This window comes from Ruegeria sp. S84 (assembly GCF_056583445.1).
In genome coordinates this window covers 2,093,044-2,319,551 of sequence record NZ_CM152618.1, presented here as the reverse complement: position 1 = coordinate 2,319,551, position 226,508 = coordinate 2,093,044, and the positions used below count along the sequence as shown (strand labels likewise).

Genomic DNA, 226,508 nt, shown 5'->3' with positions numbered 1-226,508 from the left:
TTGGCCCCATTTAGGCCATGCCAGAAAGACCTGATCGGTCGGGGCGAGATAGGCCGGCGATGTGTGGCTTTGCGGAATGCCATCATCCCAGCCGAACCAGACCGACGCCATTGTATTGCCCGAGAAGACCCGGTTGCGCAGAATGTCTCGATCTAATGGTCGCATGACCAGTTCGACTCCTATCTCACGCCAGGTATCCGTGACGATCTGCAGGGCATTTTCAACCTCTTGCCGCTCACCGGCGGTTTCGATGATCAGCTCCATCGGACGCCCGTCGGGCAACAGTCGGATACCATCTTTGTCACGCTCGGTCAGCCCAGCCTCATCAAGCAGAGCATTCGCCTTGTCGATGTCATACTGTGCCCAAGCCTGCGCATTCGCTTCGTCGTAGAAGGGCGATGCGGGCAGAACCGACATAGCGCCGGGTTGGGCCAGCTTGAAATAGAGCGCCTGATTGATCGTCTTGCGATCAATGGCGAGCGACAGTGCCCTGCGTACACGTACATCGCGCAGAACCTCGCGCCACGCATCGTCAGTGTAATTCAAATTGGGATAAATCGCGATCTGCGACGCGACGCCTGTTTTCCACAAAAGCGTCTTGTATCCACCTTCAGCCTCGCCCTTTTTCAAGATCGAGGCATCGCGGAATGCCAATCCGCGACCTTGCAAGTCGGTTTCACCCGCATTTGCTTTGGCCGCGACCAAACCCGGTGCGACGATTTCCATTTCGACTACGTCGATATAGGGCAGCTGAACCCCATTTGAATCCACCCGATGGTAATAAGGGTTACGGACAAAGTTGTGCCGGATTTTCTTGCCCGAACTTGCGTTGAGCCATGGTTGCAACGTCGGAAGTTCATGATTGTCGTACTTATATAGATTGTCCAACTTGTTATGCAGCGCCGCCCAGCTTTTTACCCGCGCATCTTCGACCTTGAATGCCAGTTCTTCGGGGTCTGCAAACTTCTCGTGATATTGCTTAAGGAACTCAGACGGGCGATAGATAAAGGGCGGCCGCGCCTGAGCAAGTGATTGCAGGAAATTCGGGTTGGGGTCATCCCATTCGAATACAACCGTTGTTTCGTCGGGGAAGGTGACGGTGGGTGTTTTGCCTTCAACCAGCAGGAAATCTGGTGGGCCTGAAGGGCTGAGCAATTCGTTGTTGGCCACATCCTCCCACCAATACCGGAAGTCTTCGGATGTGAACGCGGATCCGTTTGACCATTTGTGGCCGGGTCGCAGGTTCAAAGTAAATTTGCGATTGTCTTCGTTTTCGAAAGAAGCCAGCAAATCCGGGACGATGTTGTAATCCTGATCGAAGCCCACAAGCCTTGCGTAGCCATAGACCACCATTTGCCGAATGTCTTTGGACCGGGTGACCATCGTGCGCAGTGTACCGCCGGGTACGCCGAATTCGCGACCTTTGGCGGCTAAGTCCACGATCAGCGGATCTTGCGGAATACGTTCAGCAACCGGTGGCAGGTCGCCGCTTTCAACCTCGGTTTGCCAGAACGCGTTTTCCTGAAGATTAGACGGAATTTCTGCCACAGCGGGCAGCATTCCTGCGATGGCCAGCGACGCGGCCAGAATCAATCGGTGAGTGGTCTTAAACATGGCAACGTACCTTATGGCCGGGCTCCAACTCTACCAAAGAAGGTATCACGGAGTCGGAAAATCGAAAGGCGTCATCCCAACTGTCGGGAGAACCGGCACCTAACGCAACCAGTTTCAGATCAATCGGGCGATTGATATCTGGTTCCGGCTGGGCGGCAATCAGTGCCTTGGTATAGGGATGACGTGGATTGTAGAACAGAGTTTCGGGTGGGGCTTGTTCCACCACAAGACCCCGGCGCATGACGGCGACCTCGTCGGCAATGCGCGCGACGACGGCCAGATCATGTGAGATGAACAGGTAAGACAGGTTCAGACTGTCCTGCAGTTCTTCGAGCAGGGTCAAAATTTGCTCTTGAACGGATACATCCAGCGCCGAGGTTGGCTCGTCACAAACAATCAGCGCCGGGTCCAGCATCATCGCGCGGGCGATAGATAGGCGCTGTCGTTGTCCACCAGAAAACGCATGCGGATAGCGTTTGAGCATATCGGCATTCAGCCCGACCCGCTGCAACATCGCGGCCGCTTTGTCGCGCTGCTCTGCCACAGTGCCGAGGCGGTGTATCTCCAACGGCTCGGTCATGGCATCCTGAATGCGCATACGGGGGCTAAGAGAGCTATAGGGATCCTGAAACACCATTTGCGCCTTGCGCTGAAACGCGGTGCGTTCGGTCCGTGTCATACTGTGAACCGTTATCGGTTCGGAATCCCTTGTTGTTCTGAACAGAACTTCGCCGCCCGGGTCGGGCAGTTCAGCGCCCAGAGCGATTCTGGCGGCGGTTGTTTTGCCAGACCCGCTTTCGCCAACGATTGCAAGCGTCTTGCCGCGCGCCAGCTTCATATCTACGCCCCGGCAGGCATGGATCAGTTTGTCGGCTTTCCAACCTTTGCTCGATCGCATCGTGTAGGTCTTTGAGACCCCGGTCATCTGCAGAATTAGGTCCTCGTCGGGCATCGGTATGCCGACGGCATCCTGATCGGGTATCTCAGGCGCAGCGTCGAACAGCTGCTGCGTATAGGGGTGCGCCGGATCGTTCAGAATTGGTGCTGCCGGGCCAGCTTCCATCACGCGGCCTTTGTGCATGACGACCACCCGCTCGGCCATGTTAGCAACTACACCCAGGTCATGGGTGACAAGGATCAGCGCCATACCGGTCTCGCGCTGCAGCTCTTTGATCAGCCCAAGAACCTGCGCTTGGGTGGTAACATCCAGCGCTGTTGTCGGCTCGTCCGCGATGAGCAATTCAGGCTTGGACACCATGGCCATGGCAATCATGGCACGCTGGCGCATGCCGCCGGACAGCTCGAACGGATAGCTGTCGTAGGCGCGGGCAGGGTCGGGGAAACCAACCCTCTCAAACTGGGTCAGAACTTCTTTGCGGGCCTGTGCATCGGATGCGCCGCGATGCAACCAAAGAACTTCGCTGACCTGATTTCCGATTTTGTGAAGCGGTGACAGAGATCGCATCGGTTCCTGAAAAATCATAGAAACCCGATTGCCGCGAATACCACGCATCTGTCTTTCACTCAGTTCGATCAGATTAGCGGTGCCTTTGGAATCGTTCAGCGTGATCGTTCCGCTACGGATCTGGGCGGTACGCGGCAGAATACGCAGTGCAGCGCGACAGGAAATCGTTTTGCCCGAACCGGATTCTCCAACCAATGCAAGTGTCTGCCCGGGTTCGACCTCGAAGCTGACATCTTGGACAACGGATGGACCCGTGCCAAAGCCGATGCTGAGATCCCGAACGGACAACAACGCACTCATGCGGGTTTTCCACCCGTCTGGCCGCTAAAAAACATCGGCTTTGTGAACTCCCTGTCTTTTTTGAGCAGTTTCGCGCGGTTGGGGCGGCGTAGTCAAACACCTTCTTCACCCGAATTGTCGCGGAATCGTGAAACTCGGGCCGTATGGCTACACAAAGTCTTGAGTTTTTGCCATCAAAGGCGCAATCGCCCCCCGACTGGTGTCGAATGATTTTGAAAGAGGTGCCCCGTGTCCGAGCAACAAAGCCGATTGGATCTGTTCATTGACCGAATGGTCTCGCAACGTGCTTGTCTGGACTTTGCCATCGCGCAGACCACGGGGCAGCCCGGTCCGGTTTTTGAGCTGGGATTGGGAAATGGGCGCACATATCACCACATGGTTAAGCACATTCAGGACCGTCCTGTTTATGTTTTTGAACGGGCCGTTGCGTCTCATCCCGATTCTGACACCGCCCGATGATCTGGTGATTCTCGGTGATGTGCGCGAAACATTGCCTGCTTCGGTTACGCGATTTGGCGCGTCAGCCAGTCTGATCCATGCCGATCTTGGGGGACACAACCGGCAAAAGAATGATGCTTTTGCCCGCCTCGTCTCACCTTTGATCGAACCGCTTCTGGCGCAGGGCGGGCTGATGGTATCCAGCGATCGCATGTATTTTGAAACGCTGACCGAAGTGCCGCTGCCTGCAGGCGCGGTGGAGGGGCGCTGTTTCATCTACCGGCGTTGATCTGCCGTAGGGTCACTGTGTGATCCGACTCGCGCTGTAGTGCCGGGCCGGTCTAACGTCTGAGGTGTGATGCTTTGGAGGGGACCGTCAAATATGTTGTTCTACGATTGCTCAACCGCGCCAAGCCCGCGCCGTGCCCGGATGTTTATTGCGGAAAAGGGGCTGGAGATTGAAACCCGCGATATCTCAATCGCCAAAGGTGAACAGTTTAGCGATGCCTTCCGGGCCGTGAACCCCGGTGCAACGATCCCTGTTCTTGTCACGGATGAAGGCACCACGCTGACCGAAAATCTTGGCATCGCCGCCTATCTCGAAGCGCGCTTTCCGGAACCTGCCTTGATGGGGCATACGCCGGATGAAAAAGGCGAAATTCTGATGTGGAATGCCATCGCCGAACAGCAATGTGGCGCACCAATCGCGGAAACTTTGCGCAACACCCATCCTTCGTTCAGAGACCGCGCGATTACCGGGCCTGCAAACCACGCCCAAATCCCTGAACTAGCGCAGCGGGGGGCTGAGCGGGTGCGCGCCTTCTTCGATTTGCTAGAAGCCCGTCTGCAAGTCAGCGGTTTCGTTGCGGGTGATATGTTCTCTCTGGCCGACATCACCACATTTGTGTTTGTCGATTTCGCACGTGTCATCAAGATGCGTATCCCAGAAAAGAACACGGCCACACGCGCCTGGTTTGATGCCGTTCAGACACGCCCGAGCGCCCGGCTTTAAGCTGATCCGGGTGCTGTCCCTCGAACTGTACAGAAATGTCTAGACAGAAGTGAACAGTGCCTCTAGCGTCCTCTGCAAGTCATGCAGGGGAGCGCAGGATGAAATCTCAGTATCGTGTCGTAGTCATCGGTGGCGGCGTTGTCGGCGCCTCGGTTCTGTACCATCTCGCCAAGTTTGGCTGGTCAGATGTGGTCATGCTGGAGAGGCGGCGTTTGGCCTCGGGGTCTTCGTGGCACGCGGCGGGAGGCATCCATGCGCTGAACGCAGATCCGAACATGGCGTCGCTGCAGGCCTATACGATCGATCTGCTGAGCGAGATCGAAAAAGAATCGGGCCAAAATATCGGCCTGCACATGACCGGCGGCCTGACGCTGGCGGGCACGCCCGAACGGTGGGAGTGGCTGCAGGCCAACTACCGCATTTTCCAGTCTATCGGCATCGACGACTGTGAGTTGTTGTCGCCAGAGGAGGCGCAGAAACGCTGCCCGATCATGTCCACCGACGGCGTGCTGGGCGCAATGTGGGCGGATCGCGAAGGTTACATCGATACAACCGGTACGGTTCAGGCTTATGCAACAGCGGCCAAGAAACGTGGCGCGGAATACTACGAAGAAACCAAGGTCGAAAGCCTGACGCAGACTGCGGATGGTTGGGAAGTTGTGACCGACAAAGGCACTATCACTTGTGAACATGTGGTCAACGCCGCTGGCCTCTGGGCCAAACAGGTGGGGCGCATGGCCGGAGTGGAGCTGCCGGTTTCGCCGCTGAAACACCACTATCTGATCACCGATACGGTGCCTGAGGTGGCCGAGGCGGATTTCGAGATGCCGATGACGGTTGATCTTGAAGGCTTCACCTATATGCGACAGGACCAGAAGGGCGTTCTGGTGGGCATCTACGAGGTCGATCACGAGCACTGGGCTATGGACGGTGCGCCGTGGAATTACGGTGAAGAATTGTTCCAGGAACAGCTCGACCGGATCGAGAACGAGCTGACGCTGGGCTTTGAACGGTACCCGTCGATCCAGAATGTTGGCATCAAAACATGGGTGAACGGCGCGTTCACCTTCTCACCCGATGGTAACCCGCTGGTCGGTCCGGTCCCAGGCAAGCGCGGTTATTGGTCAGCTTGTGCGGTGATGGCCGGATTCCTGCAGGGTGGCGGCGTTGGTAAGACGCTGGCCGAATGGATGATCCATGGCGAGCCTGAGGCCGACGCATGGCCTATGGACGTGGCGCGCTATGGCGATTTCGCTCAGAACAAACGCTACATCCGCGAAACAACCGGTCAGTTCTATTCCCGTCGTTTCGTGATGACCTACCCGAACGAGCAACTGCCCGCAGGTCGCCCGCTGAAGATGGCCCCAGCCCATGATGCAATGACCGAGGCGGGGTGCAAATGGGGCGTCAGCTGGGATCTGGAAGTACCGCTTTACTTTGCGCCCAAGGGCTTTGAAGAGACGCCGACGCTGAAACGCTCGAACGCGCACGACATCGTAGCTGAGGAGTGCAAAACCATCCGCGAAGGCGTGGGACTACTGGATATCTCGGGCTTTTCGCGCTTTGAGGTCACTGGGCCAAATGCCGAGGCTTGGCTGGACAGGATCATGGCGTCGAAACTGCCTGCACCGGGGCGTGCTAAGCTGGCTCCAATGCTGGGTGAAAACGGTCGCCTCAAGGGTGATCTGACCGTGCTGAACTGGGGCGACGGGACCTGGTGGATCATGGGCAGCTATTATCTGCGCGCATGGCATATGCGCTGGTTCAATGATCACATGATGGACGCCGTGAATATCCGCGATCTGGGCGAGGAATATTGCGGTTTTGCCGTGGTTGGGCCGAAATCGCAGGCTGTGGTCGAGAAACTGGCAGAACAGGATATCTCAGGCCTGAAATTCATGGGCTGCGGCGACTTTGATATCGGTCTGGTGCGTGCCCGTGTGGCGCGTATGTCTGTGACGGGCGAAAAAGGGTATGAGATAAACTGCCGCTATGGCGACCACATCAAACTGCGCCGGATGCTGCTAGAGGCCGGGGCCGGGGACGGTATCCGCGAATGCGGATTCAACGCGATGCTGTCGACGCGGCTTGAGAAGAGCTTTGGTATCTGGTCTGCAGAATTCACTCAGCTTTACACGCCAGGCATGACCGGAATGGACCGCTGGATCGACTGGAACAAGGATTTCGTTGGCAAAGAGGCTGCGCTGGCTGAACGCGATGGCAATGGTCCGGCGCAAGTTCAAGTGACGCTTGAGGTTGACGCGCTGGACGCCGATGCCAGCGGGTATGAACCGATTTGGGCCGGGGAAGAGCGGGTGGGTTTTGTGACTTCGGGTGGCTATGGCCACTACACGGGCAAGTCGCTGGCCATGGCTTTGGTCGACCGCGACAAGGCTGAACCAGACACCGAGTTGTCGGTGCATGTGGTCGGTGTCGAACGCCCGGCCCGCGTGATTGCGCCGTCGCCCTATGACCCGCTGGGCAAAGCGATGCGAGGTTGACCATGTCGGACTTGGGCCAAAGACGCCGACGGCGCGGGCGCGGGACCGATGCCGCCCCGCAATCTAGTCGCGAGGTGAATTATCGCCAGTTGCGCAATCCGTTTCCACAGATGGAAGTGTTCCCGACGGATCAGATTGCAGATATGCACGACACCGCATTGCGCACGCTGGAAGAGTTGGGCGTGAAAGTTCTATTGCCCGAAGCGCGGCGAATCTACGCGCAGGGTGGCGCCCGCGTGGATGAAGACAGCGAAATGGTCTTCATCGGGCGGGATATGGTTGAGGCTGCGGTGGCCTCAGCTCCGAAATCTATCGGCTGCCGGGCGGGCGCGCGGCACCGGGATTTCACTTTGGAGCTGGGCTCTTTGGTGTTCCAACCCGGGGCTGGCGCTCCAAACGCGACCGATCTGGAACGCGGTCGGCGGCCAGCGAGTGGGCAGGATTATCTGGAGTTCCTAAAGCTCACTCATCACTTTGATGTCTTCCAGATGATCTCGCCGCAGGTCGAACCGCAGGACGTGCCAACCAATGTGCGGCACTATTTCACTACACAAGCGCAGATGGAGCTGACGGATAAGTTCCCGTTCTTCTTCTCGCGGGGCACGCCGCAAGTGATGGACTGCTTCGAGATGCTCTCGACGGCGCGAGGTCTATCTGACAAGGAGTTCCGCGCTAACGCCCATTGTTACACGATTATCAACACCAACAGCCCGCGGACGCTGGATATTCCAATGGCTCAGGGGCTGATCGACTTTGCGCGCCATGGTCAGATGTCGATCATCACACCCTTTACCCTGATGGGCGCAATGGCTCCGATCACGGTGGCCGGGGCCATCACGCTGTCCCATGCCGAGGCGCTTGCGGCCTTGACGCTGACCCAGCTTACCAACCCCGGTGCGCCGGTGTGCTATGGGACCTTTACCAGCAATGTCGACATGAAATCAGGGGCGCCTGCATTCGGGACACCCTCGCATTTTCAGGCGTCTTTGGCGGCGGGCCAGTTGGCCCGGTATCTGGGCCTGCCCTGGCGGTCTGCGGCGGGGTCTGCGGCAAATATCAACGACGTTCAGGCCGCCAATGAAAACCAGTTCGGCCTGTGGGGCTGCCTGATGGCCGGGGCGACGGTGATCATTCATTCGGCCGGATGGCTCGAAGGTGGCCTGACAGTATCCTTCGAGAAGATGATCTGCGATGCCGAGGTGTTGAACATGGTGGCCGAGCTTTGTGCAGGGGCACAGGCCAATGGTGCAGAGATCGGGTTTGATACTGCGCTGAGCGAGGTTGAACCCAGCGGACATTTCTTCGCCACGAGTCAGACGATGGAGCGCTATAATACCGCATTTTATGAGCCGCACCTGCATGATTACGCAAATTTTGGCACCTGGACCGAGCGTGGCGCGATCGACGCCAACCATCGCGCGACCGGTGTATGGAAGGAAATCCTGGCAAATTTCAAAGCACCGGCATCAGATACGGATCGCCTTGGTGCGTTGAAGGATTTCATAGCGCGCCGTACAGAAGAGGGCGGCGCACCGCCGGAGAGTTGAATGAACACCAAACCCATCCTGCACCGGGACGATCCCGAAGCTGAGCCACTGATTGGTAACGTCAAGGTCACGCGCGATGATTGGCTGAACGTGGCCATGGACGTCCTGATTTCGGACGGGGTCGAGCAGGTGAAAGTCATGAACCTTGCCGAGCGGATGGCGGTCTCGCGCTCATCATTCTACTGGTACTTCAAGTCGCGGCAGGAATTGCTGGATGCGCTGCTGGCGCGATGGCAGGCGACAAATACGGCGGCCTTGATCGCGCAATCCGAATTGCCTGCTGAAACGATCACGGCTGCGGTGTGCAATGTGCAGCGCTGCGTTGTGAATACCGAACTATTTGATACGGCGCTTGATTTTGCTGTGCGGGATTGGGCACGAAGATCGGGAAAGGTGCGGCGTATGCTGGACCAGTCCGATGCCCGTCGCCTGGCCGCGCTGCGCGCGATGTTCATCCGGTTCAACTATGATGAGACCGAGGCAGAGACGCGGGCGCGGGTGCTATATTATATGCAGATCGGATATGATCTGGCGCAGTTAAACGAACCATTGGCGATCAGGCTGTCGATGGTTCCACACTACCTTTATGTTTTTACAGGGGTCGAACCGCGACCCGAGGAAATCACCGAATTCAGCGCATATGCGAAACGTTTCTGGGAAGGGGCAGGACATGAACCAACCTGACGCAATCATCATTGGCACCGGTGTGATCGGAGCCGCCATCGCGTTCGAGATGTCCAAGGCCGGTTGGAAAACTCTGTCGTTGGATCGCAATGCGCAGGTTGGGCATGGCTCGACCGCAGGCTCTTGCGCGATAATTCGGATGCATTATTCGACCCTCGATGGAACCGCGTTCGCTTGGGAAGGCTATCACTATTGGCGTGATTGGGCGAACTATCTGGGCTTGCCCGACACAGCCGATTTGGCGCAGTTTCGTGAGACCGGTTGTTTGGTCGTCAAGACCGAGGCCAATGGGTTTCTTGAGAAACATAAGAAGTACAGCGCCGAACTGGATTGTCCGTTTGAAGAATGGACACCTGAGCGGATTACCGAACGTCTGCCGATCTATTCTCTGGACAGCTTTGCCCCGGCGCGGCGCATGGATGATCCGGAGTTCGGCCAACCGAACGGAGATCGGATTCAGGGCGCAGTGTTCTGGCCGAAAGCAGGCTATGTGACCGATCCGGCCTTGTCGGCGCAAAACCTGATGGATGCCGCCAAGCTGCATGGTGCCGAAGTGCGAACGGGCGCAGACGTGCGCGAAATCCTGTCGCAGCAGGGGCGCGTCGCAGGTGTCAGACTTGCCTCTGGTGAAGAAATCCACGCCAAAGTGGTGGTGAATGTTGCCGGTCCCGGGTCAGCGCTTGTCAACGAAATGGCCGGGGTTCTGGGCGACATGACAATTCGGACCCGCCCGCTGCGGCAGGAGGTGGTACATTTACCCGCGCCCGAAGGATTTGATTTCGAATCGCAAGGAACAATTGTCTCGGATAGTGATATCGCGCTGTATTGCCGTCCAGAACATGGCAAGCATATTCTGATCGGTTCCGAGGATCCGGCTTGTGATCCGCATCAATGGTGCGAAGATGATGTAAGCTATAACCACGATTTTACGGATCAATGGACCACGCAGGCCATGCGTTATGCCCAACGGGTCCCTAGCTTGGGGATACCCTCCAGAACCCGTGGAGTGGTGGATTTGTATGATGCCTCGACTGACTGGATTCCGATCTATGACAAGTCCAGCCTGCCGGGGTTTTACATGGCCTGCGGCACCAGCGGTAACCAATACAAGAACGCGCCGATTGCGGGCAAAATGATGGCTGCGCTGATCGACTACGTCGAAGGCGGTGCGGATCATGACGAAAAGCCGATGCAGTTTGAACTGCCTTACATTGGACGCACAATCAACACCGGTTTCTATTCCCGCAAGCGACCGGTCAATACCGATAGCAGTTTCTCGGTGCTTGGTTAACGCGCCATCGCGCGCGCGTTCTCATAGCTTTCTTCCCGTACTGGACCGAAACCGCGTATCTGGTCCGCAGCTGACAGCACGTCCAGCCACTCGGCCTCGGAATGGGCGGAGGGGTTTGTCAGATACATGTCCAACAGCGATTGGTACCAGTTTAGGATATCTCGATGCAGTCGCGCTTCGGAGTGATAGCCGAAGGGGTTCAGGACCGAGCCGCGCAAACCACGTAGACGGGACAGTCCCCGCAGAACCGGGCGCATCCATGGGCCCAGTGCAAACTTGAGGGGGCGGCCCCGTTCGTCCTTGCGCCAGCTGAGCATTGGCGGGGCGAAGTGGTAACTGGTTTTGAAATCTCCCTCGAACTGTTGCTTCAGTTCGTTGTCGAAGTTTTGGGACGTTTGCAGCCGGGCCACTTCGAACTCGTCCTTATAGGCCATGAAGCGGAACAGGTTACGGGCTACGGATTCTAGAATATCGTCGGATATTTTCGGGTTCGACGCGCGGATTGCTTCAATCTGTTGCGCATAGCGATCCGCATATGCAGCATCATGATAATCTGTCAAAAACGCCACCCGACGCGCAATCACCTGATCCAAGGTGCCGTTTGCCTCTTCGGGTAGTGCCAGCCCGTGAATGCGGTCGGGGTCAGCCGCCAGACAACGCCCAAGAGCAAAGGCCAGCCGGTTTTTTTCGACGGCAACACCGTTCAGCAAGATGGCCTGAGCCAATGCAGGATGCGATACCGGAACCAGCTCGTTTTGCCATGCATAACCCAGCAAAATGACGTTGGCGAAGACGGAATCCCCCAGTAGCGCCTCAGCTATTGCATTTGCGTCAAGGCTGGCGAGATTGTCCACCCCAACCACATCTGCGATCGCCTGTTCCCGCTTATCGACCCGCAATTGGGCATCGCGACGCAGGACAAGATCGCCGGTGGGCATCTCAGCCCTGTTCAGCACAACGCGTGTCCCGCGGGCATAATGAGCTGAGGCTTTGGGGGCCGAACTCACCACCACATCACAGCCAATCACCGCATCCGCAGCGCCTTGATCTATGCGTACTTGGTTAAGCGCATCCGGAGCTGCGCCAAGGCGGATATAACTGAGTACCGTGCCGAATTTCTGCGCAAATCCGGTGAAATCCAGGACCGAGGCACCTTTGCCTTCCAGGTGCGCGGCCATAGTGATCAGGGCCCCAACCGTGACAACCCCAGTGCCACCCACGCCTGTCACAAGCAGATCAAACGGTGTGTCCAAAGACGGAAGCTTTGGGTCTGGCAGGTCTGCCTCAAGCGCGTCGAGGTCCAGATCTATGGCCCGCTTTCGCCGGGTTGCGCCTGCAACGGTCACGAAACTTGGGCAGAATCCGTTCAGGCACGAAAAATCCTTGTTGCACGAACTTAAGTTGATCTTGCGCTTGCGCCCCAGCGGGGTTTCTCGCGGCTCAACGCTCAGGCAATTCGATGCGACCGAACAATCGCCGCAACCTTCGCAGACAAGATCATTGATCCAGACGAAGGTCGAGGGGTCCTCCATCGTACCGCGCTTGCGGCGGCGGCGTTTCTCGGTGGCGCAGGTCTGTTCGTAAATCAGGACCGTAACACCGGGAATGTCGCGCAATTCGCGTTGCAGGCTGTCCATCTTTGCCCGGTCGTGGAACGTAGTGCCAGCCGGGAAATCGGATCGGTGAAACTTGGCAATGTTGTCCGAGACCAGCGCGATCCGCTCAACCCCCTCGGCCCGGCAGGTTTGCGCAATGCCTGCAACGCTGACAGGTCCATCCACTGGTTGCCCTCCGGTCATTGCGACCGCATCATTGTAGAGTATTTTATACGTGATATTTGTCCCGGCCGCGACCGCCTGACGGATCGCGAGCGAACCCGAATGGTACCACGTTCCTTCGCCAAGGTTCTGGAAGATATGCTTGCCGCCATTGAATTGTGAGGCCACCACATGGGGTACGCCTTCGCCTCCCATCTGTGCATAGCCGACCGTCTCGCGATCCATCCAAGATGCCATTACATGACAACCAATGCCGCTGGCAGCGGTGGAGCCTTCGGGCACCTTGGTTGAGGTATTGTGCGGACAGCCCGAACAGAAATAGGGCGTTCGCGTTGCGCCCGGGACATTGATCACGGGAGGTTCCGTCTCGGTCAGCGCGCGCGCTTTGGCAGGCAGGTGTTCTTCCGGGAAGAACGTGTTCAGTCGGGCGGCGACAATAGGGGCCAGCATCAAGGGGCTGAGTTCCCCGGTCCATGGGATCAACGGCTCACCATGGCTGTCATATTTGCCTACCATCTTATGGGGTTTGTCGCCGGGCCAGTCATAGAAATACTCTTTGAACTGGCTTTCGATGATGCCGCGCTTTTCCTCGACGACCAGAACCTCGGCCTTGCCTTTCACAAAGCGCAACGCGTTGCGACGGGCCAGCGGCCAGACCATGCCAACCTTGTAGATGTCGATCCCCAAGCGGCGGCAAGCGGCTTCATCAAGGTCCAGCAAACGCAGCGCCTCCATCAGATCGAGGTGCCCCTTGCCGGTGGTCACGAAGCCGAACTTCGCGTTGTCGATGTCATAAATACGCCGGTCGATGGGGTTTTCTTCGGCAAAGGCCCGAACGGCGCGCAACTTGTGCTGGATGCGGGTCTCGATCTCGGGCGAGGGCAAATCGGCAGTGCGGACGTGCAAGCCGCGTTCGGGCAAGTCGATCTGCGGCAGGGAAAAGCTGCGATCCGGGTGCAGATCGACGGACCGTGCGCTTTCGACCGTTTCCGAGACCGCCTTGAACCCGACCCAGGTGCCTGAGAAACGGGACAGAGCGAACCCGTACTCGCCGAATTCCAAATATTCCTCGACCGAGGCTGGGTTCAATGTCGGCATGAACCACGACATGAAGGCCACATCCGACTGATGCGGCATCGAAGAACTGACGCAACCATGATCATCGCCTGCCACGACCAGTACGCCACCTTTTGGCGCAGACCCATATGCATTCCCATGTTTCAATGCATCGCCTGATCGGTCGACACCGGGGCCTTTACCGTACCACATCGAAAAGATGCCCTCGACCTCGCAATGCGGGTCCAAAATGGCCTGTTGTGCACCCAGAACCGCCGTTGCGCCGAGGTCTTCGTTCACGGCGGGCATAAACGTGATGCGATCCGTCTTCAGCCGGTCCTTTGCACGCCATAGCTCAAGATCCAGCCCGCCCAGTGGTGATCCGCGATAGCCCGAGACAAACCCCGCCGTGTTCAGCCCGGCCTGACGGTCGCGTCGGGCCTGGTCCATCATAATCCGCGCCAAGGCTTGCGTGCCTGTTAGAAAAACCCGCCCCTGCGTCAGGGTATAGCGGTCTTCAAGCCGATAGGTGCGGGGGGAGGGTTCGTGGTGGCTCATTGCTGCGCGTCCATGGGTTTTTGTCTTTGGTGTTCGGTTATTTTAACCCCCCGCAGGTGAATTTCTGTTTCAGAGTTTGTGCGAGTTCCGCAAAATATGATATAATTCACCAGATTTAGTTAAAATTACGGATGAATCTTTCCAAGATGACCACTCTTGATGATCGGGACCGCCGCATTCTGACGCTGCTTCAAAATGACAGCCGGGTTTCAAATGCCGAATTGGCAGATGCAGTCGGCATGTCGGCCTCAGCCCTATGGCGCAGGGTGCGCGCGCTCGAAGAGGCTGGGGTGATCGAACGGTATGGCGCTTTGGTGAACCCTGCCGAGATGGGGTTGACGTTCGAAGCAATAGTGCATGTTCACCTGACCCGGCATGACCCGGACAAGATTGTTGACTTCATCCGGGCCGTCGAAATCAGCCCCGAAGTGCAGGAATGCTACGCCACGACAGGTCAGGCGGATTATCATCTGCGTGTCTTGTGCAGGAACCTGTCGGCTTACAACACGTTTCTGGAAGATTTCTTGTTTCGATTGCCCGCCGTCGCCAGCGCGCAAACGAATGTCGTGCTGCGGACGATCAAGCGGAACCGACCGGTGGTACCCTGAAGCTTAAGCCGCGAAAGCCACCCAAGCCCAGGCCATGCCAATATAAGTAAGGTTGTGAAATAACTGATCCAGACCAGCGGCACGCCAAAAAGCGGCCTGATTGGGTTGCAGCTGTTTGCGGTCAGAATAGTTGGCTTTGGCAAAGTCGATGTGGAAATGCACGATCCATTCCAACGCAGCGATGATCAGTATGAATTCAATCGGGGCGCGAAAGAGCGCGAAAATCACGACCGAACCCACAACATGCACAGCAGCATGTTGCGCGCGCCCCATGTGGAAATACGTGCCTCGCCCGGAAAGCATCTTGGGCGTCTGTAAATAATAGTCGGCGAACATGTGTTTGATCTGAAGCAGGCACAGCAACAGAAACACAGCGCCAAAGCTGGCAGGCAAATGAATCCTCCCGATATCGTCCTGAATCAGGAGATTAGGGGGTAAACGCGAAACGCGCAAATGAACTTGTTCACACAATGCAAATTAGGCGCAAATCGGAAATTCATTTGCTTCCGAGGATACGATTGCGGTAAATTCGGCCCGTTGTATTCACGCCAAAATCAGTGATTTGAGCGGCGGATCGTTAGTAGGGGCGGGTTCAATAGAACGATCGATCTTTCAGTTCATCTGGAAATACTCGAAGCGCGACCAGTTGATTTTGCTGGCCGTGACGTCGACCTTGTTTCCTTTGCTTTACCTGACGTTGGAGCTGCCCAAGCGCATCATCAATGACGCAATCGGCGCGACAAGTCAGATTGTCGATGTCTGGGGTTATAGCCTGACGCAGACCACTTTTCTGATGATCCTGTGCTTTGCCTTTCTGGCTGCGGTGCTGGCGCACGGGCTGATGAAGATGCGTATCAACACCATGAAGGGTGTTCTGAGCGAGCGTATGCTGCGTCGCTTTCGCTATCAGTTGATCAACCGCGCGCTTCGCTTCCCACAACCATATTTTGAGCGGGTCAGTCAGGGCGAAATGGTCTCGATGATAACCGCTGAAAGCGAACCGATGGGTGGGCTGATGGGGGATGCGATCAGTCAGCCCGTGCTGCAGGCCGGACAAATGATCACGATCCTGTCCTTTCTGTTTCTCCAAAGCGTCTGGTTCGGACTCGCCGCGGTGGCGTTGATCCCGCTGCAGGCCTGGCTGATCCCGCGATTGCAACGCCAGATCAATCTTCTGAACAAAAAACGTATTCAAGAGGTCCGCGTCTTAGCTGCCCAGATTGGCGAGAACGCTGCCGGTGCTTCGACCCTGCGCGCCAATGGCGGTTGGCGATATCGGAGGGCGATGATCTCGGACCAACTGGGGCGGCTGTTCGCCATCCGCTTTGAGATCTATCAGAAGAAGTTCTTTATGAAGTTCATCAACAACTTCATATCGCAGCTGACGCCATTCATGTTCTACCTTGTCGGTGGCCTGCTGGTGTTGCAGGGGTCTGTTTCGCTGGGTGCTCTGGTGGCTGCGCTGGCGGCTTACAAAGACTTGAGCTCACCCTGGAAAGAACTGCTGACCTATTATAATCAAACGCAGGACATGTCGCTGCGATGGGATGTTGTGATTGATCGTTTCGCACCGGATGGAATGATTGATGAGGCCCTGTTTGACGGAGAGCCAGCGGATCGTCCACATCTGAATGGCGATATCGTACTGAATCAAGTCTCGGTTCGTGATATCGACGGCAATCAGGTTTTGGATGATCTGGACCTGACGTTCCCAGCAGGTAAAACGGTCGGCATTTCGGCCACCAGCGAGGAAGATCGCCATGCGCTGACCGAGTTGCTGACCCGCGAGATACTGCCAACCTCTGGCCGTATTGAAATCGGCGGCATCGATATGGCTGGCCTGCATCAAAGCGTTGTTGCCCAACGAATAGGTCTAGCAACCTCGCGCCCCATAATGTTTCAGGGCACGTTGGGTGAAAATGTGATGATGCCGATGCGGTCACATCCATTGTCCAAGTCCACCGAGGATCCGGATTTCCCCGAGACGCTGAGGGCAGGCAATAGTGCTGATCCATTCAACGCCGAATGGCTTGACCCCGGAATGGCGGGTTTTGACGATACGGCGCGGCTGCGCGATTGGTGGCTGAAACTGATCGATGGCATGGGCTCGGGCGCGGCGTTGTTTCAGCGCGGTGCCGAGCAGGTGTTTGATGCGAATGAGCGCCCGGAACTGGCAGCAAAGCTGGTCGAATTGCGCCCTCGGGTTCAGAAGGCGGTGCGCGAGGCCGGGCTTGATCAGCAGGCGCTGATTTTCGATCGCTGCGCGTATAACCCTGCGCTACCCGTTGCTGAGAACCTGTTGTTTGCCACCCCCTGCGTTCCGGTGACGCGACAATTGCTGGCACAGCAGACCGTGTTTCTGGGCCAGTTGCGCGAGTTGGGGTTGGATGAAACCCTGATCAGCCTGACACGCGACGTAATTGAGATGCTGCGCCAGATATTTGGGCTTGATGGAACAGATCATCCTTTGTTTCGCAAGCTGGGGCTTGAGGCCCAGACCTACGAGGCCGCGGTTGAATTGGTCGAGCAAACCCGCAAAGAAGGCGCAAACGGGCTGGATGACGAACAATTGGCTAGCTTGCTTTCGGTGCCATTTGTGATCTCGGCCGAGCAGATTGGCCCGGCGTTTTCGGATGAGCTGAAGAACCGCATTCTTGAGCTTCGCCACAGCCACTCGGCCAAATTGCTGGAACCCTTGCACGATGTATTCGTCCCGTTGGATGAAGATGCCTTTGCACCCGGTTTGACGGTTATGGAAAACGCACTGTTTGGCAAGGTCAGCCAGATCGGCGGTGCGCGGACCGACGAGGCGCGCAAACTGATCGTCGATGTTCTGGCCGAGAACGGGGCGCGACCGATGGTGGTGGAACTGATCTATGATGTTCCGGTCTCGATTGGCGGCCAGAACTTGCCTGCCGTATTTGCCGAACCGCTGGCCTTTACGCGCGCTGCGATCAAAAAGCCAGATATTCTGATCCTGGAAACCGCGCTTGCCAGCTATGATATGGAGACACAGGTCGCAGTTTATAAAAATCTGCGTGAATTGCTGCCCGAAACTACTGTAATCTATCTAAATGATGCGTTCGAAAATCCAGATGTTTTCGACATGTATGTTGAAATCCGTCAGGGCCGGGTCGTGACGGGTGAAGGCCCAACCGACGTCGACGGCGACGGTGCGGCGTCTGCCGATCTGGTACGCAAATTGCGTGCGCTTGAGCAGACCCCGTTGTTCTCTGGGCTCGACCGTCGCCAGCTTCGACTGCTGGCCTTTGGTGCGCGCTGGTTCGAAGCGAAACCTGGCCAGGTGGTGTTTCTGAAGGATGATCAGCCAACCGATGGCGCCTATGTCATCCTTGAGGGCGAGGCAGGATTGTACCTGCCGCGTTCGGGCGAGGCCGATCAACTGATCACAACGGTTGGTGCGGGCGCGTTGGTGGGAGAGCTGGGGTTGATCCGAAAAGAGCCTCGGGCGTTGAGCATGGTGGCTGAAACGGAACTGTCCTGCCTACGGATCGGTGAGGAGGAATTTCTGGCGGTCGTCGAGAACGATGCAGCCACAGCCTTTAAACTGTTGCAGGTCATCGCGGGGTATGTCTCGAACTGATCGGCTTGCTCGCCTGTCGATTGTTACCCTTCGGTTGCGGGTGCACCGCCTTGAAACGCATTCCCATTTGCATAGTCACATGGGGTTTCCTGCATCTGTAGGTGCAGCCCGTCACCTTTGTAGGGATGGGCTCGGGCAAGGCCTTCATCGACCTCGATACCAAGGCCGGGCTCGGTCGGAGGAGTGACGAACCCCTTCTCGACGCGGATGCTTCCCTTTATCAGTTGATCGTGGAATGGGGTCTCGATGCTTTCAAGCAGCAGCAGGTTCGGGATCGACGCCGCCAGATGAATATTCGCCGCCCACTCGATCGGTCCCGCATACAGATGGGGTGCCATCTGGGCGTTGAAAACCTCGGCCATTGCGGCGACTTTCTTCATCTCCCATATACCGCCAGCGCGTCCCAACGCAGGCTGAAGGATTTCGGCGGCCCCGGCGCGCAGGACCGTGCCAAATTCCGCTTTGGTTGTCATCCGTTCACCGGTCGCGACAGGGATACGGACAGTGCGCGCCACACGGGCCATATCCTCGATCATGTCGGGGGGTGTGGGTTCTTCGAACCACAGCGGCGAAAAGGGTTCCAGCGCTTGGCCCAGACGTATAGCTCCGGCTGTGTTGAACTGGCCATGAGTACCGAACAGCAGATCGGCCTTGTCTCCAACTGCCTCACGGATCGCTTTGCAAAACGCTATCGACATTGAGATATCGGACATCGCGGGCATGTGTCCACCGCGGATCGTATAAGGCCCGGCGGGATCAAACTTGACGGCGGTATAGCCGCGCCGGACCATTTCAGCAGCACTTTCTCCGGCCTGCTCAGGTGAAGTCCAGAAGTCCGTCAGGTTATGCTGAGGAAGTGGGTAGAGATAGGTGTACGCCCGGATACGGTCGTTCATCCGCCCACCCAGCAGCGCATAGACCGGACGATCACGATCCTTGCCCAAAATGTCCCAGCAGGCGATTTCGAGCCCTGAGAACGCACCCATGACGGTCAGGTCTGGTCGCTGAGTGAAGCCGCTGGAATAGGCGCGGCGGAACATCAACTCGATATTCTCGGGGTTTTCGCCCTGCATATGCCGTTCGAATACATCGCGAATGACATGGGTCATGGCCTCGGGACCAACCGAGGACGCGTAGCATTCCCCCCAACCGATCACGCCCGTATCCGTGGTGACCTTGACCAAAATCCAATAGCGCCCACCCCAACCCGGGGCCGGAGGGGCAGTAACGATGACATCGAGATCTTGCAGTTTCATCGGGCGTTCCTTTTGCGGGTTCAGTCGCGATCGAACAAGATCACGTTGCGTTTGGCCGCACCGGACTTGGTGTCTTCGATGGCCTCATTGATCTGTGACAGGGTCCAGCGACCCGAGATCAACTCGTCCAGTTTCAGCCGCCCCTGTTCATACAGATCGATCATCCACGGGATGTCGCGCTGGATCACTACATCGCCCATTTTTGAGCCCACCATGCCCTGGCCAAGCGCGGCCAGCACGACGGGTTCGTAGCTGGACATGTCACCAGAATGGGGCATCCCGATCATGATCGCCTTGCCGCCCCGACCAAGGTAACGCGGGGCCTGATCATAGGCCGGGATTGCACCAACTGTAATCAAGACGGCGTCTGCGCCACGTCCGCCCAGCGCCTTGTAGGCGGCTTTCCACGGCTCTTTCTGGTTGGCCAAAACACCATGGGTCGCGCCGAACTCCATTGCGATATCCAGCTTATCCTGTGTCATATCGACCGCAACGATACGGCGAGCTCCGGCAATACGTGCGCCTTGGATTGCGTTCAAGCCGACGCCCCCGGCGCCGATGACAACCACGTCCTGCCCGGGGCGAAGCTGGGCGGCGTTGACCGCTGCGCCAACACCGGTGATCACCCCGCAAGACAGCAGGCTGGCAAGGTCCTTGGGCAGGGTCTCAGGTATGCGGACGATCTGTCGGTGGCTGACAACTACCTTTTCGGCAAAGGCCCCGCACGCCATGGCCTGTTCCAGCGCATCACCTTCGGCAGTCTGCAGCGGGCCTTTGACCGTGTCATACGGTGTCTCACAAATGGTGGGCTTGCCACCGGCACAGGACGGACAGCTTCCGCAGGCGCGGATCAACGTGACCACGACGGGATCACCAAGTTTGAAATCCCCTGCGCCCTCGCCAACGGCAGAAACGAAGCCTGCCGCCTCGTGCCCATAAACCGCGGGCAAGTGGCCGCCCCACGCGCCGCTTGCAAAGGAAATGTCCGAATGACAAATCGCGACCGCATCCAGCGTGACCTCGACCTCGCCCATGCCGGGTGGTGCGATCAGGATGTCTTCGATGACCAGAGGTTCGCCGAAGGCCCGGCATACGGCTGCTTTGATGGTTTGCATGTGTTTTCCCGCTCCCTAACGGGATCACGGTGACCCGTCCCGGCGGGACCTGCAAGGTGGAAACCGTCACGGATGTGTCGTTGTTCTGCCAAAGTGGGGTAGACGCAAAAGAATCCACCTATTGATAAGCATTGTGTGGGTCATCGGTTCAGTGTGCGACAACCAAACAGATCGGCGCACGGCGTATCGGGGTCGGGACATCGACGGTGGCTGCTTACATTCGTTGCGAGATCTGGTGCATCAACCCGGCAAGATGCTCAGGATGCGAAAAAAACGGCGAGTGAGAGCTGTCTATCGTGAGGTGCATATCAGGGTCCGCACAGCCCGCCATCTCAGCCTGATATTCGGTCGGAACGATTCGGTCATCGGTGGTTCTGATGTACCCTTTTGGAACGCGCGCGAAGTTATCGCCGACGTCTAGGGGGGTAGTCTGCGGTGCAATCGCCTGGGGGCACAGGCGCGCGAATGCATAGGCAACCACCTCGCGCGCGCAGTCGTGATAAAGCAGGTCGTGCACCTGATCCGGTACCACCGAATACGACAACCCGTCGCCGGATACTTCGACGGCATTTCCGATCAGTTGGCGTGGGGCTCGTTTGCGCATTTCGACCATAGATAGCCCGGATTTCGGAACATAGGCACTTAGATAAATCACACCACGCATGGCGTTCGGGTCGGTCTCGGCAGCCGCACTTACGGGATATCCACCCCACGAGTGCCCCAAGATGATGGTCTTTGGTGTCGAAGCCTTCAGCACGGCATCTCTGCACGTTCCAAGGGTTACATCGCGGATAGGCGTCGGGTCCGAGCCGTGGCTTGGCATATCGATGGCGCGGGCGGTATGTCCGAATGTGGTCAATTCCGGGATCAGATCGCGCCAGCACCAGGCACCGTGCCACGAGCCATGTACAAGCAAGAAATCTGCCAACAATCCCTCCTTCAAATATGTCCGATCTCGGTCAAAAAATCACCAATCAATTGGGCAAAGTCCTGAGGGCGCTCGACGCAGGGCAGGTGGCCTGCCTTTCGGATTAGCGCAAAGCGCGAGCCAGGGATCAGATCAACAGTTTCACGCACCAGATCGGGCGGGGTTGAGCCGTCTTCGCTGCCCGCAATCCCCAAGGTCGGCAGGCGCAATCCGCTGGTTGGCGTATAGAAATCGGTGCCAGAGATTGCAGCGCAGCAGCCCAGATAGCCATCGACCGGTTGTCGGACCATCATGTTGCGCCAAAGCGTCATCTCGGCGCTGGCCCGGAATGATTTCGAGAACCACCGATCCATGGTGGCATCCGCCAGTGCCTCGATCCCGCCTTCACGGACAGCATCCATACGCTGCTGCCACATCTTGGGAGTGCCGATCTTGGCGGCCGTATTCGACAGCACCAGCGCGCGGATCTGATCCATACGCTTGACCGCCAGACCCTGCGCAATCATGCCACCGACGGACAGACCCACGAATACGCAATCCTTGACCTCTAGATAATCCAGCAATTGCTCGGCGTCGCGCACCAGATTTCCCATGGAATAGGGCGCTGAGGGTGCTGATGACAATCCGTGCCCGCGTTTGTCGTACCTAATGATGCGCAGGCCTTTGGGCAGTAGCGGCAATATCGGGTCCCACAGCCGCATATCCGTGCCCAGTGAATTAGCAAACACGATGGGGGCGCCAGCGGCGTCGCCATCAATTCGGTAGTGTATCCGAACATCTTTGAGGTCAGCGATATGCATGTTTAGCGTCCCCTTCTGCTCAGGGTGTCGGTTAAAACGACTACGACCGGATTTTGCACCGGCTGTAAGCGATTGTCAGGTAAGGAATTCCAACGCCCGTTCAAAGATCTGCGGATCCACGTTGCCGCCCGAGGCGACTACGATCACCGCATCCCCATCAATCTGATCCTTGCGAAACAGGGCAGAGGCTAAAGCAACAGCTCCGCCCGGTTCCAGCACGATCTTCAGACGCAGAAACGCAAGGGCCATGGCGCGTAGTGATTCCTGTTCAGATACCGACAGACCAGGGCCGCAAAGCCGCTGAAGGATGGGAAAGGTAATCTGCCCCGGCTGTGGCGTCAGGATTGCGTCGCAGATGTTTCCCGAAGTAGCGTCGTTGCTTTGGATCGTCCCGCTTGCTAGCGAGCGTTTCACGTCTTCGAACCCTTCAGGCTCGCATGGACGAGGGCGCAGACCGGGCGCGTGACGCTCTAACGCCAGCGCAATACCAGATGTCAGCCCACCGCCGCCACAGCAGATCAGCACGTCACCTTCGGTCACGCCCAACGCCCGTGCCTGACGCGCCAGCTCCAGCCCCGTTGTTCCCTGGCCAGCGATCACTAGCGGTTCGTCATAAGGCCGGATCAAGGTCAAACCGCGCTCGGCAGCCAATGCCTCGCCGATGTCTTCGCGGCTTTCGCTGGCACGGTCATATAGGACGACCTCACCGCCCAGCGCGCGGGTATTTTCAATCTTCAGCTTCGGCGCATCCGAGGGCATGACGATGACGGACGAGATTCCATGTTGAGCCGCTGCATAGGCAACACCCTGCGCGTGATTGCCTGAGGAATAGGCGATGACGCCCCGGTTGCGCGCCGCTTCATCCAATGCCGAAATAGCTGACCACGCGCCGCGAAATTTGAAGCTGCCGGTGTGTTGCAGGCATTCGGGTTTGATCAGCACGCGGCGACCCGCGATTTCATCCAGAAAGGGTGATGACAGAAGCGGCGTCTCGCGCACGTGACCTTTCAGCCGCTCGGCGGCGGCTTCGATCATGTCTATGTTGCTCATTTGGCGTCCAGTATCTTGCGGATCAGGTCTAGGGATTGAGGCTCGTTCAGGAACGGGACATGTCCTCGGCCCGGCACTTCGGTCGAGATCAATTCGGGGTGGTGTGCGTGCATCATTTGCACTGTGGCCGCGCTTAAAAGGTCAGAGTTTGCGCCGCGGATCACACCGGTGGGGATCGCACGCAGGGCGTCGACCAAAGGCCACAGGTCCGGTGCCGGGGTGATGGCGGCCTGCTCGATCAACGCTTGTCGCAATGCGGGATCATAGCGCAACTCCAGCCCGGTTCCGGTCTGGATGTATTGATGTTCTACCTGCTGTTTCCAGACGTCCTGAGCGATGCCCGGGAACTGAGGTGCCATCATCGCGTGCAGGACCTGCGCAGCCTCATCATAGGATTGTGAACTTGGGGGATTGCCGACATAGTCCATAATCTTGGCAATGCCACCGGGTTCGATCACCGGGCCAACGTCGTTCAGGATAAGACCTGCCAGCCGGTCAGGATGGCTGGCGGCCAGCGCCATGGCGACCAGCCCCCCGCGTGATGTGCCCAACAGGGTCACTTTCTTCAAGCCCAGTTGATCCAGCAGTTCAACCGCATCCAGCCCCTCGCGCAGGATGTTGTAATTCATGTAGTTCGCATCAAAATCGGACTTGCCGCGCCCGCGATAATCCATCGCAATCATACGAAGATCACTCATATGTGGCGCAAGAAATGAAAAGTCGCGGCAGTTGCGCGTCAAACCGGCCAGGCAAAGCAGAGGATGGCCCGTGCCGGTATCTTCATAGTACAGGCGTTTGCCGTCCGAGGTGGTGAAATATGCCATCAAAGCCCTGCCAATTGAGGGATCGTCGTCAGGTCTGGCAGCACATGTGCAGGTTTCCACGGCAGACGGTCCATTGGTTCGCCAGCGCGGTTGACCCAAGCTGTGACAAATCCATAGCCACTGGCCCCGGCAGCGTCCCACCCGTTTGAGCTGACGAACAGCACTTCATCGCGCGCGCAGCCGAAGCGGTTCTGCACCAGATCGTATACGCTGGTATGGGGTTTGAAGACCCCCACGCTTTCGACCGACAGAACATCATCCAGCACATCACCGATCGCGGCAGACTGCACCGCCCCGTTCAGCATCGGGGGTGAACCGTTGGACAGGATGGCGGTCTGCAACCCACCGGCCTTCAGCGCCTTCAGCATATCGGGGACCTCGGGATAGGCCTGCAACTCCCAATACAAATCGAGCAGACGCTGCCGAAGGGTGTTATCCCCCTGAAGGCCTACCGCTTCCAAGGCCCAATCCAGCCCATCTTGCGTGACATCCCAAAAGTCACAATGCGCATCAGCGACAGCACGCAACCATGTATATTGCAGTTGCTTCAGACGCCAGTGATTGGCCAACTCGGGCCATTTGCTAGCCAACGCTTCAAATCCGGGCTCTGTTGCGGCCTGCCTGGCGGCGGCGGCCACGTCAAACAGAGTACCATAAGCGTCGAATACACACGTGGTGATAGCCATCCGATCCTCCCCTGATCGGGCGCAGGTAATCACAACCGGTTCCGGGGTTAAAGAGGGCAGGGTTTACAATGCTGTGTCAGCCTCTAGGCTGCGCCGTTCATTTCTTTTCAGGCCGGAGGCCATCATGACCGCAATCAAACAAGGCGACACGGTTCGCATCCACTACACCGGAACTCTGCTGGACGGCAAAGTCTTCGACAGTTCCGAGGGGCGCGATCCGTTGGAGTTTGCGGTTGGTTCCGGGCAGATCATACCCGGTCTGGATGCTGCCCTGCCGGGCATGGAGATTGGCGAGAAGAAGCGTGTCGAGATCGATTGCGTTGACGCCTATGGCCCGATCAATCCGGGCATGCGGCAGCAGATCCCGCGTGAAGGCATCCCGGATGACATTCCGCTTGAACCCGGCACGCAGTTACAGATGCAAACTCCTGACGGTCAGGCATTGCCAGTGACTGTCGTCGAGGTAGATGAGGCGACAGTGACCTTGGATGCAAATCATCCACTAGCGGGGCAAGATCTGGTCTTCGATATCGAAATCGTTTCGATCAACTGATGCTGATTGGATCAAAGGCCCGGGATATGTGACAACAACGGCTCAATCGCATCGCGCACGGGCGGTTGGGTCAGAAACACAAAGGCAATCAGCAGCGATGTGAGAATCAGCAGCAAAAGACGCGCACGTCCGCTTCCTGATTTGCGTTTCAAAGCTGGCGAGCGCGTGTTGCTCGCAAGGATCTGTTCAAGTTTGCTCATATCGTAATCCCTGCGGGGCAAAGATGTTCAAATCTTGGCACCCGCAGGGAAAGATATAGTCACATGGCCTCTGGCTGGGGCATGCCCAGAATATGATACCCGCCGTCGACGCGGATGATCTCACCCGAAGTATAGCTGCCGGCGTCGGACGCAAGATAAACGGCGGTGCCTCCGACGGCCTCCAGCGTGGCATTCGAACGCATCGGTGCGTTCTGGTCGCAGAACTTGTAGGTCTTGCGTGCACCACCAATAGCCGCACCCGCCAATGTTTTCATCGGGCCGGGCGAGATGGCGTTCACGCGAATACCCTCGGGGCCCAGATCGTTCGCCAGATAGCGCGTCGCCGATTCCAGCGCAGCCTTGGCGACGCCCATGACATTGTAGTTTGGAACAACCTTGTTCGACCCCTGATAGGTCAGGGTCAACAACGTGCCGCCATTGTCCTTCATCAGCGGATAGGCGCGACGGGCAACTTCGATGAACGAATAGGCCGACACATCCAGCGAGTGTTTGAAGTTTGCCCGCGTGGTGTTCAAGAATCGACCGGTCAGTTCGGACTTGTCCGAATAAGCGATAGCGTGGACAACAAAATCTATTGTTGGCCAGCGGGCGGACAACTCGCCAAACGCGCGATCCAGTGAATCATCATCGGTCACATCCGCATCGACCATGAAGTCGCTGCCCAAGCTTTGGGCCAGCGGTTCGAGCCGTTTGCCAAATGCCTCGCCCTGATAGGTGAAAGCCAGCTCAGCGCCCGCTTCGTGCATGGCTTTGGCGATGCCCCACGCGATAGAGCGGTCATTAGCCACGCCCATGATCAGGCCGCGTTTACCCTTGAGAATATCCGACATCTTGTTCACCCGTTATACTTCGACAGAACCATGGATCCGTTGGTGCCGCCAAAGCCGAAGCTATTGGTCATCACGCTGTCCAAGCCTGCGTTTTCAACCACTTGAGTTGCAATTTCACCGGGCAGGATGCCGTCGGCAAGTGTGTCGACATTGATCGACGGAGTAATGAAATCATGTTCCAGCATGAGCAGGCAGAAGATCGCCTCAAGCGCCCCCGCTGCGCCTTGCGCGTGACCGGTCATCGATTTTGTCGATGAAATCGGAGGCACACTGCCTTCACCAAAGATACGGCGTACGGCTTCGACTTCTCCGACGTCGCCCACTGGGGTCGAGGTGCCGTGGGCATTGATATAGCCGACCTTGCGGCCTTCGGGCACGGTCGACAGCGCCAGACGCATCGCGCGCTCGCCGCCTTCGCCGGATGGTGCCACCATGTCGTGCCCATCAGATGTCGCGGCATAGCCGGTTACTTCGGCATAGATTTTCGCACCGCGCGCCAGCGCATGCTCGAGGTCTTCCAGAACCACGATGCCGCCACCGCCGGAAATCACAAATCCGTCGCGGTTCTGATCGAATGCGCGCGAGGCTTTATCAGGTGTGTCGTTGTACTTGGACGACATCGCACCCATCGCGTCGAACAGGCAGGACAGGGTCCAGTCCAGCTCTTCTCCTCCACCTGCGAACATCACATCCTGCTTTCCCAGCATGATCTGTTCAGCCGCATTGCCGATGCAGTGCAGCGAGGTCGAGCAGGCCGAGGTGATCGAGTAGTTGATACCTTTGATTTTGAACGCGGTCGCCAAGTTCGCAGAAATCGTAGAACACATGCACTTTGGCACTGCAAACGGGCCGATCCGTTTGGTTGCGCCGGTTTTCAGCACGGTTTGGTGCGCGGTCAACATCGCGCTGGTCGATGGTCCACCCGAACCGGCCACCAGACCTGTGCGCGGATTGACCACCTGATCTTCGGTCAGCCCGGCGTCCGCGATGGCCTGATTCATCGCGATATGGGCATAGGCAGCACCCGGACCCATGAACCGCAGGGTCCGCTTGTCCACGTGATCGGCCACATCGATTTTCAGCGAACCGGCGATTTGGCTGCGAAAGCCGTGCTCGACCATCTGTTCGCTTGCTACGATGCCGGATTTGCCTGCTTTGAGCGAGGCGAGCACCTCTTCGGCATTGTTCCCGATCGAGGACACAACCCCCAGACCGGTGACGACTACTCGACGCATGTGCGTACTCCTTATTGCGGCCGGTCAGGCTCAGGCGTCTGACAGAACGACCTTCATATCCTTGACGTCGTATATCAATTCGCCATCGGCTTCGACGATGCCATCTGCCACACCCATGGTCAGGCGGCGCGTCTGGATCGCCTTTTTGAAATCAATCTTATAGGTCAGCATCTTCCGGTCCGGGCGCACCATGCCGGTCAACTTGACCTCTCCGACGCCAACGGCCATGCCACGTCCTTGCCAGCCGCGCCAGCCGAGGTTGAAGCCGGTCAGTTGCCACAAACCGTCCAGGCCCAGACAGCCGGGCATGATCGGATTGCCGGGGAAATGGCAGTCAAAGAACCAAAGGTCAGGTGTGATATCAAATTCGGCCAGCACATGACCCTTGCCATGCGCTCCACCGTCGCCGGAAATCTCGGTAATGCGGTCCATCATCAACATCGGCGGAGCCGGCAACTGCGCGTTGCCAGGGCCAAATAGTTCGCCGCGGGCGCATTTCAGCAGATCGTCCTTGTCAAAACTGCTCGGGAATTGGGCCATTCTGCCGCCTCTCCTGCCTGGGTCCGTTTATTACATCTGGCCTCGTCTATCACCCGTATGCAAGGTCCTGCAAGACCAGCACTCCATATCTTGTTGTGACTACAATATTCTTTGCGAATGAATTTCATTTGAAATTGCAGGCAGGGCGCACTTATATTAAGGGCAGCAAAACACAGGTATCGGATTCATGACACCTCAGAGCCGTGAGATCGCTGCAAATTGGTTGGTTGACGCAGGTTTGCGCCCCACGCGCCAAAGGGTTGCTTTGGCCGAATTGCTTGTGGGCGACGGTCTGCATCGTCATGTGACAGCGGAAAGCCTGTTTGAATCCGCAAAAGCCAAAGGTGACGCGGTTTCGCTGGCGACCGTATACAACACATTGCGGGCGTTTTGCGATGCCGGGGTGCTTCAAGAGATCACTGTTGACGGGTCCAAAAGCTATTTCGACACCAACACGCATGACCATCCGCATTTCTATTGGGAAGACGAAAGCCGTCTGAGCGATGCACCATCCGACCAATTGGTGATCCAACAATTGCCGGAAGCTCCTGAAGGCGTCGAAATCGCATCGGTCGATGTGGTGATCCGCCTGCGGAAGAAGTAACCTCTAATCCTTACATAACAACGTAACCAACGCATGCTCAGCCTGCATGATCATTGGATCTGTCGGCCCCGTGCCATGCCGTGCCAATACAACAGATTCGGTTGCATCTGGATCGGTGATCGGCAGGCTTATCACGCGGACCTGATCATAACTGAAGCCGTTTTTAGGGCTGGTATAGCTTATCCCGATGCCTTCCCCATGAGCGGCCAGACTGCGCGAAAGCTCCAATGATTCCGCTCGGTGCGAGATTGTGGGGTTCAGACCTTTGCGTCTGAAAAGCGCGAGTACATGCTGTGCAGACAAACCCTCTTTAGACAGAATCAGTGGATATGACGCTAGCTCGGTCAGGGTTAGCTGCTTGGCCGCCGCCAGTGTATGATCAGGTGAAAGCAGTGCGTGTGGGGTGCTGTCGAACAACTTCTTGCAGGAAAAACCGGCATCCATGCCGAGGTCATAGGTGAGTGCAAAATCGTATCTGCCATCGATCAGGCCGGAAATCAGGCCTTCGAACGTCTCAACCCCGTGTGTCAGGACGACGTCGGGCAAAGCTTCTTGCAGGCGGTGCAGAGATTGGGCCAGAAGAAAGGGTGCCAGATCGACAAAGCATCCCAGGCGCAATCGGCGCTCGCCGGTTATCGGCTGCTTTGACTGTTCCAAAAGCGCAGCTCGCTTCAACAAGGCCTCGGCCTCTTCGATGAATTTGCGGCCCTGCGGGGTCAGCGCCATCGCGGCACCCCGTCTTCGGGCAAACAGTGGATATCCCAAACGTGATTCGACCCGGGTCAGCGCATTGGACAAGGCAGGTTGCGAGACATTTAGGCGTTGTGCCGCAGCAGACAGGCTGCCATGCCGGCCGATGGCGCAAACATATTCGTACTGGCGCAGAGTGAGGTATAACATAGAGTTAATACCTAATTTGAAAGATATGATTTGAACAGATGTCTTATTCATGCGCAGATCGGGCGACAAATCTAAGGAGACCGCGATGACTCACCCTCTTGTTTCTCAGGCCATGATCGACAACTTCCAGACGGACGGCGTTGTGTTGGTCAAAGGCCTGTTCGCCGATCATATTGAAACCCTACGGGCCGGGGTTGCCGCGAATATGGCCGAGCCGGGTCCTTATGCTTCGGAGAACAGGAAAGATGGCGAAACCGGCCGTTTTTTTGACGACTATTGCAACTGGTCCCGTATCCCGCAGTTTCGTGAAGTGATCGAAAAATCTCCTGCTGCTGAAGTAGCGGCCGACCTCATGCAGTCGCAATCTGTGCAGATGTTCCATGACCATGTTCTGGTGAAGGAACCCGGAACCTCGATGGCAACGCCGTGGCATCAGGATGGGCCATACTATTTTGTGGATGGTCAACAGAATATCAGCTTCTGGTCACCGTTGGATCCGGTGAAACAAGCGACCTTGCGCTGCGTTGCCGGTTCGCACCGCTGGGAAAAAGAAGTGCTACCTACCCGCTGGGTCTCGGAAGAAGGTTTCTTCCCTGACGAGGGCCAGTACATGCCGATTCCGGACCCAGATGCCGAAGGGATGAAGATTGTAGAATTTGAAATGGAGCCCGGTGACGCAGTGGCCTTCAACTATCGCACGCTACACGGGGCCCGAGGCAATACTTCCGATAGCCGACGCAGGGCATTTTCGCTGCGATTGGTTGGTGATGATGCACGTTATGTCGAGCGTCCAGGCCGGACTTCGCCGCCATTTCCGGGACATGAAATGGTGCCGGGGCAGCGGCTGCGCGAGGACTGGTTCCCAGTTCTGTTACAGCGTTAGAACCTAGAACCACTGGCCCGATTCGATCAGGCCCAGATCCAGCAATTGGCGCGAGTCCCACTCGAACGGAGTTGAATGGTTCCAGCAGAAGTTGGAGATATCAAACGTCGATCCGGCGTTCGTCTTCAATGCTTTGGCCGCCCGGAACGAACAGATCGCGGCGGTCAGGTTGTTGTGCCATGGGCAGGCGTAGGTGTTGTATTCCGGCTCATTGAAAGTGTGATCAGGCAGAAGTTTCAGATCGGGTTTTGCTTTGAACAGCGAAATCCGATCGATCCGGCGTCGTTCATACGGGATATGATCTTCGAACCGCCAGCGCAGACCACCGGACATATCCAGTTGCCGCTCTAGCGGCTTGCCAGATGCGTCATGCCGCGTGTGGGCGTAGTATCCGGTCTTGTCCAGCATTGCGTGATCGGGGGCCACTCCGTTTGGATAGGCCGTCAGATCATTCGCATAAAGATCGATCACATGGGTCAGCATGGCCTGGCGCCGTTCTTCAGAATGGAAGGCCAGTAACTCTCCGACCGAGCGGGTCTCGCAGAAAGGGTAGAACAGATATTCAGAGTTGTAGCAGTAGTATACCCATGTGCCTTGAGCCGCCTGAATGATCCGATTGACGGCCTCAAATACGACGGTTCTGGGCGCGCAGGTCATCGTCACTCGATGAACCCTTTCCTCCAGCGCTTCATCCAGCGTGAATTCCTGGGGTAGGAATGTGATCACGGATTTGAACCCCAGCTTCAAATGATGGTGCAGCGTCCCTTCTAGCTCGACATCATCTTCGGCAAATATCAGTGCCACGGGTCCCTTGCTCAGGATCGACCGATCGGAATTCAGAAGGTGATCAAGGGATTCGTACTGCATCGTTGGTTTCGTTGCCGCCTTGCTGGAAATTCCCGCCAAATTCGGGTAATTGCGCCAGCATTGCAAGCGGCGTTCGATACGTATAGACGACGCCGACCCAGCGACTGCAAAGGCCAACCCATGTCTGAACCGAAAAAGCTGTTTATCAAGACCTATGGCTGTCAGATGAACGTCTATGACAGCGAACGCATGGCCGAAGCGCTGGGCGGACAGGGCTATGTCGAGACCAAATCGCCCGATGATGCGGATATGATCCTGCTCAATACCTGCCACATTCGAGAAAAGGCAGCTGAGAAAGTCTATTCCGAACTGGGCCGTTTCAAGGGCCTCAAGGCGGAAAAGCCGGAACTTAAAATCGGTGTCGCAGGTTGCGTCGCTCAGGCCGAAGGCGAGGAAATCATCCGTCGCCAGCCGCTTGTCGATCTGGTGGTGGGGCCGCAAAGCTATCATCGCCTGCCCGAGATGGAGGCGAAGACGCGCGCGGGTGAAAAGGCGCTGGATACCGAGTTCCCCGAAGAAGACAAATTCGAAAAGCTCAAGAACCGCCCCAAGGCCAAGCGCGGACCGACGGCATTCCTGACCGTGCAGGAGGGGTGTGACAAGTTCTGTGCCTTCTGCGTTGTGCCCTATACACGCGGGGCCGAGGTCAGCCGCCCGGCAGATCGCATCCTGCGTGAGGCCCGCGATCTGGTTGAACGCGGTGTGCGTGAGATCACGCTGCTGGGGCAGAACGTCAATGCCTATCACGGGGCTGGACCGGACGGAGACATGACCCTTGCCGGTCTGATCTGGGAATTGAACAAGGTCGACGGGCTAGAGCGCATACGCTTTACCACCTCGCACCCGAACGACATGGATGATGCGCTGATCGAAGCGCATGGCACCTGTGAGAAGTTGATGCCATATCTGCATTTGCCGGTGCAGTCGGGGTCGGACAAAATTCTAAAGCGGATGAACCGCAGCCACACGGCTGAAAGCTATCTGCGATTGATCGAGCGTATCCGAGAAGCGCGCCCCGATATTCTGATGTCCGGCGATTTCATCGTGGGCTTCCCGGAAGAAACGGAAGAGGATTTTCAGGCCACTCTGGATTTGGTCGAAGAGGTCAAATACGGCTACGCCTATTCCTTCAAATACTCGACGCGACCCGGCACACCTGCAGCAGAACGGCCACAGGTCGAGGCCGAAGTGGCGGATGAACGCCTGCAGCGCTTGCAAGGGTTGATCACGCGCCACCAGCGCGAGATTCAGGACTCGATGGTCGGAAAGACAGTTAATGTCCTGTTTGAAAAGACTGGGCGGCAACCGGGCCAGATGGTTGGAAAATCCGAGTATCTGCATGCGGTTCACGTCGCGGACGCTGATATCGCGAGCGGCGACTTACGTAAGGTAAGGATAAAATCGTCTGGTGCGAACTCGCTGGGTGGTGAGTTGGTCTGATCCCTTGTGGCCGGCCCGCAAAGGGTTTTCGCCTTGAAATTTAACCCTTGATTTATGGCTTGGAACTATGTTCCGAGGAAGGCTAGATTTTTCTGGGCCGAATTTTGGGTGTCGACAAACGCACCGACCCCGCCTGACGGCCCGCCTTTGCGGAGGGTACGAGTAGTGAGCTGGATACGTTTTCCGAGTGTAAACCTTTCCCGTGTTTTGTCGGCGACTGTCGTGTTGCTATCTTGCGCTGCCCCGACTTTGGCCGGCGATGTCGTCGGGGAAGTCACTGAGCCCGACGTAATCTCGTCTCAGCGTTTCGCGCGCGACGTCAATGCGTTCTATCTGGGGGTCAGCGCCGGACATGCCTCGGGCGGTTCGGACGAGTTTGGCCTGCGCGTGAACGACGGAGACACGTTTGCTGCGGGCGACCTTAAGCCAAGCGGAAATTTCGCAGGTTTTCGCGGTGGCTGGCGCGGCATTCTGCCAGCCATAGGTGGGCGCGACTATGTGTATGGGCTGGAAGTCGGTTATGACTTTGGCACGCTCGATGACAGCACGTCCTCCCGGTCCGGTGGGGCAGAGGTCAGTGGCAGGTCCGCGATATCGGATGTATTGTCCATCCGCCTGCGGAACGGGCTTACCAACCGCAGCGGCAGTGTCCTCTATTTCGTGACTGTGGGTTATGTCCGCGGCGATATCACCACGTCAGGCTCACTAACTGATGCAAGCGGGACAAGCCGATTTGAGAGCGAGGACCGCCGACAAGGTTTCTCGGCCAGCTTGGGCGCTGAACACAAACTGAACGAAAATTGGTCGATCACCGGCGAGATCGAGTATCTGCAGTTCGAATCAAAAACGGTCGAACTGGGTCCGTCATTCTCGACCAAATCGACGCCAAGCTATCGCGGACTGCGGATCGGGTTGAACTATACATTCTGATATCCGCGCGATTGGCGTTTAAAGTTGGCTGTTTCAGCGTTCATCGGCGCATTTGTCATGAGGTGTGCAAATTTTGAAACTGCCGCTTGCGTCTACCTCTTCAGTTTGTCTACGCTCAAGGTGAACCGCCAAGACAGGAGAACGGATTGGCCATCGGTGCCCTGACCCCACCGCAAGATGACATGCCCCAGCGTGAGGCGCTTGTTGAATTTCCAGACAACAGATTATTGATCGATTTGTGCGGAGAGTATGACCGCAACTTGACCGATATCGAACAGAAGCTCTCGGTGCAGATTGTGCGACGCGGCAATCAGCTTGTCGTGCTGGGCGACGAGGATCTCGCAAAAGCAGGCGATTGAGGTTCTACAGGCCCTCTATACACGGCTCGAAGGTGGGCGTGATGTGGAAGCCGCAGATGTCGACCGCGAGTTGCGCATGGGCAATTCCGAGGTCGGAACTGGCACGCGCGATGGTGACCAGCTTGAGATGTTCAAGGGTGGCACGGTCGAGATCAAGACACGCAAAAAACTGGTCGAGCCGCGCACCGACGCCCAGAAGGCCTATGTGCAGTCGCTGTTCAACAACGAACTGGCCTTTGGCATTGGTCCCGCGGGCACCGGCAAAACCTATCTGGCCGTTGCGGTCGGGGTGTCCATGTTCATTGGCGGGCACGTTGACCGCATCATTCTCAGCCGTCCGGCGGTCGAGGCCGGTGAAAAGCTCGGTTACCTGCCCGGTGACATGAAGGATAAGGTCGATCCCTACATGCAGCCGCTTTATGACGCGCTGAATGATTTCCTGCCCGGAAAACAACTTGCCAAGCTGATCGAAGAAAAGCGGATCGAGATTGCTCCGCTTGCCTTCATGCGCGGTCGTACGCTGGCAAATGCATTTGTGGTGCTGGACGAGGCGCAGAATGCCACAACGATGCAGATGAAGATGTTCCTGACTCGGCTTGGTGAAGGTAGCCGGATGGTTATCACCGGCGACCGGTCTCAGGTTGATCTGCCGCGCGGTGTGCAATCGGGTCTCAAGGATGCCGAACGGTTGCTGAAAACGATCCCGAATATCAGCTTCAACTATTTCACCTCGAAAGATGTCGTCCGCCATCCGCTTGTCGCCGCCATTATCGAGGCGTATGAGGCCGATGCGGGGCGCGAAACCGGTTAACTTTCAAGGCGCCGATTGAAGCTGGGCTCGGAGCCAAAGGTATGAATCTGGAAATCACGCTTGAGGATGATCGCTGGCGCGGGCTGGAGCCTTTGGCCACGCGCGCAATTGCTGCTGTTCTGGAGTATTGCGATCTTGAGGCGGATCAATGCGAGATCAGCTTGCTGGGCTGCGATGATGCACGGGTCGTTGAGTTGAATGCTGAATTTCGTGAAAAATCCACGCCGACCAACGTCCTCAGCTGGCCTGCCGAAGAACTGGCCCCGGATCGGGCGGGAGACACTCCGCCGGCTCCGCAACCTGACTTTACTGGCGAAATCGTGCTGGGCGACATTGCGATCTCTTATGACACCTGCGCGCGCGAAGCAGCTGAAGCCGGCAAAAGCACCGACGATCACGTGACGCATCTGATCGTTCACGGTACACTACATTTGCTGGGGTATGATCACATTCGTGACCTCGACGCCACTTTGATGGAAAGGGTCGAGGTCGAGATACTTGGCAAACTGGGTATAGATGACCCATATAATGTATGACATGGGCACCTTTGCCCGATCATTTGGAACAGGATAATGGGCGAAACAGACGGCAGTTCTAGGGCGGCGCATGGCGCGCATTCTCAGAACAGCAGCAATGACAGCGACGAAAGAGGCGGGCTTTTTTCTCGACTCATCGACGTATTTTCTTCTCAGGGCGAAGAGACCAGCCAGCTAAACGGGGCAGAGGTCGTCAGCGCTCAGCCAAGGGGCATGATCAACCTGCGCAGAATGCGGGTCGAAGATGTTGCGATCCCAACAGCCGAAATCGTATCGGTCCCCTCGACAACCCCGAAAGACGAACTTGTCCAGATTTTCCGCGACAGCGGCTTGTCACGCATTCCGGTTTACGATGGCACTTTGGATACGCCCTTGGGGTTTGTGCATCTCAGGGACTTTGCGCTGACCCATGGCTTTAACGGCAACTCCTCCGAGTTCGATCTGAGGTCGATGCTGCGGACATTGCTGTTCGTGCCACCATCGATGCCAATTGGCGTTTTGCTGACCAAGATGCAGACAGAACGTCGCCATATGGCTCTGGTGATCGATGAATACGGTGGAGTCGATGGTTTGCTGACTATCGAAGATCTGATTGAACAGGTTGTCGGAGAAATCGCCGACGAACATGATGCCGACGAAGATCAGTTATGGATACAAGAGAAACCCGGCTGCTACGTGGTTCAGGCGCGCGTACCACTTGAAGAGTTCGAGGCCGAGATTGGCCGCTCTCTGACCAGCCACGAAGATGTAGACGAAGAAGAGATCGACACATTGGGCGGTTTGGTCTTCATGCTCTCGGGGCGGGTTCCGGCGCGTGGTGAGGTTGTATGCCACCCCGAAGGTCCCGAGTTCGAGGTCATTGACGCAGACCCGCGCCGCATAAAACGGTTGCGTGTCATGCTGCCGGATATTGTTGCATGAACCCTGCCGAGGGGTGGCCCTTTTGGCTGCGATTGGTGCTGGCGGCGCTGTTGGGTGTCGCAGCGGCCAGTGGTCAGGCACCATTGGGATATTGGCCAATAAGCTTGCTGTCGCTGGTGCTGATAGCGCCGTTGTATCTGAGCACTGAGACAAATCGTCGAGCGGGTTTGCTGGGTTGGGTCTTCGCAACGGGCTATTTTGCGCACGCATTAAGCTGGATTATCGAGCCGTTTCTGGTTGATGTCCAACGCCATGCGTGGATGGCCCCTTTTGCTCTGATCTTCTTGTCGGGCGGGTTGGCCTTGTTCTGGGCGTTGGCCTTCGGAGTTTCGAAACGCATCGGTGGAGCGCCCGTCTTGCAGGGGGCTTTGCTGTCTGTAACGCTGGCGCAGGTCGAGTTTGCGCGTGGCTACATTCTGACCGGATTTCCTTGGGCAGGCATCGCGCAGATTTGGGTGGATACGTCGTTTGCCCAGACTCTGTCACTTGTCGGCCCTTATGGATTGGGAGCGCTGACACTGCTTGCCACAGTGCCATTGGGCGCAGCCTTGTTCAGCAATCGTACCCGAAGCGGCATCGTTGTACCGATCGCGTTGACCGCAGGCTGTGCGGTATTGGCTTTGATCTATGCAGCGAACCGACCTCCAGTCATGCCCTCTGGTCATATCGTGCGGCTGATTCAACCCAATGCAGCCCAGGACCAGAAATGGGATCCTGCATATGCGTCAGTGTTTTTCGCACGCCAACTTGAATTCACAGCGGCCGAGCCCCGCCCGGACCTAATCGTCTGGCCGGAAACCTCGGTCCCGGCATGGTTGGGCAGCGCGCAGCCCTATCTTTCAGCAATTGGCGAAGCGGCACAGGGCGCCCCGGTAGTCCTGGGCATTCAGCGTGCCGATGGGCAGCAGATCTATAACTCGATGATCTATCTAAATGAGGAGGGTCAGCAAGACGGGCTATACGATAAACATCACCTGGTGCCCTTTGGGGAATATGTGCCATTTGGTGAAGTGATGGCACGGTTCGGTATCTACGGGATGGCCGCAACCACAGGGAATGGCTTTAGCGCGGGGCCAGGTGCCGCATTGATGGATGTAGGCGTGCTTGGCAAGGCGCTGCCGCTGATCTGCTACGAGGCGGTATTCACGCAGGATATTTTATCCGCGCCGGATCGTGCGGATTTTCTTTTGCAGATTACAAACGACGCTTGGTTCGGAACGCGTTCCGGCCCGTATCAGCACCTCGCCCAGGCGCAGATGCGTGCAATCGAACAAGGCCTACCGATGTTGCGCTCGGCCAATACCGGAGTTTCGGCAATGATTGGCCCATTGGGGCGGATCACCGAGGCGCTGGCGCTTGGGCAGGCGGGGTTTATCGACGCCGAATTGCCGCGTCCTCATGCCCCTACCGTTTATTCTCGAATTGGAGACAGTCCGGTATTTTTAGCTTTGTTGGTGCTATTTGCGCTGCTATGTCGGCACGCCCGGCGCGTAAACGACCAATTTCCGATTGACCCTGTCAAACGCTAAGCGTATTCGATCACACGCCTGCCACAACGGCTTCCTGACGTGGTGGGGAAATCTTAATGGAGCACTTTCATGTCCCGACAGAATTATATTTTTACTTCGGAATCCGTTTCCGAAGGGCACCCGGATAAGGTCTGCGATCGTATTTCCGATGCAGTACTAGACGCATTCCTGCGCGAAGAACCCGAGGCCCGCGTGGCCTGTGAAACATTTGCCACTACCGATCGTGTGGTTATTGGCGGAGAAGTGGGTCTGTCGGATCAGGACAAGCTGCATGATTATATGGCGCATATCGACGATATCGCGCGGGCATGTATCAAAGATATCGGCTACGAGCAGGACAAGTTTCACCACGAAACCGTCGAAGTGACGAACCTGTTGCACGAGCAGTCGGCCCATATCGCGCAAGGCGTGGATGCTGCCGATAACAAAGACGAAGGTGCAGGCGATCAGGGCATCATGTTCGGCTATGCCACGACCGAGACGTCAGCGCTTATGCCTGCGCCGATCCAATACTCGCATGCTATCCTTCGCCGTCTCGCTGAAGTTCGCAAAAATGGCAGTGAACCCGCCCTTGGCCCGGATGCAAAATCACAGTTGTCTGTTATCTATCGCGACGGCACGCCGGTCGGTGTCAGCTCAATCGTGCTATCGACGCAGCACATGGATGAGGCGCTGACCTCTGGTGATATTCGCGCCATTGTCGAGCCCTACATCCGTGAAACCCTCCCCGACGGCTGGCTGACCGCCGAAACCGAATGGCACGTGAATCCCACCGGCAAGTTCGTCATCGGCGGTCCGGATGGTGATGCGGGTCTGACCGGTCGCAAGATCATCGTCGACACTTATGGCGGTGCAGCACCTCACGGTGGTGGCGCATTCTCGGGCAAAGATCCAACCAAGGTGGACCGCTCGGCGGCTTATGCAGCGCGTTATCTGGCCAAGAATGTCGTTGCTGCAGGGATGGCAGAGCGCTGCACCATTCAGTTGAGCTATGCGATTGGGGTGTCAAAGCCCCTCTCGATCTATGCCGACACGCATGGAACTGGCCAGATTGCCGATGCAGTGATCGAAAAAGCAGTTGGGCAGGTGATGGACCTGACTCCGCGCGGAATTCGCCAACATCTGCAACTCAACAAGCCGATTTATCAGAGGACCGCTGCTTATGGCCACTTTGGTCGTGAACCCGATGCGGACGGCGGATTTAGCTGGGAGCGCACCGATCTGGTAGAAGCGCTGAAACAGGCGGTCTGATCAACAATTAGTAAAACGCGCCGGTTTCGGCGCGTTTTTTGCAAGTCGGCGACCACTTGCAACAATTTCAGCCCCGCAGTAAGGGCTGCGCCATGAGTACAAAGACCCCACAACGCCCGCGCAGAAATTTTTATGGCCGCTTTAAGGGCAAAACCCTGAAGCCCAGTCAAAAGACTTATCTGTCGGAAGATCTTGCTGCCTTGTCCCCCGGTGCGGTGGATTGGGACGGTAATCCTGAACGCGATCCGCTCGATCTCGATGGTCTATTCAGAGGCAAGCCTGTCTGGCTTGAGGTCGGCTTTGGCGGCGGCGAGCATCTGGTGCATCAGGCTCAGCAAAACCCGGATATCGGCATCATCGGAGCCGAACCCTATATCAATGGTGTTGCGATGCTGTTGGGTAAAATCCGTCAGGCCGGTGTTGAAAACCTTGCCGTACATCCCGGGGACGCGCGAGACTTGTTCGACGTTTTGCCTGAAGCCAGCATATCGCGCGCTTTTCTGCTCTATCCCGATCCCTGGCCTAAGACCCGGCATCACCGACGCCGGTTTGTCACACCTGAACATCTGGAGCCTTTGGCGCGCGCGTTAAAGCCGGGCGCAATTTTTCGCGTTGCAACAGACATCCCTGACTATGTGCGCCAAACGCTGGAAGAGTTGCCGCGGGCGGGCTTCGAATGGCTGGCCGAGCGCCCCGCCGACTGGCGTGAGCCGTGGGATGACTGGATTTCCACGCGCTACGAACAGAAGGCGCTGCGCGAAGGCCGTACACCCCATTACCTGACCTTCTGCCGCAAAGACTGATTGTCGCTGGACCAACCGGCCCCAATTCGCTAATCGGCCTGAGGACTGATAGCGAAAACAGGAGCCCCCATGTCCGGACACGGCACGCCCATCCCGATGACTTCGCAGCCTTGCGGCCCGCTGACAGGCACCGCAGAGGTGCCCGGGGACAAGTCGATCTCGCACCGGTCCCTGATCCTGGGGGCAATGGCTGTGGGAGAAACCAAGATATCGGGCCTGCTGGAAGGCGAGGACGTATTGGACACCGCTAAGGCCATGCGTGCCTTTGGGGCCGAAGTAACGGATCATGGCGGTGGCGAATGGTCGGTGCATGGCGTGGGCGTTGGTGGTTTTTCCGAACCAGATCAGGTAATCGATTGTGGCAATTCGGGCACTGGCGTGCGCCTGATCATGGGGGCGATGGCGACTTCTCCGATCACAGCGACCTTCACCGGAGATGCGAGCCTGAACAAACGTCCGATGGCGCGGGTCACCGATCCGCTGGCGCTGTTCGGAACGCAATCTGTCGGCCGAGACGGTGGACGTCTGCCGATGACCATTGTCGGAGCTGCGGACCCCACCCCGGTGCGCTATGAGGTGCCTGTGCCTTCGGCGCAGGTGAAATCCGCCGTTCTGCTGGCAGGGCTGAACGCTCCCGGCAAGACCATCGTGATCGAGAAGGAAGCGACCCGCGATCATTCCGAACGGATGCTTGCGGGCTTTGGTGCCGAAATCACGGTCGAGGACACGGATGAAGGGCGCGTTATCACGTTGACCGGTCGGCCCGAGCTGAAGCCACAAGTCATCGCCGTGCCGCGCGACCCGTCCAGTGCGGCCTTCCCGGTCTGTGCCGCACTGATCACACCGGGCTCGGACGTGTTGGTCCCCGGTATCGGCCTGAACCCGACCCGCGCAGGCCTGTTCACCACGCTGCGCGAAATGGGTGCCGATCTGACCTACGAAAACGAGCGCGAAGAAGGGGGTGAGCCGGTTGCCGATCTGCGTGCAAAATACTCGCCCAACATGGAGGGGATCAACGTCCCGCCCGCGCGCGCGGCGTCGATGATCGATGAATACCCGGTGCTGTCTGTTGTGGCCGCAAATGCGACGGGCACAACAATGATGGGCGGCGTGAAAGAACTGCGCGTCAAGGAAAGTGACCGGATCGACGCAATGGCCCGTGGCCTGCGCGCCAACGGTGTGACCGTGAACGAAGGTGACGAATGGTGGTCAGTCGACGGTCTCGGCATCGGCGGTGTGCCCGGTGGTGGGACCTGCGAAAGCTTCTTGGACCACCGCATTGCCATGTCGTTCATGGTCATGGGGATGGGGGCTAAAAAGGCGGTTTCGGTGGATGACGGCGGACCGATCGCAACGTCGTTCCCGATTTTTGAGCCTTTGATGGCCGCGCTCGGTGCCAAGGTCGAGCGTACATGAGATTCACCGTAGCTATCGACGGCCCTGCGGCGGCGGGCAAGGGGACGATTTCCAAGGGCGTTGCTGCGCATTTCGGGTTTGCGCATCTGGATACCGGTCTTCTCTATCGCGCGGTGGGGCGTCGTATGCTGCAAGGTGACGAACCGGTTGCAGCGGCAGGGTCCCTGACAGCAGAAGAATTGCAGCAGGGTGATCTGCGTACGGCTGAGATCGCACAAGCGGCCTCGAAAGTTGCGGTCATTCCTGAAGTTCGAAGTGCACTCGTTGATTTTCAGCGGGGGTTTGCCCGTCGCGCCGGAGGCGCCGTGCTGGACGGGCGCGATATTGGAACCGTGATTTGCCCAAACGCTGAGGTCAAACTGTTTGTCACCGCCAGCCCCGAAGTCCGGGCGGAACGGCGATATCTTGAGCTTTCGGCCAAAGGTTCGGACGTGTCACGCGAACAGGTGCTCGCGGATGTCAAAGAGCGTGACGCACGTGACGCGGATCGCAGCACTGCACCGATGAAACCTGCAGATGACGCCGTGCAGCTTGACACGTCAAACCTGAGCATTGAGGCCGCGCTGGCACGGGCGCTCGAAACAATTGAACAGAACCTGCCCGCAGCCTGAAATGGCCGCGGACAGGTGTCCGTTAACTACAATTCACCAACTGCGATGCTCTTGATATTGGTCCACTGGTCATCTGCGGTTTTAGCGGTGCCGGTGACGTCTTTCAGGAAAGCAGCGCGGGTATCAGCATTCAGGAACAGATACAGCTTGCCGTCTGCGATTAGGTACTGATCCGGGTCGCCGTCGAACTTTTTGCCAACAGACACCCCGAACGAACAATAGCCACCGTGCTGGGGCAAGTAAGCCGTCGGATTGGCCTCGAACGCTTCAAGGTTTTCCGCGCTGGTGAAGTAATAGGATGCGCCGTCATAAGTCGCCGAATGATTGGCGAAGCCTTCGACCGGATTGCCATTGTTGACAAGCGCGACCAGATCGACGCCATGGGCTGCCAGGGGTGCACCAGCCGCCGACAGGCCTTTGGAGACGTTGATTTCGTCTGCGGCAAAAGCCGGAGCTGCCAGGGCCAGAGTTGCGGCTAATGCAGTAAGTGCGAGCGATTTCATAGTAGGGGTCCTTTCCCTTTTTGGTTCAAGGCTCGGGTCCGCCCCAAGCCGATGTAACTAAGTTAGAAAAGGTTATTCGGACGGGTAATCGCAGATAGGTCATGAGATTTTGCAGATCGTCCAAAGATCAGAGCGTTTTGCAAAAACTGTTCACATAGCTTTGTTTGGCCACCTGTCCGATGGCCGCCTAAGCTTGTTGGACAACCGTAGGAGTGGCCCATGATCAGACTAACCCTGTTTTTGTTCTTTCTTGCAGGTAGCGTAGCTGCGCAGCAATCAGACGCGCCGGTGCCCGAGGCCGAACCTCCGATGACTTACGAGCGTCTGGGAAAAATCATCTTCGCACTGGACCCCCAAGCGCAGCCGATCGGGCCGGGGTTTGAGTTGACGATATCTGATGTGACGGTGCTGGTTGTCACCGATACCAATGCTGACCGCATGCGGGCGATGGTCGCGATCGGCAGTGCTGCGGATTTGTCGCCAGCCGATTTGCAACGGATGATGCAGGCAAATTTCGACAGCACGCTGGATGCGCGCTATGCGATCGCAAATGGCACCTTATGGGCTGCGTTCATTCACCCGCTTTCGCTGTTGCAAAGGGATCAGTTGATCTCGGGTCTGGCCCAGACTGTGAATATCGCCAACACCTATGGCACATTGTACACCGGTGGCGCGGCGGAATTCGGAGGGGGCGACAGCCATGATCTGCAGCGTGAGCTGATCGAAGAACTTCTGAAGAAGGGTGAGGAAATCTGACACTTGTCCAAAGTAGGCGCATAGCCTGAATTCTGATGACGAATGTGCCTGCGACCATAGGTGTCATAGGCTCTAGCTGGATGCTTGAAAGCTGTTATAGTCTTCCCACAGCTAAATAAGGGAAAGCTGCTGTTAAATCCCCAACACTCAAAAAAAGGGGAGGCAGCTACAAAATCCCAAGCCAACAGGGACAAAAAATATGAATAATCGTTTGCGTAAGATCACCATCGTGGGTGGTGGTACGGCGGGTTGGATGACTGCGCTCATCCTGGACATGGTGTTCTCCCGCACGTCAGCACCCAAGGATCGCCCACGCATTTGCTTGATCGAAAGCCCCAACATCTCGACTGTGGGTGTCGGTGAAGCGACGGTGCCGCGTATGCCGGTCACGCTCCGTCAGGCGGGCATATCAGAGCGGGATTTCTTCCGCGAAACCAACGCATCGTTCAAGTTGGGAGTTAAGTTCTGCAATTGGAACAACGACGCCAAGGGCAATCGGATAGACTACGTAAACCCGTTTGCCCATGGTCAATTGCTGGAGGGGTTGGAGGCTGCCGAGTATTTTCTGCGTTTTGGTAACGGGGATCGGGATTTCACGCAGTCAATCTCACCGCATGATGATCTGGCCCGGTTGTGCAAGGGTGCGCGCCCGTTGGGTGCACCTGAGTTCGAACAGCGGTTTGGCTATGCTTATCATTTGGATGCCGTGAAGTTTGCGGGCATGCTAACAAAGGTCTGCGCCAAGCGAGGCGTAGAGCATATTCAAGACGAAGTGCAATCGGTCGAATTGGACGAGCAGGGCAATGTCAGCCACCTGATGTTAGAGCGCAAGGGACGCCATGACATTGAGATGGTCATAGATTGCACGGGTTTCCGGGGGTTGATCATCAATCAAGCGTTGGGCGAGCCGTTCATGGATTACTCGGACTACTTGCCCAACGACCGTGCCATGGCCTTGCAGATCGAGCACCCTAACCCCGAAAAGATCGAAAGCGTTACACGCTCGACCGCGCTTGGTGCGGGTTGGACGTGGCGTGTGCCGCTCTACAATCGTGTAGGTACGGGATATGTGTATTCATCCGCGCATCGGACCGATGATCAGGCGGCGGACGAATATCTTGAGTGGTTGGGCGACAGCGGCAAGGGGCTGACACCGCGCGTGATCCCCATGCGTGTTGGTCGTGTCCGCAATGCCTGGGTTAAGAACTGCTTGGCGATCGGTTTGTCTGGTGGATTTATCGAACCGCTTGAAAGTACCGCGATCCACATGATCGATCACGCGATCCGCTGGTTTGCCGAGCATCTGCCGACCCGCTATATCGAGCCCGCGCTGCGCAACCGATATAACCGGCAGATGAACAAGCTTTATGACGAGGTACTGGATTTTATCTGCCTGCACTACCGGTTGGGTAACCGCACCGATCATCAATATTGGATCGACGCCCGCACCGAGATGAAGATTCCGGATCGGTTGGCCGAGAACCTTGAGCTGTGGCAGCATCGTCTGCCGATGGAACACGATATCGAGTTTGCGACGCTGTTCAATTTCCGCGTCTATCAGACGGTTCTTCTGGGCAAACAGGTGTATGATACGGGGTATGGCGAAGGTATCCGTGATCGTCTGCGACCGCTGAAGAAGCCGATTTGGTTCCAGTGGTGGAAGGGGGCAAAAATGGACCTTGCACAGATCCTCAAGACCATGCCGGATCACAAAACCCTGCTGCGAGATATCCGGGGCGAGTTGGAGAAGCCTGCCTTTGGCAAGGCCGCAATGGGGCAGCCGACTGTCGCAATGCCGGGCGCGAAACCGGCACCCGTGGTGATCGAGAACATGCCAAACCTCGCTGAGATTCAAAGCGGCAAGAAAGATCTGCAACTGTTCTAGCGCCGCATGGTATCATTCGGCAGAACTGACAAAGAAGGCCGGGGATCGGATTGCGTTTGCTTCGATGCCCGGACCTGATGTTCGGATTTTGTGGGATTGGCCAGTGTTTAAGGGCTTTGCTCTTGCACATGACACGGAATCCGCCTATACGCGCGCTGTCTGAACAAGGGCGGTTAACGTCCGGATGACGTATCTGAGCAGGGCCGGGAAACCTCGGCCCTTTGTGTTTGTTAGCTCGGGCGCGTTCTGGATCACGCATTCAGGCATCATGAAACAAGACCGGCGGAGACAACCGCTCGGCCAGCAAAAACGTTATGTAAAGGAAAACAACGCCACATGGCTAACGCATCCATGGAGGAATTCGAAGCCCTCCTGAATGAAAGCTTCGAAATGGACACGCCCGAAGAGGGTTCTGTTGTCAAAGGCAAGGTTCTGGCGATCGAAGCCGGCCAAGCCATCATCGACGTAGGCTACAAAATGGAAGGCCGCGTTGATCTGAAAGAATTCGCAAATCCCGGCGAAGCCCCTGAAATCGCTGTTGGTGACGAGGTCGAAGTATACCTGCGCGCTGCAGAAAACGCCCGTGGCGAAGCTGTCATCTCGCGCGAGATGGCCCGCCGTGAAGAGGCATGGGACCGTCTGGAAAAAGCATACGCCGATGACCAGCGCGTCGAAGGTGCAATCTTTGGCCGCGTCAAAGGTGGCTTCACCGTTGATCTGGGTGGCGCAGTTGCGTTCCTGCCCGGCTCGCAGGTTGACGTTCGCCCCGTGCGCGACGCTGGCCCGCTGATGGGTCTGAAGCAGCCGTTCCAGATTCTGAAAATGGACCGCCGCCGTGGCAACATCGTTGTTTCGCGTCGCGCTATCCTGGAAGAATCGCGTGCTGAACAGCGTGCCGAAGTCATCGGCAACCTGTCCGAAGGTCAGACCGTCGAGGGTGTTGTCAAAAACATCACCGAATACGGTGCATTTGTTGACCTGGGCGGCGTTGACGGCCTGCTGCACGTCACCGACATGGCATGGCGCCGTGTGAACCACCCGTCCGAGATCCTGACGATCGGCGAAACCATCAAGGTTCAGGTCATCAAGATCAACAAAGAAACCCACCGCATCAGCCTGGGCATGAAGCAGCTGCAGGAAGATCCGTGGGATCTGGTTGCTGCGAAATACCCGCTGGGCTCGGTCCATCAGGGTCGCGTCACCAACATCACCGACTACGGCGCGTTCGTCGAGCTGGAAGCCGGTGTCGAAGGTCTGGTGCACGTGTCCGAGATGTCCTGGACCAAGAAAAACGTCCACCCCGGCAAGATCGTTTCGACCAGCCAGGAAGTCGACATCATGGTTCTGGAAATCGACGGCGCCAAGCGTCGCGTATCTCTGGGCCTGAAGCAGACTCAGCGCAACCCATGGGAAGTGTTTGCAGAAACACACCCCGAGGGCACCGAGGTCGAAGGCGAAGTCAAGAACATCACCGAATTCGGTCTGTTCATTGGCCTCGAAGGCGACATCGATGGCATGGTTCACCTGTCCGACCTGTCCTGGGACGAGCGTGGCGAAGATGCGATCCAGAACTACCGCAAAGGCGACATGGTTTCAGCCGTTGTCTCGGAAGTTGACGTTGAGAAAGAGCGTATCTCGCTGTCGATCAAAGCCCTGGGCGGTGACAAGTTCGCCGAAGCCGTGGGCGGCGTGAAGCGTGGTTCGGTCATCACCGTCGAAGTGACCGCGATCGAAGATGGCGGCATCGAGGTCGAGTACGAAGGCATGAAGTCGTTCATCCGTCGTTCAGACCTATCGCGTGACCGTGCTGAGCAGCGCCCCGAGCGTTTCTCGGTCGGCGACAAGGTCGACGTCCGCGTCACCAACGTCGACAGCAAGACCCGCCGTCTGGGCCTGTCGATCAAGGCACGCGAGATCGCCGAAGAGAAAGAGGCCGTGGAACAGTACGGTTCTTCCGACTCGGGCGCGTCGCTGGGCGATATCCTGGGTGCAGCACTGAAGTCGGGCGACTAAGTCCGGGGCGTATCCCAAACATGAAATTCGGCCTCGCACCATGGTGCGAGGCCGTTTTTGTTGCGAATCAATATCTTCCAAATAGTCGGCTTAATTTGCCTATCGTTCGCGCATGAAGTGTGGAAATCAGGCCAACGGGCAAAAATTCGCGTGAGATTGTCGCAAAATGCCGCCTTTGCTGGCAGAGTATCCGTTCCCCCGATCCGGGTTTTTTCCTATACTGTCAGAACTATAGGCTTGTCACATCGTCCGCCTGGGAGGGTATTGCGTATGATCCGTTCAGAATTGATTCAGAAAATTGCCGACGAAAACCCGCATCTCTATCAACGCGACGTCGAGCGGATCGTGAATACCGTTTTTGAAGAAGTGACCGACGCCATGGCACGCGGCGACCGCGTAGAGCTGCGCGGTTTCGGCGCGTTTTCGGTGAAAAAGCGTGACGCACGTGTAGGCCGCAATCCCCGCACCGGTGAAACTGTGCAGGTTGAAGAAAAATGTGTTCCATTTTTCAAAACTGGCAAGTTGCTAAGGGACCGTTTGAACGGTAAAGCCTAGCCTCATGATGCGCTACATTCGTTATGCATTTCTGGCTGCATTGGGGATCGTTCTGGTCTCGGTTTCGCTGGCCAATCGCCAAATTGTTGAACTTAAGCTTATGCCGGATGCTTTGTCCGAGTTGCTGGGGTTCAACCTGTCAACCTCCTTGCCGCTGTTTCTGGTCGTGCTGGGTGGGGTTGTTGCCGGCCTGGTCATCGGCTTCCTGTGGGAATGGCTACGCGAGCATAAGCACCGCAAGGATGTGACCGTGAAGCAAGGCGAAGTGCGCAAGCTTGAGCGTGAAGTTAAGAAGCTCAAGAAAAAGCAGAATGAAGGTCAGGATGATGTGCTGGCCATTCTGGATGAGGCAAGCTGAGGCCCTACGATGCCCGCTGATATCCGAGTTAAAATCTGCGGCCTGACCGCCCCTGACCACGTGCGCGCTGCTGTGGATGCGGGCGCGGGTTATGTTGGTTTTGTGTTTTTCCCCAAATCCCCGCGGCATGTTGAGCCCCAGACAGCTGCGACATTGGCACAGGAGGTGCCCGCGGGCGTCGCCAAGGTGGCGCTGACAGTGAATGCGACGGACGAGGATCTGGACCACATTCTTTCGATCGTGCCTCTGGATATGTTGCAACTGCATGGCAAAGAAAGTCCTGAGCGTGTGCAGCAAGTGCGAGACCACTTCGGCCTGCCAGTAATGAAGGCCATTGGTGTGGCCGAGGCCGAAGACCTCGCGGCCATCGATCTCTATTCAGATGTGGCGGATCAGCTGTTGATCGACGCAAAGCCACCGCGAAACGCGGAGCTGCCTGGTGGTAACGGTTTGTCTTTTGATTGGCGCCTGCTGGCAGGTCGTAAATACTGGCGTAGGCCATGGATGCTGGCCGGAGGTCTGACCCCTGACAATGTCGCAGAAGCGGTGCGAATGACCGGCGCACAGCAGGTGGATGTCTCATCCGGCGTCGAAAGCTCTCCGGGTGTAAAGGATGCCGGGCTGATCCGCGCCTTTATCGACGCGGCAAGTTGATCTGATCTGCACGAACCTGCGTATCTCCTCAAAATGGGGGAGAGCATGCTGGCAGTGATCGGCGGAGTTTCACTTAAACGATGGTATCACGGGCCCGAGTTCTTCTGGCGCGCTCATCAATCCTTGCGGCAGGCACGCGGTGACGCGCTGTGCCTGCATGCCGAGGTATTTGTGCGTCAAGGCTGTTATTTTTCATACACAGTCTGGCATGATGTCGAAGCTATGCTGACATTCGCATATTCCGGCCCTCATCGCCGTGTAGTACGCGCGTCGACCCGTCTGGCCGATATCAATGTGTTCTGTCAATTTCCCTGCATTGCTGTTCCAAGTCGAGTTCAGGCACTTCAGGTGTGGGAACAGCGCGCTCAGGCGGCGGAATGATACGTTTTGCGATGGCAAATCACTCCATCACCTCCTATGAACATCGGGTACGACGAGGGAGACTTCCATGGCCAACGATCTTTTTAATTCCTTCATGTCCGGCCCCGATGAACAAGGCCGCTTTGGCATCTTCGGCGGGCGCTTTGTCAGCGAAACGCTGATGCCGCTGATCCTGTCACTGGAAGAGGAATATGACAAAGCCAAGGATGACCCCACATTTTGGGCCGAGATGGACGATCTGTGGGCAAACTACGTGGGTCGCCCTTCGCCGCTCTACTACGCGGAACGCCTGACCGAACATCTGGGCGGCGCAAAGATTTACTTGAAGCGTGACGAACTGAACCACACCGGCGCGCATAAGATCAACAATGTGCTGGGCCAGATCATTCTGGCGCGGCGCATGGGAAAGACCCGGATCATCGCCGAGACCGGGGCAGGGCAGCACGGCGTGGCCACAGCCACCGTCTGCGCCAAATTCGGCCTGAAGTGCATTGTCTACATGGGTGCCCATGACGTTCAGCGCCAGGCCCCGAACGTGTTCCGTATGCGCCTGTTGGGAGCCGAAGTGATCCCGGTGACATCCGGCAGGGGTACGCTGAAAGATGCGATGAACGACGCTCTGCGCGACTGGGTGACCAATGTGCGCGATACCTTTTACTGCATCGGCACCGTTGCTGGCCCGCATCCTTACCCGGCGATGGTACGCGACTTCCAGTCGATCATCGGCAAGGAAGCCAAGGAACAGATGCAAAAGGCCGAGGGCCGTTTGCCCGACACCATCATCGCCGCCATCGGAGGTGGTTCGAATGCGATGGGCCTGTTCTACCCGTTCCTCGACGACAAGGATGTGAATATCATCGGTGTTGAAGCGGGCGGCAAGGGGGTTAACGAGAAGATGGAGCATTGCGCCTCATTGACCGGAGGTCGTCCGGGCGTGCTGCACGGCAACCGCACTTATCTGCTGCAGGATGATGATGGGCAGATTCTCGAAGGCTATTCGATCTCGGCCGGTCTGGACTATCCGGGCATTGGCCCCGAGCATTCCTGGCTGCACGACATCGGTCGCGCCAACTATGTCTCGATCACGGATAAAGAAGCGCTTGAAGCGTTCCAGTTGTGCTGCGCCACCGAAGGTATCATCCCTGCGCTGGAGCCCTGCCATGCGCTGGCGCATGTTATGAAAATCGCGCCGGAATTGCCCAAGGACCACCTGATCTGCATGAATATGTGTGGCCGGGGGGATAAAGATGTGCAGACCGTCGCACGGTACCTGAACTTTGATATGTCGGATACCGAAGGTCGCGCAGCGGACTGATTAGGCCTAACAGGCTTTGCGCCTTTGAGGAACTGTGCCAGTTTGCATTGCATGTGCAGTGTTTCCTCAAAGGCCGGACCCGACCGACTTGACCAGAAATACGATCAGGCCGCCCCGAGCTGGGCAGACAAGATGCGTCTGCTGGGGTATTTCGATGCCTATCTGGGTTTTCTGTCCTCGGACCCGCAGGTCGAATTGGGCCGTAACGCACTGGATATCGGGTGCGGTACGGGAGCCTTTGCCGAAGCACGCGCCGTGATCCGGCGCGAAGGGCATGTGACGCTTTTGGAACCTTCGGCCCGAATGCTGCAACTGGCAGGGTCAGCGTTGCAACGGCGCGGTGGAAACGCCGAGACTGTCCAATCGCGCTTGGAAGAGTTCCATCCGGCATCCCGTTTTGACTGCCTGTTGGCTGCGCATGTTCTGGAGCATTGCGTTGATCCGATAGATGCTTTGCGCCGCATGCGCGATCTGGCTGAACCGGGTGCAACGCTTTGGTTGGTAGTCAGCAAGCCACATTGGTGTAATGCGATCATCTGGTTCCAATGGCGGCACCGAACCTATCGACCGGATATTGTGGCGGAGATGCTCGCGCGTTCGGGCTGGGATCTGCAGGCCGAGCATGGCTTTCCAACCGGGCCGCCGTCGCGCACGTCTCGCGGATATCGGGCGATCGCCATCTAGTGCTCGTCTTCAGCGCGCTGCATTTTTAGAATATGGAGAGGTACGATATCCAGCGCCCTCTGGTGCGTGGCTTCAAGGTGCACCTTGGGCGCGCATCCCTCGTCATGGGCTTGCAAAAAGCGCCCCGCACACAAGCACCAGCGATCACCGGGTTTGAGCCCGGGAAAATCGAATTCGGGCCGGGGCGTGCTAAGGTCGTTTCCGACATATTTTGAATAGGCCAGAAATTCGGCCGTCATCACGGCGCAAACCGTATGGCTTCCCTGATCCTCGGGGCAGGTGTTGCAGGCGCCATCGCGAAAGAATCCGGTTAACGGTGTGCGCGAGCAAGGCGCGAGCACGCCGCCCAGAACATTGATGCTGTCTTGCTTCTGCATGATGGTATCTTACAGGCTTCGCGCAATTTTGCGGAACATTTCTATGTTTTGCTCACCGACGCCGGGATCGCGGAACTTCCGGTCTGCGCCCGTCGTGACAATCAGAACACCACGTGGCTGGTCGAAGTAAATGTACTGCCCATACACGCCCCGCGCCATGAATTCACCTTCATGGGCACCGATCGGGATCCACCATTGATAGCCATACCCTATCTTGCCCGGTTCGGTCGGTGCGCTTGGCCAAGTAGCGGCGTCGATCCAATCCGCGGGTACAATCTGCCGTCCATCGCGTTCGCCATCCTGCAAAATCAACTGCCCGAACCGGGCAAAATCGCGCGTTGTGAAGTTGAGACCACCCAGAACAAATGCAACGCCTGCTCCATCGGTGATGTAGTAGCCTTCTCGCTCCAATCCCAGCGGTGTGATCACTTTCTCGGTCAGTAACTCTGCAACGCTGCGTCCTGTTGCCCCCCGGATGACCATTCCGATCACATGAGTATCGATCGACACATATTGCCACGTTTCACCCGGCGCGACGAAACTGTCCTTCAACGAAGCCGCGAAGTCGTCCAGTTCACCTCCCAGCGCCACGACGCGGCCCATGCGATTGATGTCGGAATTATAGTCCAGATAATCCTCGTCAAAGGTCACGCCGCTGGCCATGTTCAACACGTTGCGGATCGTGGCGGTCTCATAGGCGCTGCCCTTGAGGTCGGGTGCGTATTGCACAACCGGATCGTCGAGCGAATTGATCGCGCCTTCATCCAGCAAAATACCGAACAAGGCAGACAAATAGCTTTTAGCAATTGACCAGGAGATCCTGCGATCATCCGGCCCGGTGCCCAGATAGTATTCTTCGAAACGAATTTCTCCGTCCTGCATCACCAACAGGGATGTTACCGAGCGATCTTCGATCCACTGGTCTGTTCCATCGGGAAGATCGAAGCCAGGCCCATACGGCAGCTCCCAGGTCGGGCCATTGCCACGCGGCAGAGTGACCGTCAGAAAGGCTTCGTCCATATTCGAAAAGTTGTGGACGATCTTTTCTTCTGAAAACAGCGAATTCACCGCCATCAGGCGCTGGATTTCCTCGCGTTTCCAAAATCCGACAACCGCCGCTGCCAATGCCAAGGTCAACAGGATACGCAGCAGCCATCTGAGCGCTGTTTTCATTCGTCACCTCCCTTTGCCTCTGACATTGGACTTTGGCCTGAGGCTTTGCGCAAGCGCAACGTTGCGGAATGATTATCTGAATTTATCCAGCAGCTTTTGCATGGCCGAACGCTCATCGGGCGCTGAAACGGCTTCGGCGGCAGCTTTGGGGGGCGTTTCAGGTTTAGTGGGCTGCTTCGATGATCTGGGTGGAGCAGTGCGCAGTGCAACGGCATTCATGAATTTCCCGCTTTCGTCATCGGCAAGATAAGTGGCACCGTCCGAGACGCCGCGCAGCACGTCATCCAGCCAGTCCGCATCCGCCTTTGCAAAGTCGCTTAGAACATAAGGCGAGACCATTTCTTTGCGGCCCGGATGACCGATACCCAGCCGCACGCGATCATAGGCCGGGCTGATATGGTCGTGGATCGACCGCAACCCGTTATGGCCTGCGTGGCCACCGCCTGCCTTAACGCGCACTTTACCGGGTGCCAAGTCCAGCTCATCATGGAAGACGGTCACGTCCGTCGAGTCGAGCTTGTAGAAGCGCATTGCCTCTCCCACTGACTGGCCAGAGCGGTTCATGAAGGTTTGCGGCTTGACTAGCAGCACTTTCTGGCCGCCTAGACGTCCTTCGGCAATTTCCGCCTGGAACTTGGACTTCCATGGACCAAACCCGTGATCTTGGGCAATTCGCTCTAACGCCATGAAGCCGATATTGTGCCGGTTGCGAGCGTATTTTGATCCCGGATTTCCCAAACCGACAAACAGTTTCATCGCTTTGTCCCTTACAGTCTCGCGTCGTTATCTCATTGCATGGATCAGGGGATGTTTTCCAGCCCCGTACACGCAAAAGAAAACGGGGCCCCAGAAGGCGCCCCGTTTCAAATCTGGATTTGATCCGGATTTATTCTTCTTCCTGGCCGATGACTTCAACTTCATCTGCAGCCACTTCTTCCTCATCACCCTCTTCGTCGTCGCTGGTCGACAGACCGGTGGGTGCCGAGACGTTGGCGATCACGAAGTCACGATCGATGGTGGGCTTGGTGCCTTCGGGCAGCACAACCGAAGAGATGGTGACAACGTCGTTGATTTCCATGCCAGTAAGATCAACAGTGATCTTCTCAGGAATGTCACCGGCTGTGCAGAGCAGTTCAACCTCGGGGCGGACAACGGTCAGAACGCCACCTTTTTTGATACCGGGGGCTTCTTCTTCGTTGATGAATTCAACGGGGATGAACAGCGCGATCTTGGTGGTCCGACGCAGGCGCATCAGGTCCAGGTGGGTCGGCAGGTCTTTGACAACGTCACGCTGGACATCGCGGCAGATGACGCGCACGTCTTCGTGACCTTCGACTTTCAGGTTCCACAGGGTCGACTTGAACCGGCCTGCTTTCAGGCGCTTGAACAGTACGTTGAACGGGATCTGGATCGGCAGCGGCTCTTTGTCGCCACCAAAAACAATGCCCGGAACCATGCCATCGCGGCGTGCTTGACGAGCGGCGCCCTTGCCTGTCCCCGTCCGTTCCAGAGCTACGAGATCAGGAATCTCTCCAGCCATGATAATTCTCCAATGTTAGGGCGGGCATCCTCCAAGGCTGTATGCCCGCGTGAAGCCGCGTCCTTAGCTTGATTCAGTTGGTTTGGAAAGGGCTTTTTGTAGCCCGAGAAATTTTGCGAGGCTCTGCCTCGCGCTCCGAGGTATTTACGGCCAGATGAAGGACGGATCCTCTGCTTCATCTGGCTGCAAGTACCTTGAACGAGACGCTCAATGGGCGGCCATGCGGCGTCTCCATCTACGTGGGAGGCGCAGGATCAAGCCTGCCAGCGACCGCCAAAGTCTTCGGGGACCAGAAGATTGTGGCGCCCAAGATCGGCTACGTTACGTTCACCGCAAAGTGCCATCGTTGTATCGAGCTCTTTCTGGATCACTTCCAATGCCGTTGTCACGCCTTTCTGACCCATTGCACCTAGCCCATAGACAAAGGCGCGACCAATAAAGGTGCCCTTGGCCCCAAGCGCCAAAGCTTTCAGCACGTCTTGCCCTGAACGGATGCCGCTATCCAGATGCACTTCGACATCACTGCCGACGGCATCCATGATCTCGGGCAGAACCCGGATCGAGCTGAGCGCACCATCCAGCTGCCGTCCACCATGGTTTGAGACAACAATTGCATCTGCGCCAAGCTTTGCAGCCATTTTGGCATCTTCGGCATCAAGAATGCCCTTAAGGATCACCTTGCCGCCCCATTGTTCCATCAGTTTCTCGACTTTGCCCCAGTCGAGGCTGGGATCGAATTGTTCGGCGGTCCATGTACCCAGCGAGCGTGTGTCGGTTATACTGTCGACATGACCGACGATATTCCCGAATTCTCGGCGCTTGGCACCAAGCATCTCGATGCCCCAGGCCCATTTCGTCATCAGGTTGGCGATGGTCTTGGGGGTCAGCTTTGGCGGCGCAGATAGGCCATTTTTCAGGTCCTTGTGTCGTTGGCCAAGGATTTGCAGATCAAGCGTAATGACAAGGGCCGAGCATTTCGCATCCTTTGCGCGCTGGATCAGTCGCCCGACATAGTCCTGATCTTTCATAGTGTAGAGCTGAAACCAGAAAGGGGCCGAAGTGTTTTCAGCAACATCTTCGATCGAATTGATCGACATGGTCGACAGTGTGAAGGGTACACCAAAGGCTTCGGCGGCTTTGGCCGCTTTGATCTCACCATCCGCGTGCTGCATTCCTGTCAGGCCTACCGGAGCCAATGCAACGGGCATGGATACATCCTGCCCGATCATCTGCGATGCGGTCGAGCGCCCTGTCATGTCTACGGCGACCCGTTGGCGCAGGCGGATATCTTCGAAATCCGACGTATTCTCGCGGAAGGTTTGTTCGGTCCAGCTGCCGCTTTCTGCATAGTCAAAAAACATGCGCGGAACGCGACGCTCATAGATCCGTTTGAGGTCTTCGATATTGGTAATGACAGGCATTGATCAGGCTCTCGCAGGATTGGTTAAGTTTCTTTACCAATTATTTTGAAACACTGCAATGCCCGCTTGCTGCGGTTGGTTGCCGCGTGGTCAAAACAAAAAACACCGCAGTAGGCGGCGCGCCTGCTGCGGTGAAGAACCATCTGAAAATGGAAAGAAATTGTTAGGCGGAGTGCGCGCCATCTGACAGTGTTTTGACAAAATCCAGAACCTCGGTCACCGGTTTTCCGGAACCGATCTGGCTGACAATGGCAGATCCAACTACCGCGCCATCGGATACACTCGCGATGTTGCGAGACTTTTCTGGCGTATTGATGCCGAAACCGACGATCACGGGCAAATCAGTTGCAGCTTTGATCCGAGCGACCTCGGGCCCAACATCGGTTGCCTGCGCTTCGGCAGCACCGGTTATGCCGGTAATCGATACATAATACACAAAGCCGGATGTGTTTTGCAGTACGCGAGGCAAGCGTTGGTCATCGGTCGTCGGCGTCGCCAAGCGGATGAAGTTCAGCCCGGCAGCTTGCGCGGGCAGACAAAGCTCTTCGTCCTCTTCGGGGGGCAGGTCGACGACGATCAGCCCGTCGATCCCCGCTGATTTTGCATCTGCCAGAAATTTCTCGACACCTCGGCTGTAGATCGGATTGTAATATCCCATCAGCACGATCGGTGTGGTGTCATCGGATTCACGAAAGGCGCGGGCCAAATCCAGAGTGCGTTGCAATGTCATTCCACCATCCAACGCCCGTTGGCCAGCAGCCTGAATGGTCGGGCCATCGGCCATGGGATCGGTAAAGGGCAGGCCCAACTCGATGACGTCGACACCTGCGCCGGGCAAACCCTTCACGACCTCCAGCGATGTGTCGTAGTCGGGATCCCCGGCCATGACATAAGCTACAAATGCCTTTTTGCCTTGCTTTTGCAGGGCGTCGAATTTGGCGTCAATACGGGTCATCGGAAATCCTTGCACTCGGGTTTGGACCTGATGTGCAGAAACTTTCGCTGAAAATCAATCCCGCTTGGTGGGCTTCCGATCAGAAGGCGTAATGGTATCTCAGCAAAAGTGCGTTTACACCTGGGTTGTCTTCCTGCGTGCTGGCGTTGGATATATGAGTGATAGCGGCAGACAGTTTGTTGCCGCTTTCCAGCGTATAGCCAAGGCCCAGTAAGCTGCGTATCTGAAAACTGCCGCCCAGATCATTCAGTTCGTTGGATTCACTATAGTATCCCGGCATGACACTGCCCTCGATGAACCAACGGTTCGCAAAAGTGTAAAGCCCGATCAGGCCCGCGCCAACATGCGTGTCACCGTCGGTATCAACAGACAGGGCCGCACCCCAGGTGGCGCTGAAACGGGTCGCTTCGTAGAAAGAGCGATGCTGGTATTCCAGCGAAACAATCGCCTGATCTTCGCTCTCAGCGCTGGAATAATCTGCGTAGCCTGCTCCGAAAATGATGGATTGGGCTTGTGCTGCAGTAGCGGCTGTCAGCGCAAAAGCCAGAATAACAAGGGATTTCATTTTTACCTACTATGTCCGTCGTTCGTTGGTATTGGTTTTATTGAGGAATGTAGGTGCATGTTTTCAATGGACGCAAGAACACAAATCGATGTCGATTTTGTGATGTGGCAGAATAGACTCGCGGCAGTGTTCAGGCACTTTGCCTTGCGCATTGCACCGGACCTGCCTAGAAGCGGCGCTCGAATGGTATCAGGAGGCCGTCATGGGCTTTAAAATGGGAATCGTGGGTTTGCCGAATGTTGGCAAGTCGACTCTCTTCAACGCACTGACCAAAACTGCGGCAGCTCAGGCGGCGAATTTCCCGTTCTGCACCATCGAACCCAATGTGGGGGATGTCGCCGTTCCTGATGACCGGCTGGATAAACTGGCTGCGATTGCGTCCTCGAAACAGATCATTCCAACCCGCATGACCTTTGTGGATATCGCGGGGTTGGTGAAAGGGGCCTCGAAAGGCGAGGGGCTGGGCAACCAGTTTCTGGCAAACATCCGCGAGACTGACGCGATTGCCCATGTGCTGCGTTGTTTCGAAGATGGTGACGTGACCCATGTGGATGGCCGCGTTGATCCGGTGGCCGATGCCGATACGATCGAGACCGAGCTGATGCTGGCCGATCTGGAAAACATCGAAAAGCGTCGCGCCAATCTGGTGCGCAAGCTGAAGGGCAATGACAAAGAAGCGCAACAGCAGGACCGCCTGCTGGCCGAGGCGCAGGAGATGCTGGGAAACGGCAAGCCAGCGCGTCTGGTTGAAGTGTCTGATGAAGACGCCAAGGCATGGAAAATGCTGCAACTTCTGACCACCAAGCCGGTGCTTTATGTCTGCAACGTGTCCGAAGAAGAGGCCGCCGAAGGCAACGAGTACTCTGCCAAAGTCGCTGAGATGGCTGCAGCGCAAGGTAATGCTCATGTCATTATCAGTGCCAAGATCGAGGAAGAGATCAGCCTTCTGGAAGACGACGAGGCACAGATGTTCCTAGAGGAAATGGGCCTGGAAGAGCCCGGCCTCGACCGTCTGATCCGTGCCGGTTACGACCTGCTCAAGCTGGAAACCTATTTCACCGTCGGCCCGAAAGAGGCCCGGGCCTGGACCATCCGCACCGGCACCGCCGCACCACAGGCCGCAGGTGTCATCCACGGAGACTTTGAGAAGGGCTTCATCCGCGCCGAGACTATCGCCTATAACGACTACATCGCTGCCAATGGCGAGCAAGGTGCCAAAGAGGCGGGTAAGATGCGGGCCGAAGGGAAGGGCTACATCGTCAAGGATGGCGATGTGATGCACTTTTTGTTCAACACCTGAGAAGCCACCAATGCAGCCACTGCTCAGCTTATAACCTCGGATTTTCTGCGAAGAACGGGCCGATATCGGGTTGCTCGTGTGTGAATGCCATTGTCCACTTCATGTTGTGGTGGGCTACGTAGATATCCGCGCCAAAAGATGTGAAATCTGGATATGTTTCTGAGACGCAGCGATACGACCATTTGATATCTTCATCAAAGATAACATACGCGGCAGGCCACTGGTTCTTATAGGCATTTAAAGCGTCATCGCCCGCCCGCGCGATTTGAAACCCGTAACTGAAACCATGCCAGCGAAAGCGATTGTGAATCCAGGAACCGGTTGATTTCTTTACGTTCCCGGCGAATGTCTGATGCCAGCATTGAACAACCTCACCACCTTCTTTGGAATTGAGAGGATCAAAATCGACGCATTCACGCACCAAGAAGTCCTCAATTTGGTTTCTCGTAAGGTTCATGGAATAATTCGGTTCTATGTTGTTGTTAAACCGGCATATCGCGCGTTATGGCGAAGTGTCAAAACCGCTCAGGTGGCAAGATGCGATCCTGTTAGTTTCATTTGGGCTGGAACAGCAGTTCGGCAGGCTCAACCACCCGAGTATTGCATGTATCTGAAGCGCTGATCCTGTGGCAGCCAACAAATTGACGATGCTCGCATCTCGCACATTTCTCTTGTGCAGAAATGTGGTTAGTTTGGATTTTGACCTGATACTTGAGACAGCTCTAGATGATCGAAATCCGCGACCTGCAATTGCTCAGCGCATTGGCGCGGCATCGTCATTTCGCCAAGGCAGCTGAGGAATGCGGGATTTCACAGCCTGCGTTCTCGATGCGAATCCGAAACCTGGAGGATCGGCTGGGTGTCTCCATCGTTCGCCGCGCAAACCGATTTCAGGGACTGACGGAAGAGGGCGAGATGATTGTCCAGCGCGCGCGGCGCATTCTCGACGACACCAAGGCTTTGGAACAACAGGTACTCGCTGCAAAGGGTGAGATCACCGGCACGCTTATTTTGGGTGTCATCCCTACAGCGATTGCCTTCACCGGGCGTCTGACGAAGCGGTTGCGCGATGCGCATCCTCGTATCGTGACCCGGATTGAAACAATGTCTGCAACGGCCATTCAGCACCGGTTGGACGAAGGAAGTCTGGATGCTGGCATCACTTATGGCGACAGTATCGGTACCGATCTACGGCAAGTGCAGCGCTTGTACGAAGAAACTTATGTCCTATTGGTCCCCTCGCATATGACCGATGAGACAGGCCCGATCCCATGGGCCCGCGTGGCCGAGTTTCCCCTGAGCCTGCTGGAACCACAGATGCAGAACCGGCGGATTTTGGATCGGATATTCGCCGAACAGGGCTTGCACCCGGATATTGTAGCCGAGACAAGCGGATTCACAGCCTCGATGGTCATGGCACGCGAGGGGCTAGCGGCCACCGTGATTCCACGCGTGCTGGTGCGGGCGCTGGGCGACCTGAAGGACACAAGGGTGCTGTCCCTGATCGAACCCGTGGTGAGCAAGCCGATTTGTCTGGCCACACTCACTCGTGACCCGGAATTGCCTACGGTCGCGGCCTTGCGCACAGTGATGGCGTCTTTGCGGTGATAAACTGTCGTTATCGTGCGATTGAAATATGCGATTTGACGATATGCTAGTCTGATGAGACACGGGGCCTCAATCGGAGGGCATCATGGCACCATTAGACACCAAGCCATCAGGCGCGCCAAAGGGCGTCTGGAAGTCAGGTAAAGGCAAGGGGCGGCACACGCCCAAAGGCCGTCAATTCTCGGACGAGGCACAAGCGGAAATTGCACGTCTGTTGGGTGACCGCCCGCGACGTCGCGACCTGCTGATTGAATTTCTGCATTTGATTCAGGACGCACACGGCCATATCAGCGCCGACCACATCGCCGCTCTGGCGGTTGAGATGCGGATCGGGCAGGCTGAGATTTACGAAACCGCAACCTTCTATGCCCATTTCGATGTAGTGAAAGAGGGTGAAACGCCTCCTCCGGCGTTGACGATCCGTGTGTGCGATTCGCTGTCCTGCGAAATGGCAGGTGCCCAGCAGCTGCAAAAAGCGCTGGAAGACGGTTTGGATGCCTCGCAGGTCCGCGTTGTCCGTGCGCCCTGCATGGGACGCTGCGACACCGCTCCAGTGCTGGAGATCGGTCACAACCACATCGACCACGCGACCCCCGAAAAAGTGCGGGCCGCTATTGTTGCCGATGACACCCATGCGCACCTGCCCGACTACGAAACCTTCGCGGCCTATGAGGCCGAAGGTGGCTACGCCAAACTGAAAGAGCTGCGCGAGGGCGGCGATTGGGAGAAGGTGCAGGAAGACGTACTGTCCTCGGGCCTGCGTGGTCTGGGCGGCGCTGGCTTCCCGTCGGGCAAGAAATGGGGCTTTGTTCGCATGAATGAAGGCCCGCGTTATCTGGCTGTCAACGGCGATGAGGGCGAGCCCGGGACATTCAAGGACCGCTACTATCTTGAGCGCACGCCGCATGTCTTCCTCGAAGGGATGCTGATCGCCGCTTGGGCCGTCGAGGCAGAGACCTGCTTTATCTATATGCGCGACGAATACCCGGCAGTTCTGGAAATCCTGCGTCGTGAGATTACCGCGCTCGAACAAGCCGGGATCGTCGAAGAAGGCTATATCGACCTGCGCCGTGGTGCTGGCGCTTACATCTGCGGTGAAGAATCCGCGATGATCGAATCGATCGAGGGCAAGAAGGGGCTGCCGCGCCACCGTCCTCCGTTCGTGGCGCAGGTTGGGGTCTTTAACCGTCCGACCTTGGTGCACAATGTCGAGACGCTCTATTGGGTGACCAAAGTTTGCCGTGAAGGGCCTGAATGCCTTAACAGCACCGAAAAGAACGGTCGCAAGGGTTTGCGTAGCTATTCGGTCTCGGGTCGTGTCGCAAAGCCGGGCGTTTACCTTCTGCCCGCTGGCTCCACCATTCTGGACGTGATCGAGGCTGCCGGAGGCATGGCCGGGGGCCAGACCTTCAAGGCTTATCAGCCGGGTGGTCCATCCTCGGGTCTGTTGCCTGCATCGATGGATGACATCCCGCTGGATTTCGACACGTTGCAACCGCATGGCACCTTCATCGGGTCCGCTGCGGTTGTGGTTCTGTCCGATCAGGACACCGCCCGCGATGCGGCGCTGAACATGCTGCGCTTCTTCGAAGACGAAAGCTGCGGCCAGTGCACGCCCTGCCGCGCAGGCTGCGAAAAGGCGGTCAAGCTGATGCAAGCCGACAAATGGGATCAGGACCTGCTGGAAGACCTGTGTCAGGTCATGGGCGATGCCTCGATCTGCGGTCTGGGGCAGGCGGCCCCGAACCCGATCCGCCTTGTCATGAAACATTTCGCTGACGAAATCTGAGGGAGACAGCCATGCTTGATGCAAGCCCAAACAAGACCGTCACCTTCAACCTGAATGGCGAAGATGTCACCGTGCCCGAGGGCTGGACCATCTGGGAAGCGGCCAAGGGGCAGGGGTTCACCATCCCTCACCTGTGTCACAAGCCGCAACCGGGCTATCGCCCTGACGGCAACTGCCGCGCCTGTATGGTCGAGGTGGAAGGCGAGCGCACGCTGGTCGCCTCGTGCATCCGTCCGGCAGCCGACGGCATGGTGGTTAAGACCGACAGCGACCGGGCCGAGAAATCGCGCGCGATGGTCATGGAGCTGTTGGTTGCGGATCAGCCTGAGGAAGCGCACGACACCTCCAGCCACTTCTGGGATATGGCCAAGCTGAACCATGTCATTGACAGCCGTTTCCCGGCGAAAGAGGCCGAGAAAATCCCGCTGTTGGATGACAGCCACGTTGCGATGCGCGTCAATCTGGACGCCTGCATCAACTGCAACCTTTGCGTCCGGGCCTGCCGCGACGTGCAGGTCAACGACGTGATTGGTATGGCCGGTCGTGGCCACACAGCGCAGGTGGTGTTCGACCAGAACGACCCGATGGGTGCTTCGACCTGTGTGGCTTGTGGTGAATGCGTGCAGGCCTGCCCGACCGGTGCTTTGATGCCAGCAACCGTACTGGATGACCAGCAGCGAGGCGACAGCAAGGATTACGATAGCGAAACGGAAAGCGTCTGCCCGTTCTGCGGCGTGGGCTGTAAGGTTTCGCTCAAGGTCAAAGACGGCAAGGTGAAGTATGTCGAGGGCATCAACGGCCCTGCAAACGAAGGTCGTCTGTGCGTCAAAGGCCGCTTTGGCTTTGACTACATTCACCATCCGCATCGCCTGACCAAGCCGCTGATCCGTCGCGAGGATGCTCCAGCCAAGGGATTGAACGTCGATCCCGGCAACCTGAATACCCATTTCCGTGAAGCAACGTGGGAAGAGGCGATGGATTTGGCCGCGACCAAGCTGATGGACTTGCGCGACAAAGACCCGCGCAGCGTTGCAGGCTTCGGCTCGGCCAAGTGCACCAACGAAGAAGCCTATCTGTTCCAGAAGTTCATCCGTCAGGGCTTCCGCCACAACAATGTCGACCACTGCACCCGTCTGTGCCACGCGTCATCTGTTGCGGCCCTGATTGAGAATGTGGGCTCGGGTGCTGTGACCGCGACCTTCAACGAGATCGAAAACGCGGATGTGGCGATCATCATCGGGGCCAACCCGATTGAAAACCACCCTGTCGCTGCGACCTACTTCAAGCAGTTCACCAAACGTGGTGGCAAGCTGATAGTTATGGACCCGCGCGGCGTTGGGATGCGTAAGTTTGCTGATGAGATGCTTCAATTCCGTCCCGGTGCGGATGTTTCGATGCTGAACGCGATCATGAACGTGATCGTGGAAGAAGAGCTCTATGACAGCCAGTACATCCACCGCTGGACCGAAAACTGGGAAGCCGAAAAAGAACACCTGCGCCAGTTCACGCCTGAGGCTATGTCGCCGATCTGTGGCATCGAACCGGATCAACTGCGCCGAGTGGCGCGCACCTTTGCGCAAGCCAAGGCCGGTCTGATTTTCTGGGGTATGGGTGTCAGCCAGCACATCCATGGCACCGACAACTCGCGCTGCTTGATCTCGTTGGCTCTGATGACCGGCAATGTTGGTAAACCCGGTGCAGGTCTTCACCCTCTGCGCGGGCAGAACAACGTGCAAGGTGCCTCAGACGCGGGCCTGATCCCGATGTTCCTGCCGGACTATCAGTCCGTTACCGACGACGGCATTCGGGCCAAGTTCACCAACGTCTGGAATGACGACCGCGACTTCTCGAACGAGAAGGGGCTGACCGTCACCGAGATCATCGATCAGGCTTATGCGGGCAACATCAAGGGTATGTACATCCAGGGGGAAAACCCCGCCATGTCCGACCCCGATGTGAATCACGCGCGCGACGCACTGGCCAAGCTGGAACTGATGATCGTGCAGGATATCTTCCTGACCGAAACGGCGAACTATGCCGACATCATTCTGCCCGCCTCAGCGCTCTATGAGAAGAACGGCACCGTGTCGAACACCAACCGTCAGGTACAGCGTGTGCGACCTGCCGTTAACCCTCCGGGCGAAGCGCGCGAGGATTGGAAGATCACCGTTGAGCTGGCGCAGCGGATCGGTTTGAACTGGGATTATTCCGATGTTTCTCAGGTCTTTGCTGAGATGAAGCTGACGATGAATTCGCTCGACAACATCACGTGGGAACGGCTTGAGACGGAGACGATCACTTACCCGTCACTGTCCGAGACAGACCCAGGTCAGGCGATTGTGTTCGGCGATGGTTTCCCACGTGCGGATGGTCGCGCCCGGTTCACGCCAGCCAGTGTCATCCCACCGGATGAGGCCCCGGATGATGAATACCCGATGATCGCCACCACTGGGCGCCAGCTGGAGCATTGGCATACCGGGTCGATGACCCGCCGGTCCAACGTTCTGGATGCCGTGGAACCTGAAGCGAACTGCTCGATGAACCCGCGTACATTGAAACTGATGGGAATTGAGCCGGGCGATATGATCCGTCTGACTACTCGCCGCGGTTCGATTGAAATCATGGTGCGGGCCGACCGGGCGATTGCCGAAGATATGGTGTTCATCCCGTTCGCCTATGTCGAGGCGGCGGCGAATATCCTGACCAACTCGGCCATCGATCCTTATGGCAAGATCCCCGAATTCAAGTTCTCGGCAATTCGCGTCGAAAAGATCGTAGACGCCGTCGCGGCGGAATAGTCTTCAATCAACTGAAAAAAGGCGGCCCTTTGGGGTCGCCTTTATTTTCAGTAGTCGCGTTCGAAAAAGATACCCAAACCCGTCTCGCCCCGGCCATCCACCGTGCCGCGCACCGTGAAGCTGTCGGTGACGTCGAGGTTCAAATTCACCTCGGTGTCACCTTCGGTATTGACGGTGAAATCGGTGTAGAGATTGTCGCTTAGATATGCGCCCGCACCAAGGCTGCCCCCACCGCCCTCAGTCGCGCCTAGGTCGATAGTGTCCAGGCCCGTGGCCTCGCGCACCCCTTTGGTAGTATCCCCGCCCGCGCCGCTGAGTTGGGCAAGTGAGGCCGCCATCTGGGCGATCACAAAAGGCGACAGCTCCGAGAAGCGGTTGCCGAATAACAACATGGCCAGCGCTTCCTCGGTCGGGCGCTCTGGATCGGAGAATACGTCGACCTCGGGTGAGTCCAGCGGCCCGGCGATCTCGATCGTTGCGGTGCCGTCCGAGGTGCTGGAGGACGATTCAAACTCGATATATGGCGTCAGGTCACCCTGCAGGGTGACCACACCCTTAGTCAGCGCAAGGCGGCGACCAAGGATATCAATATTACCTCGGATAAGCTCAATCTGGCCTGACGGCACAACAGAAGTTGTAGTTCCACCAATTTGTATGCGACCGCCCAGTTCCGCGTTCACGCCGCGTCCTCGGACAAAAACTGCCTTGGGTGCAAGCAATCCGATGTCGAGCGTCATGCGCGAGTTGCTTTTAGTCTCATCCTCGGTTTCCACCAGATTGGCGCGTTCCCGCGTTACGAAACCGGCACGGCTTTCGTTCAGGTGTTGGATCGTCGGAATTGGTGCTGCGCCGACTGCTCCTGCGGCGGCTGCAAGATTGATGTTGGTTTCGCCAAAGTTGATCTGCCCGGCCAGCGAACTGTTACCGGCCAATGCCCCGGTCAGGGCGATCTGACCGTTCAATGTGGTCTCATAGAGCAGCTTGTCTGTCAGCACGAGATTGTTGAGCGCTGTGGTTATCTGGGCGTTGAAGGGTGGCGTCAGATCAATCGGGCCGTTGACGGTAAACCCTCCGCCCGCGCGTAACCCACCCTGCAGTGCAATCGTGGCGCGGCTTTGCGCGATGTTTACGGAACCCCCGATGCCAGTGATTGTCTGTCCCACATCGGGCAAGGCCATCGACGCGCCGGATGTTGAAATCGTTCCGCTAAGCGCATCCAGCGCAGGTGCCCCTTTCAGGGCCAGATCGAACCGGGCAGTACCGGCCAGATTGTTGGGAGAGATAAATGCATTGGCGATACCGATGTTGACACCGCCCTGCATCTTCAGATCCGTTTCGCCGCTGGTTTCGTTAAAGGTCCCGGCAACCGTTGTATTGATATCGGCGGGGCCATTAGCCTTTGCGTCGATGGTCCACATCCCGGCGTCGCGGAGGGCGGTACCACTGGCGGCGACGGTTCCGGGGAAATCGGGCACAAAACGTTCGACCCGATTCAGGCGGGCGTCAAAATTTAGATCCGCGGTGCCACCGGTTTCTACAGTTCCGGTTAAATTGGCGTACGAGCTATCTGGTCCCTGCAGGCGCGCATTGCCTTCCAAACCGGACCCTGTAGGGGCGACGTTGCCATCCAGCGTGAGCGGCCCGGACAATGTCGAAGATAGACGGCCGATGTCGTCCAGCATGGCCGAGAAATCGAGGCCACCGGCCTCCCGATCCAATCGGCCCGATGCATCTGCGGTCAGCGCGGTTCCGTTCAGACTGAAAGTGCGGATGTTCAGCCCCTGATCATCGTTGGCGGCATCCACGTTCAGCGTGGTTCGTCCCTGTACCAACGCATCTACGGCTTGGATACCCGTGGCAAGGTCGTCTGCGCTCAGGTTGCCTTTGATATCAAAGGCCTTGCTGCTTTGCGCGGCCCGACCGGTGACGTCGGCATCAATCGACCCAGCCAGATCAAGCCCGGCGAGGCCGGAGAACAAAGACAGGTCGGGGGCGTTCAGCTTGGCGCTTCCATCCACCGCGATGTTTCCGGTGGGGTCATCGATGGTTGCGCCTACCTCAGCAGTAATAGCAGCACTTTTGACCGTGGCGTTTCGAATAACGATTTGGTTGCCCGAATGCGCACCGTCCAGATTGATTGATATCCGGCCTTTCAACAGCGGGTCGAACTCGCTCATCCCGGTTTCGATATTTGTTCCGATCACGCTGGCTTGGCCGTCGAATTCCAACGTCTGTACGGTGCCTTTGCCATCCAGCCGGGCCTGTAATGCGCCCGCCAGATCACGCTGTGCGATGCCTGAGAACACCGCCAGATTTGGGGCGTTCACGCTGGCCTGACCGTCAATCGTCAGATTGCCATTTGGGGTCGTGACCGTGCCGCTGGCCTGCGCTGTAAGAGCGTCGCCGTTCACGGTGAAATCGCGAATTGTTACCCCTTCGGTGTCGCGTTTGGCATCCAGAACGATTTCGGTTTCACCCGTGATCATTGGATCAATATCGTCACGCCCGGTCACCAGATCACGCCCATTCACCGTGACCTTGCCGTCAAAGCTGCGTTCCAGTGGCGAGCCCTTTCCAGCCACCTGGATCGAAGCCTCGCCACCAAGCTGAAGCTGTGCCAGGTCCGAGAACCGCGACAGGTCGGTCGCCTGCAGCAGTGCCGTGCCATCAACCTGCAACCCGGTCGCAAGCCCGCTGATCAACGCATCAGCGTCTAGGGTATAGTCGCTGCCGACCAGTTCGACCCCGGACAATTGCAATGTCTGGTCGCTGCCGTACTCGAACTGTCCATCCAGTGTGACCTGATTTCCGACGGCGGCATTCAGTGCGGCATCTGTCAGATCAATGCCATCCAACACAGCCTGCAGATCGCCATCGACCGACAGCCCGCTGGATTGATCTAGCGTGCCTTGCCCGCTGATCCGTGCATGATCGAGGTTCAGGTTGGGGGTTTCAATCTTGTTGGTCGTCAGGCTCAGGTCCCAGAGATTGCCATTCTCGGTATTGTACAAGGCCGAAATCTGCGCCGCGCCGATTGACGTATCGCCGCCGCTGACGGGCAGGACGACCTTGTCACCTTCCGGCGGCGTGATACGACCTTGCAGGGCGACCAGTTTCAAAACACCGCCCGAAGCAAGGCTAAGTTCGCTTTTGAGGTCCAGCGCTTCCGAGGTAATCTCGATATCCGATATATCCAGCGCCCCGTCAGAATGGGTGCGCCCATCTACAAACAGCCGTGTGTCGGTACCGAAGAACGTGTCCATCTCTTCGGCCAGAAACGGCGTCAGGTCGCCTCCGACATCGGCAGTAAACGCGATTCCATCGGAAGCGTTGCCACTCTCTTCGGCTGTGCGCAGTCGTACCTGACCGGACACGCGAAGCTGCTGATCGCTGCTTAGACCGATATCAGCATTAAAATCCGTTATCGGCCCCGAGCCTTTTGCAGTCAGCTCAAGCGGCGGGGCATCGGGGATGGACAGGGCCGTTGCGATCAGACCGCCTGAGGCTTCGGCTACGGTCAAGTCCAGATCGATCTGGCGGCTGTCGTTCTGAAAGCCTGCTTTCAGATCAATCGTGTCCCCGGCGCGGTCCAGTCGGTCGATATCCAGCGTAGTATCCAGTGTTCCATCAGCCAGCGATAGGTTGCCGTTCACGGCAAGCTCGGCAGCGACGCCGATCAGCGGCTCACCTAAAGACAGGTCATCGACGCGCAGCTCTCCGATTTCGATCGAAACCGGAAGCTCAGGTAGTTGGAAGGGTTGGGTTTCGGCTGAAGGGGGCGGTGCGTACTTAGTTGTTGTACCGGGTGCGCGGGCGATATCGATTTCCTGCGCCGATAGTGTGTTGACCGAGAACCGACCGCGCAGCAGTGCCAATCGGTTCCAGTCCAATTCAGCGTTTTTAATGGTGAGCCAGACGCCGTCGTCATCGGCGACTGTGATTTCTTGAATCGTCGCACGCGAACTCAGAGCTCCTTCAAGGCCGATCACCCGCACATTCTGATCATCACCAGACAGGGTATCTTGCAGAAACTGCTCGATCATGCTGCCGCCCTCGTCCTGAGCGGTCGCCGCGATGGGAACGGTGATCGCTGCTGAACTTAGCAACAGGGGATATACAACGCGACGCATCAAAAGGCTTGCCCGATCCCGAGGTAGAATTGCAGCCCGTCACCCGTATCGCCCTGAACCGGCACCGCAAGGTCAAAGCGCAAGGGCCCGAAGCCGCCCAGATCATAACGGATCCCAAGGCCCGCGCCAGAATGCTCTTCCGCGCCGCTGCCGATGAATGAGGACGTGTCGACCACACCGTAGTCATAAAACCCAACCAACGAGATTGCGTCAGTGACTTTGCCTCGGACCTCGGCTGAGAGCCCCAGAAAAGATTTGCCACCGGCGACACCATCCCCGACGGGGATACCTAGGCTTTCAAATGGCTGACCCCGTACTGTACCGGCACCACCCGAGAAGAACAGGAAATCTGGAGTCACACCATCTGCCGGAGGTCCGAGGACCGATCCCAACTGCACCCGGCCTGCCAACACCAGCCGACCGGCGGTGCCCAGATCGTTATAGGCGCGACCGTCAAAGAACATTCTCAGGCCGGTATCCGACCCGGAGAACCCGACAAAGGGCATGACTTGCGAGTCTAGATAATAACCGCGCGTCGCGCTGACCTTGCTGTCGCGTTCATCCCATTCTGACCGGAACGGAAGAATGAAGTATCGAAACTTGCGCCCATCGCCATAGGCGTCATCTGCGTCCGACCATTGGAAACCTGCTGAGGCTTCGGCGTAGAGGCGGTCAGAGAATGTGCGGCGTGCACCATAGGCAAGCGAGGCGACGGTGACGTTGTAGTTTTCGGTATTGCGCCGTTCCAGCAGGGCGCTCCAGAATGTATTGTCGTCAGGGCCCAGACGATCAGGTTGATCCAGGCGCAGACCAATGCGTCCATCGATATCCTCGGCCCCGCCGATATTGCGGATTGCCGCCTCGAACCGCAGCCTTTCGGCTCGCCGGAAAACGTTTCGATGGGTCCACGTAGCTGTAAGATCAACCCCGTCGCGCGAGGCAATCTCGGCCCCAAAGGTCAGGCGGCGCGGTGGCAGGTCTTCGAAAGTTGCGTCGAAATCAAGCGTGCCATCCGGGTTGGGTTCTTCATGTTCCTTGAGCGAAACCGTAGCGAATGTGCCGGTGCGCCGCAGGCGGGTGCCAACCTTTTGGACCTGTTCAGGCGAATAAACCTCACCCGACGGGAAGCCTGCGACTTTCTCAATCGACCGATGGCGGACATTTGTATCGCCCTGAATGATCATTTTGCCGAACCGCAACCTTGGCCCCGGAGCCAGATCAATTGTCGCGTCCAGCCGTGCCTGCGCATGGCGCGCTATTACTTTCTGATCTTCCACTTCCGCCTTGGCATGGCCTGTATCGCGCCAGCCCTGCACCCCGGCCGAAGCCGCCTGTTGGATCGCTCCGGTGGTCGCGGTCTTACCCGTGGCGAACTCTTCGGGCAGTTCCGTGCCCGGTGCCAGCGGTTGCACGACAGCCGTTCCGAACTTGAACTTCCGTCCCGGTGTGACAAGGATAGTCGCCCGTTTGAATTGGGCTGGAACGTTCAGCGAATTGATTTTGGCGGCTTCCTGCCCGTCAAGCTTGATGCTGACGACGGGGCTGAAATAGCCTTCGTCGTACATGATCTGAACGATGGTGCGGTAGTCGGACAAAGCTGCCGACAGTATTTCCAGTGACGTATCAAGACCACGCGATTCCGAGGTGAAGATGGATGAAGTCTCTTCCAAGCGGTCGACCAGATCTTCAGATGCACCAGGGGCGGATAGGGTCGTTTCTAGCGCGGTAGCAAGATTGGGGGACAAGGCCACAAACGCACCAAAAAGCCAGCCTCTCAGATCGCTGCGCGGTCTGCTCCCTGTCATTGTATGGCTCCAACTGCCCCAAGTCGAAATCGCTATGGCCGCGAAACAAAACGAATGCGGCGTGTTGAATTCATTTAGAGCATCTGACGGCGCTTAGGGGAAGAACTAAACAAAGTTCAGGTGTTTTTATTGGCAAACTCGTGTGCCAATCCGCTACAGACCGGCATTTCGGAACCAGCGAACAATCGCATCCCGGTCTTCAGGTTCCATATAGGTCACGTTCGCGGGAGGCATGGCATGTGTGACGCCGGATTGCAGATAAATCTGTTGCGCGTTCTGAGCAATGTCAGCTTTTGTTTCCAGCAGGACACCTTTGGGTGCCCACAGGATGCCTTCCCAGACAGGCTCGCGCGCGTGGCACATAGAACAGCGACCCAGAACTATGTCCTGTGCTTCTTCAAAGCCATCCGCTGATGCGAATTTCTGTTCGTAGGGAGTTAGTTGCCGCGCTTCGGCCTCTTCCAACGGGTCGTTCATCGAAGCGGTCGACAACCACATGATGGTCATGAACAGCAAAGCCGTTACCAGCCAGGTCCAGGTTGGGTTTCCAGCGCGCGCGTGGCGGGTGTTGAAATAGTGCCGGATTGTGACACCCATCAGGAAGACCAGCGCGGCGATGATCCAATTGTACTCGGTCGCAAAAGCCAGCGGATAGTGGTTCGACAACATCAGAAACACGACCGGCAATGTCAGATAGTTGTTGTGGGTCGAACGCAGCTTGGCGATCTTGCCGTATTTCGGATCAGGTGTGCGCCCGTTCTTTAGGTCGTCCACCACAATGCGCTGGTTTGGCATGATGATGAAGAACACATTTGCGGTCATGATTGTGGCCGTGAAAGCCCCCAGATGCAGCATCATCGCGCGACCGGTGAATATCTGGTTATATCCCCAGCCCATAATCACCAGCAGCACGAACAGAAGAACCATCAGCAATGTCGGACGCTCGCCCAATCCCGACTTGCAAAGAAAATCGTAGACCAGCCAACCGACAGTCAGCGAGGCAGCCGAGATCAATATGCCTTGCCATAGCGCCAGATCCGCCTTTTGGGCATCGATCAGATAGAGCTCTCCGCCTACCCAGTAGACGATCATCAGTAGCGCGGCACCGCTGAGCCATGTGGCATAGCTTTCCCATTTAAACCAGGTCAGGTGGTCGGGCATACGCTCCGGAGCGACGAGATATTTCTGGATGTGATAGAATCCTCCGCCATGGACTTGCCATTCCTCGCCGTCCGCCGGTCCGGGGATATCGCGGTTCAAACCAAGATCCAGCGCGATGAAGTAGAAGGATGATCCGATCCAGGCAATCGCGGTGATAACGTGCAACCAGCGCACGCCAAAACCAATCCAATCCCAGAAAACGGCGAAGTCGTACATGCTTATGTCTCCGATTGCGTTGCGCCACACTAGGCAAACGGGCTTTTCTTCGGTATTCCCGTATATTGTCAAACTGTATCAAAAAAAACGATAAGATGTCCTATCTCGACAACATTCGAACCTTTGTCCGGGTCTATGACTTGGGCAGCATGTCAGCCGCCGGGCGGGATATGAGAATTTCACCTGCGGTGACGTCGGCGCGAATATCGCAGTTGGAGGATCATCTGGGAGTGCGCCTGTTTCAGCGCACAACCCGGAACCTGACACCAACGGAACAGGGGCGGGCGTTCTACCCCGGCGCGGTTGCGGTTCTGGATGCAGTTGATGAGGCAGAGGCCCAAGTCACGCATCTGACCGAAGCCCCCCGCGGGTCTCTGTTTGTTGCTGCGCCCTTGGGTGTCGGGCGCCGGTTATTGGCGCCTCATGTGCCTGATTTTCTGTCAGGATACCCTGAGATTGATGTGCGTCTAAGACTGACAGACCGCTCGGTTGATCTGACCACCGAAGGCTTGGATCTGGCTTTTTTCATCGGTCAGCCCGAAGACAGTACATTGCGCATTCGCAAGATTGCGGATTGCCAGCGTGTGCTATGTGCAGCCCCTGATTACGTGAGCCGATGTGGGATGCCAGAAGCTGGATCCGATCTGATTTCAGGCAAGCATGAATGCTTGAACCTGCGCTTCCCCGGCGCGGCAGAGTTTCAGTGGATGCTGGAAACTCCCGATGGCCCGAAACGATTTGCTGTCTCGGGCAGGTATGAATGTGACGATGGTGATGTTTTGACCGATTGGGCGCTGTCTGGGCAAGGTATTGCCATGAAACCCGTTTTTGAAGTGTCAGAGCATTTGAAGGCGGGGAGGCTGATCCCGGTGGCGATGAAGACGCCTCCGGTTCCCGTGCAAATGGCCTGCCTGTATACGCATCGCCGCCATCAGGACCCGAAGGCGCGGCTGTTTATGGATTTCATGATTGACCGGATCGGCAAAGTGGTTCGAAGCGCCGAAGTCTAGGGCTAGCTGCCCCGGTAAGTCGAATAGCCGTAGGGGGACAACAGCAGCGGAACGTGGTAGTGCGCGTTCGCATCGGACATGCCAAAGCGGATCGGCACCTGATCCAGAAACAGAGGATCATCGCCATCCTGACCCGTCGCGCGCAGGTAATCTCCGGCGAAGAATATCAGCTCATAAGTGCCGGTTTTAAAGTCGTCCTGCGGTAAGATCGGGCTATTGGTTCGGCCATCCGCGTTGGTTTCCATCTCGACCAGTTTACGGTGCGAGTTCCCTGACACTTTGTAGAGCGCGATTTTCAACCCCTCAGCGGGGCAGCCGCGCGCCGTGTCGAGAACGTGGGTTGTCAGATAGCCAGCCAAGGGTCTCTCCTATGTGTTTCTTTTGGTGTGCCACAGTCTGGGCCAAACCGCAAAATGGTTGAAATGCCGAAAGAACTGGAAACAGTGTTCGGATTGATTTGATAATCAATAGACCGTTTCTGCGGTAAAGCTGTCAAAACACCTAACCGGACTGGAAGACCCTATGCAGCCGCCTCGTTACCCCCGCGATATGATCGGATACGGAGCCAACCCACCTGACGCCGCATGGCCCGGCGGTGCAAAACTGGCTGTGCAGTTTGTGTTGAACTACGAAGAAGGCGGCGAGAACTGTGTCCTGCACGGGGACGCTGCGTCCGAGGCGTTCTTGTCCGAGATCGTTGGGGCGGCGCAGTGGCCGGGCCAGCGTCATTGGAACATGGAATCGATCTATGAATACGGCTCGCGGTCGGGGTTCTGGCGCCTGCATCGCTTGATGAAAGACCTACCGATCACCGTTTATGGTGTGGCTACCGCGTTAGCGCGTTCGCCAGATCAGGTTGCGGCGATGAAATCGGCAGGGTGGGAGATTGCCAGCCATGGCCTGAAATGGGTCGAGCACAAGGATATGCCCGAGGCGGAAGAACGGGCCCAGATCGCCGAAGCGATCCGTCTGCATGCCGAAGTTGTAGGGGATCGCCCGCGCGGCTGGTACACTGGGCGCTGTTCGGACAACACCGTGCGTCTGGTCGCCGAGGAAGGTGGCTTTGCTTATGTTGCCGATACCTATGCAGACGATCTACCCTACTGGATGCAAACCGGTGGTCGGGATCAGTTAATTGTGCCCTACACGCTGGATTGCAACGATATGCGCTTTGCCACGCCGCAGGGGTTCAATGCCGGAGACCAGTTCTATTCCTATCTGAAAGACAGTTTCGACGTGCTTTATGCGGAAGGCGAAGCTGGCGCTCCCAAGATGCTGTCGATCGGCTTGCACTGTCGCCTGATCGGAAGACCGGGTCGTGTTATGGCACTGAAACGATTTCTGGATTACGCGCGCGGGTTCTCGGACGTGTGGTTCGCGACGCGATTGCAGATTGCCGAGCATTGGGCCGAAAAGCACCCGGCGGCTGAGCGTCCACAACCCTCGCAAATGGGCCGCGAAGAATTCGTCTCTGCGTATGGAGGTATCTTCGAGCATTCCGCTTGGATCGCCGAGCGCGCCTATGATCTGGAATTGGGCGCGGCGCATGACACGGCAGGCGGATTACACAATGCTTTGACCCGCATGTTCCGGTCCGCCTCAACCGAGGAACGGTTGGGCGTTTTGACGGCCCACCCTGATCTCGCGGGAAAACTGGCGCAGGCTAAGCGGCTGACACAGGAAAGCACGTCCGAGCAAGCCTCGGCAGGGCTTGATGCGCTGACGGATGAGGAACGCGCCACCTTCACCGAACTGAACCAGCGCTATACGGAAAAATTCGGCTTTCCGTTCATCGTTGCCGTACGGGACCACAACAAGGCTTCGATCCTAAACGCATTCGAACGGCGCATCGAACAGGATCGCGAAACCGAGTTCGCCGAGGCCTGCCGACAGGTCGAGCGGATTGCCGAGTTCCGTCTTCGCGATGTGCTGCCCTCATGACACGGATTGTCGCTGAACCGATCTCGGCCGAAGCTTTCGCACCGTTTGGTGATCTGATTGATGTGTCAGGTGAGGCCGACAAGATCATCAACCAGGGCCAGTGCGGGCGGTATCATGATCGGGCAAGGCTGGATTTCGGTGATGCCCAAGCGGGCATCAGCCTGTTCAATGCAAACCCACGCGAACTGCCTTATCAGCTAGCGATGGTTGAGCGTCATCCCGACGGCAGCCAGGCGTTCATTCCGATGACTCACCAGCCCTTTCTCGTGATCGTCGCCCCGGATGAGGAGGGGCAACCGGGTCGTCCTCGCGCGTTCATTACACAGCCAGGACAGGCGGTGAACTATCACCGGGGAACATGGCACGGAGTCCTGACACCCTTGCATGGACCCGGTCTGTTCGCAGTCGTTGATCGGATCGGGGAAGGCCCGAACTTGGAGGAATACTGGTTCAGCACACCGTACGAGGTGGTCAACCGCTGAAACCAGAACCGAAGCCGCCAGAGAAGCGGTAAGAACCCCATTGGATCTTAGGGAGGACAATGAGATCATGGCTGAAACTTCGATAGGGACGCCCGAACAGCTTCGGGACCCAAACTTCACACCCGCCTTGCACAAGGCGATACCGCTGGGCATTCAGCACGTTTTGGCGATGTTCGTCTCGAACGTGACACCGGCCATCATCGTGGCGGGCGCTGCCGGGTTTGGATTTGGGTCGAACTCCCCGGATTTTCCCGAACTGCTGTACCTGATCCAGATGTCGATGCTGTTTGCAGGGCTGGCGACACTGCTGCAGACTATCACGATTGGCCCGGTCGGAGCGGCTCTGCCGATTGTACAGGGAACGAGCTTTGCGTTTTTGCCCATCATGATCCCCCTGGTCGCCGGAAAAGGCGTGGATGCCTTAGGGGCGCTGTTTTGCGGTGTCCTGGTTGGCGGCTTGTTTCATGCCTTTCTTGGCCTCTTCATAGGCAAGATACGGTTTGCGCTTCCGCCGCTGGTCACCGGACTTGTCGTAACAATGATCGGTTTGGCGCTGGTCAAGGTCGGCATACAATACGCCGCTGGTGGTGTGCCTGCGATTGGAACTCCTGAGTATGGATCGCTGCTCAACTGGTCGGCTGCACTGGTTGTGGTTGTTGTGACGCTTGGCCTCAAGTTCTTTGCACGCGGTATGCTGTCGGTGTCTGCCGTACTGGTTGGTTTGGCCATCGGCTACGTCTATGCCCTGATGGTCGGGATGGTGACGTTCGAGGCCATTGGCACAAGTTGGTCACGCGCCTCAGCTTTTGCTCTGCCCGTACCGTTCAAATATGGGTTTGAGTTCTCTCTGGCCGCCGTGATCGGCTTTTGTCTGATGTCTTTTGTCTCGGCCATCGAGACCGTCGGAGACGTATCGGGTATCACCAAGGGGGGTGCAGGTCGCGAAGCAACCGACAAGGAAATCGCTGGCGCGACCTATGCCGATGGTTTCGGAACAGCGATTGCCGGTATGTTTGGCGGGTTTCCCAATACGTCCTTCAGCCAGAATGTCGGTTTGATTGCGATGACGGGCGTCATGAGCCGCCATGTCGTGACCTGTGGAGCTATCTTCCTGATCCTGTGTGGCCTTGTGCCAAAAGTCGGGGCAATTATCCGCACCGTGCCTATCGAAGTGCTGGGCGGTGGTGTGATCGTCATGTTCGGCATGGTGGTCGCGGCAGGTATCTCGATGCTGTCAGACGTGGATTGGAACCGTCGCAACATGGTGATCTTTGCGATTTCGCTGTCGATCGGTCTTGGGTTGCAGCTGGAACCCGGCGCGGTTCAGCACCTACCTGATACACTTCGTATCCTGATGACCAGCGGCCTGCTGCCCGCAGCGCTGATCGCCATTGTACTGAATTTGGTCCTGCCAGAAGAACTGGCTGAAGAATCGACTGAAGAGGTTTCAGGGGGTATGGCCGGTCACGGCGCGGGTAGCCTACCTCACGATTGAGGTCTTGAAGTAATCCGCAGCGTGCTTCAGCGCTGCGGATTACCCGGCGTTTGCCATCAGGCGCGCGACATCCAGCATACGGGCTGAAAACCCCCATTCATTGTCGTACCAGCCAAAAACCCTGATCTGCCTCTCTCCAATCATGCGCGTCTCGGGCCCCGCCACCACCAGTGACTCAGGGCGGGACCGCAAATCAGATGACACCAAGGGCAGATCGGTCCATCCCAGCACGGCAGAAGCTGCAACCGCGTCGCGAAAGGCTTGGTCGAACTGATCAGCGCTCATGCCACGTTCAAGCGTGGCGACAAGATCAACGGCAGATACGCTGGCCGTCGGAACACGCACCGCGGCCCCTGACACACGACCGGCCAGGTCTGGCAAGACGATATCAATCAAATGCGTCGCGCTTGAGGTCGTGGGCACCATTGACAATGCCCCGGCGCGCGATCGGGCTAGATCCCCGCGTGGCGCATCGACCATCGGCTGGCTGTTTGTATAGCAGTGGATGGTGGTCATGTGCCCGGACACAAGCCCGCTGATTTCATCAATCAGCTTGACGAGCGGTGCCAGACCATTGGTGGTGCAGGATGCATTTGAAACGATCCGTGCGCAGCCCAATTGATCTTCGTTTGCCCCCAGTACCAGTGTGACTTCGGCGGCGGGTGACGGACCGGAAATCAACACTTTATCCGCCCCAGCAGTCAAGCCCCGGCTGGCCACGTCGGATGTTCGCGCGATGCCGGTGCAATCGAGCATGACATCGACGCCGGACAGATCGACCTGTGCCAAATCGGCGCTGTGAGACATCAGAATAACGCGGCCATCGATATTCAGTGCTTCACCTTCGGTCGTGACCGAACCCTGATAGGGGCCAAACGTGCTATCATATTTGAACAGGTATGCGCATGTTTCCAGCGGTGCGATATCGTTGATCAGCACCAGTTCAACATCCGAATGCTGCGGCAGGCTTAAGACCTGACGCAGAATGGTGCGGCCGATACGACCGAATCCGTTGATCGCGAGTTTCATGCGCAAGCTATGGCAGGCAGATCAGGCGATCTCAATCAAAGTATTGTACCAATTTCAGTTGCAGCTGACCTGCGAAAAGAACTGGCCCGAAATGTTCTGATACATGCTGGAATAGATCGCCTTGCAGCCAGTCGCCTTCTGTATCGCGGCCATTGCCTGGATGGTGCGAAGACGTGGCGGCGGGCCAAAGGGGTTCAGATTGTAATTATCCCGCGTCGCCCGATAAACCACAGGCGCGTCCGAGACCTGCGTCACCGCCCATGTGCGGCTCATTACGAAAACGGATTTGGTTTCTTCCTTGGCGGCAACCGAGGCGGCGTTGAACGCCGAAAGGCCAAGGGTGGCAACCAGTGCAATCATCGTACCGCGCAGTAACATCGAACAATCTCCAGTGCTGAAAACTCATTTGATTTCATCAGATTCCAGCGATTCTGTGAACCCCTTTACCAGAACTTGACCCGGTAAAGCCCCGATCGTCAGCTACCTAGACGGTACAGACAACGGCATGTGCCTATTCACATCCTTGTACAACAGATAGCGAAACCGTCCCGGTCCGCCTGCGTAACAGGCCTGTGGGCAGAAAGCGCGCAGCCACATGTAGTCACCGGCCTCGACCTCGACCCAATCCTGATTGAGCCGGTAAACAGCCTTGCCTTCAAGCACATAAAGGCCGTGTTCCATCACATGGGTTTCGGCAAAGGGAATCACGCCACCGGGTTCGAAATTGACGATGTTGACATGCATGTCGTGACGCAGGTCCTGCGGATCGGTGAAGCGGGTGGTAGACCAGCGGCCTTCGGTGCCGGGCATTTCGTTGGGTACCACGTCGCGTTCATTGGTGATGATCGGGTCAGGGGCGGGCAGGCCGGGCACTGCATCATAAGCCTTGCGCACCCAATGGAACCGGGCAACTGAATCGCCATGGTTGTGCAGCGTCCAGTCGCTGCCCGGGGGGATATAGGCATATCCACCGATCTCAAGAACATGATCCGCTTCGTTCAGGGTCAGCGTAACGCTGCCCTCGACCACGAAGATCACCCCTTGCGCATTTGGATCGGTTTCGGGCGTATCGCTGCCACCACCGGGCTGCACCTCCATTATGTATTGCGAGAATGTCTCGGCAAAACCACTCAGAGGCCGGGATAAGACCCAAAGACGTGTATTCTCCCAGAAAGGCAGAAAGCTGGTGACGATGTCGCGCATCGTGCCTTTGGGGATTACCGCATAGGCATCGGTGAACATGGCACGGTCGGTCAACAGTTGCTCTTGCCCCGGATGTCCGCCTGTCGGTGCATAATAGTTAGGATGTGTCATCAAATGCCTCTGCTTCGTCTGGGCACAATATGAAGCGATCTCACGGGCGGACCTAGCGCCTGCCTTGCGAAAGGTTTGTTCGGGATAATTTGAAGGTGGCCAAGTGGGGCTTGGCCGCACACGCATAGAGGTATATCTATGGACGTGAAAGTCATTCAAATCGGCGAGGCCCTTTGATGAAAGCCTTTGTTTACACAGCGCTGGTTGCTGCACTTTTTCTGGGGGTGGGTGGAATAGCACAGGCTAAACCACTTTCCCGAATCATCGCGGAAATGGGGTTGAGCCCCGCTGACTTTGAGGTGTTGAACGACACCTCAAACGCGTTGCTGTCGACGGGCACTCCATCCGTGGGGCAGGAGAGGGCTTGGCTCAATCAGGACACCGGCTCGAAGGGGACAATCCGCGTGCAAAGCGTTCAGGGCAATTGTGTGATACTTCAGCACTTTGTGCAGCCTGAAGGTGCTGCACAGGCCCGCGATATCAGAACACGCCGCTGCAAGACCGCTGATGGGAACTGGATCCTGACACCTTAAAGGTCGGTGCCTTGGCCAGCACCCGAACTAGCACAGCTGCACCCTTGTGATTTGCTCCAGCTAATTTTGCCGCAGGCCCCCTGCTGGGCATCGCATTGATGCTGGACCGGGCTCAATTTGCGTGAATGACGTTCCGTCACTTAGCTGGACACGCTCATGGCCACTAAGCCATCCTCGGACCAAAGCCAAAGACCCGCATTGCGCCACAGGGAAGGAATAGACATGACCATGACTTTCGGATTGCGTGAGGAAAACCGCGCCCTGTTACAGCGGGTGAGAGATATGATTCACGACGAGGTCATGCCGCTTGAAGATGAGTATCAGGCAGAAATCAATAAAGGCGATCGTTGGAAATATACCGAGCGACAGGCCGAGATTCTCGAGGGGCTGAAAGCCAAGGCCATGGCGGCGGGGCTTTGGAACTTCTGGCTGACAGACAGCGACAAAGGTTTTGGCCTCAGTACAGTCGAATACGCCTATTTCGCCGAGGAGATGGGCAAGACGCCCTTGGGGGCCGAAGTTTTCAACTGCTCCGCGCCCGATACAGGGAATATGGAGGTGTTTGAACGCTACGGGTCAGGCGCGATGAAAGAGCAGTGGCTGAAGCCTTTGCTCGACGGGCAGATTCGCTCGGCCTATCTGATGACCGAGCCCGATGTGGCCTCATCAGATGCCACCAACATTTCGATGTCCTGCGTGCGGGACGGGGCCGACTATGTTCTGAACGGCGAGAAATGGTGGTCGTCTGGGGCGGGCGATCCGCGTTGCAAGGTCTATATCGTGATGGTCAAAACCGGCGGGGACGATCTGCCAAAGCACCAGCGCCAGTCGATGATCGTGGTCCCAGCAGACGCGCCCGGGATCGAAGTGCTGCGCCCGATGGAGGTCTATGGCCACGACGATGCGCCCCATGGACACATGCACATCCGTTTCACAGAAGTTCGGGTCCCAGCCGAAAACATTCTACTGGGCGAAGGGCGCGGGTTCGAGATCGCGCAAGGTCGCTTGGGGCCGGGCCGTATTCACCATTGCATGCGCGCGATTGGTCAGGCCGAGTCTGCGCTGGAGCAGATGTGCAAGCGTTCACTACAGCGCCAGGCGTTTGGGAAGAAACTGGCGCAGCTGGGGGCAAACTACGACATCATCGCCGAATGTCGGATGGAGATCGAAATGGCCCGTTTGCTGTGCCTCAAGGCCGCCTGGTACATGGATCAGGGCGATGCAAGGGCGGCGGCCCCATGGATCAGCCAGATCAAGGTCGTTGCCCCCAAGGTCGCGCTGAAGGTGATCGATGAGGCCGTGCAAATGTTCGGCGCACAGGGGATCAGTCAGGATACGCCCTTGGCAAATGCATGGACCCATGTGCGCACCCTGCGTCTGGCGGATGGGCCGGACGCAGTGCATCGCCGTCAGGTCGCTCGCGCCGAGTTGAAGAAATACACGCAAGAAAAAGTCTGAGGCGACAGAACCACAATGACATCGGATGTGTTGGGGCAGGCGTATTTCCACCAAAATGCGCAGGGTGTGTTTGTCGGAAATGACCCCGCGCGCGGGCCTTGGTCGGCCGATTATTGCCATGCTGGGCCAGTCAGCGGATTGATCGTGCGGGCGGCAGAAACCGAAGTCGGCCCTGAGAAGATGTTGACCCGGTTGACCGTCGATCTGCTGCGTCCATTGCCTCTGGCTGGTTTGCGAGTCGCGGCAGAGACGACACGCCATACCAAGACGCTGGCGACCACACGGGTCACCGTACATGATCTGGACGACACGCTTTGCGCCACCGCCACAACCATGCATATGGTGCGCAAAGACCTTGGGGCCGTGCCCAATGTCAAACTGCCCGCGCCCAGGGTCGAAGATATGGTCGATGGCCCGTTCCCGATCGGTGAGATGCGCCATCAGTTGCCCGGTTTTGCCCATCACTCCCAGATCGGCTATCCCGCTGATGGCAACCAAGGGGCAGGTCCGAAAACCGTCTGGATGCGCACACCTGCCTTGCTGGAAGGAGAGGACCCATCGCCGATCCAAGCGCTCTGCCCGCTTGCAGATTGCGGCAATGGCATATCGTGGAACGCGCCCACATCTGAGATGGGTTTCATGAATACCGACCTGACTGTGCAAGTCCACCGCGAGCCTGTCTCGGACTGGCTGGCCTCTGACTCGATCTCGCACTGGCAACCCTCGGGGATCGGTATGTCGCAGTCAGTTCTTTTTGATACACAGGGGCCAGTTGGGACGGCTTTGCAGACATTGGTCTTGTTCCCGCCGGAGTAAATGGCGGGATTCTGCAGCCTAGTGTTTAGTCGGATTGCCGATACCCGCTGCGCATTCTATCTTTGCAACATGCGCTGGCTTGCCTTCTCCTTGACCTGCCTTCTGCCGACACCGGCTCTGGCTCATCCCCATGTCTTTATCGACACGGGGCTAGAGTTCATGGTCGATGACGCAGGCAACCTGACCCATGTGCGTGTGACCTGGGCCTATGATGAGTTCTATTCATTGCTGGTTCTCGAAGACATGCGACTGGATCAGGATGCAGATGGCGTGCTGACCGAGGCTGAAGAGCAGTTTCTAAGTGGCTTCGACGCGCAGTGGGTCGAAGGTTACAATGGCGATCTGGTCATCCGCATGGGCGAAAATGTGATCCCGCTCTCTGGGCCGCTTGAGCCGCAGGCCACGACCGAGGATGCCCGCATCGTGACCACACATCTGCGCGCGATCGAAGGAAACCCCGTTCCCGCGGATGCACTGTCGATCAAAGCCTTTGATGAGAGCTTTTATACCGCATACGAAGTGACCCGCCCGGTTCTGGTTTCAGGCCCCACGATCTGTAATATCGAACGCAGCGATCCGGATATCGACAACGAACTGGCCCAGATGCAGGCTTTTTTGCTGACGCTGGATGCCGAGTATGACCTTGAAGAAAACGATATCCCTCTGGTCGGTGAGAAATTCGCAACCGAGATCCGGCTTTCATGTCCAAATACCTGATCGTTCCCGTTGCCATCGCCTGCGGGGTGCTGCTGTGGTTCTGGGGCAGCGGTGGTTTTGACCATCTGGCCGCTTGGGCTGCCGGAGAGCAACGCGAATTCCAGAACCAGATCGCCCGCGCCCTTCGCGCAGCACGCGCCGAGCAGCCCGAAGCTGTGGCAACGCTACTGACGGTCTGTTTTGCATATGGGTTTTTTCATGCCATCGGACCGGGCCATGGCAAAGTTCTGATCGGAGGATATGGGCTTGGCCGTCGCGTTGCGTTTTGGCAGACTTTCTGCAATCAGTGTCCTATCGAGCCTAGGGCAAGCAGTGACGGCGGTTGTGCTGGTTTATGCCGGGGTATTGGTATTCCAGATGTCACGCGAGTCGCTTGTAGGCACGACCGAACAGGTCATGGCACCGATCAGCTACGGCGCAATTGCCGCTATAGGCCTGTGGCTGGTTTTCCGCGCCATCCGCAGTTTTGCGCGGCGTCACAAAAACCAAGCCTCTCAAGCGCACGACCACCATCACCATGCGCATGATCACGACCACCATCATCACGACCACGAGGTTTGCGCTGACTGCGGCCACCGCCACGGCCCGACGGCCGATGAGGTCGCTCAGGTCGGCAGCTTTCGCGAGGCGTTGATCCTGATCGCTGGTATAGCCGCACGCCCCTGTACGGGCGCGTTGTTTGTGCTGATCCTGACATGGCAGATGGGTATCGCAATGGTCGGCATCGCAGGCGCATTCGCCATGGCTTTAGGACCGCAACCGTCACCACTTTGGTCGGTTGGACATCCTTTGGGTTGCGCGGCGGGTTGCTGGCCTCAGCCTCGGCTACGCGCTTTGCATCGGTACTGGCCCCGACCATCGAACTGGTTGCGGGTCTTATCATCGCCGTGATTGCAAGCGGGCTGCTACTGCGGGCCTTGTAGACTTAGCCAAACACCGGTTCGGGATATCCGACCCGTGCCAGATACAACCCTTGCGGCGGGCAAACCGGTCCACAGGCCGCACGGTCAACCGCCTCAAGCGCATCGCGAACGTCCTCGGGCGTCCAAGCTCCGGCCCCCACGCGCTCTAACGTGCCAACGAAGCTACGTACCTGATTGTGCAGAAACGATCGGGCGCGAACATGGAAGTGGATTTCGGCGCCAGAGAAGCCCTGAACCTGTTCCACCCGCAACTCATCCAGTGTTTTGACCGGGCTGGCGGCCTGACAGATGGAGGACCGGAAGGTGGTGAAGTCATGCCGCCCGATCAGCATATCCGCCCCGGCCTGCATCGCTGCAACGTCCAGAGAATGATTGATCTGCCAGACCTGCCCCTTGTCATGGGTGGCGGGTGCACGGCGCATCAGGATACGGAACAGATATTGCCGTTCAAGCGCCGAGAACCGCGCATGCCAGTCATCATCCACTCGTGCGGCTTTCACGATGGCGACAGGCTGCGGCTTGAGATGATAGTTCAACGCCTCAGACAGGCGGAATGGGTCCCATTCTTTGACCAGATCGCAATGCGCCACTTGTCCTAGCGCGTGAACCCCCGCGTCGGTACGACCGGCGGCGGCGATTGTGTGGTCTCCGGGTTCGATCCGCGAAAGCGCTAGTTCGATCGCGCCCTGAACTGAAGGCAGCTCCTTTTGCCGCTGCCATCCGGCAAACGGTTCCCCTTGGTATTCGACTTGCAGCGCGTATCTGGGCATGGGGCGCTGGTATCGCGCCTTGGTCGGACGGGCAAGGGGGCGAAAGCTCTGGCAAGTGCCGCAACCGCTACCTATCTTGGGCAAAACGATAATTGCGGGGCGACAGCTTGGTCATCTCATCATTGGCAGACAGTCTGGTGCGCGGCGTCGAATCCGTGGGTGACCGTGTGTCTGAGACATTCTTCGAACCGGTCATCCGGCTGGGCGTCACGGGATTGGCGCGGTCGGGTAAGACAGTGTTCATCACATCACTGGTCGCCAACCTGCTGGATCGGGGCCGCATGACCGGTCTTGTGGCGCAGCAAGAGGGGCGTGTCACCGCCAGCTATCTGCAGCCGCAACCCGACGACACCGTGCCCCGGTTCGATTTCGAATCCCATCTGTCCGCGCTGACCGGACCAGCGCCGCACTGGCCGGACAGCACGCGTGCTGTTTCCGAGTTACGCCTGTCCTTCAAAGTCAAGCCCGCAGGTCTGCTTTCGGGATTGCAGGGCCCTCGAACATTGCATCTGGACATTGTGGACTATCCGGGTGAGTGGCTGCTGGATCTGGCCCTGCTGGACAAATCCTATGAAGATTGGTCGCGGGACACGCTCGAACACATATCCAGTCGCCCACAAGCAGGGGCATTTCTGGCAAAGGTTCAGGCGACCGACCCAACCGCGCCACATGATGAGCCGCAGGCGCAGGACCTCGCCCGCAGCTTCACCGATTACCTGAATGCCGCGCGTGATGCCGGTTTCTATGACTGCACTCCCGGACGGTTTCTTCTGCCGGGCGATCTGGCCGGGTCTCCTGTGCTGACATTCGCGCCGCTCCCGGTGTCGGGGGCGTCAATTCGGCGTTCACTACACCGCGAGATGGAGCGGCGGTACGAGGCGTACAAATCGCGTGTGGTCAAACCTTTCTTTCGCGACCACTTTGCCCGGATCGACCGGCAGATCGTTCTGGTAGATGCGTTGGGGGCAATCCATAAAGGCCCGCAAGCGGTCGAGGATATGCGCCGCGCGATGGCCGATATCCTGTCGGCCTTCCGCCCCGGTCGCAACGCATGGCTCAACAGGCTGCTGCATGGCAAGCGGGTCGAGCGTATCCTATTTGCGGCCACCAAAGCGGACCATCTGCACCATCTGCAGCACCCGCGCCTGACCGCGATCATTGAGGCCCTGACCCGTGAGGCCCGCGACCGCGCCAGCTTTGCCGGGGCTGAAACTGCGGCCTTATCGTTGGCTTCACTTCGGACAACGACGGAAGAGATGCGCAGCCATAACGGCGTAGAACTGCCATGCGTGCGCGGCACTCTGCTAGGTAGCGGTAAGCAGGCGGCCTTTTACCCCGGTGATTTGCCAGAGGACCCTGCCCATCTGCTGGGCCCCGCGCGCAATGGGGCCGAGGGATGGCTGGGCGAGGACTATGGCAATATGGCCTTTGCACCCGCACATTTGACCCTGAATCCCGGTGACGGTCCGCCACATATTCGGCTGGACCGGGCTGCGCAGTTTCTGATCGGAGACCGGCTGTGAACGTGATCCTTCGCCCCGCTCGCAGTACCGATGCCGGAACCACAGGCGCTATTCTGCACGGGTTCGCCCGCGAAAACGACTGGATGCCTGAACTGCATTCTGAGGCCGAGACCATTGCGTTTTGCGGCAGGATGATTGATCTCGGCTGGGTCACGGTGGCCGAAAAGCAGGGGCAGGTGGCCGGATTTCTGGCGTTGAATGGGGACGAAGTGCAGTCGCTCTATCTGGCGGCCTCGGCGCGCGGGCAGGGGATCGGGCAGCAATTGCTGGATCGCGCCAAAGCGCAGCGTCCCACGCTCAACTTGTATGCGTTTCAGGCCAATCCCTCTGCATGCCGGTTCTATGAGCGCAACGGCTTTGTTGAGGTCGCACGCGGCGATGGGTCCGAAAATGACGAAAACCTGCACGACATCAAATATGTCTGGACACGCGAGGAGTTGGTCGATGGCTAAAGGCCCCGTTTTGATTGATCTGGAAGACGACGCCTCGACAGTTGATGTCTCGACCGCGCCTCCTGTTCCGGACATCGCGCCTCCGCAGGGGCAGGCGATGCAGGCAGCGGTACGGTTCGCAGCGCGGAAGCCTTCGGTATTGGCGCGTTGGTTCTGGGGGCTGGCTTTAGCCGTTGTGGGGGCGGTGGTTTCGGTCGCCGCATGGGATTTTGCCATCTCTCTGCTGGAACGCGCACCAATTCTGGGTTGGATCGTCACCGGTCTGATCGCTGCGCTGTTGCTGGTCGTCCTGATCATTGCACTGCGCGAGTTGGCCGCAATCAGCCGTCTGTCTCGCGTCGACGGGCTGCGGCGCGCGGCGGACACAGCTTTAACAGACGAGGACTTGTCGCAAGCCCGCGCTGTAACCACACGGCTGATTGCGTTCTATAAGGGACGCGATGAAACACGCTGGGGTCGCGACCGTTTGACCGAACGCATGGGAGAGCAATTCGATGCGGCAACCCTGCTGAGCTTGGCCGAAGACGAATTGCTGGCCCCGCTGGACGCTGCTGCCAGCCGCGAGGTCGAGGCCGCAGCCCGGCAGGTTGCCACCGTTACCGCTTTGGTTCCGCTCGCGCTGGCCGATGTCGCGACCGCGCTGGCAAGCTCATTGCGAATGATCCGACGTATTGCCGAAATCTATGGCGGTCGAGCAGGTTTCTTGGGCAGTTGGCGCCTAACCCGCGCCGTATTCGTGCATCTGATTGCAACTGGCGCGGTGGCAGTGGGGGATGATCTTCTGGAGCCGATTTTAGGCGGCTCAGTCCTCAGCAAATTGTCGCGCCGGTTCGGTGAGGGGCTGGTCAACGGCGCGCTCACCGCCCGCGTGGGTGTCGCTGCGATGGAGGTCTGTCGACCTTTGCCTTTCTCGAAACGCCACCAGCCCTCGACCCGTGGCATGATCAAACGCGCGCTCAGCGGGTTGTTCTCCAGGACTTGATCTGGCGCAAGGCCATGCCTGAACCTGTCCTGCATAAACAGGACGGAGCCAGCCATGACCGAACACGGCCACAGCCAGCAAGAGATTTTCGAACGGATCAATGCGCCTCCGGGTCGTGGGGTTCTGCGCGATGTGGTTTATGGCGGCATCGATGGCTCAGTCACGACATTCGCGATCGTTGCCGGGGTTGCCGGGGCAGGTTTATCGCCTTTTGTCATCGTGGCACTTGGGCTGGCCAACGTGCTGGCGGATGGTTTCTCGATGGCGGCGGGCAACTACTCGGGAACCAAGGCCGAGATCGATAACATCCACCGTATTCGAGCCATCGAGGAACGGCATATCAAGTTGTATCCGGATGGCGAGCGAAAGGAGGTGCGCGAAATCCTCGCACAAAAAGGCCTTTCAGGCAGCGTTCTGGATGACGCGACGGCTGAAATCACTTCGAACCACGACAATTGGGTCGACCTGATGATCGAGGGCGAATACGGGCTGGGCAGCGTCGACCCGCATCCCCTCAAAGCCGCGATGGCGACGTTCTTTGCCTTTCTGATCGCGGGGATGATTCCGTTGTTGCCGTTCCTCTTATCCGTTGCAAATGCGTTCACGGTATCAGCCTGGATGACTGCGGGCGTATTCTTTGCCATTGGCGCGATGAAAAGCCGGTGGTCGCTTGCCCCCTGGTGGCGATCAGGCGGAGAAACCCTGCTGATCGGGGGTGCGGCGGCAGCTATCGCCTTCTGGGTTGGCTCGTTGTTTCACCCCTGAATGGTGCTGTTGTCGCGGACGGGGTGATCAGGCTGATCCTCAGAATCTGATCCGCTATGGTGTTGTAAACCAATGCGAGGCAACTCGTGGCAACGGATCGTCCTGAAAAAACTGTTTTGGTGCTGGGCGCTTATGGCTTCATCGGTGCTGCGGTCGTTCGGTCGCTGCATGCGGATGGCGCCTGTGTGAAGGGGCTTGTGCGCAGCCAGAAGACGGCTGAGAGGGTCCTTCCGGATATTGCGCTGATCTCGGGGATCTACGTGATTTCAAGTCGGCGGCGGATTGACGGGGCTATCGCGGGCGGCCGAGATACTCTCGCGCAATGGTTGGCCCGTTGGGATTGCCAACGCGAGCGTGGTGTTTTGGTCGATGATCAATATCGCGCTGGGGCTGGCAATCTTGTGGCGTCCGTGGGCCGCGCGCGCTTGCCTCGCGCAGGCTGCAATCGCCGCTTTCTATCTGATCGCCGCCACGTTGACGGTGCCTGAACTGTGGCTCGACCCTTTGGGACCGTTGGTCAAGATAGCACCGGCTTTGATGCTATCACTGATCGCGCGACCCATGTTGGAGAGCCGCTGATGGACCCGGACCTGATCCTGCGTTGGCTGCACGTGATCGGAGCATGCGTTCTTATGGGTACCGGCGCGGGTATCGCTTTTTTCATGCTTATCGCGCACCGAACGGCGGATGCTCGGGTGATTGCTCATACGGCGGGAATCGTGGTGCTGGCCGACACAGTTTTTTACGGCCACCTCAGTCATTTTCCAGCTGATCACCGGCGTGTTGCTGGCCTGGCTACTGGGCTGGTCGCTGTCGGAGGGTCGGGTCGCGATATCACTGCTGCTTTACGTACTGACCGGCCTGTTCTGGCTGCCGGTGGTTTGGATTCAGGTGCGTCTGAGGGATTATGCAAGGCAGGCTGATCGGGATGGTACCTCCTTGCCAAGCAGTTACTACAAACTGTTCCGCAGATGGTTCGCTTGCGGTATTCCGGCCTTTGCCGCAGTGCTGGCGATCCCTTGGCTGATGCTGGCACGCCCTCACATCCTGCTTTTATAGGCCGATTACCTGTGCAGCAGGCGGTATCCATGCGGATTTCCAGACTATAAACCAGCCTGTCTGCACGGTACGTTTGGCGCATCGCATCCCGGAGGTTTCGGTTGGAATCCTTGCTTGTCCTCGTTGGTCTGATCGTTCTGGCCATTCCTGTTTCGATCATCGCTTTGCTGATTGGTCAATCGCGGTTGCGTAAGCGCGTCGATCAGCTTGAGCGGCAATTGGCCAGGCAAATACCGGAAAGCGGCGCCGAAACCTCCAAGACATCAAGGCCGGAGCCGAAGACGACGCAAACCAAGCATGATCCCTGGGCCGCGGCGAAAACCTCGTCTACCACTGACGAAAGCCCATCGGATGCGCCGCAGGCCGTTGAGGCCGCCGATCCTCCTGCCACCATCGTTTTTCGTGAGGAAAAGATCGCCGCGCTGGGCGCGTGGTTGCGTGAGAACTGGTTCTATGCGGTTTCGGCGCTGTCACTGGCCTTGGCCGGGATATTTCTGGTGCAATACGGGGTTGAGAACGGGCTGTTGCCACCCACCGCGCGGGTCGCCGCAGCCCTGATCTTTGGCCTTCTGCTGATTGGGTCAGGTGAAGTGATCCGCCGCCGCTTCGGCGATGACGAGGACGCGTCGACCGCTTATCTACCATCGGTCTTCTCGGGCGCGGGTCTGGTGACCTTGTTTGGTGGCGTCCTTGCCGCGCGCCAGCTTTATGATCTGATCGGCCCCGAGGCCGCTCTGGCCGGTCTCGTTATCATCGCTCTGTTTGCGTTGGTCTTGGGATGGTTCCACGGGCCGCTGCTCGCCGCCGTAGGCCTAATCGGAGCCTTTGCCGCGCCCTTTATGGTTGGAGGCGCATCGGACGATCCCAGTTGGCTTTATGGTTATTTCTTTATCATCGCCATTTTGGGCTTGGGTATCGATACCGTCAGGCGTTGGGCATGGATTTCCATTCTGACGCTAGTGGGTGCATACGGTGCGGCGTTTTTGCTGGTGCTGTCTTCTCCCTCAACGGAACCGGGGTATCTGATCTGTGTGACAGCACTGGCGCTGATTGCGATGGCGATACCCGTGCGCAGTATCTGGCCCGACCACACCGGCCCGATGATTGCTGAAGTCATTCGGCGACGGAAAGGGATTCCATGGCCCGAGTTTCCAACCCGAATTGCCTTTGGTGCAGTTCTCACCAGTTCCATCATCCTGTCGCTGCATTGGTCGGATTCAAGCGGTGAGTTTTGGCTGGGCGTTGCTCTGTTTACCGCGTTGATACTGGCGCTGATGCTTTGGACAAAAGCTGCGCGTGCTTTGCAGGATGTGACGGTGCTGCCTGCGTTGGGTCTGATCTGGTTTGTTCTGCTGCACGGGTTGGACGGTGGCTCCGTGTGGCGCGGCTTTGCCGACACATACGTGGAAACGGCCGAGGCCGATTATCCTTGGGTAGTCACGCTATTGGTTGCCCTCGGGGCCTTGATCAGCGTGCTCGCTGCGTGGCGGTCCTTCCACGCCGGGCGCTACGCTGTGGTCTGGGCCGGGGGTGCAGCCCTATATGCTCCGACGCTGGCGATCGCACTTGAAGTCGGATGGCAGCCTGCAAACGTGATCGGAGCTTATGCGTGGGCCTTACACGCAATCGCATTAGGCGCGATGATGGTGGTTTTGGCCGAACGGTTTGCGCGGGCCGATGGTGAGAAACGGATGCGGCCTGCACTGGCAACTCTGTCTGCGCTATCGTGCCTTAGCTTTGCCTGCATCATCGTACTCAGCTCTGCCGCTTTGACCGTAGCACTTGTCGCCATGATTGTTGTGGCCGCGGCGCTGGACCGGCGATTTGTTCTGGCTCCGATGAGTTGGTTCATTTGGGCGGGTGTGTTCACGGTGACCGTACGGCTGGTGCTCGACCCGGGGCTAGATTGGGCCGAAACCGCGCCGTTGATCGAAATGACCTTGGTCTATGCGGTGGCGGTTGCCGGGTTCATCATGGGGTGGGCGTTGCTAAGGTCCTTGGACCGCCCGATTGCCTCATTGCTGCTTGAAAGCGCGGCCTGGGCAACGGCGGGAATACTGCTATCGCTCTTGTTGCTGCGCTGGCTGGAAAGCTTCGGAGAAGGCGGCGCGACAGACAGCCATTGGGGGCTGGGGCTGCTGGCGGTGATCTGGCTGCTGCTGGCTTTTGCACAAATACAGCGGTTCGAGCTTGGCGGTAAGCTGAACTACGCGCGTTACGCGCTCGCGGCGTTCTTTGCGGCACACGGCATGATGCGTCTGGTTCAGGCTTTGTCTGAGGCTAACCCGTTGCTCGACCCATTTGCCGATCCCGTGCTCGGCCCGCCGGTGCTGAACACGTTGGCGGTGGCCTATCTGTTGCCTGCGCTGGCCATCGGCTTCTCGGCTTGGCGCGTCGTGACGCAGCCCGTGCTACTGAAGCAGATCAGTTATTGGGTCGCCGGTGCCCTGATCGCTTTTTGGCTGGGGCTTACAATCCGTCATGTCTGGCAGGGGGCGGGTGGCATGTATGAAGGCAACGGCGTCACCCAGCCCGAGCTTTATTCATACACCATCACCTTATTGGTGGTCGGCGCAGGGTTGTTCTACCAGTCGCTGGCCCGCCGGTCCGATTTGATGCGCAAGGCCGGTTTGGCCGTGATTGGCCTCGCGGTGGCCAAGGTGTTTCTGATCGATATTGCCGGATTGGGCGGGCTGATCCGGGTGTTTTCGCTGTTGGCGCTGGGTCTGGCGCTGGCGGGTCTTGCATGGCTCAATCGCTGGGCCAAGCTGCGCCATTCGTCGCAAGACCCGGAACCTCTGGACCATTGAGAGCAGGCGTCCTATAAGCGCGGCCATGTTTGACCGTCTGGCCATCATTATTCGAATTATATCCCCGGCGCTCTGATATCGCGAGACGCCGGGCAAAGGTGCTTGAGTTATCGCACTGACCGCTTCGATCCATACACGACCAGAACATCCTGAGGACGCCCCAAATGTGCGCCGAAACACCTGACTACAAAGACACGCTGAACCTGCCGAAAACCGAATTCCCCATGCGTGCAGGCCTGCCCAAGCGCGAGCCAGCATGGCTGGACCGCTGGGAAAAGATCGGCGTCTATGACCGCCTTCGCGAGAAAGAGGGTCGCAAGCCTTTTACCCTGCATGACGGCCCTCCTTACGCGAACGGCCACCTGCATATCGGCCACGCACTGAACAAGACCATCAAGGACATGATTGTTCGGTCCCATCAGATGATGGGCTACGATTCACGCTATGTACCCGGCTGGGACTGCCATGGCCTGCCCATCGAATGGAAGATCGAGGAAAAGTACCGCAAGAAGGGCAAGAACAAGGACGAGGTGAACATCGTCGACTTCCGTCAGGAATGCCGCAAGTTCGCCGAAGGCTGGATCGACATCCAACGTGAAGAGTTCAAGCGTCTGGGCATCACCGGCAATTGGCCCGACCCCTATATCACGATGGACTATCACGCCGAGGCCGTGATCGCGGATGAGTTCATGAAGTTCCTGATGAACGGTACGCTTTATCAGGGCTCGAAACCCGTGATGTGGTCCCCCATCGAGAAGACCGCGCTGGCCGAGGCCGAGGTCGAGTATCACGACAAGGAAAGCTTCACCATCTGGGTGAAGTTCAAGGTTGTGAACACCGGCGATGTGACGCTGGACAACGCTTATGTGGTGATCTGGACGACGACCCCATGGACGATGCCCTCGAATAAGGCCGTGGTCTATGGCGAGGATATCTCCTACGGTCTCTACGAAGTCATCGGCCGCCCCGAGGAGTGCTGGGCGCGGATCGGTGAACGCTATCTACTGGCCGATGACCGCGCGGCGGATGTGTTTGCCCGCGCGCGTCTGGACGATACGATGTACCGCCGCCTGTGTGATGTCACGCAGGAGGATCTTGCCAAGATCCAACTGGCACACCCGCTGGCCGGGGCCGAAGATGGCAATGGCGAATGGGACGACATCCGCGATTTCCGCGCCGCTGAGTTTGTGACCGACACCGAAGGCACCGGCTTTGTCCACTGCGCGCCGTCGCACGGGATGGAGGAATTCGAGCTTTACCGTGATCTGGGGATGTTGGAACAGGTCATCACTTACAACGTGATGGATGATGGCAGCTTCCGCGCCGATCTACCGTTCTTTGGCGGTAAATACATCCTGTCCCGCAAGGGCGGTGAAGGCGATGCGAACAAGGCCGTCATCGACAAGTTGGCCGAGGTTGGCGGGCTGCTGGCGCGTGGCAAGATCAAGCACAGCTATCCGCATTCGTGGCGCTCGAAGGCGCCGATCATCTACCGCAACACGCCGCAGTGGTTTGCCTCGGTCGACCGCAAGCTGGTGGACGGCATGGGCGAGATGGGCGACTCCATCCGTGAACGGGCCCTGCGCTCGATTGATGAACTGGTGAAATGGACGCCGCAGACCGGCCGCAACCGTCTATATTCCATGATCGAAACACGCCCGGACTGGGTTCTGTCGCGCCAACGCGCCTGGGGCGTGCCGCTGACCTGCTTCACCAAGAAGGGGGCATTGCCGACCGACGCGGACTACCTGCTGCGCAACGACGAACTTAATGCGCGTATCAAGGCGGCGTTTGAGAAGGATGGCGCAGACGTCTGGTACACGGACGGGTTCAAGGAGAAGATCCTCGACGGTATCGCGAACCCCGACGACTACGATCAGGTGTTCGACGTGCTGGATGTGTGGTTCGACTCTGGCTCGACCCATGCCTTTGTGCTGCGTGATCGTGAGGACGGGACCGCGGACGGTATCGCTGACGTCTATATGGAAGGCACCGACCAGCACCGCGGGTGGTTCCATTCGTCGATGCTGCAGGCTTGCGGCACCAAGGGGCGTGCACCATACCGCAACGTAGTGACCCACGGATTTACGCTGGATTCCAAGGGCAACAAGATGTCCAAATCGCTGGGCAACACCATCGTGCCGGAAGAGGTCGTTAAACAATACGGCGCCGATATCCTGCGCTTGTGGGTGGCTCAGACCGATTACACCGCCGACCAGCGGATCGGACCGGAGATCCTGAAAGGGACAGCCGACAGCTATCGCCGCCTGCGCAATACCATGCGGTTCATGCTGGGCTCGCTGGCGGACTTCACCGAAGCGGATCGGGTTGCGCCTGAAGATATGCCGCGCCTGGAACGCTGGGTGTTAAGCCGACTGGCCGATCTGGATGAGCAGGTGCGCAAAGGTTATGCAGCATTTGACTTCCAGGGTGTATTCAGCGCCGTATTCACATTCGCCACGGTTGACCTGTCATCGTTCTATTTCGATGTCCGTAAAGACGCGCTTTATTGCGACGGTGACAGCCTACGCCGCCGTGCCGCGCGGACTGTGCTGGATATCCTATTCCACCGTCTGACCACATGGCTGGCCCCAGTTCTGGTCTTCACTATGGAAGAGGTCTGGCTGGAACGGTTCCCGGCCGATGATAGTTCGGTCCATTTAATGGATTTCCCTGAAACGCCCGCTGATTGGCGCCATGAAGAACTGGAAGCCAGCATGGCCAAAGTCCGCCGCGTTCGCCGCGCCGTGACCGCTGCGCTGGAAATTCAACGTCAGGACAAGGTGATCGGATCCAGCCTTGAGGCCGCACCGATCGTGCATGTCGAAGATCAGGAAACCCGCGATCTGCTTGCGACCTTCGACGTGGATGACATGTGCATCACTTCTGGTCTGGCTGTCACAGGCGATCCGGCTCCGGCCGAGGCGTTCCGTGTGCCGGAAATCGAGGGCGTAGCTGTATTGTTCGAAAAAGCCCAAGGTGACAAATGCCAGCGCTGCTGGAAAATCCTTCCTGATGTTGGGCTGCACGCCCATCCGGGCGTATGCGGGCGCTGTAACGAGGCGCTGAGCTGACATTCGAACGGAGCGCGAGAGAGAGATCGCTGATGCGAGGCTCTGCCTCGCGCTCCGAGGTATTTTTGGCCAGATGAAGAGGCGGATCGTCAGGATTCGGGTTGCAGGCGTGGTGAAACATCTGCAACCGTTCTCTTATGCCGATGATCGCCGTAGAAACTCAGTTTGGTTGCCTTGGTGTCGAAGAGACCAGCGGCGCCATCACGCGCCTTGTCTGGAATGGCTGTGACGAAGGCCTGGCCACCCCGGTTCTGCAAGAAGCGGCGGCGCAGTTGCGTGCCTATGACGAAGGGCGTTTGCAGCAGTTCGAACTGCCCTACCGGATCAAGGGATCGGAATTTCAGCGTCAGGTGTGCGATGCAATGTATGCTATCCCATTTGGTGATACGCGCACCTATGGCGAGTTGGCTAACGACCTTGGCTACTCGGCGCAAGCGGTTGGGCGCGGATGCGGAGGAAATCCCATCCCCATCATTATTCCCTGTCACCGGGTTCTGGGTGCAGATGGGAAGATGGTTGGGTTTTCAGGCCACGGCGGTGTTGAGACCAAAGTGGCTCTGCTGCGTCACGAAGGTGCTGCCAGCCTGTTGATCTGATCGGTACTTATCTGTTGCAATCGGAGCGGCACGGCCCCAACCTATATCGAATAGTGAATTTGAAGGACCGAATTGAATGACCGGCCAGACAGACCCCGCCGCACGCAAGAAAGCCATCATCGATCATCTGATGTCTTTGGAAGAACAGGAACTGGCAACCGCACAGGCACATTATGATGCCTTCCTTAAGGACTCGCAGTTGGATGACCGAGAAGGGCATGACAAGGACGACATCGCTGCCTCGCGCGAGAATGCAGATCTGGCGGCCGCCTTTGATGCGCCTGTTCATGCGCATCACGCCAAGATTGACGTGATCGAGAACACCGATTTTGGCCTCACGGATACGGTGCAGCCCGGCGCCGTAATCAAGTTCAACAATCGCCGCTTCGTCGTATGTGTCTCAACGACTCGGTTTGAGGTGGACGGCAAAACCTACATGGGCATTTCGACCCAAAGCCCGATCTATCTGGCTATGGTTGGCCTGCAAGAGGGTGACGTGTTCACCCATAACGGGACTGAGTTCGAGGTTCAGGAAGTCTTGTAATCCCGGGCCTTGCGCGGCGGAATGATCTGCTGCGCAATACCGGCCGAGACCAAATACAAGCTGGTGATCACCAGCCCCCAATGGGCCCAGCTTTCGGGGTGAAAGTCGACCCAGGCGGCCCAGCCTGCAAAGAATGTCCACGCAAAAGCCATAGGCAATGACAGGGTGCGCCAACGCTCGGTCCGGACTGGGTGAATGAATTTCAGCGGCAGGAACATTGCGACAGACAGCAAGGTGACCAGCAGCAGGATGACCCAGAAGTTGGGCTCCAGGGCGAAGATCACAATGACGAACATGTTCCAGCAGCCTGGAAAGCCAGAGAAGGAATTATCCTTGGTTTTCATGCGGGTATCCGCAAAGTACATCGCGCTTGCAAAGGTGATGACGATGATTGCGAACCAGCCGGTCCAGCCGTCCATCAGACCTGACTTAAACAAGGCGAAAGCGGGAATGAACACGTAGGTCAGATAGTCGATGATCAGATCCAGCAATACCCCGTCAAACTCGGGTGCGTTCTTTTTGACATGATAGTGCCGCGCCAGCGGGCCATCGATGCCATCGACGATGAACGAGACAACGAGCCAGAGATACATCAGGCTCCATTTCTCTTCGACTGCTGCCAGCATTGCGAGCATTGCGAAAACGGCACCTGTGGCGGTGAAGAGATGAACGGAAAGCGCTTTGAATCTGAGTGTCATGGTGGTGTCATGACGGAAGCAAGGCGCAGATGCAAAGCAAAAAGGGTCTTTGCTTCAGGCTTTTGGGTGCGTGCGGTTATAGACTTCCATCAACCGGGCCGTATCGACTGCGGTATAGGTCTGCGTGGTCGAAAGCGAGGCGTGACCCAAAAGCTCTTGGATCGCGCGCAGGTCGCCGCCCGCAGACAGCAGATGGGTGGCAAAGCTGTGGCGCATCGCGTGCGGGGTGGCTGTTGCGGGAAGGCCAAGTTGCGTCCGTGCCTTGGCGACCACAGCCTGAATGATTCCGGGGTTTAGCGGGCCGCCCCTGACACCTCGGAACAACGCCTTATCAGGGGATTGCGGATGTGGGCAAAGGTGAAGATAGCGATCCACCGAAGCCCGAGCGGCAGGCAAGACCGGTACGATTCTTTCCTTATCGCCCTTACCCGATATGCGCAGCGTTTCTGGCAGAGGAGCGTCCACACCGGTCAAAGACAACGCCTCGGAAATCCGCAACCCGCACCCGTAGAGGAGCGTCACAACTGCAACATCCCGTGCAGCGACCCAGTCCGATGAGGATTGTAGCTCGACCGTGTCGATCATTGCGCGCGCGGCATCTTCGGCCAGGGGTCGGGGCAGTTTCTTGGTAAATTTAGGCGCTCGGGTGGACAGCACCGCAGTAGGTTCGAACCCTTCGCGTTCGGCCAACCAGCGATAGAAGGTTTTGACGGCTGAAAGCTTGCGCGCCAGAGATCGCGCGCCGACATCAGAATTTCGCTGCTCTGCCATCCAGGCCCGCATGTCAGAAACGCTGATGCGTTCCAGCGCGGCCAGCCCTTGGCGCTCGCTGTGATGCAAGGTCATGAAGGACAGGAATTCTGTCACGTCGCCGCGATAGGCGTCGAGCGTATTTTCAGACCGCCCCGCCAGCGCCCCCAGACTGTCCAGCCAATGCTGCAGAGCATCGCGGCAGGCTGGGGAAATCAGGCTCACGACAGCCAGTGGCGCATAGAGCGTTCGAACACGCCGGCAAAGAAGGCAAGAAGATCAGTTCCAAGCTGAGGTGAGAAATGCCTGGGGTCGCGCGCGCCCATGACAATCATGCCGGGTAGGCGGCCAGTGCCAAGATCGAGTTTCAGGCAGGCCTCGGATCGTAGCTGATCGGCTTGTTTACCGTAAACTTGCGGATTGGGATGGCGGATTTCGCGCAAGGTAACCTCGCGCGGCTGACCGTTGCGGTCAGCGGTTAGATAGCTATCGATAAAGCCGGGCTCAGCCACAGTCAACACGCCGCCGAGCTGGTTCACCACCGGATCATCACGTACGACGGTTGTTTCGAGGACCAGAGTGATGTGATCGACACGCAGGATTTCGGCCACGTCATTGCCTAGCGCGCGCAGGAAATCCTCGAACACGGTGGGCTCCAACAGGCGAAGAATGGCGCGATGCACCTGATTGGTGCCCGCCAAGTTCTCATACGCCGCTGCGATGACTGAGCGATGAGTGTCCTCAAGGCGGTCAAGACGCGCCTCAAGCCGCTGCATGGCGATACCGCGCAGGTCGATAACGTTGTCACCACGCGCCTGCTCATTTGCAGCCACCAAGGCCTGCATCAGGTCTTTGTCATCCAGCACGGCGTCAGGCTCAGCCAGAATTGCGGCGCGGAGATTGTCCTTGAGTTTAGGATCGCTGCTCATGTCCCGTCCGGTCGTTTTTTTTGTTTGGCGGGCTTATAACATGGGTTGCTGGATTTGCCTTGGGAAAAATGCACGCGAAAGGCGAATTTCATCGCTGCTGTGGCGGGCGCTCCCGCCTGCCCGGCGCTGATCAAAGATCAGCTTTTGCCGTTGGGCCGGGCGCGGTGCCTGATGGCACCGCGCGGCAATGCTTGGGATCAGAGGATTTTCTGACCTGTCTTGGCCCAGTCGGCCAGGAAAGTTTCAAGGCCTTTGTCGGTCAGCGGGTGGTCGGCCAGTTTTTTGATCACGCCCGGAGGTGCTGTAATCACGTCAGCCCCGATGCGGGCACTGTCGGTCACGTGGTTTACGGTGCGGATCGAGGCGGCGAGGATTTCGGTCTCGAACCCGTAATTGTCATAAACTTGGCGAATATCTGCGATCAGGTCCATGCCATCGAGGTTGATATCATCCAGACGTCCGATGAACGGCGAGATGAAGGTTGCGCCCGCTTTGGCCGCCAGAATCGCCTGATTGGTCGAGAAGCACAGGGTCACGTTGACCATCTGGCCTTCGTCGGTCAGTGTTTTACAGGTTTTCAAACCAGCCCATGTCAGCGGTACTTTGACTGCGATGTTGGGCGCGATCTTGGCCAGCTTACGGCCTTCGGCGATCATGTCTTCGGCCTCGGTGGCGACAACTTCGGCCGAGACGGGGCCGTCGACCAGATCACAGATCTCTTTGGTGACTTCCAGAATGTCGCGGCCCGATTTCAGGATCAGCGAGGGATTGGTGGTTACGCCGTCCACCATGCCCAGATCGTTCAGTTCGGCGATGGCGTCGATCTCGGCGGTGTCTACGAAGAATTTCATGAGGGCAGTCCTTTGATGGGTTGGCCTTGGTCGCGGATGGCTTTACCTCAAAGAGACCCATGCTGGAACCCCCTGCGAAGGATATACCGTGAGCGCTAACGGATTTTTCGACGAAGGAGAGCTGGTTGCGGTGCTGACCACGCAGCCGCTGGACCGGACGTTGGATTACAAAGCGCCCGAGGGCGGGTGCTTTCTTGGGGCGTTTGTCGAGGTGCCTTTGGGCCCGCGCAAAGTCTTGGGTGTGGTTTGGGGGCCGGGGCAGGGTGGTTTTGATCTGGCCAAGGCGCGATCGGTGAACCGGGTGCTTGAGGTCGCGCCGATGCGTGAAGAAATGCGGGTGTTTCTGGGGAAAGTGGCTGACTACACCCTGACGCCGATGCCTGCGATGCTGCGGCTAGCAACGCGCGCGCCGGGGTTGGGCGATCCGCCCTCGATGCGCAAGGTTTATCGTTTGGGCGGTGGTCAACCGGACCGAATGACCGACGCACGAATGCGGGTACTTGAAGTTTTGCGAGACTATGGCGGCTTGGCTTTTACGCTGAAGGAACTGGCCGAGCAAGCGGGGGTCACATCTTCGGTCATCAAGGGGTTGGTCAAACAGAACGCTGTGCGTGAAGAGGACAGCCCGCGTGATCTTCCTTATCCTCATCTTGATCCAGAATTGCCGGGAAAGGACCTGACCGAGGATCAGGCGGAGGCCGTGATGCGGCTTCAGACCGGGCAACGGACGGGAGATTATGGAACGACTCTTCTGAAGGGAGTGACGGGTTCGGGCAAGACCGAGGTTTATCTTGAGGCGGTCGCCGAGGCCCTGCGCGTGGGGCGGCAAGCACTGGTCTTGCTGCCCGAGATCGCGCTGACGGCTGAATTTCTGACCCGTGTCGAGGCGCGATTTGGTGCGCGTCCGGCGGAATGGCATTCGGGCGCGACCATGACTGAACGTCGCCGGGTTTGGCGGATGGTCGGTCAGGGTGATGCGCAACTGGTCGTTGGTGCCCGGTCAGCACTGTTTCTTCCATTTCGCGATCTTGGTCTCGTAGTTGTCGATGAAGAACACGACACCTCGTACAAACAAGAAGATGGGGTGCATTATAGTGCGCGGGATATGGCCGTTCTGCGTTCGGCCATCTGCGGAGCGCGGGTGATTCTGGCCAGCGCGACGCCTTCACTGGAAAGCTGGGCCAATGCCGAGGCAGGTAAATACGAACGGCTGGACCTGACCTCGCGTTTTGGTGCAGCAGTCCTGCCCGAAATGAAGCCGATCGACATGCGCGCCGAGCAGATGCAGGCCGGGACTTGGATTTCCCCCTCGCTGCGGCAGTCGGTGCAACAGCGTATCGAACGCGAGGAGCAGTCACTGCTGTTCATCAACCGCCGTGGCTATGCGCCCGTGACACTATGCCGGGCGTGCGGGGAGCAGATTGCCTGCGATCATTGCGACGCGCGAATGGTTGAACACCGGTTCCTCAAGCGTCTGATGTGCCATCAATGTGGTGAGACCAAGCCAATGCCAGAGGCCTGCCCATCCTGCGGGGTCGAGGGTAAACTGGCACCGGTCGGACCCGGGATTGAACGGCTGGCAGAAGAAGCCGAGGCGGCGTTCCCCGAAGCCAAGATCGCTATGCTCAGCTCTGATCTGTTTGGTTCGGCTCGTGCCCTGAAGGCCAAGATCGAAGAGATTGCCGAAGGCGATGCGGATATCGTTATCGGGACGCAGCTGGTGGCCAAAGGACATAACTTTCCAAAGCTGACACTTGTAGGGGTGATCGATGCGGACCTCAGCCTGCATGGGGCCGACCTGCGCGCGGCGGAACGAACTTTTCAATTGATGCGGCAGGTGGCGGGCCGGGCAGGTCGTGCGGAAAAACCGGGGCAGGCGTTGTTGCAGACATTCCAGCCGGAACATCCGGTGATCCGGGCGATTCTATCGGGCGATGAAGAAGGGTTCTGGAAGGCTGAAGCCGCCGGGCGTCAGGCCGCCGGGGTGCCGCCTTATGGTCGAATGGCCGGGATTGTCCTGTCTGGCCCCGAGGTCGGGCCGGTCTTCGACATCGGCAACGCCATGGCGCGCAACGATTCGCCGTTGCGCGATGTTGGTGCTCAGGTATTTGGCCCGGCTCCAGCCCCGATCGCGCGCATACGCGGGCGTCACCGCGTCCGGCTGTTAGTCAAAGCCCCGAAAAGTGCGCCTATTCAGGACGCCATCGCCCGCTGGATCGCCCCGTTGAAGTTGAAAGGCGGTATCCGCCTGACCGTGGATATCGATCCGCAAAGCTTCTACTGACCCCTGCATCAGTGCAGAGCCGCTGTGCGCCGGCCGCTTTCCCCTCGCCAAAAAGTACAAATGGGCGTAGAGCATCCTCATGCTGAAACCCATGCCCTTGTCTGAGGCGCAGAGTCTTCCGCTCTGGCGCCGACCTATGACGCTCTTGTTCGTGATGGCGTTGACCATGCCGATCGCGTTCAACGCGTGGAGTGCATTGCTGAACAATTTCGTCATCGAGGTGGCCAGCTTTGATGGCGCAGATATCGGATTGCTACACACGGTGCGCGAGATTCCGGGCTTTCTGGCCGTTGGCGTGATTGCGGTGATCATTTTCATCCGCGAGCAGGTACTGGCCATGATCTCATTGATGATGTTGGGCGTGGCGACGGCGGTGACGGCCTGGTTTCCCAGCCTTGGCGGGCTGCTGTTTGTGACGCTGTTCAGCTCGATCGGGTTTCACTACTATGAGACGGTGAACCAGTCACTGCAGCTGCAATGGCTGCCTAAAGACCGTGCGCCGCAGGTGCTTGGCTGGCTGGTGGCTATGGGCTCGGCTGCGACGGCTGTGGTCTATGGCTTGATCGTCCTGACATGGGACCGCTTCGACCTGTCCTATAACTTCGTGTTCATGGCGGCAGGCGGTGCGACAACTTTGCTGGCAGTGTTTTGCTTGATTGCTTACCCGCAATTCGACGCACCGACGCCGCAGACCAAGAAGCTGATCCTACGTCGCCGCTACTGGCTGTATTATGCATTACAGTTCATGGCGGGCGCGCGGCGGCAGATTTTTGTCGTGTTCGCCGGTTTCATGATGGTCGAGAAATTCGGCTTTGAAGTACACGAACTGACCAGCCTTTACCTGATCAACCTTATGATCAACATGATGGCGGCTCCGCTGCTGGGCAAGGCAGTCGCGCGGTTTGGCGAACGCCGCACTCTGATCTTTGAATATGCCGGGCTCGCCATCGTTTTCGCAGCCTATGGCGGCATCTACTGGTTTAGCTGGGGCGTGCTGCTGGCGGCGATCCTCTATGTGATCGACCATGTGCTGTTTGCTCTGGCGTTGGCTTTGAAAACTTATTTCCAGAAGATCGCCGACCCGGCGGATATTGCGCCCACTGCGGCGGTGGCATTTACCATAAATCATATCGCCGCTGTTTTCCTGCCAGCACTTTTAGGTCTGCTATGGGTCGTTTCGCCCGGCGCAGTGTTTGGTTTGGCCGCTGCAATGGCGATCATCTCGCTTCTGCTGTCATTACTGATCCCGCGTCATCCGGAACCGGGCAACGAAACCATCCTGTCGAAATACGCCCCCGCGCCCGCCGAATAAGCGACTCCGCTTGACCTTGGCGGTCGGTGCCCCTAGGCGCTGTTTCGATCGAAACAGGAGGCCCCCATGCCAACATTCACTGCTCTGACCACTTTGACCGGCAAGAAAACCGCCGAAGGATTGGGCGAGGCGATGGAACGGCTGGACCCGGAACCAACCGGCGTCGGCGTGTTCGAGGTCGAGGATGGCTCGGGCCTGTGGGAAGTCGGCGGCTATTTTACCGAAACCCCGGATGAAACCGCGCTGGCGGTTCTGGCCGCCGCGTTCGTGGCCAAGCCCTTTGTGGTCTCGGAACTGCCCGAAACGGATTGGGTCGCCCATGTCCGCCGCGAACTAGCCCCGGTCGAGGCCGGTCGGTTTTTTGTCTATGGAAGCCATGATGCCGACAAACTGCCCGAGGGCCGCATTCCGCTGCTGATCGAAGCTGCGATGGCCTTTGGCACGGGGCACCATGGGACAACGCTTGGTTGCCTCAAGGCTTTGGACCATCTTCTGGATGTTGGGTTCACGGCCAGCAAGGTTGCCGATATCGGCTGTGGCACCGCCGTATTGGCGATGGCCGCAGCGCGGGTCTGGGAGGGCCAGATTGTCGCCAGCGACATTGATGAGGTTGCCGTCGACGTGGCCGAGGCCAACCTTCGGGCGAACGGTATGGCGGGTGCGGTTAAATGCGTTGAAGCGGCAGGTTTCGATCACCCGGATCTGAAGGCGCATGCGCCTTACGATCTGATATTCGCCAATATCCTAAAAGGTCCGCTCGTGGCCCTTTCGCCTGAAATTTCGGCGAACCTGCGGGGGGTGGACAAGCGATTCTATCGGGAATCCTCAATGAACAGGCCGATGACGTGATCTCGGTTTATCTCCAAAACGGCTTCAATCTGGTTCGCCAGGATCGAATTGGTGAGTGGGCGACGCTAATCTTAAGCAAACAGGGCTGAATTTAGGCCATTTACGGGAGTTTTGTGGATTTTTGCCACGTTTTTGTCGCATTCTCTAATTACCGTCTTTCAATGCACTCGGGGGGCGGTTATCGGAGGCTGCCATGACAGGAAAACAACTCGAATTCGATCAACGCATCTCGCGTTTGAACAAAAAGCATCAGAAACTCAGCCGCGGCTATCGTGCCACGTTGCGCTCAGACGGGCTGGTGGTGATGAAACCACAGCGTATGCGTTCAGCAGTTTCAGCGAGGGTTTTGTTGCTGTGTCTGATTGGCTTCTTTGCATTCAAGGCCTTTTTACTGTCCCATCTTGGCCCGACTGCGTACGAAACGCGTGTTGAAAGCCTGAATCAGGGCACGCCGGTTGAGAAAGCTGGCGCCTGGATCATGCAGGCCGATCCGGTGACCGCGTTTTTCTCGAGCCAACTGAACAAGGTATGGTTCTAATCGGATATCTTGCACCCTCCTAATAAAAACACCGCATGCCTCACGGCGTGCGGTGTTTCTGTTTGCCCCACAGGGAGGAGGAAGGGGCGTATGCGGTAGTCCGTTATCTCAGTAACGGCGGCCTTCGGCGACAACGTCGATGTCGCCGCGGCATAGTCCGATATCGTCCAGTTCGCGGTCAGAAAGACCGTTCAGCGCGTTACGGGTTGCGCGGGCGTCATTCCATTCAACAACGGCGTTTACAACCGATGCAAAAAGTGCGCCGATACGGCCGACGAGGCCGAATGAGCCAGTGGTGGTGCGGGTGGTATCCAGTGCAGCCATATCCTGTTTCCTTCTGGTTTGTGTTAAACTCTGATCTTGCGATCTGAGCGGCATCTAGTGATGAGTTTCGCCGTGCGCAAGCTCAGAAATTGCATGTGTCCTATGCATTTTTTGCAACGCTCGAAATTGATGAAAACCCCTTAAATCATTGGTTAAAGTTCGATCGGAAAAGCGTCGAAAACGAACCTAACCCGGTCGCAAACAGGCCGCGAGGAACCAGAGGCGACATGGATGTCGGTTTTGGACCCTGAGTTGATTTCCTTGGAAAATGTTCACGCTTCGTGCTAGTCGATGAAAAAAGATCACACAAACCCGAGCAGGCCGAGACAAAACATGCGAATTCTGGGCATTGATCCAGGGCTTAGAACCTTGGGATGGGGCGTCATCGAATCGCATGGCAGCCGCCTGAGCCACGTTGCGAATGGATTGTGCAAATCCGATGGTGATGATCTGGGGGAAAGGCTGCTGTCGCTACACAATCAAATCGTCGAAGTCATCGCCGAGCACAATCCAGATCAGGCGGCAATTGAACAGACCTTCGTCAACAAAGATGGGGCCGGTACACTGAAACTGGGTCAGGCGCGTGGTGTTGCGCTTCTGACGCTTGCGCAGGCGGGTTTGCCGGTTGGCGAGTACGCCCCCAACCGCGTCAAGAAAACTGTGGTGGGCGTCGGCCACGCCGAAAAAGAGCAGGTTCTGCATATGGTCAAACTCCAACTGCCCGGTTGTTCCCCCAAAGGGGCGGATGCTGCGGATGCATTGGCGATTGCCATCTGCCATTCTTACTATGGCGCCGCACCGCAGGCACGGATGAAAGAGGTACGCGCATGATCGGCAAGCTCACTGGACGGCTGGATTACCGCGCGGCGGATCACGTTCTGATCGACGTGCGGGGGGTCGGCTATATCGTCTATTGCTCGGACCGGACCATGGCGGCCCTGCCGGGGGTGGGTGAGGCAATGTCAATCTACACCGATATGGTCGTGCGCGAAGACCTGATGCAGCTTTATGGTTTTCTGTCCTTGGTCGAGAAGGAATGGCACCGTCTGCTGTGCTCGGTTCAGGGTGTGGGTGCGAAGGTATCGCTGGCCATTCTTAGTGCGCTGGGGCCTGATGGTGTCAGCCGCGCGATTGCCTTGGGCGACTGGGGGGCCGTGAAGGCCGCAAAGGGTGTCGGCCCCAAGACCGCGCAGCGGATCGTGCTTGACCTCAAGGACAAGGCCCCGGGTGTGATGGCGATGGGCGGCACGGTGACCGAAGCGATGGATGGCCCGGCACTTGAAGTGGTTGAGACGACCGAGCCTGCGCCTGTTCCGAAACGGGTGGCGAAACCGGCCTCGGGCGCTGCCGCTGCTTCTGCAGATGCGCTGTCGGCGTTGGGCAATCTGGGCTATGGACCGTCCGAGGCGGCATCGGCCGTGGCCGAGGCGGCGGCTAATATGCCAGATGCGGGCGAGGCCGATCTGATACGCGCCGCGCTGAAGCTACTGGCCCCCAAGGGCTGAGTGAAAGGGTAACTGAATGGTAGACGCTGATCCCGCCCTGCGACCCGAACCGATGCCCGAGGACAATGACCGCGCCCTGCGCCCGCAGGGGCTGGATGAATTCATTGGTCAGGCCGAGGCGCGGGCCAACCTGCGCATCTTCATCCAGTCGGCCCGCCAACGCGGTGAGGCGATGGATCACACGCTGTTCCATGGTCCACCTGGATTGGGTAAGACCACGCTGGCGCAGATCATGGCGCGCGAGTTGGGAGTGAATTTCCGCATGACCTCGGGGCCGGTTCTGGCCAAGGCAGGGGATTTGGCGGCGATTCTGACCAATCTGGAATCGCGGGATGTCTTGTTCATCGACGAGATTCACCGTCTGAACCCGGCGGTCGAAGAGGTGCTGTACCCCGCGATGGAGGATTTCGAGCTGGATCTTGTCATTGGTGAAGGTCCGGCGGCGCGGACTGTACGGATCGAGCTGCAGCCATTTACGCTGGTCGGGGCGACAACGCGGATGGGGTTGCTGACCACGCCGTTGCGCGATCGGTTTGGCATCCCGACCCGGCTGCAGTTCTATACGGTCGACGAGTTGCACGAGATCGTCACCCGCAATGCCCGCAAACTGGGCGCACCTGCGGATGACGAAGGCGCGCGTGAGATCGCGCGCAGGTCTCGTGGAACACCACGGATCGCCGGTCGTCTGCTGAGACGCGTAGTGGATTTTGCCATCGTCGAAGGCGATGGGCGGATTACGCGCGACTTGGCGGATGGGTCACTGACCCGGCTGGGGGTCGATAACCTTGGTCTGGACGGGGCCGACCGCCGGTATTTGAAGCTGATTGCCGAGAACTATGCGGGCGGGCCAGTGGGGATTGAAACACTCTCGGCGGCGTTGTCCGAAAGCCGGGATTCGCTGGAAGAGGTGATCGAGCCTTATCTCCTGCAGCAAGGCCTGATCCAGCGCACTCCGCGCGGACGGATGCTGGCGCAAAAGGCATGGACGCATCTGGGGATGGCTGCACCCAAAGGACAGAGCGATCTGTTTGGTTGAAGTGGGGCGCATTAGATTTTAAGCCTCAGGCAGTCGTATCTAAATCGAGAAGAAGGACTGGGGCGTGACACCCGATGAGATTGAGGCGCTGTTCACACGCGATAGCGGTGAGTTTCTGTTTGCGCGCTGGGGCAGACCCATCGTGCCCATCGTGTTTGGTGTCGAGGATGAAACGCTGTCGACCGTTAAAAGTGCGTTCGAGGCGGTTGTCACTCTGGCAAATCACAAGATGGCCGAGACGGATCCCGAACTGGGTGCCAATTGCATGGTGTTCTTCTTCCGTGAGTGGCAGGAATTGTTGGATGTGCCCGATCTGGATCGCCTGATCCCGGATCTGGCCCCACTGGTTGACCGGCTGGTGGCTGCCGATGCCAATCAGTATCGCATTTTCCGGTTCGAAGAAGACGGCGCCATCCGCGCGGCATTTGTGTTTTTGCGCATGGACAAAGAGCTGTCGAAAGTGCCGGCAGAAACGCTGGCGCTAAACCAGGTCGTACAAACGATCCTGCTTTGGTCCGATACTGCCTTTCGCAGCGCCTCACCTCTGGCGATTGCTGGTGACGCGACGATCTTGCGGCCTGATATTGCGGCCTTGATCCGCGCCGCCTACGATCCTGTTCTGCCCGGTGCCGCGCAGGACCCCTCTCATGCGCTGCGCTTGTTCGCCAGATTGGAGCCGTCGCAATGAAGCATCACTACCCGGTCCGTGTTTATTACGAAGACACCGACATGGGAGGCGTGGTCTATCACGCAAATTATCTGAGATTCATCGAACGCGCCCGGTCGGACTGGGTGCGTAAACTGGGTAATGATCAGAACGCGATGCGGGACGCAGGCATTGTCTGGGTCGTGCGGCGGATCGAGGCGGATTATCTCGCCGCCGCTAGGTTTGAAGACGAGCTGATGGTCGAGACCGAGATGGTTTCGCTATCGGGCGCTCGGTTGACAATGTCGCAATTGGTCAAGCGTGGCGAGACCGAGATTTTCCGCGCCGAGGTAACGGCTGTCTGCATGAATGCGCAAGGTAAGCCCGTTCGTCTTCCGGCAGAGATTCGCGCATTGATGTAACATTTTCAGCCTCCGGGGTGGTTCTGTTGGCTTTTCATCTCCATCTGCGTTAGCGTTTGGCAAAACAAGGCCAAATGGCCATCAGGCAAAACAAAGAGCAGGTTCATGGAAGCTGAAACGCTGGCGCTGGCGCAGGAGATCGATTTCTCCATGTGGGGGCTGTATGCCCGCGCGACCTTTATCGTCAAACTGGTGATGTTGATGCTGATCGGTGCATCCATCTGGTCCTGGGGCATTATCATTCAGAAACTGATCAACTACCGAGCCGCGCGGCGCGAGGCGCAGGTATTCGATGAAAGCTTCTGGTCTGGCAATCCGCTGGATGAGCTGTTCGAGCAGATCGGAACCCAGCCCGATGGCAGTTCCGAGAAGATTTTCGCGGCGGGGATGATCGAGTGGCGACGCTCGCACCGCACCGATGGCGGCTTGATCGCGGGGGCGACGGCGCGGATCGATCGCTCGATGGACGTGGCGATCGCGAAAGAGGCTGAGGGGCTGCAGAAAGGGTTGCCCATTCTGGCCACTGTCGGATCGACAGCGCCGTTTATCGGCCTGTTTGGCACCGTTTGGGGCATCATGAATGCCTTTATCGAGATTGCCGAGCAGCAGAACACAAACCTCGCCGTTGTGGCCCCGGGTATTGCCGAGGCGTTGCTGGCCACCGGTCTTGGCTTGTTGGCCGCGATCCCGGCGGTGATATTCTATAATAAACTCAGCGCAGACAGTGACCGCATCGTCGGCGGCTACGAGGCCTTTGCCGATGAATTCGCCACTATCCTGTCGCGTCAGTTGGATAGCTGACGATGGGTGCGGCAGTTCAGCAAAGCTCGGGCGGGAACGGACGCAGGCGCGGGCGGCGGCGCGGGCGCGCCCAACCGATGGCCGAGATCAACGTGACGCCCTTTGTTGATGTCATGCTGGTGTTGCTGATCATCTTTATGGTGGCGGCCCCATTGTTGACCGTCGGCGTACCTGTCGATCTGCCCAAGACTGCCGCAAGTGCCTTACCCGGTGACAACGAAGAGCCGCTGACTGTGACCCTGACCGCAGATGGGCGCGTGCAGATCCAGACCACGGATGTGCTGCGCGAAGAACTGATCGGTAAGCTGCGCGCGATCGCAGCTGAGCGCAGCAGCGACCGCGTGTTCTTGCGTGCCGACGGCGCGATTCCATATGCGCAAGTGATGCAGGTCATGGGCGCTTTGAACGCGGGTGGGTTTTCCAACGTTGGCCTTGTGACCGATACCGGCGGGCCAACGCTGGACGAAGGGTGAGAGTGAGGCTGCGCGGTGGATACCGGCACCAAGATTTCGGCAATTGCGCATGTCAGCCTGATTGGCTGGGCGCTGATCGGCGGGAACTTCCGGTCCGAGCCGCTGCCGATGGCTGTACAGGATGTCTCGGTGATCTCGGCTGAGCAGTTTGCGGCCATGACCGCGCAACGCGAGGCACCCGAGGTGCCGACTGACCCGGCTGAACTGCAACAGCCTGCAGAACCTGATGAGATCGAAATACTGGACCCGACGCCGGAAGATACGCCCGAACCTGAGCAGGTTGCTCAACCCGAACCGGATCCGGAACCGGAACCAGAACCAGAAACAGTGGAAATCCCACCTGAACCCGAACTGATAGAACAGCCTCCAACGCTTGAAGAGCCCGAGCCTGAGCTGGCGGCGCTTCCTGCGCCTCCAGGCCCAGAGGCAGAACCAAGCCCTGCGGACAAGATCGCGCCCGAGCAGATTGCTCCTCCTCCGCCCGAGGCCAAGCCGGATGACATTGAAACCCCTCCGGTTTCGCTGGATGAAGGGGCGGAAATCCAACAAGAACAGCAGGATCAAACGGCACCAGAAGAGGCCGCGCCCGAGATCGTGACCGAGGCGGAAGAAGTCGAAGATCCGGCCCCGCGAACCTCTCCTCGTCCGCGCGTGCGCCCGAACCGACCGGCACCCCAGCCAGAGCCTGAGGTTGCAGAAACGCCCGAGCCCGCGCCGACTGAACCTGCGCAAAACGAGCAAGCAATAAATGACGCCCTGGCCGAAGCATTGGGCAATGGCACCGAACCTTCGGGCCCACCACTGACTAGCGGTGAAAAAGACGCGATGCGGGTTGCGGTGTCGCGGTGTTGGAATGTCGGGTCCCTGTCGACGGATGCGCTGGAAACTGTGGTTGTTGTCGGGTTTTCGTTAACCAGAGATGGCAAAGTGGTTGGCGGCAGTTTGCAGCTACTCGACAGCACAGGCGGCTCGGCCGCATCAGCAAAACAAGCCTACGAAGCTGCGCGCCGCGCAATTTTGCGCTGTGGGTCTAAAGGATATGACCTACCTGCTGACAAATACGATCAATGGCAGGATATTGAGATTACATTCAATCCCGAGAGGATGCGGATCAAATGATGAAACTTCTGACCAGCCTCTTAATTGGCCTGACCCTTCTTTCGACCTCGGCCTACGCCCAAAGTGGCCCGCTGCGTCTGGAAATCGATGAAGGGATCATCGAGCCGATGCCATTTGCGGTGCCGAGCTTTGTGCCGGACGGACCTTCTGCCGCACAATATGCGCAAGACATCTCGCGCGTGGTGGTATCGGACCTGACGGGAACGGGTTTGTTCCGCGAAATCTCGTCGGATGCATTCATCAGCCGGGTCAGCAGTTTTGATGCCCCGGTGCAGTTTGCCGATTGGAAAGCGATCAACGCGCAGGCACTGGTGACAGGGGCGGTCAATGTTTCGGGCAAACGGCTGACGGTGCGGTTCCGGGTTTGGGACGTGTTCTCGGGTCAGGAACTGGGCAATGGGTTGCAGTTTGCGGGCACCACCGACGGCTGGCGTCGCATGGCGCATAAGGTGGCCGATCAGGTCTATACCCGGATCACCGGCGAGGGTGCTTACTTTGACAGCCGAGTCGCGTTCGTGTCGGAAAGCGGCCCTAAGGATCAGCGGCGCAAGCGGTTGGCGATCATGGATTATGACGGCGCGAATGTGCAGTACCTGACTGACAGTGCCGCCATCGTGTTGGCTCCGCGCTTTTCGCCAACCGGCGACCGGCTGCTGTACACCAGCTATGAAACCGGTCAGCCGCGTATCTATCTACTGGATGTAGGCCGTGTGAAACGGCAGGAATTGCCGACGCAGGAAGGCACCATGAGCTTTTCGCCACGTTTCTCACCCGATGGCCGTTCGATCGTTTATTCTCTGACCCAGGGCGGAAACACCGATCTGTGGAAGATGGACCTGGCCTCGGGCCAGAGCGTGCGGCTGACCAACACGCCGGCAATTGAAACTGCCCCCAGCTATGCGCCGGATGGCAGCCGGATTGTGTTCGAAAGCGACCGGTCGGGCACTCCGCAGCTTTACATCATGCCCGCCAACGGAGGCGAGGCAACGCGGATCAGTTTTGGGCAAGGCCGCTATGGCACGCCGGTCTGGTCTCCGCGTGGTGACTTGATTGCCTTTACCAAGCAGAACAAAGGTCGCTTCCACATCGGTGTTATGCGCACGGATGGCAGCGAAGAGCGCCTTTTGACCGCGTCGTTCCTGGACGAAGGTCCCACATGGTCGCCAAACGGGCGGGTCATCATGTTCACCCGCGAAACGCAGGGGGCAAGCGGTCGATCGACGCTTTACTCTGTGGATATTTCGGGCCGTAACTTGCGTCCTGTTAGAACGCCGGATGGCGGTAGCGACCCGTCTTGGGGGCCACTGCAGAATTGATCGGAACAGACAGCAGGTAAAGTTCACAACAAACCCGCAATGTGATAGAAGCGCGGCAATAAACAACGAAACACGAGGCACTTGAGATGAAACTGTTGAGCAAAGTCGCGGCAATTGGGGCGCTGACCCTGATTGCGGCCTGTTCCAATAATGATCCGTCGGCTCTGGGTGGCGGCGCTGGTGGCAGCGGCGCGCTGGTTCCGGGCTCACCCAGTGATCCGCGCTCACCGGCTTATTTCCAGCAGACAGTTGGTGACCGGGTTCTGTTCGCGGTCGATCAGTCCACGCTCAGCCCGCAGGCGCAGACGATTCTGCAAGGGCAGGCCGATTGGCTGCTCGCCAATCCGGATTTTGTCGCCAATATCGAAGGCCATGCGGACGAGCAGGGCACGCGCGAATACAACCTTGCGCTTGGAGCTCGCCGGGCCAATGCGGCGCGGGAGTATCTGATCTCGCGCGGGGTGGCAGGCAACCGGTTGACCACCGTCAGCTATGGCAAGGAACGCCCGATCGAAATTTGCAGCACCGAGGATTGCTATTCGAAAAACCGCCGCGCGGTGACGGTGCTGACCGGTTCAACCTTGGGGTAAGATGATGCGAATTGCAGGTTTGGTTCTGGCGGCGGTCGTGACCGTCGCTGGTATGGCACAGGCACAGGATCAGCAGACGCTGGCGGATATCCGTCAGGAATTAACCGTGCTGCATGTGGAAATTCAGCGTCTCAAGCGCGAGTTTTCAACCACTGGTTCCACTGCGCCAAACCTGTCCGGCAGTTCCGTGCTTGAGCGCGTTGATGCGATCGAGGCCGAACTACAGCGCCTGACTCGTCAGACCGAGCAGTTGAACCAACGGGTGCAGAATGTCGTGACCGATGGCACCAACCGTATCGGTGATTTGGAGTTTCGTCTGGTTGAACTTGAAGGCGGTGATCTGAGCGCGCTGGGCGAAACCTCAACGCTGGGTGGTGAGACATCGACCGATGTGGCTGTGGCACCCACCCCCAACCCTACGCAACCCACGGTCACTGATCAGGGTGAGCTTGCAGTCGGTGAACAAGCGGATTTTGATGCCGCTTCGCAGGCCCTGGTGGATGGAGATTTCCAGACCGCGGCCGATCTGTTTGCGCAATTCGACCAGTCCTATCCGGGCAGCCCGCTGGCGAGCCAAGCCAACCTGCGGCGCGGGCAGGCGCTGAAAGGGGTGGGCGATACACGCGAAGCGGCGCGCGCCTTTCTGGCCAGCTTCACGGGCGACTCCGAAGGACCTCTGGCACCCGAGGCGTTGTTTGAGTTGGGCGCAGCGCTTGGACAGCTGGGCCAAACCGATCAGGCTTGCATCACCCTCGGCGAAGTTGGCGTACGGTTCCCGACCTCGGCGCCAGCAGCTTCGGCCACACAGGAAATGGCAACACTGGGCTGTTCTTGACCTCTGACGCCGATACGCTTCGGGCCAATTTGCGGGCAGGTCTGCCCGATCCACTGCCGCGCCGTCTGGGGGTGGCGGTATCAGGGGGCAGTGATTCGACTGCCCTGTTGCGATTACTTGTTGATATCGCGCGACAAGAGCAGATCGAGCTGTTTGCGGCGACCGTTGATCACGGCCTGCGAGCTGAATCTGCGTCAGAGGCCTTGGCCGTCGCGACACTGGCGCAGCGTTTAGGCATTCCCCATGAAACGCTGAAATGGCAGGGGTGGGATGGATCCGGAAATCTGCAGGATCAGGCGCGGCGTGCGAGATACCGGTTGCTGGTCGCGTGGGCCGAATCGAAGGGCCTAGAGGCAGTTGCGCTGGGCCACACGGAGGATGATCAGGCTGAAACGGTACTGATGCGGCTGGCCCGTGCTTCGGGCGTTTCGGGGCTTTCGGCCATGGCTGTATCGCGAAAAGAAGGTCGGGTCACATTGCTGCGCCCCTTGCTGTCCACAACACGCTCAAATCTTCGGGAATATCTGACTGCGCAGGGTATCTCGTGGATTGATGATCCGTCGAATCAGGACCCTCGTTTTGACCGGATCAAAGCCCGCCAGGCACTTTCCGGATTAAATCAAATCGGGATCACGGCAGAGTCATTATCACGGGTCGCTGAAAATATGGCACAAGCGCGTGAAGCATTGGCGCAATACGCGCAGGAATCCGCTCTCCGGTTTATCACGGTGGCGGATGGCGATCTTTGCATCGATCGCGATGGGTTCGAAACTCTGCCCGAAGAAATCTGTCGTCGGCTTGTGATTGCGTCTGTTTCATGGATCACGGGGGAGAATATCCGCCGCGACACAAAGCGGTGGATCAGGTGTTGGATGCAATTTCGTCTGCTAAGACGGCCACCCTGGGGGGATGCATTATAATCCCGGAAGGCAAAAAAACTTGGATTTGCAGAGAGCTAAAGGCCGTCACCAAACAGCGCGCGCGACCCTCAGAGCCGTGGGACCAGCGATGGATTCTATCCGGGCCCAAAACTGAAGATGCAGAAATTCGGGCACTTGGTGAGGATGGTGTTTTGCAGCTGGAAAACTGGCGCTCTGCGGGAAAACCTCGTGCTGTCGTGCTGTCGACGCCCTCAGTCTGGGTTGAAGGCATGCTATTGGCGGCACCTCTGGCCGGTTTTGCAAATGAATGGCGGGCCGAACTGCTTCCTGAAAGGTCTGACTTCGACGCAGTGATTTTATCTCATTGAACCTGCCACAATCCTCTCTATTTTAAGGAACAACCCCGGCAGGTCCCCACCTGCCGAAACCTTTCGGGAGATTTTCCTTGGGCAACGCTCGCAACATCGCCTTCTGGGTCGTTCTGTTTCTGCTGATCCTGGCACTGTTCAACCTGTTCAGTGGACCCAGCGGGTCGCTTCAGAACAATGAACGCACCTATTCCGAATTCGTCAGCGCCGTGGACGCCGGAGACGTCACCAGCGTCACGCTAGATGGCGAACAGATCCGCTATCGCACGAATGAGAATCAGGACTTTGTCACCATCAAACCCACCGATGCCGAGGTGACGAAGCTGCTGATCGACAAGAACATCCCCGTACGTGCTGAAAAACAGCAGCAATCGGGTTTCCAGTCGTTCCTGATCACGCTGCTGCCCTTCCTGCTGCTGATCGGTGTCTGGGTCTATTTCATGAACCGGATGCAAGGTGGTGGCAAAGGTGGCGCGATGGGTTTTGGCAAGTCCAAGGCCAAGATGCTGACCGAAAAGCATGGCCGGGTGACGTTCGACGACGTTGCGGGCATCGACGAGGCCAAGGAAGAGCTGGAAGAGATCGTGGAATTCCTGCGCAACCCGCAGAAATTTTCGCGTTTGGGCGGTAAGATTCCCAAAGGCGCGCTGCTGGTTGGCCCTCCGGGCACTGGTAAGACGCTGCTTGCCCGTGCGATTGCGGGCGAGGCGGGTGTGCCGTTCTTTACGATCTCAGGTTCCGATTTCGTTGAAATGTTCGTTGGTGTTGGTGCATCGCGTGTACGTGACATGTTCGAGCAAGCCAAGAAGAACGCGCCTTGTATCGTCTTCATCGACGAAATCGACGCCGTGGGGCGCCATCGTGGTGCTGGCTATGGCGGCGGTAACGACGAACGCGAACAGACTCTCAACCAGCTGCTGGTTGAGATGGACGGTTTCGAGGCCAATGAAGGCGTGATCATTCTGGCGGCCACCAACCGGAAGGACGTTCTGGACCCTGCGCTGCTGCGTCCGGGCCGGTTTGACCGCAACGTGACTGTTGGCAACCCCGACATCAAAGGCCGCGAAAAGATTCTGGGCGTGCACGCGCGCAAGACGCCTCTGGGCCCCGATGTCGACCTGCGCATTATCGCGCGCGGCACGCCGGGCTTTTCGGGTGCTGATCTGGCGAACCTCGTGAACGAGGCCGCGTTGATGGCCGCCCGCGTCGGTCGTCGCTTTGTCACCATGGAGGACTTTGAGAACGCCAAAGACAAGGTGATGATGGGGGCCGAGCGCCGTTCGATGGTGCTGACGCAGGACCAGAAGGAAAAAACCGCCTATCACGAGGCCGGCCATGCCGTTGTGGGTCTGGAACTGCCGCTGTGCGATCCGGTCTATAAGGCGACCATCATTCCGCGCGGTGGTGCGCTGGGTATGGTTGTGTCACTGCCCGAAATGGATCGTCTGAACTATCACCGCGATGAGTGTGAGCAGAAGCTGGCCATGACTATGGCAGGCAAGGCCGCCGAGGTGATTAAATACGGCGAAGATCACGTGTCGAACGGCCCTGCGGGCGATATCATGCAGGCCAGCCAGTTGGCCCGCGCCATGGTGATGCGCTGGGGCATGTCCGACAAGGTCGGCAACATCGACTATGCCGAGGCGCATGAAGGCTATCAGGGCAACACCGCCGGGTTCTCGGTATCGGCTCATACCAAAGAGCTGATTGAAGAAGAGGTAAAGCGCCTGATCCAGCAAGGCTATGAACGCGCGCACAAGATCCTGACCGACAAGAACGAGGAATGGGAGCGACTGGCGCAAGGCCTGCTTGAGTATGAGACCCTGACCGGCGATGAGATCAAGCGCGTCATGAATGGCGAACCGCCCACCGAAAGCGATGATGAGGGTGACAGCCCCGATGAGGGTAACGCCCCCAGCGTAACTGCCATCCCGAAGACCAAGTCCAAGAAATCGCCGCCAGATGGCGGGATGGAACCAGAACCCACCGCATAATTGCAAAACCCGGAGCCAGCCTCCGGGTTTTCTCTTTTCATCAGGGCGTTGCCGGGCATTATGCCTACAAACCTGCAGATGAATGGGGGCATCTCATGCCGTTCTTATGTGAAACTGAATATTCAGCCGAGGTGGTATGGCTGGGCCATGTTCCAGCAGGCCAGTCTTTGCGGGCCAAGCCTGTCAACGATTTGGACCTGAATTTTGATGGCGTTCAGGGGGAACGGCATCAGGGGCTCAATAGGGCGTCCTGTGTTCGAGTAGCGAATCTCTATCCAAAGGGCACCGAGATCCGGAATGTGCGGCAACTGTCAGTGCTGTCGGCAGAGGAATTGGGTGATATTGCGGCTGAGATGGAGTTGGCAACGCTTGATCCGTCTTACCTTGGGGCTTCGATTGTCCTGAAGGGCATTCCCGATTTCTCTCATATCCCTCCATCTTCGCGGTTGAAGGCCGAGAGCGGGTTGACGATCACTGTGGACATGGAAAACGCCCCCTGCGTTCTTCCGGGCCGCGAGATCGAGGCAGATCACACTGGTTACGGGGCTGCATTCAAACCTGCGGCCAAAGGGCGACGCGGGATAACGGCTTGGGTCGAACGCCCGGGAGCTCTGAAACGCGGCGACAAGATGCAATTGTTTGTGCCGGATCAGCCCCTTTGGAACCCATAGGTTCAATCCGTTTCCGATTTGCGCATTACGATTTCTCGCAACGCCGTTTCGCGGCATGAAAATGTCGGAATCCTTAGCCATCAGTGTTGTGTACATCAGTATATGTTGCGCAGCGCCGACGCCCGTGCGTCGGTTTTGCACGGAATTCAATCAGGGACCCTGCCCAATGAGCTACAAATCCGACATTGAGATTGCCCGCGAGGCGAACAAAAAGCCGATTCAGGAAATCGGCGCGAAGCTGGGTATCTCCAGCGATGATCTGCTGCCTTACGGCCATGACAAGGCCAAAGTCAGCCAGGACTTCATCAACTCGGTACAGGACCGCGAAGACGGCAAGCTGATCCTGGTGACCGCGATCAACCCAACCCCCGCAGGTGAAGGCAAGACCACCACCACCGTAGGTCTGGGCGACGGCTTGAACCGCATCGGCAAGAACGCGATGATCTGTATCCGCGAAGCTTCGCTTGGCCCGAACTTCGGCATGAAGGGCGGCGCCGCAGGTGGCGGTTACGCGCAGGTTGTTCCGATGGAAGAAATGAACCTGCACTTCACAGGTGACTTCCACGCCATCACCTCGGCCCACTCGCTGCTGTCGGCGATGATCGACAACCATATCTATTGGGGTAACGAGCAGGAAATCGACACACGCCGCGTTGCATGGCGCCGCGTCGTCGACATGAATGACCGTGCTCTGCGTCAGATCACGGCGTCTCTGGGCGGCGTGTCGAATGGTTTCCCGCGTGAAGCAGGCTTTGACATCACCGTGGCGTCCGAAGTCATGGCGATCCTCTGCTTGGCAAACGACTTGAAAGATCTGGAGAAGCGTCTGGGCGACATCATTGTTGCTTACCGCCGCGACAAGACCCCGGTTTACTGCCGCGATATCAAGGCAGAAGGTGCAATGACCGTTCTGTTGAAAGACGCGATGCAGCCGAACCTGGTGCAGACGCTGGAAAACAACCCGGCTTTCGTCCACGGCGGCCCGTTTGCAAACATCGCGCACGGCTGTAACTCGGTTATCGCAACCAAAACCGCTCTGAAAGTGGCCGACTATGTTGTCACCGAAGCGGGCTTTGGTGCTGACCTCGGTGCCGAGAAGTTCATGAACATTAAGTGCCGCAAGGCGGGTATTGCTCCATCGGCAGTGGTACTGGTTGCCACCGTGCGCGCGATGAAAATGAATGGCGGCGTGGCCAAGGCTGACTTGGGTGCGGAAAACGTCGACGCTGTGAAATCAGGTTGCGCCAACCTGGGTCGCCACATCGAAAACGTCAAATCCTTCGGTGTTCCGGTTGTCGTCGCGATCAACCACTTCGTCACCGACACCGATGACGAAGTTCAGGCGGTCAAGGACTACTGCGGCGAGCATGGTGTTGAGGCGATCCTGTCGCGTCACTGGGAGCTGGGTTCGGATGGCTCTGCGCCTTTGGCGGAAAAAGTTGTCGAAATCGTCGAAAACGGCGCCGCGAACTTCTCACCGATCTACCCTGACGACATGTCGCTGTTCGAGAAGATCGAAACCATCGCCAAGCGTATTTATCGCGCCGACGAAGTTCTGGCCGACAACAAGATCCGCAACCAGCTGCGCGAATGGGAAGAAGCAGGCTATGGCAATCTGCCGGTCTGCATGGCGAAAACCCAGTATTCGTTCTCGACCGACCCAACCCTGCGCGGCGCGCCTACCGGACACTCGGTTCCGGTGCGTGAGGTTCGCCTTTCCGCTGGTGCCGGTTTCATCGTCGTTGTCTGCGGTGAGATCATGACCATGCCCGGTCTGCCGCGCAAACCGGCCGCCGAAACCATCTGCCTTAACGACGCAGGTGAGATCGAGGGCTTGTTCTAAGCGCTCAAATAAGACATCTCGTGGTCCGGGGATATCCCCGGGCCGCAGGAGACCAAAATGCCCACTCTGATACCTCCGCAAGACTGTCATTCGATGCAGGAATTGCGGCCTCAGATCGACAAGCTGGACCGCCAATTGATTGGATTGCTGGTAACGCGCGCAACCTATATCGACCGCGCGTCGCAACTGAAACCCGGCGAGGGCCTGCCAGCCCGCATCCCGGAACGTGTCGAAGATGTGGTGCAGCGCGTCCGCAAGAGCTCGGATGAGTTGGGTATGGACCCCGATCTTGCCGAAAAGCTCTGGCGTATACTGATTGATTGGTCGATTGCCCGCGAAGAACGCGTGCTCGGCCCAGACTGAAGAAACGGGCGCCTAGTGCGCCCGATCCGTTTTGTGAAAGAAGGGATCAAAGAATGGTAGCGCAGGTTATCGACGGAAAGGCCTTTGCCGCCAAAGTGCGCGCGCAGGTGGCTGACCAGGTTGCAAAGCTGAAAGAAGAGAACGGCATCACCCCCGGTCTGGCGGTGGTTCTGGTGGGCGAAGACCCGGCCAGCCAGGTCTATGTCCGTTCTAAGGGCAAGATGACCGTCGAGGTCGGCATGAACTCGTACGAGCACAAGCTGGATGTGGACACGTCCGAGGCGGACCTGCTGGCGCTGATTGACAAACTGAACAATGACCCTGCGGTGCACGGCATTCTGGTGCAACTGCCGCTGCCCAAGCATCTGAACGAAGATCTGGTGATCAACTCGATCGATCCGGCAAAGGACGTGGACGGGTTCCACATCTCGAATGTGGGCCTGTTGGGAACAGGTCAGAAGTCAATGGTGCCGTGCACTCCGCTGGGATGTCTGATGATGTTGCGCGATCACCACGGCTCTTTGTCCGGCATGGATGCTGTAGTGATCGGTCGGTCGAACATCGTGGGCAAGCCGATGGCGCAGTTGCTTCTGGGCGACAGTTGCACCGTGACCATCGCGCATAGCCGCACCAAAGATCTTCCCGATGTTGTGCATCGTGCTGATATTGTGGTCGCCGCAGTTGGTCGCCCCGAGATGGTTCCGGGTGACTGGATCAAGGAAGGCGCAACCGTGATCGATGTCGGCATCAACCGGATCGAACGCGACGGCAAGAACAAGCTGGTTGGCGACGTTGACTACGCCACTGCGGCAGAACGCGCTGGTGCGATTACCCCTGTTCCCGGCGGAGTTGGCCCTATGACGATCGCCTGCCTCCTTGCGAACACGCTCACCGCGGCTTGCCGCGCAAACGGCTTGCCTGAACCTGAAGGTCTGACTGCTTAATAGCAGCCTCGGTGTTCAATCCGGGCGCAACGTCCATGATTGAATTGGCCGGAGAGCGAAAAGCTCTCCGGCCTTTTTCATTAGATTAGGATATTTATATAACTACATCTTGACTTGACCTAGCGTCGGTCGGTGATAATCCTTCTATTCCAGCCGTTTAAGGGGTTATAATCCTGTCTGTTCGTGTTTCATGGTTTTACCTTTGGCGAGGTGCGTTACCTGGTATGATGAAGCTGAGTCCGATCTTCTCGTTAATAAGCCTTCAACGGGTAGTGGCGGGCCTCGTTTTTATTCCTTTATTGGCGTATTCCTTTGCCCCCTTTCGGGATATGACACTGCCATTCAGTCAGCGGATGGTGTTCTGGACAGGTGTTATGCTGCTCGCGCTTGCAGCGACTTGGTCGGCTGGAAAGCTGGTACGCGAACGGCTAAATCGATCCGGATTGCTGGTCCGTGATTTTGCCTTCGTCCTGTTGATCCTGACATTGTTTGCACCATCACTGTGGTTTCTGACCTGGATTCTGTTCACGCTAAATGGATTGATGGCACCGGGCATATTGAAAGTCGCCCCTTATGGTCTTCTCTTCGCCACCGGACTTTTGCTGGTGCGTCAGCGGGAAGAAACCGCAGCACCGGTATTCGAACCCAGACCACGTCTTTTCAATCGTTTGCCCGCCACTTTCAAGGGGCAGGTTTATCGGTTAACCGTGCGCGATCACTATGTCGACGTGGTCACGTCCGATGGTACGTTTAAAATCCGCTCGCGCTTTACCGACGCGATTGCCGAGATGGAGCCGGTACAAGGCCATTGTACGCACCGTTCACACTGGGTCGTGGATTCGGCGATTGTTGGGGTCGAAAAAGAAAAGGGAAAATCCTTTTTGCACCTAAGCAACGGCGATCAGGTTCCTGTCAGCAGGAAATACAAGCAACAGCTCGTGGACGACGGGTTGCTCTAGAACCTATCTGGGCATCGGGATGAGTTGAGGCTGCGCACCGGTCAGAATTGCCCGCGCATCCGGTGCCATGATGCCGCTCAGAGCCTCTGCTGAACTGCGCAACCCCCCAGTGTAAGCGCCATAAGCTGGAAGGATCAGACGTGATTGATCCAACAAAAAAGCCGGTCGGGTGATCGAGCGCCCTCGGGCATTCAGGTTAACTTTGGGGTGGTAGTGGCCCGAGATTTCACCTGCACTGTTTTGCTGGGCGATATGGCGAAAAATCAGATCGTGGCAAGCCCACTCGGACAGATGTGTGCCGCCCATTTCTACCGGGCCGGGGTCATGGTTCCCTTCAATCCAGATCCAACGCCGCCCAGCCTGCATTGCTGTGATCTGTTGCCTATCCTCGGCAGCCAACGCGCCCGAGGCATCGAGATCGTCAAAGCTGTCCCCCAAACAGATGACCGTCGTGGCACCGGTACTGGCAAGATCACTTGCCAATCGGGTCAATGTTTCGCGGCTGTCATACGGCGGCAATGTCGGGCCGCCCCTGCGGGCGATCCGTTCGGATTTGCCTAAATGCAGATCGGAAACACAGAGCAGGCCCTGTTCCGGCCACCATAGTGCGCCCGACCCAAGCGCAGTCAAGTCTTGGCCAGAAAATGAAAACGCGATCTTGTTCATGATCCGTTCTTCATACGATTTTGCGGATTGCGCAAGTGGTTTATGCCGGTTGCAATCCGGCGGCCTGCAGTAACCGGGCACTTTCTTCCGCAAGCAGGCGTTCCTCGGCTTCACCCTTGACGGGGACTTTGCCAACTTCGAGGAACAGAGGCGCCGCCAGGGGTGAGACGCGGTCTAGCCGCAGCAGGTCAATCCGGTCTCCGATCCGGGCGACCATGGCTTCGATCCGTCCGAAATCGACCAACCCGCGCATGGCCTCTTCGCGGGTGATTTGCATCAGCAGATGGTCAGGATCGTATTTCAGCAAGGTGTCATAGAGGATATCTGACGAAAATGTCGCCTGCCGACCACTCTTGCGCTGCCCACCAGTGTTGCGTTCAATGAGGCCCGCGATTGTGGCCGAAGCACGAAAGGTACGCTTCATCACGGCGTTACCCGCCAGCCAAGTCTCCAATCCTTCTCGTAGCGCGTCCAACTGAAATAGTGGGCGCGGATCGGTCACCGCATCCAGCCCCCAGATTAAGGTGGCATAGTCAGTGGCTACAAATCCCAGCGGCGCAAGGCCGGTTTCCTCCATGCGTTTGGTCAACAGCAAGCCCAGCGTCTGTTGCGCATTGCGGCCGGCAAATCCGTAGACGCATAGATGCTCGCGCCCCCTGTCAGGGAAGCTTTCAATCAACAGGCGGTCACTTTGCGGCAGGCGTGATATCTCGCGCTGAAGACCCAGCCATTCGGCAGTGTGGCCTGGCAACTGAGGCCAATCCGGCTGTGCGAACATCCGTAGGATTCGGTCGCTCAGCTGGGTGGACGTGGCGAACTTGGTACCCGAAAAGGTCGCGATCTTGGGCTTGCGGTCAGCGCGGCGGCTGACCTCGACCACCATCTCTCGCAGACCCTCATAGCGGACGATCTGACCACCGATCAGAAAGGTATCACCAGGGGTTAGCGAGGCCGCGAATCCCTCCTCTACCTCACCCAGAGGCTTGCCCCCGCGATTGCGCTTAAGCCGAACCTTCAGCGTGTCGGTGTCCTGAATCGTGCCAAGGTTCATGCGGATACGCTGTGCCGCCCTCGGGTCGCGCAATTGCCACGCTCCATCCGGGTGCTGCTGAAGCCTCTGCCACCGATCATAGGCTCGCAGGGCATATCCACCGGTGGCGCAGAATTCCAAACAGGCATCGAATTCAGCACGGGTGATCTGCGCATAAGGCCCGGCAGCCGTCATTTCGGCGTAGAGTGCATCTGCATCAAACGGTCCCGCAGCGGCGGCGATCAGAATATGCTGGCACAAAACGTCCCTGGGTCCTGGCCCGCGGGGGTCGCCATCCAGATCATGTTCTTGCACAGCTTCCAGTGCAGCAACACATTCGACCACTTCGAACCGGTTGGCTGGGACGAGAATAGCTTTGGAAGGGGCATTGTAGCGGTGATTTGCGCGCCCGATCCGCTGCACCAGCCGCTTGACGTTCTTCGGCGCGCCGATCTGGATCACCAGATCCACATCGCCCCAGTCGATCCCCAGATCGAGGCTGCCGGTGCAGACAATTGCCCTCAGATCACCCCTGACCATCGCGGCCTCGACCCGTTCGCGTTGTTGCCGATCCAGGCTGCCGTGATGAATGCCAATGGGCAGAGCGTCGTCGTTGGCGAGCCAGAGGTTGTGAAAGAAAATCTCGGCCTGCGCCCGAGTATTGTGAAAGATAAGTGTCGTCTTGTGCTTTTTGATCTGCTCCATCACAGCGGGGATGGAATAGGCTGCGCCACCGCCCGACCATGGCGGCATCTCTTGTGTTTGCAGCATCGAGATATCGGGGTCAGGGCCGGGATCAGCCTGAATAATTCGGCAAGGATCGGGATTGCGGGCTAGAAATCGTGCGATGCCTTCGGGGTCTTCAACCGTGGCGGACAAGCCTACGCGGCGCAGATCGGGGCAGAGTGTCTGCAATCGTGCCAGCGCCAGCATCAATTGATCCCCCCGTTTGCTTTCTGCCAGTGCATGTATTTCGTCGACAACAATGCGCTGGACCCCAGCAAACATGCGCGGAGCATCTTCGTATGAAGTAAGTAACGCCAGACTCTCGGGCGTGGTCAGAAGGATATGTGGAGGATCGGCGCGCTGGCGTTTCTTCTGCGTGGCCGATGTGTCGCCGGTGCGATCTTCGATCCGAATTGGTAGGCCGATTTCCTCGACGGGAACGCGCAGATTGCGCCTGATATCCGCTGCCAGCGCCTTGAGAGGAGACACATAAAGCGTGTGCAATCCGTCATGCTGCCCCAGCGCCAACTCGGCCAAGGAAGGCAGAAACCCGGCCATGGTTTTGCCGCCACCAGTTGGAGCGATAAGTAGGGTCGCGGGATCATTCGCCCGCTCAAACATGTCTTGCTGATGTGGATGAATCGACCAGCCTTTGTTCGAAAACCAGTTTTGGATTGCCGGGGGAATCTGCACCATCCGGCAAACCTAGCGCAGCCCTCAGGCCATGGAAACCAGGACAAGGGGATCAGTGAATGATCTTTTCTTCCTTAACGAACATGTTGGCCCAGGCTCGGTCGATCAGGTCAGGACTCATCTGATAAGGGATACCCTCAAACTCGCAGATTGAGATCATCTGGTCGATCAGGAAGATCGGCTGATAGTTGGCGTAGATGTTGTTGATGGTCGGGTATTTGACCTTCAGCAAATGCACTAGCGCCGCCTCGTCTAGTGGCATACCGCGCTTGCGGGCGACCATGGCAAAGATCTTCAGGAAGTTCTCTTGGTTCGGGCCGTCGATTTTGATCTTGAAGAAAATCCGGCGCAGGGCCGCTTGGTCGAAAATCTCATTCGGGTGGAAGTTGGTCGAAAAAATAACCAGCGTGTCGAATGGTACTTCGAACTTCTCACCCGATTGCAGGCCAAGGATATCCTTGCTTTCTTCAAGCGGAACAATCCAGCGGTTGATCAGGGCCTGAGGGGGCTCTGCCTGACGTCCAAGGTCGTCCACGATGAAGATGCCGCCGGTGGATTTCAGCTGCAAAGGCGCCTGATAGGTACGCGCGGTGGGGTTGTAGACCAAATCCAGCATGCTCAGTGACAGTTCACCACCAGTCACAACGGTGGGGCGTTCGCATTGAACATAGCGAGTGTCGAACCGCTTGCGGCGGCGCAGACTGTTGGGATCGTCCTCTTCTTGCTCGATCGCGGTGTGCACGATCGGGTCGTAGACCGTAATCACCTGACCGGCATATTCGATAGCGCGCGGAACATAGACGTTGTCCCCCAAAGCATCGCGAATGCCGTTCGAGATCGAGGATTTACCATTGCCCGGAGGGCCATACATCAGAATTGAGCGGCCGGCGCTGACCGCCGGGCCCAGATGATCCAGCAGGCTGTCGGGCAGAACAAGATGGCCCATCGCGCCGGTTAGCTGGTCGCGGGTGACTTGAATGTTGCGGATCGACTGGCGCTTGACCTGCTCGCGGTAAACATCGAGCGGCACCGGCATCGCACCGAAATATTCAGACTGGCTCAACGCGTCCAACGCCCGCGCTTTGCCCGCATCGGTCAGCTGATAGCCCATTTCATTGCCGGAGTTGGCGTTCAGAGTCCCGGTCGCTTCAAGCAGTTTCTGCTCGCGTGCGATATCAACTAGTTCCTGTGTCACGGACCCGGGCAGACAGATGGCACCCGCAATTTCGCTGACCGTATCCACGTTCTTGCGAAAGACGGTCTTCAACAGAATGTCCCGCATCATCACCAGCGGAAGTTGCATTTCTCCCAGGCCTTTAGGGGCGGGGGGGCAATCACAGAGGAGGTCTGCATATTCATGAGCGGGGCTCGTCCATCCAAAAATCACGCCAAAGGCCCTTGCGGGGCCGCTTTGGAAGAATTTGGCGCGGATTTGTGGCAGGACAAAGGCGCGGGCAAGGCGCGCTGATGATTGTTCACGATCCGTGGATTATGCCCAAAATCAAATAAACAACGAGGCTGCCAGCCAGCGTCAGACCCATGGGGAACTGTTTGCCGCGATCCCAGCTTTCCCAATGTGGCGCGATCTGGCGCAGCCGGGTGTATTTCGCCAACCGGTGGGCAAAGAACGCTCCCAGCAGAGTTGCCGTCAGAATCACCATGACCCACATCAGGTCACCGACCCAGACAAACGCTGCGGCAGCGGCGCAGAACTTCGCGTCTCCGGCCCCCATCACACCAGCTGCATTTAGCACGATGCCGATAACAAGAACGAAAACCATGTGAAGCAGCTGCCATCCGTAGACAGGCAGAGACAGGCTTAACGGCCCGATGTTGCCGGGGATCCACGGACCGGACCACGGTGGCAATGCGATAAGCCCGACGATGAGATAAACAACCGCCAGCGCGATGACCGCGTGGTTCTTGATCCGCATCTCACGCATATCCGTAAAGGCAACGTAGAAACAGATCGGCAGAACAAAGGTAGAAACCACGCCGCCGCTGCCGCTGGTATGATCATGGATCAGGCGTCCTCAAGGGCCCGAAGCGAGCGGACCGCCTCGTCATAATGCTGCGGGTGGGTGGAAATCGCCTCGCGATAGAGGTTCTTGGCCAGGTTGATATTCCCCTGTTTCACGGCTGAAATGGCCATGGTGTTCAACAGTTTCGCCCGTTCGGTCTGCGTCATTGGGACAACAGGGACGCTGTAGTTGCCTTGCGCGCTGCGCGCCAGAACAAGGTTGTTCTTGGCGGTGAACATAGAATTGTCCTGCCTAATGGCGTCGGTAAACAGCCGCTCGGCTTCCGCATATTGCCCGCGCGTTAGTTTGGAATAGCCCCAGTTGTTCATGACTCCGGCAGGGCGGGTCGTCAGGCCCACCGCGGTTTCGTAGTAATGGTCGGCGCGATTCCAGTCTTTTTTGGCATCTGCCACCAGCGCTTCAAGCCGATACCGTTTAAAGGTTTCATATGTAGGGGGGATCTTGTCCAATGTCGCCTTTGCGCCATCCCAATTGCCGCTGCGAATCTGAGCATCAGCGTATTCGACACGGTCGGCGTTGTTGGCCCCTTTCATGCTCAGCACACGTTTCCACGCGGCGGAAGCTTCAGTGCTGCGCTTGGCACGGGTCAGCGTGATCGCTAGTCCTCGTTGCAGGTCGATGCGGTCGGGGTTCTTGGCGGCCGCACTTTGGAAATAGGTCACCGCCTCATTGGGATCGGCCGCATTCAGCATCACGTCATTCAGGTTGGTCTCGTCGATGACGTTCACTTCCTGAAAAGTACGTTCAACCTTTTCCTCTTCGGTTTCCTTTGCGCAGGCGGCCAAAACCAGCCCGCACGCCAGCATCGTCGGAATCAAGAAGGGTTGGCGCATTTTTGTGCGTCCTTTACTGCTCTGCCTCTATTACTGGATTTTACGCAGAACAAATTGCCCGTTGCCGCGCTGCTCCAGTTCAAATTCTTGTTCTTGTGGGGTATTATTAACAGGATTTTCCATTTTTGCGAGTGCTAACCGCAGATTGTCGCGGATTGCGTCACTTTCGCCATTGTCCAGCGCATAGGCTCTGCGGAACATCTGCGCGGCTTCGGCATATTCGCCCGTTTCCACCAAGAAAACACCCAGGTTGTTCCATGCCACAGGCCACTCGGGATCGTCCTCGACAGCACGACGCAATAGCGGTTCAGCTTGGCCAATCCGGCGCAATCCCAAATTAGCTGTCCCAAGCGAAGTCAGGATTTGCGGGGTCATACCCTGTTGCAACGCGGCACGAGTGAAGGATTCAAGTGCAAGCTCATATTCGCCCGCCGCCATCAATCGGTTTCCGACGGTCACCTCATCTACCGCAGGCCCATCTGGGTCGACGCCAGGGGCAAACGGATCGTCTGTCGCGCCTGTTTCAGTGCAAGAGGCCACCATGGTGAAAACCATGGCGGCCTGAATTGTCATACGAAGGTGCCAACAACCTGATTTGGCAACCCAGCGAAGAAGCGGGAAGGCGTTATCGGTTTCCAAACTCCATAATACCTTTTGCCGAAGGTCCAACAAGGATGACCAGCAGAGGAGGGACGGTCAACATCATTGTCGCAAGGGTCATTTTGGTTGGCAACTTATTCGCTGCCTCTTCGGCGCGCATCACGCGTTTGTCACGCATTTCATCGGCATAAACCCGCAACGCTTCGGCAATGGATGTCCCGAATGTCGCTGATTGGATCATCACGGTGACGAACGCACTGACGTCCTGAACGCCGCATCGCGTCGCGAAGTCGCGCAAAACGGTGTCTTTTTCTTTACCCGCTTTCATTTCGTAGGCGACAACCTCGAACTCAAGCGCGATGTCTGGGTAAGATGCTTTCATCTCGGACGCGACCCTTACAATGGCCTGATCCAGGGACTGCCCGGCCTCGACGCATACCAACATCAGATCGAGCGTATCAGGAAAACCTTTTACGATCGCTTCTTTGCGTTCCTCTACGCGCCGCGTGATCCAGTATCTAGGCACGAAGTATCCCGCAGTACCAGGTCCGAGTACGCGTATGAGGATTTGTGTTGAGTCAAATTCCTGATCGCCGGCAAACACGGTAACCAGTGAGACGCCGATCAGTATTCCGATTATGCCCAATGCGAACTGAGCGAAGTGATAGAAACGAACCGCGTCCTTGGACTGGTAGCCGGCTTGCCGTAGCTTGAGCTGAACAGCGGTATACTCTTCCTCATTCTTTGGTTCGAGGAAATTGGCAAATTTTTCAAGCTGCTCGTTTCGGCTGGCGGTTCTGAGCCGTTCTTTCTTCTCTTTTTTATTGTTTTTGGGCGGTGAATTTGACCGCTGCAACTTCTTTAGTGGGTCTTCCGGCTGGTTCAGCATCAGCGGGATTGTGACCAGGATCATGAACAATCCCAAAACGCCCACGACAATCAGCGGACCGAATTCACCCAAGTTCTGCTTCAACAGCTCATTGATCTGGTTCAAAAATTCCATCTTTGGGCCTCTTAAACCTTAATGTCGGTCAGGATACGCATGACGATCAGGTTCAGGGTCAGCGTGATACCGACAAAGAAACATGCCGGAATGAAAAGCGGATCGTCGATTACGGCGTCGTAGTAGTTCGGGTCCTTAACCATGATGAACAGAAGACAGGCGACCGGGAAACCCGACAGGAATTTGCCCGACCATTTGGCTTCGGCGGTGATAGCGTTCACCCGGCGGAACAGTCGGAAACGTGCGCGGATCACCTTGGCCAATCCGGCCAAAATATCGGCAAGGTTACCCCCCGATTGTTGCTGGATCGAAACGGCGACGGCCAAAAACCGTAAATCCTGCATATCCAGCCGCTCTGCCATATCCTTGAGTGCTTCACCGACATCCCGGCCATAAGCGGATTCATCCGAGATAACACCGAACTCTGTCGCAAGGGGGTCCTCGACCTCGTTAGCAACGATTTGGATCGAGGAAACAAATGGGTTTCCGACGCGAAGTGACCGAACCATCAGTTCCACCGCGTCGGGCAATTGTTCTTCAATCAAGGCCATACGTTTATTGGCTTTGTTATTGACCCAAGCGTACACCGCTCCGACCCCGATCGCGACCGATAGAGCCGCCCGAAGCGTCGGTTCGGTCGCTGTTCCTACGCTCAAACCTACAAAAGCCAGCCCTGAAACCAGTGCCATGATCACAATCAACTGCCGAGGAGAGAAGGCGATCGCCGCCTTCTGCGCCTTGTCTGCCAATAGCGAGTAGAGCGGTATGCTCTGCGATTTCATGTGCTGCTGCATTTCCTTGCGCAGCTGCTCCAGTACTTGCTCGCGCCCGACGCCCTTATCGATCATGTCCAGCCTGCGATTGACGCGGCTGTTCAGGCTGATCGATTTTCCGAATGCGACGAGATAGATACCTTCGACCAGGGCAAAAACCCCGACGAAAATCACGATGTAGATGAGCGCCTCGACAGGCAGTTGCATATCTTGGTTCTCCTACATCGTGGTTGGATCGTAGATCGAGGCGGGCAGATCGAAGCCCCACAGACGGAAGCGCTCGGAATAGTGGCTGCGCACACCTGTGGCGGTGAAATGACCGATGATCTTGTTGTCGGGGGTCAGGCCAACACGTTGAAATTTAAATATTTCCTGCATCGAGATGACGTCACCTTCCATGCCGGTAATTTCGGTGATTGATGTCATCCGGCGCGAACCATCCTGCAGACGGCTGGCCTGAACGATCAGATTCACAGCCGACGAGATCTGGCTGCGGACCGCTTTGATCGGCATTTCGATCCCCGCCATGGCGATCATGTTTTCAAGACGCGAGATACCGTCACGGGCCGAGTTCGCGTGGATCGTGGTCATTGATCCGTCGTGGCCGGTATTCATGGCCTGCAGCATATCGATCACTTCGGCGCCACGGGTCTCGCCCACGATGATGCGGTCGGGGCGCATCCGCAGGGCGTTTTTCAAACAATCGCGTGGACTGACCTCGCCTTTGCCTTCAACGTTGGGCGGACGGCTTTCCATCCGACCCACATGGGTCTGCTGCAGCTGAAGTTCCGCGGTATCCTCAATGGTCAGAATGCGCTCGGCGTCGTCGATAAAGCTCGACAGCGCGTTCAGCGTTGTCGTTTTACCGGAACCGGTACCGCCCGAAACAATGATATTCAGACGAGTCGACACGGCGGCTTGCAGATAGGCTGCCATTTCTTCGGTAAACGCACCGAAATTGACCAGATCGTCGATGCCGAGCTTGTCTTTCTTAAACTTACGAATGGAAACAAGCGAACCATCCACCGCGATCGGCGGCACCATCGCATTGAAACGTGAGCCATCAGCCAAGCGGGCGTCAACATACGGGTTGGATTCATCGACACGGCGACCAACGGCAGAAACGATCTTGTCGATGATCCGCATCAGGTGCTTTTCGTCTTTGAACGTGATGTCGCTGATCTCAAGCTTACCGGCCCGTTCGACAAAAATCTGCTGGGGGCCGTTGACCAGAATATCGTTGACCGAGTCGTCTTGTAGCAGCGCTTCCAGCGGCCCGAGACCGGTGACCTCGTCATAAAGCTCTTTGTTTAGCTGGCTGCGGTCTTCACGGTTCAGAACGATGTTGCGGGCTTCCAGAACTTCGCTGGCAATCGCGCTGATTTCTGTCCGCAGTTCTGATTCTTCAGCTTTTTCAAGGGCTGCGAGGTTCAGGTTTTCAAGAAGCTCGCGGTGCAGCTCAAGCTTGATTTCGCCCAGCCGTTCCTTGCGCTTGCGTTCCTTGTCGTTTCCAACAACTTCTGCCGCCTTTTTCTTGACCGGCTTGCGCGCAATTGCGTTGGCAGCTGGTGCCGCAGCTGCTGCTGCCGGGGCCTCGACTTTCGACGCCTGGGTTTCAACCGGCTGCGCCGAAGGCTGTTTTTTGTATCTTGAAAACACGGCAGCTCCCCTTTGAGTTATGCGGCTTCGGCGTCACTACTGCCAAGGCTATGAAGCGATTGAGCCAATTTGGCGATTTCCCGGCGCAGCGGGTTCTTGGCCGCTGAATTTGCCAGCGGTAAACCGTGGTCGCCGCTTTGCATGACGGGTTTGCCGCCATCGGGCAAAAGCAGATCAATGGAAATACCCAGACTTTCACCCATACGTTTAACCCGGCTTTTACCGTTGAGATCGGTAAATTTAGGAGCCCGGTTCATAGCAAACCGCAGTTTGTTGAAGGGTAATTCTTCGGCCTGCAGTGCCCGTTTCAGACGCAATGCGTTCTGGGCCGAGCGCATATCCAGCTCGAGCAAGGCAAAATAGACATGGGCGGCCTGCAGAACCGTTTCTGACCAGTGAACAAGTGTTTTTGGCATGTCTATGACGACATAATCAAAATTCGCGCGTGCGGTGTCGATCACACGCTGAATGTCCTCAGGCGTGATGATGTCCAGCGGCACCATGTCAGATGGTGCCGTTAGAACTTGCAGCTTCTCTTCAAACGTCTGGAGCGCTTGTCCGAAAGAGTCTTCGTCCATCGAATCCGTGTCTGAGAGCATTTCGAACACGGCTTCATGACGAGGCAGATCCAAATAGGTCGAAACTGTGCCGTATTGCAGATCTAGATCGATCAGGCACACTTTCGGGGCTTCTTTGGCTGAAACCGTTGCAAGTTCCCATGCCAGATTGACCGCCATGGTTGTAGAACCAACTCCACCTGCTAGACCCTGCACGACAAAAAGCGCCCCTTCTTTCGAGGAGCCGTTCGTCGCAATAGGCGCTGCTTGTGGTGCCACAACCGGATCGGGTTGTTGCATACGATCGATGGCTTCCTGAAGTTCATTTTCGGGAAGCGGGTAGGGGACAAACTCGTCCGCACCTCTGCGTAGCAGCTGATGCAATGCGGCAGGGGTGACATCCTCGGCGATCAAGACAACCTTAATGCCTTTTTCCTTGGCCTGAGTGATGATCTCACCCATCAGTGTCAGGTTGTCTTCGTCATCGCCGTCCAGCGCCAGCGCTACAAATTGAAGCGTCTTGGCTTCGGGTTGGCTAAAGAACGCAAGCGCTTCGGCAAATCCAAGATCACCCCAGCGTTCGCCCAGCGCAGCTTCCATATCCTCGATCAAAAGGTCGAAGTTCTGGACATCACGGCTGATCGTGCAGGCCAAAATGGCGTTATTATCGTCTTGCGGCGTCGCGCTTGTCATTAACACAATCCTCATCGAGAGGGCTGAGCAAACCATTTGAACGCGAGAAGATTCAGTTCTGGTATGCTGTCGCCCGATGCGGTCGATTTTGGCCGCAGGTCACCCAATTGTTCACAAAGTGGCTTGGAAGTTGGGCGAGAATTGGGCGCAAAAGAACCAATTGTAGGGAAATGGGCGACAATGTCGCCCATCTCCTGTTTATTATTCGCCGCCGCTGGCGTCTTCTTGCCTTTGGATGTAGCTCTGCGGGATCGCGCTTGAGATGTATTCGCGATAGATCACGTCCGCATACTTTCCATCGAGAATATTTGGATGCCGGTCAAAGAAGCCGGATACCTCGGTCACCGTCCGCCTATTGCGTCGATCCCGGTCTTGGGTGGCAACCAATGGTCTGGATTTTCCAAAGGAAACAACGGCTTCCAACCGTGAACGCGAAATGCCCTGTCGTGTCAGGAATGCAACAGCTGCATTGGCGCGGCGCTGGCCCAATCGCTTGTTATATGCGTCAGAGCCAACAGCATCCGTGTGCCCATAGACACGGAACCGCGCCTCGGGGAACTGTTTGATCCAGGCCGCCTGCTGCAACAGGATTCGTTGCGCCGAAGCGTCCAATTGCGCGCTATCGAAGGCAAAGTTGATCTGTGTTGGCACCTCGGCAGCGAAACGCCGCGCGAGGATTTGGCCATACGTCAACTCACCATTCATGACCTGAATGTTGTTCAGTGTAGCGTTACCAAACGTGCCCTGATCGATTTCGTACCCGGCCTCGCGTGTACAACCGGCGACAGCAACCGAAAGACCCAGTGTGATGATCCACTTTTCCATTGGTTCTATCCTCTCTATCAGTCCAGCACGTAGCCGTAAGAGGTGCCAAAATCCTGATTGGCAACTTCAGAGGCTGCACCATTTCCGGCGCGTTCTGTCCGAGAGATCTTGCCGTTTACGAACAGATCGAACTCGCTGGGCGGTTTCACGCGATCGGTCGGCAGGGCAAGCGCCTCGCCACGAGTGGGCGACACCAGATGCGCGGTAATGATGATGATCAATTCGCTCTGCTCACGCTGATACTGAGCGCTCCTGAACAACGCGCCCAATACGGGCACATCGCCAAGCCAGGGAACCTGGCTGTTCAGATCCGTGAAATCATCCTGGATTAGGCCTGCAATGGCAAAGCTCTCACCGTCGCGCAACTCGATGGTTGTCCGTGTTTGACGCGTGATGAAGCTGGGAACATTGTCGCCGTTGATCGTGAAGTTCGCACTCTGGTCGATGCTCGATACTGATGCACCCAGTTCCAGGTTGATCAGGTTGCCATCGACGACGCGCGGAACAAACAGGAGCTGTACGCCAAACTGACGATACTCGATCGCAACGACACCGTCGCCTTGGGGTACTGGGATTGGCACCTCGCCACCGGCAAGGAACTCCGCTTCTTGGCCAGACAGTGCAGAAAGATTCGGTTCTGCCAAGCTGCGAACCAAACCCTTGGTTTCAAGGGCTTCCAAAAGCAGTCGAACCTGCGTCGAACCCGCGCCGAAACCGAATAGAATGGCACCGGAATTTGTCTGAACAAACGGGATGTTGTTCGCCAGTGCGTTGTTCAGTGCGCCCTGGTTATTCAAGGTATTGAAGCCCGCAGTGGTGTCGCCACCGCCAAAGCCCAAGGATGCCGACAAGTTTTTGGCTACAGAGCGGTTCATTTCCGCAAAGCGCACTTTCAGCATGACCTGCTGCACGCCACCGACATTCATCAGGTTCGATACACGTTCAGGGGCATACCGTTCTGCCAACTCAAGCGCACGCGCCAGTTTGGCACTGCTGGAAACTGTTCCCGACAAGACGATCCCATCATTGGCGGTCCGAACCTCGATCTCGCTCACTGGGAAGAATCTGACGCAAGCGTTCTTTGAATTCCGAAACATCAGGGGAAACACGCACACGCACGTTGGTAATCAGATTACCCGCGCCGTCGAACATTGTCAGGGTGGTTGTACCCGGTGCCCGACCGAGAACATAGATAGTGCGGTCCGACAGGGTCGAAATATCCGCTATGCCTGCATTGGCAATGCTGATGTCTGCGAACGGTTGTTCGCTTTCCACCACGATTGCGCGATTTACGGGGACATCCAGCGTTTCCGCCGTACCCTTTTTAACCACGCGAAGATTTTGGGCCCAAGCGGCATCGCCGATTGGGCTCACAACTAGCGACAACCCCAGCAGGGTTGCGCTGATCCAGGAACGTATTGTCATGTGACCTGCCTCTCCGATCACCACTCGATTTTTTTTGGGTCTTATGCCCTATGCTATGAAACCCTGCGACAGAACCAGATTTATTGCAATAATCAATGGTTTCTGGAAAGTTCCTTATGTGGATTATGCGCAACAACACAAAGAAAGAGACCGCGCAAAATGCGCGGTCTTTGTCTCGTAAAGGTCTGAAAATTAGTTAGTTTGTGCAGGGAATTGGGGTCTCTACCGTCTCGCCGCCACGACGGGTGCGGATTGTGCAGACCTTCTCCGGAGCCGCGACGGGGGCCGGGGCCCTCTCTTCAATGCCAAGCAAAGACTGCTGATCGACTTCAACCACCTCTGCCACCTTGTCATCTTGAGCGCCAACCAGTGCCAGCGACATGCGACCCGTGTTCTGAGCCTGTGCCAAAGCGGCGATCTGTTGTGGCGTCGCTGCAACTGTGACCGTGCGAGCAATGGTTGTGCCGGTCACATCCAGACCCGCCGACTGATCAACAGCGACCAATTCGATGTTCGTCAGTACCAAACGAGTAATCTCACCGCGGCCAGAATCGCTGGTGCCACGTAATGAGCCGGTCCAATACACGTCCACCGTATCGCCTGGGCGCAAAAAGCCCGATACGCCAGATGCCACATCAACGCTTATCGCAAATGCGCGCATTCCCTTGGGCAATTGTGACCTGAGGCCAGCAGTCTCGCCTGGATTGGTGACTTTGACTTCCATAATCGCTTCGTCTTTCTCCATCGCGCGGAGAACGAATCGTTCATTGTTTTTGATTTCCGGGAATAGGGTTGTCATGTCCACAAAGGCACCCTCGGGAATCGCATCCTCTGGCCACTGAACGACGCGGATATCTTCCTGGTTCAAACGTTCGCCGTATTTGAAGGAGCGATTCGAAACCAAAACGCCTACTGTCGGGACAATGCCCGCCTGCGCATTGGCAAGCGCCTCTTCGCGCAACTTGCGTTCGTTCGCGAGTTTGGCCTGATTGTCCGTAATGTACTCGCGTGCCATATAGACAGCACCACCGGCCAAAGCGACCCCGATGATAAGAACAAGTCCAAAAACAGCTCGCATTTGTCCCTCATTATTTTCCGTAGACCGCGACTCTGGAAGTCACATCGTTTCAGGGTCCAAGATATTATTCAATTGTGTCGAAAAAGCGGACAATCACACGATTATTTTGCAAAAATATGTATATGTGCACGATAATGGTGGTTGGATAACGTGCCAGCGCGATACTTCAATTGAAATCCATCTCTTCAACTTCGACATTTCTGATTGGCTGCCCTGAAGTTGAAAGAGATTGACTAAGGATACTGTACATTAATGTCGCAAGACCAATGACAGCAGCAGTCAGAACGACCCAGTCCACTGTAATCGCGCCGGTTTCATCGGCTTTGTATCTCTTAATTTTGTACAACATTGGTTCACGCCAAAGCGATTTCATTGAAAATAATAGGGGCCACGCCTTTGAATAAAGACATGGCCCCCATTTGTTACTCTATACCAAGACTGGATTAGTTGCCGTCTGGGTCCGGAGTGGTCACAGTAACGCCGGACAGAGCAGTATCAATGTCGCCCGCCAAGTTGCTGGCGCCGTTGTAGATCTGGTTGTAAGCAACGGCTGCCAGGCCAACAACGGCTGCGGTCAGAACGACCCAGTCTACAGTTACGGCGCCGTCTTCGTCTTTGCGGAAGTTCTTGATGAACTTGATCATGTTACGTCCCTCCTAAAGGATCAAAAAGTAATTAACCTCGGCGTCTTTCAGAGCTTTCTCTCTCAGTCCGCTCCCGATCGTCTCGGTATGCATATATGTTTGACCTCTGTGCGTGGCAGGAATTGGGCCAAACCAATATTTTTTTGCTAAAAGCCTAATTTTTCGTTGGTGAATTTGGTAACAGACTGAAAGTAAATAAGAAAAATAGAATATTTTTTGCACTTCAATTGTGTGGGCGATGCAAAATGGCGGCAATTGAGGCGAAATTGCCCCAATTCGCTTGGTTTTTCTGGTGTTGCGGGCCGTTATGATGTTCAAAATGCTTCAAAAGATAAGAAATCGAGGCAGGCAAATGTATTTCCGGGACGCAGTAATATGCGCCGGTGCAGCGGTGTTTCTGATGGCGGGTGCAATTCCTGTCACTGCAACCGAAACCGAGCCGCGCGGCGTCTATAAGCGCATAAAGGCCCCTAAACCGGGGACACGTCCGCGTGTGACGATTCAAATCACGCCCGAACAACATGCAGCATCACCATCAGCCCCCAGCACTGGCGCCAAGCTGGAAGTGCCTGAGATTGCCGCTATCGCAAAGCCGCCCCCATCGGTTCCTCAGAAGATTGCGGGGGCGACCAAGCCAGTTGGCTCTTATAAAGCATTCTGGAGCCGGGTATCCCCCGATCTGGCGCAGGCCAGCGCAGGTAGGCTGAGAGAGGCCGTTCAAGCGCTTACTGCCACGGGTGTCGCGGCGCCGCGTCTGCAGACCTTGCAAGACATCGCAGAAAAGCGAGGGGTGGATATTCTACGTTCGACCGTAGGGACCAATGTCTCACCCGCACTTGTCCTGGCCGTTATCTCGGTAGAATCTGCGGGCCGCACACAGGCTGTCAGTTCTGCCGGGGCGCAGGGCTTGATGCAATTGATGCCAGCTACCGCCGAACGTTTTGGGGTAGAGGACAGCCTGAAACCTGAACAGAATATCGAAGGTGGGGTCAAATACCTGCATTGGCTTATGAACGAGTTCGACAATGACCCGATTCTCGTATTGGCAGGCTACAATGCCGGCGAAGGGGCCGTGCGCAAGCATAGTGGTGTGCCACCTTATGCCGAGACCAGAGACTATGTGCCCAAGGTTCTGGCCGCGTTTCAGGTCGCGAGTGCTCTTTGTACAACAACACCTCAGTTCGTTTCGGACCCCTGCATTTTTCAGACTTCGAACTAAAAAAGGCCCGCGTCGCAGCGGGCCTTATGTTTCATTGGCCTGAGGTCAATCTACGATTGTTGCCTGAGTCGCTCCTCGCATCTCGTGCTCGCTGACGCCATCGGCCAGTTCGACGATCTTCAGGCCGCCTTCGACGACATCCAGAACACCCAGATTGGTGATGATGCGATCCACAACGCCCTGGCCAGTCAGAGGCAGCGTGCATTCCTTCAGCACTTTTGAATCACCATGCTTGTTGGTGTGATCCATCACTACAATCACGCGACCAACGCCAGCGACCAGATCCATCGCACCGCCCATACCTTTGACCAGCTTGCCGGGGATCATCCAGTTGGCCAGGTCTCCTTTCTCGTCCACTTCCATCGCACCCAAAATCGCAGCAGCGATCTTACCGCCTCGGATCATGGCGAACGAGGTCGCGCTATCGAAGTAAGAGGTGCGGGACAGTTCGGTAATCGTCTGCTTGCCTGCGTTGATCAGGTCAGCGTCTTCCTCGCCCTCAAACGGGAAAGGCCCCATGCCCAGCATACCGTTTTCGGACTGTAGGGTGATGTCCTTGTCCCCTACATAGTTCGCCACCAGCGTCGGAATACCGATGCCGAGGTTCACATACATGCCGTCTTCCAGCTCTTCTGCCGCACGTGCGGCCATCTGATTGCGATCCCAGGGCATTATGCTTCCTCCTTCTTGCGGGTGGTGCGCTGTTCGATGCGCTTTTCGTGGCTGCCTTGGATAATGCGATGCACATAGATGCCGGGCAGGTGTATCGAATCCGGGTCAAGTGAACCGCGCGGGACGATTTCTTCAACCTCAGCCACACAAATCTTGCCGCAGGTTGCAGCGGGCACGTTGAAGTTGCGGGCGGTCTTGCGGAACACGAGGTTCCCGGTGTCATCGGCTTTCCACGCCTTTACGATCGCGAGGTCGGCGAAGATGCCTTCCTCCATGATATAGGTCTCGCCGTTGAAGTCCTTGTGCTCTTTGCCTTCCGCGATCACCGTTCCTACGCCCGTCTTGGTGTAAAACCCGGGGATGCCAGCGCCACCGGCCCGCATCCGCTCGGCCAGTGTGCCTTGTGGATTGAATTCCAGCTCCAGTTCTCCACTCAGATACTGGCGCATGAATTCGGCGTTTTCCCCAACGTAAGAGCTGATCATCTTTTTTACCTGCTTGGTTTGCAGCAGGATGCCGATGCCAAAATCATCCACACCTGCGTTATTCGAGGCAAATGTCAGATCCTTCGCGCCTGAGGCCTTGATTGCTTCAAGCAGCATTTCCGGGATACCGCACAGCCCAAAGCCGCCCGCAGCGATCAGCATGCCGTCCGATATCACCCCATCGAGCGCCTCATCGGCATTGTCATAGATTTTCTTCATGGAAAACTCCCCCAATGACATGGTGTTGGGCCGATTTGTGCCGCCACGTCACGGGGAAGTCAACGAATCCAAGGGGCAGGTGGTATTTCTACCTAACTTGCTTTCTTGGTGGTCTTCTTGGCAGCGGCTTTCTTCTTGGGTGCTGCCTTTTTCTTGGTGCCCTTCTTGGCGGCGCGCTCATTGACCAGTTCAATGGCCATTTCCTGCGTGACATCTTCTGGTTTGATGTCCTTCGGGATCGTCGCGTTGACCTTTTCCCATTTCACGTATGGCCCATAGCGCCCGTCCAGTACCTGCATCGCGCCGCCATCGGGATGGTCGCCCAGCTCTTTCAGCGGCTTCGCGGCCGCCCGACGTCCGCGACCTGGATTGGCGCGTTTTTCGGCCAACAGTTCGACGGCGCGGTTCATGCCGATCTCAAACACATCGTTCGGGTCTTTGAGGTTGGCGTAGACAGGCTTTGCCTCGTCGGCCAACTGATGCATTAGATAAGGTCCAAAGCGACCAAAGTTCGAACTGATGATGCCGCCTTCGGGGTGCTCGCCGATCTGACGGGGCAAGGACAGAAGCGTCAGAGCTTTCTCCAGATCCATGTCGTCTTTGCTCCAGCCACGGGGCAGGGACGCACGAGGAGGCTTCTTGTTCTCAGGCGTGGGCTCTCCACGCTGGACATATGGCCCAAATCGACCGGATTTCAGCCAGATCTCATCGCCCCCATCTTCGCCCAGCAAACGCTCGTCACCTTCCGCGCCCTCACCAGCGATCGGACGGGTATAAGTGCACTCAGGATAGTTGCCACAACCGACAAACCCGCCGGTGCGCGAAGTTTTCAGATGTAACTGGCCAACACCGCATTTCGGGCAAATGCGCGGGTCCGAGCCATCTTCACGCGGCGGATACAGCTGCGGTGCCAGCGCTTCGTCCAGCTTGTCCAGCACTTCCGAGATACGCAGCTCCGATGTCTCACCAATCGCGGCAGAGAAATCGCGCCAGAACTTGCCGAGCAGATCCTTGTAGTCACGTTCACCTGCGCTGACGTCGTCAAGCTCTTCTTCCAGATTGGCGGTGAACTCGTAGCCCACATACTGGCGAAAGAAATTCAGCAGGAAGATGGTGACGATCCGGCCCTTTTCTTCGGGGATCAGCCGATTCTTGTCTTTACGTACATATTCACGATCCTGAATCGTGGTGACAATCGAGGCATAGGTCGACGGACGCCCGATCCCCAGCTCTTCCATCCGTTTGACCAGCGTGGCCTCTGTATAGCGCGGCGGCGGTTGGGTGTGGTGCTGCAGCGCCAGAACGGATTCGTTCTCGGCCAGAATGGCGGCCTTTTCCGGGTCGGCGGTGGCCTTGGCAAACTGATCACGCAGCGAGGTCTTGGCAAAACGTGCGGGATCGCCCTGCATGATCTGTGGCAAGCGCTTGTCGTCATCGTCGACCACGTCATCGCGGCCTTCTTCGTAAACGCGCATGAAGCCATCGAACAGCACCACCTGACCAGTGGCGCGCAGGCCAACCTGACCGTCCGTGCTGGTAATCTCAACAGTCGTGCGTTCAAGCCGTGCGGCAGCCATCTGACAGGCAATGGTGCGTTTCCAGATCAGATCATAAAGCTTGCGCTGATCCTCATCGGTCACCTTCAGCGCCTTGGCATCGCGCGACATATCTGTCGGGCGAATACACTCGTGTGCTTCCTGAGCGTTCTTGGCCTTGTTTTTGTACATGCGCGGGCTGTCTGGCACGTATTCCGCACCATAACGGTCGGCGATTGCATCGCGCGCTGCCGCCACGGCCTCGGGGGCCATGTCGATACCGTCGGTTCGCATGTAGGTAATGTATCCGGCCTCATACAGCCGCTGGGCCACCTGCATCGCATGGCGTGCACCCATGCCGAACTTGCGGCTGGCTTCTTGCTGCAAGGTCGACGTCATGAACGGGGCAGAGGGGTTGCGCGCGGCAGGCTTGGCCTCGACCGATGTCACGCTCAGATCACGGCTGGTGATCGCCTGAACCGCCAGTTCGGCTTGCGTTGCATTCGCTAGATCGTGCTTGTCCAGTTTCTTGCCTGCCAGCGTGACTAGACGCGCCTCGTAGGTCTGGCCCCGAGGCGTCTCGAACACAGCTTTGACCGACCAGTATTCGACCGGCTTGAAGGCTTCGATCTCCATCTCGCGTTCAACGATGAGGCGCAGGCAGACCGATTGCACGCGCCCCGCTGAACGGGCACCCGGCAACTTGCGCCACAGAACGGGTGACAGGTTGAACCCTACCAGATAGTCCAGCGCGCGGCGGGCCAGATAGGCCTCGACCAGCGGCATATCGACCTCACGCGGGTTCTGCATCGCCTCGGTCACGGCGTCCTTGGTGATCGCGTTGAACGTCACACGGCTGACTGGCGTGTCCTTCTTGATCGAACGCCGCTTGGTCAGCGCTTCTTGGAGGTGCCAGCTGATTGCCTCGCCTTCTCGATCAGGGTCGGTCGCGAGGATCAGTGCGTTGTCTTCTTTCAGAGCGTCGGCGATCGCCTTGACATGCTTACGGCTGTCATTGCCGACCTCCCATTTCATTGAAAATTCATGCTCGGGATCGACCGACCCATCCTTCGGCGGCAGGTCCCGCACATGGCCATATGAGGCCAAAACGGTGTAGTCGGGGCCAAGATACTTATTGATCGTTTTTGCTTTGGCCGGAGATTCTACAACAACTACGGGCATTTAAGAGGAATCCTCGCTCGACGGATTTTGCGCTTTGTATGACCGTGCAAAATGTGTGGGGCAAGATCGAATTGTCAATGCGTTCGTTTTCACTACTAAAAATACTCTGAATTCAAGCCGGTTCTGGCCGCACCGCTCGCGGAATCCGGTGTCGAATCCGTTCGATAGCTTAGGCGCAAAGTGACAGCAGGCCGCCTGGTTGCCGCTGAATCTTGCCCTCAAGCTCCAGATCGACCAACACAGGGCCGACTTCGCCCGCAGATGCAGCGATGTCCCGGATCAACTGGTCTTCCGCGATCGGAGATGGGCCAAGTCGAGTCAGAATCGCCTCGTGCAAGGCTTGGGGCGTGATTCCGGCTGTGTCTGCCTCGGGTCCAAGGGGTAGGATTTGTTGGGCGGAGGATTGTAGCTGTTGCTTGGGCAAAGCATCAATCACGTCTTCTGCATTGCGGACGAGTATAGCCCCGTCTCGGATCAGCAGATTGCATCCTGCGGCGCGGGCGTCAAAGGGATGGCCGGGCACGGCCAGAACCTCGCGCCCTTGGTCCAGGGCGTCCCGCGCGGTGATCAAGCTGCCGGATTTCGCTGCGGCCTCGACAACGACCACTGCCTGCGCCAGACCCGAGATAATGCGATTGCGGCGCGGAAAATGTCGTGCCTGAGGTGTTGTGCCCATCGGTTGTTCAGACAGGCGAAGACCGGTTTCTGCGATATCTCGCGCAAGATCGGCATTTTCGGCCGGATAAATCACATCTACCCCACCTGCTAACACTGCCACAGTACCGGTCGCCAACGTGGCGAGGTGCGCCGAGGTGTCAATGCCGCGGGCAAGCCCCGAGACCACGACATAGTCTTGCTTACCCAGATCCGTCGCCAACGCCCGCGCCATGCGCGCGCCCAGCGAAGAACAGTTCCGTGCCCCGACCATGGCAATTGCCCGGCGTTTCAAGATCGACGGATCGCCGATTGCCCAAAGCATCGGGGGCGCATCCGAAAGGTCACATAACGCGTAAGGGTAATCGGCGGCCCCAAGGCACAAAAGCCGCGCTTTGGCGACCTTTGCGGCCTTGAGCTCCGCCTCAATTACGCCGGACGGGCAGATTTCATAATCCTCGATCCCGGCAGCGCGCGCCATTTCCGGCAACGCGGCCAGCGCGTTCTGCGCCGAGCCATGTTCGCGCAATAAGCGCCGGAATGTTGCCGGCCCTACTTTGCGTGAGCGCAACAGACGGAGCCAGGAAAACCGGTCCTCTTCCGTGGTGGGTGGGAGTGGGGGGTGATTGGAAGAAAGCTGCTCTTCGGTCATCCGATGCTCCGCCTGATTGCAAAACTGGTTTACGGTGCAGCGGGTTAACAGCCTGTGAATCTTAGAAAATTAGATCGGTATTTTTCGAACCCATCCCTCGGAGAGATGATTATCTCATTGAAAGAAAAAGAGAAAATTCGTGCGAATTTTCTTGGCACACATAGTCCATGGATGAGTTTTTGATTTGACGCGAAGGGTAGTGTGTTAACCCTTCGCGCCTTGATTCTTCTTTTGAGCTGACTCAGGTGGCAGAGCCGCCCACAGTCAGCCCATCCATCAAAACGGTAGGTTGGCCGACACCGACTGGCACCCATTGCCCATCCTTGCCACATGTGCCCATGCCGGGATCCAGCGCCATGTCATTGCCCAGTCCCCGAATGCGTTTTAGCGCCGAGGGGCCGTCGCCAATCAGCGTCGCGCCTTTGACCGGAGCGCCGATCTTGCCGTTCTCGACACGATATGCCTCGGTGCAGGAGAACACGAACTTGCCGTTGGTAATGTCGACCTGGCCACCGCCGAAGCCCACAGCCCAGATGCCGTCTTTGATATCTGCCACCAACGAGGCCGGATCGGCATCGCCACCCAACATGATTGTGTTGGTCATGCGCGGCATCGGTTTATGGGCATAGCTTTGACGCCGGCCGTTCCCGGTTGGAGCAACGCCCATCAGGCGTGCGTTCTGGCGGTCCTGCATATATCCGGTGAGGATTCCATCCTCGATCAGAACTGTACGCGAACTGGGTGTGCCCTCGTCATCCACTGATATCGAACCGCGTCGGTCTGCAATCGTCCCATCATCCACGACTGTTACACCTTTCGAGGCGATCTGCTGCCCCATCAGCCCGGCAAAAGCGGAACTGCCCTTGCGGTTGAAATCACCTTCAAGCCCGTGGCCGATGGCCTCGTGCAACAGAATACCGGGCCAACCGGGGCCCAACGCGACTTCCATCACGCCGGCAGGGGCAGGGACGGCATCCAGATTGACCATCGCGATCCGCAGAGCCTCACGCGCCTTATCTTGCCAGTCTGAGGGATCGATCAAGCCATCCAGCCCAACGCGACCGCCACCTCCGGCAGAACCGCTTTCGCGTCTGCCGTTCTGTTCTACGATAACCGAGATGTTCAGGCGGGTCATCGGGCGTATATCGCGCACCTGCACACCATCGGGGCGAAGAATCTCGACCTCCTGCACTGCAGCGGCAATCGTGGCGCTGACTTGCACAACCCGGGAATCCAGACCACGGGTAAAAGCGTCTATCTCGCGCAGTGTCTCGATTTTGACCGGGAAGGCGGCGGATTCGATCGGGTCTTCATCGGTATATAACCTGGTATTGGTGGCACGTGGTGGCCCGGCCAGCGTCCCACCACCATCGCCGACCGCCAACCGCGCGGTTTCGGCTGCACGCTTCAGAGAGGGAATCGAAACATCCGTTGAATGCGCGTATCCAGCCACTTCACCCTGCACCGCGCGAAGACCGAATCCCTCGGAAGCGTCGTAAGAGGCCGTGCGCAATCGGCCGTCATCAAACACCAAAGATTCGGATTTGCGCCGTTCTACGAACAGTTCCCCATCCTCGGCGCCATCAGTTGCAGCCTTTAGCACAGCAAGCGCTTCATCCTTCGGAAGGACGCTTTCAAACGGGCGAAACGGGGCCTGAGTCATCGGTTGTGACCTTTCGGGTTTGATCCAGATCAAAAATAGCGTCTGTTTGACGCAAGCATTTTGCTTTATCTACCCGACGGAATATGGTTTTTAACGCGGCCAAAGACAACGGGAGAGGTGCGACCGATTCACACCTTTTCGCGAGAGACGCAAAGATCAAACGATCAGGACAGAAAATGAAGAATGCTTTGATGCTTTCCGGGCTTGCTACGGCCCTCTCCAGCCTTCCCGCCATGGCTCAGGAGCTTGAGATTATTGGCAAGCCGGTTGACGGCGGCATGGGGTTCCAGCCTGCTGCCACCAGCCTTGCCGAAGGGATTCAGTCGCTGGACAACATGATTCTGGTGATCATCACCGCGATCTGTGTGTTTGTTGCGGGTCTGCTGGTTTACTGCATCGTACGCTACAACCAGCGCGTAAACCCGAACCCGGCTCGGTTCTCGCATTACACTCCGGTTGAGATTGCCTGGACTTTGGGCCCGATCCTGATTCTGGTCTTCATCGGGGCTTTCTCGCTGCCGGTTCTTTTCAAGCAACAAGAGATTCCCGAAGGCGACATCACCATCAAAGTCGTGGGGAACCAGTGGTACTGGACCTACGAATATGTCGATCATGACTTTGCCTTCGATAGCTATCTCCTGGGCCACCCGGCCACCCTCGACGAGGGCGCGCGCCCGGCGGATGCCGACGTAACACCGTTTGTTCTGGACGATGCGATGCGGGCGAAGCTGGCCGATGCAGGTTATGGCGAAGACGAATGGCTTCTCGCCACCGATACCGCCGTCGTTGTTCCGGTTGGCAAGATTGTCGTGATGCAGGTTACCGCATCGGACGTGATCCATTCCTGGACCATTCCTTCGTTCGGCGTGAAGCAGGACGGCGTTCCTGGTCGTCTGGCCGAACTGTGGTTCGAAGCGGACAAGGAAGGCGTCTATTTCGGACAGTGCTCTGAGCTGTGCGGTAAAGACCATGCCTATATGCCAATCACTGTCAAAGTGGTCAGCGAAGAGGCATATGAACAGTGGCTGCAGGGCGCGCTTGAAGAGTATGCAGGTCAGCCTGCTTCCTACCAAGTGGCCTCGAACTAAGCCCTTTGCGGCCTAGGTAAACACATGCGGGCTGCGCGGAAATCGCGCAGCTTTTGCCCCGAAAAGGACCGGATATGAGCGACGCAAGCTTCAATGCCAGCACCGTCTCTGCGCAGACCCGCGCGGACGAGGCCAGCTTTGGCGATTATTTCGCCCTGCTGAAGCCGCGCGTGATGTCGCTGGTCGTATTCACGGCTTTGGTCGGACTGCTTGCGGCTCCGGTTCCGATACATCCGTTTGTTGGCTTCTGCGCCATCCTGTTCATCGCTATTGGTGGCGGTGCATCCGGCGCGCTGAACATGTGGTGGGACGCGGATATCGACCGCGTGATGAAGCGCACCAAAGGCCGTCCAATCCCCTCTGGCAAAGTCGAAGAAGGCGAGGCATTGGCGCTGGGTCTGGCTCTGTCTGGCCTGTCCGTGATTATGCTGGGTTTGGCAACCAACTGGTTTGCAGGGGCGTTTCTGGCCTTCACAATTTTCTTCTATGTCGTCGTCTACACGATGTGGCTGAAACGCTCGACTCCGCAGAACATCGTCATTGGTGGTGCCGCGGGGGCGTTCCCGCCGGTCATCGGATGGGTCGCGGCCACTGGCTCGATGACGCTCGAACCGTGGTTGATGTTTGCCCTGACATTCATGTGGACACCTCCGCATTTCTGGGCGTTGGCCTTGTTCATGCGCTCGGACTATGACGATGCCGGGGTGCCGATGTTGACCGTCACCCATGGTCGACGCGCGACGCGCTGGCATATTCTGGTTTATACCGTGTTGCTGGCGTTGCTGGCGGTGGGGACTGCGTTCTCGGATATCGGAGGCCCGATTTATCTAGTTGTTGCGCTGGTTCTGAATGGCTTGTTTCTGCGGGGGGCCTGGCAGATTTCTCGTCGAAACGAAGACGATTCGGAGGCCGATAACTTCAAGGTCGAACGCAGTTTTTTCAAACTGTCGCTGCTGTACTTGTTTCTGCATTTCGGCGCGATTCTCGTCGAGGCCCTGTTGAAACCTTACGGATTAGGAGGCTGGTCATGAGCCTGCGCAAAACTCACGAACTTCACCAAAGACGGTTCAGCCGCAATCTGGGCGTCGGCCTGACACTGGCCGCGTTCATCGTGATCATCTTCGGCCTGACAGTCGTCAAGGTCTCGAACACAGATTTTAGTCTGGCGACGCAGCAGGTGCAGAACTGATGAAGTTGACGGGGCCACAGAAAACGGTCGCGCAACTGGTCGGCGTCGTCGTCCTTATGGGCGGTTTGGCATGGGCAGCGGTGCCGTTTTATAATTGGTTCTGCCGGGTCACGGGGTATGGAGGGACCACGGGGGTTGCCGAGAAAGCCCCTGATGACATTCTCGACCAAGTGGTGACGGTCCGATTTGATGCCTCCAAGGCCAAGGGTATGCCGTGGGAATTCAAGCCCGTCGAACGCGAGATGAAAATACGTATCGGTGAGACAGGTCTGGCGTTCTACGAAGCGTACAACCCAACCGACAAGCCCGTCGCAGGGCAGGCGTCCTACAACGTGGCGCCCTATTCCGCCGGGGGGTATTTTCAGAAAATCGCCTGTTTCTGCTTCGATGAACAGGTGTTGGAGCCGGGTGAGCGAGTCGAGATGCCCGTTACGTTCTTCGTCGATCCCGAACTGATCGAAGATCCCGAAGCAAAATATGTGCATACGATCACGCTGTCGTATACATTCTATGAGATTGATCTGCCCGAGGGCTATGCCGCCCTTGACGTGCAGGCTGAGACAAACAAGAACTAACGCCTGTAGGTGAGGGACGCTGATGGCACACGCAAAAGACCATGATTACCACATTCTGAACCCGTCAATCTGGCCACTGATCGGCGCGGTAAGCGGATTTGTGATGCTGTTCGGGGCCGTTCTTTGGATGCACGGGATTACCCCGTGGATCTTCTGGATGGGGCTGGTCGGGGTTCTTTATACCATGTTTGCATGGTGGTCCGAAGTCGTGGTCGAAAGCCGTCAGGGCGATCATACGCCGGTCGTGCGTATCGGCCTGCGCTATGGCTTTATCCTGTTCGTGATGTCCGAGGTGATGTTCTTCTTCGCCTGGTTCTGGTCGTTCTTCAAACATCGCATGTATCCGATGTACGACTATGCCGGTACTGAATACATCCAGCCGGATATCCACGCCGTTGATCCGTTCCACCTGCCTCTGATCAACACTTTGGTCCTGTTGCTGTCGGGCTGCGCAATTACTTGGGCCCACCATGCTCTTGTACACAATAACGACCGCAAGGCACTGGTACAGGGGTTGTCCATCGGCATCGCACTGGGCGTAGCGTTCACCCTCCTGCAAGGCTATGAGTATTATGAGCTGCTGGCCCATGAAGGCTGGAAGTTCGGTGGCGATCAGTTCTATTCGAACTTCTTCATGGCAACCGGTTTCCACGGCGCGCATGTGATTATCGGCACCATCTTCCTATCGGTCTGTCTGATCCGCGCCCTTAAGGGGGACTTTACGCCCGAGAAACACGTCGGTTTCGAGGCTGCCGCTTGGTACTGGCATTTCGTTGACGTCGTCTGGCTGTTCCTGTTTTTCGCCGTCTATATCTGGGGTCAGGCACCGCTGATGTAACGCCACGCAGGTGATCCAATTGCAAAAGCCGCCCCACGCACGGGGCGGCTTTTTCTCAATCAGGGGCGCAAGATTGCGCCCCATACAATTACATGGTTGCACTTCGGTTCACGTGCCCCTTAACAAGGCGCCGGTTCCCGCAATAAGGTCTGATCCCACCATGCGTCGCATTCTGTTTCTGCTGATCTTCGGCTTTGCCGGTCTGGGCCTGCTGCTGTCGCTGGGCATTTGGCAACTGCAGCGGCTGACCTGGAAACAGGAGGTGCTGGCCGAGATCGAAAGCCGCATCGCTGCCGATCCTGTCGACATGCCATTGCAGGTGTCCGAAGATGCGGACAAATACCTGCCGGTGACGGTGACAGGCGAGATCGAACCGGGCGAGATCCACGTTTTGGTTTCGGTCAAGCAGGTGGGGCCGGGGTATCGGATCATCCAGTCCTTTACCACCGACGGCCGAACTATTCTGGTGGATCGCGGCTTTGTGCCGACCACAGCCAAGCAGGCTGATCGCCTGACTGGTCCGATGGAAATCACCGGCAACCTGCACTGGCCCGATGAAGTCGATGGCTACACGCCTGACGCAGATATTGACGGCAACATCTGGTTCGCCCGTGATGTGCCCAATCTGGCCGCCGCGTTGGGGGCTGAGCCTGTGTTGCTGATTGCTCGCTCGGAAACCGATCCGAATGTAACGCCAATGCCGGTGGATACGGCGGGCATCCCCAACGATCATTTGCAATATGCAATCATCTGGTTTGGTCTTGCTCTGGTCTGGGCCGCAATGACCGGATACTTCCTGTGGCGCAGCCGTGCCAATTCCGAAAGTGACGCGACATGAAATACATCTCGACCCGCGGGCAGGCGCCCGAACTGACCTTTGAAGAGGCGATGCTGACCGGACTGGCCCGTGATGGTGGTCTGTACTTGCCCGCTGAAATTCCGGTGATGTCGCAGGACGAAATTGCTGCGTTGGCTGGCTTGTCCTACGAAGAAATCGCATTCCGCGTGATGTGGCCCTATGTGAGTGGCTCGTTCTCCGATGATGAGTTCAAAGATATCATAGCGCGCGCTTATGAGGGCTTCGGCCATGACGCCCGCGCGCCGTTGAAGCAGCTGAACGAGAACCATTTTCTGCTGGAGCTGTTTCACGGACCCACACTGGCTTTCAAAGATTTTGCCATGCAGCTAATCGGCCAGCTGTTCCAGGTCGCGCTCAAACGGCGCGAAGATCGCGTGACCATTGTCGGCGCGACGAGCGGTGACACCGGTTCAGCCGCAATCGAAGCGTTCCGTGGACTGGATGCGGTCGATGTGTTCATCCTGTTCCCACATGGCCGTGTGTCCGAAGTGCAGCGCCGTCAGATGACTACGCCTGCAGACAGTAATGTGCACGCTTTGGCGGTAGACGGCGATTTCGATGACTGTCAGGCCGCGCTCAAAGACATGTTCAACGACTTTGATTTCCGCGACGGTGTGAAACTTGCAGGCGTCAATTCGATCAACTTCGCCCGCGTGTTGGCACAGATCGTTTACTATTTCTCCGCCGCCGTCAGCCTCGGCGCGCCACATCGCAAGGTCAGCTTCACCGTGCCGACAGGGAATTTCGGCGATATCTTCGCAGGCTATCTGGCCAAACGCATGGGGCTGCCCATCGATCGTCTGGTGGTGGCGACCAACCAGAACGATATTCTGCATCGCTGTCTCTCCGGCGAGGGGTATTTCAAGGGCGATACGATCCCCTCAATCAGCCCTTCGATGGATATTCAGGTTAGCTCGAACTTTGAGCGCGCACTGTACTACGCCTATGGCGAAGATGGCGGCGCAGTCGCTCAGTTGATGGATGAACTCAAGAGCGGAGGCTTCAATGTCAGCCAAGGCGCGATGGAGGCTCTGCGAGAAAGCTTTGACTCGGGCCGCGTTTCTGAGGACGAGACGCTTGAGACGATCAGGCGCACGATGGTCCACAGCGCCGAGTTGGTTTGTCCGCACACCGCCGTTGGGATCAAAGTGGCTGAAGACCACCGCGCTGCCGATGTGCCCATGATCACGCTCGCAACCGCGCATCCCGCCAAGTTCCCGGCGGCGGTCGAGAAGGCAAGCGGCGAACATCCGCCTCTTCCATCCCGCATGTCTGATCTGTATGAACGTCCGGAACGGGTGACCCGCGTTGCGAACGATCTGGGTGCCCTTGAGGATCATATCAGAAGGCATATTGCTGAGTGACAGTCAGACAGGACCAACTGAAGAACGGATTTCGTGTCGTCAGTGAACATATGCCGGGGCTGCAATCTGCGGCCATCGGCATCTGGGTAACCGCCGGTGGTCGGCACGAGCGGATCGAGCAGAACGGTATCGCGCATTTCCTTGAGCATATGGCGTTCAAGGGAACCCAGCGGCGTTCTGCGCTGCAAATCGCCGAAGCGATCGAGGATGTGGGCGGGTACATCAACGCCTATACCTCACGCGAGGTGACGGCCTATTACGCACGCGTTCTGAAGGACGACGTGGCGCTGGCGATGGACGTGATCGGCGACATCGTTCTGAACCCGGTTTTTGATCCGCGCGAGATTGAGGTCGAGCGTGGCGTGATCCTGCAAGAGATCGGTCAGGCCTATGATACGCCCGACGATGTGATCTTTGATTGGCTGCAAGAGCAGAGCTATCACGACCAGCCCTTGGGCCGGACCATTCTGGGGCCGACCGAGCGGGTCAGCGCGTTCTCGCGCGAGGACCTGTCAGGATTTGTAGCCGAGCATTACGGGCCGGAACAAATGATCCTGTCCGCTGCGGGTGCGGTGGATCATGATCAGTTGATGAAAATGGCCGAAGAGATGTTCGGGCATCTGCAGCCGAGCAAGGGCCTTGTCCCCGAGGCTGGCCGGTTCACCGGCGGCGAGGCGCGGCAGGAGAAAGAGCTGGAGCAGGCGCATTTCGCGCTGGCGCTGGAAAGCCCGGGCTATCGCGATGATGCGATCTATACGGCCCAGATTTACTCGACCGCTCTGGGTGGCGGCATGTCCTCGCGCCTGTTTCAGGAAGTGCGCGAAACTCGCGGGCTTTGTTATACGATCTTTGCTCAGACCGGTGCTTATGCGGATACCGGTACGACAACGATTTACGCAGGCACCTCGGCCGATCAGGTGGGCGAATTGGCGACGATTACCATCGACGAGATGAAGCGCGCTGCCGAAGACATGAGCGCAGAAGAGGTTGCCCGCGCGCGGGCCCAGATGAAGGCCGGGATGCTGATGGGGCTGGAAAGCCCGTCGAACCGGGCCGAACGTCTGGCGCGGCTGGTGCAGATCTGGGGACGTGTGCCCTCGCTTGAGGACACCGTGGCCAAGATCGATGCGGTCAGCACCGAGGACGTGCGTGCTTTTGCCGAAGACATGGCAGTCAAAGCCCCTGCAGCGCTGGCGCTTTATGGCCCGGTCTCGGGTGCACCGTCACTGGCTGACTTACAGGAGAGGCGCGCGGCGTGATGCTGTTAGGCAGACGCAAGCTGAAACTCGAAACCGAGCGCTTGACGCTGCGCCCGCCCATGCATTCCGACTTCAACGACTGGACCGCCTTGCGGCGTGCTTCAAAGGACTATCTGGTGCCGTGGGAGCCGGTTTGGGCCAAGGACCATCTGAGCCGAAAGTCGTTTACCAACCGGGTCTATTGGGCCCAGCGCTCAGTCGCGAGTGGAACGGCGATACCTCTGTTCCTGTTTCGTCGCACAGACAATATTCTGCTGGGGGCGATCACGTTGGACAATGTTCGCCGTGGTCCGGCGCAGGCTGGCACCTTGGGTTATTGGACCGGGCAAGCCTTTGCGCGTCAGGGGTTCATGCGCGAAGCAATTGGCGCCGTTGTTCATCACGCCTTCACCCGTCTGGATTTAAGCCGGATCGAGGCCGCGTGTTTGCCTGAGAACAAGGCCTCTCGTGGTCTGCTGGAAAGCTCAGGCTTCAAATACGAAGGCGTGGCGCAGTCTTATCTGCAGATCAATGGGCGCTGGCGAACACATGTTCTGTATGCCAGCCTAAGGTCCGATCGTCGGGGCAAGACTGAGGCAGGCTAGAGGGCTCTGCCGCCAGGCATGGCAAGCCTCCTGTCCTGGAGATATCCGTGGCCAGATCAACAAGGGCATGACTTGTTGGCCCATTGCGCTACACTTGCCCTATGTGGCGGTTTGTTGCGGGACTGATGATGATTGCAGGCGGGGCTGTGGCGCAGGAGCGGCGGCCTAGTCACTGTATCGCCATCGCAGATGCGGCACCGGGGATTGAATATCTTCACAAAGCGGCGTGGCAGGATCCCGTGCCCGAGTTTTCGGTTCGTATCAGCTATGTCGCGCATGCATCGTTTCTGATCCAGACACAGGGCGGGCTGAACGCGGTGACCGATTTCACCGGTTTTATCGGCGGCGCTGCGCTAATTCCTGACGTGGTCACAATGAACCATGCGCACAGCACCCACTGGACTGCCCATCCCGATCCGGCCATCCCGTATGTCTTGCCGGGCTGGGGCGAGTTCGGCGAAGGCATCGAGCACCATCTTGATCTGGGTGAGATGCTGATTCGCAATGTGTCGACCGATATCCGTTCGGCCTCTGGCGGTATTGAAGATCGCGGAAACTCGATCTTTGTGTTCGAGGTCGAAGGGTTGTGCATCGGCCATCTGGGGCATCTGCATCACATTCCGTCGGATGAACAATTCGCTGCACTGGGTCGGCTGGATGTGGTCATGGCGGCGGTGGACGGAGGCACCACGATGCCCTTGCCCGAGATGGTTCAGGTTCTGAAACGCCTCAAAAGCTCGGTCATAATTCCGATGCATTGGTTCTCGGACTTTTCGCTTGAGCGGTTTCTGGTGGATATTCGGGATGAATTCCCGGTTGAACGGGATGGGGTGTCCGAGATTGTCGTCTCGTTGCGCACTCTGCCCGACAGGCCGACGGTTGTGGTGCTGGAGCCTCAGTACTTGATAGAGCTGGAATAGGGCTTGTCGCGGCCTGTGGCCTTTGGCAGGGAAGAGCCATGAAACTGAACTCTGCAGACAGCCGCCTTGCCGAAGCAATCAGAGCCCGATTGGGTGCTGACGTTTTGCGCCCGATTGCAGATCGTTACCTTGAAGAGCCGCGTCAGCGGTTTGTCGGGCAGCCCGGTTTGCTTGCCTTGCCACGCACTGTGGAAGATGTGTCGGCTCTGGTGCAATTGGCCGCAGACGCTCGGGTGCCTGTTGTCCCTTATGGCGGCGGCACCGGTCTGGTAGGAGGGCAGGTTGTTCCGGATGGTCCTGTCCCTTTGATCGTTTCCCTGGAACGGATGACGGCGATACGCGCGACTTACCCCACCGAGAACATACTTGTGGCCGAGGCCGGTGCCATCCTGGCCGACGTTCAGACCGCCGCTGAAGACGCGGACCGTCTATTTCCCCTGTCGCTGGCTGCGCAGGGTTCTTGCCGGATTGGCGGCAATCTGGCCACCAATGCGGGTGGCGTGAATGTGCTGCGCTATGGCAATGCACGCGATCTGTGCCTGGGGCTTGAAGTGGTATTGCCCAGTGGTGAGATCTGGCACGGGCTTAGCCGGTTGCGTAAGGACAACACCGGTTATGATTTGCGCAACCTGATGATCGGGTCCGAAGGGACACTTGGCATCATCACCGCGGCAGCGTTGAAGCTGTTCCCGCGACCCAGGGGCGTTGGAACCGCAATGTTTCAGGTCTCCTCACCCGAGGCTGCCATTGATCTGTTGTCAGTGGCGCGGGATCAAGTGGGAGAAGCGGTCAGTACGTTTGAGTTGATCCATGGGCAGGGCCTCGAATTCCTGACCGAGGTTTTGCCCGACGTGCGGCAACCCTTTGCGGCAACACCGGAATGGAGTGTGTTGATCGAGCTGGGCTTGTCGGTCGGCCAAGACCCTTCGGACATGCTTGAGGCGATTTATGTCGCCGCTGATGAGCGCGATCTGGTCCGCGATGCGGTCATCGCGCAGAGCGAAGCACAGCGGTCCGAACTCTGGGCCGTGCGCGAGCGCATCCCCGAGGCCAACCGGCTGATCGGATCAGTTTCCAGCCATGATATCTCGGTCCCGATTTCCCGCATTCCAGAGTTCATTCGGCGCGGTGCGGATGTGGTGGCCGGGCAGGGGCCGTTTCGCGTAAACTGCTTTGGCCATCTGGGCGACGGTAATCTGCACTACAACGTATTTCCACCTGCCGGGCAGGACAAGGCGGAGTTTGTCGCACAGCGGGGCGCGGTCAAACGCGCGGTACATGATCTGGTTCATGAATTTGGTGGATCGGTCAGCGCCGAACACGGTGTCGGTCGGCTCAAGACAGATGATCTGGAACGCTATGGCGATCCGGTCAAGTTGCAGGCCATGAGGGCGATCAAAGCAGCGCTTGATCCTCAGGGGATTATGAACCCCGGGGCGGTTCTGGCCTAATAGACGCGCCCCGGACGTATACCGGGGCGCTGCGGTTCTTTACGACGCGGGCAGAATGACCTTGTCGATCACATGGATCACGCCGTTCTCGGCTTCGATATCGGCTTGCACAACGTTGGCATCATTCACCATGACGCCATTGTCGAGATCGATGGTGATATCTCCGCCCTGCACGGTGGCGGCGGTCATGTCATCGGACAGATCACCCGACATCACTTTGCCCGGGACAACGTGATAGGTCAGCACTGCGACCAACTGGTCCTTGTTTTCGGGCTTCAGAAGATTTTCGACCGTGCCCTCGGGCAGCGCTGCAAAAGCCTCATCCGTTGGGGCGAAAACGGTGAACGGCCCTTCGCCTTTCAGCGTTTCAACCAGTTCGGCGGCCTGAACGGCAGCGACGAGCGTTTCAAAACTGCCCGCGCCCACCGCAGTATCGACGATATCCTTGGCGTGCCCATCTGCCAAAGCAGAGGTGGTCAACAGAAAACTGGCAACTCCAGCAACAGCGAATTTGCGCAACATGACATGATTTCCCTTGTTGAGAATGCCTTAGGTGGCATCATTCGGGGTACGCAGTCAGGTCGCGACAAGATCACAGAATCCAGAGGCAACTGTTTCTTGAATGTGACCCCAATCGCGCTAAGCCTGCGGCGCACGCGATTTCCAGTCACGAGTTTGTGAAGTTTGTGGAGATCAGAGCCCTTCGAACTCGCACAGAACGTGCACGTCCATGCCCAAATCTTCCAGCGCTTTGCGACCACCCAATTCGGGCAGATCGATGATGAACGCGCATGAGATGATCTCGCCGCCCAGCCGTTCGATCAGCTTGATCCCCGCGGCGGCGGTGCCTCCGGTAGCCAGAAGATCATCAACGACCAGGATCTTCTCACCCGGCTGGATGGCGTCATCGTGAATTTCGACGATCGCCTCGCCATATTCCAGCTTGTAGTCCTGGCTGATCGTGGTGCCGGGCAGTTTGCCCTTTTTGCGGATCGGCACGAATCCAACGCTCAGCTGGTGGGCAATCGCACCGCCCAGAATAAAGCCGCGCGCCTCAAGGCCCACAACTTTGTCGATTCGCTCACCGGCGTAAGGGTGCAACATCTGGTCGATTGCCATGCGGAACCCACGCGGGTCGGCAAACAGGGTGGTGACATCGCGGAACATGATCCCTTCATGCGGGAAATCGACGATGGTCCGAATGTAATCCTTGACCGTTTTGTTTCTGGACATGGGCCACCCCTTTGGCATCAAACACGCGCGGGGTATTTCGCCCATAAGGTGCGGTCATGCAAGAGAACTCTGGCCCCTGCGGCTACTTGCTGCGGCCGCGCATGGCGTTAGGCAGGCCGTAGTAGCGATACAGCGCGTTCGGAAGCCAGGACAGGTGCGGCTTGCGCCAGTTGCGTTGATCCCGAAGAAGAATGGCTTGCGCGACATGAAGGTTCATTGCTTTAATCTCACTTTTGCTGTTATGTGCGCGATATCTACATTTTATATTCTATGTATATACAATGCATCGCGCTTAGAATCAAGGGCAGGACGGGGACTGGACGTGTGACCAAGAAAGATGGAAAGAAATCTACCAAGAAAAACAGTCAGTTGATTTTGCGTCTCGACAAGGATGAGCGCGATGCATTCGTCGAGTTGTGCAGGGATCTGGACACCTCCGCCGCCCGCGAAATTCGCCGGTTTATCCGGGGGTTCATGAAGGAAAACGCTGAAAACTGAAATCACGCCGGGCGGCGCAGAACCGCTGTGGCGATGCCCATTCCGATCAGGGTCAACCCTCCGAACCGGGTCATGGTCGTGATGACATTCGCGCGTCCGATCATCCGGCGCAGCTTGTCCGCCAGCAGCGCGTAGGCCAGCGCGTTCAACCCCGCGAGACCCACAAATGTTGCGATCAGGATCGCGAATTGCGGACCCAAAGGCTCGGCTGGACGCAAGAATTGCGGTACGAAAGCGATGAAGAAGGCAATGGATTTCGGGTTCAGCGCGGTGACTGCAGCGGCATGGCCAAAAACACTGCGGGCGGTCACGTCACGTTCGGTTTCAATTGCTTGCAGCCCGCCCGACGGTGCGCTGCGCAGGAGTTTTACACCCAGCCAGACCAGATAGGCTGCCCCAACCCATTTCAGCACGGTAAACAGTGTGGCAGAGGCCAGCACCAGCGCCCCCAGCCCCAGCAGCGACGCGGTCATCGCCACCAAATCCCCCAATGCGACCCCAGTGGCCGAGGCAACCGCCACACTGCGTCCTTTCGACAGCGCATAGCTAAGCACCAGCAACACGGTCGGGCCTGGGATCAGCAGCAGCGCAGTCGAAGCGGCCACAAAGGCCAGCCAGATTTCAATGGACATGGAGTATCCTATTAGAGTGTTTCCCACACCAAGCCTTGGCACGACGTATTGGTCAAGGCTTTGCGGGCACATTCTCGTGGTGAAACACCGGCTCCAACGGGTTGGCGTTCGGATTTGCGAAGCCGGGGTCGCCTAAATACCGAGGACATGGGGCAGGGAATTCAGGCGTGCAATGCGATCTGGGATTGCCGCAACAGGTTTAAGATTGGATGAAGCTTGGCTTATGCATCTTGAAACGCCTCCAATGTACCCCACTCTCGCAATGCGACCCAAAGGAGGGAGCCATGGTTCAAACCCAACACGCTGAGGCCGATACTGGCCGCGCCAGATCCGGTGTCGAGCGCCTCAAAAGCATCTTGGTAGGACTGCTGTTGGCCGGGGCGATCTTGTATGCGGGCGTCCTCGGATACATGTTTTTCAACCAGCAATCTCTGCTGTACAAACCCGAAGGTACGTTACCGGATCCGGCTTCGGTGGGGTTGTCGGATGTTGATGCGCTGTCGCTGACAATGGCTGATGGTACTGCCCTGACGGTCTGGGCTGCACCCGCTGCAATCCCGGATGCACCGACCGTCCTATTCTTCCACGGCCAAAGCGGCAATCTGGGGGACCGTGCTGAACGGCTGCGCGAAATCCTCAACTCGGGCTACGGGCTGCTTGCCCCCAGCTATCGCGGCTTTCCGGGCAGCGAAGGCGAGCCCTCGGAACTGGCGCTGATCTCTGATGGAGTTCAGCTCTATGACAGGCTGGCGGGTCAGGGCGAAGCTGTGGTGCTGCACGGTCAGAGCCTCGGCACCGGCATTGCTGCCGCTGTGGCAGCCGAGCGTCCCGATGCAGAACTTCTGGTGCTTGAGGCCCCGTTCACTGCAACCGTTGATGTCGCGGCGGAACGCTATCCTTTCCTGCCGGTCTCAGCCTTGATGAGGGATCAGTTCGCCACACGTGATCTTATCGAACAGATCTCGGTGCCGACGTTGATTTTTCACGGCATCGAGGATGAAACTATTCCACTGCATCACGGAAAAGCTCTGGCCGAGATGTCCGATACCGCGCAGATTTACGTGATCCCCGACGGTACCCACAACGATTTGTGGTCGCATGGCCTATGGGACGAGGTGCAAAAGAACCTGTCTCAGAACTGAGTTCATAACACCCGCCCAGCCACAGCATCCAGCTTGGCCAACAATTCCGGATCGCGCTTTTCAGGCGCGGTCAGGATGGCATACTCCAGCGCCCGGTCGCAGCCATGCGGGCAGGGCGCACGGTCGGTCCCCAGCAGAGTGGGTAGACCTTTGACCAATGCCCGGCCTTTTTCCGCATTACCGGTCAGCGTGGCGATGATGGCGGCCACGTCGACTTCACCGTGATCAGGGTGCCAGCTGTCATAGTCGGTGACCATGGCAATTGAGGCATAACAAAGCTCGGCCTCGCGGGCGAGTTTCGCTTCGGGCATGTTGGTCATGCCGATCACGTCGCACCCCCATTGTTCGCGATATAATTTGGATTCCGCCAATGACGAGAATTGCGGTCCTTCCATCGCCAGATAGGTTCCACCTCGGTGGATGGTGATACCAGCCGTCTTGCCAGCAGTCTCACAAGCGTCCGACAGGCGCGGGCAGGTCGGATGCGCAACACTGACATGGGCGACGCAGCCAGTCCCGAAAAAGCTCTTTTCACGGGCAAATGTTCGATCGATGAACTGATCCACGATCACGAAATCACCCGGCGCCATATGTTCGCGGAACGACCCGCAGGCCGAGACTGAGATTACATCCGTTACGCCAAGCCGTTTCAACGCGTCGATATTGGCGCGATAGGGCACCTCGGTCGGCGAGTGCACATGTCCGCGACCGTGACGCGGCAAGAAGGCCATTTCGACCCCATCCAGCGACCCGGTCAGGATCTGATCCGACGGATCGCCCCATGGCGTTTCTACTGTGACCCACTCGGCATTCTCCAGACCATCGATGTCATAAATGCCCGATCCTCCAATGACGGCGATTATTGTTTGGGTCACGAGTGCTCTCCATTGAAAATTCCTGCTGTGTGAGTTCTGCGGGCCACAGCTTCATTTGACAAGTGGGTTCAACGGTTTGTGTGTGCTTGGGTCAAGCTATGCGCAGGGCGCATATCAGGGTCCCGCCTGGCGCGGTATCTCAAGACCGGTTTGACCGCTAGAAGGCCCCTTTCGCGCGAACAAAACCGACCAACAGGACCGATCCATGCCCCGAGCCATGCTGGCAAGCTTTGCCAATCGTATAGCCAAACCCGATCTGCGCTGGGTTCCGGATGAGGGGCTGACTGTCTCGCGCCTGCGGATCGAGTTGCTGTCCGGTCTCACCGTCGCCTTGGCGCTGGTCCCCGAAGCCGTGGCCTTTGCCTTTGTCGCCGGGGTGCACCCTCTGGTCGGGCTTTATGCCGCATTCCTGGTTGGTCTGATCACTGCGTTGATCGGTGGTCGCCCCGGCATGATCTCGGGCGCAACCGGGGCGCTTGCGGTTGTCATGGTCGCATTGGTTGCGCAGCACGGGGTCGAATACCTGTTCGCTGCAGTGGTGCTGATGGGGATTATGCAGATTATCGCAGGAGCGATGCATTGGGGCCGGTTCATCCGTCTTGTGCCGCACCCGGTGATGCTGGGCTTTGTGAACGGCCTGGCGATTGTGATCTTTCTGGCGCAGCTGGGGCAATTCAAAGTGCCCGGAACCATGGAAAATACCGGCCACGGCATGGGCGGTGGCGAGTGGCTCTCAGGCCTACAGCTCTACACAATGCTGGGTCTGGTTGCTCTGACCATGGCTGTGATCTGGATCATGCCCCGCATCACCCGCGTCATCCCAGCGCCTCTGGCCGGGATTTTTGTTGTCGCTGCTTTGGTCATTGGCATTGGGCTGGACGTCCCGCGTGTCGGTGATCTGGCTTCGATCGAAGGCGGCCTGCCCAGCTTCCATATACCTATGGTGCCGCTGAACTGGGAGACCTTTGAAATCATCCTGCCCTATGCCCTGATCCTTGCCGCAATCGGTCTGATTGAATCCCTGCTGACGCTGAACCTTGTGGGTGAGATCACCGGCAAGCGCGGTGGTGCCTCGCAGGAATGTATCGCGCAAGGCACAGCGAACGTAGTCACCGGTTTCTTTGGTGGTATGGGCGGTTGTGCGATGATCGGTCAGTCGATGATCAACGTGAAGTCAGGCGGGCGCACGCGTATCGCAGGTATCGCTGCAGCGCTATTTCTGTTGCTCTTTATCCTGGTGGGTTCGCCTCTGATCGAGCAGATTCCACTGGCCGCACTTGTCGGTGTGATGTTCATGGTGGTGATCGGAACCTTCGCCTGGAATTCGCTGAAGATCATGCGCAAGGTGCCTTTGATGGATGCGTTCGTGATCGTACTGGTGACAGTCGTCACCGTGATGGAAGACCTTGCGGTGGCTGTTGTGGTCGGTGTGATTGTCTCTGCCCTGGCTTATGCATGGAATAACGCCAAACGCATCCACGCGGTTACGCGCGACTCGGAAACGGAAGAAGGGGCGAAGGTCTATGAAATTCAGGGCCCGCTGTTCTTTGGCTCGTCCGAGGGCTTCGTGGAGCTGTTCGACGTAACGAACGACCCCGAGACCGTCATCATCGACTTTGCAGCCAGCCGTGTGGTGGACCAATCCGCGCTGCAGGCTATCGAAAACATCGCCGCCAAATACGAAGCGGCTGGCAAACGCGTCATGCTGCGGCACCTGAGCCGTGACTGTCATACACTGCTGAACAAGGCCGGCCATCTGATGGTCGACAGCGATGATGACCCGGATTACGAACTGGCTGTGGATTATTCGGTCCGCACCGGTATTCTGGGCGGGCACTGAATACGCGAAAGGGCGGCCGGATTGGCCGCCTTATATCTCAGAAGCAATGCGCTCCAACGCATCGATATTGCCTGAAAGCAAGGCATCTTCGGCCCGAGTGATTGTTTCTGCGGGCCAATCCCACCATCGCAAGTCTTGCAGCCTTTCAATCACATCGCGATCAAAACGATAGCGCCGGACTTTTGCCGGATTTCCGGTAACGACTGCATAGAGTGGAACCTGACCCCGCACGACCGAGCCTGCGCCAACAATCGCGCCATTTCCGATCTGCGCTCCGGGTAAAATCAAAGCTCCGTAACCGATCCAGACATCGTGCCCGATAACGGTATCACGTGTATCAGGCTGGTAGCCTGACATGCGATCCGGATCGAAGATTGGAAATGGAAAGCAGGTCAAGCCATCGGTCGCGTGATTTGCGGAGGCAGTGATAAACCTTACTCCATGAGCGATTTGGCAGAACTTGCCCAGCATCAGCTTTTCTTCTGAAAAGGGAAACAGATACGGTGCAAGCCGCTGCGCCCAGTCCTTCGGCGCATCGAAATCCGAAGCATAAGTGTAAGCTCCGGCCTCAAAGCGGGGATGATCGATGGCCTGAGACAGAAACACTGTTCCGTTGTGGCTAGAGCCGTCGGGCAGAACAATCGGATATCTGCGTGTAGGATCAGGCAGTGGCATTAGTCATCCGGGCGTGAAAGGCTGAACAATTCTGTCACCACAGAATAGTCCCGATAACCCAACCGCGCGAGCGGGTTGAATGAGGTCACGTCAAATTTGCCGTCACGGATGTGGTCATCGTGCAGGTGCACACCAGTGACCTCTCCGAACACCACCCGATTGGACTCACCCGGCAGAGTTACGATCTGGGTAAGTTTGCATTCCAGCGCTGCGGGCGCTCCCTCGACCAGAGAGCAATTTATGGTTTCGCATTCAACTGGTGTTAGCCCAGCATGAGCGAACTCGTCGACGTGCTTTTCCAAACCCTCTGAGCTGGCATTCATTGCGTCGCGATGCGCATGGGCCACCACGTTGACGCAGAATACCTTCGTGGCCTCGATGTTGGCGATGCTGTCCTTGCCGCCATCCTGATCGTGTTTGGAGCCGGTTGAGGCGAACATCACCTGAGGCGGTGTATAAGCGACACCATTGAAGAAGGAATACGGGGCCAGGTTGTTGATCCCGTCAGCATCGCGCGTCGAAATCCAGCCGATCGGGCGTGGGGTTATGATGGCGTTGAAGGGGTTGTGCGGCAGGCCGTGGCCGTCTTCGGGGCGATAGAACATATGGACTCCAAGCGTTTGCCCAAGGCCTATCGAAGTGCTAGGGCGATTTCCAGCAAGGATAAGAGGGCGCGCGTGCAGCAATTCAAGATCAGGCCGGAAGAGCCGGAAGACTGGTGGGAGGTCGAAGCGCTCTATGACCTGTGCTTTGCTCCGGGGCGCGAGGCGTTGTCGTCTTATCGTCTGCGTGATGACGTGCCGCCTGTCGCTGGCCTGTCGCAGGTCGCGCGCGATGGGCAGGGCATTCTGGCTGGTGCAATCCGGTTTTGGCCCGTGCATGTGGGTGAACATGACGCGCTGCTGCTAGGTCCAGTGGCGGTCCACCCGACCCATCAAGGCGAAGGGTTGGGCGGATATCTGATCCATCAGGGGGTAGAGGCCGGGCGCGCCAAAGGGTGGGATCGCGTCATGCTTGTGGGCGATGCGCCCTATTATGCCCGGTTCGGGTTCACGCCGCTGACGGGTGTCGAAATGCCCCCGCCCACCAACCCTGATCGCATACTGGGTTTGGAATTGACCCCCGGAGTTTGGTCCGAAATTCAGGGGCTTGTTAGTCGCTGGACCCGTTGACCCATTGAAAACCCGCTGCAAAGTCCCGATGTTTTCAGGACAGGAGGGCACAGATGCAGGACGTGGTTCTTGTCGAAAAACTCGATCCCGAGGCCGAGCTTGATCGGCTTGCGCAGCTGTACGGTGCGGCAGGTGGCGCAGGAGTGAATCTGCTGAACAAGCTTGGTGGTTCGGCGGAATCCATATTGGATCAGTTACCTAAGCCGGTGCGAGAAGGTCTGACCGAAGCAACCGAACAGGCGCTTTGGCTTGCCATGCATGCGGCCGAAGGCTCTCGGCGTGCCGTGCCTGACCAGAAACCATGGGTCAACACAGCCTTGACCACTGCCATGGGCGCAGCCGGAGGTCTGGGTGGAGTGTCCACAGCACTTGTCGAGCTGCCCGCGACAACCGCCATGATGCTGCGCGCGATCCAAGGCGCAGCGATGCGGGAAGGATTTGATCCGACCGCCGAGAACGTGAAATTCGACTCGATCCGAGTGTTGTCAGCCGCAGGTCCTTTGGCCGAGGATGACGGGGCTGATCTGGGCTTTTTCTCAATGCGCATGACCCTGACCGGACCGACTATGCAACGCCTCATTGCGATGGTGGCGCCGCGCCTGTCCGTAGTGCTGGGCCAGAAGCTGGCGGCGCAGTCTGTACCGTTGCTTGGGGCGCTTGCTGGGGGCGGTACAAATTTTGTCTATACCCGCTACTACCAGCAGATCGCGCATGTGCATTTTGGGCTGCGTCGATTGGCGATTGATGCCGACATCCCTCATGACGAGCTGGTGCGGCGTTTGTCGGGGCGGATGGCTCTGAACAAGGGGGCTTTCCCGTAAAGCTTGGCAGACTCTGCCGGATATGATAAATATCACTTTATAAACCGCAACATAAGCGGAGCGAGCAGTGGATATGAACCGTGTTTGACGGGCGCAGTAGTGGTGCGATTGCCGGGCTTTCGGCAGAAAACCTCTCCCTTTCCGGGGCGCTGCCTGTTTATGCTCAATCCGCTGCGCTTTGCTATCGGACCAATGATGGCCTGCCAGAGATTTTGTTGATCACAACGCGCAGGGCGCGGCGCTGGATCATCCCGAAGGGGTGGTTGATCAACGGGCTGACCCCGTCTGAAACAGCCGCCCGCGAGGCCTGGGAAGAGGCTGGTGTTTTGGGGCAGTGCGGAAGCGAAAGCCTTGGTCGGTTTGCCTATATCAAGAACCGGCCTGGCAAGCCATCGGCGCTGTGTCTGGTTGATGTGTTTCCGCTGCATGTGCAGCGATCCGAGGCGCAGTTTCCCGAAGCGGGTGAGCGCAGGCGCAAATGGGTTTCGCCCAAAAAGGCGTCATCGAAAGTGGCGTCGCCTGATCTCGCCGCGCTTTTGGGTGGATTCGGGCTGCACCGGCAGTAGCGCGACAAGATCAAGACTTGATATTGCCATGTTGGTCGGTATCTATTCGCCAACCGGATTTTGGATGTGATATGATTCAATACGCATTGAAATGCAGCAATGACCACAGCTTTGACAGTTGGTTTCAATCCGCAGCCGCCTTTGACAAACTGTCAGCGGCCGGGTTGGTAACCTGCGCGGTATGCGGCTGCGACAAGGTGGAAAAGGCGGTGATGACACCGCGTGTCCGGCCTGCGCGCAAGGCGGTGACCGAGGTTGCACCAGCGCAGCCTTCTGCGGATGAGATCAGCATGGCAACACCTTCGTCCGAGATCGCTGAGGTCCTCAGCGAACTGCGTCGAAAGGTCGAGGAAAACTCGGACTATGTGGGCAAGGATTTCGCCAAAGAAGCCCGCAAAATCCATCTGGGGGATGCGCCCGAGCGCGCGATCTATGGTGAGGCCAAGCCCGAAGAGGCGCAATCGCTGATTGAAGACGGCGTGCCGGTCGCACCGTTGCCGTTTGTTCCTAGCCGCAAAACCAACTGACCCATGCACATCGTTGTTACGGGCGCGAACCGAGGGATCGGGAAAACCATTGCGGATCAGTATCGTGCAGAAGGTCATGAAGTGACCGGAACTGCCCGGGACGGTAGCGCAGATATCGTGCTGGATGTCACGGACCCAGAACAGCACGCTGCGATGGCCGAGCAACTGCGAGGCCGCCAGATTGACCTGCTGATCTGCAATGCGGGCGTTTATCTGGACAAAGGACACGACATTAGTGGCTATCCCGCCGAGATGTGGGCGCAAAGCTTCGCCGCCAACGTGACAGGCGTGTTTCTTACCATCCAGTCCTTGTTGCCGAACCTGCGAACCGCGCGGGGCCGGATCGCCATCGTTTCGTCTCAGATGGCGTCACATACGCGCGCGCCGGGTGGCAGCTATATCTACCGTGCGTCAAAGGCGGCGGCGCTGAATTTGGGCCGCAACCTGGCGACTGACCTACAGGCGGATGGCATTGCGGTGGGAATCTACCATCCGGGCTGGGTGCAGACGGACATGGGCGGAGCTGCGGCAGAGATCACGGTCGATCAGGCGGCAAACGGCTTGATCGAGCGATTTGCGGCTCTCTCGCTCGATACTACCGGTTGTTTTGAAACCTGGGATGGTCGGGCGCACCCTTACTGAGAGTTCAGGGCCGCCTTGGGGATTTCGTAGACTTCACCGGGATCAATGAAGATCACCATGATATCACCGCGTGTCTCATAGGTCAGTTTCGATGTCGAACTGCTGGAATCCGGCACGCCTTTGGTGAAGTAAATCCGCCGAACCTCGCCAGTGTTCAACTGAACCGCCAACGTCGCCGTTCCATCTTCGCGCTTCCGCAATTCGGCCGGACAACTGGCCAGTGTATCACCTGCCAATGCAGCGCATGGAACGGTGCCTAATGAGTTCTCGCCATCCGTACCCGATAGGGTGGCCACTTGGGCATTTGCGGCAGTCGAAACCAGGCTTAGGGCAAGGGCAAAGCGGAACATTGAAATCCTCGTGGAATAAGACTTTGACCGAACGCTGACACCACGCACGACCAAAGTAAAGCACTGCGGTGCAGACTTTGCCCACTTGCCCTTGCGCCCCCCTCGCATAAGAGGCACGGGATCAGAAATTCAAGGCGCGGAGACACTAGCCCCCATGCCCGTACTCGTGATGAAATTCGGCGGCACATCGGTCGCCAATCTGGACCGGATCCGCCGTGCTGCCAAACGGGTTGGTGTCGAGGTAGCCAAAGGCTATGACGTCATCGTCATCGTTTCGGCGATGTCCGGCAAGACCAACGAGCTGGTGGGCTGGGTCGATGAAATCTCTCCGCTCTATGACGCGCGCGAATATGATGCCGTTGTCTCCTCTGGTGAAAACGTTACAGCTGGCCTGATGGCGCTGACCCTGCAGGAAATGGACATCCCGGCGCGCAGCTGGCAGGGTTGGCAGGTGCCGCTGATCACCAACGGTGCCCATTCAGCGGCCCGGATCGAAGAAATCCCGCCCGAGAATATCAACCAGAAATTCGGCGAAGGGATGCGCGTTGCGGTGGTCGCGGGCTTCCAGGGCATCAGCCCCGAAGGTCGTATCACCACGCTGGGTCGGGGCGGTTCGGACACCACCGCCGTGGCTTTTGCTGCCGCTTTCGAAGCCGAGCGCTGCGACATCTATACGGATGTGGACGGTGTCTATACGACCGACCCGCGCATCTGTGAAAAGGCGCGCAAGCTGGACAAAATCTCGTTCGAGGAAATGCTCGAACTGGCCTCGCTGGGGGCCAAAGTGCTTCAAACCCGCTCGGTCGAGCTGGCGATGCGCTACAAGGTGAAACTGCGCGTTCTTTCAAGCTTTGAGGAACAAGCCGACGAGGCCGGTACACTGGTCTGCGACGAGGAGGATATCATGGAATCCAATGTTGTGGCCGGTGTGGCCTATTCCCGCGACGAAGCCAAGATGACCGTCGTTTCGGTGGCGGACCGTCCCGGCATCGCCTCGATCATCTTTACCGCGCTCAGCGACGAGGGCGTGAACGTGGACATGATCGTCCAGAATATCTCGGACGAAGGGCGCACCGACATGACCTTCTCCTGTCCGACCAATCAGGTTTCCCGCGCCGAAAAGGCATTGCTGGCGATCAAGGATCAGGGTGAGCTGAACTACGCCGAACTGGTTGCGGATGAGGATGTTTGCAAGGTCTCAGTTGTCGGGATCGGTATGCGCTCGCAATCCGGTGTTGCGGCCAAGATGTTCAAGATTCTCTCGGATGAGGGGATTAACATCAAGGTCATTACAACCTCCGAGATTAAAATTTCCGTCCTGATCGACAGGAAATACATGGAACTTGCGGTTCAGGCACTGCATGATGCCTTTGAACTGGACAAGGCGGCCTGAGCTTTCAGCCAAGTGTCCTGTCTGAAACCGTAACGTGGGTGGGCCATGGCGGAAGGCACGGAAACAGAATCTCGCAAGTTGCTGGGACGGCTGCGCGAAGAAATGGCGAGCGAAGCCGCCGGTCAGGAACGTCTTGACCGGATCACGCACCTGATCGCCGACAGTACCGGTCGTGAAGTTTGCTCGATCTACCTGTTTCGGGATGAGGATACGCTTGAACTGTGCGCCACCGAAGGTCTGTCCCCAGAAGCGGTGCACAAGACGCGGATGCGTATGGGCGAAGGGCTGGTCGGTCGCGTCGCCAAGTCTGGCAAGGTGGTGAATACGGCGGACGCGCCCTCGGCCAAGGGCTTTCGGTACATGCCGGAAACTGGCGAGGAACGGTATTCGTCCTTTCTTGGTGTGCCGGTACAGCGTCTGGGTCAGAAACTGGGCGTGCTGGTGGTTCAGTCCCGGGACGCGCGCGAGTTTTCAGCGGACGAGGTTTATGCGCTGGAAGTTGTCGCGATGGTTCTGGCCGAAATGGCCGAACTGGGCGCGTTCGTCGGCGAAGGCGCGGCCTTGTCACCGCTGCACCAGCAATCGGTGCAACTTACCGGTGGCCCGGCGCAGGAAGGATCTGCTGAAGGCCATGTCTGGCTGCATGAACCTCGTGTTGTTGTCACCAATCCCATTGCCGAAGACCCGCATCGTGAGCGTGAGCGGCTGACCGAGGCCGTTGAAGAACTACGCGTCGGCGTCGACAAGATGCTTGAGATTTCTCAGGGCGGCGACAAAGAGCAGTTGCAGGTTTTGGAAGCCTACCGGATGTTCGCCAACTCCAAGGGTTGGATGCGCCGGATGGAGGAGGACATCGCTCTTGGTCTCAGCGCAGAGGCGGCGGTCGAGAAAGAGCAATCTCAGGCGCGGGCTCGCATGGGGCAGGTTACCGATCCGTATTTACGTGAACGGTTGGCCGATCTGGACGACCTCAGCAATCGGTTGCTGCGAATTTTGACTGGACAGGGTAACGGAAATGGGGCTGACCTGCCGCCCGATCCGATCCTAATTGCGCGAAATATCGGCCCCGGTGATCTGCTGGAATATGGCCGTTCTCTCAAAGGGATCGTGTTGGAAGAAGGCTCGGTCGGAAGCCATGCCACTATCGTGGCGCGCGCGTTGGCGATCCCACTGGTGGTGCATGTAGGCCGCATCACCACCGAAGCCCTGAACGGCGATCACATTCTGGTTGATGGCGATAGCGGTGTCGTTCATCTGCGCCCCGAAGACACCGTCGTTAGTGCGTTCCGTGACAAAATCGCGATGGAGGCCAAAGCGCAGGAGCGCTACGCCTCGATCCGTGAAACGCCCACCGTTACTCAGGATGGTGCGCGAATCAACATGGTGATGAATGCGGGTCTGATGGCCGATCTGCCCTCACTTAGCAATTCTGGTGCCGAGGGCGTGGGCCTGTTCCGCACCGAACTGCAGTTTCTGATCCGCAATCAGATGCCCAAGCGATCCGAGCTGGTGACGCAATACAAACGTGTCCTGGATGCTGCGGGAGAAAAGCGCGTGGTGTTCCGCACGCTCGATATCGGGTCAGATAAGGTTCTGCCTTATATGAAACATGTGGAAGAGCCGAACCCGGCGCTGGGCTGGCGGGCGATCCGCGTGGGTCTGGACAAGCGTGGCGTGATGCGGATGCAGTTGCAGGCGCTGATCCGCGCCGCCGATGGCCGCCCCCTGACGATCATGTTCCCGTTTGTCGCGCAGGCTGACGAATTCCGTGAGGCGCGCTGGGAGGTCAAGAAAACGATCGAGCGTGAACGGCGTCTGGGCCATGTTCTGCCTGAATCGCTCGAAGTGGGGGCGATGCTGGAAACGCCTTCACTTGCCTTTGCGCCGCAGAAGTTCTTTGACGAAGTCGGCTTTATCTCGATCGGTGGGAACGACCTGAAACAGTTTTTCTTCGCCGCCGACCGCGAAAATGAACTGGTTCGCCGTCGCTACGATACGCTGAATGTCAGCTTTCTGAGTTTCATTGAACGTATCGTTGAGAGATGCTCGATCTCGGACACACCGCTGAGCTTCTGTGGCGAAGATGCCGGTCGCCCGGTCGAGGCGCTGTGTCTCGCGGCCATGGGCATCCGTACCCTTTCGATGCGCCCCGCCTCAATCGGGCCGGTCAAAAGCCTGTTGTTGCGGTCGAACCTTCAGGATGTGCGTAAAATTATCGCCGATGCCCGCCATCGTGGGGAACAATCCGTGCGTCCGGCGGTGATGGACTGGCTGCGGACGCAGTCCTGACTGATCTTCCGCGATGCCAGCTGCAAATCCGCGCTTGATTTTTGCGCTCAGGTTTTCTATTCAGCCGATGAATGTTAGCGATAACATAGCTAATGACGCACATGCGTTTTAATCCCGGGCTGAAACCTCGCTTATGCTGGCGGGGAATTCGAAAGGAGCCTTGCAATGGTCTCACGCGTAATTCCGGTAGATCCGTTCGACCTTGTGTTGTTCGGCGCGACGGGCGATCTGGCGCAGCGTAAAATCCTGCCGGGCCTCTATCATCGCTTCGAAGTTGGCCAGATGCCTGAGGATGCGCGCATCATTGGAACCGCCCGATCCGACATGGACAGCGATGGGTTTCGTGAACAGCTGCGTGCGTCGATGCAAGAGTTTGCGCCGGGTTTCAATAAGGATACGCTTGATCGCTTTCTGTCCCGCGTCGAGTATGTTCCGGTAGATGCGCTTGGCGATGCGGGTTGGTCTGACCTAGCGAAAACGCTGCGACCGGATGTGGTACGCGCCTTCTATCTGTCAGTAGGCCCAAGCCTTTTCTCGGGCATCGCCCAACGTCTGAACGAGCACGGCCTGTCCACACCTGACAGTCGTATCGTGGTCGAGAAACCCTTTGGTCACGATCTGGCATCAGCCAAAGCGTTGAACGAAGGGCTACGGGCCTGTTTTGAAGAACATCAGATTTACCGGATCGATCATTATCTGGGCAAGGAAACCGTGCAGAACCTGATGGCGCTGCGCTTTGCCAACTCGCTTTTCGAACCGCTCTGGAACGCCACTCATGTTGATAACGTCCAGATCACCGTGGCCGAAACCGTGGGCGTCGAAGGGCGCGGTGCTTATTATGATCAGTCCGGCGCGATGCGGGACATGATCCAGAACCATCTGGTTCAATTGCTGTGCCTGACAGCGATGGAACCGCCTTCGAAATTCTCACCCAACGCGGTGCGCGATGAGAAAGTCAAAGTGATCGAAGCGCTGGAGCCGGTGGAACCCAAGGATATCGCTCGTGGTCAGTACCGCACCGAAAAAGGGGGCGATGGCTATCTGGATCACGTCGGCAACCCCGCCAGCCGTACCGAAAGCTTCATTGCGCTGAAGGCGCATATCGGCAACTGGCGCTGGGCCGGTGTCCCGTTTTATCTGCGGACCGGCAAGCGCCTGCGTGCACGTGAATCCGAGATTGCAGTGTTCTTTCGCGATCCGCCGCATACGATTTTTCCGAATGTCGGACCATTGCATGGCAACGTGCTGGTGATCCGCCTGCAACCGGACGAAGGCATCACGCTACGCACCACCATCAAGGAACCGGGGCAGGGCGGGTTCCGCCTGTCCGACGTTGCACTCGACATGAGTTTCGCTGATGCGCTGGGCGACGACGGCCAATCCCCGGATGCCTATGAACGCCTGATCATGGATGTCATCCGCGGCGACCAGACTTTGTTCATGCGTGGCGATGAGGCCGAGGCCGCATGGGCCTGGGTCGATCCCATCATTCACGGCTGGGAAGAGCGTGGCGATAAGCCCGCGAAATACGATCAGGGCAGTTCGGGGCCCGAAGAAGCATTGATGCTGATGCATCGCGATGGGCGCCGCTGGCGTCAGATCGGAGGGTAATCATGGTCAACACAGTTATATCCGACGTCACCAAACGCATCATCGACCGTAGCGCCGATCTGCGTGGCCCGCATCTTGAACGAATGGAGCAGGCCAAATCCAAGGGCCCTGCGCGCGCGCACCTGTCCTGCAGCGGGCAGGCCCACGCCTATGCCGGGGCGGGCGAAGATCAGGACTCCATGGCCACCGGCACGGCTGGCAATCTGGGGATCGTCACCGCCTATAACGATATGCTCTCGGCCCATCAGCCTTTCGAACGCTACCCGGCCCTGATCCGCGATGCGATCCGAGCAGCAGGCGGCACAGCGCAGGTTGCAGGCGGCGTGCCAGCCATGTGCGACGGCGTCACGCAAGGCGAGGCGGGGATGGAGCTCTCACTGTTCTCGCGCGATGTGATCGCGTTGGCGACCGGAGTGGCGCTAAGCCACAACACTTATGACGCCGCCGTTTTCCTGGGCGTCTGTGACAAGATCGTGCCCGGCCTAATCATCGGCGCGCAAGCCTTTGGGCATCTTCCTGCCGTCTTCCTGCCTGCAGGTCCGATGACCAGTGGCCTGCCGAATGACGAAAAGGCCAAGGTCCGCCAGAAATTCGCCGCCGGAGAGGTGGGCCGCGAAGAGCTGATGAAGGCCGAAATGGCCGCATATCACGGCCCCGGCACCTGCACCTTCTACGGAACTGCCAACACCAACCAGATGCTGATGGAATTCATGGGCCTGCACCTGCCAGGGTCCAGCTTCATCAACCCCAACACCCCCCTGCGCGATGCCCTGACCGAGGAAGGCGCGCGCCGCGCCCTGTCTCTCAGCGCGCTGGGCAATCACTACACACCGGTCTGCCAGATCCTTGATGAGCGCGCTTTCGTCAATGGCATCGTCGGCCTGATGGCCACCGGCGGTTCCACCAACCTACTGATCCACCTGATCGCCATGGCGCGTGCCGGTGGTATCGTGCTGGACTGGGAGGATTTTTCCGACATCTCCGCTGTCGTGCCTTTGGTCGCGCGCGTCTATCCCAACGGTCTGGCAGACGTGAACCACTTCCACGCTGCGGGTGGCCTGGGCTTTGCCATCGGCACGCTGCTGGAAGATGGCTTGCTGCACCCCGATACGCTGACTGTCGCGGGGCAGGGCCTGCACAACTACACCAAAGAACCCAAGCTGAAAAACGGCGAGTTGGTCTGGGAAGAGGGCGCGGGCCACAGTCTGAACGAAAAGATCGTTCGCCCGGCCAAAGACCCGTTCCAACCCACGGGCGGGCTTTCTCGCTTGACGGGCAATCTGGGCACAGGGGTCATGAAGGTGTCGGCTGTAGCACCTGAACACCAAGTGGTCGAAGCGCCCGTGCGTGTATTCCACGACCAGAACGCCGTTAAAGCCGCTTTCAAAGCCGGAGAATTCACCGATGACGTCATCGTTGTTGTTCGCTTCCAAGGGCCAAAAGCCAACGGTATGCCTGAACTTCATTCGCTGACGCCGATCCTGTCGATCCTGCAGGGCAGGGGGCAGAAGGTGGCTCTGGTCACCGATGGCCGTATGTCGGGCGCATCCGGCAAAGTGCCCGCCGCCATCCATGTCTGCCCCGAGGCGCTGGATGGTGGACCGATCGCCTATCTGCAAGACGGTGACCTGTTGCGCGTTGATGCGGTCAAGGGCGAGTTGGAAATCCTGACCCCCGGTGTTCTCGACCGCAATCCGGCCACCGCGGACCTTACGGCAAACCAACACGGCGTTGGCCGTGACCTCTTCGGCGCCTTCCGTCAGAATGTCGGCTCAGCCGACACCGGCGCCAGCATTTTCGGAGTGTAACCCAATGTCTAAAACCCAACGCACCCGCGAGATCTGCGCGCTGGCCCCGATTGTTCCAGTCCTGGTCGTCGACGACGCGGCCCATGCGCGCCCGTTGGCCGAAGCTTTGGTCGCCGGTGGCCTCCCGGCGCTTGAAGTCACCTTGCGCACTCCCGCCGCGCTCGACGCGATCCGCGCCATGGCCAACGTCCCCGGCGGTGTTGTCGGGGCGGGTACACTGGTCACACCCGAAGATGTCCGCGCTGCCAAAGAGGCTGGCGCTCAGTTTGGCGTCTCCCCCGGTGCGACCGATGCCCTGATCGCCGCCTGCGAAGCCGAAGGACTGCCCCTTCTCCCCGGTGCGGCTACTGCAAGCGAAGCCATGGCTCTGCTGGAAAAGGGCTATGACATGCTGAAATTCTTTCCCGCCGAGGCCTCAGGAGGGGCTCCCGCCCTAAAAGCCATCGGCGCACCGCTACCGCAGATCACCTTCTGCCCAACTGGTGGCGTATCGCCGTCAAATGCCCTCGATTACCTGTCGCTGCCGAATGTTGTCTGCGCCGGCGGCAGCTGGGTCGCGCCCAAGCAGATGGTTCAAAACGGTGATTGGTCCGGGATCGAAACACTTGCCCGCGAGGCCGCCAGTCTGCTGGATTGACGCCGCAGGGCAAGACGCTAGGGTAGGCCTCAATTCAAACAGGTTGCCCTCATGACAAACCAAACCTCCCTCGCGCATGGGCGCGAGTATCTGGCCATCCCCGGCCCTTCGGTCATGCCCGATACGGTGCTGCAGGCGATGCACCGTCCGTCGCCCAATATCTATGACGGCGAATTGATCGAGATGATGCCCGCGCTCACCCGAGACTTGAAACGCGTTGCCGGAACCCAGCACAACGTCGCCATCTATATCGCCAACGGCCACGGTACATGGGAGGCTGCGCTTTCCAACGTCATTGCACCCGGTGAAACCGTGCTTGCCCCGGCCTCTGGCCGATTCACCCACGGTTGGGCCGAGATGGCCGAAGGAATCGGCGCCAAGGTTGACCTGATCGATTTCGGAATGTCCACGCCCTGGGATCTTGACCGCATCGCCGAGGCCCTGCGTAACGATACCAGCCACAAGATCAAAGCGGTCCTTGCAGTCCACGTCGATACGTCCACATCGATCCGCAACGATATCCCGGCCCTGCGAGCGTTGCTCGACGACCTTGACCACCCAGCCTTGCTGATGGCTGACTGCATCGCGTCGATGGGCTGCGACCGGTTCGAGATGGATGCCTGGGGTGTCGACGTCACTGTCACGGCTTGCCAAAAGGGGCTTATGACCCCGGCGGGCACCGGCTTTGTCTTCTTCAACGACAAGGCGCAAGCCAAGCGCGCCACAATGCCCCGCGTCTCGCATTATTGGGACTGGCAGCCGCGCGCCAATCCCGATCTGTTCTATCAGTATTTCAACGGCACCGCGCCAACCCACCACCTGTATGGCCTGCGCGCGGCGCTCGACCTGATCCATGGCGAAGGGATCGAACAGGTCTGGGCCCGCCATGAACACCTGGCAACGGCCATCTGGGCCGCCTGCGAAATCTGGGCGCAAGGTGGCGCGCTGCATTTCAACGTCACCGACCCCGCCCATCGCAGCCACGCCGTCACTGCTCTGAGGTTGGCAGAGGGGCGCGGCACGCCGCTGCGCAGCTATACCGAAACCCAACTGGGTCTGACGCTGGGCATCGGTCTGGGAATGGAGGATTGGGACGGCTGCTTCCGCCTTGGCCACATGGGGCACGTAAACGCTCAAATGGTCATGGCCATGCTGGGTGGCGTCGAAACCGCTATGGCTGCGCTCGATATCCCCCGTGGTCAGGGTGCGCTCGAAGCCGCCGCCGCGACGCTGGCCGGATAAGCCCGATCCGCCTCTTCATCTGGCCGTAAATACCTTCGGGGGAAATCGCGCTTGGGCGCGATAGGGGGCAGACAGCCCCCTTTACGAGGCTCGGGCTTTTGCCAAGGCCGTGGGCAGAGCAGCTTCAAACGCCGCCATTTCCGCCTCACCTCCGCAGCTGACCCGAATGCACCGGTTCTGGGGCGCGGCAAATGGCATCCGCACGAACACGCCTTGTTCAACGAGCGTGACCAACACGGCCTTGGCAAACACCCCATCACGCCCACAATCAATCGCCACAAAGTTTGTCGCAGACGGCAAAGGCAGCAGACCATTCGACCGTGAAATCTCTTCGATGCGGTTCCGGGACCCGGCAATCCTTTGCTGCACATGCGTCAGCCAATCTTCATCTTTTAGCGCGGCCAATGCCCCTGCCTGCGCGGCTCGGTTCATGCCGAAATGGTTGCGCACTTTGTTGAAGCTCGCAATCAACTCGGGCGAGCCGATGGCGTAGCCTACCCGCGCCCCGGCCATGCCATAAACCTTGGAAAACGTTCGCATCCGGATCACACGTGAATCATCAGCAGCGACAGGTGCAGCGGTCCCCTCGGGCGCGCATTCGACATATGCCTCGTCAAGAACCACCAAACAGCCCTCTGGCAAAGCCTCCAGAGCGGACACGATATCCTCACCTGAATGCCATGTTCCCATCGGGTTGTCCGGGTTGGCCAGATAGACCAACTTGGCGTCTACCTCCGCCGCTTTGGCGAACAGTGCCGTCGGGTCCTCGTGATCGTCGTGGTAGGGGACCTTGTGCAATACCCCACCAAACCCGGCCACGTGGTAATTGAAAGTCGGATAAGCTCCATCCGAAGTCACAACTGCATCGCCGTGACCAACCAGCAGGCGCACCAGATAGCCCAGCAACCCGTCAATGCCTTCGCCAACCACGATGTTTTCAGGCGCAACCCCATGATGTACCGCCAGCGCATGGCGTAGTTCGTAATTCTCGGGATCGCCATACATCCATATCTCGCCTGCGGCCCGTTGCATTGCATCGATGGCGCGCGGGGACGGGCCAAACACGCTTTCATTCGCACCGATCCGGGCCACGAAGGGCGCGCCACGTTGGCGCTCCTGCGTTTCGGGGCCGACAAAAGGCACGGTCGCGGGCAGCGTGAGGGCAAGCGGGGTATAACGAGGACCAGTCATGGCCGCAGATAAGCGCAACCGATCAGGCGGGGCAAGCCTTGCCAGAAGTTCAAAGTAGGCTTCGGATGTGCGGTTTGCCCTGACGTCGCTGTGGCGCTGCTGGCGTCTTGCTGGCATGTTTATACAGCAAATCACGCCCCGGAGGTCCCATGTCCCGCGTATCCATCGAATACAAAGACCACATCGCACGTGTCACGCTGACCCGTGGCGACAAGATGAACGCGCTGGACGATGCGATGATCAAGGCGATCCTTTCGGCCGGTCAAGAGGTCGCCGCAGCCGACATCCGCGCGGTGGTGCTATCGGGGGAAGGCAAAAGCTTTTGCGCTGGGCTCGATATGGCCAGCTTTGCCAGCATGGCGCACACAGACCCAAGCGAATGGCTGATGACCCGCAGCCACGAAGATGCCAACGAAATGCAGGAACTTGCCTTGATCTGGCGGCGCGTCCCGGTGCCGGTGATCTGCGCTATTCAAGGCGTCGCCTATGGCGGTGGGCTACAGATTGCGCTGGGTGCTGACATCCGCATCGCGCATCCCGAAGCCAAGCTGGCAGTGATGGAGATGAAATGGGGCATTATCCCCGACATGGGCGGCATGGTTTTGCTGCCAGAGCTCGTGCGCTCGGACGTGCTGCGCCTGCTGACCTATACCGCCCGCCCTATCGGAGCGCCACAGGCGGCAGATTGGGGGCTTGTTACCAAACTGTCGGATGATCCCCTGACCGAAGCGCTGGCGCTGGCCGAGGACATCGCGGGTAAAAGCCCGTCCGCCATCCGCGCCGCCAAACGGTTGATTGATGTGGCCGAAACCCGTGACCGTGCTGATGTGCTGTTGGCCGAGTCTACCGAACAGGTCGACCTGATCGGTAAGTCGGATCAAATGGAAGTTGTCATGGCACAGATGCAGGGCCGAAAGCCCGAGTTCAAATGATCACCGCATGAATGCGCGCCGTGCATCGCGGGCCATGTTGTATCGCATCTCAAGATCAGCAATCTTTTTCATTGCTGCCCTGCGGTCCTGATTGTCAGTCAGTGCTGCAAACTCCTTGCGGGCGGCGTCGAGCTGTTTCTTGATGTCGAACTCCTCGGGCAGAACTCCGGCCTGCGCCATTATCCGATGACCCGCAGCAATGACGGGATCGCCTTGTGCCTCGCCCGAGCGGTCGGGCAACGGGGCACCTTCGCCTTCAAGACCCTGCAGTTGGCCTTCGGCCTGCGCCTTTTTGATCTGGCGTTCAATCAGTTTTCCAAGCGATCCGAACATGCACTTATTTTACCGCCTGAGGGGTTCTGATGAAAGGGCTCAGCGCACTCGGTTTGTTGCCAGATATGCGATACCCCCAGCCAACAGCCCCCAGACTGCCGCGCCCAACCCAAAAACCGTTATGCCAGAGGCTGTGATGGCCAGTGTCAAAATAGCCGCTTCGCGCTCGACAGGGACGTCCAGCGCGGCATGCATGGCATTGGCCAGGACCCCGATCAGGGCCACACCTGCCAGAGTGCCCATAAGCAGCGGGTCGGCATGGGCGGCAAAACTGGTGATCGCCACGGCAAAGATACCGAAGAGGCAGTAGAACACGCCACCCATGATTGCCGACCAATAACGCTGCGCCGGATCGGGGTGGCTTTCCTCGTTGGAACACATCGCTGCGGTGATTGCGGCCAGGCAGGTTGCGGGCGCCCCGAAAGGGGCCGAAAGCACGCTTGCGCCACCGACGGATGAAAACAACCGGCCGGGAACAGGATCAAAGCCAAAGCTGCGCATCACCGCGACGCCGGGGATATTCTGTGTCGCCATCGTGACGATAAACAGCGGTACGCCGATCCCGATGGCCGACGCGACCGAGAATGATGGCATGGTCCAGATCGGAGCCGCGATCAAACGATCCGGCATCAATTGGGCATCTCCTGCGTTCAGCGACACAATGATAGCCGCCGCGACCACAGCTGCCGGAACCGCGATCAACCGATTGAAACGGCCCGCGACAAACCACGTCAGGATCACCGGCAACGCCTGCCATGGAATCTCGACCGCCGCCTGGAAGGGCACAAGGCATAGTGGCAATAGCACACCTGCCAGCATTGCTTGCGCCAGTGTTGTGGGAATTGCTGCTGCCAATCGTCCCAGCGGCTTCCACAGCCCTGCCAGAACCGTTAATGCTCCGGCGCACAGGAACGCACCAATCGCGCCTGAAAATCCCTCGACCGGGGTGGCCGAGACAGCTAACAGAGCGGCCCCCGGGGTCGACCACGCAACGCTGATCGGCATTTTGTACCGCAGGCTGAGGACGATGGCTGCAAGCCCCATGGCAATCGCCGCACTCATCAGACCCGAGGCGGCTTCCTGCGATGAAGCTCCCATCGCGCCCAACCCCTGCAATACGATGGGAAACGAGCTGAAGAATCCGACAATGGCCACAACCAACCCGGTTGAGACTGTCTGCATCGGAGGGAAAGATCGCATCGTCAGTGCCTCGCCAGGTTGTGTCGCCGAAGTGCTAACAAGCGGGGCGTGGCGTGAACAAGGGGAAAGCTCTGAGGGTAAAGAAAAACCTCACCGCCGGTTGGGTGGTGAGGTTCGTTTTCTATATATCAGCAGCAGGAAAAAGATCAGGCGATTTCAGCCAAACGGGCGAGAGCTTCGTTTAGCTTGGCTTCTTCTTCTTCGCGGGCGGCAAGGTTAGCTTTGGCTTCCGCAACAACCTCTTCCGGGGCCGATGCCACGAATTTCGGGTTGTTCAGGCGCCCGCGCAGACCGCCGAGTTCCTTGGCCAACTTGCCTTTGGCTTTTTCCAGCCGCTCCTTTTCCGCACCAATGTCGATGATGTCCGCCAGTGGCAGGCCAAAGGAGGCACCGGGGGCAGCAATCGAGATCGTGCCCTTGGGCAGTTCATCCGCCTTGGTCAGGCTGTCGATCCGCGCCAGACGTTTGATCAGCGCTTCGTTGCGGTCCCATGCAGCTTGGCCGTGCGCGTCAATCTCAGTCACCAGCATCGGCACGTAGAGGCCAGCAGGAACCCGCATCTGTGCACGGGCCGAGCGGGTGTTTTCGATCACCGAGATCACCCAGTTCATTTCTCGATCCGCATCCGCGTCGATCAGGTTAGCCGCCGTATAGGTTGGCCAGTCTGCATGCACGACCATCTTGGGCCGCGTGCCGGTCAGGCCCCACAGCTCTTCGGTGATGAAAGGCATGATCGGGTGCAGCATGACCATGCACTGGTCCAGAACCCAGCGCATGGTGGCGCGGGTCTCGGCCTGTGCCTCGGCGTCATCGCCTTGCAGCAAGGGTTTAGAGAGTTCCACGTACCAGTCGCAGACCTTGCCCCAGACAAAGGCGTAGAGCCCGTTGGCCGCGTCGTTGAAACGATAGCTTTCCAGCGCCACGTCGACCTCTTCCCGCACACGGGCGGTTTCACCGATGATCCAGCGGTTCACGGCGGCTTTGGGTTTCAGGTCAGCCACGTCCAGTTGCGGGACAGCGTCGGTGAAGACCTCATTCATCTCGGCAAAGCGGACGGCGTTCCACAGTTTGGTGCCGAAGTTACGGTAACCTGTGATGCGCTCGCGCGACAGTTTCAGTACCCCGCCAATAGCCGCCATCGAGGCATTGGTAAAGCGCAGCGCGTCAGCACCGAATTCGTCCACGATCTCCAACGGGTCGATCACGTTGCCGGTGGTTTTGGACATCTTCTTGCCCTTCTCGTCGCGGACGAGCTGGTGCAGATACACGGTGTGGAACGGGATTTCGTTCACCACCGCCAGTTGCATCATCATCATCCGCGCGACCCAGAAGAACAGGATGTCAAAGCCGGTGATCAACACATCGGTTGGGAAATAGCGCTCTAACTCTTCGGTCTTTTCGGGCCAGCCCAGCGTGCCGATAGGCCAGAGGCCGGAAGAGAACCATGTGTCGAGCACGTCGGGGTCGCGCCAGACCGGGTAGACCAGCTTGGTCGGGTCTTGTTCGACTGCGTATTGAGCAAGGCTTTCGGCGAACTGATGGATCGCTTCCTGCTTATCGGCAACTTCGATGACAGTCGCGTGGCTCAGCGGGCTGGGTATGTTGGCATTGTCGTCGAGGAATTTCTCTGTAACTGCCTCAAGGCTTGCCGCGCATTCCATGACATTGCCACGATGCAGCATGCCGCCTTCGTTCAGCAAACGACCCAATTCGACCAAATCAAGGTCGCCGTCGTTTTCGTCGTCCTTGAAATTCTCAGCCGAGAGATCGAGGCCATACCAAACCGGTATCTGATGCCCCCACCACAGCTGGCGTGAGATGCACCAGGGCTCGATGTTTTCCAGCCAGTGGTAATAGGTCTTCTCGCCCGACTCGGGGATGATCTTGACAGTGCCGTCCTTGACCGCGTCCAGCGCAGGGCTGACGACCTTGGCGGCGTCGACGAACCATTGGTCGGTGAACATCGGCTCGATGACGACTTTCGAGCGGTCGCCGAAGGGCTGCATGATCGGTTTGCTTTCGACCAGCGGCACCAGCTTGTCCGCGCCTTCGTGTTCCGGCTTTAAAGCGGTCGAACCCAGACGTGGATCATCGGCGCGAGTCATGACAGCCAGACCGTCTGCAGTGATCTCCTCAACCACCTTCGCACGTGCCTCGAACCGGTCGAGGCCGCGCAGATGATCAGGGATCAGGTTGATCGCGTCGATCTCGTTCTCGGTGAACTCACGCCCGCGCGCGTATTCCTGCGCCTTGTCCGCCTCTTCGGCATAAGGCGCACCATCGGCGCGCATTGCGCCTTTGGTGTCCATCAGGCGATACATTGGAATGCCGCCGCGCTTGGCGACCATATTGTCGTTGAAGTCATGCGCACCGGTGATTTTCACCGCGCCCGAGCCGAAATCTGGATCAGGGTAATCATCGGTGATGATCGGGATCTGACGGCGATGCTCTTTCGGGCCTACCGGGATTTCGCAAAGTTTTCCGACGATGGGCGCATAGCGCTCATCCGATGGGTGAACCGCAACTGCGCCGTCGCCGAGCATGGTTTCGGGGCGAGTCGTGGCGATCGAGATATAGTCGCGCTCTTCCTCCAGCACGATATTCCCGTCCTCATCTTTCTCGACGTAAGTATAGGTCTCACCGCCCGCCAGCGGGTACTTAAAGTGCCACATATGGCCCGCAACTTCGATATTCTCGACCTCAAGGTCCGAAATCGCGGTCTCGAAATGCGGGTCCCAGTTAACCAGCCGCTTGCCGCGATAGATCAGACCCTTTTCGTACATGTCGACAAAAACCTTGATGACCGCGTCGTGGAAGTTCGGCGAGTTCTCATGACCTGTACGCGGGTCGCGCGGCGCACCTGCCATGGTGAAGGCATTACGCGACCAGTCGCAGCTGGAGCCCAAACGCTTGAGCTGCTCAATGATCGTGCCGCCGTATTCGCCCTTCCATTCCCAGACCTTGTCCAGAAACGCTTCACGTCCCAGCTCACGACGTCCCGGCTGCTGGGTGTTGGCCAACATCTTTTCCACCTGCATCTGCGTGGCGATACCAGCGTGGTCCTGACCGGGCTGCCATAGCGTGTCGAACCCGCGCATCCGGTGCCAGCGGGTCAGAATATCCTGCAGTGTGTTGTTGAACGCGTGGCCCACATGCAGCGCACCCGTCACGTTCGGTGGCGGGATCATGATGGTAAAACTCTCGTCGCGCGATTTGTTCGCGCCTGCCTTGAAGGCTCCGGCCGCTTCCCAGGCCTGATAGATGCGGGCCTCGGCCTCGGCCGCGTTGAATGTCTTTTCCATCGCCATGGGATGCGTCCTGCGTCAACAATATCGGGTCAGCGCCTGCAATAGCGAATGGACGCAGGAAGGGGAAGGCCCTGCGCGGCGGTCCTGCAATGATCAGCCGGGATTTGATGGGGCGGGCGCATAAAGATCCAGCTTTTCGCTGGCCCCTTGCCCCATCGCCTTGGCCTGATCGCTGCGGATGCGCGCGTGCAGGTCCAGCGCCTCAGGAGCAAACAGCTCGGTCGGCTCAGGGATATGGATGAAATTCCCCACCCGGTCCTCGCCCCGCGCCAGAATGGCATAGTCGCGATCCGCCACTTTTTGCTGCGCATTGGGGTTGAGATAACGGATAGCCAGGCCAATTCGACGATCATCAGATACGTTCGGCCCTGACCCGTGAATGGTCAGCCCATGGTGCAGCGACATCTGGCCGGGCTGCAACTCGATATGGGTTTTGTCTTCCTCCGCGACATCGACTGCTACCTCTTGCCCACGCGACAGAAGGTTGTTGTCGGAAAACGTATCATTATGCGGCAGGATCGGGTTCTTGTGGCTGGCCTTCACGAAATCCATGCAGCCACTCTCAACCGTCGCAGGGGATAGGGCGATCCAGGCGGTCAACTGGTCCGAGGTTTCACCCATGCCCCAATAGGTCAGGTCCTGATGCATGCCCACCACTTGCGTCGTGCGCGGTTCCTTGATGAACAGCTCAGCCGACCACAACAGCAGGTCTGGGCCCAAAACACCTTCGACAACGTCCAAAACGCGCGGGTCCAACGCGATGCGAGTGGCGAATGGCATCACCACATGCGCGTTGATGCGTTTGTACATGTTCAGGGGTAGCGGCAGGTCAGCCTCGCGCCAGCTGGCCTCGACATCTTCCAACTCGGCACGGTACCCGGCGGCTTCTGCGGCAGAGAACACGGGGATCGGAAATATAAACCCATCATCCCAATAGGCCTCGGCACTTTGGCTGTCCAATCGGCCATTCGTCAGCTTGATTTCTTTGGGCATGGAAACCTCCACTCGACTGAATTTAGGTTCAGCCTAGGCGCGGCCCAGATCGGCGCGCAACGCTGTTTCCAGACAGGAATGTCGCTTTCAGACCGTGCGGAGTTAATTTTCTCAGCCACTGGACAAGGTCCTGCTTCACGCTAGGGTCGCGCATTCAGGCAGCCAGAGGATCTTCCCATGGAAAAATTCGGCAAAAGCCAGCCCATCAAACGGACCGAGGACCAGCGGTTTCTGACCGGGCAGGGGCAATACATGGACGATTTTGTGCCCGAGAATGCGCTGTTCGCAGCATTCTTTCGCAGCCCGGTGGCGCACGCCAAAACTACGTCTCTGGACCTTGAAGATGCACTCGCTGCGGAGGGCGTGCGTTTGGTCATGACGCTGGAAGACCTGACTGCTGCCGGGATCGATACGGTGATGAACGCCACCACGGTTGCCAACCGCGACGGCAGTCAAGGCGCCGCCTCCGAGCGCTATATGCTGGCCAAGGACCGCGTGCGTTTCGTAGGCGAGCCTGTTGCAGTGATCATTGCCGACACATTGCTGCAAGCCCGCGATGCGGCCGAGCTGATCTGGATGGAAACCGAGGACCTGCCGGTCAAGATGGATGTCGCTGCGGGTGGGGAACCACTGCATCCGCAGGCCCCCGACAACCGCGCCTTTGACTGGGGATTGGGTGATGAAGAGGCGACCAATGCGGCCTTTCAGGCAGCAGCGCATAGCGTTGCGCTGAGCGTTCATGACAATCGGGTCATTGTGAGTTCGATCGAACCGCGCGGCTGTCAGGCCGATTGGTCGGATGGCCGTCTGCATTTCTCCTATGGCGGGCAGGGCGTCTGGGGGATGAAGGCGCAGCTGGCACAGAAGCTGAAGCTAAATCCGGAGGCGATCCGCGTTACCACGCCGGATGTAGGCGGTGGATTCGGTATGAAGGCGATGCCTTATCCCGAATACTTCTCGGTTGCCGTCGCCGCGATGAAACTTGGCCAGCCCGTCCACTGGATGTCGGACAGGTCAGAGGCAATGCTGTCGGATCACCATGGCCGCGACCTGACCTCACTGGCGGAACTTGCATTTGATGCCGATCACAAGATCACCGCCTATCGGGTTCACAGCAAGATCAACCTTGGCGCTTATAACAGCCATTTCGCGCAGGCGATCCAGACCAGCTTGTTCAGCCGGGTACTGATGGGGGTCTACGATGTGCAAACCACCTACTTGCGGGTCGAAGGTTTCTTCACCAACACCACGCAGGTCGACGCATACCGCGGGGCCGGTCGGCCCGAGGCGATCTATGTGCTGGAGCGCGTTATGGACCGCGCTGCGCGTGAGTTGGGCGTCGACCCGTGGGAACTGCGGCGCAAAAATTTCATCCGACCCGAGGCTTTCCCCTACAAAACCGCAACCGGTGAAACCTACGACGTGGGTAAATTCGACATGGTCCTCAGCCGCGCCGCTGAACAGACCGCAGGTTTTACGGCTCGCAAGTCCGCGGATGCGGAAAACGGCCTGATCCGTGGGCAGGGGCTTTGTTACTATATCGAAAGTATTCTGGGCGACCCTTCCGAAGGCGCGAAGGTTGAGTTTTGCGAGGACGGAACGGTGAACCTCTATGTCGGCACTCAGTCCAACGGGCAGGGGCATGAGACGGTCTATGCCCAGTTCCTGTCAGATCAGACGGGGATTCCCGCGCATCTCATCAATGTGGTGCAAGGCGACACGGACAAGCTGGCGCAAGGGGGCGGAACCGGCGGGTCACGCTCGGTCACGACCCAAAGCAATGCTACGCTGGTCACAGTTGATACGATGATCGCCGCATTCACGCCCTATCTTGCGGATAAGATGGGGGTCGAGGAAAGCGATGTGACCTTCGACCATGAAACCTTCCGCGCGCCGGGGTCCAACCTGACCCCCACGCTGACCGAGGCGGCCGAGATGGCGCGCGCGGACGGACGCACGGATCTGTTGCATCACGAAGCCCGCGCCACGCTAGATGCACGCAGCTATCCCAATGGTGCACATGTTGCCGAAGTCGTTATCGATTCTTTCACTGGTGAAACATGGGTCGACCGCTACACGGTGGTGGATGATTTCGGCAATCTTATCAACCCGATGCTGGCCGAGGGGCAGGTGCATGGCGGCGTGGTTCAGGGTATCGGTCAAGCACTGACCGAGCATGTTGTTCATGATGCCGAGGGGCAACTGCTCACGGCTTCGTTCATGGACTACGCCTTGCCCCGCGCTGCTGAGATACCCATGATAGAGTTTACCTCGGCGCCGGTTCCGTCAACCGCCAACCCGATGGGGATGAAAGGCTGTGGCGAGGCAGGCACCGTGGGCGCACTGGCCGCAGTGGCGAACGCGGTACAGGATGCGCTCTGGGATCACGGGGTGCGGCAGGCGGATATGCCTTTCACACCTCACAAAGTTTGGGAATTGTTGACGCATGGTTCTGTCGCGGCTGAGTAGAAAGGTACTGGGATGGCTCGGACGGCCTCTGCGGTCCGAGCACTCGGCCGAAACGCGCCACCGCGAACCTGTCAGCCATGTCATCATTCTTGACGGCACCATGTCGACTCTGGAAGCAGGGCGGGAAACCCACGCGGGCCAGACCCTGCGCCTGTGCTGCGAGATGGGCAGCCAGGTTTCGGTTTTCTACGAATCCGGCGTGCAGTGGGAAAGCTGGAAATCGACTATGGACGTGATGATGGGGCGGGGTATCAACCGTCAGATTCGGCGGGCCTATGGTTATTTGGCTTCGCGTTACAAACCCGGTGATAAGATCTTTTTCATCGGCTATTCACGCGGCGCATACGGGGTCCGCAGCCTTGCGGGCGTGATCGATGCTATCGGGTTGCTCAAGGCCGAACACGCCACTGTCCGCAATATCAAACAGGCCTATCGACACTATGAATGTAACGCCAATGGCGAAGCGGCGGCGGTCTTTCGTCGGGAGTTCTGTCACGAGGATGTCGCCATCGAGATGGTCGGCGTCTGGGACACGGTCAAGGCGCTGGGCCTGCGCCTTCCGCTGCTCTGGCGCTGGGCCGAGGAACGCCATGCCTTCCACAACCACCAGCTTGGCCCTGCCACCCGCCACGGCTATCACGCCATGGCGCTGGACGAGACCCGCGAAGTGTTCGAGCCGGTGCTGTGGAAATGCACGCCTGACTTCAAAGGCCATATCGAGCAGGTTTGGTTCCGCGGCACCCACGGCGATGTTGGCGGCCAGTTGAACGGGTTCGAAGAGGCCCGCCCCCTCAGCAACATCTCCCTGATCTGGATGCTGGACAAGGCCGAGCTGCACGGCCTGCCATTGCCCGAGGGCTGGCGCGACCGTTTCCCTAGCGATCCGCATGCGCAATCCGTGGGCACCTGGCGTGGCTGGGGTAAGATTTTCCTGCTGCGCAAGCATCGCAAAGTAGGGCGTGACCGGTCAGAGAAGCTGCATGTCTCGGTTTCGCCCGAGGAATTGCCCCGATGGGTGCCGATGCCAAATCTGCCTTCGCATCCGGCGCAGTGACAGAAGCAACAGCTTGCCTTCCTACGAAAGATGTATCAACAGCAGCCACAGCATTTCTGTCCCGTCAGTGCCGGGTGGACGTCTTAGCATCATCGAAAGACATGTGATTTATGCCGGATCCATACTTTTCTGAGCTCAAATACTTAGGTGGCCCGACCCTGGATTTTATCGAGGTCGCGGTTGACGCTGGTACGGATGTCTCGGGGTTGGTCGTGACGATCTATTTGAGCAATGGCTCGATCCGAACCACCAATACTCTGGCCGGTATCACGCCGACAACGGTTGCCGGTCGCGATATCTATGTCATCGACACGACAAGTTCCGGGACATTTAACGGATTGGGTAAAACCAATGGTATCTCGCTTTCCGAAGGGACAACGGTTTATCAGTTTAATTCTTTCAGCGATCCTCCAAGTCCCGGCCCGATCACTGCGAACACTGGCCCGGCCAACGGTATGCAATCGACAGTCATCGGGCAGGCCGGCGCTGGCGATTCCCTGATTTCGACCGACAATGGCGGCACATATACAGTCAATACCGATCCCACCCCGGGCAGCATCCCCTGTCTGACTGCGGGCACACTCGTATCCACTGATTTGGGTCCGGTGCCAGTAGAAGATCTGAAGCCTGGCCAGCTGCTTTTGCTGGCGCGGGGTGGCAATCAGCCTTTGCTGCAGATCATGCGCCGTTCACTCACTGCGCGCGAGTTGCGCCGCAATCCGAAACTCTATCCAGTGCGAATTTGCGCGGGCGCACTTGGACAAGGCCTGCCCCGACGTGATCTGCTTGTCTCGCGTCAGCATCGCATGCTGGTGTCCTCGGCGATTGTGAAACGCATGTTCGGTCGTTCTGAGGTTCTGGTCGCCGCGATAAGGCTGACCGATCTGCCGGGGGTTTATGTCGATGAAACCGTAGACAGCGTCACGTATTTCCATCTGGTCCTGGCGACGCACGAAGTGATTATCGCCGAGGGTGCCCCGACCGAGAGCTTGCTGATAGGACAGGAAGCGTTGAATTCACTCCCTCCTGCAATGGTCGAGGAACTTACTGTATTGTTTTCGGGCATTTCGACCGGGAGCCTCTCGGATACCAGTTATCTGGTGCCGGACAACGCGCGTCAGAAACAGCTGGTGTCGCGCCACGCTCAACACGCCCGATCATTGCTATCCGACTATACGGAAAGCACCCGTTCCGAAGACTAATGTCGATCGCGCGCAGGCCAATCAAGGCCAACCCCCGCTGTCATTTCTAAGAATTACCGCCGCCGATCTCTGCGCGAACTCATCGGCTGGAACGCCACGCCCACATGTGCCTCGCAGTACGGCTTGCCTGCCTCAACCGGCAGGCCGCAGAACCAGAAATCCTCGGTCGCGGGGTCGCCGACGGGCCATTTGCAGGTTTTCTCGGTCAGTTCCATCAGCGTCAGCTTTTTGGCCTTCTTCTCGATCTCGTTGACTTTGGCCAGCGCCTCGGGGCTGATTTCGTTGGCCGACGGCTGCGGAGGCAGCGGCTGGCCGGCGGGTATGATCTGGCGACGGGCCGGGGTGACCGGTTTGGCCTCGGGGGCTGGCACTGGACGGGCCGGTTCGGTCTTGGGTGTCGGTTTCGGTTTGGCCTCGGCCTTGGGCGCTGGGGCCGGTTTTTCCTTAGGCTCGGCCTTTGCCGGGCTTGCACCGGTGGCGCGGTTCGACAGGCCCAGACGGTGAACCTTGCCGATCACCGCATTGCGGGTCACGCCGCCCAGTTCCTTGGCGATCTGGCTGGCCGACTGGCCCTCGCCCCACATCTTTTTCAGCAGCTCTACACGCTCGTCAGTCCAGGACATCATTTGCCTTTCAAAAGCGGAAAGCGGCCCCGGATTCGGGCCGCCTTGGGAAATCATCTCAGCGCCCTATTCTAAACACTGCGGCCCGAGTTACAAGCGGTCTTCGAATCAGGTATGGGGCAGAGCATGCATAATCTCATGGATCACGACGCACGCCGCTTTGGCGCGGTGAATTGGATGGGCCTCTATACACTGGCGCAGCGCGAAACCCTGCGCTTTCTGGCCGTGTGGACGCAGACCCTGCTGGCACCGCTGGTGACGGCAGGCCTGTTCCTGCTGATCTTCAACATTGCTATTGGTCCCAGCCGACCGGATGTGATGGGGGTGCCGTTTCTGACCTTTCTGGCACCGGGCATCATGATGATGACCGTGATTCAGAACGCCTTTGCCAATACATCGTCATCGATGGTGATCGCCAAGGTTCAGGGCAATATCGTCGATACGCTGATGCCGCCGCTATCGCCGCTAGAAATCCTATTGGGTTATCTGGCCGGAGGCATCGCCCGCGGTATCCTGATCGCCCTTGTTGTCGCAATCGCTCTGGCGTTGGTTCTGGGCATCGTGCCGCAGAACCCGATGATCGCACTGATATTCGTGGTTTTAGGCGGCGCGTTCATGGGCGCGCTTGGGCTATTTGCCGGGATTTTTGCCAACAAGTTCGACCAGATGGCGGCGATCACCAATTTCATCGTCACGCCTTTGGCTTTCTTGTCCGGCACTTTCTATTCTGTGCAGGCGCTACCGCCAGTGCTCAATCGGCTAAGCCATGCGAACCCGGTCTTCTATCTGATTGACGGGTTGCGCTATGGGATGATCGGCGTGTCCGACAGCTCTCCTTGGTTGGGCATGGCGATCTGCGCCAGCGCGACATTGTTGGTTGGAGGATTGACCTGGCAGATGTTGCGTACCGGCTACCGGCTCAAGGCCTGACGGTGTATCGCCTCGCGCCAGACCAGAATCAGACCTCCGGTCAGGATGATGGCCGAGCCGATCAGGCTGATCCCATCCGGTATCACCTTGAATACCGCGAAATCGTAGAAGGCAGCGAAGATCAGCGTAGCGTAGCTGATCGGAGCCACAAAAGAGGCATCCGCCCGCGCCATTCCGTTGACGAAACAAGCCTGCGCACAGGCCATTAGCACACCAATCGAGGCCAGCGCCGCCCATTGCTGAGGCGTCGGCATCTGGAAAACGAAACTTACCGCGACTGTCGCAATGGTCAGACCCATCGCATTGTTGATCAGCAGAATCTGGATCGGTATTTCTCGGCCCGAGAGCTTTTTGATAAAGATCAGTTCCATCCCAATTATCACTGCTGCGGTCAGGGCCAGTAATGCAGCGGGTTGAAAGCTAGCGGGCGTTGGACGCAACAGAACCAAGGCACCGATCAAGGCCACGATGGCGGCCAACCAGCGCCACGGGCCGACACCTTCTTTCAGCAGCGGGATCGCCAACATCATGGCAAAGACCGGGTTCAGGAACGAGATCGCCGTTGCATCCGCAATCGGTATGAAAGCAACGGATGCAAACATCAGCGTGATCCCCAGCCAGCCGAAGCTCGTCCGTCCGATATGCAGACCCCAATGCGGGCGGCTCAGGCGGGGGCGCATGATGCCGACGGCTGTCACGATTACCAGAAAGGCAAACAGAAACCGTCCATGGCTGATCTGCATCGGATGCAGGGCAGGGCCAAGCACATCCGTCCCCAGTGCTTTCGCCAGCAATGTGGTCCCTGCGAGAAGGGCGCTGGCCGCAAGGATCAGCAGGGCCGCAAGGGCAGGATTCTGACGTATCGGTGTCATGGTTCAGCCGTGCGCCAGCGTCGGGTAAATGACAAGCGGTAAATCCCGGTCTCAGAATGATTTTTGCCCCGATCGCAAAAACGGGGTTTTCAGACCCGGTGCACCCCGCTATACGGCCTCACATGATCAATACCGCACATATCCTGCGCCTCCGACGCCGACGCCTGACCGCATAATCGGCCCGTTTGATCCATTTGCGCTGTCCAAATCCGCGCAAACCCCGCCAAATCAGTTGACGACCATGGCCCCAGTGTATCACTCACAGGGCTCAAGCTATTCGAAAAGGATGATCCGATGATCCCGTCCGTTCTGCCGACCTATAACCGCGCGCCCCTGACATTCGTGAAGGGCGAAGGCGCCTGGCTGACCGAGGCGGATGGCCGACGTTTTCTGGATCTGGGCGCGGGCATCGCGGTAAACGCGCTGGGTCATGCGCATCCGGCGCTTGTGGCGGCCCTGACGGAACAGGCGCATGCGCTTTGGCATGTTTCAAACCTCTATAACATTCCACAACAGCAGGCACTGGCGGACAAGCTGGTGGAACACACCTTTGCCGATACGGTGTTCTTCACCAATTCGGGCACTGAATCCTGCGAATTGGCCGTCAAAATGGCCCGCAAGTATTTCTATGACAAAGGTCAGCCCGAGAAGGTCGAGATCATCACCTTCGACGGCTCATTCCATGGCCGGTCATCGGCGGGTATCGCCGCCGCCGGGTCCGAGAAGATGACCAAAGGCTTTGGACCGCTGCTTCCCGGCTTTGTGCATCTGACATTCGGAGACCTCGACGGCGTCACCAACGCTATCACCGACACCACGGCAGCCATCCTGATCGAACCGGTGCAGGGCGAAGGCGGCATCCGCTCCGTTCCGGATGCAGAGCTGAAAGCCCTGCGCCAGATTTGCGATGATAACGGCCTTTTGCTGATCCTCGATGAAGTCCAATGCGGCGTTGGGCGGACCGGCAAACTCTTTGCCCATGAATGGGCCGGCATCACGCCGGATATCATGATGGTCGCCAAAGGCATCGGCGGCGGTTTTCCTCTGGGTGCGGTTCTGGCCACCGAAGAGGCCGCCAGCGGCATGACGGCAGGCACCCACGGCTCGACCTATGGCGGCAACCCCTTGGGCTGTGCCGTTGGCTGCGCGGTGATTGATCAGGTCGCTACTCCGGCCTTCCTCGAAGGTGTGAATCGCAAGGCAGGCCTGCTGCGTCAGAAGCTCGAAGGCCTGATCGCGGACCACCCCGAAGTATTCGAGGAGGTGCGCGGCTCAGGTTTGATGCTTGGCCTGAAATGCAAACCCGCCAATATCGACGTGGTCAACGCTGGCTATGACAACGAGGTCATAACGGTCCCCGCCGCAGATAACGTGATCCGCCTGCTGCCGCCGCTGACCCTCACCGAGGATGACATCGCACAAGCCCTGATCCGCCTCGAGAAAACTGCGGCACAAGTCGAAAACGCAATGGCTTCGGCCTGAACTCGCCTGATTGAAAAGTGAATTAAAATGAACCACTTCCTTGATATCCACAAAACTGACGCAGGTGATCTGCGGAACATGATCGATCAGGCCAGCGCGATGAAACAGGCGCGCCTTGGGCGTCCCAAAGCCGCCCCCGACGACGAGCAGCCTCTGGCAGGCCGCATGGTTGCGCTGATCTTTGAAAAGCCATCAACGCGGACCCGCGTGTCCTTCGATGTTGGCGTGCGCCAAATGGGCGGGCAGACCATGGTGCTGTCCGGCAAGGACATGCAGCTGGGCCATGGCGAGACCATCGCCGACACTGCACGGGTCCTGTCGCGCTATGTCGACATGATCATGATCCGAACCTTTGATGAAACCATCCTGACCGAGATGTCCGAATACTCGGACGTTCCCGTCATCAATGGTCTGACCGATCGTACACATCCCTGCCAAATCATGGCCGATGTGCTGACCTATGAAGAGCATCGCGGCCCCATCGCAGGAAAAAAGGTCGTTTGGACCGGCGATGGCAACAATGTCTGCGCTTCATTTCTGCATGCCGCCGGTCAATTCGGTTTCGACCTGACATTCACCGGCCCGGCGCAGCTGGACCCGGAAGAAGAATTCATGGGGCTTGCACGCCAGAAGGGCTCGAAAATCGTGATCGAACGGGACCCGCACAAAGCTGTTGAAGGGGCCGACCTCGTGGTCGCCGACACCTGGGTCTCAATGCACGATTCTCAATCCGCGAAGGAGCGCCGCCACAACATGCTGCGCCCCTATCAGGTCAACGCCGAGCTGATGTCGCATGCCAAGCCAGACGCGTTGTTCATGCACTGCCTGCCTGCGCACCGCGAAGAAGAGGCCACATCCGAGGTCATGGACGGCCCGAACTCGGTGATCTTTGACGAGGCCGAAAACCGCCTGCATGCGCAAAAAGCCGTGATGCGCTGGTGTCTGGGCGTCTGAGGCCGACAGCAATCTGGGAGAGCCATAGATGGCTCTCTTAAATCTCGGAGCAACCAATGCCACACATCACTCTGGAATTCTCTGCCGGGCTCGAAAAAACTCATGATTTTCAAGCCATCTGTGAGCAGCTCTATTCCGTGCTCGCCGCGCATGAAGAATTCGATGCCCCAACACTCAAAATCCGTGCCACCTCGTTTCCGTATTTCCGCATCGGGACCGAACCGCAGACCTTCATTCATGCCACGCTCTTGTTGTTGCAAGGCCGAGATGAGGCAACGCGCGCCGAGTTGAACGCGATCATTCTGAATGTTCTGGCTGCGTCTGCGCCCACGGTCGGCAGCATCACCGTGCGGGATGTTGAAATAGATCGCGCGACCTATGCCAAACGCCTATCAGCCTGACGCGGCCCCGGCATGCGTATGGGATGACTAAACGCGTCGGGTCACATCCCAGACCCGTAATCTGGCGAGCGTAGCGACGCACGCCAGAACTACCAGCACACACAATGCGATCTTGGTCATGATCTCCATTGTGCCCTCGATCAGCAGGGCGTGTACGACACTGCCCAGAATGGTTACCAGCGCCAGTCCTGTGTGCCCCAGACGCCAGAGCCGAAATCGCAGGTTCAGGCGTAGCCGCAAAACACCCATCGTTGCTGCAGCAAAACCCGTCCACATCGCGATCACACCCCAGACGGAAAAGGGTGTGGCTGATACGAATAGAAGCGCGTCCACGACATCCGGCGGGCTCGTGATCCACAAACCGCCCACATGGATTACGATCGCTGCGACAAGGGCCAGACCGCACCGCCTGTGCCATAAGCGGCTGCGCACAGGTGAAAGCCCAGGCAACCAGCGTCCGGCCAGCAAGGGTTGCATCAGCAGAAGGCACATCCCGACGATGCCCGCAAACCCGGCAAGGATGTAGATCGGCTCGCGCCACGCCAGATAGGGGCTGAATGCTGCCGCGATAACCGGCACCAGAAGGGCGACAATCAACGCTGCCCAGATCAGTATGCGCCTCAACACGTATCAGGCAGGCTGCAAGACGAAATGCGCGGCAAGCGTTTTATCCTTCGCGCTCGACATCACCGGGCGTAGGAAAACCGTCTCGAATTCGCCGCTGTCATAGGCGAGATGCCCGTGCGGTTGGCCAAAGGCGGGCACGATTTGTGGCATCTCAAGCCGAAATTCACCGTTCGCATCCGTCAGCGTCGCCCCATGGCTGCGCTGGTCGCGCTCGTGCCCTTCGGTCGTATGCGCCCAGATCTGGATACGCTGTCCGGGCAAGGGGGCTCCGTCGCCTGCGCGGCGCACGGTGCCGGTCATCCAGAAACCTCCGCCGCCGATGCGCTGCACAATAGGGGCGCCGGGGCGATAGTTGTTCGATCCGCCCCGCATGGACGGGGTCGGTGCAACGCCCTGCGCCCGCGCGGGCGTGGTCAGCCCGGCCGTGCCTAGCGCTGCAAAACAGCCCGCCGTAACCAACGCGCTGCGGCGGGTAAGAAGAACGTGCGACATCGAGAGGGCTCCTTTCGATAACGGGCATGGTGTCTGGCCTGACACTCAATCTAGCACGTTTGTTGCGAAAGCCGAGTTAAGCTGGTCTGAAGATCGGGTCATTTCATCACCGTCACGTGAGCGTTGCCGCCGTTTCCGCCCATCGTGCACTGTATATGTGCACTCATGCGCTATGCCAGATAATAAATCATACTATATTCCACATTATCAAACATATTGAAGCCCAAGCCAGATCCTGACCCAAGGGAGAGCGAGAATGAGCTGGAATCCGACCCATACCCCCGACTGCCGGTCCGAGAACCCGGCGCTAGACAGCCTGATCATCCCCCGTACCCGTGATCTGGGCGGGTTCGAGGTGCGCCGCGCGCTACCCTCGGTCAAACGGCAACTGGTCGGCCCCTTCATCTTCTTCGACCAAATGGGTCCGGCCGAATTCATCACCGAAGGCGGTATTGACGTACGGCCGCATCCCCATATCGGACTTGGTACCGTGACCTATTTATATCAGGGCGAGTTTGAACACCGCGACAGTCTCGGCACGCATCAGATGATCTATCCCGGCGAGGTCAACTGGATGGTCGCTGGGCGTGGTGTGACCCATTCCGAACGTACCAGTGACCAAACACGCGGCAAGAAACACAGCCTGTTTGGCATCCAGACTTGGATCGCCTTACCCGAAACGCACGAAGATATGGCCCCCGATTTCGAACACCACAAACAGGGCGCGTTGCCTCATATTCAGGATGCAGGCGTCAGCGCCCGCCTGATCCTTGGTTCCGCCTATGGCGAAACCAGCCCGGTCACCATGCTGTCCGAGACCTTTTATCTCGACGTCCAGCTCGAACCGGGTGCCTCCTTCCCGCTGCCCGACAATCACGAGGATCGCGGTGTCTATGTCACCACAGGCTCGGTCGAGATCGCAGGCGACAGCTTCGAGGCGGGTCGCATGATGGTCTTCCGCCCCGGCGATCACCTGTCCGTGAAGGCCGGACCACTGGGTGCGCGGCTGTTGTTGCTGGGCGGCGCAACCCTGAACGAAGATCGCTACATCTGGTGGAACTTCGTCTCCTCCTCGAAGGAGAAAATCGAAACCGCCACACGCGAATGGAAAACTGCCGACTGGGCGAACGGCGCCTTCCACCTGCCGCCCGGTGATGATCAGGAGTTCATTCCGATCTCGGAAGACCTCGAACGCACCCGACCCAGACGCGCCCGCGTCTGACCTCACGTCACGCTGGCTCCGTTGAACGATCCCGGCGATCCTTGGAGGCACAGCGGAGGTAAGCCATGAATATCGTCATCGCCGGTGCAGGCAGCATTGGCTGCTTTTGCGGTGCATTGCTGGCCGCAGCGGGACACAGCGTGACGCTGCTGGGTCGCGCGCGGGTGCTGAACGCCATTCGGGGACAGGGGCTGACGGTGACAGATTTCTCGAACCTGCATCGTCACGTCGCCGCCGCACAACTCACGCTCAGCGAAGACCCTGCCTGTCTCGGGGATGCCGAGTTGGTCATCGTCACGGTAAAAACCGGCGCGACCGCTGAGATGGCAGCGCTGATCGCCGCACACGCCACGGAAACGGCCCCGGTTCTGTCTTGGCAGAATGGGCTCGAGAGCGCCCGCACCCTGCGCACCGCTCTTCCCGGACGCGACGTTCGGGCTGGAATGGTGCCGTTCAACGTGGTGCCGACGGGCCCGGCAACCTATCACCGCGCCACATCGGGCGAGATCGTCATCGAGCGTGGCTCCCGGTCTCTGGCTGAACGCCTAAGCGCCCCAGATCTACCCGTCAGCGAAAGCGACCAGATCGAGGCAGTGCAATGGGGTAAGCTGGTGATCAACCTCAACAATGCATTGAACGCATTGTCCGGCCAGACCTTGCAAAACCAACTGCTCGACCGAAACTGGCGTCGCCTGATGGCTGATCAAATGGCCGAGGCGCAGCGTGTTTTGAAAGTCGCCGAGATCGAGGCCACCTCCACAACGCCACTACCCGCATGGATGACACCGCACATTCTACGTCTGCCAACGCCAATTTTTACACGAATTGCGGCAAAAATGCTGACCATCGATCCAAATGCGCGCACCTCGATGGCTTATGATCTGACGGCGGGTCGCCCGACCGAAATCGACAGTCTACAGGGCGAAATCATCAAACTCGGCCAACAGTACGCGATCCCAACCCCGATCAATAGCCGAGTCTCTCAACTCATCCACCAATCACCGGACACGCCGCTCACAGTCGACCAGATCATAACCTGATCCGTCTCTTCATCTGGCCTAAAATACCTCGGAGCGCGAGGCAGAGCCTCGCAAAATCCGATCAAGCGAACGCAGTCAAAACCCAGAAAATTAGCGCCGACATCACTGCCGCTGCCGGTACCGTGATCACCCAGGCCGCCACGATGGTCATGAAATGCGACCGCCGCACCAGCTTGCGCCGCCGCCGTTCCTCGCGCGCCAGTCGCAGCTCTGCCGGTCGCTGGCGGTTCGAGTATTTCCACCGCCGTTCTGCATGCCACTCCCGATAGAAGCCAACACCAAAGACGGCCCCAACCGCGATATGAGTCGAACTGACCGGCAGACCCAGCCAACTGGCGACGATGACCGTGATCGCCGCCGATAGCGCGACACAGAACGCCCGCATCGGGTTCAGCTTGGTGATCTGGCTGCCGACCATACGGATCAGCTTGGGACCGAACAGGAATAGGCCGAACGAGATGCCAAACGCGCCGATCACCATGACCCATGTCGGGATCGAGACTTTCGTGGCAAAATCTCCGAACTCGGCCGCATGCACGATCGCCGCCAATGGACCGACCGCATTGGCCACATCATTGGCCCCATGCGCAAAGCTCAGAAATGTGGCCGAAATCACCAGAGGCAGGCCAAACAATGTCTTCAACGACCGGGTCCGGTTCTCCAACCCTTCAGACTTGCGCTTGACCCACGGTACCGTCGCAGCCCAGACCAGGCCGCCAAAGGTCAGACCGATCAAAAGGGCAAATTGAAGATCAATTTTGACGATCCGCTTCAGGCCTTTGACCGACAAGTAGGTGGCAAACGCCCCTGCCATCACGGCAACCAGAACGGGCACCCAGCGCCGCGCTGCCGCGATCTTGTCGTCCTGATACTGGATCTTGTGTTTGATCAATGCCAGAAAGGCGGCTGCAATCATCCCGCCCAAAACGGGTGAGATCACCCAGCTGGCGGCAATCGCGCTCATCGTGCCCCAACTCACCGCGCTCAGGCCCGCTGCTGCAATGCCGGCACCCATCACGCCGCCGACCACCGAATGCGTGGTCGAAACCGGTGCCCCGACCCAGGTAGCCAGATTGACCCACAGTGCCGACGATATCAGGGCCGCCATCATCGCCCAGATGAACACATTGCTGTTCTGCACCGACATCGGATCGATGATGCCCTTAGAGATGGTCGAAACCACATCCCCCCCTGCCAGCAACGCGCCGGCGCTTTCTGCGATGGCGGCAATTAGGATGGCTCCGCCCATGGTCAGAGCATTGGCCCCCACTGCCGGGCCCATATTGTTGGCCACGTCGTTGGCACCGATATTGATCGCCATGTAAGCGCCGAATGCCGCAGCTGCGACAACGATCACACCACCATCGGCCCGTCCGAACAGAAGCGCTGCAGCCAAACCTGCCAGCGCGATAAAGGCCAGTGCAATTCCGGGGGCCAACAGAGGACGCGATACTTGGGCATTGGCGTGCTCAACGCGCGAGATACGCTGTAGGTCACGGTCCAGTGCGTGCCAACGGGCTTTAGTGGGGTGGTCTGACATCGGTTCACAACGGCTGTTTTGAATGATGCCCGCCGCTAAACGGTTCCAATGGGCGCGGCAACCTTTGTCATCAGTTTTTTACAATATTGTTACAATTGCAGTAGCAAGTCGCGCAATTCCGGCTCTTGCACGCGTTCGGCGGCCACCTTCGGGGACACCCAGCAGCGCTTACGCTGATCGGACTCGGGGAATACATCCGCCAGTCCGGTCACCTCGATCCGATAAACGCTGGTGATAACCGGCAACGCCGTGCCGTCATCCAACCTTTTGTCGTATGAGTAATGACCAACGGGATCTTTCTGCACCTCCGTTGCACGCACCCCAGCCTCTTCCCAGGCTTCCCGCAATGCGGTTTCCGGCCCGTTGAGCCCATCAATGGGCCAGCCTTTGGGGATAATCCAGCGTCCGGTGCCCCGACTGGTGATTAACAAAACGTCGTCACCGGGACCTGCCTTGCGGGTACACAACGCAGCAACCTGCACCCGGCTTGGGCGCTGGATCAGCGGTCGCGCGACCTCTTCCCAGATGTTGCGTATCCATGTCGTCATGTCAGGCCTGCTCGGGCGTATTCTTTTTGTAATTCGAAGAAGTTACATAATCATGTATTGCTGAGTTAACAATACCGCCCTCGGATAACCGCAAAATATGGCCTGAACTTTCAGTGTTTCGTGTATTTTTGCAGCAATTTGTGCGCTTTCCGCCGTTTCCGCCAATGAGGCTTATCAACGCCCACCTGATCAACTTAGCCTTTGCGCCGCTTCGCGCGCAGCGTTGGATCCGCCTGAGTTGGATCTTCGGGCCAGGGATGTTTTGGGTACTGCGCCCGCATGTCCTTGCGCACATCCGCATAAGACCCGGCCCAGAATCCGGGCAGATCACGGGTGATCTGGATCGGTCGCTGGGCCGGTGACAGCAGCGTGATCTTCAAAGGCTCGCCCCCAACCACCGGATGTTGCGTAACGCCAAATACCTCTTGTAGCCGAACCGAGATTTCGGGCACCGCACCGCCATAGTCAATTGGCAGCTTGCGGCCCAACGGAGTCACAAACGAGCCCGGCGCCCGCCGATCCAGTTCCTGCATCTGGTCCCAGTCCAGCCGGGCGCGCAGCGCGGGCAGCAGGTCGAACCGCTTCCAGTCATCGGCATTGCGCACGCCCGAGAGCATCGGCAGCAGCCAGTCTTCCAGCGTATCCATCAGCCCGGTTTCCGAGAAGTCCGGCAAATCAGCGCCTTCCGCGCGGATCAACTCGACCCGAGCGGCCAATCGCGCTGCGGCCCCGTTCAGCCGCACACCCAGATCGCGCACCCCGTCCAACATCGCCTGCGCCAATGCATCCTCGGGGACATCTTTCCAGATGCGGTCGTCCAGCGTGATCGCTCCGAACCGCTCTTGCCTGCGCGCCACGACACGGCGTTCGCGTTTCGACCAGTCGCAGCTGTCGACCCACGCGATCTGATCGCCGAATAGATCGCGAATTTCCCCCTCGGAAATCTGCGCTGCCATGCGCACACGCGCCTCACGCGGGTTCCCATCCGTATCCGTCACCACGAGATATGGCGCACCTGCCAGCGTATCACCGGCTTCCAGCACGACGCCTTTGCCACCCGACAGGACATAACGCGGGACATCTCCCTTGCGTCGCTGTCCGATGCGATCGGGATAGGCCAGCGCCGCCATCGCTGCCGGGCTCAGACCGCCCGCATCCTTAGATTGCGCGCGCAACCGTTTTGCTTCGCCCTTGATCCGATCCAGCGCGCCCATGTTGACCTGCCAGACCCGATTGCGCTGAAACGCGCGCACGTCTCGCAGCACCTCAAGCCTCAAAGACAGATCGACCGGCGCGCCCCGCAGCGGATCGCGTTCCGCCATCAGCGCCGCCAGTGTCGCGGCCTCAGGTCCCGCGTGCAGCAGCATGTGCCCCAGCCGAGGATGCAGCGGCAGCGCCGCCAGCGCCCGCCCATGTTCGGTGATCCTATCTTTGCCATCCAGGGCACCCAGCATCGCCAGCAACGCGCGCGCCTCAGCCAGCGTGCCTTCGGGCGGCGCGGTCGGAAACGCAAGATCACCCGGTTCTGCGCCCCAGAGCGACAATTCTAACGCCAGCCCGGTCAGATCGGCTGCCTCGATCTCGGCAGGCGGGTAGGCGGCTAGTGCACCTTCTTCGCCCTTGGACCACAACCGATAGCAGACACCTTCGGCCACACGCCCCGCACGGCCTGCGCGCTGCGTCGCTTCGGCCCGCGTCACCCGCTCGGTCACCAGCTGCGACATGCCTGATCCGGGATCGAACCGTGCCCGCCGGGCTTGCCCCATATCGACCACCACGCGGATATCGGGAATAGTCAGCGAGGTTTCGGCAATCGACGTCGCCAGAACCACCTTGCGACCTTGCTTAACCGGCGCAATCGCCGCGCGCTGGGCGGCAAAGGGCAGTGCTCCGAACAAAGGCCGCACTGAACAGGTGTCGGGTAGACGGCTGGCCAAAGCCGCCTCGGCCCGCCGAATTTCACCTTCACCGGGCAGGAACACCAGCATGCCCCCTTTGGTTTCCCGTTCGGCTCGCACCACCAGATCGATCAGCGCGTCCAGTCGCCGCGCCTGCGGCGCCAAAGGCCGGTCCAACCAGCGGGTCTCGACCGGATAGCTGCGCCCTTCGGATGTCACCAGAGGCGCGTTCATCAGCTGGCCCACCGGTTCAGCATCCAGCGTCGCGGACATCGCCAGCAAGATCAGGTCATCGCGCAACGCTCCAGTCACCTCAAGGCACAGTGCAAGCCCAAGATCGGCGTTCAGGGACCGTTCGTGGAATTCATCGAATATCACAGCACCTACGCCGGGCAGGTCAGGTTCGGATTGCAGCATCCGTGTCAGGATACCTTCGGTCACAACCTCGATGTGCGTCGCCTTTGAAACTTTCACGTCTCCACGGACACGATAGCCCACGGTCTGGCCCACGGGCTCACCCAGCGTCTCAGCCATGCGTTCGGCGGCGGCGCGGGCGGCCAGCCGCCGGGGTTCCAGCATGACGATCCGGCCCTCGCACAGACCGGCCTGCAGCATCTCAAGCGGCACGCGGGTTGTCTTGCCCGCACCCGGCGGCGCCTGCAGCACCGCGCGCCCATGCGTTCGCAAGGCGTTCAGAAGATCGGGAATGGCGTCATCAATGGGCAACCGGGTCATATCGCCTTATCGCCAAAGCCTCGGCCAAGGTCCAGCGTCGCCAAACTCGGCTCCGGTTGGGGCTGGACAAACCGGGTCATCCCCCCTCATCTAGGGCAAATTCCAGCCGGGGACTTACCGATGAACATTGCCGAGCTTGGCGACAGGATCTTGAACGGAGAGCGCAGGGCATTGGCCCGTGCGATCACACTGGTCGAAAGCGGGCGTGAAGATCATCGAGCGCAGGCAACCGCGCTGCTGGATCAATTGAGCGGCGCCGGGCGCCAGGCGTTGCGGATCGGCCTGTCGGGCACGCCGGGTGTGGGCAAATCGACCTTTATCGAAAGCTTCGGCATGATGCTGACGGGGCAGGGGCTGCGTGTTGCGGTTCTTGCAGTTGACCCCAGCTCGGCCCGTTCGGGGGCTCGATCCTGGGCGATAAGACCCGCATGGAAAGACTGAGCCGCGAGAAAGACGCCTTTATCCGCCCGTCCCCCAGCCAGAGCCATCTTGGTGGCGTGGCGCGCCGCACACGCGAAGCGATTGCACTTTGTGAGGCGGCTGGTTTTGACGTCGTGCTGATTGAAACCGTGGGTGTGGGCCAATCGGAAACCGTTGTGGCCGAGATGTCTGACCTGTTCCTGCTGCTGCTGGCCCCGGCGGGCGGAGATGAGTTGCAGGGCGTCAAGCGCGGCATCATGGAGATGGCCGACATGATCCTGATCAACAAGGCCGATGGCGACCTGAAAGCGACTGCAACCCGCACCTGCGCCGATTACGCGGGCGCGCTGCGTCTGCTGCGCAAACGCCCGCAGGACCCCGAAGGGTTTCCCAAGGCCATGACCGTTTCAGCGGTTGAAGAGCATGGGCTGGAACAGGCCTGGGACGAGATGCAGGCCCTGACAACCTGGCGGCGCGAAGCCGGGCATTGGGTATTGAACCGCGCCACACAGGCACAATACTGGTTCGAGCAAGAGGTACGCCACGCATTGCTTGCGCGTCTCGAAACGCCACAGATGCGCAGTCGGATGAGCGATCTTGGCGCTCAGGTCAGTGCGGGCCACCTCAGCCCATCGGCGGCGGCCGAACAAATCCTCTCCGGGCTGTCCGACGCGTAACACTCTGGCGGTATGATGCGTGCGCGGCTGGTGCGCTGACCGCTAATCGTGTATTAAAGCTACATATATTGTTGTGTTTGAGTGTAAGTCACTGCGTTTGAACCGGGTTGAGAAAGGGCTTGGTCAGCTCGGATCGTGCCTGGATTCTCCGAGGAACGGGACACGTCAGAATGCCCAATATCAATGGTACCAACGGCGACGACGATATCGATGTCACAAATGACAACGGTACTCTGAACGGAAACCCGGCGACGCCTCCGGTGACCGGTATCCGTGGCCGTGGCGGCGATGACGATATCACCATCACCAATAGCACCATTGCCAACAATGTCCTGGGCAATGCAGGCACCGACACGATCATTGTCACCAACAGCACGGTTGGCGGGCGCATCGCTAGCGGGTCCGATGCGGATACGGTTGATATCAGGGGGTCAACCGTCGGCGATATCCGGCTTGGTGCCGGTAATGACACGCTGAATTTCACTAGCACCACGGTGTCGGGTGACATTCGCGGCGGCAGCGGAACCGACACGCTGAACCTCCCTGAGGGCACTGTTATCACGGACGATACTTTCGGGGTGATTACGGTCGAAGACGGGGTTGGTTATTCAGTCTCGAGCGGCACATTTACCCTGCCTTCAGGCATCACCGTCACGTATTCAGCGTTCGAGAACGGGTCGGGTATGCCCTGTTTCACGCGCGATACATTGATCACGACACAGGATGGGCGATCCCTGATCCAGTCGTTGCGCACCGGTGATCTGGTCCACACACTTGGGCAGGGCCTACACCCGATCCGTTGGATCGGGCGGCGCGAATTTGATCGCTTCCAGCTTGAAGCCAACCCCAGACTCTGGCCTGTGCGTATCCTTGCAGGGGCATTGGGCGAGGGGTTGCCGCATCGCGATCTGCTGGTCTCGCGCCAGCATCGGATGCTGGTGCACTCAAAGATCGCCCAACGCATGTTCGGCACGACCGAGGTTCTGATTCCGGCCATCAAACTCACCGCAATGCCGGATATCTACGTTGATGAAAGCGTGGAAAGCGTCGAGTATTACCACCTGCTGTTCGACCGCCATCAGGTGATCTTTGCCGAGGATGCGCCAACCGAAAGCCTCTATACCGGCCCCGAAGCGCTGAAAATGCTGAGCGCCGCGTCGCGTCGCGAGATATTCGAGATTTTTCCCGAACTTACAGACCTTGACTACCGCGCCGACCCGGCCCGCATGATCCCCGGCGGGCGGCTGCAAGCGCAGTTGATCACGCGGCATTTGAAGAATAACAAGCCGCTGTTGCGGATGTCCCCGATCTTGACCTCAAATGAATTCAACTCGGGTGCAAAGATTTCGCCGCAGCCGTCTTGACCCTTCGCGCGATTCCCACTAAACGCATCCAACCAGTTTTCGGGCGCGACTTCGGGTTGCGCCCCTTGTGATTTGGCCGCGGGTCTTGTACCCGGCCTCCAGAAACAAAGGAAGAAACCATGTCGCGCCGTTGCGAACTGACCGGAAAAGGCCCGATGACTGGCAACAATGTCAGCCACGCCAAAAACAGAACTCGTCGCCGTTTTCTGCCCAACCTGAACGACGTTACCCTGCAGTCGGAAACTCTGGGTCGTGGCGTCAAGCTGCGCATCTCGGCAGCTGCCCTGCGCTCGGTCGACCACCGCGGTGGTCTGGACGCGTTCCTGGCCAAAGCCAAGGATGACGAGCTGTCGGCGAACGCCCTGAAAGTGAAGAAAGAAATCGCCAAGGCACAAGCCTCGGCCTAAGCGCTTTCTCACGCAAGAATTCAGCCCTGCACCCTGCGGTGTGGGGCTTTTCTTTTTGCATTCGCTGCCCCTGTGTGAATGATTGTCTCTGAAATGGTAATAAAACGCCCCGCTTCGTGACGTTGTTCACAGAACGCCTGCTGAATATCGCATATGTTTATGCATATTCATGTTGAGGGGGTTACCATGTCACTCAAAGCAAAGAATTTTCTGTTTTTACTGCCACGATCAATTGCAAAAGCCGTGATCCGCTGCACCCGGATGCAGCGCCGGGTAAACCGACTGCATACGGGGATGAATGCCGAGGCGTTCAGGCCGCCGAAAAGCTGAGCTAGGCCATACTGTCTCAGCCACTGCTTTGCGCTTGAAGCCGGTTCAGCGGGCGGCGTATATACCAAGCTGACATGACAGGCTTTTTCCGCACATTTCTGCCTTATGCGCTGTCCCTGATGGTGATCCTCACCGGGCAGGGACTGGCCGTGTCGCGGGGTATGGAGCGCGCGGTCGGGCAGATGGTTTTGTGCACCGGCAGCGGGCCGGTCGTCGTCTATATGGACGAAGACGGCCAACCGACCCGCGCACCGCAATACTGCCCTGACTATGCGCTCAACCTGCTGGGCGCGATCCATGAAGCCTCGGTTGCCGTACCTCCGGCCCCGCCGCGCGCGCTCCCCGCGCCGTCGCTCCTTTCCCAGCATCTGATTGCCGCGCCGCTGCCGCGACACCCAGCTCGTGCCCCGCCGGTTTCTGCCTGATTCCAGTTTCCAAACTCTATCAGACAGTTACCAAGGAGAGGCATAATGACCCTCAAATCCAGCCTGCTTGCAGTCCTGACTACCTTTTCGCTGACCGGTGCGGCGCTGGCTGCCGATACCATCTCGGTCGAAGACCCTTATGCACGGTCTTCGGGCAAAACCGCGAAGGCGGGTGCCGCCTTCATGATGATCCAGAATCAAGGCGATACCGATGACCGCCTGATCGGCGTGACCTCGGATGCGGCTGCCCGAGTGGAGCTGCACACTCATAAGGTTGACGAAAACGGTGTCGCCAAGATGGTGCATGTGAAGGAAGGCTTCGCCATCCCGGCGGGCGAAACCCACATGCTGAAACGCGGCGGTGATCACGTCATGTTCATGGGCCTGACAGCGCCCTTCGAACAGGGAGGGAGCGTTCCCGTCACACTGATCTTCGAAAACGCCGGAGAGATCGCGGTCGAGATCCCGGTCGATCTTGAGCGCCAGGACAAAGGCGGCCATTCGAACTAACGCCTGTCTTCAGGCTGTGGTACAGCCATCATCCATACGTCAGGCCGGGCAATGCCCGGCCTGTTGCGTCATCTGTTGACGGTTTTCATCCCCAATCGATCGCCCGCTTTTTTGAACCGTGCCGCCAGAAAGAACATCACCACCGCCGAGGTCAGCGCGAAGAAGGCAATTGCCCAACCCAACGCCACCATGCCGCTGCCGGGCCAGAAGATCAGCACCAGCCCGACGATGAGTGCGAAGATACCTGAATTACGCACCGTTGCGCGCTCGGGGTCTTGTGGATGCATTTGCGGCAGCGCCATGAACGAGCCGATCGCAACGAACAGCGCCATCGCCCCCATGAGGGTGAAGGCCAGCCAGGCCACGCCCTGTGGCCAGATCAGCAACACCAAACCGATCAGCGCGGCACCGATCCCAACGCCTCCGATCAGCCCACGCCGCCCAAAACCCAGCCAAGTCAAAGCGCCATCCAGAATCAGCAGCGCCCCTACCAATCGCAGCAATAATGAGATGCTGCTGGTCGGCCAGAACAGCGCTGCAATCCCGATCAGACCCGCGAGAATTCCACGCAGCAGAAAGGTCCACCACAGGCTGGCCAGATTGATACTTAACGTATCGCGCGCGTCGATACTGCTGTCGTCAAGGATTTCTCCGTCTTTGGGCGGTAGATCGGTCATGTCACTCACTCGGGTTTGCGTTTTCTGCACCATAGACGGGAAGACGCGCCGCTGTCTGCCCCTATCGCGTGCTGCCTCGCGCCAACAGCTCATCGACCCAGCGCGGTACTGCCTCTGAGGCTGGCCCCAGCCGGGTTTCATCAAAAATTCCGGCGGATGGCTCAAGGTTCAATTCGATCGTCCACGCGCCCACGGCCCGCGCCTCTTGTACAAACCCTGCCGCCGGATAAACCTGCCCCGAGGTGCCGATCGAGGCGAACAGCGATGCTTCCATCAGATGGTCGTAGATCTCATCCATGAAATATGGCATCTCGCCGAACCATACGACGTCGGGCCGGGCCGAGGGCTGGTGACAGGACGGGCAGGGCTCACCCACATCCATTTCGGGTGGCGAAGCCCAACGATATCCGCACGCCGCACACAAAGCCCCAGCCAAGGTGCCATGCATATGGATCACATGCGCGGCCCCTCCTGCCTCGTGCAGGCTGTCGACATTCTGGGTGACAAGGATCACCTCTCCAGGCCAGCCCTGCTGCAACCGGGCCAGCGCCTGATGCGCCGCGTTGGGCTGTGCCTTGGCGGCCTGTACTCGGCGGGCATTGTAAAACTGATGCACCAGCGACGGATTGCGGGCAAAGCCCTCGGGCGTGGCCACATCCTCGATCCGGTGCTGCGCCCACAGGCCCCCCTCATCGCGGAACGTGCCCAACCCGCTTTCGGCGGAAATCCCGGCCCCGGTCAGAATGACGATCTTTTCCATATCCGCCCCACGCGCTAAACCACTCTTATGACACACCGTATCCTTTTCGTCTGCCTGGGCAATATCTGCCGATCCCCCGCCGCCGAGGGCGCTTTTCGCGCCCGCGCCCCGCATCACCAGACCGACAGCGCCGGAACCTCGGGCTGGCATATCGGAGACCCGCCCTACGGCCCAATGCAAAAGGCCGCCCGCGCGCGTGATATCGACCTCAGCGACCTACGCGCGCGCCAGTTCGTGGCCGAGGATTTTAACCACTTCGACCTGATCATCGGAATGGACGCAGAAAACATCGCGAACATCGAAGATTTGCGCCCGGACGGCAACGACACCCCGGTCCGCCTGTTGACCGATTTCGCCCCCCATACCGGTGCCGACCATGTGCCTGACCCGTACTACACCGGGGATTTCGACGGCGCTCTGGACCTGATCGAAGAGGCCGTGGCGGGGCTGGATGCGCATGTACGGGCTCAGTGGTAGTTTTGCCTTGCGTATTCAATCAATCCAGAGCGACAGCATGTTTGAGCCCAAAACCAACGTTTATTCGGCCTCCGCAGGCTGCATCGCAATCAGCGACAGGGGTCAAACCATCTGCCCTCTTAGCGCAAACCCTTGTGCCTATGCAGATAGTCGCATTAAGTGCATGGAATAGTAATCCGATCCCCAATGGTCATTTGATGGAATGATACAAATTCCTGATGCACGCATGAGGCTGTCATCAGCACACATAAATCTCCAAGCTCCAAGAGCGACTGCCGCCCGTTAATCCAACTGAGTTAGACATATGATCACAGGCACGATTAACCAGCTGAATACCCCAAAGGTTAGTGACAAAAAATGAATGACGAGCGCGCACTGTTCCTGCACGAAGTTCTGTCACCGGAAAGACTGACGCGGGTGGTGGATGTGGGTGCCAATCCTCTTGGCGCTACCCCATATTCAACCCTCCTGAAGAACCGCATATGCGATGTCTGGGGTTTCGAACCACAGCAAGATGCATTTGCACGGCTCTCTGAAGAGGGAGGAGAAAATGAAACCTATCTTCCTTATGCGATCGGCAGAGGAGGAAGTGAGCGCCTTCATGTTTGCAAGGGAAGTGGCTTCACTTCGCTATTCGAGCCCAACCCCGACTTCATCAGAGTTATGGGAAGGTGGCCCAGGCAAATGCGGGTCGAAGAAGTTGTACCAATAACCACCCATCGGCTGGACGACCTGAAAGAGCTGCCAGAGTTCGATCTGCTGAAGATTGACGTGCAGGGCGGAGAATTGGACGTATTCAGGAATGCGCGCGAAAAACTCAAGAATGCGGTTGCTGTGATATCCGAAATCGCCATGGTTCCGCTTTACAAGGGTCAGCCACTGCTTGACTCACAAATGAGCGAGTTGTCTGCGCAGGGATTTCATTTCCACAAGTTTCTTTTTCTAAAGTCTATGGCGGTCAAGACCCGTGCCTCGTCCCGCCTGAAGATGCGCGCTATGCGCAATCAGGCCATTGATGGCGACGCCGTGTTCCTGAAAAGGTTCTTCGCACTTGAGGACATACCGACAGAAAGCTTGAAACATCTTGCGATCCTGGCGGACGCAGTGTTTCAAAGCCCCGATGTCGCACTTATGGCTCTGGAAGTGCTGGCTGATCGCGACGTTGTCAAAGAGGCTGAACTGAACGCCTACGAGGCGTTAGTAGAAGCTGAATTCAGCAGGTAAGAACAGCCTTTATTCCGGACATACTAACGCTCATCAAACGTCTTTTGGTTTGCAGGACGGATCACGCATGGCTCAAATAAAAGAGCCTGGATGCTCACTTTCCGGTTCACCCCACCACCTTCAACTGACCACCTAACCACGGCAATTGCGCAATCGCTGGATCAACGATCTGGCTGCGCATCAGACGTCGGATCATGTCGGCCACTTCCTGCGGTACCTGATCGGACCAGTCGGTCCGTGTAAACAAGGAAATGGTGCGTGCGAACTCACCGAACGGGGCAGGGTGCGCCTCCATCCCGTCGTGGAAGCGGGCGGCGCGCATATAGCCCAGCGGCGTGGTAATCGCCCAGCCGAGGCCGCGCGCAACCATCGCCATCAGCGCGAGGTGTGAGCCGATTTCGAACCGTTCCTCGAATTCCAGCTGCTGCCGGGCCAGATGGCTTTCGATCTGACGGCTGATCAACTGCTCGCGGGCATAGCGCAGAAAGGGCAGATCCTGCACTGGTTGCGCAACGCCCTTAGGCGCGACCAGAATGAACGGATCCTGCACCAGCGGATATTCGACCACGCCCTCCAGCACCTCGCCAGAATGGGCCGAGACCGCCATGTGCAGGCGCTGCGCTTCCAGCTCGGCAAACAGGTCCAGACTGGGCAGCGTGATCAGCTTGAATTTCGACCGGGTCAGACTGTCGGCCAGCAACGTCGCCAATCGCGGCGTCAGGTCGTTGTCGAAATCGTCGATCAAGCCGATGGACAGGGTGGTCAGATGCCCCAGATCCATCACCGCCAGTTCGCCTTGCGCCATCTGCAACTCGGCCAGCACTGCCTCGGCCCGCGCCAGGAAACTGCGGCCGGCCTGCGTCAGTCGCATCGGTCGCCGCCCGTGATCCACCAGATCGGTGCCCAAAGCCTTTTCCAGATTGCGCAACTGCTGGGAAACCGAGGGCTGGCTGAGCCCCGTGATCTCGGCCGCCTGCGCCACCGATCCGGTCCGCGCCAGCGCCTCGAACACTTCAAGGCCCCGCAGGGTCAGCCCTTTCATCACCATCGCACATACCTTTCGCTGCGCCATTTCTGAGGCGCAGCGGGCATCAGGTCAAGGATTGACAGGGCTCAGTTGCAGATCGCTTGCGCCATCTGGCCAAAGTTCTGATACCGATCCCACAGCGCATCATCGCGCGCGGTCTGCGACATCTTCAACTCCTGCGCCTGATGCGGGTTGGTGAACCACTTGGCGACGGTCTTCTGATCACTACGCGTCAGCGCCTGATCCGCCACGCGCTGAATACACCGGCACCGCGCCCGCGTCGCCGCTTCACGGTCTGATGCCAGACACGCCCGCTTGATCTGCGCCGCGTCCACTGTGTGGGCCACCGACGTCAGCGATGCCGCACAAAATGCGATTAAGAGGAACTGTTTCATACTCGAGCCTCGTTTTTTGCCTGCCCGGACGGGTCTTATGCCCCTCTCGGTCTGCGGCGGAGTATGAATCAAAGTGGATTCGGGATCAATTGGGTGGTTCGAAAAAGTGATTGCACGCGGCTGGGATGTCGCGTTTTCTGGCCAGACATTGTTTAAATCTCTTTCATGAGACCACTATGCTTAAGAAATACGGGCGCACTTCCATCTGCCGGAGTCTCCCGGGGCGACCAGCGATGATAAGATCATGTCCAGCGTTGATAAACTGGCTTCGGCTGATGAGGTCGTCTTCACCGAAAAACTGGACGGTGAGAATACAACGATTCATAGTCAGGGCTGCCACCCCCGCAGTATTGACGCGCGTTACCACCCGTCCCGAGATTGGATGAAGGCCTTCGCTACCGGAATTTCGCCACAGCTTGACGAAGATGAGCGCATAGTCGGTGAATATCTGTTTGCTCGCCACTCGATAGCGTACTCGGCGTTGCCGACTTATTTCCTGGGCTTCGCCTGGATCAAGGCAAAGCGCGTGCAATCGTGGGACGCGACGCTTTCACGATTTCTCGAGCTGGGGATTACTGCCGTTCCCGAACTCTATCGCGGACGGTTCTCTGTTAAGGTTGTGGCAGATGTGATCGCGGGCCTGGATCTGGATACTCAGGAGGGTTTTGTCGTTCGCACAACTGCAGCGTTTAACGAAGAAGACATGCCCACTCACCTCGCGAAATACGTGCGCGAGGGTCACGTGCAAAGTGATACGCATTGGATGAACGAGGAGTTGGTCAAAAACAGGTTGCTCTGAACGGTCAGAGGCCTCGCAATCAAAGGGTTTCGCTGGGGCTTCGTCCCACCTTGACCACAGCCCATTTCCGACGCATATCCCCAACCCATGACAGACCTCGCTCATATCCGCAATTTCTCCATCGTCGCGCATATCGACCATGGCAAATCCACCCTTGCTGACCGGCTCATCCAAGAGACCGGAACGGTTAAGGATCGCGACATGAAGGAACAGCTGCTCGACAGCATGGATATCGAGCGCGAGCGTGGCATCACCATCAAGGCCAACACGGTTCGCATCGACTATACCGCCGACAACGGCGAAGCATACGTGCTGAACCTGATCGACACCCCCGGCCACGTGGACTTTGCCTATGAGGTCAGCCGGTCCATGCGCGCGGTCGAGGGCTCACTGCTGGTCGTGGACTCGACCCAAGGGGTTGAGGCTCAGACGCTGGCGAATGTCTATCAGGCCATCGACGCCGATCATGAGATCGTGCCGGTGCTCAACAAGATCGACCTGCCCGCGTCCGATTGTGACCGCGTGGCCGAACAGATCGAGGATGTGATCGGCATCGACGCGACCGACGCCATTCAGGTCAGTGCCAAGACGGGGCAGGGCATCCACGAAACACTTGAGGCCATTGTGCAGCAGCTGCCCGCGCCGCAAGGCAACTTGGACGCGCCGCTCAAGGCGATGCTGGTGGATTCCTGGTACGACGCCTATCTCGGCGTCATCGTTCTGGTCCGCATCATGGACGGCACGCTGAAAAAGGGGATGCGGGTGAAGTTCATGTCGAACAACACCCTGCACCATGTCGACCGCGTTGGTGTCTTCCGGCCCGAGATGGAGATGGTCGACTCGCTTGGCCCCGGTGAGATCGGCTTTCTCACCGCCTCAATCAAACAGGTCCGCGACACCCGCGTCGGCGACACCATCACCAATGACCGCAACGGCACCGAAGAGGCTCTGACAGGATTCAAACCCGCGCAGCCGGTGGTGTTCTGTGGCCTCTTCCCCGTCGACAGCTCCGAATTCGAAGACCTGCGCGATGCGATCGACAAATTGGCCCTGAACGACGCCAGCTTCAGCTTTGAAATGGAAACCTCGGCAGCACTTGGCTTTGGCTTCCGCTGCGGCTTCCTCGGCCTTCTGCACCTTGAGGTCATCCGCGACCGGATCGAACGCGAATATGATATCGAGCTCATCACCACCGCGCCGTCTGTGATCTATCACGTCTACATGAAAGACGGCGAGATGATCGAGCTACACAACCCCGCCGACATGCCTGATCCTTCCAAGGTCGACCATATCGAGGAACCGCGCATCAAGGCGACCATTCTGGTGCCCGACGAATACCTCGGCGACGTGCTGAAACTCTGCCAGGACCGCCGTGGCATCCAGCTGGACCTGACATATGCGGGCACCCGCGCCATGGTCGTCTATGACCTGCCGCTGAACGAGGTCGTCTTTGACTTCTACGACCGCCTGAAATCGGTGACCAAGGGCTATGCCTCGTTCGACTACCAGATGACCGGCTATACCGAGGATAATCTGGTCAAGATGTCGGTGCTAGTGAATGACGAACCCGTTGACGCGCTATCGACCATGGTTCACCGCGACCGGGCCGAGATGCGGGGCCGTGCCATGTGCGAAAAGCTCAAGGACCTGATCCCGCGCCACATGTTCAAAATCCCGATCCAGGCCGCCATCGGAGGCAAGGTCATCGCGCGCGAGACCCTCTCGGCGCTGCGCAAGGACGTGACCGCCAAATGCTACGGAGGCGACGCCACGCGGAAACGCAAACTGCTGGACAAGCAGAAGGCGGGTAAAAAGAAGATGCGCCAGTTCGGGAAAGTGGATATCCCGCAGGAGGCGTTTATTAGCGCCTTAAAAATGGACAGCTAAAAGCTGACCATTTTTACGGCGGGTGGGCGAAAGCGGTTGGCGCAGCCAACTGCGTGCCCACAGGGTTGTATTTGATAAAGAAAGGATGGCTTTGCCCGTCCAACCCTCGTGTAACCTTAGCCTTCTCATGGCTGAGATGGTAGAGAAGTTAACTCACACCATAAAAATTCTTAGCACGCGCCAGCGTTAAGGCTCCGGAGGAGGTTCATTCCTGCCGTTTTCTCCGCCTTTGCGTGATCCAAGCCCGTCGATCTTAGTTTTAACACTTGAATCAAGATACGAATCATTGTGAGCAGATTTTGGTGGGTCAGGTAGTTCAGCCAAGATATCACGGCTTTGTTGAACAAGTCCTGAAGCTCTGGGCGCATGCTGTACAAGCTGCGATCAATATCTGCCTTCATGTTGGTTGCAACAGACCTACCATTCGCTCGAGCAGTCACAGCAATCAACAAGGAACGATGTCCGCTATCATCAGAAGCAGAGGCATTCATGGTTTCTAAGAACTCGAGCATTATGTCCGGAAGCTCGTCGCTCGAAGTCATCAGGCTTTCGCTGGCTTCAAAAAACTCTTTCGAAGACACTGCTAGAATCCTATTCGAAAGAGCACGTGCGCGTGAATATAGCATGAGCAATCCGAACGAGAGCACAATCGCGGCACCAAATGCCATCCAGCTAACAATTGAAGTAATCATTTTCTAAGCCCCCTTTCTCGCTCGACGTTCTCGCTTCTCTTTCTCTGCCTCGATCTTCGCTGCTAGCGTCTTACTGTTAAGTTTGAATTCTGACCGAATTTTGGCCATCTCTCGTCTATGGTTTAGGATCGTGGGTAACCGCAAGGCAATGAATCCTAGTAAGATCAGCCCGTAGAGTTCCCATTTCGTTAAGCCAAAGACCGTTGCAGTTTCACGAATCTCCCTAAGAAGCTCGGTTACATCCATAAATTAATCGCTCAAATCAGTTTTTCTGCCTCGATGCGACAATATCAATCGAATTTGACTAAGTGCTAGCAAAAAATCGCCAATCAGACACAACTAAATAGGAATTAATGTAACTTGGTTCAACTGATTGCTCCATTTGAGGTGGTGCATGAACCAACCCACCCGCCCGGCGGCACCGCCGGGCCGCGCCGACCCGCCCCCATGGGGCGGCGCGATTGCGCCCCGGGGCTCCGCCCGTTCGGCCCTGAAACGGTCCACGGGATCGTTTCCAAGACGGGCCTCACCCCCTCGGGCCAGCGCTGCCCTCAGTTCTGCGGATCAACTGTTGAACAACTGTACGGCGGGCTTAAGCCCGCCATTCGCCCGACCAAAACCCAACGCCTATGGCCGGATGGGTTTGATGGCGGGCTGAAGCCCGCCCTACGGGGATGGATTGGTGGGTTGAAAACCCACCCTACGTAGGATGGGTTTCTAACCCATCACTCACACTGTGACCCACCTCACAGCCCCAACCCCATCCTCCTGCTACAATTGACCCAACGGAACCCTCGGCAGGAGGCGCAGATGTCCACATCCATGATCCCCATCATCGCCCTAGGATCGGCGGGTCTCTATTCCGTGGCCATGATCGCGATGAAGTTCTGGTGGAAAATCCCCGGTATCGGCCTCAGCCTGCTGATCGTCGCAACCCTGCTGGCCGGGGCCACGCTCGAACTCGCCGCCCTGCGCGAGGAACGGCTGGGCATCATCTATACCGGCATTCTTGGGGCCGAGGTTGTTCTGATCGCCATCGCCTCATTCTTTCTGTTCGGCGAGAACTTCTCGTATCGCGAGGCGGCAGGTATCGGTCTGGTCATCCTCGGCACTGCGCTGGCCTGGGCCTGACGCAAACATTACCGCTTTATGAAGTTTCCCTTAGGTAAGTTGTAACCGGCACACCTCCGCCCAATCTGTATCCCACAGCAAGGATGTTCGCTTTTGAACTCCAAAGGGTCGCTTTCAGGAGGAGATCCCCATGACCAGATACATGACCGCCGGAGCCGCCGCTCTGGCCACGTCCCTCGCCCTCGGAACCGCAGCACTGGCCGACACCACGCCGGACCTGCGCGGCACATGGGTCGGGTCTTATACAACCGTCCAGCCCAGCCATTATTACAAGGGCGATCAGCCCCGCTTTAATCAGGCCGAATGGATGCTCGACGTCCAGATGCAGGAAGACAATGTCTTCTGGGGCCCCAGCAAGTGGCGCCGCGAGGGTGATACTGAATGGAACGAATACGAAGCCACCGGAACCATCAGCCTCGATGGGTCTGGCGCGATCGGCATCGTTGAAACATCCCCGCTGGTGATTGGCGCCAATGCGTTGATCGATGCGCGGTACGAGGACGGCAAGATCTTTGCCGATTTCCGTAGCCTGCGGAACGGAACGACCTACAGCACAGTTCTGGAACGTCAGGTGAACTGAAGCGTTTCCGGCCCGATCGGATGTTAAAGGGGGTTAATGCCGCTGAGATTTGTGACTGCGGCAGGAGTAGTAGGTACCCCGGTCAGGTCGGAGCGCTTCTCATAAACAACAGTCTCCACAGGGAGGCGACGGGCCGGGCGGCGATCTCGCCGCCCGCGACAGGGTCCAGACCCCCGCGCTTGAGAATGCGGCGTTCCTCGGCACGGGTCATCTGGATCTCGCGGACCTTCAGCGCGGCGTCGCGCGCGGTGAGGTAAGAACCGTCCGGCCCAGGTTCCATCCCCGGAATACCACGCCCCTTCGACCACCACCCGCGCAGCCCGCTGAGTGGGTGTTTGCGTCCGATGGTGTCATCATCCAGTAACTCCCAGATCCGCTGCGCCTCGTTCATCGACACCAGTGCGGCGATCGGTTTGCCATAACGAGTCAGCACGATCACTTGTCGGGGGTCTTGCGACAAGGTGGCCAGTTCGCCCAAACGGGCGCGGGCTTGAGAAATGGTCAGGCGCATGGGCGAATCTCCGGTTGTACGATTCGAAAGATTGGGGGCTTGAGTGTTGTACAACTCGGACAATACCCCCTAATTCAGCGCGCGGGACCTTCGCAGGTGCAGAAACCAAGCGAATTCTGGCCGGCGATCCATATTTGACTTTTTCCATCCCCAAGCCCGCGCGATGACGCGAATTCTCGGGTTATCCACATGGCTCTCCCGGCGGATATCAACAGCTTATCCCCGTCTAATTTTTATGCTGCAGTGCTATTTTCTTGCCGGATCATGACGCTGATGTAACAGTCTGGTTACTGCTTCTGATCTTCGGAACAGGGGCGGGACGCAAGGGCCAAGGGGGCCACAGCAACGAAGGCGGATTTTAGGATTTGTTTTTAGTTGCAATGGCTTACCGGTGGTGGAGCAAGTGGTCTGGGCTTCGGTTCGGGTTAAATGCTCAGCCTCTCAGAAGGTCCGCGCGGACTGCGACGCGACATAGCGCGTGTGGCAGTGGCCAAAGTCCCTTCGGGGGCCGAGGCAACTGGACCGGGAAGCCCCTCGGGCGGAACGGACCGGCAAGGCGTCAGGAGTGTCCGCAAGGATGCATGCAAAGACCGCGTCTGAGCACCTGACGCCTTTTCCTTTTTGAGAACCCAAGGTTCATACAGGCTACCACGCACCACCCTCCGGACCAGAACGGGGTTCTTTCGCTTGCGCAAAAGAACCCCGTCAAAGTGTCAGAAATGCAATGCCGCGTCTATGCACCTGTACCGGCACACTACTCGGGTTGGATTGGTGTGGCAACTACATATTGCGGGTAAGCGTTGCCTGAACGCAACATCCCGTCACGATCAGATGTTTTCCTGCACGTCCTCGGCCGCGTTCTGGATGGCATCTCCGGCGTTTTCGATATCTTTGCCAGCGCCCTTTGCGGTTTCACAGGCGGTCAAGGTGAACAGGGCCAGGCCAATCAGAATTGCGCGGATCATAGGTTGCTCCATAAGTGCTTGTTTCGAATTGACTAGCAGCTTTCCCGGGCCATAGCTACAGGTTTTGCATGGCCGATTTCGAAGGGCTAAAAACTAGGCTCAGGTCGCATCCTGAGCGCAAAACAGTTCGTACACCACTTCCAGTATTCGGGCTGGTCGATCATCTGCCAGCCGGTAATATATCGCCTTGCCTTCGCGACGAGGAACAACCAGCCCCTCAAGTCTGAGCCGCGACAGTTGCTGAGAAACGGCGGCTTGGCGGGCCGATAGCAATTGTTCCAGTTCAGTAACGGATTTCTCGCCCGAGACGAGGTGACACAGGATCATCAAACGCCCTTCGTGGCTTATGGCTTTCAGAAAGTTCGACGCGCGCGTTGCGTTTTCAACCATCCGGTCAAGGTCGCCGGGTGACATATCCTCGGTCATTTGCGGAAAAGCCATGATCGTATTCCCTCGTTAGTGCCGCCGAATCCCGACGCCTGACCGGCGCCGCATCCGCAGCGAGAACTCTTGGTACAATTTCCAGGCATGTATTTCCATATGCATGGATCAAAATAGCGTGATGTAACCAGCACGTTTCCGCGCAATCCGTCAACCGACCTGTAGCGGCGTGTGCATTCGGGTCGTGCAGGTAGACGGAATTCGTGGGAACGTTCGGCCCCCCTTGCAGCCCCCCTGTGGCGGCACTAAGACTCGGGTAACTACTCTTCGGGTAATGTCCCGATCCATCGCAAAACAGGCAGGTTCCGAATGTTCGATCCAGTTGACACATACATGAACACACTCGTCCCTATGGTCGTCGAACAGACCAGCCGGGGTGAGCGCGCGTACGACATCTTTTCGCGCCTTCTGAAAGAGCGGATCATTTTCATCAACGGCCCGATCCACGACGGGATGAGCCATCTGGTGGTGGCACAGTTGCTGCATCTTGAGGCGGAAAACCCGAACAAGGAAATCTCGATCTACATCAACTCTCCCGGTGGCGTGGTCACCAGTGGTTTGTCGATTTACGACACAATGCAGTATATCAAGCCGAAATGTTCCACATTGGTGATCGGTCAGGCGGCGTCGATGGGTTCGGTTCTGCTGGCCGGGGGCGAGAAGGGAATGCGCTTTTCGCTGCCTAACAGCCGGATCATGGTGCACCAGCCCAGCGGCGGTTATCAGGGCCAGGCGAGCGACATCATGATCCACGCGGCCGAGACGCAAAAGCTGAAAGATCGCCTGTATGACATCTATGTGCGCCATACCGGGCAGACCAAAAAGGCGGTTGAAAAGGCGCTGGATCGTGACAATTTCATGAGCCCGGAAGAGGCCAAGGATTGGGGCCATATCGACGAGATCGTCGAGAACCGCGCCAAGATGGATGGTGACGAGGCCTAGGTTCAAATCCGCGCGCGTCCGGCGTGAGGGATGATTTTGAGATTGTAGCTGCCAGAACGCTGGCCTAAGCTGCAGGCATATACGGCAAGCGCGGCCCTTGAGAGGGGCCGCTGAGACGGAGCCCGAGGGGTAAAGCATGGCGACGAATTCAGGCGGTGACGGCAAGAACACGCTCTATTGCAGCTTTTGCGGCAAAAGCCAGCATGAGGTGCGTAAGCTGATCGCAGGCCCGACCGTGTTCATCTGCGATGAGTGTGTCGAGCTGTGCATGGATATCATTCGCGAGGAAACCAAGGCCAGCGGTCTGAAATCCTCGGACGGTGTGCCAACACCCAAGGATATCTGCGAAGTGCTGGATGACTATGTGATCGGTCAGGCCACCGCCAAGCGGGTGCTGTCGGTTGCGGTACATAACCACTATAAGCGTCTCAATCATGCCCAGAAAGCGGGCAGCGATATAGAACTGGCAAAATCCAACATCTTGCTGATTGGCCCCACCGGCTGCGGCAAAACCCTGCTGGCGCAAACGCTGGCGCGGATTCTTGACGTGCCGTTTACGATGGCGGACGCGACCACGCTTACCGAAGCCGGTTATGTGGGTGAAGATGTTGAAAACATCATCCTCAAACTGCTGCAGGCCAGCGAATACAATGTCGAACGCGCACAGCGCGGCATCGTCTATATTGACGAGGTCGACAAGATCACCCGCAAGTCTGAAAACCCTTCGATCACCCGCGATGTATCGGGCGAGGGCGTTCAGCAGGCCCTGCTGAAACTGATGGAAGGCACCGTGGCCAGCGTTCCTCCGCAGGGTGGGCGCAAACATCCGCAGCAGGAATTCCTGCAGGTGGATACCACCAACATCCTGTTCATCTGTGGTGGCGCATTCGCCGGACTAGACAAGATCATTGCACAGCGTGGCAAAGGCTCGGCCATGGGCTTTGGTGCTGACGTGCGTGACAATGACGAGCGCGGCGTGGGCGAGATCTTCAAGGATCTGGAACCTGAAGACCTGCTGAAATTTGGCCTGATCCCCGAATTCGTCGGCCGACTGCCGGTTCTGGCGACGCTGGAAGATCTGGACGAAGACGCTTTGGTCACCATCCTGACCAGCCCGAAGAACGCTCTGGTCAAGCAATACCAGCGGTTGTTTGAGTTGGAAGATGCGGAACTGGCCTTTACCGATGATGCGCTGAAGGCGATCGCCAAGAAAGCGATCGAGCGTAAAACCGGTGCACGTGGTCTGCGTTCTATCCTGGAAGACATCCTGCTGGATACAATGTTCGAACTGCCGGGCATGAAGAACGTGACCGAAGTTGTGGTCAACGAAGAGGCTGTGACGTCGGACTCTCAGCCTTTGATCATCTACGCAGACGCGGCGGAATCGGCTTCGGCGGGTTGAACCGCATAGATTAATGCACACACGGCGCGGCAATGTCCGCGCCGTTTTCGTTTGAGGACACGATGACAGTAAGACGTATCTCTTCGGGTGGTGAGTTTGAAGCCAAGGTTGGCTATTGCCGCGCGGTTGTCGCGGGTGGTTGGGTTCATGTTGCGGGAACTGTTGGGCAAGGTGAAACGGTCGTGGAGCAATGCCGCTCGGCGCTGTCTATCATCGAAAACGCGCTGGCCGAGGCGGGTGCTTCATTCTCTGATGTCGTGCGCATCACTTATATGCTGCCGGATCGAACCGAATTTGAACCTTGCTGGCCCATTCTGGCCGAAACCTTTGGTGCGAACCCTCCTGCAGCGACGATGATCGAATGCGGATTGATCGATCCGAAATACCGGATTGAAATTGAAGTCACCGCTATCCTGCCGGAATGACGCAGGTAGCGCTGGCAGTACTGGACCTTAGCGTGCCTTTGGTCCATATCTTCTGGGACAGAAATGCCGGAGGCAGCCGATGGGAATCCTGAACAGTCTTTTGCGGGCCGTGACCTGGTGGAACGGGGCCACCCTGAACACGCAGTTCTACACTGCGCGCAAGGGGATCAAGGTCGGTGAGGACGACGAGGGCAACGTGTTCTATCGCAATGCCGACGACAGCAAGCGCTGGGTGATTTTCAATGGCGAAGCCGAGGCCAGCCGGATCGATCCCGATTGGCATGGCTGGCTGCACCGCACATGGGATGAACCGCCAACCGATAAACCTCTGGCGCACAAGTCCTGGGAAAAACCGCATCAGGAGAATCTGACCGGCACCGCGCTGGCCTATGCACCTGCCGGTTCTCTGCGTCGTGCCGATCCGGTTGAACGTAGCGATTACGAGGCGTGGAGCCCGGAATAAGCGAGGCCAGATGTCTACTCATACGAAGACCGAAGTTATCGTCGGCGGTGCCGTGCTGGCCTGCGCCATTGCGTTCGGTGTCTACGCCAGCCAATCCACAGGCTTGTCTCAATCCGGCGCAGGATACGAGCTGGGCGCGTCTTTCCGCTCGCTCGAAGGTGTGGGCGTTGGCACGGATGTACGCCTTGCCGGGGTCAAGATCGGGACAGTGACTGGCGTTACGCTAAACTCTGATACGTACCGCGCAGATACCCGATTTTCCGTGGCAGATGGTATTCTTATTCCAGACGATAGCGCCGCTGTGATTTCTTCCGAAGGCTTGCTGGGTGGCAACTTTGTTGAGGTTATGCCGGGCGGTTCCCCGTTCTATTTTGAGGCGGGTGATGAGATTACCGATACGCAAGGCGCGGTCAGCCTGATCTCGTTGCTGGTCAAATTCGTGGCCGGGGACGGAAGCGAATGATCCGCCCTGCACTGGTGGCTCTGATAGTCACCGCAACCGGAGCTGCTGCGCAGCAAAAGGTCGAATCCGGCCCTGGCGCAATGTTGCGTGGGTTGGACAAGGTCAGCGGGCAGACGGTGGACATCGAAATGCAGAACGGCGAGACCACGTCGGTCTTTGGTCTGGATGTCGCGCTGGGTGATTGTCGCTATCCAGCCGAAAACCCGACAGGTGACGCCTTTGCCTATTTGACTATCTGGGAGCAGGGCAAGGCGCAGCAGCTGTTTGATGGCTGGATGATTGCGACCTCACCCGCGCTGAACGCGTTGGATCACGCCCGCTACGATGTCTGGGTGATCCGTTGTATCACACCCTGAGGGGTCTGTTGCAGATCAGCGGTGAAATCTGCTTTCAGGTCAAGCGCTTGTTTCAATTCGCTATGATAATCCGCACGCGGGATCTCGATCGCGCCCAACGAGGCCAGATGCGCCGTCAGAAACTGCGTATCGAACAGCGTGAACCCGGTTTGGCGCAGTCGATCCACCAGATAGGCAAGTGCAATCTTCGATGCGTCCGTGCGACGCGAGAACATGCTTTCGCCAAAAAAGGCCGCGCCGAGGACTACACCGTAAACGCCGCCAATCAGTGAAGCGCCGTCCCAGACTTCGAGGGAATGCGCGCGGCCGGTCCGGTGTAGTTCCTGATACAGATGGCGCAGTTCGGGATTGATCCAGGTATCCGATCGGTCGGCGCAGCCATCCACGACGCCCGCAAAATCGCGATTGATGCTTACCGAAAACCCACAGGTCCGGATACGCCGCGCTAGGCTGCGGGAGATGTGGAACCCATCCAGTGGGAACACGCCGCGAAACTTCGGGTCGACCCAGAACAACTCGGGGTCGTCGCGATGCTCAGCCATCGGAAAAATGCCGATGGAATAGCCATGGAGCAGAAGTTCAGGGGAAAGGCTCATGCCGGGTGCCTCGGGGCCGAAGGGGGTTTGTCCTTCGGCCCTTTGGTCAGATTAGGCCATGTTCTCCGCAAGCCAGTGCTCCAGCCAGTGGATGTTGTACTCGCCGCTGTGCAGGTCAGGTTCCTGCAGCAGCGCGTGGAACAGCGGCACGGTGGTGTCGATACCGTCGACGATCAACTCGCCCAAAGCACGTTCCAGACGGGCCAAAGCTTCAGCCCGGTCACGGCCCTGAACGATCAGTTTGGCGATCAACGAGTCGTAATATGGCGGGATCGAATAGCCGTCATAGAGCGCGGAATCCATCCGCACGCCCAGACCACCTGGCGCGTGATAGGCCGTAATCTTGCCCGGGCAGGGCGAGAAGTTCGGCAGTTTTTCCGCGTTGATGCGAACCTCGATGGCGTGGCCATTGATCTCGAGATCGTCCTGACCGAACGACATGTCCTCACCAGCGGCGACGCGGATTTGTTCGCGCACCAGATCGACGCCGAAGATGCCTTCGGTCACGGGGTGTTCCACTTGTAGACGCGTGTTCATTTCGATGAAGTAGAACTCGCCATTTTCATAGAGGAACTCGATGGTGCCCGCGCCGATATAGTTGATCTTGGCGACCGCGTCGGCGCAGATCTTACCGATCTTCGCACGTTCTTCCGGGGTGATGCTTGGGCCGGGTGCTTCTTCAAACACTTTCTGGTGACGACGCTGCAGCGAACAGTCGCGTTCGCCCAAATGCACTGCCTTTCCCTTGCCATCGCCGAAGACCTGAATCTCGATATGGCGCGGGGTGGTCAGATATTTCTCGATATAAACCTCGTCATTGCCAAAGGCGGCCTTGCCCTCGGCGCGTGCGGTCATGAAGGCGCTTTCCATTTCATCGGCACTTTGCGCGACTTTCATGCCGCGACCGCCGCCGCCGGCGGTGGCCTTGATGATCACGGGATAGCCGAATTCCTCGCCGATGCGCTTGGCGTCGGCCAGCGTTGGCACACCGCCGTCCGAACCGGGAACGCAAGGTACACCCAGTTCCTTCATCGTGTCCTTGGCGGTGATCTTGTCACCCATGACACGAATATGTTCGGCGGTGGGTCCGATGAAGGTAATGCCGTGATCTTCGACGATCTGCACGAACTCGGCATTCTCGGACAGGAAGCCATAGCCGGGATGGATCGCCTGCGCGCCGGTGATTTCACAGGCCGAGATGATCGCGGGCACGGACAGATAGCTTTGCGGGCTGGGCGGGGGGCCGATGCAGACCGATTCGTCCGCCATGCGCACATGCATCGCATCGCTGTCGGCGGTGGAGTGCACGGCAACCGTCTTGATCCCCATCTCGCGCGCAGCACGGATCACACGCAGGGCGATCTCGCCTCGGTTGGCAATCAGGATTTTGTCGAACATGGGCCCGCCTTACTCAACGATGACCAGAGGCGTGCCGAATTCCACAGCATCACCATCGCCGACCAGAATGCGTTTGATGGTGCCCGACTTGGGTGCGTGGATGTGGTTCATTGTCTTCATGGCTTCGACAATCAATAGCGTGTCACCTTCCGAGACCGATGCACCGACCGAGATAAACGCAGGCGCGCCCGGTTCCGGTTGCATGTAAACCGTACCCACCATGGGCGAGGTCACAGCGCCTGGATGGCTGGCGGGATCATCCACGGCAGCGGGCGCTTCGGCAGCGGCCGGGGCGGCAGCAGGTGCGGCAACCGGTGCAGCCGCAGGAACCGCAACCTGAACCGGAGCGGCCACGGTCTGCGACATGCGGCTGACACGGACATTCAGGCTGTCTTCCTCGCCATATTCGCGCTTGACCTGCAATTCGGTCAGGTCATTCTCGCGCAGCAGTTCGGCCAGTGCCTTGATAAACGCGACATCCGCTTCGTGTTTGGTATCTGTCATGAGTGTCCTCGAAGGTTCCCCTATGCCCGTCTGTTTGCTGCGGGCTTGGTTTGATTACGCAGGGTTATAAGCCATGCAGACGGCCATGAAAAGCGCCGTCTAAGCCTGCCAAATGGGGGTTTTTGCGCGAATTACGAGGGCTGTCGCGATTACAGCGGCGTTCCAGACAATTTTGCGACCAGTTCTGGTAGCTTGCGGGCTCCGTATTTTTCCAAAAGGCGGGCGCGATAGGCCTCGATCGTGCGGTAACTTAGCCCAAGTTCAACGCCAATTTCCTTCGCGGATAAACCCCGGCATGACAGGATGGCCACTTCGCGTTCGCGGGTTGTCAATTGCACCAAGGGGCGCTCTTCCGAGATGTCCGAAAAGCTCCATATCCCGTGCCGGAACGGATCGTCTGGCGTCAGCGAACGCCCCCGCGCGCGGCACCAGAACAGGTCACCGTCGCGTCGCCGCATCACCCGTTCGTCTGTGTAATAGCCTGTATCGCGCATCACCTGCAGACTACGCGCGCCGATCCGTTCCCAATCGGCGACCGAAGGATAAAGATGCAGCAGGGGCATGTTGCGATAGTCAACCTCATCCCCGCCAAAGGTCCGCGCAAATTGCAGATTGCACCGTCGGATGATCCGGTTCTCAAGCTCAACAAGGCCGATGGGGGCGTATTCAAAGGCGGGATCGCTCATGTTCTTATGGTGACGGGTATTGCGTCGAAAGAGAAGGGTGGGTGGCAGGAAAGGGTGGGTTTCTTTCTCTGGCCGTTGTCAAAGTTGTAAATCTTCTTTGAAAATTAGTCGGCAACAGATAATAATTACTTAGTTAATCTGAAAATGCAGCCGCAGTAGCCAAGGACATAAACGCCATGCGCGACACGCTGACCGGCAGCCGGATACGCGAAAGACGGCAAATCTCTGGGCTGCGACAGGCGGAACTGGCGCGGCAGGTGGGGATTTCGGCATCGTATCTGAACCTGATCGAGCACAACCGCCGCCGCATTGGGGGCAAACTGCTTGTCGATATCGCGGCGGCTTTGTCCGTCGAGCCGTCGCTGCTGACTCAAGGGATCGAAGAGACGCTCATCGCCGCTCTGCGCGAGGCCGCGGCGGATGCAGTCGGCCAAAAGGCCGAGGTGGACGGGCTGGAAGAATTCGCCGGCCGCTTTCCCGGTTGGTCGGGTGTTCTGGCGCAGATGCATCGCCGCGTAGTGTCGCTGGAGCGCACTGTCGAAGTTCTTTCTGACCGACTGACCCATGACCCGCATCTGGCAGCCTCAATGCACGAGGTGCTGTCGACCGCCGCCGCCATCCGCTCAACAGCTGCAATCTTGGCTGAACCGGGAGAGATCGAACCGGAATGGCGCGACCGTTTCCATCGCAACCTGCATCAGGATGCCGAGCGACTGGCCGAAAGCTCCAAAGCGCTGGTGACCTATCTGGATGACAGTGACGGGCAGCGCGATCTGCGCGGTATCCCACTGGACGCGGTCGAGGCGTTTTTTGCCGAGCAAGGATATCATTTCCCGGAACTCGAAGACGGTGGGCAATTGACCGAAGTGCCGCTGGATGGGCTCGATTCCGCTGCGGCCAACACTGTGGCCTCGGGGTTGCTGGACCTTTATGCCGCCGACGCGCGCGCTATGCCGCTGGATCAGGTGTGTGCCGCGCTGGATGCAGCAAACCCCGATCCGCTGGCGTTGGCGACGGTGTTTTCAGTGGATCTTGCTACGGTGTTGCGACGGTTGGCCTTTCTGCCTGAAGGCACGCTGGCGCGTCCGGCTGGCTTGGTGATTTGCGACGCCTCCGGCAGCGTTCTGTTTTTTAAACCCGCGCCGGGGTTTGCTCTGCCGCGCCATGGCGAGGCCTGTCCGCTCTGGCCCTTGTTCACCGCCTTGAATCGGCCCTTGGTCCCGATCCGGAAACGGGTCGTTCAGCTTGGTCGAACCGCTGCCGAGTTTGAGTGTTTTGCAATCGCAACCCCTCAGCCAGCTAAGGAATTTGGAGCCGAGCCGGTCTACCGATCGGTCATGCTGGTGCTGCCGGTCGAAGACACGGTGCAGCCTGCGGAAAACGCGGCGCAAGCCGGAGCCAGTTGTCGGATATGCCCGAAACGCGAATGCAGCGCGCGGCGCGAGCCATCGATCCTGAGCGAAGGGTTTTGACAGTTTCGTGACGCAGCGCTTAATCTGGGCTGGACGGGTGGCCGGACGTGCAATCCGTCATGGGGAGGATATGCAAATATGAGCCGCAAGGTTCTGTTGATCGAGGATGAGCCCAACATCACCGAGGCGATCCGGTTTCTGCTGACACGCGAGGGGTGGCAGGTTGAAACCCATGCCGAGGGAACGGATGCGGTGCAGGTGATTCTGTCCGCGCGGCCCAATCTGGTGATTCTGGATGTGATGTTGCCGGGAAAAAGCGGGATGGATGTGCTGCGTGATCTGCGCGAACATGATGATATGAAGGCGTTGCCGGTTTTGATGCTGACCGCGCGCGGGCAATCCCGCGATCGTGAAATGGCCGAGCAGGCAGGGGTCAGCCGATTCATGACCAAGCCGTTTTCGAACACCGAAGTCCTGACAGCGGTGCGCGACCTGCATGCGCAGGCGTCTCAGTTATGAGCTCCGCGGGCGACGGCAAAGATCGGCCCTCGCCAGTTCGTCCGTCCCTGTTTCTGGAACGGCAAAGCTATCGTCGGCGCAGGCTGGCGGATGCAGCG

At 58.0% G+C, this 226,508-nt stretch carries 214 protein-coding genes, 8 pseudogenes and 1 riboswitch (2 of these 223 only partly in view); of the genes and pseudogenes, 132 read left to right on the top strand and 90 right to left on the bottom strand.

The genetic code is table 11. From position 1 onward, the window contains the following. Positions 1 to 1,614 carry the 5' portion of an ABC transporter substrate-binding protein gene (locus AC1DFB_RS11645; protein ID WP_480921295.1) on the bottom strand. It extends 300 nt beyond the left edge of the window, so the window shows 1,614 of its 1,914 coding nt (coding positions 1-1,614); its start codon is at positions 1,612 to 1,614; its stop codon lies beyond the left edge, outside the window. Continuing rightward, a complete protein-coding gene (locus tag AC1DFB_RS11640; protein ID WP_170397648.1) occupies positions 1,607 to 3,379 on the bottom strand; it encodes an ABC transporter ATP-binding protein in 1,773 nt (590 codons plus the stop codon). The genes AC1DFB_RS11645 and AC1DFB_RS11640 overlap by 8 nt, the downstream gene beginning before the upstream one ends. A gap of 270 nt (positions 3,380 to 3,649) precedes the next feature. Between AC1DFB_RS11640 and AC1DFB_RS11635 the strand changes: the two are divergent. From AC1DFB_RS11635 to AC1DFB_RS11610, 6 genes and pseudogenes are all read left to right on the top strand, one after another. Continuing rightward, positions 3,650 to 4,106, top strand: a pseudogene (locus AC1DFB_RS11635) (class I SAM-dependent methyltransferase). Between the two features lie 93 nt (positions 4,107 to 4,199). Continuing rightward, entirely contained in the window at positions 4,200 to 4,829 is a 630-nt protein-coding gene (locus AC1DFB_RS11630; protein WP_170511511.1) for a glutathione S-transferase, read from the top strand. 98 nt (positions 4,830 to 4,927) lie between these two features. Further along, positions 4,928 to 7,330, top strand: coding sequence for a GcvT family protein (locus AC1DFB_RS11625; RefSeq protein WP_480921294.1), 2,403 nt, complete (start codon positions 4,928 to 4,930; stop codon positions 7,328 to 7,330). Positions 7,331 to 7,332: 2 nt separating this feature from the next. Then, positions 7,333 to 8,877: a trimethylamine methyltransferase family protein gene (locus AC1DFB_RS11620; RefSeq protein ID WP_170663919.1), complete on the top strand. Its 1,545-nt coding sequence runs from the start codon at positions 7,333 to 7,335 to the stop codon at positions 8,875 to 8,877. Then, positions 8,878 to 9,561 (top strand): TetR/AcrR family transcriptional regulator, encoded by a 684-nt coding sequence (locus AC1DFB_RS11615; protein ID WP_170397633.1) that lies wholly within the window; start codon positions 8,878 to 8,880, stop codon positions 9,559 to 9,561. Then, positions 9,548 to 10,852: an NAD(P)/FAD-dependent oxidoreductase gene (locus tag AC1DFB_RS11610; protein WP_480921293.1), complete on the top strand. Its 1,305-nt coding sequence runs from the start codon at positions 9,548 to 9,550 to the stop codon at positions 10,850 to 10,852. The genes AC1DFB_RS11615 and AC1DFB_RS11610 overlap by 14 nt, the downstream gene beginning before the upstream one ends. Here AC1DFB_RS11610 and AC1DFB_RS11605 read toward each other — a convergent pair. Continuing rightward, positions 10,849 to 14,244 carry an indolepyruvate ferredoxin oxidoreductase family protein gene (locus AC1DFB_RS11605; RefSeq protein ID WP_480921292.1) on the bottom strand — a complete coding sequence of 1,132 codons (3,396 nt, stop codon included), beginning with the start codon at positions 14,242 to 14,244 and terminating at the stop codon, positions 10,849 to 10,851. The two genes, AC1DFB_RS11610 and AC1DFB_RS11605, sit on opposite strands and share 4 nt — an antisense overlap. Before the next feature lie 146 nt (positions 14,245 to 14,390). On the opposite strand from AC1DFB_RS11605, the gene AC1DFB_RS11600 reads away from it, so the two are divergent. After that, positions 14,391 to 14,852, top strand: coding sequence for an Lrp/AsnC family transcriptional regulator (locus AC1DFB_RS11600; protein WP_170511280.1), 462 nt, complete (start codon positions 14,391 to 14,393; stop codon positions 14,850 to 14,852). Positions 14,853 to 14,855: 3 nt separating this feature from the next. Here AC1DFB_RS11600 and AC1DFB_RS11595 read toward each other — a convergent pair whose 3' ends face one another. Next, positions 14,856 to 15,245, bottom strand: a complete 390-nt coding sequence (locus AC1DFB_RS11595) for a DUF3307 domain-containing protein (RefSeq protein ID WP_170397621.1) — start codon at positions 15,243 to 15,245, stop codon at positions 14,856 to 14,858. 169 nt (positions 15,246 to 15,414) lie between these two features. On the opposite strand from AC1DFB_RS11595, the gene AC1DFB_RS11590 reads away from it, so the two are divergent. Next, positions 15,415 to 18,456: an ABC transporter transmembrane domain-containing protein gene (locus AC1DFB_RS11590; RefSeq protein ID WP_480921291.1), complete on the top strand. Its 3,042-nt coding sequence runs from the start codon at positions 15,415 to 15,417 to the stop codon at positions 18,454 to 18,456. 23 nt (positions 18,457 to 18,479) lie between these two features. On the opposite strand, the gene AC1DFB_RS11585 is transcribed toward AC1DFB_RS11590, so the two are convergent. The 7 genes from AC1DFB_RS11585 to AC1DFB_RS11555 all read right to left on the bottom strand — a co-directional run bounded on the left by AC1DFB_RS11585 (position 18,480) and on the right by AC1DFB_RS11555 (position 25,115). Beyond that, a complete protein-coding gene (locus AC1DFB_RS11585; protein WP_170511499.1) occupies positions 18,480 to 19,712 on the bottom strand; it encodes a mandelate racemase/muconate lactonizing enzyme family protein in 1,233 nt (410 codons plus the stop codon). A gap of 20 nt (positions 19,713 to 19,732) precedes the next feature. Continuing rightward, a complete protein-coding gene (locus AC1DFB_RS11580) occupies positions 19,733 to 20,827 on the bottom strand; it encodes a Zn-dependent alcohol dehydrogenase (RefSeq protein ID WP_170511497.1) in 1,095 nt (364 codons plus the stop codon). A 214-nt stretch (positions 20,828 to 21,041) separates the two neighbouring features. Continuing rightward, on the bottom strand, positions 21,042 to 21,755 hold the full coding sequence (locus AC1DFB_RS11575) for an alpha/beta fold hydrolase (protein WP_170397608.1): 714 nt from the start codon (positions 21,753 to 21,755) through the stop codon (positions 21,042 to 21,044). A gap of 11 nt (positions 21,756 to 21,766) precedes the next feature. After that, the gene (pcaD, locus tag AC1DFB_RS11570; protein ID WP_480921290.1) at positions 21,767 to 22,555 is read right to left on the bottom strand and encodes a 3-oxoadipate enol-lactonase; all 789 of its coding nucleotides are present in this window, start codon (positions 22,553 to 22,555) and stop codon (positions 21,767 to 21,769) included. Positions 22,556 to 22,630: 75 nt separating this feature from the next. Beyond that, entirely contained in the window at positions 22,631 to 23,605 is a 975-nt protein-coding gene (locus AC1DFB_RS11565; RefSeq protein ID WP_480921289.1) for a threonine ammonia-lyase, read from the bottom strand. Then, positions 23,602 to 24,429 carry an alpha/beta fold hydrolase gene (locus AC1DFB_RS11560; RefSeq protein WP_480921288.1) on the bottom strand — a complete coding sequence of 276 codons (828 nt, stop codon included), beginning with the start codon at positions 24,427 to 24,429 and terminating at the stop codon, positions 23,602 to 23,604. The genes AC1DFB_RS11565 and AC1DFB_RS11560 overlap by 4 nt, the downstream gene beginning before the upstream one ends. Continuing rightward, on the bottom strand, positions 24,429 to 25,115 hold the full coding sequence (locus AC1DFB_RS11555) for a haloacid dehalogenase type II (protein ID WP_480921287.1): 687 nt from the start codon (positions 25,113 to 25,115) through the stop codon (positions 24,429 to 24,431). Before AC1DFB_RS11555 ends, AC1DFB_RS11560 begins: the two co-directional genes overlap by 1 nt. A gap of 124 nt (positions 25,116 to 25,239) precedes the next feature. Between AC1DFB_RS11555 and AC1DFB_RS11550 the strand changes: the two genes are divergently transcribed. Next, entirely contained in the window at positions 25,240 to 25,668 is a 429-nt protein-coding gene (locus AC1DFB_RS11550) for an FKBP-type peptidyl-prolyl cis-trans isomerase (protein WP_170397592.1), read from the top strand. 11 nt (positions 25,669 to 25,679) lie between these two features. Here AC1DFB_RS11550 and AC1DFB_RS11545 read toward each other — a convergent pair whose 3' ends face one another. The 4 genes from AC1DFB_RS11545 to fabA are packed head-to-tail and all read right to left on the bottom strand — an operon-like array spanning position 25,680 to position 28,494. After that, complete coding sequence (locus AC1DFB_RS11545) at positions 25,680 to 25,868, bottom strand: hypothetical protein (RefSeq protein ID WP_170397589.1); 189 nt, start codon at positions 25,866 to 25,868, stop codon at positions 25,680 to 25,682. A 59-nt stretch (positions 25,869 to 25,927) separates the two neighbouring features. Next, positions 25,928 to 26,719, bottom strand: coding sequence for an enoyl-ACP reductase FabI (locus tag AC1DFB_RS11540; RefSeq protein ID WP_170397587.1), 792 nt, complete (start codon positions 26,717 to 26,719; stop codon positions 25,928 to 25,930). A gap of 5 nt (positions 26,720 to 26,724) precedes the next feature. Next, entirely contained in the window at positions 26,725 to 27,954 is a 1,230-nt protein-coding gene (fabB, locus tag AC1DFB_RS11535; RefSeq protein WP_170397584.1) for a beta-ketoacyl-ACP synthase I, read from the bottom strand. A 30-nt stretch (positions 27,955 to 27,984) separates the two neighbouring features. Beyond that, positions 27,985 to 28,494: a bifunctional 3-hydroxydecanoyl-ACP dehydratase/trans-2-decenoyl-ACP isomerase gene (gene fabA / locus AC1DFB_RS11530; protein WP_039538618.1), complete on the bottom strand. Its 510-nt coding sequence runs from the start codon at positions 28,492 to 28,494 to the stop codon at positions 27,985 to 27,987. 187 nt (positions 28,495 to 28,681) lie between these two features. On the opposite strand from fabA, the gene irrA reads away from it, so the two are divergent. Further along, positions 28,682 to 29,098 carry an iron response transcriptional regulator IrrA gene (irrA, locus tag AC1DFB_RS11525; protein WP_170397577.1) on the top strand — a complete coding sequence of 139 codons (417 nt, stop codon included), beginning with the start codon at positions 28,682 to 28,684 and terminating at the stop codon, positions 29,096 to 29,098. A 3-nt stretch (positions 29,099 to 29,101) separates the two neighbouring features. On the opposite strand, the gene AC1DFB_RS11520 is transcribed toward irrA, so the two are convergent. Beyond that, the gene (locus tag AC1DFB_RS11520; protein WP_170626511.1) at positions 29,102 to 29,998 is read right to left on the bottom strand and encodes a LysR family transcriptional regulator; all 897 of its coding nucleotides are present in this window, start codon (positions 29,996 to 29,998) and stop codon (positions 29,102 to 29,104) included. Between the two features lie 85 nt (positions 29,999 to 30,083). Here AC1DFB_RS11520 and AC1DFB_RS11515 point away from each other — a divergent pair, with 85 nt between their 5' ends. After that, positions 30,084 to 30,881 carry a phytanoyl-CoA dioxygenase family protein gene (locus AC1DFB_RS11515; protein ID WP_170397571.1) on the top strand — a complete coding sequence of 266 codons (798 nt, stop codon included), beginning with the start codon at positions 30,084 to 30,086 and terminating at the stop codon, positions 30,879 to 30,881. A gap of 3 nt (positions 30,882 to 30,884) precedes the next feature. Here AC1DFB_RS11515 and AC1DFB_RS11510 read toward each other — a convergent pair whose 3' ends face one another. Continuing rightward, entirely contained in the window at positions 30,885 to 31,748 is an 864-nt protein-coding gene (locus tag AC1DFB_RS11510; protein ID WP_480885498.1) for a hypothetical protein, read from the bottom strand. A 120-nt stretch (positions 31,749 to 31,868) separates the two neighbouring features. Between AC1DFB_RS11510 and miaB the strand changes: the two genes are divergently transcribed. From miaB to cmk, 10 genes and pseudogenes are all read left to right on the top strand, one after another. Then, a complete protein-coding gene (miaB, locus tag AC1DFB_RS11505; RefSeq protein ID WP_480921286.1) occupies positions 31,869 to 33,188 on the top strand; it encodes a tRNA (N6-isopentenyl adenosine(37)-C2)-methylthiotransferase MiaB in 1,320 nt (439 codons plus the stop codon). Positions 33,189 to 33,353: 165 nt separating this feature from the next. Further along, the gene (locus tag AC1DFB_RS11500; protein WP_480921285.1) at positions 33,354 to 34,118 is read left to right on the top strand and encodes an outer membrane protein; all 765 of its coding nucleotides are present in this window, start codon (positions 33,354 to 33,356) and stop codon (positions 34,116 to 34,118) included. Positions 34,119 to 34,264: 146 nt separating this feature from the next. Then, positions 34,265 to 35,288, top strand: a pseudogene (locus AC1DFB_RS11495) (PhoH family protein). A 41-nt stretch (positions 35,289 to 35,329) separates the two neighbouring features. After that, positions 35,330 to 35,824, top strand: coding sequence for an rRNA maturation RNase YbeY (gene ybeY, locus AC1DFB_RS11490; protein ID WP_480921284.1), 495 nt, complete (start codon positions 35,330 to 35,332; stop codon positions 35,822 to 35,824). Positions 35,825 to 35,860: 36 nt separating this feature from the next. After that, positions 35,861 to 36,745, top strand: a complete 885-nt coding sequence (locus AC1DFB_RS11485; protein ID WP_170397541.1) for a hemolysin family protein — start codon at positions 35,861 to 35,863, stop codon at positions 36,743 to 36,745. Then, positions 36,742 to 38,274, top strand: coding sequence for an apolipoprotein N-acyltransferase (lnt, locus tag AC1DFB_RS11480; protein WP_480921283.1), 1,533 nt, complete (start codon positions 36,742 to 36,744; stop codon positions 38,272 to 38,274). Before AC1DFB_RS11485 ends, lnt begins: the two co-directional genes overlap by 4 nt. Before the next feature lie 15 nt (positions 38,275 to 38,289). Next, positions 38,290 to 38,338, top strand: a riboswitch (SAM-SAH riboswitch). Between the two features lie 5 nt (positions 38,339 to 38,343). Further along, positions 38,344 to 39,525 (top strand): methionine adenosyltransferase, encoded by a 1,182-nt coding sequence (gene metK / locus AC1DFB_RS11475; RefSeq protein ID WP_480921282.1) that lies wholly within the window; start codon positions 38,344 to 38,346, stop codon positions 39,523 to 39,525. A 92-nt stretch (positions 39,526 to 39,617) separates the two neighbouring features. After that, positions 39,618 to 40,328: a tRNA (guanosine(46)-N7)-methyltransferase TrmB gene (gene trmB / locus AC1DFB_RS11470; RefSeq protein WP_480885505.1), complete on the top strand. Its 711-nt coding sequence runs from the start codon at positions 39,618 to 39,620 to the stop codon at positions 40,326 to 40,328. A gap of 69 nt (positions 40,329 to 40,397) precedes the next feature. Continuing rightward, entirely contained in the window at positions 40,398 to 41,744 is a 1,347-nt protein-coding gene (aroA, locus tag AC1DFB_RS11465; protein ID WP_480758371.1) for a 3-phosphoshikimate 1-carboxyvinyltransferase, read from the top strand. Next, on the top strand, positions 41,741 to 42,355 hold the full coding sequence (gene cmk, locus AC1DFB_RS11460) for a (d)CMP kinase (protein ID WP_170736565.1): 615 nt from the start codon (positions 41,741 to 41,743) through the stop codon (positions 42,353 to 42,355). The genes aroA and cmk overlap by 4 nt, the downstream gene beginning before the upstream one ends. Before the next feature lie 26 nt (positions 42,356 to 42,381). Here the strand turns inward: cmk and AC1DFB_RS11455 are convergent, their stop codons facing one another. Continuing rightward, entirely contained in the window at positions 42,382 to 42,858 is a 477-nt protein-coding gene (locus AC1DFB_RS11455) for a YHS domain-containing (seleno)protein (protein WP_480921281.1), read from the bottom strand. Between the two features lie 219 nt (positions 42,859 to 43,077). On the opposite strand from AC1DFB_RS11455, the gene AC1DFB_RS11450 reads away from it, so the two are divergent. The 9 genes from AC1DFB_RS11450 (at position 43,078) to AC1DFB_RS11410 (ending at position 51,459) form a co-directional block, all read left to right on the top strand. Beyond that, positions 43,078 to 43,614, top strand: a complete 537-nt coding sequence (locus AC1DFB_RS11450) for a hypothetical protein (RefSeq protein ID WP_170736558.1) — start codon at positions 43,078 to 43,080, stop codon at positions 43,612 to 43,614. Between the two features lie 199 nt (positions 43,615 to 43,813). Continuing rightward, the gene (locus AC1DFB_RS11445; RefSeq protein WP_480921280.1) at positions 43,814 to 45,499 is read left to right on the top strand and encodes a tryptophan halogenase family protein; all 1,686 of its coding nucleotides are present in this window, start codon (positions 43,814 to 43,816) and stop codon (positions 45,497 to 45,499) included. A gap of 336 nt (positions 45,500 to 45,835) precedes the next feature. Continuing rightward, positions 45,836 to 47,512, top strand: a complete 1,677-nt coding sequence (gene rpsA, locus AC1DFB_RS11440) for a 30S ribosomal protein S1 (RefSeq protein ID WP_480921279.1) — start codon at positions 45,836 to 45,838, stop codon at positions 47,510 to 47,512. A 270-nt stretch (positions 47,513 to 47,782) separates the two neighbouring features. Further along, positions 47,783 to 48,067 (top strand): integration host factor subunit beta, encoded by a 285-nt coding sequence (ihfB, locus tag AC1DFB_RS11435; RefSeq protein ID WP_050603110.1) that lies wholly within the window; start codon positions 47,783 to 47,785, stop codon positions 48,065 to 48,067. A gap of 7 nt (positions 48,068 to 48,074) precedes the next feature. Beyond that, positions 48,075 to 48,425, top strand: a complete 351-nt coding sequence (locus tag AC1DFB_RS11430; RefSeq protein ID WP_170397774.1) for a LapA family protein — start codon at positions 48,075 to 48,077, stop codon at positions 48,423 to 48,425. Between the two features lie 9 nt (positions 48,426 to 48,434). Next, complete coding sequence (locus tag AC1DFB_RS11425) at positions 48,435 to 49,079, top strand: phosphoribosylanthranilate isomerase (protein ID WP_170424387.1); 645 nt, start codon at positions 48,435 to 48,437, stop codon at positions 49,077 to 49,079. Between the two features lie 45 nt (positions 49,080 to 49,124). Next, positions 49,125 to 49,460, top strand: coding sequence for a hypothetical protein (locus AC1DFB_RS11420; RefSeq protein ID WP_170424385.1), 336 nt, complete (start codon positions 49,125 to 49,127; stop codon positions 49,458 to 49,460). A gap of 67 nt (positions 49,461 to 49,527) precedes the next feature. Beyond that, positions 49,528 to 50,775 carry a tryptophan synthase subunit beta gene (trpB, locus tag AC1DFB_RS11415; protein ID WP_170397508.1) on the top strand — a complete coding sequence of 416 codons (1,248 nt, stop codon included), beginning with the start codon at positions 49,528 to 49,530 and terminating at the stop codon, positions 50,773 to 50,775. A gap of 51 nt (positions 50,776 to 50,826) precedes the next feature. Then, positions 50,827 to 51,459: a class I SAM-dependent methyltransferase gene (locus AC1DFB_RS11410; protein WP_170404514.1), complete on the top strand. Its 633-nt coding sequence runs from the start codon at positions 50,827 to 50,829 to the stop codon at positions 51,457 to 51,459. Here the strand turns inward: AC1DFB_RS11410 and AC1DFB_RS11405 are convergent. The 7 genes from AC1DFB_RS11405 to AC1DFB_RS11375 form a co-directional block, all read right to left on the bottom strand. Next, entirely contained in the window at positions 51,456 to 51,836 is a 381-nt protein-coding gene (locus tag AC1DFB_RS11405) for a DUF2237 domain-containing protein (RefSeq protein ID WP_170511469.1), read from the bottom strand. The two genes, AC1DFB_RS11410 and AC1DFB_RS11405, sit on opposite strands and share 4 nt — an antisense overlap. 9 nt (positions 51,837 to 51,845) lie before the next feature. Next, entirely contained in the window at positions 51,846 to 53,009 is a 1,164-nt protein-coding gene (locus tag AC1DFB_RS11400) for a serine hydrolase domain-containing protein (RefSeq protein ID WP_170511468.1), read from the bottom strand. A 72-nt stretch (positions 53,010 to 53,081) separates the two neighbouring features. After that, positions 53,082 to 53,765, bottom strand: a complete 684-nt coding sequence (gene pth / locus AC1DFB_RS11395) for an aminoacyl-tRNA hydrolase (RefSeq protein ID WP_170511466.1) — start codon at positions 53,763 to 53,765, stop codon at positions 53,082 to 53,084. A gap of 130 nt (positions 53,766 to 53,895) precedes the next feature. Next, positions 53,896 to 54,549 carry a 50S ribosomal protein L25/general stress protein Ctc gene (locus tag AC1DFB_RS11390; protein ID WP_170397494.1) on the bottom strand — a complete coding sequence of 218 codons (654 nt, stop codon included), beginning with the start codon at positions 54,547 to 54,549 and terminating at the stop codon, positions 53,896 to 53,898. A 254-nt stretch (positions 54,550 to 54,803) separates the two neighbouring features. Then, positions 54,804 to 55,970, bottom strand: a complete 1,167-nt coding sequence (locus tag AC1DFB_RS11385; RefSeq protein ID WP_170397492.1) for an alpha-hydroxy acid oxidase — start codon at positions 55,968 to 55,970, stop codon at positions 54,804 to 54,806. Positions 55,971 to 56,133: 163 nt separating this feature from the next. Then, positions 56,134 to 56,925 carry a tryptophan synthase subunit alpha gene (gene trpA, locus AC1DFB_RS11380; RefSeq protein WP_170404505.1) on the bottom strand — a complete coding sequence of 264 codons (792 nt, stop codon included), beginning with the start codon at positions 56,923 to 56,925 and terminating at the stop codon, positions 56,134 to 56,136. A gap of 79 nt (positions 56,926 to 57,004) precedes the next feature. After that, positions 57,005 to 57,490: an acyloxyacyl hydrolase gene (locus AC1DFB_RS11375; protein WP_480921278.1), complete on the bottom strand. Its 486-nt coding sequence runs from the start codon at positions 57,488 to 57,490 to the stop codon at positions 57,005 to 57,007. Positions 57,491 to 57,692: 202 nt separating this feature from the next. Between AC1DFB_RS11375 and ychF the strand changes: the two genes are divergently transcribed. Continuing rightward, entirely contained in the window at positions 57,693 to 58,790 is a 1,098-nt protein-coding gene (ychF, locus tag AC1DFB_RS11370; RefSeq protein ID WP_480921277.1) for a redox-regulated ATPase YchF, read from the top strand. A 28-nt stretch (positions 58,791 to 58,818) separates the two neighbouring features. Here ychF and AC1DFB_RS11365 read toward each other — a convergent pair whose 3' ends face one another. Beyond that, positions 58,819 to 59,247: a DUF4275 family protein gene (locus AC1DFB_RS11365; RefSeq protein WP_170511458.1), complete on the bottom strand. Its 429-nt coding sequence runs from the start codon at positions 59,245 to 59,247 to the stop codon at positions 58,819 to 58,821. Between the two features lie 269 nt (positions 59,248 to 59,516). Here AC1DFB_RS11365 and AC1DFB_RS11360 point away from each other — a divergent pair, with 269 nt between their 5' ends. The 3 genes from AC1DFB_RS11360 to fdhF all read left to right on the top strand — a co-directional run bounded on the left by AC1DFB_RS11360 (position 59,517) and on the right by fdhF (position 64,985). Then, entirely contained in the window at positions 59,517 to 60,398 is an 882-nt protein-coding gene (locus AC1DFB_RS11360; RefSeq protein WP_170404498.1) for a LysR family transcriptional regulator, read from the top strand. 85 nt (positions 60,399 to 60,483) lie between these two features. Beyond that, positions 60,484 to 62,187 (top strand): NAD(P)H-dependent oxidoreductase subunit E, encoded by a 1,704-nt coding sequence (locus AC1DFB_RS11355; RefSeq protein ID WP_480763527.1) that lies wholly within the window; start codon positions 60,484 to 60,486, stop codon positions 62,185 to 62,187. Positions 62,188 to 62,198: 11 nt separating this feature from the next. Continuing rightward, positions 62,199 to 64,985, top strand: a complete 2,787-nt coding sequence (gene fdhF, locus AC1DFB_RS11350; protein ID WP_480921276.1) for a formate dehydrogenase subunit alpha — start codon at positions 62,199 to 62,201, stop codon at positions 64,983 to 64,985. A 47-nt stretch (positions 64,986 to 65,032) separates the two neighbouring features. Here fdhF and AC1DFB_RS11345 read toward each other — a convergent pair whose 3' ends face one another. From AC1DFB_RS11345 to AC1DFB_RS11335, 3 genes are all read right to left on the bottom strand, one after another. After that, complete coding sequence (locus tag AC1DFB_RS11345) at positions 65,033 to 69,115, bottom strand: translocation/assembly module TamB domain-containing protein (protein ID WP_480921275.1); 4,083 nt, start codon at positions 69,113 to 69,115, stop codon at positions 65,033 to 65,035. Then, entirely contained in the window at positions 69,115 to 70,920 is a 1,806-nt protein-coding gene (locus AC1DFB_RS11340) for an autotransporter assembly complex protein TamA (RefSeq protein ID WP_170626495.1), read from the bottom strand. The genes AC1DFB_RS11345 and AC1DFB_RS11340 overlap by 1 nt, the downstream gene beginning before the upstream one ends. 153 nt (positions 70,921 to 71,073) lie before the next feature. Then, positions 71,074 to 72,297: a urate hydroxylase PuuD gene (locus AC1DFB_RS11335; RefSeq protein ID WP_170397471.1), complete on the bottom strand. Its 1,224-nt coding sequence runs from the start codon at positions 72,295 to 72,297 to the stop codon at positions 71,074 to 71,076. A gap of 95 nt (positions 72,298 to 72,392) precedes the next feature. Here AC1DFB_RS11335 and AC1DFB_RS11330 point away from each other — a divergent pair, with 95 nt between their 5' ends. Continuing rightward, a complete protein-coding gene (locus tag AC1DFB_RS11330; protein WP_480921274.1) occupies positions 72,393 to 73,307 on the top strand; it encodes a LysR family transcriptional regulator in 915 nt (304 codons plus the stop codon). A 2-nt stretch (positions 73,308 to 73,309) separates the two neighbouring features. On the opposite strand, the gene uraH is transcribed toward AC1DFB_RS11330, so the two are convergent. Then, the gene (uraH, locus tag AC1DFB_RS11325) at positions 73,310 to 73,666 is read right to left on the bottom strand and encodes a hydroxyisourate hydrolase (RefSeq protein WP_480921273.1); all 357 of its coding nucleotides are present in this window, start codon (positions 73,664 to 73,666) and stop codon (positions 73,310 to 73,312) included. Between the two features lie 163 nt (positions 73,667 to 73,829). On the opposite strand from uraH, the gene puuE reads away from it, so the two are divergent. From puuE to AC1DFB_RS11310, 3 genes are all read left to right on the top strand, one after another. Continuing rightward, positions 73,830 to 75,248 carry an allantoinase PuuE gene (gene puuE / locus AC1DFB_RS11320; protein WP_480921272.1) on the top strand — a complete coding sequence of 473 codons (1,419 nt, stop codon included), beginning with the start codon at positions 73,830 to 73,832 and terminating at the stop codon, positions 75,246 to 75,248. Continuing rightward, on the top strand, positions 75,245 to 75,730 hold the full coding sequence (locus tag AC1DFB_RS11315) for an ureidoglycolate lyase (protein WP_170564627.1): 486 nt from the start codon (positions 75,245 to 75,247) through the stop codon (positions 75,728 to 75,730). The genes puuE and AC1DFB_RS11315 overlap by 4 nt, the downstream gene beginning before the upstream one ends. A 67-nt stretch (positions 75,731 to 75,797) precedes the next feature. Continuing rightward, positions 75,798 to 77,225 carry a nucleobase:cation symporter-2 family protein gene (locus tag AC1DFB_RS11310; RefSeq protein WP_170424357.1) on the top strand — a complete coding sequence of 476 codons (1,428 nt, stop codon included), beginning with the start codon at positions 75,798 to 75,800 and terminating at the stop codon, positions 77,223 to 77,225. A 39-nt stretch (positions 77,226 to 77,264) separates the two neighbouring features. On the opposite strand, the gene AC1DFB_RS11305 is transcribed toward AC1DFB_RS11310, so the two are convergent. The 3 genes from AC1DFB_RS11305 to AC1DFB_RS11295 all read right to left on the bottom strand — a co-directional run bounded on the left by AC1DFB_RS11305 (position 77,265) and on the right by AC1DFB_RS11295 (position 79,568). Beyond that, entirely contained in the window at positions 77,265 to 78,254 is a 990-nt protein-coding gene (locus AC1DFB_RS11305) for a type I glyceraldehyde-3-phosphate dehydrogenase (protein ID WP_480921271.1), read from the bottom strand. Between the two features lie 54 nt (positions 78,255 to 78,308). Continuing rightward, positions 78,309 to 78,632 (bottom strand): hypothetical protein, encoded by a 324-nt coding sequence (locus AC1DFB_RS11300; RefSeq protein ID WP_480921270.1) that lies wholly within the window; start codon positions 78,630 to 78,632, stop codon positions 78,309 to 78,311. A gap of 102 nt (positions 78,633 to 78,734) precedes the next feature. Then, the gene (locus tag AC1DFB_RS11295) at positions 78,735 to 79,568 is read right to left on the bottom strand and encodes a bifunctional allantoicase/(S)-ureidoglycine aminohydrolase (protein ID WP_170511358.1); all 834 of its coding nucleotides are present in this window, start codon (positions 79,566 to 79,568) and stop codon (positions 78,735 to 78,737) included. 176 nt (positions 79,569 to 79,744) lie between these two features. On the opposite strand from AC1DFB_RS11295, the gene AC1DFB_RS11290 reads away from it, so the two are divergent. The 5 genes and pseudogenes from AC1DFB_RS11290 (at position 79,745) to AC1DFB_RS11270 (ending at position 84,015) form a co-directional block, all read left to right on the top strand. Continuing rightward, positions 79,745 to 80,101 carry a hypothetical protein gene (locus AC1DFB_RS11290; protein WP_170404458.1) on the top strand — a complete coding sequence of 119 codons (357 nt, stop codon included), beginning with the start codon at positions 79,745 to 79,747 and terminating at the stop codon, positions 80,099 to 80,101. A 222-nt stretch (positions 80,102 to 80,323) separates the two neighbouring features. Next, positions 80,324 to 81,559, top strand: a complete 1,236-nt coding sequence (locus AC1DFB_RS11285) for an acyl-CoA dehydrogenase family protein (protein WP_480921269.1) — start codon at positions 80,324 to 80,326, stop codon at positions 81,557 to 81,559. Between the two features lie 15 nt (positions 81,560 to 81,574). Next, a complete protein-coding gene (locus AC1DFB_RS11280; protein ID WP_480921268.1) occupies positions 81,575 to 82,375 on the top strand; it encodes a thioesterase family protein in 801 nt (266 codons plus the stop codon). A 69-nt stretch (positions 82,376 to 82,444) separates the two neighbouring features. Next, positions 82,445 to 83,092 carry a DUF1007 family protein gene (locus tag AC1DFB_RS11275; protein ID WP_170511362.1) on the top strand — a complete coding sequence of 216 codons (648 nt, stop codon included), beginning with the start codon at positions 82,445 to 82,447 and terminating at the stop codon, positions 83,090 to 83,092. Beyond that, positions 83,077 to 84,015 (top strand): annotated as a pseudogene (locus AC1DFB_RS11270) (nickel/cobalt transporter). Before AC1DFB_RS11275 ends, AC1DFB_RS11270 begins: the two are co-directional and overlap by 16 nt. Before the next feature lie 2 nt (positions 84,016 to 84,017). On the opposite strand, the gene truA reads toward AC1DFB_RS11270, so the two are convergent. Then, on the bottom strand, positions 84,018 to 84,785 hold the full coding sequence (gene truA, locus AC1DFB_RS11265) for a tRNA pseudouridine(38-40) synthase TruA (RefSeq protein ID WP_170818093.1): 768 nt from the start codon (positions 84,783 to 84,785) through the stop codon (positions 84,018 to 84,020). Positions 84,786 to 84,892: 107 nt separating this feature from the next. On the opposite strand from truA, the gene AC1DFB_RS11260 reads away from it, so the two are divergent. The 10 genes and pseudogenes from AC1DFB_RS11260 to AC1DFB_RS11215 all read left to right on the top strand — a co-directional run bounded on the left by AC1DFB_RS11260 (position 84,893) and on the right by AC1DFB_RS11215 (position 96,590). Next, positions 84,893 to 86,308 carry a YcjX family GTP-binding protein gene (locus tag AC1DFB_RS11260; protein ID WP_480921267.1) on the top strand — a complete coding sequence of 472 codons (1,416 nt, stop codon included), beginning with the start codon at positions 84,893 to 84,895 and terminating at the stop codon, positions 86,306 to 86,308. Beyond that, on the top strand, positions 86,305 to 86,760 hold the full coding sequence (locus AC1DFB_RS11255) for an N-acetyltransferase family protein (RefSeq protein ID WP_480921266.1): 456 nt from the start codon (positions 86,305 to 86,307) through the stop codon (positions 86,758 to 86,760). The genes AC1DFB_RS11260 and AC1DFB_RS11255 overlap by 4 nt, the downstream gene beginning before the upstream one ends. Next, positions 86,753 to 87,742 (top strand): YcjF family protein, encoded by a 990-nt coding sequence (locus AC1DFB_RS11250; protein ID WP_480921265.1) that lies wholly within the window; start codon positions 86,753 to 86,755, stop codon positions 87,740 to 87,742. Before AC1DFB_RS11255 ends, AC1DFB_RS11250 begins: the two co-directional genes overlap by 8 nt. Before the next feature lie 54 nt (positions 87,743 to 87,796). Further along, positions 87,797 to 88,507, top strand: a complete 711-nt coding sequence (locus AC1DFB_RS11245; protein WP_480921264.1) for a VIT1/CCC1 transporter family protein — start codon at positions 87,797 to 87,799, stop codon at positions 88,505 to 88,507. A gap of 282 nt (positions 88,508 to 88,789) precedes the next feature. Then, entirely contained in the window at positions 88,790 to 89,086 is a 297-nt protein-coding gene (locus tag AC1DFB_RS11240) for a DoxX-like family protein (protein ID WP_480587099.1), read from the top strand. Continuing rightward, a pseudogene (locus AC1DFB_RS11235) lies at positions 89,086 to 89,566 on the top strand (DUF2269 family protein). The gene AC1DFB_RS11240 and the pseudogene AC1DFB_RS11235 overlap by 1 nt, the downstream one beginning before the upstream one ends. A gap of 101 nt (positions 89,567 to 89,667) precedes the next feature. After that, positions 89,668 to 92,376 carry a DUF2339 domain-containing protein gene (locus AC1DFB_RS11230; RefSeq protein ID WP_480921263.1) on the top strand — a complete coding sequence of 903 codons (2,709 nt, stop codon included), beginning with the start codon at positions 89,668 to 89,670 and terminating at the stop codon, positions 92,374 to 92,376. A 164-nt stretch (positions 92,377 to 92,540) separates the two neighbouring features. Further along, positions 92,541 to 95,450, top strand: a complete 2,910-nt coding sequence (gene ileS, locus AC1DFB_RS11225) for an isoleucine--tRNA ligase (RefSeq protein WP_480921262.1) — start codon at positions 92,541 to 92,543, stop codon at positions 95,448 to 95,450. 137 nt (positions 95,451 to 95,587) lie between these two features. Continuing rightward, the gene (locus AC1DFB_RS11220) at positions 95,588 to 96,046 is read left to right on the top strand and encodes a methylated-DNA--[protein]-cysteine S-methyltransferase (RefSeq protein ID WP_170626480.1); all 459 of its coding nucleotides are present in this window, start codon (positions 95,588 to 95,590) and stop codon (positions 96,044 to 96,046) included. Between the two features lie 76 nt (positions 96,047 to 96,122). Beyond that, positions 96,123 to 96,590, top strand: coding sequence for a hypothetical protein (locus AC1DFB_RS11215; protein ID WP_170397423.1), 468 nt, complete (start codon positions 96,123 to 96,125; stop codon positions 96,588 to 96,590). On the opposite strand, the gene AC1DFB_RS11210 is transcribed toward AC1DFB_RS11215, so the two are convergent. The 4 genes from AC1DFB_RS11210 to fsa all read right to left on the bottom strand — a co-directional run bounded on the left by AC1DFB_RS11210 (position 96,575) and on the right by fsa (position 99,818). Then, positions 96,575 to 97,288, bottom strand: coding sequence for a CDP-alcohol phosphatidyltransferase family protein (locus AC1DFB_RS11210; protein WP_170397421.1), 714 nt, complete (start codon positions 97,286 to 97,288; stop codon positions 96,575 to 96,577). The two genes, AC1DFB_RS11215 and AC1DFB_RS11210, sit on opposite strands and share 16 nt — an antisense overlap. Before the next feature lie 54 nt (positions 97,289 to 97,342). Continuing rightward, positions 97,343 to 98,263, bottom strand: a complete 921-nt coding sequence (locus AC1DFB_RS11205) for a tyrosine recombinase XerC (RefSeq protein WP_170636439.1) — start codon at positions 98,261 to 98,263, stop codon at positions 97,343 to 97,345. Then, positions 98,260 to 98,967 (bottom strand): DUF484 family protein, encoded by a 708-nt coding sequence (locus AC1DFB_RS11200; protein ID WP_170397417.1) that lies wholly within the window; start codon positions 98,965 to 98,967, stop codon positions 98,260 to 98,262. The genes AC1DFB_RS11205 and AC1DFB_RS11200 overlap by 4 nt, the downstream gene beginning before the upstream one ends. A gap of 197 nt (positions 98,968 to 99,164) precedes the next feature. After that, positions 99,165 to 99,818, bottom strand: coding sequence for a fructose-6-phosphate aldolase (gene fsa, locus AC1DFB_RS11195; RefSeq protein ID WP_170404410.1), 654 nt, complete (start codon positions 99,816 to 99,818; stop codon positions 99,165 to 99,167). An 88-nt stretch (positions 99,819 to 99,906) separates the two neighbouring features. On the opposite strand from fsa, the gene AC1DFB_RS11190 reads away from it, so the two are divergent. The 4 genes and pseudogenes from AC1DFB_RS11190 (at position 99,907) to AC1DFB_RS11175 (ending at position 104,801) form a co-directional block, all read left to right on the top strand. Continuing rightward, positions 99,907 to 102,102 carry a primosomal protein N' gene (locus AC1DFB_RS11190; RefSeq protein ID WP_480921261.1) on the top strand — a complete coding sequence of 732 codons (2,196 nt, stop codon included), beginning with the start codon at positions 99,907 to 99,909 and terminating at the stop codon, positions 102,100 to 102,102. Between the two features lie 79 nt (positions 102,103 to 102,181). Next, entirely contained in the window at positions 102,182 to 103,414 is a 1,233-nt protein-coding gene (locus tag AC1DFB_RS11185; protein WP_480921260.1) for an MFS transporter, read from the top strand. A gap of 66 nt (positions 103,415 to 103,480) precedes the next feature. Next, positions 103,481 to 104,352: pseudogene (locus AC1DFB_RS11180) on the top strand (50S ribosomal protein L11 methyltransferase). Between the two features lie 104 nt (positions 104,353 to 104,456). Then, positions 104,457 to 104,801, top strand: coding sequence for a hypothetical protein (locus AC1DFB_RS11175; RefSeq protein WP_170404398.1), 345 nt, complete (start codon positions 104,457 to 104,459; stop codon positions 104,799 to 104,801). A 108-nt stretch (positions 104,802 to 104,909) separates the two neighbouring features. Here the strand turns inward: AC1DFB_RS11175 and AC1DFB_RS11170 are convergent, their stop codons facing one another. After that, on the bottom strand, positions 104,910 to 105,125 hold the full coding sequence (locus AC1DFB_RS11170; protein WP_170397404.1) for a DUF1127 domain-containing protein: 216 nt from the start codon (positions 105,123 to 105,125) through the stop codon (positions 104,910 to 104,912). Between the two features lie 333 nt (positions 105,126 to 105,458). On the opposite strand from AC1DFB_RS11170, the gene ruvC reads away from it, so the two are divergent. The 18 genes from ruvC to AC1DFB_RS11080 all read left to right on the top strand — a co-directional run bounded on the left by ruvC (position 105,459) and on the right by AC1DFB_RS11080 (position 121,891). Then, a complete protein-coding gene (gene ruvC / locus AC1DFB_RS11165; RefSeq protein ID WP_170404395.1) occupies positions 105,459 to 105,956 on the top strand; it encodes a crossover junction endodeoxyribonuclease RuvC in 498 nt (165 codons plus the stop codon). Beyond that, complete coding sequence (ruvA, locus tag AC1DFB_RS11160) at positions 105,953 to 106,630, top strand: Holliday junction branch migration protein RuvA (RefSeq protein WP_170424326.1); 678 nt, start codon at positions 105,953 to 105,955, stop codon at positions 106,628 to 106,630. The genes ruvC and ruvA overlap by 4 nt, the downstream gene beginning before the upstream one ends. Positions 106,631 to 106,646: 16 nt before the next feature. Next, a complete protein-coding gene (gene ruvB, locus AC1DFB_RS11155; RefSeq protein WP_170397397.1) occupies positions 106,647 to 107,666 on the top strand; it encodes a Holliday junction branch migration DNA helicase RuvB in 1,020 nt (339 codons plus the stop codon). Between the two features lie 64 nt (positions 107,667 to 107,730). Next, a complete protein-coding gene (locus tag AC1DFB_RS11150) occupies positions 107,731 to 108,354 on the top strand; it encodes a hypothetical protein (protein WP_480921259.1) in 624 nt (207 codons plus the stop codon). Then, a complete protein-coding gene (gene ybgC / locus AC1DFB_RS11145) occupies positions 108,351 to 108,734 on the top strand; it encodes a tol-pal system-associated acyl-CoA thioesterase (protein ID WP_170404386.1) in 384 nt (127 codons plus the stop codon). The genes AC1DFB_RS11150 and ybgC overlap by 4 nt, the downstream gene beginning before the upstream one ends. A gap of 105 nt (positions 108,735 to 108,839) precedes the next feature. Then, positions 108,840 to 109,535, top strand: a complete 696-nt coding sequence (gene tolQ, locus AC1DFB_RS11140; protein WP_170397391.1) for a protein TolQ — start codon at positions 108,840 to 108,842, stop codon at positions 109,533 to 109,535. A gap of 2 nt (positions 109,536 to 109,537) precedes the next feature. Beyond that, a complete protein-coding gene (tolR, locus tag AC1DFB_RS11135; RefSeq protein WP_170424320.1) occupies positions 109,538 to 110,008 on the top strand; it encodes a protein TolR in 471 nt (156 codons plus the stop codon). 15 nt (positions 110,009 to 110,023) lie between these two features. Continuing rightward, entirely contained in the window at positions 110,024 to 111,127 is a 1,104-nt protein-coding gene (locus AC1DFB_RS11130) for an energy transducer TonB (RefSeq protein ID WP_480921258.1), read from the top strand. Beyond that, a complete protein-coding gene (gene tolB, locus AC1DFB_RS11125; RefSeq protein ID WP_480587074.1) occupies positions 111,124 to 112,443 on the top strand; it encodes a Tol-Pal system beta propeller repeat protein TolB in 1,320 nt (439 codons plus the stop codon). The genes AC1DFB_RS11130 and tolB overlap by 4 nt, the downstream gene beginning before the upstream one ends. A gap of 86 nt (positions 112,444 to 112,529) precedes the next feature. Beyond that, positions 112,530 to 113,033 carry a peptidoglycan-associated lipoprotein Pal gene (pal, locus tag AC1DFB_RS11120; protein WP_170397385.1) on the top strand — a complete coding sequence of 168 codons (504 nt, stop codon included), beginning with the start codon at positions 112,530 to 112,532 and terminating at the stop codon, positions 113,031 to 113,033. A 4-nt stretch (positions 113,034 to 113,037) separates the two neighbouring features. After that, a complete protein-coding gene (gene ybgF / locus AC1DFB_RS11115; protein WP_480922609.1) occupies positions 113,038 to 113,868 on the top strand; it encodes a tol-pal system protein YbgF in 831 nt (276 codons plus the stop codon). Then, positions 113,865 to 114,788, top strand: coding sequence for a tRNA lysidine(34) synthetase TilS (tilS, locus tag AC1DFB_RS11110; protein ID WP_480921257.1), 924 nt, complete (start codon positions 113,865 to 113,867; stop codon positions 114,786 to 114,788). Before ybgF ends, tilS begins: the two co-directional genes overlap by 4 nt. 406 nt (positions 114,789 to 115,194) lie before the next feature. After that, positions 115,195 to 117,111: an ATP-dependent zinc metalloprotease FtsH gene (gene ftsH, locus AC1DFB_RS11105; RefSeq protein WP_170424311.1), complete on the top strand. Its 1,917-nt coding sequence runs from the start codon at positions 115,195 to 115,197 to the stop codon at positions 117,109 to 117,111. A gap of 95 nt (positions 117,112 to 117,206) precedes the next feature. Continuing rightward, positions 117,207 to 117,782: an MOSC domain-containing protein gene (locus AC1DFB_RS11100; RefSeq protein WP_480921256.1), complete on the top strand. Its 576-nt coding sequence runs from the start codon at positions 117,207 to 117,209 to the stop codon at positions 117,780 to 117,782. A gap of 166 nt (positions 117,783 to 117,948) precedes the next feature. Continuing rightward, complete coding sequence (locus AC1DFB_RS11095; RefSeq protein ID WP_170397376.1) at positions 117,949 to 119,625, top strand: formate--tetrahydrofolate ligase; 1,677 nt, start codon at positions 117,949 to 117,951, stop codon at positions 119,623 to 119,625. 57 nt (positions 119,626 to 119,682) lie between these two features. Then, the gene (locus AC1DFB_RS11090; RefSeq protein WP_170404363.1) at positions 119,683 to 119,988 is read left to right on the top strand and encodes a chorismate mutase; all 306 of its coding nucleotides are present in this window, start codon (positions 119,683 to 119,685) and stop codon (positions 119,986 to 119,988) included. Positions 119,989 to 120,041: 53 nt separating this feature from the next. Further along, entirely contained in the window at positions 120,042 to 120,932 is an 891-nt protein-coding gene (folD, locus tag AC1DFB_RS11085) for a bifunctional methylenetetrahydrofolate dehydrogenase/methenyltetrahydrofolate cyclohydrolase FolD (protein ID WP_480921255.1), read from the top strand. 374 nt (positions 120,933 to 121,306) lie between these two features. Beyond that, complete coding sequence (locus tag AC1DFB_RS11080; RefSeq protein ID WP_480921254.1) at positions 121,307 to 121,891, top strand: LytTR family DNA-binding domain-containing protein; 585 nt, start codon at positions 121,307 to 121,309, stop codon at positions 121,889 to 121,891. 3 nt (positions 121,892 to 121,894) lie between these two features. On the opposite strand, the gene pdeM is transcribed toward AC1DFB_RS11080, so the two are convergent. The 14 genes and pseudogenes from pdeM to AC1DFB_RS11010 form a co-directional block, all read right to left on the bottom strand. Continuing rightward, positions 121,895 to 122,557, bottom strand: a complete 663-nt coding sequence (gene pdeM / locus AC1DFB_RS11075) for a ligase-associated DNA damage response endonuclease PdeM (RefSeq protein ID WP_170799813.1) — start codon at positions 122,555 to 122,557, stop codon at positions 121,895 to 121,897. Between the two features lie 40 nt (positions 122,558 to 122,597). Further along, positions 122,598 to 125,009, bottom strand: coding sequence for a ligase-associated DNA damage response DEXH box helicase (locus tag AC1DFB_RS11070; RefSeq protein ID WP_480921253.1), 2,412 nt, complete (start codon positions 125,007 to 125,009; stop codon positions 122,598 to 122,600). A gap of 49 nt (positions 125,010 to 125,058) precedes the next feature. Next, positions 125,059 to 126,365: pseudogene (locus AC1DFB_RS11065) on the bottom strand (ATPase). 116 nt (positions 126,366 to 126,481) lie between these two features. Then, positions 126,482 to 127,000, bottom strand: a complete 519-nt coding sequence (locus AC1DFB_RS11060) for a prepilin peptidase (RefSeq protein ID WP_480921252.1) — start codon at positions 126,998 to 127,000, stop codon at positions 126,482 to 126,484. Between the two features lie 29 nt (positions 127,001 to 127,029). Then, positions 127,030 to 127,881 carry a tetratricopeptide repeat protein gene (locus tag AC1DFB_RS11055; RefSeq protein ID WP_170397362.1) on the bottom strand — a complete coding sequence of 284 codons (852 nt, stop codon included), beginning with the start codon at positions 127,879 to 127,881 and terminating at the stop codon, positions 127,030 to 127,032. Positions 127,882 to 127,911: 30 nt separating this feature from the next. Next, entirely contained in the window at positions 127,912 to 128,454 is a 543-nt protein-coding gene (locus tag AC1DFB_RS11050) for a tetratricopeptide repeat protein (protein ID WP_370644360.1), read from the bottom strand. 52 nt (positions 128,455 to 128,506) lie between these two features. Continuing rightward, the gene (locus AC1DFB_RS11045; protein WP_170404348.1) at positions 128,507 to 129,484 is read right to left on the bottom strand and encodes a type II secretion system F family protein; all 978 of its coding nucleotides are present in this window, start codon (positions 129,482 to 129,484) and stop codon (positions 128,507 to 128,509) included. Between the two features lie 11 nt (positions 129,485 to 129,495). Further along, entirely contained in the window at positions 129,496 to 130,464 is a 969-nt protein-coding gene (locus tag AC1DFB_RS11040) for a type II secretion system F family protein (RefSeq protein WP_170397358.1), read from the bottom strand. Between the two features lie 12 nt (positions 130,465 to 130,476). Next, on the bottom strand, positions 130,477 to 131,916 hold the full coding sequence (locus AC1DFB_RS11035) for a TadA family conjugal transfer-associated ATPase (RefSeq protein ID WP_170397349.1): 1,440 nt from the start codon (positions 131,914 to 131,916) through the stop codon (positions 130,477 to 130,479). A 17-nt stretch (positions 131,917 to 131,933) separates the two neighbouring features. Beyond that, positions 131,934 to 133,166, bottom strand: coding sequence for an AAA family ATPase (locus AC1DFB_RS11030; protein ID WP_170404342.1), 1,233 nt, complete (start codon positions 133,164 to 133,166; stop codon positions 131,934 to 131,936). A 201-nt stretch (positions 133,167 to 133,367) separates the two neighbouring features. Continuing rightward, a complete protein-coding gene (locus AC1DFB_RS11025) occupies positions 133,368 to 133,991 on the bottom strand; it encodes an OmpA family protein (RefSeq protein WP_170404339.1) in 624 nt (207 codons plus the stop codon). A 17-nt stretch (positions 133,992 to 134,008) separates the two neighbouring features. Beyond that, a pseudogene (locus AC1DFB_RS11020) lies at positions 134,009 to 135,416 on the bottom strand (type II and III secretion system protein family protein). A gap of 196 nt (positions 135,417 to 135,612) precedes the next feature. Further along, complete coding sequence (gene cpaB, locus AC1DFB_RS11015; protein ID WP_170404333.1) at positions 135,613 to 136,494, bottom strand: Flp pilus assembly protein CpaB; 882 nt, start codon at positions 136,492 to 136,494, stop codon at positions 135,613 to 135,615. Between the two features lie 443 nt (positions 136,495 to 136,937). Next, positions 136,938 to 137,138 (bottom strand): hypothetical protein, encoded by a 201-nt coding sequence (locus AC1DFB_RS11010; protein ID WP_170404329.1) that lies wholly within the window; start codon positions 137,136 to 137,138, stop codon positions 136,938 to 136,940. A gap of 352 nt (positions 137,139 to 137,490) precedes the next feature. Between AC1DFB_RS11010 and AC1DFB_RS11005 the strand changes: the two genes are divergently transcribed. Continuing rightward, on the top strand, positions 137,491 to 138,357 hold the full coding sequence (locus tag AC1DFB_RS11005) for a transglycosylase SLT domain-containing protein (RefSeq protein WP_170424291.1): 867 nt from the start codon (positions 137,491 to 137,493) through the stop codon (positions 138,355 to 138,357). A 45-nt stretch (positions 138,358 to 138,402) separates the two neighbouring features. Here AC1DFB_RS11005 and AC1DFB_RS11000 read toward each other — a convergent pair whose 3' ends face one another. The 5 genes from AC1DFB_RS11000 to tldD all read right to left on the bottom strand — a co-directional run bounded on the left by AC1DFB_RS11000 (position 138,403) and on the right by tldD (position 145,419). Beyond that, positions 138,403 to 139,029, bottom strand: coding sequence for a 3-oxoacid CoA-transferase subunit B (locus AC1DFB_RS11000; protein ID WP_170424289.1), 627 nt, complete (start codon positions 139,027 to 139,029; stop codon positions 138,403 to 138,405). After that, a complete protein-coding gene (locus tag AC1DFB_RS10995) occupies positions 139,029 to 139,733 on the bottom strand; it encodes a CoA transferase subunit A (protein WP_170799819.1) in 705 nt (234 codons plus the stop codon). Before AC1DFB_RS10995 ends, AC1DFB_RS11000 begins: the two co-directional genes overlap by 1 nt. 92 nt (positions 139,734 to 139,825) lie before the next feature. Beyond that, positions 139,826 to 142,450, bottom strand: a complete 2,625-nt coding sequence (gene topA, locus AC1DFB_RS10990; protein ID WP_480921251.1) for a type I DNA topoisomerase — start codon at positions 142,448 to 142,450, stop codon at positions 139,826 to 139,828. 169 nt (positions 142,451 to 142,619) lie between these two features. After that, positions 142,620 to 143,756: a DNA-processing protein DprA gene (gene dprA / locus AC1DFB_RS10985; RefSeq protein ID WP_480921250.1), complete on the bottom strand. Its 1,137-nt coding sequence runs from the start codon at positions 143,754 to 143,756 to the stop codon at positions 142,620 to 142,622. Between the two features lie 241 nt (positions 143,757 to 143,997). Then, positions 143,998 to 145,419 (bottom strand): metalloprotease TldD, encoded by a 1,422-nt coding sequence (tldD, locus tag AC1DFB_RS10980; RefSeq protein WP_170564721.1) that lies wholly within the window; start codon positions 145,417 to 145,419, stop codon positions 143,998 to 144,000. A gap of 176 nt (positions 145,420 to 145,595) precedes the next feature. On the opposite strand from tldD, the gene coxB reads away from it, so the two are divergent. The 11 genes from coxB (at position 145,596) to AC1DFB_RS10925 (ending at position 155,546) form a co-directional block, all read left to right on the top strand. Next, positions 145,596 to 146,507 carry a cytochrome c oxidase subunit II gene (coxB, locus tag AC1DFB_RS10975; protein WP_170397324.1) on the top strand — a complete coding sequence of 304 codons (912 nt, stop codon included), beginning with the start codon at positions 145,596 to 145,598 and terminating at the stop codon, positions 146,505 to 146,507. Positions 146,508 to 146,581: 74 nt separating this feature from the next. After that, positions 146,582 to 147,538 (top strand): heme o synthase, encoded by a 957-nt coding sequence (gene cyoE, locus AC1DFB_RS10970; protein ID WP_480921249.1) that lies wholly within the window; start codon positions 146,582 to 146,584, stop codon positions 147,536 to 147,538. Continuing rightward, positions 147,535 to 147,696, top strand: a complete 162-nt coding sequence (locus AC1DFB_RS10965; protein WP_170397320.1) for a hypothetical protein — start codon at positions 147,535 to 147,537, stop codon at positions 147,694 to 147,696. Before cyoE ends, AC1DFB_RS10965 begins: the two co-directional genes overlap by 4 nt. Further along, on the top strand, positions 147,696 to 148,271 hold the full coding sequence (locus AC1DFB_RS10960) for a cytochrome c oxidase assembly protein (RefSeq protein ID WP_170397318.1): 576 nt from the start codon (positions 147,696 to 147,698) through the stop codon (positions 148,269 to 148,271). Before AC1DFB_RS10965 ends, AC1DFB_RS10960 begins: the two co-directional genes overlap by 1 nt. A gap of 22 nt (positions 148,272 to 148,293) precedes the next feature. Next, complete coding sequence (locus AC1DFB_RS10955) at positions 148,294 to 149,109, top strand: cytochrome c oxidase subunit 3 (RefSeq protein ID WP_170612133.1); 816 nt, start codon at positions 148,294 to 148,296, stop codon at positions 149,107 to 149,109. A gap of 160 nt (positions 149,110 to 149,269) precedes the next feature. Then, on the top strand, positions 149,270 to 149,947 hold the full coding sequence (locus AC1DFB_RS10950) for an SURF1 family protein (protein ID WP_480921248.1): 678 nt from the start codon (positions 149,270 to 149,272) through the stop codon (positions 149,945 to 149,947). Further along, a complete protein-coding gene (thrC, locus tag AC1DFB_RS10945) occupies positions 149,944 to 151,332 on the top strand; it encodes a threonine synthase (RefSeq protein ID WP_170404296.1) in 1,389 nt (462 codons plus the stop codon). The genes AC1DFB_RS10950 and thrC overlap by 4 nt, the downstream gene beginning before the upstream one ends. After that, positions 151,329 to 152,591: a M16 family metallopeptidase gene (locus tag AC1DFB_RS10940; protein WP_480921247.1), complete on the top strand. Its 1,263-nt coding sequence runs from the start codon at positions 151,329 to 151,331 to the stop codon at positions 152,589 to 152,591. Before thrC ends, AC1DFB_RS10940 begins: the two co-directional genes overlap by 4 nt. Continuing rightward, positions 152,591 to 153,175, top strand: coding sequence for a GNAT family N-acetyltransferase (locus tag AC1DFB_RS10935; RefSeq protein WP_170397308.1), 585 nt, complete (start codon positions 152,591 to 152,593; stop codon positions 153,173 to 153,175). Before AC1DFB_RS10940 ends, AC1DFB_RS10935 begins: the two co-directional genes overlap by 1 nt. A 128-nt stretch (positions 153,176 to 153,303) precedes the next feature. Continuing rightward, a complete protein-coding gene (locus tag AC1DFB_RS10930; protein WP_480922608.1) occupies positions 153,304 to 154,095 on the top strand; it encodes an MBL fold metallo-hydrolase in 792 nt (263 codons plus the stop codon). Between the two features lie 38 nt (positions 154,096 to 154,133). Then, positions 154,134 to 155,546: an FAD-binding oxidoreductase gene (locus AC1DFB_RS10925; RefSeq protein WP_480921246.1), complete on the top strand. Its 1,413-nt coding sequence runs from the start codon at positions 154,134 to 154,136 to the stop codon at positions 155,544 to 155,546. Between the two features lie 39 nt (positions 155,547 to 155,585). On the opposite strand, the gene AC1DFB_RS10920 is transcribed toward AC1DFB_RS10925, so the two are convergent. From AC1DFB_RS10920 to AC1DFB_RS10910, 3 genes are all read right to left on the bottom strand, one after another. After that, positions 155,586 to 156,068 (bottom strand): fasciclin domain-containing protein, encoded by a 483-nt coding sequence (locus AC1DFB_RS10920; protein WP_170397302.1) that lies wholly within the window; start codon positions 156,066 to 156,068, stop codon positions 155,586 to 155,588. Positions 156,069 to 156,239: 171 nt separating this feature from the next. Further along, the gene (locus AC1DFB_RS10915) at positions 156,240 to 156,779 is read right to left on the bottom strand and encodes an adenine phosphoribosyltransferase (RefSeq protein WP_010441681.1); all 540 of its coding nucleotides are present in this window, start codon (positions 156,777 to 156,779) and stop codon (positions 156,240 to 156,242) included. Positions 156,780 to 156,861: 82 nt separating this feature from the next. Then, positions 156,862 to 156,996, bottom strand: coding sequence for a hypothetical protein (locus AC1DFB_RS10910; protein ID WP_255612018.1), 135 nt, complete (start codon positions 156,994 to 156,996; stop codon positions 156,862 to 156,864). Positions 156,997 to 157,103: 107 nt separating this feature from the next. On the opposite strand from AC1DFB_RS10910, the gene AC1DFB_RS10905 reads away from it, so the two are divergent. Continuing rightward, on the top strand, positions 157,104 to 157,277 hold the full coding sequence (locus AC1DFB_RS10905) for a hypothetical protein (RefSeq protein WP_170404284.1): 174 nt from the start codon (positions 157,104 to 157,106) through the stop codon (positions 157,275 to 157,277). Between the two features lie 2 nt (positions 157,278 to 157,279). Here the strand turns inward: AC1DFB_RS10905 and AC1DFB_RS10900 are convergent, their stop codons facing one another. Beyond that, positions 157,280 to 157,909 (bottom strand): LysE family translocator, encoded by a 630-nt coding sequence (locus AC1DFB_RS10900; RefSeq protein WP_170397298.1) that lies wholly within the window; start codon positions 157,907 to 157,909, stop codon positions 157,280 to 157,282. Between the two features lie 284 nt (positions 157,910 to 158,193). On the opposite strand from AC1DFB_RS10900, the gene AC1DFB_RS10895 reads away from it, so the two are divergent. After that, positions 158,194 to 159,051, top strand: a complete 858-nt coding sequence (locus AC1DFB_RS10895) for an alpha/beta hydrolase (RefSeq protein WP_480921245.1) — start codon at positions 158,194 to 158,196, stop codon at positions 159,049 to 159,051. Between the two features lie 2 nt (positions 159,052 to 159,053). Here AC1DFB_RS10895 and AC1DFB_RS10890 read toward each other — a convergent pair whose 3' ends face one another. Further along, entirely contained in the window at positions 159,054 to 159,926 is an 873-nt protein-coding gene (locus AC1DFB_RS10890) for an S-methyl-5'-thioadenosine phosphorylase (RefSeq protein ID WP_170404278.1), read from the bottom strand. Positions 159,927 to 160,131: 205 nt separating this feature from the next. Between AC1DFB_RS10890 and AC1DFB_RS10885 the strand changes: the two genes are divergently transcribed. Next, positions 160,132 to 161,766 (top strand): SulP family inorganic anion transporter, encoded by a 1,635-nt coding sequence (locus tag AC1DFB_RS10885; RefSeq protein WP_480921244.1) that lies wholly within the window; start codon positions 160,132 to 160,134, stop codon positions 161,764 to 161,766. 30 nt (positions 161,767 to 161,796) lie between these two features. On the opposite strand, the gene AC1DFB_RS10880 is transcribed toward AC1DFB_RS10885, so the two are convergent. Next, positions 161,797 to 162,441 (bottom strand): CatB-related O-acetyltransferase, encoded by a 645-nt coding sequence (locus AC1DFB_RS10880; protein WP_480921243.1) that lies wholly within the window; start codon positions 162,439 to 162,441, stop codon positions 161,797 to 161,799. Then, on the bottom strand, positions 162,441 to 163,046 hold the full coding sequence (locus AC1DFB_RS10875; RefSeq protein WP_480921242.1) for a flavin reductase family protein: 606 nt from the start codon (positions 163,044 to 163,046) through the stop codon (positions 162,441 to 162,443). The genes AC1DFB_RS10880 and AC1DFB_RS10875 overlap by 1 nt, the downstream gene beginning before the upstream one ends. A 72-nt stretch (positions 163,047 to 163,118) precedes the next feature. Here AC1DFB_RS10875 and AC1DFB_RS10870 point away from each other — a divergent pair, with 72 nt between their 5' ends. From AC1DFB_RS10870 to AC1DFB_RS10850, 5 genes are all read left to right on the top strand, one after another. After that, on the top strand, positions 163,119 to 163,613 hold the full coding sequence (locus tag AC1DFB_RS10870; RefSeq protein ID WP_170397287.1) for a GNAT family N-acetyltransferase: 495 nt from the start codon (positions 163,119 to 163,121) through the stop codon (positions 163,611 to 163,613). Positions 163,614 to 163,666: 53 nt separating this feature from the next. Further along, positions 163,667 to 164,434 (top strand): EcsC family protein, encoded by a 768-nt coding sequence (locus AC1DFB_RS10865; protein ID WP_480921241.1) that lies wholly within the window; start codon positions 163,667 to 163,669, stop codon positions 164,432 to 164,434. Between the two features lie 80 nt (positions 164,435 to 164,514). Then, positions 164,515 to 165,000 carry an NUDIX hydrolase gene (locus AC1DFB_RS10860; protein WP_480921240.1) on the top strand — a complete coding sequence of 162 codons (486 nt, stop codon included), beginning with the start codon at positions 164,515 to 164,517 and terminating at the stop codon, positions 164,998 to 165,000. Positions 165,001 to 165,071: 71 nt separating this feature from the next. Continuing rightward, the gene (locus tag AC1DFB_RS10855) at positions 165,072 to 165,527 is read left to right on the top strand and encodes a DUF1178 family protein (RefSeq protein WP_480921239.1); all 456 of its coding nucleotides are present in this window, start codon (positions 165,072 to 165,074) and stop codon (positions 165,525 to 165,527) included. 3 nt (positions 165,528 to 165,530) lie between these two features. Continuing rightward, a complete protein-coding gene (locus AC1DFB_RS10850) occupies positions 165,531 to 166,169 on the top strand; it encodes an SDR family NAD(P)-dependent oxidoreductase (protein ID WP_480453887.1) in 639 nt (212 codons plus the stop codon). Here AC1DFB_RS10850 and AC1DFB_RS10845 read toward each other — a convergent pair. After that, positions 166,163 to 166,519 carry a hypothetical protein gene (locus AC1DFB_RS10845; RefSeq protein ID WP_170397277.1) on the bottom strand — a complete coding sequence of 119 codons (357 nt, stop codon included), beginning with the start codon at positions 166,517 to 166,519 and terminating at the stop codon, positions 166,163 to 166,165. The two genes, AC1DFB_RS10850 and AC1DFB_RS10845, sit on opposite strands and share 7 nt — an antisense overlap. A 154-nt stretch (positions 166,520 to 166,673) precedes the next feature. Between AC1DFB_RS10845 and AC1DFB_RS10840 the strand changes: the two genes are divergently transcribed. The 6 genes from AC1DFB_RS10840 to AC1DFB_RS10815 all read left to right on the top strand — a co-directional run bounded on the left by AC1DFB_RS10840 (position 166,674) and on the right by AC1DFB_RS10815 (position 175,499). Further along, positions 166,674 to 167,912 (top strand): aspartate kinase, encoded by a 1,239-nt coding sequence (locus AC1DFB_RS10840; protein ID WP_480705545.1) that lies wholly within the window; start codon positions 166,674 to 166,676, stop codon positions 167,910 to 167,912. A gap of 45 nt (positions 167,913 to 167,957) precedes the next feature. Beyond that, positions 167,958 to 170,201, top strand: coding sequence for a phosphoenolpyruvate--protein phosphotransferase (gene ptsP / locus AC1DFB_RS10835; RefSeq protein ID WP_170397273.1), 2,244 nt, complete (start codon positions 167,958 to 167,960; stop codon positions 170,199 to 170,201). 165 nt (positions 170,202 to 170,366) lie between these two features. Next, positions 170,367 to 171,812 (top strand): glucose-6-phosphate dehydrogenase, encoded by a 1,446-nt coding sequence (gene zwf, locus AC1DFB_RS10830; protein WP_170511351.1) that lies wholly within the window; start codon positions 170,367 to 170,369, stop codon positions 171,810 to 171,812. 2 nt (positions 171,813 to 171,814) lie between these two features. Then, positions 171,815 to 173,620, top strand: coding sequence for a phosphogluconate dehydratase (gene edd / locus AC1DFB_RS10825; protein WP_480921238.1), 1,806 nt, complete (start codon positions 171,815 to 171,817; stop codon positions 173,618 to 173,620). Positions 173,621 to 173,624: 4 nt separating this feature from the next. Next, positions 173,625 to 174,257, top strand: coding sequence for a bifunctional 4-hydroxy-2-oxoglutarate aldolase/2-dehydro-3-deoxy-phosphogluconate aldolase (locus AC1DFB_RS10820; protein ID WP_480921237.1), 633 nt, complete (start codon positions 173,625 to 173,627; stop codon positions 174,255 to 174,257). 51 nt (positions 174,258 to 174,308) lie between these two features. Then, on the top strand, positions 174,309 to 175,499 hold the full coding sequence (locus tag AC1DFB_RS10815) for a pyridoxal-phosphate-dependent aminotransferase family protein (protein WP_480921236.1): 1,191 nt from the start codon (positions 174,309 to 174,311) through the stop codon (positions 175,497 to 175,499). Between the two features lie 81 nt (positions 175,500 to 175,580). Here the strand turns inward: AC1DFB_RS10815 and AC1DFB_RS10810 are convergent, their stop codons facing one another. Then, a complete protein-coding gene (locus tag AC1DFB_RS10810) occupies positions 175,581 to 176,690 on the bottom strand; it encodes a pyridoxal phosphate-dependent aminotransferase (protein ID WP_480922607.1) in 1,110 nt (369 codons plus the stop codon). Positions 176,691 to 176,839: 149 nt separating this feature from the next. Here AC1DFB_RS10810 and AC1DFB_RS10805 point away from each other — a divergent pair, with 149 nt between their 5' ends. Then, positions 176,840 to 177,622: a crotonase/enoyl-CoA hydratase family protein gene (locus tag AC1DFB_RS10805; protein ID WP_170564757.1), complete on the top strand. Its 783-nt coding sequence runs from the start codon at positions 176,840 to 176,842 to the stop codon at positions 177,620 to 177,622. Here AC1DFB_RS10805 and AC1DFB_RS10800 read toward each other — a convergent pair whose 3' ends face one another. From AC1DFB_RS10800 to AC1DFB_RS10785, 4 genes are all read right to left on the bottom strand, one after another. Next, positions 177,623 to 177,955, bottom strand: coding sequence for a DnaJ family domain-containing protein (locus AC1DFB_RS10800; RefSeq protein WP_170404239.1), 333 nt, complete (start codon positions 177,953 to 177,955; stop codon positions 177,623 to 177,625). Between the two features lie 39 nt (positions 177,956 to 177,994). Beyond that, positions 177,995 to 179,155: a benzoate/H(+) symporter BenE family transporter gene (locus AC1DFB_RS10795; protein ID WP_480921235.1), complete on the bottom strand. Its 1,161-nt coding sequence runs from the start codon at positions 179,153 to 179,155 to the stop codon at positions 177,995 to 177,997. A gap of 146 nt (positions 179,156 to 179,301) precedes the next feature. Continuing rightward, positions 179,302 to 182,463: a valine--tRNA ligase gene (locus tag AC1DFB_RS10790; protein WP_480921234.1), complete on the bottom strand. Its 3,162-nt coding sequence runs from the start codon at positions 182,461 to 182,463 to the stop codon at positions 179,302 to 179,304. 93 nt (positions 182,464 to 182,556) lie between these two features. Continuing rightward, the gene (locus AC1DFB_RS10785; RefSeq protein ID WP_170404230.1) at positions 182,557 to 183,456 is read right to left on the bottom strand and encodes a phytanoyl-CoA dioxygenase family protein; all 900 of its coding nucleotides are present in this window, start codon (positions 183,454 to 183,456) and stop codon (positions 182,557 to 182,559) included. 177 nt (positions 183,457 to 183,633) lie between these two features. Between AC1DFB_RS10785 and AC1DFB_RS10780 the strand changes: the two genes are divergently transcribed. The 3 genes from AC1DFB_RS10780 (at position 183,634) to AC1DFB_RS10770 (ending at position 188,181) form a co-directional block, all read left to right on the top strand. After that, positions 183,634 to 185,925, top strand: a complete 2,292-nt coding sequence (locus tag AC1DFB_RS10780; protein WP_480921233.1) for a xanthine dehydrogenase family protein molybdopterin-binding subunit — start codon at positions 183,634 to 183,636, stop codon at positions 185,923 to 185,925. Further along, a complete protein-coding gene (locus AC1DFB_RS10775; protein WP_480570826.1) occupies positions 185,903 to 186,979 on the top strand; it encodes a DUF2235 domain-containing protein in 1,077 nt (358 codons plus the stop codon). The genes AC1DFB_RS10780 and AC1DFB_RS10775 overlap by 23 nt, the downstream gene beginning before the upstream one ends. A 110-nt stretch (positions 186,980 to 187,089) precedes the next feature. After that, positions 187,090 to 188,181 (top strand): Hint domain-containing protein, encoded by a 1,092-nt coding sequence (locus tag AC1DFB_RS10770; protein WP_480921232.1) that lies wholly within the window; start codon positions 187,090 to 187,092, stop codon positions 188,179 to 188,181. 53 nt (positions 188,182 to 188,234) lie between these two features. Here the strand turns inward: AC1DFB_RS10770 and AC1DFB_RS10765 are convergent, their stop codons facing one another. Continuing rightward, positions 188,235 to 188,804, bottom strand: coding sequence for a GcrA family cell cycle regulator (locus tag AC1DFB_RS10765; protein ID WP_480921231.1), 570 nt, complete (start codon positions 188,802 to 188,804; stop codon positions 188,235 to 188,237). 126 nt (positions 188,805 to 188,930) lie between these two features. On the opposite strand from AC1DFB_RS10765, the gene AC1DFB_RS10760 reads away from it, so the two are divergent. Further along, positions 188,931 to 189,734: an ABC transporter permease gene (locus AC1DFB_RS10760; RefSeq protein ID WP_170511463.1), complete on the top strand. Its 804-nt coding sequence runs from the start codon at positions 188,931 to 188,933 to the stop codon at positions 189,732 to 189,734. Here the strand turns inward: AC1DFB_RS10760 and AC1DFB_RS10755 are convergent. Continuing rightward, positions 189,716 to 190,606, bottom strand: coding sequence for a DMT family transporter (locus AC1DFB_RS10755; RefSeq protein ID WP_170397236.1), 891 nt, complete (start codon positions 190,604 to 190,606; stop codon positions 189,716 to 189,718). The genes AC1DFB_RS10760 and AC1DFB_RS10755 overlap by 19 nt on opposite strands. Positions 190,607 to 190,900: 294 nt before the next feature. Here AC1DFB_RS10755 and AC1DFB_RS10750 point away from each other — a divergent pair, with 294 nt between their 5' ends. Genes AC1DFB_RS10750 through AC1DFB_RS10740 form a run of 3 tightly spaced genes read left to right on the top strand, consistent with a single transcriptional unit; the run spans position 190,901 to position 193,443 of the window. Further along, a complete protein-coding gene (locus tag AC1DFB_RS10750) occupies positions 190,901 to 192,088 on the top strand; it encodes an acetylornithine transaminase (RefSeq protein ID WP_480921230.1) in 1,188 nt (395 codons plus the stop codon). Positions 192,089 to 192,115: 27 nt separating this feature from the next. Further along, positions 192,116 to 193,042 carry an ornithine carbamoyltransferase gene (gene argF / locus AC1DFB_RS10745; RefSeq protein WP_170404219.1) on the top strand — a complete coding sequence of 309 codons (927 nt, stop codon included), beginning with the start codon at positions 192,116 to 192,118 and terminating at the stop codon, positions 193,040 to 193,042. A 56-nt stretch (positions 193,043 to 193,098) separates the two neighbouring features. Further along, positions 193,099 to 193,443: a tautomerase family protein gene (locus AC1DFB_RS10740; protein WP_170511329.1), complete on the top strand. Its 345-nt coding sequence runs from the start codon at positions 193,099 to 193,101 to the stop codon at positions 193,441 to 193,443. Between the two features lie 27 nt (positions 193,444 to 193,470). Here AC1DFB_RS10740 and AC1DFB_RS10735 read toward each other — a convergent pair whose 3' ends face one another. Further along, complete coding sequence (locus tag AC1DFB_RS10735; protein WP_480921229.1) at positions 193,471 to 194,067, bottom strand: ferric reductase-like transmembrane domain-containing protein; 597 nt, start codon at positions 194,065 to 194,067, stop codon at positions 193,471 to 193,473. A 6-nt stretch (positions 194,068 to 194,073) separates the two neighbouring features. Further along, on the bottom strand, positions 194,074 to 194,562 hold the full coding sequence (locus AC1DFB_RS10730; RefSeq protein ID WP_170397223.1) for a peptidase associated/transthyretin-like domain-containing protein: 489 nt from the start codon (positions 194,560 to 194,562) through the stop codon (positions 194,074 to 194,076). 256 nt (positions 194,563 to 194,818) lie between these two features. On the opposite strand from AC1DFB_RS10730, the gene AC1DFB_RS10725 reads away from it, so the two are divergent. After that, entirely contained in the window at positions 194,819 to 195,784 is a 966-nt protein-coding gene (locus AC1DFB_RS10725) for a pirin family protein (protein ID WP_480921228.1), read from the top strand. A 65-nt stretch (positions 195,785 to 195,849) separates the two neighbouring features. Continuing rightward, positions 195,850 to 196,824: a 2-dehydropantoate 2-reductase gene (locus AC1DFB_RS10720; protein WP_480921227.1), complete on the top strand. Its 975-nt coding sequence runs from the start codon at positions 195,850 to 195,852 to the stop codon at positions 196,822 to 196,824. Positions 196,825 to 196,885: 61 nt separating this feature from the next. Here the strand turns inward: AC1DFB_RS10720 and AC1DFB_RS10715 are convergent, their stop codons facing one another. The 3 genes from AC1DFB_RS10715 to hrpB all read right to left on the bottom strand — a co-directional run bounded on the left by AC1DFB_RS10715 (position 196,886) and on the right by hrpB (position 201,545). Further along, entirely contained in the window at positions 196,886 to 198,364 is a 1,479-nt protein-coding gene (locus AC1DFB_RS10715) for an inorganic phosphate transporter (protein WP_480921226.1), read from the bottom strand. Positions 198,365 to 198,453: 89 nt separating this feature from the next. Next, on the bottom strand, positions 198,454 to 198,912 hold the full coding sequence (locus tag AC1DFB_RS10710) for an NUDIX hydrolase (protein ID WP_170511319.1): 459 nt from the start codon (positions 198,910 to 198,912) through the stop codon (positions 198,454 to 198,456). A 194-nt stretch (positions 198,913 to 199,106) separates the two neighbouring features. After that, positions 199,107 to 201,545: an ATP-dependent helicase HrpB gene (hrpB, locus tag AC1DFB_RS10705; protein WP_480921225.1), complete on the bottom strand. Its 2,439-nt coding sequence runs from the start codon at positions 201,543 to 201,545 to the stop codon at positions 199,107 to 199,109. 120 nt (positions 201,546 to 201,665) lie between these two features. Here hrpB and meaB point away from each other — a divergent pair. The 5 genes and pseudogenes from meaB (at position 201,666) to AC1DFB_RS10680 (ending at position 205,678) form a co-directional block, all read left to right on the top strand. Next, a pseudogene (gene meaB / locus AC1DFB_RS10700) lies at positions 201,666 to 202,642 on the top strand (methylmalonyl Co-A mutase-associated GTPase MeaB). 170 nt (positions 202,643 to 202,812) lie between these two features. Beyond that, on the top strand, positions 202,813 to 204,006 hold the full coding sequence (locus AC1DFB_RS10695) for a Hint domain-containing protein (protein WP_170397212.1): 1,194 nt from the start codon (positions 202,813 to 202,815) through the stop codon (positions 204,004 to 204,006). Between the two features lie 119 nt (positions 204,007 to 204,125). Then, a complete protein-coding gene (rpmB, locus tag AC1DFB_RS10690) occupies positions 204,126 to 204,413 on the top strand; it encodes a 50S ribosomal protein L28 (protein WP_008756960.1) in 288 nt (95 codons plus the stop codon). 404 nt (positions 204,414 to 204,817) lie between these two features. Continuing rightward, on the top strand, positions 204,818 to 205,168 hold the full coding sequence (locus AC1DFB_RS10685; protein WP_170733230.1) for a glycosyltransferase family protein: 351 nt from the start codon (positions 204,818 to 204,820) through the stop codon (positions 205,166 to 205,168). Between the two features lie 45 nt (positions 205,169 to 205,213). Next, the gene (locus tag AC1DFB_RS10680) at positions 205,214 to 205,678 is read left to right on the top strand and encodes a copper chaperone PCu(A)C (RefSeq protein ID WP_480921224.1); all 465 of its coding nucleotides are present in this window, start codon (positions 205,214 to 205,216) and stop codon (positions 205,676 to 205,678) included. Positions 205,679 to 205,746: 68 nt separating this feature from the next. On the opposite strand, the gene AC1DFB_RS10675 is transcribed toward AC1DFB_RS10680, so the two are convergent. Both AC1DFB_RS10675 and AC1DFB_RS10670 read right to left on the bottom strand, forming a co-directional pair. Further along, positions 205,747 to 206,355, bottom strand: coding sequence for an HdeD family acid-resistance protein (locus AC1DFB_RS10675; RefSeq protein WP_480921223.1), 609 nt, complete (start codon positions 206,353 to 206,355; stop codon positions 205,747 to 205,749). Between the two features lie 61 nt (positions 206,356 to 206,416). Continuing rightward, a complete protein-coding gene (locus tag AC1DFB_RS10670) occupies positions 206,417 to 207,115 on the bottom strand; it encodes an NAD-dependent deacylase (RefSeq protein ID WP_480921222.1) in 699 nt (232 codons plus the stop codon). 27 nt (positions 207,116 to 207,142) lie between these two features. On the opposite strand from AC1DFB_RS10670, the gene AC1DFB_RS10665 reads away from it, so the two are divergent. Then, the gene (locus AC1DFB_RS10665) at positions 207,143 to 207,592 is read left to right on the top strand and encodes a low molecular weight protein-tyrosine-phosphatase (RefSeq protein WP_480592180.1); all 450 of its coding nucleotides are present in this window, start codon (positions 207,143 to 207,145) and stop codon (positions 207,590 to 207,592) included. Positions 207,593 to 208,012: 420 nt separating this feature from the next. Continuing rightward, positions 208,013 to 208,816 carry an FkbM family methyltransferase gene (locus tag AC1DFB_RS10660; RefSeq protein ID WP_480921221.1) on the top strand — a complete coding sequence of 268 codons (804 nt, stop codon included), beginning with the start codon at positions 208,013 to 208,015 and terminating at the stop codon, positions 208,814 to 208,816. A gap of 106 nt (positions 208,817 to 208,922) precedes the next feature. On the opposite strand, the gene AC1DFB_RS10655 is transcribed toward AC1DFB_RS10660, so the two are convergent. Then, complete coding sequence (locus AC1DFB_RS10655; protein WP_170397757.1) at positions 208,923 to 209,864, bottom strand: LysR family transcriptional regulator; 942 nt, start codon at positions 209,862 to 209,864, stop codon at positions 208,923 to 208,925. A 65-nt stretch (positions 209,865 to 209,929) separates the two neighbouring features. After that, on the bottom strand, positions 209,930 to 210,238 hold the full coding sequence (locus AC1DFB_RS10650; RefSeq protein WP_170404173.1) for a hypothetical protein: 309 nt from the start codon (positions 210,236 to 210,238) through the stop codon (positions 209,930 to 209,932). A 244-nt stretch (positions 210,239 to 210,482) separates the two neighbouring features. Between AC1DFB_RS10650 and AC1DFB_RS10645 the strand changes: the two genes are divergently transcribed. Then, positions 210,483 to 211,037 carry an RNA ligase family protein gene (locus AC1DFB_RS10645; RefSeq protein ID WP_480921220.1) on the top strand — a complete coding sequence of 185 codons (555 nt, stop codon included), beginning with the start codon at positions 210,483 to 210,485 and terminating at the stop codon, positions 211,035 to 211,037. An 87-nt stretch (positions 211,038 to 211,124) separates the two neighbouring features. Then, complete coding sequence (gene lepA, locus AC1DFB_RS10640; protein WP_170397199.1) at positions 211,125 to 212,924, top strand: translation elongation factor 4; 1,800 nt, start codon at positions 211,125 to 211,127, stop codon at positions 212,922 to 212,924. Positions 212,925 to 213,094: 170 nt separating this feature from the next. Here lepA and AC1DFB_RS10635 read toward each other — a convergent pair whose 3' ends face one another. Next, positions 213,095 to 213,616, bottom strand: coding sequence for a hypothetical protein (locus AC1DFB_RS10635; RefSeq protein ID WP_480921219.1), 522 nt, complete (start codon positions 213,614 to 213,616; stop codon positions 213,095 to 213,097). Positions 213,617 to 213,976: 360 nt separating this feature from the next. On the opposite strand from AC1DFB_RS10635, the gene AC1DFB_RS10630 reads away from it, so the two are divergent. The 3 genes from AC1DFB_RS10630 to AC1DFB_RS10620 all read left to right on the top strand — a co-directional run bounded on the left by AC1DFB_RS10630 (position 213,977) and on the right by AC1DFB_RS10620 (position 215,327). Then, a complete protein-coding gene (locus AC1DFB_RS10630) occupies positions 213,977 to 214,324 on the top strand; it encodes a hypothetical protein (protein ID WP_480921218.1) in 348 nt (115 codons plus the stop codon). A 102-nt stretch (positions 214,325 to 214,426) separates the two neighbouring features. Then, positions 214,427 to 214,747 carry a hypothetical protein gene (locus tag AC1DFB_RS10625; RefSeq protein WP_480921217.1) on the top strand — a complete coding sequence of 107 codons (321 nt, stop codon included), beginning with the start codon at positions 214,427 to 214,429 and terminating at the stop codon, positions 214,745 to 214,747. A gap of 130 nt (positions 214,748 to 214,877) precedes the next feature. After that, entirely contained in the window at positions 214,878 to 215,327 is a 450-nt protein-coding gene (locus AC1DFB_RS10620; RefSeq protein WP_170397193.1) for a hypothetical protein, read from the top strand. Positions 215,328 to 215,409: 82 nt separating this feature from the next. Here AC1DFB_RS10620 and AC1DFB_RS10615 read toward each other — a convergent pair whose 3' ends face one another. The 3 genes from AC1DFB_RS10615 to AC1DFB_RS10605 all read right to left on the bottom strand — a co-directional run bounded on the left by AC1DFB_RS10615 (position 215,410) and on the right by AC1DFB_RS10605 (position 217,244). Then, the gene (locus tag AC1DFB_RS10615; protein WP_480921216.1) at positions 215,410 to 215,901 is read right to left on the bottom strand and encodes a hypothetical protein; all 492 of its coding nucleotides are present in this window, start codon (positions 215,899 to 215,901) and stop codon (positions 215,410 to 215,412) included. Between the two features lie 764 nt (positions 215,902 to 216,665). Beyond that, positions 216,666 to 216,803, bottom strand: coding sequence for an entericidin A/B family lipoprotein (locus tag AC1DFB_RS10610; protein ID WP_010443271.1), 138 nt, complete (start codon positions 216,801 to 216,803; stop codon positions 216,666 to 216,668). 99 nt (positions 216,804 to 216,902) lie between these two features. Further along, entirely contained in the window at positions 216,903 to 217,244 is a 342-nt protein-coding gene (locus AC1DFB_RS10605) for an ArsR/SmtB family transcription factor (protein WP_170397190.1), read from the bottom strand. A 309-nt stretch (positions 217,245 to 217,553) separates the two neighbouring features. Here AC1DFB_RS10605 and AC1DFB_RS10600 point away from each other — a divergent pair, with 309 nt between their 5' ends. The 6 genes from AC1DFB_RS10600 (at position 217,554) to AC1DFB_RS10575 (ending at position 221,295) form a co-directional block, all read left to right on the top strand. After that, complete coding sequence (locus tag AC1DFB_RS10600) at positions 217,554 to 218,186, top strand: ATP-dependent Clp protease proteolytic subunit (protein ID WP_039970058.1); 633 nt, start codon at positions 217,554 to 217,556, stop codon at positions 218,184 to 218,186. Positions 218,187 to 218,322: 136 nt separating this feature from the next. Continuing rightward, positions 218,323 to 219,588 (top strand): ATP-dependent Clp protease ATP-binding subunit ClpX, encoded by a 1,266-nt coding sequence (gene clpX, locus AC1DFB_RS10595; protein ID WP_170397188.1) that lies wholly within the window; start codon positions 218,323 to 218,325, stop codon positions 219,586 to 219,588. A gap of 62 nt (positions 219,589 to 219,650) precedes the next feature. Then, complete coding sequence (locus AC1DFB_RS10590) at positions 219,651 to 220,013, top strand: RidA family protein (protein ID WP_170397754.1); 363 nt, start codon at positions 219,651 to 219,653, stop codon at positions 220,011 to 220,013. 79 nt (positions 220,014 to 220,092) lie between these two features. Beyond that, positions 220,093 to 220,476, top strand: coding sequence for an NADH:ubiquinone oxidoreductase subunit NDUFA12 (locus tag AC1DFB_RS10585; RefSeq protein WP_010443266.1), 384 nt, complete (start codon positions 220,093 to 220,095; stop codon positions 220,474 to 220,476). Positions 220,477 to 220,486: 10 nt separating this feature from the next. Next, on the top strand, positions 220,487 to 220,939 hold the full coding sequence (gene mlaD, locus AC1DFB_RS10580) for an outer membrane lipid asymmetry maintenance protein MlaD (protein ID WP_170397186.1): 453 nt from the start codon (positions 220,487 to 220,489) through the stop codon (positions 220,937 to 220,939). Beyond that, on the top strand, positions 220,936 to 221,295 hold the full coding sequence (locus tag AC1DFB_RS10575; RefSeq protein WP_170424191.1) for a DUF2155 domain-containing protein: 360 nt from the start codon (positions 220,936 to 220,938) through the stop codon (positions 221,293 to 221,295). Before mlaD ends, AC1DFB_RS10575 begins: the two co-directional genes overlap by 4 nt. On the opposite strand, the gene aat is transcribed toward AC1DFB_RS10575, so the two are convergent. From aat to AC1DFB_RS10555, 4 genes are all read right to left on the bottom strand, one after another. Continuing rightward, positions 221,259 to 221,891 (bottom strand): leucyl/phenylalanyl-tRNA--protein transferase, encoded by a 633-nt coding sequence (aat, locus tag AC1DFB_RS10570; RefSeq protein WP_170397182.1) that lies wholly within the window; start codon positions 221,889 to 221,891, stop codon positions 221,259 to 221,261. The two genes, AC1DFB_RS10575 and aat, sit on opposite strands and share 37 nt — an antisense overlap. Positions 221,892 to 221,942: 51 nt before the next feature. Next, entirely contained in the window at positions 221,943 to 223,289 is a 1,347-nt protein-coding gene (accC, locus tag AC1DFB_RS10565; RefSeq protein ID WP_170635420.1) for an acetyl-CoA carboxylase biotin carboxylase subunit, read from the bottom strand. Between the two features lie 9 nt (positions 223,290 to 223,298). Further along, entirely contained in the window at positions 223,299 to 223,793 is a 495-nt protein-coding gene (gene accB / locus AC1DFB_RS10560) for an acetyl-CoA carboxylase biotin carboxyl carrier protein (RefSeq protein ID WP_170397178.1), read from the bottom strand. Positions 223,794 to 223,942: 149 nt separating this feature from the next. After that, positions 223,943 to 224,479, bottom strand: a complete 537-nt coding sequence (locus AC1DFB_RS10555) for a helix-turn-helix domain-containing protein (protein WP_170397176.1) — start codon at positions 224,477 to 224,479, stop codon at positions 223,943 to 223,945. Positions 224,480 to 224,655: 176 nt separating this feature from the next. Here AC1DFB_RS10555 and AC1DFB_RS10550 point away from each other — a divergent pair, with 176 nt between their 5' ends. From AC1DFB_RS10550 to AC1DFB_RS10540, 3 genes are all read left to right on the top strand, one after another. Continuing rightward, positions 224,656 to 225,951 carry a helix-turn-helix transcriptional regulator gene (locus tag AC1DFB_RS10550; protein ID WP_170511509.1) on the top strand — a complete coding sequence of 432 codons (1,296 nt, stop codon included), beginning with the start codon at positions 224,656 to 224,658 and terminating at the stop codon, positions 225,949 to 225,951. Positions 225,952 to 226,029: 78 nt separating this feature from the next. Then, positions 226,030 to 226,410 (top strand): response regulator transcription factor, encoded by a 381-nt coding sequence (locus tag AC1DFB_RS10545; protein ID WP_170397172.1) that lies wholly within the window; start codon positions 226,030 to 226,032, stop codon positions 226,408 to 226,410. After that, positions 226,407 to 226,508, top strand: the 5' portion of a protein-coding gene (locus AC1DFB_RS10540; RefSeq protein ID WP_170397170.1) for a hypothetical protein. Its footprint extends 219 nt past the window's final position; only the first 102 of its 321 coding nucleotides appear in the window; its start codon is at positions 226,407 to 226,409; the stop codon falls past the right edge of the window. Before AC1DFB_RS10545 ends, AC1DFB_RS10540 begins: the two co-directional genes overlap by 4 nt.

What these genes read in the sequence shown, in the direction of transcription:
- AC1DFB_RS11560 (WP_480921288.1), bottom strand. Translation starts at nt 24,429, where the DNA reads ATGGCATATTTCACCACCTCGGACGGCAAACGCCTGTACTATGAAGAT.
- AC1DFB_RS11050 (WP_370644360.1), bottom strand. Translation starts at nt 128,454, where the DNA reads ATGACAATTCAGGCCGCCATGGTTTTCACCATGGTGGCCTCTTGCACT.
- edd (WP_480921238.1), top strand. Translation starts at nt 171,815, where the DNA reads ATGGTCAACACAGTTATATCCGACGTCACCAAACGCATCATCGACCGT.
- AC1DFB_RS10895 (WP_480921245.1), top strand. Translation starts at nt 158,194, where the DNA reads ATGGTTCAAACCCAACACGCTGAGGCCGATACTGGCCGCGCCAGATCC.
- fsa (WP_170404410.1), bottom strand. Translation starts at nt 99,818, where the DNA reads ATGAAATTCTTCGTAGACACCGCCGAGATCGACGCCATCGCCGAACTG.
- AC1DFB_RS10805 (WP_170564757.1), top strand. Translation starts at nt 176,840, where the DNA reads ATGTCCCGCGTATCCATCGAATACAAAGACCACATCGCACGTGTCACG.
- trpB (WP_170397508.1), top strand. Translation starts at nt 49,528, where the DNA reads ATGGCCAACGATCTTTTTAATTCCTTCATGTCCGGCCCCGATGAACAA.
- AC1DFB_RS10755 (WP_170397236.1), bottom strand. Translation starts at nt 190,606, where the DNA reads ATGACACCGATACGTCAGAATCCTGCCCTTGCGGCCCTGCTGATCCTT.
- pcaD (WP_480921290.1), bottom strand. Translation starts at nt 22,555, where the DNA reads ATGCATATCGCTGACCTCAAAGATGTTCGGATACACTACCGAATTGAT.
- ychF (WP_480921277.1), top strand. Translation starts at nt 57,693, where the DNA reads ATGGGCTTTAAAATGGGAATCGTGGGTTTGCCGAATGTTGGCAAGTCG.
- AC1DFB_RS10650 (WP_170404173.1), bottom strand. Translation starts at nt 210,238, where the DNA reads ATGAAACAGTTCCTCTTAATCGCATTTTGTGCGGCATCGCTGACGTCG.
- AC1DFB_RS10880 (WP_480921243.1), bottom strand. Translation starts at nt 162,441, where the DNA reads ATGCCACTGCCTGATCCTACACGCAGATATCCGATTGTTCTGCCCGAC.
- clpX (WP_170397188.1), top strand. Translation starts at nt 218,323, where the DNA reads ATGGCGACGAATTCAGGCGGTGACGGCAAGAACACGCTCTATTGCAGC.
- AC1DFB_RS11625 (WP_480921294.1), top strand. Translation starts at nt 4,928, where the DNA reads ATGAAATCTCAGTATCGTGTCGTAGTCATCGGTGGCGGCGTTGTCGGC.
- aat (WP_170397182.1), bottom strand. Translation starts at nt 221,891, where the DNA reads ATGAGCCTTTCCCCTGAACTTCTGCTCCATGGCTATTCCATCGGCATT.
- AC1DFB_RS11615 (WP_170397633.1), top strand. Translation starts at nt 8,878, where the DNA reads ATGAACACCAAACCCATCCTGCACCGGGACGATCCCGAAGCTGAGCCA.
- fdhF (WP_480921276.1), top strand. Translation starts at nt 62,199, where the DNA reads ATGCTTGATGCAAGCCCAAACAAGACCGTCACCTTCAACCTGAATGGC.
- AC1DFB_RS10730 (WP_170397223.1), bottom strand. Translation starts at nt 194,562, where the DNA reads ATGTCGCACGTTCTTCTTACCCGCCGCAGCGCGTTGGTTACGGCGGGC.
- AC1DFB_RS10620 (WP_170397193.1), top strand. Translation starts at nt 214,878, where the DNA reads ATGACCAGATACATGACCGCCGGAGCCGCCGCTCTGGCCACGTCCCTC.
- AC1DFB_RS10875 (WP_480921242.1), bottom strand. Translation starts at nt 163,046, where the DNA reads ATGTTCTATCGCCCCGAAGACGGCCACGGCCTGCCGCACAACCCCTTC.
- AC1DFB_RS11215 (WP_170397423.1), top strand. Translation starts at nt 96,123, where the DNA reads ATGACCGGCCAGACAGACCCCGCCGCACGCAAGAAAGCCATCATCGAT.
- AC1DFB_RS11245 (WP_480921264.1), top strand. Translation starts at nt 87,797, where the DNA reads ATGACCGAACACGGCCACAGCCAGCAAGAGATTTTCGAACGGATCAAT.
- AC1DFB_RS10960 (WP_170397318.1), top strand. Translation starts at nt 147,696, where the DNA reads ATGAAGTTGACGGGGCCACAGAAAACGGTCGCGCAACTGGTCGGCGTC.
- AC1DFB_RS11630 (WP_170511511.1), top strand. Translation starts at nt 4,200, where the DNA reads ATGTTGTTCTACGATTGCTCAACCGCGCCAAGCCCGCGCCGTGCCCGG.
- coxB (WP_170397324.1), top strand. Translation starts at nt 145,596, where the DNA reads ATGAAGAATGCTTTGATGCTTTCCGGGCTTGCTACGGCCCTCTCCAGC.
- AC1DFB_RS11565 (WP_480921289.1), bottom strand. Translation starts at nt 23,605, where the DNA reads ATGAGCAACATAGACATGATCGAAGCCGCCGCCGAGCGGCTGAAAGGT.
- AC1DFB_RS11290 (WP_170404458.1), top strand. Translation starts at nt 79,745, where the DNA reads ATGAAAGCCTTTGTTTACACAGCGCTGGTTGCTGCACTTTTTCTGGGG.
- AC1DFB_RS10715 (WP_480921226.1), bottom strand. Translation starts at nt 198,364, where the DNA reads ATGTCAGACCACCCCACTAAAGCCCGTTGGCACGCACTGGACCGTGAC.
- topA (WP_480921251.1), bottom strand. Translation starts at nt 142,450, where the DNA reads ATGCCCGTAGTTGTTGTAGAATCTCCGGCCAAAGCAAAAACGATCAAT.
- ptsP (WP_170397273.1), top strand. Translation starts at nt 167,958, where the DNA reads ATGGCGGAAGGCACGGAAACAGAATCTCGCAAGTTGCTGGGACGGCTG.
- AC1DFB_RS10605 (WP_170397190.1), bottom strand. Translation starts at nt 217,244, where the DNA reads ATGGCTTTTCCGCAAATGACCGAGGATATGTCACCCGGCGACCTTGAC.
- ruvC (WP_170404395.1), top strand. Translation starts at nt 105,459, where the DNA reads ATGCGAATTCTGGGCATTGATCCAGGGCTTAGAACCTTGGGATGGGGC.
- AC1DFB_RS11210 (WP_170397421.1), bottom strand. Translation starts at nt 97,288, where the DNA reads ATGACACTCAGATTCAAAGCGCTTTCCGTTCATCTCTTCACCGCCACA.
- dprA (WP_480921250.1), bottom strand. Translation starts at nt 143,756, where the DNA reads ATGACCGAAGAGCAGCTTTCTTCCAATCACCCCCCACTCCCACCCACC.
- AC1DFB_RS11340 (WP_170626495.1), bottom strand. Translation starts at nt 70,920, where the DNA reads ATGACAGGGAGCAGACCGCGCAGCGATCTGAGAGGCTGGCTTTTTGGT.
- pdeM (WP_170799813.1), bottom strand. Translation starts at nt 122,557, where the DNA reads ATGAACAAGATCGCGTTTTCATTTTCTGGCCAAGACTTGACTGCGCTT.
- cyoE (WP_480921249.1), top strand. Translation starts at nt 146,582, where the DNA reads ATGAGCGACGCAAGCTTCAATGCCAGCACCGTCTCTGCGCAGACCCGC.
- AC1DFB_RS11555 (WP_480921287.1), bottom strand. Translation starts at nt 25,115, where the DNA reads ATGGCTATCACCACGTGTGTATTCGACGCTTATGGTACTCTGTTTGAC.
- AC1DFB_RS11295 (WP_170511358.1), bottom strand. Translation starts at nt 79,568, where the DNA reads ATGACACATCCTAACTATTATGCACCGACAGGCGGACATCCGGGGCAA.
- trmB (WP_480885505.1), top strand. Translation starts at nt 39,618, where the DNA reads ATGAGTACAAAGACCCCACAACGCCCGCGCAGAAATTTTTATGGCCGC.
- AC1DFB_RS10785 (WP_170404230.1), bottom strand. Translation starts at nt 183,456, where the DNA reads ATGCCCAAAGAAATCAAGCTGACGAATGGCCGATTGGACAGCCAAAGT.
- AC1DFB_RS10760 (WP_170511463.1), top strand. Translation starts at nt 188,931, where the DNA reads ATGCATAATCTCATGGATCACGACGCACGCCGCTTTGGCGCGGTGAAT.
- AC1DFB_RS11360 (WP_170404498.1), top strand. Translation starts at nt 59,517, where the DNA reads ATGATCGAAATCCGCGACCTGCAATTGCTCAGCGCATTGGCGCGGCAT.
- AC1DFB_RS11405 (WP_170511469.1), bottom strand. Translation starts at nt 51,836, where the DNA reads ATGCAGAAGCAAGACAGCATCAATGTTCTGGGCGGCGTGCTCGCGCCT.
- AC1DFB_RS10855 (WP_480921239.1), top strand. Translation starts at nt 165,072, where the DNA reads ATGATTCAATACGCATTGAAATGCAGCAATGACCACAGCTTTGACAGT.
- AC1DFB_RS10790 (WP_480921234.1), bottom strand. Translation starts at nt 182,463, where the DNA reads ATGGCGATGGAAAAGACATTCAACGCGGCCGAGGCCGAGGCCCGCATC.
- AC1DFB_RS11315 (WP_170564627.1), top strand. Translation starts at nt 75,245, where the DNA reads ATGACACGGATTGTCGCTGAACCGATCTCGGCCGAAGCTTTCGCACCG.
- AC1DFB_RS10765 (WP_480921231.1), bottom strand. Translation starts at nt 188,804, where the DNA reads ATGTCCTGGACTGACGAGCGTGTAGAGCTGCTGAAAAAGATGTGGGGC.
- AC1DFB_RS10885 (WP_480921244.1), top strand. Translation starts at nt 160,132, where the DNA reads ATGCCCCGAGCCATGCTGGCAAGCTTTGCCAATCGTATAGCCAAACCC.
- trpA (WP_170404505.1), bottom strand. Translation starts at nt 56,925, where the DNA reads ATGACCCGTATTGACGCCAAATTCGACGCCCTGCAAAAGCAAGGCAAA.
- AC1DFB_RS10590 (WP_170397754.1), top strand. Translation starts at nt 219,651, where the DNA reads ATGACAGTAAGACGTATCTCTTCGGGTGGTGAGTTTGAAGCCAAGGTT.
- AC1DFB_RS10750 (WP_480921230.1), top strand. Translation starts at nt 190,901, where the DNA reads ATGATCCCGTCCGTTCTGCCGACCTATAACCGCGCGCCCCTGACATTC.
- AC1DFB_RS11170 (WP_170397404.1), bottom strand. Translation starts at nt 105,125, where the DNA reads ATGGCTGCACTGGATACCACCCGCACCACCACTGGCTCATTCGGCCTC.
- ileS (WP_480921262.1), top strand. Translation starts at nt 92,541, where the DNA reads ATGTGCGCCGAAACACCTGACTACAAAGACACGCTGAACCTGCCGAAA.
- AC1DFB_RS11285 (WP_480921269.1), top strand. Translation starts at nt 80,324, where the DNA reads ATGACCATGACTTTCGGATTGCGTGAGGAAAACCGCGCCCTGTTACAG.
- AC1DFB_RS11080 (WP_480921254.1), top strand. Translation starts at nt 121,307, where the DNA reads ATGCTGCTCGCGCTTGCAGCGACTTGGTCGGCTGGAAAGCTGGTACGC.
- tolB (WP_480587074.1), top strand. Translation starts at nt 111,124, where the DNA reads ATGATGAAACTTCTGACCAGCCTCTTAATTGGCCTGACCCTTCTTTCG.
- AC1DFB_RS10575 (WP_170424191.1), top strand. Translation starts at nt 220,936, where the DNA reads ATGATCCGCCCTGCACTGGTGGCTCTGATAGTCACCGCAACCGGAGCT.
- ruvA (WP_170424326.1), top strand. Translation starts at nt 105,953, where the DNA reads ATGATCGGCAAGCTCACTGGACGGCTGGATTACCGCGCGGCGGATCAC.
- AC1DFB_RS11070 (WP_480921253.1), bottom strand. Translation starts at nt 125,009, where the DNA reads ATGGTGCAGATTCCCCCGGCAATCCAAAACTGGTTTTCGAACAAAGGC.
- tolQ (WP_170397391.1), top strand. Translation starts at nt 108,840, where the DNA reads ATGGAAGCTGAAACGCTGGCGCTGGCGCAGGAGATCGATTTCTCCATG.
- AC1DFB_RS11510 (WP_480885498.1), bottom strand. Translation starts at nt 31,748, where the DNA reads ATGCAGTACGAATCCCTTGATCACCTTCTGAATTCCGATCGGTCGATC.
- AC1DFB_RS11100 (WP_480921256.1), top strand. Translation starts at nt 117,207, where the DNA reads ATGCCGTTCTTATGTGAAACTGAATATTCAGCCGAGGTGGTATGGCTG.
- irrA (WP_170397577.1), top strand. Translation starts at nt 28,682, where the DNA reads ATGACACCTCAGAGCCGTGAGATCGCTGCAAATTGGTTGGTTGACGCA.
- AC1DFB_RS10840 (WP_480705545.1), top strand. Translation starts at nt 166,674, where the DNA reads ATGCCCGTACTCGTGATGAAATTCGGCGGCACATCGGTCGCCAATCTG.
- AC1DFB_RS10965 (WP_170397320.1), top strand. Translation starts at nt 147,535, where the DNA reads ATGAGCCTGCGCAAAACTCACGAACTTCACCAAAGACGGTTCAGCCGC.
- AC1DFB_RS10810 (WP_480922607.1), bottom strand. Translation starts at nt 176,690, where the DNA reads ATGACTGGTCCTCGTTATACCCCGCTTGCCCTCACGCTGCCCGCGACC.
- AC1DFB_RS11310 (WP_170424357.1), top strand. Translation starts at nt 75,798, where the DNA reads ATGGCTGAAACTTCGATAGGGACGCCCGAACAGCTTCGGGACCCAAAC.
- rpmB (WP_008756960.1), top strand. Translation starts at nt 204,126, where the DNA reads ATGTCGCGCCGTTGCGAACTGACCGGAAAAGGCCCGATGACTGGCAAC.
- tldD (WP_170564721.1), bottom strand. Translation starts at nt 145,419, where the DNA reads ATGACTCAGGCCCCGTTTCGCCCGTTTGAAAGCGTCCTTCCGAAGGAT.
- AC1DFB_RS10545 (WP_170397172.1), top strand. Translation starts at nt 226,030, where the DNA reads ATGAGCCGCAAGGTTCTGTTGATCGAGGATGAGCCCAACATCACCGAG.
- AC1DFB_RS10740 (WP_170511329.1), top strand. Translation starts at nt 193,099, where the DNA reads ATGCCACACATCACTCTGGAATTCTCTGCCGGGCTCGAAAAAACTCAT.
- lnt (WP_480921283.1), top strand. Translation starts at nt 36,742, where the DNA reads ATGAACCCTGCCGAGGGGTGGCCCTTTTGGCTGCGATTGGTGCTGGCG.
- AC1DFB_RS11025 (WP_170404339.1), bottom strand. Translation starts at nt 133,991, where the DNA reads ATGGAAAAGTGGATCATCACACTGGGTCTTTCGGTTGCTGTCGCCGGT.
- AC1DFB_RS11005 (WP_170424291.1), top strand. Translation starts at nt 137,491, where the DNA reads ATGTATTTCCGGGACGCAGTAATATGCGCCGGTGCAGCGGTGTTTCTG.
- AC1DFB_RS10645 (WP_480921220.1), top strand. Translation starts at nt 210,483, where the DNA reads ATGTCCAGCGTTGATAAACTGGCTTCGGCTGATGAGGTCGTCTTCACC.
- AC1DFB_RS11580 (WP_170511497.1), bottom strand. Translation starts at nt 20,827, where the DNA reads ATGCAAACCATCAAAGCAGCCGTATGCCGGGCCTTCGGCGAACCTCTG.
- AC1DFB_RS10850 (WP_480453887.1), top strand. Translation starts at nt 165,531, where the DNA reads ATGCACATCGTTGTTACGGGCGCGAACCGAGGGATCGGGAAAACCATT.
- tolR (WP_170424320.1), top strand. Translation starts at nt 109,538, where the DNA reads ATGGGTGCGGCAGTTCAGCAAAGCTCGGGCGGGAACGGACGCAGGCGC.
- AC1DFB_RS10600 (WP_039970058.1), top strand. Translation starts at nt 217,554, where the DNA reads ATGTTCGATCCAGTTGACACATACATGAACACACTCGTCCCTATGGTC.
- AC1DFB_RS10635 (WP_480921219.1), bottom strand. Translation starts at nt 213,616, where the DNA reads ATGATTACTTCAATTGTTAGCTGGATGGCATTTGGTGCCGCGATTGTG.
- AC1DFB_RS11605 (WP_480921292.1), bottom strand. Translation starts at nt 14,244, where the DNA reads ATGAGCCACCACGAACCCTCCCCCCGCACCTATCGGCTTGAAGACCGC.
- ybgC (WP_170404386.1), top strand. Translation starts at nt 108,351, where the DNA reads ATGAAGCATCACTACCCGGTCCGTGTTTATTACGAAGACACCGACATG.
- AC1DFB_RS11365 (WP_170511458.1), bottom strand. Translation starts at nt 59,247, where the DNA reads ATGAACCTTACGAGAAACCAAATTGAGGACTTCTTGGTGCGTGAATGC.
- AC1DFB_RS10780 (WP_480921233.1), top strand. Translation starts at nt 183,634, where the DNA reads ATGGAAAAATTCGGCAAAAGCCAGCCCATCAAACGGACCGAGGACCAG.
- ybeY (WP_480921284.1), top strand. Translation starts at nt 35,330, where the DNA reads ATGAATCTGGAAATCACGCTTGAGGATGATCGCTGGCGCGGGCTGGAG.
- AC1DFB_RS11430 (WP_170397774.1), top strand. Translation starts at nt 48,075, where the DNA reads ATGCGCTACATTCGTTATGCATTTCTGGCTGCATTGGGGATCGTTCTG.
- AC1DFB_RS10950 (WP_480921248.1), top strand. Translation starts at nt 149,270, where the DNA reads ATGCGTCGCATTCTGTTTCTGCTGATCTTCGGCTTTGCCGGTCTGGGC.
- AC1DFB_RS10680 (WP_480921224.1), top strand. Translation starts at nt 205,214, where the DNA reads ATGACCCTCAAATCCAGCCTGCTTGCAGTCCTGACTACCTTTTCGCTG.
- metK (WP_480921282.1), top strand. Translation starts at nt 38,344, where the DNA reads ATGTCCCGACAGAATTATATTTTTACTTCGGAATCCGTTTCCGAAGGG.
- AC1DFB_RS10995 (WP_170799819.1), bottom strand. Translation starts at nt 139,733, where the DNA reads ATGAAGAAAATCTATGACAATGCCGATGAGGCGCTCGATGGGGTGATA.
- AC1DFB_RS10685 (WP_170733230.1), top strand. Translation starts at nt 204,818, where the DNA reads ATGACAGGCTTTTTCCGCACATTTCTGCCTTATGCGCTGTCCCTGATG.
- AC1DFB_RS10900 (WP_170397298.1), bottom strand. Translation starts at nt 157,909, where the DNA reads ATGTCCATTGAAATCTGGCTGGCCTTTGTGGCCGCTTCGACTGCGCTG.
- AC1DFB_RS10725 (WP_480921228.1), top strand. Translation starts at nt 194,819, where the DNA reads ATGAGCTGGAATCCGACCCATACCCCCGACTGCCGGTCCGAGAACCCG.
- AC1DFB_RS11485 (WP_170397541.1), top strand. Translation starts at nt 35,861, where the DNA reads ATGGGCGAAACAGACGGCAGTTCTAGGGCGGCGCATGGCGCGCATTCT.
- AC1DFB_RS10915 (WP_010441681.1), bottom strand. Translation starts at nt 156,779, where the DNA reads ATGTCCAGAAACAAAACGGTCAAGGATTACATTCGGACCATCGTCGAT.
- AC1DFB_RS11410 (WP_170404514.1), top strand. Translation starts at nt 50,827, where the DNA reads ATGTGCAGTGTTTCCTCAAAGGCCGGACCCGACCGACTTGACCAGAAA.
- AC1DFB_RS10920 (WP_170397302.1), bottom strand. Translation starts at nt 156,068, where the DNA reads ATGTTGCGCAAATTCGCTGTTGCTGGAGTTGCCAGTTTTCTGTTGACC.
- aroA (WP_480758371.1), top strand. Translation starts at nt 40,398, where the DNA reads ATGTCCGGACACGGCACGCCCATCCCGATGACTTCGCAGCCTTGCGGC.
- AC1DFB_RS11400 (WP_170511468.1), bottom strand. Translation starts at nt 53,009, where the DNA reads ATGAAAACAGCGCTCAGATGGCTGCTGCGTATCCTGTTGACCTTGGCA.
- AC1DFB_RS11095 (WP_170397376.1), top strand. Translation starts at nt 117,949, where the DNA reads ATGAGCTACAAATCCGACATTGAGATTGCCCGCGAGGCGAACAAAAAG.
- AC1DFB_RS10930 (WP_480922608.1), top strand. Translation starts at nt 153,304, where the DNA reads ATGATTGCAGGCGGGGCTGTGGCGCAGGAGCGGCGGCCTAGTCACTGT.
- AC1DFB_RS11640 (WP_170397648.1), bottom strand. Translation starts at nt 3,379, where the DNA reads ATGAGTGCGTTGTTGTCCGTTCGGGATCTCAGCATCGGCTTTGGCACG.
- AC1DFB_RS10655 (WP_170397757.1), bottom strand. Translation starts at nt 209,864, where the DNA reads ATGGTGATGAAAGGGCTGACCCTGCGGGGCCTTGAAGTGTTCGAGGCG.
- folD (WP_480921255.1), top strand. Translation starts at nt 120,042, where the DNA reads ATGGTAGCGCAGGTTATCGACGGAAAGGCCTTTGCCGCCAAAGTGCGC.
- AC1DFB_RS10800 (WP_170404239.1), bottom strand. Translation starts at nt 177,955, where the DNA reads ATGTTCGGATCGCTTGGAAAACTGATTGAACGCCAGATCAAAAAGGCG.
- AC1DFB_RS10675 (WP_480921223.1), bottom strand. Translation starts at nt 206,355, where the DNA reads ATGACCGATCTACCGCCCAAAGACGGAGAAATCCTTGACGACAGCAGT.
- AC1DFB_RS11610 (WP_480921293.1), top strand. Translation starts at nt 9,548, where the DNA reads ATGAACCAACCTGACGCAATCATCATTGGCACCGGTGTGATCGGAGCC.
- AC1DFB_RS10665 (WP_480592180.1), top strand. Translation starts at nt 207,143, where the DNA reads ATGACACACCGTATCCTTTTCGTCTGCCTGGGCAATATCTGCCGATCC.
- cpaB (WP_170404333.1), bottom strand. Translation starts at nt 136,494, where the DNA reads ATGCGAGCTGTTTTTGGACTTGTTCTTATCATCGGGGTCGCTTTGGCC.
- AC1DFB_RS11390 (WP_170397494.1), bottom strand. Translation starts at nt 54,549, where the DNA reads ATGGCTGGAGAGATTCCTGATCTCGTAGCTCTGGAACGGACGGGGACA.
- hrpB (WP_480921225.1), bottom strand. Translation starts at nt 201,545, where the DNA reads ATGACCCGGTTGCCCATTGATGACGCCATTCCCGATCTTCTGAACGCC.
- AC1DFB_RS10935 (WP_170397308.1), top strand. Translation starts at nt 152,591, where the DNA reads ATGCTGTTAGGCAGACGCAAGCTGAAACTCGAAACCGAGCGCTTGACG.
- ruvB (WP_170397397.1), top strand. Translation starts at nt 106,647, where the DNA reads ATGGTAGACGCTGATCCCGCCCTGCGACCCGAACCGATGCCCGAGGAC.
- fabB (WP_170397584.1), bottom strand. Translation starts at nt 27,954, where the DNA reads ATGCGTCGAGTAGTCGTCACCGGTCTGGGGGTTGTGTCCTCGATCGGG.
- thrC (WP_170404296.1), top strand. Translation starts at nt 149,944, where the DNA reads ATGAAATACATCTCGACCCGCGGGCAGGCGCCCGAACTGACCTTTGAA.
- lepA (WP_170397199.1), top strand. Translation starts at nt 211,125, where the DNA reads ATGACAGACCTCGCTCATATCCGCAATTTCTCCATCGTCGCGCATATC.
- AC1DFB_RS11185 (WP_480921260.1), top strand. Translation starts at nt 102,182, where the DNA reads ATGCTGAAACCCATGCCCTTGTCTGAGGCGCAGAGTCTTCCGCTCTGG.
- AC1DFB_RS10845 (WP_170397277.1), bottom strand. Translation starts at nt 166,519, where the DNA reads ATGTTCCGCTTTGCCCTTGCCCTAAGCCTGGTTTCGACTGCCGCAAAT.
- puuE (WP_480921272.1), top strand. Translation starts at nt 73,830, where the DNA reads ATGCAGCCGCCTCGTTACCCCCGCGATATGATCGGATACGGAGCCAAC.
- AC1DFB_RS11375 (WP_480921278.1), bottom strand. Translation starts at nt 57,490, where the DNA reads ATGAAATCCCTTGTTATTCTGGCTTTTGCGCTGACAGCCGCTACTGCA.
- accC (WP_170635420.1), bottom strand. Translation starts at nt 223,289, where the DNA reads ATGTTCGACAAAATCCTGATTGCCAACCGAGGCGAGATCGCCCTGCGT.
- AC1DFB_RS10815 (WP_480921236.1), top strand. Translation starts at nt 174,309, where the DNA reads ATGACAAACCAAACCTCCCTCGCGCATGGGCGCGAGTATCTGGCCATC.
- AC1DFB_RS11355 (WP_480763527.1), top strand. Translation starts at nt 60,484, where the DNA reads ATGGCACCATTAGACACCAAGCCATCAGGCGCGCCAAAGGGCGTCTGG.
- AC1DFB_RS11300 (WP_480921270.1), bottom strand. Translation starts at nt 78,632, where the DNA reads ATGTTACTGCGCGGTACGATGATTGCACTGGTTGCCACCCTTGGCCTT.
- AC1DFB_RS11425 (WP_170424387.1), top strand. Translation starts at nt 48,435, where the DNA reads ATGCCCGCTGATATCCGAGTTAAAATCTGCGGCCTGACCGCCCCTGAC.
- AC1DFB_RS10795 (WP_480921235.1), bottom strand. Translation starts at nt 179,155, where the DNA reads ATGCGATCTTTCCCTCCGATGCAGACAGTCTCAACCGGGTTGGTTGTG.
- AC1DFB_RS11600 (WP_170511280.1), top strand. Translation starts at nt 14,391, where the DNA reads ATGACCACTCTTGATGATCGGGACCGCCGCATTCTGACGCTGCTTCAA.
- AC1DFB_RS11250 (WP_480921265.1), top strand. Translation starts at nt 86,753, where the DNA reads ATGGCTAAAGGCCCCGTTTTGATTGATCTGGAAGACGACGCCTCGACA.
- AC1DFB_RS11550 (WP_170397592.1), top strand. Translation starts at nt 25,240, where the DNA reads ATGACCGCAATCAAACAAGGCGACACGGTTCGCATCCACTACACCGGA.
- AC1DFB_RS10720 (WP_480921227.1), top strand. Translation starts at nt 195,850, where the DNA reads ATGAATATCGTCATCGCCGGTGCAGGCAGCATTGGCTGCTTTTGCGGT.
- AC1DFB_RS10955 (WP_170612133.1), top strand. Translation starts at nt 148,294, where the DNA reads ATGGCACACGCAAAAGACCATGATTACCACATTCTGAACCCGTCAATC.
- AC1DFB_RS11030 (WP_170404342.1), bottom strand. Translation starts at nt 133,166, where the DNA reads ATGACAAGCGCGACGCCGCAAGACGATAATAACGCCATTTTGGCCTGC.
- AC1DFB_RS11545 (WP_170397589.1), bottom strand. Translation starts at nt 25,868, where the DNA reads ATGAGCAAACTTGAACAGATCCTTGCGAGCAACACGCGCTCGCCAGCT.
- AC1DFB_RS11045 (WP_170404348.1), bottom strand. Translation starts at nt 129,484, where the DNA reads ATGGAATTTTTGAACCAGATCAATGAGCTGTTGAAGCAGAACTTGGGT.
- argF (WP_170404219.1), top strand. Translation starts at nt 192,116, where the DNA reads ATGAACCACTTCCTTGATATCCACAAAACTGACGCAGGTGATCTGCGG.
- AC1DFB_RS11520 (WP_170626511.1), bottom strand. Translation starts at nt 29,998, where the DNA reads ATGTTATACCTCACTCTGCGCCAGTACGAATATGTTTGCGCCATCGGC.
- AC1DFB_RS11420 (WP_170424385.1), top strand. Translation starts at nt 49,125, where the DNA reads ATGCTGGCAGTGATCGGCGGAGTTTCACTTAAACGATGGTATCACGGG.
- AC1DFB_RS10695 (WP_170397212.1), top strand. Translation starts at nt 202,813, where the DNA reads ATGCCCAATATCAATGGTACCAACGGCGACGACGATATCGATGTCACA.
- AC1DFB_RS11515 (WP_170397571.1), top strand. Translation starts at nt 30,084, where the DNA reads ATGACTCACCCTCTTGTTTCTCAGGCCATGATCGACAACTTCCAGACG.
- AC1DFB_RS11540 (WP_170397587.1), bottom strand. Translation starts at nt 26,719, where the DNA reads ATGTCGGATATTCTCAAGGGTAAACGCGGCCTGATCATGGGCGTGGCT.
- AC1DFB_RS11275 (WP_170511362.1), top strand. Translation starts at nt 82,445, where the DNA reads ATGCGCTGGCTTGCCTTCTCCTTGACCTGCCTTCTGCCGACACCGGCT.
- AC1DFB_RS11335 (WP_170397471.1), bottom strand. Translation starts at nt 72,297, where the DNA reads ATGTACGACTTCGCCGTTTTCTGGGATTGGATTGGTTTTGGCGTGCGC.
- AC1DFB_RS11305 (WP_480921271.1), bottom strand. Translation starts at nt 78,254, where the DNA reads ATGAAACTCGCGATCAACGGATTCGGTCGTATCGGCCGCACCATTCTG.
- AC1DFB_RS11385 (WP_170397492.1), bottom strand. Translation starts at nt 55,970, where the DNA reads ATGCCTGTCATTACCAATATCGAAGACCTCAAACGGATCTATGAGCGT.
- accB (WP_170397178.1), bottom strand. Translation starts at nt 223,793, where the DNA reads ATGACAGATACCAAACACGAAGCGGATGTCGCGTTTATCAAGGCACTG.
- AC1DFB_RS10670 (WP_480921222.1), bottom strand. Translation starts at nt 207,115, where the DNA reads ATGGAAAAGATCGTCATTCTGACCGGGGCCGGGATTTCCGCCGAAAGC.
- AC1DFB_RS10610 (WP_010443271.1), bottom strand. Translation starts at nt 216,803, where the DNA reads ATGATCCGCGCAATTCTGATTGGCCTGGCCCTGTTCACCTTGACCGCC.
- AC1DFB_RS10770 (WP_480921232.1), top strand. Translation starts at nt 187,090, where the DNA reads ATGCCGGATCCATACTTTTCTGAGCTCAAATACTTAGGTGGCCCGACC.
- AC1DFB_RS10820 (WP_480921237.1), top strand. Translation starts at nt 173,625, where the DNA reads ATGTCTAAAACCCAACGCACCCGCGAGATCTGCGCGCTGGCCCCGATT.
- AC1DFB_RS10625 (WP_480921217.1), top strand. Translation starts at nt 214,427, where the DNA reads ATGTCCACATCCATGATCCCCATCATCGCCCTAGGATCGGCGGGTCTC.
- AC1DFB_RS11220 (WP_170626480.1), top strand. Translation starts at nt 95,588, where the DNA reads ATGCCGATGATCGCCGTAGAAACTCAGTTTGGTTGCCTTGGTGTCGAA.
- AC1DFB_RS11585 (WP_170511499.1), bottom strand. Translation starts at nt 19,712, where the DNA reads ATGAAACTGCAAGATCTCGATGTCATCGTTACTGCCCCTCCGGCCCCG.
- zwf (WP_170511351.1), top strand. Translation starts at nt 170,367, where the DNA reads ATGGTCTCACGCGTAATTCCGGTAGATCCGTTCGACCTTGTGTTGTTC.
- AC1DFB_RS10710 (WP_170511319.1), bottom strand. Translation starts at nt 198,912, where the DNA reads ATGACGACATGGATACGCAACATCTGGGAAGAGGTCGCGCGACCGCTG.
- AC1DFB_RS10925 (WP_480921246.1), top strand. Translation starts at nt 154,134, where the DNA reads ATGAAACTGAACTCTGCAGACAGCCGCCTTGCCGAAGCAATCAGAGCC.
- AC1DFB_RS10555 (WP_170397176.1), bottom strand. Translation starts at nt 224,479, where the DNA reads ATGAGCGATCCCGCCTTTGAATACGCCCCCATCGGCCTTGTTGAGCTT.
- ybgF (WP_480922609.1), top strand. Translation starts at nt 113,038, where the DNA reads ATGCGAATTGCAGGTTTGGTTCTGGCGGCGGTCGTGACCGTCGCTGGT.
- AC1DFB_RS10585 (WP_010443266.1), top strand. Translation starts at nt 220,093, where the DNA reads ATGGGAATCCTGAACAGTCTTTTGCGGGCCGTGACCTGGTGGAACGGG.
- AC1DFB_RS10865 (WP_480921241.1), top strand. Translation starts at nt 163,667, where the DNA reads ATGCAGGACGTGGTTCTTGTCGAAAAACTCGATCCCGAGGCCGAGCTT.
- AC1DFB_RS11280 (WP_480921268.1), top strand. Translation starts at nt 81,575, where the DNA reads ATGACATCGGATGTGTTGGGGCAGGCGTATTTCCACCAAAATGCGCAG.
- pth (WP_170511466.1), bottom strand. Translation starts at nt 53,765, where the DNA reads ATGAAACTGTTTGTCGGTTTGGGAAATCCGGGATCAAAATACGCTCGC.
- AC1DFB_RS11000 (WP_170424289.1), bottom strand. Translation starts at nt 139,029, where the DNA reads ATGCCCTGGGATCGCAATCAGATGGCCGCACGTGCGGCAGAAGAGCTG.
- cmk (WP_170736565.1), top strand. Translation starts at nt 41,741, where the DNA reads ATGAGATTCACCGTAGCTATCGACGGCCCTGCGGCGGCGGGCAAGGGG.
- AC1DFB_RS11450 (WP_170736558.1), top strand. Translation starts at nt 43,078, where the DNA reads ATGATCAGACTAACCCTGTTTTTGTTCTTTCTTGCAGGTAGCGTAGCT.
- AC1DFB_RS11010 (WP_170404329.1), bottom strand. Translation starts at nt 137,138, where the DNA reads ATGATCAAGTTCATCAAGAACTTCCGCAAAGACGAAGACGGCGCCGTA.
- AC1DFB_RS11345 (WP_480921275.1), bottom strand. Translation starts at nt 69,115, where the DNA reads ATGCGTCGCGTTGTATATCCCCTGTTGCTAAGTTCAGCAGCGATCACC.
- AC1DFB_RS11200 (WP_170397417.1), bottom strand. Translation starts at nt 98,967, where the DNA reads ATGAGCAGCGATCCTAAACTCAAGGACAATCTCCGCGCCGCAATTCTG.
- fabA (WP_039538618.1), bottom strand. Translation starts at nt 28,494, where the DNA reads ATGGCCCAATTCCCGAGCAGTTTTGACAAGGACGATCTGCTGAAATGC.
- AC1DFB_RS11445 (WP_480921280.1), top strand. Translation starts at nt 43,814, where the DNA reads ATGAATAATCGTTTGCGTAAGATCACCATCGTGGGTGGTGGTACGGCG.
- miaB (WP_480921286.1), top strand. Translation starts at nt 31,869, where the DNA reads ATGTCTGAACCGAAAAAGCTGTTTATCAAGACCTATGGCTGTCAGATG.
- AC1DFB_RS11620 (WP_170663919.1), top strand. Translation starts at nt 7,333, where the DNA reads ATGTCGGACTTGGGCCAAAGACGCCGACGGCGCGGGCGCGGGACCGAT.
- truA (WP_170818093.1), bottom strand. Translation starts at nt 84,785, where the DNA reads ATGCCCAGATACGCGCTGCAAGTCGAATACCAAGGGGAACCGTTTGCC.
- AC1DFB_RS10775 (WP_480570826.1), top strand. Translation starts at nt 185,903, where the DNA reads ATGGTTCTGTCGCGGCTGAGTAGAAAGGTACTGGGATGGCTCGGACGG.
- AC1DFB_RS11090 (WP_170404363.1), top strand. Translation starts at nt 119,683, where the DNA reads ATGCCCACTCTGATACCTCCGCAAGACTGTCATTCGATGCAGGAATTG.
- AC1DFB_RS11455 (WP_480921281.1), bottom strand. Translation starts at nt 42,858, where the DNA reads ATGAAATCGCTCGCACTTACTGCATTAGCCGCAACTCTGGCCCTGGCA.
- rpsA (WP_480921279.1), top strand. Translation starts at nt 45,836, where the DNA reads ATGGCTAACGCATCCATGGAGGAATTCGAAGCCCTCCTGAATGAAAGC.
- AC1DFB_RS11055 (WP_170397362.1), bottom strand. Translation starts at nt 127,881, where the DNA reads ATGCGCCAACCCTTCTTGATTCCGACGATGCTGGCGTGCGGGCTGGTT.
- AC1DFB_RS10550 (WP_170511509.1), top strand. Translation starts at nt 224,656, where the DNA reads ATGCGCGACACGCTGACCGGCAGCCGGATACGCGAAAGACGGCAAATC.
- mlaD (WP_170397186.1), top strand. Translation starts at nt 220,487, where the DNA reads ATGTCTACTCATACGAAGACCGAAGTTATCGTCGGCGGTGCCGTGCTG.
- ihfB (WP_050603110.1), top strand. Translation starts at nt 47,783, where the DNA reads ATGATCCGTTCAGAATTGATTCAGAAAATTGCCGACGAAAACCCGCAT.
- AC1DFB_RS11175 (WP_170404398.1), top strand. Translation starts at nt 104,457, where the DNA reads ATGACAGGAAAACAACTCGAATTCGATCAACGCATCTCGCGTTTGAAC.
- AC1DFB_RS11330 (WP_480921274.1), top strand. Translation starts at nt 72,393, where the DNA reads ATGTCCTATCTCGACAACATTCGAACCTTTGTCCGGGTCTATGACTTG.
- pal (WP_170397385.1), top strand. Translation starts at nt 112,530, where the DNA reads ATGAAACTGTTGAGCAAAGTCGCGGCAATTGGGGCGCTGACCCTGATT.
- AC1DFB_RS11040 (WP_170397358.1), bottom strand. Translation starts at nt 130,464, where the DNA reads ATGCAACTGCCTGTCGAGGCGCTCATCTACATCGTGATTTTCGTCGGG.
- AC1DFB_RS10910 (WP_255612018.1), bottom strand. Translation starts at nt 156,996, where the DNA reads ATGAACCTTCATGTCGCGCAAGCCATTCTTCTTCGGGATCAACGCAAC.